Origin of the sequence: Flavobacterium faecale, from assembly GCF_003076455.1 — a bacterium.
GTDB lineage: Bacteria > Bacteroidota > Bacteroidia > Flavobacteriales > Flavobacteriaceae > Flavobacterium > Flavobacterium faecale.
Genome location: NZ_CP020918.1, coordinates 1,211,102 through 1,441,787 on the forward strand (window position 1 = coordinate 1,211,102; position 230,686 = coordinate 1,441,787).

At 35.7% G+C, this 230,686-nt stretch carries 178 protein-coding genes, 5 tRNA genes, 3 rRNA genes and 1 pseudogene (2 of these 187 cut by a window edge); 103 read left to right on the plus strand and 84 right to left on the minus strand.

The window, feature by feature from the left end:
- The 8 genes from gdhA to FFWV33_RS05365 all read left to right on the plus strand — a co-directional run.
- A protein-coding gene (gene gdhA, locus FFWV33_RS05330; protein WP_108739951.1) for an NADP-specific glutamate dehydrogenase crosses the window boundary here: on the plus strand, nucleotides 1–634 show its final stretch. It extends 710 nt beyond the left edge of the window; 634 of the gene's 1,344 nt are visible here — the last part of the coding sequence; its start codon lies off the left edge, out of view; it ends in the stop codon at nucleotides 632–634.
- Nucleotides 635–768: 134 nt separating this feature from the next.
- A complete protein-coding gene (porZ, locus tag FFWV33_RS05335; RefSeq protein WP_108739952.1) occupies nucleotides 769–3,048 on the plus strand; it encodes a type IX secretion system anionic LPS delivery protein PorZ in 2,280 nt (759 codons plus the stop codon).
- Complete coding sequence (locus FFWV33_RS05340) at nucleotides 3,038–4,132, plus strand: acyltransferase family protein (RefSeq protein ID WP_108739953.1); 1,095 nt, start codon at nucleotides 3,038–3,040, stop codon at nucleotides 4,130–4,132. The genes porZ and FFWV33_RS05340 overlap by 11 nt, the downstream gene beginning before the upstream one ends.
- A 56-nt stretch (nucleotides 4,133–4,188) precedes the next feature.
- Nucleotides 4,189–4,902 (plus strand): DNA repair protein RecO, encoded by a 714-nt coding sequence (gene recO / locus FFWV33_RS05345; protein WP_108739954.1) that lies wholly within the window; start codon nucleotides 4,189–4,191, stop codon nucleotides 4,900–4,902.
- A 47-nt stretch (nucleotides 4,903–4,949) separates the two neighbouring features.
- The gene (locus FFWV33_RS05350) at nucleotides 4,950–6,626 is read left to right on the plus strand and encodes a glucose/sorbosone family PQQ-dependent dehydrogenase (protein WP_108739955.1); all 1,677 of its coding nucleotides are present in this window, start codon (nucleotides 4,950–4,952) and stop codon (nucleotides 6,624–6,626) included.
- Between the two features lie 92 nt (nucleotides 6,627–6,718).
- Nucleotides 6,719–10,183, plus strand: coding sequence for an isoleucine--tRNA ligase (ileS, locus tag FFWV33_RS05355; RefSeq protein ID WP_108739956.1), 3,465 nt, complete (start codon nucleotides 6,719–6,721; stop codon nucleotides 10,181–10,183).
- A 7-nt stretch (nucleotides 10,184–10,190) separates the two neighbouring features.
- Nucleotides 10,191–10,571: a TraR/DksA family transcriptional regulator gene (locus tag FFWV33_RS05360; RefSeq protein WP_108739957.1), complete on the plus strand. Its 381-nt coding sequence runs from the start codon at nucleotides 10,191–10,193 to the stop codon at nucleotides 10,569–10,571.
- 187 nt (nucleotides 10,572–10,758) lie between these two features.
- The gene (locus FFWV33_RS05365) at nucleotides 10,759–11,355 is read left to right on the plus strand and encodes a lipoprotein signal peptidase (protein ID WP_108739958.1); all 597 of its coding nucleotides are present in this window, start codon (nucleotides 10,759–10,761) and stop codon (nucleotides 11,353–11,355) included.
- A gap of 295 nt (nucleotides 11,356–11,650) precedes the next feature.
- Here the strand turns inward: FFWV33_RS05365 and FFWV33_RS05370 are convergent, their stop codons facing one another.
- Nucleotides 11,651–12,373, minus strand: coding sequence for a T9SS type A sorting domain-containing protein (locus tag FFWV33_RS05370; protein ID WP_108739959.1), 723 nt, complete (start codon nucleotides 12,371–12,373; stop codon nucleotides 11,651–11,653).
- Between the two features lie 411 nt (nucleotides 12,374–12,784).
- On the opposite strand from FFWV33_RS05370, the gene FFWV33_RS05375 reads away from it, so the two are divergent.
- Complete coding sequence (locus FFWV33_RS05375) at nucleotides 12,785–13,288, plus strand: CAP domain-containing protein (protein WP_108739960.1); 504 nt, start codon at nucleotides 12,785–12,787, stop codon at nucleotides 13,286–13,288.
- 73 nt (nucleotides 13,289–13,361) lie between these two features.
- On the opposite strand, the gene FFWV33_RS05380 is transcribed toward FFWV33_RS05375, so the two are convergent.
- Nucleotides 13,362–13,943 carry a 5-formyltetrahydrofolate cyclo-ligase gene (locus tag FFWV33_RS05380; protein WP_108739961.1) on the minus strand — a complete coding sequence of 194 codons (582 nt, stop codon included), beginning with the start codon at nucleotides 13,941–13,943 and terminating at the stop codon, nucleotides 13,362–13,364.
- A complete protein-coding gene (locus FFWV33_RS05385; protein WP_108739962.1) occupies nucleotides 13,930–14,907 on the minus strand; it encodes a succinylglutamate desuccinylase/aspartoacylase family protein in 978 nt (325 codons plus the stop codon). The genes FFWV33_RS05380 and FFWV33_RS05385 overlap by 14 nt, the downstream gene beginning before the upstream one ends.
- A gap of 368 nt (nucleotides 14,908–15,275) precedes the next feature.
- Between FFWV33_RS05385 and uvrC the strand changes: the two genes are divergently transcribed.
- From uvrC to FFWV33_RS05425, 8 genes are all read left to right on the plus strand, one after another.
- Nucleotides 15,276–17,087, plus strand: coding sequence for an excinuclease ABC subunit UvrC (gene uvrC, locus FFWV33_RS05390; protein ID WP_108739963.1), 1,812 nt, complete (start codon nucleotides 15,276–15,278; stop codon nucleotides 17,085–17,087).
- Between the two features lie 38 nt (nucleotides 17,088–17,125).
- Complete coding sequence (locus FFWV33_RS05395) at nucleotides 17,126–19,336, plus strand: patatin-like phospholipase family protein (protein ID WP_245891672.1); 2,211 nt, start codon at nucleotides 17,126–17,128, stop codon at nucleotides 19,334–19,336.
- Between the two features lie 455 nt (nucleotides 19,337–19,791).
- A complete protein-coding gene (locus tag FFWV33_RS05400) occupies nucleotides 19,792–20,565 on the plus strand; it encodes a DUF3108 domain-containing protein (protein ID WP_108739964.1) in 774 nt (257 codons plus the stop codon).
- A 59-nt stretch (nucleotides 20,566–20,624) separates the two neighbouring features.
- The gene (locus tag FFWV33_RS05405; RefSeq protein ID WP_108739965.1) at nucleotides 20,625–21,848 is read left to right on the plus strand and encodes a M23 family metallopeptidase; all 1,224 of its coding nucleotides are present in this window, start codon (nucleotides 20,625–20,627) and stop codon (nucleotides 21,846–21,848) included.
- A gap of 148 nt (nucleotides 21,849–21,996) precedes the next feature.
- The gene (locus FFWV33_RS05410; RefSeq protein WP_108739966.1) at nucleotides 21,997–22,527 is read left to right on the plus strand and encodes an immunoglobulin domain-containing protein; all 531 of its coding nucleotides are present in this window, start codon (nucleotides 21,997–21,999) and stop codon (nucleotides 22,525–22,527) included.
- A gap of 303 nt (nucleotides 22,528–22,830) precedes the next feature.
- On the plus strand, nucleotides 22,831–24,474 hold the full coding sequence (gene pgi, locus FFWV33_RS05415; RefSeq protein ID WP_108739967.1) for a glucose-6-phosphate isomerase: 1,644 nt from the start codon (nucleotides 22,831–22,833) through the stop codon (nucleotides 24,472–24,474).
- A 114-nt stretch (nucleotides 24,475–24,588) separates the two neighbouring features.
- Entirely contained in the window at nucleotides 24,589–25,020 is a 432-nt protein-coding gene (locus FFWV33_RS05420; protein ID WP_108739968.1) for a hypothetical protein, read from the plus strand.
- Between the two features lie 84 nt (nucleotides 25,021–25,104).
- Entirely contained in the window at nucleotides 25,105–25,575 is a 471-nt protein-coding gene (locus FFWV33_RS05425; RefSeq protein WP_108739969.1) for a septal ring lytic transglycosylase RlpA family protein, read from the plus strand.
- Here FFWV33_RS05425 and FFWV33_RS05430 read toward each other — a convergent pair.
- Nucleotides 25,572–26,045 (minus strand): CYTH domain-containing protein, encoded by a 474-nt coding sequence (locus tag FFWV33_RS05430; RefSeq protein WP_211316286.1) that lies wholly within the window; start codon nucleotides 26,043–26,045, stop codon nucleotides 25,572–25,574. The genes FFWV33_RS05425 and FFWV33_RS05430 overlap by 4 nt on opposite strands.
- A 171-nt stretch (nucleotides 26,046–26,216) precedes the next feature.
- On the opposite strand from FFWV33_RS05430, the gene dinB reads away from it, so the two are divergent.
- Entirely contained in the window at nucleotides 26,217–27,308 is a 1,092-nt protein-coding gene (gene dinB, locus FFWV33_RS05435; protein WP_108739971.1) for a DNA polymerase IV, read from the plus strand.
- A 137-nt stretch (nucleotides 27,309–27,445) separates the two neighbouring features.
- On the opposite strand, the gene FFWV33_RS05440 is transcribed toward dinB, so the two are convergent.
- On the minus strand, nucleotides 27,446–28,213 hold the full coding sequence (locus tag FFWV33_RS05440) for a Bax inhibitor-1/YccA family protein (RefSeq protein WP_108739972.1): 768 nt from the start codon (nucleotides 28,211–28,213) through the stop codon (nucleotides 27,446–27,448).
- 275 nt (nucleotides 28,214–28,488) lie between these two features.
- On the opposite strand from FFWV33_RS05440, the gene FFWV33_RS05445 reads away from it, so the two are divergent.
- Both FFWV33_RS05445 and FFWV33_RS05450 read left to right on the plus strand, forming a co-directional pair.
- Nucleotides 28,489–30,279, plus strand: coding sequence for a chondroitinase-B domain-containing protein (locus FFWV33_RS05445; protein WP_159085977.1), 1,791 nt, complete (start codon nucleotides 28,489–28,491; stop codon nucleotides 30,277–30,279).
- A 480-nt stretch (nucleotides 30,280–30,759) separates the two neighbouring features.
- The gene (locus FFWV33_RS05450; RefSeq protein ID WP_108739974.1) at nucleotides 30,760–31,725 is read left to right on the plus strand and encodes an outer membrane beta-barrel protein; all 966 of its coding nucleotides are present in this window, start codon (nucleotides 30,760–30,762) and stop codon (nucleotides 31,723–31,725) included.
- A gap of 227 nt (nucleotides 31,726–31,952) precedes the next feature.
- Here the strand turns inward: FFWV33_RS05450 and pyk are convergent, their stop codons facing one another.
- The 5 genes from pyk to FFWV33_RS05475 form a co-directional block, all read right to left on the minus strand.
- Nucleotides 31,953–33,383 (minus strand): pyruvate kinase, encoded by a 1,431-nt coding sequence (pyk, locus tag FFWV33_RS05455; RefSeq protein ID WP_108739975.1) that lies wholly within the window; start codon nucleotides 33,381–33,383, stop codon nucleotides 31,953–31,955.
- Between the two features lie 5 nt (nucleotides 33,384–33,388).
- The gene (locus tag FFWV33_RS05460) at nucleotides 33,389–33,877 is read right to left on the minus strand and encodes an IPExxxVDY family protein (protein ID WP_108739976.1); all 489 of its coding nucleotides are present in this window, start codon (nucleotides 33,875–33,877) and stop codon (nucleotides 33,389–33,391) included.
- Between the two features lie 113 nt (nucleotides 33,878–33,990).
- Nucleotides 33,991–34,734 carry a ribonuclease III gene (rnc, locus tag FFWV33_RS05465; protein ID WP_108742465.1) on the minus strand — a complete coding sequence of 248 codons (744 nt, stop codon included), beginning with the start codon at nucleotides 34,732–34,734 and terminating at the stop codon, nucleotides 33,991–33,993.
- A gap of 8 nt (nucleotides 34,735–34,742) precedes the next feature.
- On the minus strand, nucleotides 34,743–35,996 hold the full coding sequence (fabF, locus tag FFWV33_RS05470; protein ID WP_108739977.1) for a beta-ketoacyl-ACP synthase II: 1,254 nt from the start codon (nucleotides 35,994–35,996) through the stop codon (nucleotides 34,743–34,745).
- Nucleotides 35,997–36,175: 179 nt separating this feature from the next.
- Nucleotides 36,176–36,412: an acyl carrier protein gene (locus FFWV33_RS05475; RefSeq protein WP_007137004.1), complete on the minus strand. Its 237-nt coding sequence runs from the start codon at nucleotides 36,410–36,412 to the stop codon at nucleotides 36,176–36,178.
- A 177-nt stretch (nucleotides 36,413–36,589) separates the two neighbouring features.
- Here FFWV33_RS05475 and purN point away from each other — a divergent pair, with 177 nt between their 5' ends.
- From purN to FFWV33_RS05525, 10 genes are all read left to right on the plus strand, one after another.
- On the plus strand, nucleotides 36,590–37,153 hold the full coding sequence (gene purN / locus FFWV33_RS05480; protein WP_108739978.1) for a phosphoribosylglycinamide formyltransferase: 564 nt from the start codon (nucleotides 36,590–36,592) through the stop codon (nucleotides 37,151–37,153).
- 14 nt (nucleotides 37,154–37,167) lie between these two features.
- Nucleotides 37,168–37,647: a ribonuclease HI gene (rnhA, locus tag FFWV33_RS05485; RefSeq protein ID WP_108739979.1), complete on the plus strand. Its 480-nt coding sequence runs from the start codon at nucleotides 37,168–37,170 to the stop codon at nucleotides 37,645–37,647.
- A 73-nt stretch (nucleotides 37,648–37,720) separates the two neighbouring features.
- Nucleotides 37,721–38,644 (plus strand): PfkB family carbohydrate kinase, encoded by a 924-nt coding sequence (locus FFWV33_RS05490; protein ID WP_108739980.1) that lies wholly within the window; start codon nucleotides 37,721–37,723, stop codon nucleotides 38,642–38,644.
- 78 nt (nucleotides 38,645–38,722) lie between these two features.
- A complete protein-coding gene (locus tag FFWV33_RS05495; RefSeq protein ID WP_108739981.1) occupies nucleotides 38,723–40,621 on the plus strand; it encodes an amidophosphoribosyltransferase in 1,899 nt (632 codons plus the stop codon).
- Nucleotides 40,622–43,296: 2,675 nt separating this feature from the next.
- Nucleotides 43,297–44,810: ribosomal RNA gene (locus tag FFWV33_RS05500) — 16S ribosomal RNA — on the plus strand.
- Between the two features lie 140 nt (nucleotides 44,811–44,950).
- Nucleotides 44,951–45,024 (plus strand) — tRNA-Ile (locus FFWV33_RS05505).
- An 89-nt stretch (nucleotides 45,025–45,113) separates the two neighbouring features.
- A tRNA-Ala gene (locus FFWV33_RS05510) sits at nucleotides 45,114–45,187 on the plus strand.
- Between the two features lie 186 nt (nucleotides 45,188–45,373).
- Nucleotides 45,374–48,278, plus strand: a 23S ribosomal RNA gene (locus tag FFWV33_RS05515).
- Between the two features lie 150 nt (nucleotides 48,279–48,428).
- Nucleotides 48,429–48,538: ribosomal RNA gene (gene rrf, locus FFWV33_RS05520) — 5S ribosomal RNA — on the plus strand.
- Together the 16S, 23S and 5S rRNA genes with 3 tRNA genes alongside form the textbook arrangement of a ribosomal RNA operon.
- A gap of 195 nt (nucleotides 48,539–48,733) precedes the next feature.
- A tRNA-Leu gene (locus tag FFWV33_RS05525) sits at nucleotides 48,734–48,819 on the plus strand.
- 791 nt (nucleotides 48,820–49,610) lie between these two features.
- Here the strand turns inward: FFWV33_RS05525 and FFWV33_RS05530 are convergent.
- Nucleotides 49,611–50,219 carry a superoxide dismutase gene (locus tag FFWV33_RS05530; protein WP_108739982.1) on the minus strand — a complete coding sequence of 203 codons (609 nt, stop codon included), beginning with the start codon at nucleotides 50,217–50,219 and terminating at the stop codon, nucleotides 49,611–49,613.
- A gap of 523 nt (nucleotides 50,220–50,742) precedes the next feature.
- Nucleotides 50,743–51,423, minus strand: a complete 681-nt coding sequence (locus FFWV33_RS05535) for a ComF family protein (RefSeq protein ID WP_108739983.1) — start codon at nucleotides 51,421–51,423, stop codon at nucleotides 50,743–50,745.
- Nucleotides 51,424–51,517: 94 nt separating this feature from the next.
- Between FFWV33_RS05535 and FFWV33_RS05540 the strand changes: the two genes are divergently transcribed.
- The 5 genes from FFWV33_RS05540 to FFWV33_RS05560 all read left to right on the plus strand — a co-directional run bounded on the left by FFWV33_RS05540 (nucleotide 51,518) and on the right by FFWV33_RS05560 (nucleotide 57,522).
- Nucleotides 51,518–53,056 carry a glycine--tRNA ligase gene (locus tag FFWV33_RS05540; protein ID WP_108739984.1) on the plus strand — a complete coding sequence of 513 codons (1,539 nt, stop codon included), beginning with the start codon at nucleotides 51,518–51,520 and terminating at the stop codon, nucleotides 53,054–53,056.
- Nucleotides 53,057–53,420: 364 nt separating this feature from the next.
- Complete coding sequence (locus FFWV33_RS05545) at nucleotides 53,421–54,245, plus strand: LytR/AlgR family response regulator transcription factor (RefSeq protein WP_108739985.1); 825 nt, start codon at nucleotides 53,421–53,423, stop codon at nucleotides 54,243–54,245.
- 182 nt (nucleotides 54,246–54,427) lie between these two features.
- Complete coding sequence (locus FFWV33_RS05550; protein WP_108739986.1) at nucleotides 54,428–54,697, plus strand: 3-oxoacyl-ACP reductase; 270 nt, start codon at nucleotides 54,428–54,430, stop codon at nucleotides 54,695–54,697.
- Nucleotides 54,698–54,797: 100 nt separating this feature from the next.
- Nucleotides 54,798–56,834, plus strand: a complete 2,037-nt coding sequence (locus tag FFWV33_RS05555; protein WP_108739987.1) for a tetratricopeptide repeat-containing sensor histidine kinase — start codon at nucleotides 54,798–54,800, stop codon at nucleotides 56,832–56,834.
- Nucleotides 56,835–56,838: 4 nt separating this feature from the next.
- A complete protein-coding gene (locus tag FFWV33_RS05560; protein WP_108739988.1) occupies nucleotides 56,839–57,522 on the plus strand; it encodes a response regulator in 684 nt (227 codons plus the stop codon).
- Nucleotides 57,523–57,592: 70 nt separating this feature from the next.
- Here FFWV33_RS05560 and thiL read toward each other — a convergent pair whose 3' ends face one another.
- On the minus strand, nucleotides 57,593–58,639 hold the full coding sequence (gene thiL / locus FFWV33_RS05565) for a thiamine-phosphate kinase (RefSeq protein ID WP_108739989.1): 1,047 nt from the start codon (nucleotides 58,637–58,639) through the stop codon (nucleotides 57,593–57,595).
- 151 nt (nucleotides 58,640–58,790) lie between these two features.
- On the opposite strand from thiL, the gene FFWV33_RS05570 reads away from it, so the two are divergent.
- The gene (locus FFWV33_RS05570; RefSeq protein ID WP_108739990.1) at nucleotides 58,791–59,720 is read left to right on the plus strand and encodes a 1-phosphofructokinase family hexose kinase; all 930 of its coding nucleotides are present in this window, start codon (nucleotides 58,791–58,793) and stop codon (nucleotides 59,718–59,720) included.
- Between the two features lie 88 nt (nucleotides 59,721–59,808).
- Here the strand turns inward: FFWV33_RS05570 and FFWV33_RS05575 are convergent, their stop codons facing one another.
- Both FFWV33_RS05575 and lepA read right to left on the minus strand, forming a co-directional pair.
- Nucleotides 59,809–63,852: a T9SS type B sorting domain-containing protein gene (locus tag FFWV33_RS05575; RefSeq protein ID WP_108739991.1), complete on the minus strand. Its 4,044-nt coding sequence runs from the start codon at nucleotides 63,850–63,852 to the stop codon at nucleotides 59,809–59,811.
- Between the two features lie 262 nt (nucleotides 63,853–64,114).
- A complete protein-coding gene (lepA, locus tag FFWV33_RS05580; RefSeq protein WP_108739992.1) occupies nucleotides 64,115–65,911 on the minus strand; it encodes a translation elongation factor 4 in 1,797 nt (598 codons plus the stop codon).
- 190 nt (nucleotides 65,912–66,101) lie between these two features.
- On the opposite strand from lepA, the gene FFWV33_RS05585 reads away from it, so the two are divergent.
- From FFWV33_RS05585 to FFWV33_RS05610, 6 genes are all read left to right on the plus strand, one after another.
- Complete coding sequence (locus tag FFWV33_RS05585) at nucleotides 66,102–67,382, plus strand: putative DNA modification/repair radical SAM protein (RefSeq protein WP_108739993.1); 1,281 nt, start codon at nucleotides 66,102–66,104, stop codon at nucleotides 67,380–67,382.
- Nucleotides 67,360–68,127 carry a TIGR03915 family putative DNA repair protein gene (locus FFWV33_RS05590; protein ID WP_108739994.1) on the plus strand — a complete coding sequence of 256 codons (768 nt, stop codon included), beginning with the start codon at nucleotides 67,360–67,362 and terminating at the stop codon, nucleotides 68,125–68,127. The genes FFWV33_RS05585 and FFWV33_RS05590 overlap by 23 nt, the downstream gene beginning before the upstream one ends.
- A gap of 43 nt (nucleotides 68,128–68,170) precedes the next feature.
- The gene (gene dusB, locus FFWV33_RS05595) at nucleotides 68,171–69,163 is read left to right on the plus strand and encodes a tRNA dihydrouridine synthase DusB (RefSeq protein ID WP_108739995.1); all 993 of its coding nucleotides are present in this window, start codon (nucleotides 68,171–68,173) and stop codon (nucleotides 69,161–69,163) included.
- A gap of 326 nt (nucleotides 69,164–69,489) precedes the next feature.
- The gene (locus FFWV33_RS05600) at nucleotides 69,490–71,787 is read left to right on the plus strand and encodes an ATP-binding protein (protein ID WP_108739996.1); all 2,298 of its coding nucleotides are present in this window, start codon (nucleotides 69,490–69,492) and stop codon (nucleotides 71,785–71,787) included.
- A gap of 26 nt (nucleotides 71,788–71,813) precedes the next feature.
- A complete protein-coding gene (locus tag FFWV33_RS05605; RefSeq protein ID WP_108739997.1) occupies nucleotides 71,814–72,257 on the plus strand; it encodes a response regulator in 444 nt (147 codons plus the stop codon).
- 27 nt (nucleotides 72,258–72,284) lie between these two features.
- On the plus strand, nucleotides 72,285–73,313 hold the full coding sequence (locus FFWV33_RS05610) for a PAS domain-containing protein (RefSeq protein ID WP_108739998.1): 1,029 nt from the start codon (nucleotides 72,285–72,287) through the stop codon (nucleotides 73,311–73,313).
- A 2-nt stretch (nucleotides 73,314–73,315) separates the two neighbouring features.
- Here FFWV33_RS05610 and FFWV33_RS05615 read toward each other — a convergent pair whose 3' ends face one another.
- Entirely contained in the window at nucleotides 73,316–74,515 is a 1,200-nt protein-coding gene (locus FFWV33_RS05615; protein ID WP_170111539.1) for an ABC transporter permease, read from the minus strand.
- Nucleotides 74,516–74,518: 3 nt separating this feature from the next.
- Nucleotides 74,519–74,911 (minus strand): 30S ribosome-binding factor RbfA, encoded by a 393-nt coding sequence (gene rbfA, locus FFWV33_RS05620; protein ID WP_108739999.1) that lies wholly within the window; start codon nucleotides 74,909–74,911, stop codon nucleotides 74,519–74,521.
- A gap of 349 nt (nucleotides 74,912–75,260) precedes the next feature.
- Between rbfA and FFWV33_RS05625 the strand changes: the two genes are divergently transcribed.
- The 4 genes from FFWV33_RS05625 (at nucleotide 75,261) to FFWV33_RS05650 (ending at nucleotide 84,148) form a co-directional block, all read left to right on the plus strand.
- The gene (locus tag FFWV33_RS05625; RefSeq protein ID WP_108740000.1) at nucleotides 75,261–78,506 is read left to right on the plus strand and encodes a UvrD-helicase domain-containing protein; all 3,246 of its coding nucleotides are present in this window, start codon (nucleotides 75,261–75,263) and stop codon (nucleotides 78,504–78,506) included.
- Between the two features lie 291 nt (nucleotides 78,507–78,797).
- Nucleotides 78,798–80,222, plus strand: a complete 1,425-nt coding sequence (locus FFWV33_RS05635) for an OmpA family protein (protein ID WP_108740002.1) — start codon at nucleotides 78,798–78,800, stop codon at nucleotides 80,220–80,222.
- 64 nt (nucleotides 80,223–80,286) lie between these two features.
- Nucleotides 80,287–83,064, plus strand: a complete 2,778-nt coding sequence (locus FFWV33_RS05640) for a PD-(D/E)XK nuclease family protein (RefSeq protein WP_108740003.1) — start codon at nucleotides 80,287–80,289, stop codon at nucleotides 83,062–83,064.
- 418 nt (nucleotides 83,065–83,482) lie between these two features.
- Nucleotides 83,483–84,148, plus strand: a complete 666-nt coding sequence (locus FFWV33_RS05650) for an ATP-binding cassette domain-containing protein (protein WP_108740005.1) — start codon at nucleotides 83,483–83,485, stop codon at nucleotides 84,146–84,148.
- 155 nt (nucleotides 84,149–84,303) lie between these two features.
- On the opposite strand, the gene FFWV33_RS05655 is transcribed toward FFWV33_RS05650, so the two are convergent.
- A complete protein-coding gene (locus FFWV33_RS05655; RefSeq protein ID WP_108740006.1) occupies nucleotides 84,304–85,086 on the minus strand; it encodes an alpha/beta fold hydrolase in 783 nt (260 codons plus the stop codon).
- A 333-nt stretch (nucleotides 85,087–85,419) separates the two neighbouring features.
- On the minus strand, nucleotides 85,420–86,220 hold the full coding sequence (locus FFWV33_RS05660) for a TIGR00266 family protein (protein WP_108742467.1): 801 nt from the start codon (nucleotides 86,218–86,220) through the stop codon (nucleotides 85,420–85,422).
- Between the two features lie 384 nt (nucleotides 86,221–86,604).
- Here FFWV33_RS05660 and FFWV33_RS05665 point away from each other — a divergent pair, with 384 nt between their 5' ends.
- The gene (locus FFWV33_RS05665) at nucleotides 86,605–86,961 is read left to right on the plus strand and encodes a hypothetical protein (protein ID WP_108740007.1); all 357 of its coding nucleotides are present in this window, start codon (nucleotides 86,605–86,607) and stop codon (nucleotides 86,959–86,961) included.
- Between the two features lie 88 nt (nucleotides 86,962–87,049).
- On the plus strand, nucleotides 87,050–87,577 hold the full coding sequence (locus FFWV33_RS05670) for a ferritin (RefSeq protein ID WP_108740008.1): 528 nt from the start codon (nucleotides 87,050–87,052) through the stop codon (nucleotides 87,575–87,577).
- Nucleotides 87,578–87,640: 63 nt separating this feature from the next.
- Here FFWV33_RS05670 and FFWV33_RS05675 read toward each other — a convergent pair whose 3' ends face one another.
- Both FFWV33_RS05675 and FFWV33_RS05680 read right to left on the minus strand, forming a co-directional pair.
- A complete protein-coding gene (locus FFWV33_RS05675; RefSeq protein ID WP_108740009.1) occupies nucleotides 87,641–87,892 on the minus strand; it encodes a (2Fe-2S) ferredoxin domain-containing protein in 252 nt (83 codons plus the stop codon).
- Nucleotides 87,893–87,910: 18 nt separating this feature from the next.
- Nucleotides 87,911–89,203 carry an aminopeptidase P family protein gene (locus tag FFWV33_RS05680; RefSeq protein WP_108740010.1) on the minus strand — a complete coding sequence of 431 codons (1,293 nt, stop codon included), beginning with the start codon at nucleotides 89,201–89,203 and terminating at the stop codon, nucleotides 87,911–87,913.
- A 433-nt stretch (nucleotides 89,204–89,636) separates the two neighbouring features.
- Here FFWV33_RS05680 and FFWV33_RS05685 point away from each other — a divergent pair, with 433 nt between their 5' ends.
- The 3 genes from FFWV33_RS05685 (at nucleotide 89,637) to FFWV33_RS05695 (ending at nucleotide 93,142) form a co-directional block, all read left to right on the plus strand.
- The gene (locus FFWV33_RS05685) at nucleotides 89,637–90,302 is read left to right on the plus strand and encodes a succinate dehydrogenase cytochrome b subunit (RefSeq protein WP_108742468.1); all 666 of its coding nucleotides are present in this window, start codon (nucleotides 89,637–89,639) and stop codon (nucleotides 90,300–90,302) included.
- Between the two features lie 12 nt (nucleotides 90,303–90,314).
- Entirely contained in the window at nucleotides 90,315–92,315 is a 2,001-nt protein-coding gene (locus tag FFWV33_RS05690; protein ID WP_108740011.1) for a fumarate reductase/succinate dehydrogenase flavoprotein subunit, read from the plus strand.
- Between the two features lie 80 nt (nucleotides 92,316–92,395).
- Nucleotides 92,396–93,142, plus strand: a complete 747-nt coding sequence (locus FFWV33_RS05695; protein WP_108740012.1) for a succinate dehydrogenase/fumarate reductase iron-sulfur subunit — start codon at nucleotides 92,396–92,398, stop codon at nucleotides 93,140–93,142.
- Nucleotides 93,143–93,229: 87 nt separating this feature from the next.
- Here the strand turns inward: FFWV33_RS05695 and FFWV33_RS05700 are convergent, their stop codons facing one another.
- Entirely contained in the window at nucleotides 93,230–93,997 is a 768-nt protein-coding gene (locus tag FFWV33_RS05700; RefSeq protein ID WP_108740013.1) for an enoyl-CoA hydratase/isomerase family protein, read from the minus strand.
- A 105-nt stretch (nucleotides 93,998–94,102) separates the two neighbouring features.
- Between FFWV33_RS05700 and FFWV33_RS05705 the strand changes: the two genes are divergently transcribed.
- The 5 genes from FFWV33_RS05705 (at nucleotide 94,103) to FFWV33_RS05720 (ending at nucleotide 98,749) form a co-directional block, all read left to right on the plus strand.
- Nucleotides 94,103–94,176 (plus strand) — tRNA-Ala (locus tag FFWV33_RS05705).
- A gap of 163 nt (nucleotides 94,177–94,339) precedes the next feature.
- Complete coding sequence (locus tag FFWV33_RS05710; RefSeq protein ID WP_108740014.1) at nucleotides 94,340–97,621, plus strand: Eco57I restriction-modification methylase domain-containing protein; 3,282 nt, start codon at nucleotides 94,340–94,342, stop codon at nucleotides 97,619–97,621.
- A 67-nt stretch (nucleotides 97,622–97,688) separates the two neighbouring features.
- Complete coding sequence (locus FFWV33_RS19655; RefSeq protein WP_281261793.1) at nucleotides 97,689–97,820, plus strand: hypothetical protein; 132 nt, start codon at nucleotides 97,689–97,691, stop codon at nucleotides 97,818–97,820.
- A 3-nt stretch (nucleotides 97,821–97,823) separates the two neighbouring features.
- The gene (locus tag FFWV33_RS05715; protein ID WP_108740015.1) at nucleotides 97,824–98,321 is read left to right on the plus strand and encodes a helix-turn-helix domain-containing protein; all 498 of its coding nucleotides are present in this window, start codon (nucleotides 97,824–97,826) and stop codon (nucleotides 98,319–98,321) included.
- Complete coding sequence (locus tag FFWV33_RS05720; RefSeq protein ID WP_108740016.1) at nucleotides 98,321–98,749, plus strand: hypothetical protein; 429 nt, start codon at nucleotides 98,321–98,323, stop codon at nucleotides 98,747–98,749. Before FFWV33_RS05715 ends, FFWV33_RS05720 begins: the two co-directional genes overlap by 1 nt.
- 137 nt (nucleotides 98,750–98,886) lie before the next feature.
- Here the strand turns inward: FFWV33_RS05720 and FFWV33_RS05725 are convergent, their stop codons facing one another.
- Entirely contained in the window at nucleotides 98,887–99,849 is a 963-nt protein-coding gene (locus tag FFWV33_RS05725; protein WP_108740017.1) for a lipid A deacylase LpxR family protein, read from the minus strand.
- Complete coding sequence (gene mtgA, locus FFWV33_RS05730; protein ID WP_108740018.1) at nucleotides 99,850–100,593, minus strand: monofunctional biosynthetic peptidoglycan transglycosylase; 744 nt, start codon at nucleotides 100,591–100,593, stop codon at nucleotides 99,850–99,852. It abuts the gene before it with no gap.
- Between the two features lie 233 nt (nucleotides 100,594–100,826).
- On the opposite strand from mtgA, the gene FFWV33_RS05740 reads away from it, so the two are divergent.
- Nucleotides 100,827–103,259, plus strand: a complete 2,433-nt coding sequence (locus FFWV33_RS05740) for a hybrid sensor histidine kinase/response regulator (protein WP_108740020.1) — start codon at nucleotides 100,827–100,829, stop codon at nucleotides 103,257–103,259.
- Here FFWV33_RS05740 and FFWV33_RS05745 read toward each other — a convergent pair.
- The 13 genes from FFWV33_RS05745 to pdxA form a co-directional block, all read right to left on the minus strand.
- Nucleotides 103,252–104,586 carry a sigma-54-dependent transcriptional regulator gene (locus tag FFWV33_RS05745; protein ID WP_108740021.1) on the minus strand — a complete coding sequence of 445 codons (1,335 nt, stop codon included), beginning with the start codon at nucleotides 104,584–104,586 and terminating at the stop codon, nucleotides 103,252–103,254. The genes FFWV33_RS05740 and FFWV33_RS05745 overlap by 8 nt on opposite strands.
- A 321-nt stretch (nucleotides 104,587–104,907) precedes the next feature.
- Complete coding sequence (locus FFWV33_RS05750; RefSeq protein ID WP_108742469.1) at nucleotides 104,908–105,204, minus strand: hypothetical protein; 297 nt, start codon at nucleotides 105,202–105,204, stop codon at nucleotides 104,908–104,910.
- 78 nt (nucleotides 105,205–105,282) lie between these two features.
- The gene (locus tag FFWV33_RS05755) at nucleotides 105,283–105,579 is read right to left on the minus strand and encodes a hypothetical protein (RefSeq protein WP_108740022.1); all 297 of its coding nucleotides are present in this window, start codon (nucleotides 105,577–105,579) and stop codon (nucleotides 105,283–105,285) included.
- A 39-nt stretch (nucleotides 105,580–105,618) separates the two neighbouring features.
- On the minus strand, nucleotides 105,619–105,957 hold the full coding sequence (locus FFWV33_RS05760) for a hypothetical protein (RefSeq protein WP_108740023.1): 339 nt from the start codon (nucleotides 105,955–105,957) through the stop codon (nucleotides 105,619–105,621).
- Nucleotides 105,958–105,995: 38 nt separating this feature from the next.
- Nucleotides 105,996–106,334 (minus strand): hypothetical protein, encoded by a 339-nt coding sequence (locus tag FFWV33_RS05765; RefSeq protein ID WP_108740024.1) that lies wholly within the window; start codon nucleotides 106,332–106,334, stop codon nucleotides 105,996–105,998.
- A 38-nt stretch (nucleotides 106,335–106,372) separates the two neighbouring features.
- Nucleotides 106,373–106,711, minus strand: coding sequence for a hypothetical protein (locus FFWV33_RS05770; protein ID WP_108740025.1), 339 nt, complete (start codon nucleotides 106,709–106,711; stop codon nucleotides 106,373–106,375).
- Nucleotides 106,712–106,774: 63 nt separating this feature from the next.
- Entirely contained in the window at nucleotides 106,775–107,092 is a 318-nt protein-coding gene (locus FFWV33_RS05775; protein WP_108740026.1) for a hypothetical protein, read from the minus strand.
- A 257-nt stretch (nucleotides 107,093–107,349) separates the two neighbouring features.
- The gene (gene accC, locus FFWV33_RS05780; RefSeq protein WP_108740027.1) at nucleotides 107,350–108,696 is read right to left on the minus strand and encodes an acetyl-CoA carboxylase biotin carboxylase subunit; all 1,347 of its coding nucleotides are present in this window, start codon (nucleotides 108,694–108,696) and stop codon (nucleotides 107,350–107,352) included.
- Nucleotides 108,697–108,786: 90 nt separating this feature from the next.
- Nucleotides 108,787–109,269 (minus strand): acetyl-CoA carboxylase biotin carboxyl carrier protein, encoded by a 483-nt coding sequence (accB, locus tag FFWV33_RS05785; RefSeq protein WP_108740028.1) that lies wholly within the window; start codon nucleotides 109,267–109,269, stop codon nucleotides 108,787–108,789.
- A 24-nt stretch (nucleotides 109,270–109,293) separates the two neighbouring features.
- On the minus strand, nucleotides 109,294–110,292 hold the full coding sequence (locus tag FFWV33_RS05790; protein ID WP_108740029.1) for a beta-ketoacyl-ACP synthase III: 999 nt from the start codon (nucleotides 110,290–110,292) through the stop codon (nucleotides 109,294–109,296).
- A gap of 177 nt (nucleotides 110,293–110,469) precedes the next feature.
- Nucleotides 110,470–110,667, minus strand: a complete 198-nt coding sequence (gene rpmF, locus FFWV33_RS05795) for a 50S ribosomal protein L32 (RefSeq protein WP_073242095.1) — start codon at nucleotides 110,665–110,667, stop codon at nucleotides 110,470–110,472.
- A 9-nt stretch (nucleotides 110,668–110,676) separates the two neighbouring features.
- On the minus strand, nucleotides 110,677–111,225 hold the full coding sequence (locus FFWV33_RS05800; RefSeq protein ID WP_108740030.1) for a YceD family protein: 549 nt from the start codon (nucleotides 111,223–111,225) through the stop codon (nucleotides 110,677–110,679).
- A gap of 101 nt (nucleotides 111,226–111,326) precedes the next feature.
- Nucleotides 111,327–112,370 (minus strand): 4-hydroxythreonine-4-phosphate dehydrogenase PdxA, encoded by a 1,044-nt coding sequence (pdxA, locus tag FFWV33_RS05805; protein ID WP_108740031.1) that lies wholly within the window; start codon nucleotides 112,368–112,370, stop codon nucleotides 111,327–111,329.
- Between the two features lie 58 nt (nucleotides 112,371–112,428).
- On the opposite strand from pdxA, the gene FFWV33_RS05810 reads away from it, so the two are divergent.
- Nucleotides 112,429–113,016, plus strand: a complete 588-nt coding sequence (locus FFWV33_RS05810) for a riboflavin synthase (RefSeq protein ID WP_108740032.1) — start codon at nucleotides 112,429–112,431, stop codon at nucleotides 113,014–113,016.
- 36 nt (nucleotides 113,017–113,052) lie between these two features.
- Here the strand turns inward: FFWV33_RS05810 and FFWV33_RS05815 are convergent, their stop codons facing one another.
- The 3 genes from FFWV33_RS05815 to mce all read right to left on the minus strand — a co-directional run bounded on the left by FFWV33_RS05815 (nucleotide 113,053) and on the right by mce (nucleotide 114,244).
- Entirely contained in the window at nucleotides 113,053–113,259 is a 207-nt protein-coding gene (locus tag FFWV33_RS05815) for a hypothetical protein (protein ID WP_108740033.1), read from the minus strand.
- A 366-nt stretch (nucleotides 113,260–113,625) separates the two neighbouring features.
- A tRNA-Ile gene (locus FFWV33_RS05820) sits at nucleotides 113,626–113,699 on the minus strand.
- A 143-nt stretch (nucleotides 113,700–113,842) separates the two neighbouring features.
- A complete protein-coding gene (gene mce / locus FFWV33_RS05825) occupies nucleotides 113,843–114,244 on the minus strand; it encodes a methylmalonyl-CoA epimerase (RefSeq protein ID WP_108740034.1) in 402 nt (133 codons plus the stop codon).
- Nucleotides 114,245–114,408: 164 nt separating this feature from the next.
- On the opposite strand from mce, the gene FFWV33_RS05830 reads away from it, so the two are divergent.
- Nucleotides 114,409–116,085 carry an Ig-like domain-containing domain gene (locus tag FFWV33_RS05830; RefSeq protein ID WP_108740035.1) on the plus strand — a complete coding sequence of 559 codons (1,677 nt, stop codon included), beginning with the start codon at nucleotides 114,409–114,411 and terminating at the stop codon, nucleotides 116,083–116,085.
- A gap of 3 nt (nucleotides 116,086–116,088) precedes the next feature.
- Here FFWV33_RS05830 and FFWV33_RS05835 read toward each other — a convergent pair whose 3' ends face one another.
- Complete coding sequence (locus FFWV33_RS05835; RefSeq protein WP_108740036.1) at nucleotides 116,089–116,856, minus strand: amidohydrolase; 768 nt, start codon at nucleotides 116,854–116,856, stop codon at nucleotides 116,089–116,091.
- Between the two features lie 425 nt (nucleotides 116,857–117,281).
- Here FFWV33_RS05835 and FFWV33_RS05840 point away from each other — a divergent pair, with 425 nt between their 5' ends.
- Nucleotides 117,282–117,734, plus strand: coding sequence for a 6-pyruvoyl trahydropterin synthase family protein (locus FFWV33_RS05840; protein WP_108740037.1), 453 nt, complete (start codon nucleotides 117,282–117,284; stop codon nucleotides 117,732–117,734).
- Nucleotides 117,735–117,757: 23 nt separating this feature from the next.
- Nucleotides 117,758–118,513, plus strand: a complete 756-nt coding sequence (locus FFWV33_RS05845; RefSeq protein ID WP_108740038.1) for a UDP-2,3-diacylglucosamine diphosphatase — start codon at nucleotides 117,758–117,760, stop codon at nucleotides 118,511–118,513.
- Nucleotides 118,514–118,610: 97 nt separating this feature from the next.
- Here FFWV33_RS05845 and FFWV33_RS05850 read toward each other — a convergent pair whose 3' ends face one another.
- Both FFWV33_RS05850 and FFWV33_RS05855 read right to left on the minus strand, forming a co-directional pair.
- The gene (locus tag FFWV33_RS05850) at nucleotides 118,611–119,774 is read right to left on the minus strand and encodes a hypothetical protein (protein ID WP_108740039.1); all 1,164 of its coding nucleotides are present in this window, start codon (nucleotides 119,772–119,774) and stop codon (nucleotides 118,611–118,613) included.
- 11 nt (nucleotides 119,775–119,785) lie between these two features.
- Entirely contained in the window at nucleotides 119,786–122,329 is a 2,544-nt protein-coding gene (locus tag FFWV33_RS05855; protein ID WP_108740040.1) for a TonB-dependent receptor, read from the minus strand.
- A 432-nt stretch (nucleotides 122,330–122,761) separates the two neighbouring features.
- Here FFWV33_RS05855 and FFWV33_RS05860 point away from each other — a divergent pair, with 432 nt between their 5' ends.
- Nucleotides 122,762–123,577, plus strand: a complete 816-nt coding sequence (locus FFWV33_RS05860; protein ID WP_108740041.1) for a S1/P1 nuclease — start codon at nucleotides 122,762–122,764, stop codon at nucleotides 123,575–123,577.
- Between the two features lie 72 nt (nucleotides 123,578–123,649).
- On the opposite strand, the gene FFWV33_RS05865 is transcribed toward FFWV33_RS05860, so the two are convergent.
- The 8 genes from FFWV33_RS05865 to FFWV33_RS05900 all read right to left on the minus strand — a co-directional run bounded on the left by FFWV33_RS05865 (nucleotide 123,650) and on the right by FFWV33_RS05900 (nucleotide 132,060).
- The gene (locus tag FFWV33_RS05865) at nucleotides 123,650–124,006 is read right to left on the minus strand and encodes a hypothetical protein (protein ID WP_108740042.1); all 357 of its coding nucleotides are present in this window, start codon (nucleotides 124,004–124,006) and stop codon (nucleotides 123,650–123,652) included.
- Between the two features lie 113 nt (nucleotides 124,007–124,119).
- A complete protein-coding gene (locus FFWV33_RS05870) occupies nucleotides 124,120–125,181 on the minus strand; it encodes a glycosyltransferase family 9 protein (RefSeq protein WP_108740043.1) in 1,062 nt (353 codons plus the stop codon).
- Nucleotides 125,182–125,589: 408 nt separating this feature from the next.
- The gene (locus FFWV33_RS05875) at nucleotides 125,590–126,867 is read right to left on the minus strand and encodes an MFS transporter (RefSeq protein WP_108740044.1); all 1,278 of its coding nucleotides are present in this window, start codon (nucleotides 126,865–126,867) and stop codon (nucleotides 125,590–125,592) included.
- Nucleotides 126,867–128,555: a single-stranded-DNA-specific exonuclease RecJ gene (gene recJ, locus FFWV33_RS05880; protein ID WP_108740045.1), complete on the minus strand. Its 1,689-nt coding sequence runs from the start codon at nucleotides 128,553–128,555 to the stop codon at nucleotides 126,867–126,869. Before recJ ends, FFWV33_RS05875 begins: the two co-directional genes overlap by 1 nt.
- Before the next feature lie 78 nt (nucleotides 128,556–128,633).
- Entirely contained in the window at nucleotides 128,634–128,978 is a 345-nt protein-coding gene (locus tag FFWV33_RS05885) for a HopJ type III effector protein (protein WP_108740046.1), read from the minus strand.
- 13 nt (nucleotides 128,979–128,991) lie between these two features.
- Complete coding sequence (locus FFWV33_RS05890; RefSeq protein WP_108740047.1) at nucleotides 128,992–130,047, minus strand: flavin monoamine oxidase family protein; 1,056 nt, start codon at nucleotides 130,045–130,047, stop codon at nucleotides 128,992–128,994.
- A gap of 3 nt (nucleotides 130,048–130,050) precedes the next feature.
- Nucleotides 130,051–130,764 (minus strand): 16S rRNA (cytidine(1402)-2'-O)-methyltransferase, encoded by a 714-nt coding sequence (gene rsmI, locus FFWV33_RS05895; RefSeq protein WP_108740048.1) that lies wholly within the window; start codon nucleotides 130,762–130,764, stop codon nucleotides 130,051–130,053.
- Between the two features lie 93 nt (nucleotides 130,765–130,857).
- Nucleotides 130,858–132,060 carry a hypothetical protein gene (locus tag FFWV33_RS05900; protein WP_108740049.1) on the minus strand — a complete coding sequence of 401 codons (1,203 nt, stop codon included), beginning with the start codon at nucleotides 132,058–132,060 and terminating at the stop codon, nucleotides 130,858–130,860.
- A gap of 195 nt (nucleotides 132,061–132,255) precedes the next feature.
- Here FFWV33_RS05900 and FFWV33_RS05905 point away from each other — a divergent pair, with 195 nt between their 5' ends.
- The gene (locus tag FFWV33_RS05905; RefSeq protein ID WP_108740050.1) at nucleotides 132,256–132,846 is read left to right on the plus strand and encodes a thymidine kinase; all 591 of its coding nucleotides are present in this window, start codon (nucleotides 132,256–132,258) and stop codon (nucleotides 132,844–132,846) included.
- Nucleotides 132,847–132,959: 113 nt separating this feature from the next.
- Nucleotides 132,960–133,391, plus strand: a complete 432-nt coding sequence (locus tag FFWV33_RS05910; protein WP_108740051.1) for a glycine zipper 2TM domain-containing protein — start codon at nucleotides 132,960–132,962, stop codon at nucleotides 133,389–133,391.
- Between the two features lie 74 nt (nucleotides 133,392–133,465).
- On the opposite strand, the gene rpoN is transcribed toward FFWV33_RS05910, so the two are convergent.
- Together rpoN and asnS are read right to left on the minus strand one after the other, a co-directional pair.
- Nucleotides 133,466–134,938: an RNA polymerase factor sigma-54 gene (gene rpoN, locus FFWV33_RS05915; RefSeq protein ID WP_108740052.1), complete on the minus strand. Its 1,473-nt coding sequence runs from the start codon at nucleotides 134,936–134,938 to the stop codon at nucleotides 133,466–133,468.
- Nucleotides 134,939–135,021: 83 nt separating this feature from the next.
- Nucleotides 135,022–136,467 carry an asparagine--tRNA ligase gene (gene asnS / locus FFWV33_RS05920; RefSeq protein ID WP_108740053.1) on the minus strand — a complete coding sequence of 482 codons (1,446 nt, stop codon included), beginning with the start codon at nucleotides 136,465–136,467 and terminating at the stop codon, nucleotides 135,022–135,024.
- A gap of 367 nt (nucleotides 136,468–136,834) precedes the next feature.
- Between asnS and FFWV33_RS05925 the strand changes: the two genes are divergently transcribed.
- From FFWV33_RS05925 to FFWV33_RS05935, 3 genes are all read left to right on the plus strand, one after another.
- Nucleotides 136,835–137,413: a BON domain-containing protein gene (locus tag FFWV33_RS05925; protein ID WP_108740054.1), complete on the plus strand. Its 579-nt coding sequence runs from the start codon at nucleotides 136,835–136,837 to the stop codon at nucleotides 137,411–137,413.
- Nucleotides 137,414–137,452: 39 nt separating this feature from the next.
- Complete coding sequence (locus FFWV33_RS05930) at nucleotides 137,453–137,968, plus strand: thioredoxin domain-containing protein (protein WP_245891675.1); 516 nt, start codon at nucleotides 137,453–137,455, stop codon at nucleotides 137,966–137,968.
- Between the two features lie 200 nt (nucleotides 137,969–138,168).
- Nucleotides 138,169–138,669 carry a pyridoxamine 5'-phosphate oxidase family protein gene (locus tag FFWV33_RS05935; RefSeq protein WP_108740055.1) on the plus strand — a complete coding sequence of 167 codons (501 nt, stop codon included), beginning with the start codon at nucleotides 138,169–138,171 and terminating at the stop codon, nucleotides 138,667–138,669.
- A gap of 315 nt (nucleotides 138,670–138,984) precedes the next feature.
- Here FFWV33_RS05935 and FFWV33_RS05940 read toward each other — a convergent pair whose 3' ends face one another.
- The 3 genes from FFWV33_RS05940 to FFWV33_RS05950 form a co-directional block, all read right to left on the minus strand.
- Complete coding sequence (locus tag FFWV33_RS05940; protein ID WP_108740056.1) at nucleotides 138,985–139,572, minus strand: YciE/YciF ferroxidase family protein; 588 nt, start codon at nucleotides 139,570–139,572, stop codon at nucleotides 138,985–138,987.
- A gap of 176 nt (nucleotides 139,573–139,748) precedes the next feature.
- Nucleotides 139,749–142,370 carry an MGH1-like glycoside hydrolase domain-containing protein gene (locus FFWV33_RS05945; protein ID WP_108740057.1) on the minus strand — a complete coding sequence of 874 codons (2,622 nt, stop codon included), beginning with the start codon at nucleotides 142,368–142,370 and terminating at the stop codon, nucleotides 139,749–139,751.
- Between the two features lie 225 nt (nucleotides 142,371–142,595).
- Entirely contained in the window at nucleotides 142,596–145,004 is a 2,409-nt protein-coding gene (locus FFWV33_RS05950) for an efflux RND transporter permease subunit (protein WP_108740058.1), read from the minus strand.
- A gap of 207 nt (nucleotides 145,005–145,211) precedes the next feature.
- On the opposite strand from FFWV33_RS05950, the gene FFWV33_RS05955 reads away from it, so the two are divergent.
- Nucleotides 145,212–145,541, plus strand: a complete 330-nt coding sequence (locus FFWV33_RS05955) for a DMT family transporter (protein ID WP_108740059.1) — start codon at nucleotides 145,212–145,214, stop codon at nucleotides 145,539–145,541.
- Here the strand turns inward: FFWV33_RS05955 and FFWV33_RS05960 are convergent.
- The 3 genes from FFWV33_RS05960 to pyrH form a co-directional block, all read right to left on the minus strand.
- Nucleotides 145,538–148,036 carry a DUF5686 family protein gene (locus tag FFWV33_RS05960; protein ID WP_108740060.1) on the minus strand — a complete coding sequence of 833 codons (2,499 nt, stop codon included), beginning with the start codon at nucleotides 148,034–148,036 and terminating at the stop codon, nucleotides 145,538–145,540. The two genes, FFWV33_RS05955 and FFWV33_RS05960, sit on opposite strands and share 4 nt — an antisense overlap.
- A gap of 112 nt (nucleotides 148,037–148,148) precedes the next feature.
- Entirely contained in the window at nucleotides 148,149–148,712 is a 564-nt protein-coding gene (frr, locus tag FFWV33_RS05965) for a ribosome recycling factor (RefSeq protein WP_108740061.1), read from the minus strand.
- Nucleotides 148,713–148,753: 41 nt separating this feature from the next.
- Nucleotides 148,754–149,461, minus strand: coding sequence for a UMP kinase (pyrH, locus tag FFWV33_RS05970; protein ID WP_108740062.1), 708 nt, complete (start codon nucleotides 149,459–149,461; stop codon nucleotides 148,754–148,756).
- A gap of 257 nt (nucleotides 149,462–149,718) precedes the next feature.
- On the opposite strand from pyrH, the gene FFWV33_RS05975 reads away from it, so the two are divergent.
- The gene (locus tag FFWV33_RS05975) at nucleotides 149,719–149,955 is read left to right on the plus strand and encodes an HP1242/YdcH family protein (protein ID WP_108740063.1); all 237 of its coding nucleotides are present in this window, start codon (nucleotides 149,719–149,721) and stop codon (nucleotides 149,953–149,955) included.
- A 232-nt stretch (nucleotides 149,956–150,187) separates the two neighbouring features.
- Here FFWV33_RS05975 and FFWV33_RS05980 read toward each other — a convergent pair whose 3' ends face one another.
- Nucleotides 150,188–151,552, minus strand: a complete 1,365-nt coding sequence (locus FFWV33_RS05980) for an NAD-dependent succinate-semialdehyde dehydrogenase (protein ID WP_108740064.1) — start codon at nucleotides 151,550–151,552, stop codon at nucleotides 150,188–150,190.
- Nucleotides 151,553–152,278: 726 nt separating this feature from the next.
- On the opposite strand from FFWV33_RS05980, the gene FFWV33_RS05985 reads away from it, so the two are divergent.
- The 10 genes from FFWV33_RS05985 to FFWV33_RS06030 all read left to right on the plus strand — a co-directional run bounded on the left by FFWV33_RS05985 (nucleotide 152,279) and on the right by FFWV33_RS06030 (nucleotide 161,178).
- Nucleotides 152,279–152,641 carry a fructose 1,6-bisphosphatase gene (locus tag FFWV33_RS05985; protein WP_108740065.1) on the plus strand — a complete coding sequence of 121 codons (363 nt, stop codon included), beginning with the start codon at nucleotides 152,279–152,281 and terminating at the stop codon, nucleotides 152,639–152,641.
- A gap of 11 nt (nucleotides 152,642–152,652) precedes the next feature.
- On the plus strand, nucleotides 152,653–153,456 hold the full coding sequence (locus tag FFWV33_RS05990; protein ID WP_108740066.1) for a cell envelope biogenesis protein OmpA: 804 nt from the start codon (nucleotides 152,653–152,655) through the stop codon (nucleotides 153,454–153,456).
- Nucleotides 153,453–153,938: a Rab family GTPase gene (locus tag FFWV33_RS05995; protein WP_108740067.1), complete on the plus strand. Its 486-nt coding sequence runs from the start codon at nucleotides 153,453–153,455 to the stop codon at nucleotides 153,936–153,938. The genes FFWV33_RS05990 and FFWV33_RS05995 overlap by 4 nt, the downstream gene beginning before the upstream one ends.
- Before the next feature lie 2 nt (nucleotides 153,939–153,940).
- Nucleotides 153,941–155,470, plus strand: a complete 1,530-nt coding sequence (locus FFWV33_RS06000; RefSeq protein WP_108740068.1) for an ATP-binding response regulator — start codon at nucleotides 153,941–153,943, stop codon at nucleotides 155,468–155,470.
- 261 nt (nucleotides 155,471–155,731) lie between these two features.
- Nucleotides 155,732–156,463 carry a hypothetical protein gene (locus FFWV33_RS06005; RefSeq protein ID WP_245891677.1) on the plus strand — a complete coding sequence of 244 codons (732 nt, stop codon included), beginning with the start codon at nucleotides 155,732–155,734 and terminating at the stop codon, nucleotides 156,461–156,463.
- Between the two features lie 223 nt (nucleotides 156,464–156,686).
- The gene (locus FFWV33_RS06010; RefSeq protein WP_108740070.1) at nucleotides 156,687–157,544 is read left to right on the plus strand and encodes an alpha/beta fold hydrolase; all 858 of its coding nucleotides are present in this window, start codon (nucleotides 156,687–156,689) and stop codon (nucleotides 157,542–157,544) included.
- Between the two features lie 271 nt (nucleotides 157,545–157,815).
- Nucleotides 157,816–158,865, plus strand: coding sequence for an NAD(P)-dependent alcohol dehydrogenase (locus FFWV33_RS06015; RefSeq protein WP_108740071.1), 1,050 nt, complete (start codon nucleotides 157,816–157,818; stop codon nucleotides 158,863–158,865).
- A gap of 154 nt (nucleotides 158,866–159,019) precedes the next feature.
- The gene (locus FFWV33_RS06020) at nucleotides 159,020–159,673 is read left to right on the plus strand and encodes a hypothetical protein (protein ID WP_108740072.1); all 654 of its coding nucleotides are present in this window, start codon (nucleotides 159,020–159,022) and stop codon (nucleotides 159,671–159,673) included.
- A 90-nt stretch (nucleotides 159,674–159,763) separates the two neighbouring features.
- Nucleotides 159,764–160,369 carry an outer membrane beta-barrel protein gene (locus FFWV33_RS06025; RefSeq protein ID WP_108740073.1) on the plus strand — a complete coding sequence of 202 codons (606 nt, stop codon included), beginning with the start codon at nucleotides 159,764–159,766 and terminating at the stop codon, nucleotides 160,367–160,369.
- Between the two features lie 203 nt (nucleotides 160,370–160,572).
- Entirely contained in the window at nucleotides 160,573–161,178 is a 606-nt protein-coding gene (locus FFWV33_RS06030; protein ID WP_108740074.1) for a thioredoxin family protein, read from the plus strand.
- 319 nt (nucleotides 161,179–161,497) lie between these two features.
- Here FFWV33_RS06030 and truB read toward each other — a convergent pair whose 3' ends face one another.
- The 4 genes from truB to FFWV33_RS06050 are packed head-to-tail and all read right to left on the minus strand — an operon-like array spanning nucleotide 161,498 to nucleotide 164,220.
- Nucleotides 161,498–162,202, minus strand: coding sequence for a tRNA pseudouridine(55) synthase TruB (truB, locus tag FFWV33_RS06035; RefSeq protein WP_108740075.1), 705 nt, complete (start codon nucleotides 162,200–162,202; stop codon nucleotides 161,498–161,500).
- Nucleotides 162,202–163,020 carry an undecaprenyl-diphosphate phosphatase gene (locus tag FFWV33_RS06040; RefSeq protein WP_108740076.1) on the minus strand — a complete coding sequence of 273 codons (819 nt, stop codon included), beginning with the start codon at nucleotides 163,018–163,020 and terminating at the stop codon, nucleotides 162,202–162,204. The genes truB and FFWV33_RS06040 overlap by 1 nt, the downstream gene beginning before the upstream one ends.
- Before the next feature lie 35 nt (nucleotides 163,021–163,055).
- Nucleotides 163,056–163,292 (minus strand): DUF3098 domain-containing protein, encoded by a 237-nt coding sequence (locus FFWV33_RS06045; protein ID WP_108740077.1) that lies wholly within the window; start codon nucleotides 163,290–163,292, stop codon nucleotides 163,056–163,058.
- Between the two features lie 52 nt (nucleotides 163,293–163,344).
- Complete coding sequence (locus FFWV33_RS06050; RefSeq protein ID WP_108740078.1) at nucleotides 163,345–164,220, minus strand: cell division protein FtsX; 876 nt, start codon at nucleotides 164,218–164,220, stop codon at nucleotides 163,345–163,347.
- A gap of 160 nt (nucleotides 164,221–164,380) precedes the next feature.
- Here FFWV33_RS06050 and FFWV33_RS06055 point away from each other — a divergent pair, with 160 nt between their 5' ends.
- Together FFWV33_RS06055 and FFWV33_RS06060 are read left to right on the plus strand one after the other, a co-directional pair.
- Complete coding sequence (locus FFWV33_RS06055; protein ID WP_108740079.1) at nucleotides 164,381–167,680, plus strand: leucine--tRNA ligase; 3,300 nt, start codon at nucleotides 164,381–164,383, stop codon at nucleotides 167,678–167,680.
- A 212-nt stretch (nucleotides 167,681–167,892) separates the two neighbouring features.
- Entirely contained in the window at nucleotides 167,893–168,582 is a 690-nt protein-coding gene (locus FFWV33_RS06060) for a zinc metallopeptidase (RefSeq protein ID WP_108740080.1), read from the plus strand.
- A 104-nt stretch (nucleotides 168,583–168,686) separates the two neighbouring features.
- Here the strand turns inward: FFWV33_RS06060 and FFWV33_RS06065 are convergent, their stop codons facing one another.
- Nucleotides 168,687–169,436 (minus strand): uroporphyrinogen-III synthase, encoded by a 750-nt coding sequence (locus tag FFWV33_RS06065; RefSeq protein WP_108740081.1) that lies wholly within the window; start codon nucleotides 169,434–169,436, stop codon nucleotides 168,687–168,689.
- A 13-nt stretch (nucleotides 169,437–169,449) separates the two neighbouring features.
- Complete coding sequence (locus FFWV33_RS06070) at nucleotides 169,450–170,121, minus strand: DUF4271 domain-containing protein (protein WP_108740082.1); 672 nt, start codon at nucleotides 170,119–170,121, stop codon at nucleotides 169,450–169,452.
- A 104-nt stretch (nucleotides 170,122–170,225) separates the two neighbouring features.
- Here FFWV33_RS06070 and FFWV33_RS06075 point away from each other — a divergent pair, with 104 nt between their 5' ends.
- Genes FFWV33_RS06075 through FFWV33_RS06085 form a run of 3 tightly spaced genes read left to right on the plus strand, consistent with a single transcriptional unit; the run spans nucleotide 170,226 to nucleotide 172,857 of the window.
- The gene (locus FFWV33_RS06075; protein ID WP_108740083.1) at nucleotides 170,226–170,951 is read left to right on the plus strand and encodes a polyprenol monophosphomannose synthase; all 726 of its coding nucleotides are present in this window, start codon (nucleotides 170,226–170,228) and stop codon (nucleotides 170,949–170,951) included.
- An 11-nt stretch (nucleotides 170,952–170,962) separates the two neighbouring features.
- Complete coding sequence (locus FFWV33_RS06080; RefSeq protein WP_108740084.1) at nucleotides 170,963–172,309, plus strand: dihydroorotase; 1,347 nt, start codon at nucleotides 170,963–170,965, stop codon at nucleotides 172,307–172,309.
- A 38-nt stretch (nucleotides 172,310–172,347) separates the two neighbouring features.
- Nucleotides 172,348–172,857, plus strand: a complete 510-nt coding sequence (locus tag FFWV33_RS06085; protein WP_108740085.1) for a DUF4296 domain-containing protein — start codon at nucleotides 172,348–172,350, stop codon at nucleotides 172,855–172,857.
- A 13-nt stretch (nucleotides 172,858–172,870) separates the two neighbouring features.
- Here the strand turns inward: FFWV33_RS06085 and FFWV33_RS06090 are convergent, their stop codons facing one another.
- Complete coding sequence (locus FFWV33_RS06090; RefSeq protein WP_108742471.1) at nucleotides 172,871–173,860, minus strand: NAD-dependent epimerase/dehydratase family protein; 990 nt, start codon at nucleotides 173,858–173,860, stop codon at nucleotides 172,871–172,873.
- A gap of 428 nt (nucleotides 173,861–174,288) precedes the next feature.
- On the opposite strand from FFWV33_RS06090, the gene tyrS reads away from it, so the two are divergent.
- Complete coding sequence (gene tyrS / locus FFWV33_RS06095) at nucleotides 174,289–175,581, plus strand: tyrosine--tRNA ligase (protein WP_108742472.1); 1,293 nt, start codon at nucleotides 174,289–174,291, stop codon at nucleotides 175,579–175,581.
- A 144-nt stretch (nucleotides 175,582–175,725) separates the two neighbouring features.
- Here tyrS and FFWV33_RS06100 read toward each other — a convergent pair whose 3' ends face one another.
- The 5 genes and pseudogenes from FFWV33_RS06100 to FFWV33_RS06120 form a co-directional block, all read right to left on the minus strand.
- The gene (locus FFWV33_RS06100; protein ID WP_108740086.1) at nucleotides 175,726–176,727 is read right to left on the minus strand and encodes a LuxE/PaaK family acyltransferase; all 1,002 of its coding nucleotides are present in this window, start codon (nucleotides 176,725–176,727) and stop codon (nucleotides 175,726–175,728) included.
- Between the two features lie 92 nt (nucleotides 176,728–176,819).
- Nucleotides 176,820–177,158 carry a T9SS type A sorting domain-containing protein gene (locus FFWV33_RS06105; RefSeq protein ID WP_108740087.1) on the minus strand — a complete coding sequence of 113 codons (339 nt, stop codon included), beginning with the start codon at nucleotides 177,156–177,158 and terminating at the stop codon, nucleotides 176,820–176,822.
- Nucleotides 177,159–177,424: 266 nt separating this feature from the next.
- Nucleotides 177,425–178,873, minus strand: a pseudogene (locus FFWV33_RS06110) (IS1182 family transposase).
- Nucleotides 178,874–179,063: 190 nt separating this feature from the next.
- Nucleotides 179,064–180,179 (minus strand): hypothetical protein, encoded by a 1,116-nt coding sequence (locus tag FFWV33_RS06115; protein WP_108740088.1) that lies wholly within the window; start codon nucleotides 180,177–180,179, stop codon nucleotides 179,064–179,066.
- A 351-nt stretch (nucleotides 180,180–180,530) separates the two neighbouring features.
- Nucleotides 180,531–183,293, minus strand: a complete 2,763-nt coding sequence (locus FFWV33_RS06120; protein ID WP_108740089.1) for a TonB-dependent receptor — start codon at nucleotides 183,291–183,293, stop codon at nucleotides 180,531–180,533.
- A 224-nt stretch (nucleotides 183,294–183,517) separates the two neighbouring features.
- Between FFWV33_RS06120 and FFWV33_RS06125 the strand changes: the two genes are divergently transcribed.
- Complete coding sequence (locus FFWV33_RS06125) at nucleotides 183,518–184,201, plus strand: response regulator transcription factor (protein WP_108740090.1); 684 nt, start codon at nucleotides 183,518–183,520, stop codon at nucleotides 184,199–184,201.
- A 214-nt stretch (nucleotides 184,202–184,415) separates the two neighbouring features.
- Nucleotides 184,416–185,483 carry a sensor histidine kinase gene (locus FFWV33_RS06130; protein WP_108742473.1) on the plus strand — a complete coding sequence of 356 codons (1,068 nt, stop codon included), beginning with the start codon at nucleotides 184,416–184,418 and terminating at the stop codon, nucleotides 185,481–185,483.
- Between the two features lie 79 nt (nucleotides 185,484–185,562).
- On the opposite strand, the gene FFWV33_RS06135 is transcribed toward FFWV33_RS06130, so the two are convergent.
- On the minus strand, nucleotides 185,563–186,633 hold the full coding sequence (locus FFWV33_RS06135) for a glycosyltransferase (protein WP_108740091.1): 1,071 nt from the start codon (nucleotides 186,631–186,633) through the stop codon (nucleotides 185,563–185,565).
- Nucleotides 186,634–187,783: 1,150 nt separating this feature from the next.
- On the opposite strand from FFWV33_RS06135, the gene FFWV33_RS06145 reads away from it, so the two are divergent.
- From FFWV33_RS06145 to FFWV33_RS06155, 3 genes are read left to right on the plus strand one after another with little or no spacing between them, the layout of a single operon-like run.
- On the plus strand, nucleotides 187,784–202,471 hold the full coding sequence (locus FFWV33_RS06145; RefSeq protein WP_108740093.1) for a T9SS type B sorting domain-containing protein: 14,688 nt from the start codon (nucleotides 187,784–187,786) through the stop codon (nucleotides 202,469–202,471).
- A gap of 53 nt (nucleotides 202,472–202,524) precedes the next feature.
- Nucleotides 202,525–203,454, plus strand: coding sequence for a PorP/SprF family type IX secretion system membrane protein (locus tag FFWV33_RS06150; RefSeq protein ID WP_108740094.1), 930 nt, complete (start codon nucleotides 202,525–202,527; stop codon nucleotides 203,452–203,454).
- A 10-nt stretch (nucleotides 203,455–203,464) separates the two neighbouring features.
- On the plus strand, nucleotides 203,465–205,414 hold the full coding sequence (locus tag FFWV33_RS06155) for an OmpA family protein (protein WP_108742474.1): 1,950 nt from the start codon (nucleotides 203,465–203,467) through the stop codon (nucleotides 205,412–205,414).
- A gap of 81 nt (nucleotides 205,415–205,495) precedes the next feature.
- On the opposite strand, the gene FFWV33_RS06160 is transcribed toward FFWV33_RS06155, so the two are convergent.
- The 3 genes from FFWV33_RS06160 to FFWV33_RS06170 all read right to left on the minus strand — a co-directional run bounded on the left by FFWV33_RS06160 (nucleotide 205,496) and on the right by FFWV33_RS06170 (nucleotide 210,831).
- Entirely contained in the window at nucleotides 205,496–208,930 is a 3,435-nt protein-coding gene (locus tag FFWV33_RS06160; RefSeq protein ID WP_108740095.1) for a hypothetical protein, read from the minus strand.
- A gap of 135 nt (nucleotides 208,931–209,065) precedes the next feature.
- Nucleotides 209,066–210,325 carry an aspartate kinase gene (locus tag FFWV33_RS06165; protein ID WP_108740096.1) on the minus strand — a complete coding sequence of 420 codons (1,260 nt, stop codon included), beginning with the start codon at nucleotides 210,323–210,325 and terminating at the stop codon, nucleotides 209,066–209,068.
- Nucleotides 210,326–210,357: 32 nt separating this feature from the next.
- A complete protein-coding gene (locus FFWV33_RS06170) occupies nucleotides 210,358–210,831 on the minus strand; it encodes a GNAT family N-acetyltransferase (protein WP_108740097.1) in 474 nt (157 codons plus the stop codon).
- A gap of 149 nt (nucleotides 210,832–210,980) precedes the next feature.
- Between FFWV33_RS06170 and fbp the strand changes: the two genes are divergently transcribed.
- Nucleotides 210,981–211,994 carry a class 1 fructose-bisphosphatase gene (gene fbp, locus FFWV33_RS06175; protein WP_108740098.1) on the plus strand — a complete coding sequence of 338 codons (1,014 nt, stop codon included), beginning with the start codon at nucleotides 210,981–210,983 and terminating at the stop codon, nucleotides 211,992–211,994.
- Nucleotides 211,995–212,068: 74 nt separating this feature from the next.
- Here fbp and FFWV33_RS06180 read toward each other — a convergent pair whose 3' ends face one another.
- Entirely contained in the window at nucleotides 212,069–212,500 is a 432-nt protein-coding gene (locus FFWV33_RS06180) for a fructose 1,6-bisphosphatase (protein WP_108740099.1), read from the minus strand.
- 541 nt (nucleotides 212,501–213,041) lie between these two features.
- Here FFWV33_RS06180 and FFWV33_RS06185 point away from each other — a divergent pair.
- The 4 genes from FFWV33_RS06185 (at nucleotide 213,042) to FFWV33_RS06200 (ending at nucleotide 217,285) form a co-directional block, all read left to right on the plus strand.
- Entirely contained in the window at nucleotides 213,042–214,511 is a 1,470-nt protein-coding gene (locus FFWV33_RS06185) for an MFS transporter (protein WP_108740100.1), read from the plus strand.
- Nucleotides 214,512–214,688: 177 nt separating this feature from the next.
- Nucleotides 214,689–215,282: a HupE/UreJ family protein gene (locus FFWV33_RS06190; RefSeq protein ID WP_108740101.1), complete on the plus strand. Its 594-nt coding sequence runs from the start codon at nucleotides 214,689–214,691 to the stop codon at nucleotides 215,280–215,282.
- 2 nt (nucleotides 215,283–215,284) lie between these two features.
- Nucleotides 215,285–215,716, plus strand: a complete 432-nt coding sequence (locus FFWV33_RS06195) for a deoxycytidylate deaminase (protein WP_108740102.1) — start codon at nucleotides 215,285–215,287, stop codon at nucleotides 215,714–215,716.
- Nucleotides 215,717–217,285 (plus strand): S41 family peptidase, encoded by a 1,569-nt coding sequence (locus FFWV33_RS06200; RefSeq protein ID WP_108740103.1) that lies wholly within the window; start codon nucleotides 215,717–215,719, stop codon nucleotides 217,283–217,285.
- A 61-nt stretch (nucleotides 217,286–217,346) separates the two neighbouring features.
- Here FFWV33_RS06200 and FFWV33_RS06205 read toward each other — a convergent pair whose 3' ends face one another.
- The 3 genes from FFWV33_RS06205 to FFWV33_RS06215 all read right to left on the minus strand — a co-directional run bounded on the left by FFWV33_RS06205 (nucleotide 217,347) and on the right by FFWV33_RS06215 (nucleotide 218,954).
- Entirely contained in the window at nucleotides 217,347–217,961 is a 615-nt protein-coding gene (locus FFWV33_RS06205; RefSeq protein ID WP_108740104.1) for an FAD-dependent oxidoreductase, read from the minus strand.
- A complete protein-coding gene (locus FFWV33_RS06210) occupies nucleotides 217,961–218,164 on the minus strand; it encodes a hypothetical protein (RefSeq protein WP_108740105.1) in 204 nt (67 codons plus the stop codon). The genes FFWV33_RS06205 and FFWV33_RS06210 overlap by 1 nt, the downstream gene beginning before the upstream one ends.
- A 214-nt stretch (nucleotides 218,165–218,378) precedes the next feature.
- Nucleotides 218,379–218,954 carry a MarC family protein gene (locus tag FFWV33_RS06215; RefSeq protein ID WP_108740106.1) on the minus strand — a complete coding sequence of 192 codons (576 nt, stop codon included), beginning with the start codon at nucleotides 218,952–218,954 and terminating at the stop codon, nucleotides 218,379–218,381.
- Between the two features lie 155 nt (nucleotides 218,955–219,109).
- Between FFWV33_RS06215 and FFWV33_RS06220 the strand changes: the two genes are divergently transcribed.
- The 3 genes from FFWV33_RS06220 (at nucleotide 219,110) to FFWV33_RS06230 (ending at nucleotide 223,566) form a co-directional block, all read left to right on the plus strand.
- Nucleotides 219,110–219,694 (plus strand): DUF3109 family protein, encoded by a 585-nt coding sequence (locus FFWV33_RS06220; protein ID WP_108740107.1) that lies wholly within the window; start codon nucleotides 219,110–219,112, stop codon nucleotides 219,692–219,694.
- A 249-nt stretch (nucleotides 219,695–219,943) separates the two neighbouring features.
- Complete coding sequence (locus FFWV33_RS06225; protein ID WP_108740108.1) at nucleotides 219,944–220,921, plus strand: ribonucleotide-diphosphate reductase subunit beta; 978 nt, start codon at nucleotides 219,944–219,946, stop codon at nucleotides 220,919–220,921.
- 257 nt (nucleotides 220,922–221,178) lie between these two features.
- On the plus strand, nucleotides 221,179–223,566 hold the full coding sequence (locus FFWV33_RS06230; protein WP_108740109.1) for a ribonucleoside-diphosphate reductase subunit alpha: 2,388 nt from the start codon (nucleotides 221,179–221,181) through the stop codon (nucleotides 223,564–223,566).
- A gap of 185 nt (nucleotides 223,567–223,751) precedes the next feature.
- Here the strand turns inward: FFWV33_RS06230 and FFWV33_RS06235 are convergent, their stop codons facing one another.
- A complete protein-coding gene (locus FFWV33_RS06235; protein WP_108742475.1) occupies nucleotides 223,752–224,240 on the minus strand; it encodes a PAS domain-containing protein in 489 nt (162 codons plus the stop codon).
- A gap of 432 nt (nucleotides 224,241–224,672) precedes the next feature.
- Between FFWV33_RS06235 and FFWV33_RS06240 the strand changes: the two genes are divergently transcribed.
- Both FFWV33_RS06240 and FFWV33_RS06245 read left to right on the plus strand, forming a co-directional pair.
- On the plus strand, nucleotides 224,673–226,013 hold the full coding sequence (locus tag FFWV33_RS06240) for a glycoside hydrolase family protein (RefSeq protein WP_108740110.1): 1,341 nt from the start codon (nucleotides 224,673–224,675) through the stop codon (nucleotides 226,011–226,013).
- Between the two features lie 367 nt (nucleotides 226,014–226,380).
- Nucleotides 226,381–226,734 carry a hypothetical protein gene (locus FFWV33_RS06245; protein ID WP_108740111.1) on the plus strand — a complete coding sequence of 118 codons (354 nt, stop codon included), beginning with the start codon at nucleotides 226,381–226,383 and terminating at the stop codon, nucleotides 226,732–226,734.
- On the opposite strand, the gene FFWV33_RS06250 is transcribed toward FFWV33_RS06245, so the two are convergent.
- Nucleotides 226,731–228,482, minus strand: coding sequence for an ABC transporter ATP-binding protein (locus FFWV33_RS06250; RefSeq protein WP_108740112.1), 1,752 nt, complete (start codon nucleotides 228,480–228,482; stop codon nucleotides 226,731–226,733). The two genes, FFWV33_RS06245 and FFWV33_RS06250, sit on opposite strands and share 4 nt — an antisense overlap.
- Before the next feature lie 124 nt (nucleotides 228,483–228,606).
- Here FFWV33_RS06250 and FFWV33_RS06255 point away from each other — a divergent pair, with 124 nt between their 5' ends.
- The 3 genes from FFWV33_RS06255 (at nucleotide 228,607) to FFWV33_RS06265 (ending at nucleotide 229,489) form a co-directional block, all read left to right on the plus strand.
- Nucleotides 228,607–228,894, plus strand: coding sequence for an ArsR/SmtB family transcription factor (locus FFWV33_RS06255; RefSeq protein ID WP_108740113.1), 288 nt, complete (start codon nucleotides 228,607–228,609; stop codon nucleotides 228,892–228,894).
- A gap of 70 nt (nucleotides 228,895–228,964) precedes the next feature.
- Nucleotides 228,965–229,177 (plus strand): hypothetical protein, encoded by a 213-nt coding sequence (locus tag FFWV33_RS06260; protein ID WP_108740114.1) that lies wholly within the window; start codon nucleotides 228,965–228,967, stop codon nucleotides 229,175–229,177.
- Between the two features lie 84 nt (nucleotides 229,178–229,261).
- Nucleotides 229,262–229,489 carry a hypothetical protein gene (locus FFWV33_RS06265; RefSeq protein WP_108740115.1) on the plus strand — a complete coding sequence of 76 codons (228 nt, stop codon included), beginning with the start codon at nucleotides 229,262–229,264 and terminating at the stop codon, nucleotides 229,487–229,489.
- 171 nt (nucleotides 229,490–229,660) lie between these two features.
- Here the strand turns inward: FFWV33_RS06265 and FFWV33_RS06270 are convergent, their stop codons facing one another.
- Entirely contained in the window at nucleotides 229,661–230,395 is a 735-nt protein-coding gene (locus FFWV33_RS06270) for a hypothetical protein (protein WP_108740116.1), read from the minus strand.
- Between the two features lie 149 nt (nucleotides 230,396–230,544).
- A protein-coding gene (locus tag FFWV33_RS06275) for a YHS domain-containing (seleno)protein (protein WP_108740117.1) crosses the window boundary here: on the minus strand, nucleotides 230,545–230,686 show its final stretch. The gene runs 320 nt beyond the window's last position; 142 of the gene's 462 nt are visible here — the last part of the coding sequence; its start codon lies off the right edge, out of view; its stop codon occupies nucleotides 230,545–230,547.

The window sequence follows — 230,686 nt, forward strand, 5'->3', positions numbered from 1 at the left end:
TTCTGGAAATGTGGCGCAATATGCCGCTGAAAAAGCAACACAATTGGGTGCAAAAGTGGTTACCTTATCAGATTCTGCTGGTTATATTTATGACGAGGAAGGAATCTCTCCAGAAAAGTTAGCACACGTGATGTACATTAAAAATGAAGCTAGAGGTAGAATTAGTGAATATGTTGCAAAATATCCTAATGCAAAATATATCGCAGATAGTCGTCCATGGAGTGTGAAGTGTGACATAGCAATGCCATGTGCAACACAAAATGAAGTTAGTGAAGCTGAAGCAAAACAATTGGTAGCAAACGGATGTATATGCGTGACCGAGGGAGCAAACATGCCAACTACGCTAGAAGCTTTGGCTGTTTTTCAAGAAGCTAAAGTTTTATTTGCACCAGGAAAAGCATCAAATGCAGGAGGGGTTTCTACTTCTGGATTAGAAATGTCTCAAAACTCATTGCGTTTAAACTGGACAGCAGAAGAAGTAGATGAGCGATTAAAAGGAATCATGACTTCTATTCATGCTTCATGTGTAGCTTATGGGTCAGATGCATCAGGGTATGTCGACTACGTAAAAGGAGCAAATATTGCTGGTTTTGTAAAAGTAGCAGATGCTATGCTTGCACAAGGAGTCGTATAATTTTTTTTTAACTTATAGTTGAAACTCTCTACGGTATTGCATGACGCATTATTGTAGGGAGTCTTTTTTTATAAAGTTATAAATTTCGAATACCTATCTTTACGTTATATTTGTGGACCTAAAGGGTGTAGATAATGAAAAAGATAATAGCAGTTTTTTTACTCTTATTTGTGAGTCATGTGGTTTTGGCACAGAGCAATTTATCGTGGCAAGGCTATTTCTCATACAACGAAATAAAAGATATTTCAGCAAGTACTTCAGCTGTTTTTGCTGCATCTGAAAATGCTTTGTTTTCGAAAAATTTGGTTTCGAATGAATTGAAAACGATCACCACTATTGATGGTTTGTCTGGTGAAACTATAACAGCAATGTACCATAGTACGAGTTTGAATAAAACAATTGTGGGATATGAAACCGGTTTGCTGACTGTGATAAATGACACTGATGGCAAAATTTTGAAAGTGGTTGATATCTTAAACAAACAAATCCCTACTAGCGTCAAAAGAGTTAATCATTTCATGGAATACCAAGGTATTATATATGTTTCTTGCGATTTCGGAATAGTTCAGTTTAATTTAAATACAATGCTTTTTGGAGATACCTACTTTATAGGTGATAACGGTGTTGAGATAAAAGTCAATCAAACTGCGGTATTTGATGGATTTATCTATGCCGCAACAGCAGTCGGAATTAAAAGAGCAACAGTAACTAGCAAAAATTTAATTGATTTTAGTCAATGGGTTACCATCTCTCCGGGATATTGGAGCGGAATAGAGACTTTTGGATCAGAGTTGGTAGCAATAGACTCTGCTGGAGCTCTACATAGATATAGTGCAAATTCTTTTGTAAATTTTAGAAGTTTACATCAATTCCCTAACGATATTAGAAGCTCAGGTGAATATTTAATAGTCACAACTCAAAGTACTATTTTTATCTTTAATTCAGCATTGGCAACTACACGGCAAATTGATACAAGTAGTATACCAGGCGGCGGAGTTTTTAGTTGTGCTGCCATCGTAGAGGACAAGGTTTATATTGGTACTACAGCCAAGGGCATGTATACGCTATTGTTGCAAGGTGGGACCACCGCTGAAAACACAACCCCTAGCGGACCAATTAAAAATAATATTTTTGCAATAGATTCTGGTACTACAGCCTTGTGGGCAGTTTATGGAGGATATTCAAGTAGCTATAACCCTTATCCACTTAAAAGTAATGGTATTAGTAAGTTTAGTTCATCAGGATGGTTAAATATACCATATGAAATGGTGTTAGGTGTACAGTCTACAGGTAGAGTAGCAGTCAATCCCTATAAGGAAAGTGATGTATTTGTCTTTTCTTTTTTCAGTGGTCTATTGAAAGTTGTAGATGATGTTCCAACTACCTTATATACCAAGAGTAATAGTGGGCTGGAGGATATATCTTTTATACCCAATTATTCAAACGATGTAAGAGTGAATGGTGGGGTATTTGATAAATCAGGTAATCTATGGGTAAATAATAGTTTTGTAAAAAACGGAATAAAAGTATTTAATGCCAATGGGACTTGGCAAAGTTTTTCAACTGAAGTAATTTTGAATAATTATCAAATTTGTAGTTTTGGTAAGATGTCAATTGACAAGCGGAGTACAAAATGGTCTGCTACCTTTACTGAAGGTATACTAGGTTTTAATGAAACTGGTAATGTATTCAAGAAAATTACGGTAGGTGAAACAGTTGGAAATTTACCTGACCGTGATGCTAGAGTTGTAACCCCTGATAATAATAATCAGCTATGGATAGGTACTATTAAAGGACTTCGTGTGCTGTCTAATATTAATGATTTTTTTACCGAAGATCAGTTGACTACAAAACCTATAATAATACTCGAAGATGGTGTGGCTCAGGAACTATTGTATGAGCAATTCATCACAGATATTGTTGTAGATGGGGCTAATAATAAGTGGATTGGAACGGCAGATTCTGGAGTGTTTTTTGTTTCTCCAGATGGTCAAAAAACTATTTATCATTTTACATCTACAAATTCACCTTTGCCCGGCAATAGTATAAATGATATTGCAATAAATGGCCTTACAGGGGAGGTTTTTATAGCAACATCCAAAGGGATGATCTCGTTTAAGGGAGTGGCCACAAAAGCAAGTTCAGACTTAAACAACGCTTATGTCTATCCCAATCCTGTGCGACCAGGGTATGAAGGTACCGTCAAGATTGCAGGATTGGTAGATAAGGCCAATGTTAAAATTACTGATATTGAAGGTAATTTAGTTTATGAAACCACTTCACAAGGTGGGACGATTGAATGGGACACAACGGCTTTTGGTAAATATAAAGTTGCAACGGGGGTGTACATGATCTTTATCGTAGCCGAGGATGGTATTGAAACGAAAGTTAAAAAAGTGATGATTGTACGATAATATAAAAATAACAGAAGAATCACATTTGAAACGTTTACCTAATCTTACAGGTCTCCGTTTTGTACTGGCAGTTTTAGTTGTCATTTTTCATATTCCGCAGTTTTTTCAAAATAGAGGTTTACCTTTTTATAATGATTTTGCAGTTTTTCATAAAGGTTCAGAGGCTGTTTTTATGTTTTTTTCACTCAGTGGATTTTTGATTATAAGGCAGTTATATGTTGAGAAAAGAGCAAATAATACCATAAAAATCAAAGCCTTTTTTTACAGAAGAATATTGCGAATTTTTCCGCTTTATTATTTAGTGTTGATTTTTGGATTTCTCTATTATCGATTTATCCTACCATCTTTTGGTTATCCTACAGTTGCTGATTACGATCTGTTTTTGGGCGTGTTGTTGTCAGGTACATTTTTTGCAAATATTTTTTGTACATACTCACCTGGAGGTATCATCGAAATGTTGTGGTCTATTGCTATAGAGGAGCAATTTTACTTTTTTATAGCTCCGATCTTCTTTTTTCTACCTCTCAAAAGAATAAAGGTTTTTTTAGCCGTGTTCACATTGTTATATTTTGCACTTTATTTTTCTAAAGTGGTGCCATTATTACGAAATTATAGTATGTTCTTTTTTTATTTTTCATTCAGTGGACTTTGTGGTATAATTATGTTAAGTAGCACCGTTCAAAATTTAGTACTTAAATTTAAGTATCCACTTTTGTTTACTTTTTTAATTTATTTTTTTACTTCAATTTTTAGATCAAATTTACTAGATATACCTTATCATATGCTAAGTATGGTGCTGTTTGGTTTAGTGATTTCAGTTTTGTCGCAAAAGAAAAATATACTATTAGACAATGTAGTCTTAAATTATCTAGGAAAAATTTCCTATGGTATTTACATGTATCATGCTATTGTTATGCAATTTGTTGGTTTTTTATTTTTAAAATTTTTAAATAAGATATATCTCTCGTATAGTATTTATATAGTACTTGAAAACACTTTAATAATATTAATAACCGTACTACTTGCACATTTTTCATTTAAATACTATGAAACTTATTTTTTGAAGCTAAAAAAGAAATTTTAGATTTAACAATGTTTATTTTTTACATATAATTTTACCCACATAATTCTATTTAGTCCGTGCTAGTCAAAACAAAAGCCATAGTAATTTCTTCCATCAAGTATCAAGAAAAAAGTTTGATTGTAAAATGTTTTACACAATCTAGTGGGCTCAAAACTTATTTTGTACGCTCTGCTTTTTCGGGTCGAAAAAGCAACCAAAAGATAGCTTATTTTCAGCCGCTTTCTATTTTAGAAATCGAGGCAGATCATAAAAACAAAGGGACTATGGAGCATTTCAAAGAAATTAAAATTAGCGCTCCTTTTCAGAGTGTACACACTGATATTTTTAAAAGTACAATGGTATTGTTTCTCTCTGAGGTCTTGTATCATTCGATTCATGAAGAAGAGAAAAACGAATCGCTATTTGATTTTTTAGAAGTAGCTTTATTGTGGCTGGATACGCATGATGATATTTCAAATTTTCATCTTATTTTGTTGCTTGAGATTTCCAAATATTTGGGTTTTTATCCGGATGTTACCGATATTGATCAATCTTTTTTTGATATGCGTGACGGACAATTCACGCCATTTATAGGTGTAGATTCTCTAACAGGGCATCAAACGACATTGTTTAAAGTATTGATCGGTCTTAAGTTCGATACCAATCAGAAAGTATTTCATGTACTTGAAAGGCAGATATTATTGAAGATTTTGATGGATTATTATCGTTTTCACCTAGATGGATTTAGAAATCCAAAATCTCTTGAAGTTTTGAAAGAAGTTTTTTCTTGAAAAAGTTCAAGTTAGATGCTAATCTTTCTTAATTTTGAAAAAAACTTATGTCAAAAACTACTCTTACCCTTCTTGGGATATTTTTCTTCGGTGCAACCGCTATCGCTCAATTAACAGATCCGATTCCGGGAGATAGCTGGGCTATTTCTCAATTGGGACCAAATAATTTGTTAGACAATCCGTATGATATTTTGTATGCGCCAGATGATAATTTATGGATTACGCAGAGGGTAAATGGAGAAATTGCAAGGTACAATACAACCACAGGAACAAAAGATCTTTTAATCGATATTGCGGCAGTGTATTCCACAGGCGGGCAAGACGGTTTGTTAGGGATTGTTTTGCATCCACAGTTTGGTCAAAATGTAGGTAATGATTATGCTTATGTGGCTTATACTTATTATTCTGGTTCGCGAAAACTTAGAATTTCTAGGTTTACATATTCTAAAACCGGAGAGGATGGCAGTTTAGCCAATGAAATGGTTTTAATCGAAGGATTGTCTGGGAGCGTGGACCACAATTCGGGTCGCTTGGCAATTGGATCCGATTTGAAATTATATTACACAATTGGAGACCAGGGTAACAACCAGTTTTCTAATGCTTGTAACCCAATAAAAGCGCAAGTTCTACCAACAAACACATCGGATTATAGTGCGTATGAGGGTAAGATTCTAAGAATGAATTTGGACGGATCAATACCGACAGATAACCCAACATTGAGTGGAATAAGAAGTCATGTATACACCTATGGACATCGAAATGCACAAGGATTAGTTTTTGGGTCTAATGGAAAACTATATTCGTCTGAACACGGTCCGAAATCAGATGATGAAATGAACATTATCGAAGCGGGTAAAAATTATGGTTGGCCAAATATTTCTGGATATGTTGATAATAAGGCTTATGAATATTGTAATTGGTCTACTGCTCCAAATTGCAACAGCAACAGTTATTCAGATTTTAGTTGTCCATCCGGAGCTACAATTACTACAGAGATGAGTTGGGCGCTGCCTTCAAACTACAAGAATCCTACTCAAACGTGGGGTACTGTTGCTAGTTCTTATGATTTTCAAGCTGGTTGTGGATATATTTGTTGGCCAACAGTTGCTCCTGCAGGGATGGATATTTATGAAAAAGGTCTTATACCGGGTTGGGGAAACTCATTACTTGTTACGACCTTAAAACGTGGTCGAATTTACAGAGCAGCAATTGATGCTTCGGGTAATGGATTTAATGCTATTGCAGATCCAGAGGCAGACGGAACAAATGATGATTTTGAGGAACTTTGGTACACCCAAAATAGATACCGTGATATTGTAGCTGCACCAGACGGAATAACATTCTATATTATCACAGATAGCAGTGGGTCTACTTCGGGGCCTTCTAATAACAACTCCATATCAATTCAGAATCCAGGAATCATTATCAAAGTAAAATATACGCGAGTAACTCTGGGTGCGACTGCTTTTGAGTCATCAAAGGAGGTGGTTTTGACACCCAATCCGGCTAAAAATGATTTCAAAATCTCTTTTGATAGTACAAAAATGCAGTTTCAAAAACTTCAAATAATTGATACTAATGGACGCATTACGAAAGAAGTTGTAAGTCCAAAATCAAATCAATCCATTTCAATAAACGAAATAGCAAACGGTTTGTATTTTGTTAATTTACTTGATGAAAATGGGAATAAAACAACCAAAAAATTAATGGTTATAAAAGAGTAAGCAGAAGCTCACAAGTTAAACTTTCGACTTTCGACTTTCGACTTTCGGTTTAATTTTATTACTTTCGCACTTCGACTAAAGAAAAGGACAAAATGAGCTCAAAATTTACTGAATACAAAGGACTTGACCTACCAACGGTAGCGTCTGAAGTACTTGATTTTTGGAAAGAAAAAAATATATTCGAAAAAAGTGTCACAACAAGAGAAGGTGCAGAACCGTACGTTTTTTTTGAAGGCCCACCATCAGCAAACGGATTACCTGGAATACATCACGTAATGGCACGCGCCATAAAAGATATTTTTTGTAGATATAAAACCCAAAAAGGGTATCAAGTAAAGCGTAAAGCAGGATGGGATACTCATGGTCTGCCAGTTGAACTGGGCACCGAAAAAGAATTAGGAATTACCAAAGAAGATATTGGTACCAAAATTACGGTAGAAGAGTATAACGAAGCTTGTAAAAAAACGGTTATGCGCTATACGGACGTATGGAATGACCTTACAGAAAAAATGGGTTACTGGGTAGATATGGAAGATCCATATATTACTTATAAATCCAAGTATATGGAAACGGTTTGGTGGCTCTTGAAACAAATCTATAATAAAGATTTGATGTACAAAGGGTATACCATTCAGCCGTACTCTCCAAAAGCAGGAACAGGATTGTCCTCGCACGAGGTAAATCAGCCAGGAAGTTATCGTGACGTTACAGATACGACCGTAGTGGCTCAATTCAAAGTCCTCACCCCAACCCTCTCCAAAAGAGAGGGAGACGTTGTGGAAAATACTTTTGCCAAAGCTTTCGGACTAGACTCCCTTCCCTTCGGGGAGGGTAGGGGTGGGGATTTTTATTTTCTTGCTTGGACCACAACACCTTGGACATTACCTTCAAATACGGCTTTGACCGTAGGACCGAAAATTGACTATGTGGTTGTAAAAACATTCAATCAATATACGTTCATGCCTACAAACGTGGTTCTTGCTAAAAACTTAGTTGGAAAACAATTTGGGAAAGGTTTCTTTGCTAGCGAAGACGCAACTGACTTTGAGAATTTCAAATCAGGTGATAAAAAAATTCCGTTTCAAATCATCGCTGAAGCAAAAGGTGCAGATCTGGTTGGAATTAAATATGAGCAATTAATGCCATTGGTACTTCCGTACCAAAACGCAGAAAATGCTTTTAGAGTAATATCAGGAGATTTCGTAACTACCGAAGACGGAACAGGAATCGTACATACGTCACCTACATTTGGTGCAGATGATGCAAAAGTAGCCAAAGAAGCTACTCCAGAAGTACCCCCGATGTTAGTTTTGGATGCAGATGGAACTCCAGTGCCACTAGTGAACTTACAAGGAAAGTTCATTGAAGGATTAGGTGCTTATTCAGGTAAGTATGTTAAGAATGAATACTATGATGATGGCGAAGCTCCAGAACGTTCATTAGATGTGGAAATCGCTATTCAGTTAAAAGAAGAAAACAAAGCCTTTAAGGTGGAGAAATATGTCCATAGTTATCCACATTGTTGGAGAACAGACAAACCTATTTTGTACTATCCTCTTGATTCTTGGTTTATCAAGATCACAGAGGTTAGAGATCGAATGTTCGAATTGAACGAAACGATCAACTGGAAACCAAAGGCTACCGGAGAAGGACGTTTTGGAAACTGGTTGAAAAATGCCAACGACTGGAACTTATCTCGCTCGAGATACTGGGGGATTCCGTTGCCAATTTGGAGAACAGAGGACAAACAAGAAGAAATCTTGATTGGGTCTGTGGGTGAATTATACGAAGAAATTGAAAAAGCTATTGCTGCAGGTGTTCAAGCTGAAAATCCGTTTAAAGGATTTGAAATTGGAAACATGGACGAGGCTAATTATGATTTGATTGACTTGCACAAAAATGTGGTCGACGCTATCACATTGATTTCGCCTTCAGGTAAACCGATGAAGCGTGAAGCAGATTTAATTGACGTATGGTTTGACTCTGGGTCAATGCCGTATGCGCAATGGCATTACCCATTCGAAAACAAAGAGAAAATTGATGGAAATCAAGATTTTCCAGCCAACTTTATTGCCGAAGGTGTAGATCAAACACGTGGATGGTTCTATACTTTGCACGCTATTGGAACTTTAGTTTTTGATAAAGTAGCCTATAAAAATGTGGTGTCGAATGGATTGGTACTAGACAAAAACGGACAAAAAATGTCTAAACGTTTAGGGAATGCTGCAGATCCTTTTAAAACCTTAGCCGAGTACGGACCAGATGCAACGCGCTGGTACATGATTGCCAATGCAAATCCTTGGGACAACTTGAAGTTTGACTTGGAAGGAATTGCTGAGGTACGTCGTAAATTTTTTGGTACACTTTATAATACGTATTCGTTCTTCAGTTTGTATGCCAATATTGATGGTTTTAAATACAATGAAGCAGATATACCAATGAAGGAGCGACCTGAGATTGATCAATGGATTATCTCGGAGTTGAATACGCTTGTAAAAGATGTAGATAGCTACTATGCAGATTATGAGCCTACCAAGGCAGCACGTGCGATATCTGACTTTGTTCAAGAAAATTTAAGCAACTGGTATGTACGTTTATGTCGTCGTCGTTTTTGGAAAGGTGAATATGCACAAGACAAAATAGCGGCCTACCAAACACTTTATACTTGTTTGTTAACGATAAGTAAACTAGCTGCGCCAATTGCTCCTTTCTTTATGGACAAGCTTTACAGAGACTTAACTTTGGCAACACAGTCAGAAGATTTTGATAGTGTACATTTGGCGAAATTCCCAGAATACGTTGAAAACTTTGTTGATAAATCGTTAGAGAGCAGAATGCAGAAAGCGCAGACTATCTCATCACTGGTTTTGTCACTTAGAAAAAAGGAAATGATCAAAGTACGTCAACCTTTGCAAAAGGTAATGATACCGGTACTTGACGAAGGTCAGAGGGTAGAAATAGAGGCCATTTCAGACTTGATAAAAGCAGAAGTAAATGTTAAAGAAATACAACTTTTAGACGATGCATCTGGAATTTTAGTGAAGCAAATTAAGCCTAATTTCAAGGCATTAGGACCACGATTTGGTAAGGATATGGGGCTGGTTTCCAAGAAGATACAGTCTTTGTCAAACGATGAGATTAACCAGTTGGAGCGTAGCGGAAGTTATATAACTGAGATTGCAGGAAATAACATAACTTTAACCTTGGAAGATGTAGAGATTACATCCCAAGATATTGAAGGATGGTTGGTTGCAAATTCGAACGGAATTACGGTGGCATTAGACATTGTAATCTCACCAGAATTAAGGAGTGAAGGGGTTTCAAGAGAGTTGGTAAATAGAATTCAAAACCTAAGAAAAGATTCTGGTTTTGAAGTAACGGATAAAATTAAAGTCCATTTACAAAACAACAGTATTTTGGAAGCTGCGGTGAAAGAAAATTTAAACTATATCAAATCAGAGACATTAACAGAGGATTTAATTTTTCAAGAAAAAATTGAAAATGGCAATGAAATTGAATTTGATGATATTAAAACGTTAATAATGATTACTAAATAATTGGGTTATGACAGATGAAGCTACAAAATACTCCGACGCTGATTTAGCGGAGTTTAAGGTTATTATTTTAAATAAAATAGAGAAAGCGCAATCTGACTTAGATTTGATCAAAAGCGCCTATATGAATGACTTGAATAATGGTACAGATGATACATCGCCAACATTCAAAGCATTTGAAGAAGGTAGTGAAACAATGTCTAAAGAAGCAAATTCGCAATTGGCAATTCGTCAAGAGAAATTCATACGTGACTTGAAAAATGCATTATTCCGTGTAGAAAACAAAACATATGGAGTTTGTAAAGTAACTGGGAAATTGATTGGTAAAGAACGCTTAAAAATCGTTCCTCATGCTACTATGAGTATCGAAGCAAAAAACTTACAGAGATAATTAGTTTCTTCTATTGGTATTTAACGCTCCTTTGGGAGCGTTTTTTTTGATAAAATCATTACTTTTACGCACTTAAAATAGGTGAGCTTGATTACCTTTTTTAGTAGGGTAACTTCAGAAAGCACTTTGTTTAGTGCTTTAAATCTGAAAAGTACCACGTCACAATAACAAATATAATTGATTTAAAATGTCGTTAACCAGAGCATACCTCTTGATCTTCTTTATTTTATTACTAGATCAAATTACCAAAACATATGTCAAAACCAATTTTATATTAGGTGAAGAAGTCGAAATTTTCAACTGGTGTAAAATTTTATTCGTCGAAAACGAAGGAATGGCTTGGGGTACAAAAATACCTGGAGAATACGGTAAATTGTTCTTGACTGTTTTCAGGATTTTTGCCGTTGGCGGAATCGCATATTGGTTGTGGGATACGGTGCAACAAAAAAGTAATTCAAATTATCTAATTGTAGCGATTGCATTAATTTTTGCAGGAGCGTTTGGTAATATTGTAGACTCCGTTTTTTATGGGGTAATTTTTGATGATAGTCACTCACAATTAGCCACCATTTTTACCGATCAACCCTACGGAACTTACTTTCATGGTAAGGTAGTAGATATGTTTTATTTTCCAATATGGCATGGCTTCTTACCAGACTGGTTGCCACTGTGGGGCGGAAAAGAGTTTACTTTTTTCAATGCAATCTTTAACATCGCTGATATTGCGATCTCTACCGGTGTTGGAATCCTAATAGTATTCAACAAAAAAGCATTCAAAAAATAGTCAGTGATAGCTGTACAACATAAAAAAAGCGGACAAAATCGAATTGTCCGCTTTTTTTATGACCTCATTTTAATTCAATCTGTAGCTTATTTTTGTTAAGATAGGGATTTCGCTTCATATATAAATAGTTTGTAGCTTGGTACGGTTAATAAAGTAGTTAGGCTTATTTTAACAATAACTAGTCCTAACTCAACTATCAAAATAGACGGGTATAATTATCTATATTTTTATATTCAAAAGAGTTTTAAACAAAAAAAAGCACAACTCTCGTTGTGCTTCATCTAGTGCCATTACTTTATCGTACAATTTTCATTGCTTTATTATCATCTGTTTTCAAAAGGTATACGCCTTTAGTTAGTGATGATAAATCAACAGTTTTTCCATTTAATAGAGAAACTGTTTTAACTTCTTTACCATTTAAATCATAGATTGAAACTTTTTTTGATTGTGTTTCTTTGATGATTAACATTTTTGTACTGTTATCAAAGTACATTTCTTCTGGACTGATAAAAGCTGCAGTTCCAAGAACTGTTCCTTCAGGATAAATCTGAGTTACAATATTATTATCTCCATAAGCAATATCTGTTCCAGGAGTGTTAGTATTAGGATCTGCAGAAATCTTTACAAACCATTTGTAGTTTGTTCCAACAGGATTTTTAATACTAGTTGGATCTACATATTGGTGAAAAGTTACCGTAGAGGGTGTCGCTGTAGCGGGTAGCTGAGGGTAACCTGCTGTGGTAATAATTTGTGTAGGCGGATTTGTGCCCGTGTAAAACTTTCCGATGTAAATGTCTATGCTTCCATTTGCATAATCAATTTCACCTCCAACAGTTTTAAATAGTTGTATTTGGAATTCTACGGGTACTGCTGAGGTGTACGTAATTGAAAGATCTACCTCTTTTCCTTGTACTAGTTTGGCTGGAGTAGACTGACTAGTAATACTCATTTGACAAAAGCCCATTGCTCCAGTAAATAAAGAAGTTGTTAAAAATAATGCGCGTGTAAAATTGTTCATGTTTATAAATGGTTTAGTTAATAATTCAGGTTATATAATCTCCAAGGCAAATACTGTTTTGCAGGTATGAGATACAGAATGAAGAGTTGAAAGCAGCAAGTTTTAAGTGGCTTGTACTGCGGTTGTAAAGGTAGCAGTAGTGAGTGTGAGCAATGGCAACAAATGGAGCAAAGAATGTAACTAATGAAGCAAAATATGCCATTGGTCGAAGAAATTAGAGGTTTTGTCTTCGGTAAACGGTTGAATATTAGTTATTCACATGACTATTTTGGGTTCACAGAAAGCTACATTCCATTCATGGAAAGCAATATGCCGTTCGTCGATAAAGAATGCTGATAAACGTGTTTAGTTGGTACATTTGTATAACAAACAAACAACAAAACAACTTTTACAAACTCAAACTCCCATACCATGAAAGCAATTATACTCCCATTATTACTTACGATCTTTTCGCTATCAATGAATTCTTGTTCTAGTGAAGATGCTAGCCCTGTAGCTGTACACACAAATAAAAATGTAATCATAAATCAGCATAATTATGATACTTTAGAGATCGAAACATTAGAGTTAATTAATGCCTATAGAGCAAGCAAAGGCTTGAATAATTTAGAGAAAGTAGATTATGCTTCTTTAAAATCAGAAGAGCATTGTGATTATATGATTGCAGAAAATAAAATTAGTCATAATGATTTTACTGCGAGATGTACTGCGATTATTAAAACGCTGGGAGCAGAGAAAGTAGCTGAAAATTTAGCGTATAATTTTAATAGCTCACAAGCTGTTTTATCAGCTTGGTTGAACAGTGAATCTCACAAACAGAATATTGAAGGCGATTTTACACATTTTGGAATTGCAATCAAAGAGTGTCCAAAAACAGGTAAAAAATATTACACCAATATTTATGTAAAATTGTAATCTCAAGATGGATTCGATAGGTAGTTTTTATCGAAAGTAAATCAATCAGTGAGAATTGGGTTTGTAATTGTCGTTAAAGAATAGGGTTGAAAGTATAGATTTGTTTGGGAGTAACACAATAATCTAATGCAATATCACCTTCAAAAACACCTTCAATTTGGGTTTCGGGCTCAAAAAATGAAAGTCCGATTTTGATAGTTTCGGGTTTACATTGCGTCAAAAAATTATCATAAAATCCTTTGCCGTAGCCCACACGGTTTCCTTTTTGATCGAAAGCTAATAAAGGAAGAAACACAACATCAATTTTTGATGATGGAACTTCCAGACCATCCACGGGTTCAGGAATATTATATTCGTTTTTTTTAATCTTAGTATTATCGGTTAACAAGAAGTGTATCATGGCTCTAGTTTCGAAATTGGCTTTTGAGATTACAATTTCTTTGTCTTTGCCAGCGAGTAGGTGCAAGATTAATTCGGTATCTATTTCTTTTTGTTCCACGATGGGCAAAAAAATATGGAAATAGGTTTTGTCCCAAATAGGTAATGAGATGGCAAGGTTAGTAATATCCAAGCTCAGTTCTTGAATAGTATCTTCACTTAATTCTTGTCGTAAGTTTTTGTACTTGGCGCGCAAGTCTTTTTTATTTTGGCTCATTGTATAACGTTTTTGAAATGTGATAGACCGCATCTCCCTGGTAAACAATTGGCGAGTGGTTGGCATTGATGATATAACCATCGTTGGGGGCTTTCACTTTTTGTTCAAATTTCCCAAATGGATCAGAGATAGTGGCCAATACATCGCCCTTTTTTACAAACTGTCCTATTTTGTTATGATCATGTAACATACCTGAGCATTTGGCGCGTAACCAAAGCGATTTGTTGATATAGATACTCTCAGACTCCTTAAATTGTACTTCGTGTTTTGGGTCCAACATACCTAAAAATGATAAAAAGCGTTTCACACCTTCTGTTCCAGCATCGGCTACGTCATCGTTAATGTCTAATGATTTACCACCTTCAAAAAGTAACATTTTGACATTTGTTTTCTGACTCGAATTTCTGAATGTCCCCGCAATATTTTTTGAAAATAAGGTAAAAGGTGCGTTAAATATATCCGCTAGTTGTTTGAGCTCTACATTATCAGGTACCAAACGTATTTGTGGTGCATTGAAACGACTTGCTCCACCAGCATGAAAATCAATTGCATAATCAATATGTGGTAAAATCTCGGTCATTACATGATAGGCAAATCGGCTAGCAAGGGATCCTTTTTTGGTTCCTGGAAAAACACGATTCAAATCACGCCCATCTGGAAATTGTCTAGACATATTAATGTATCCAAACATATTGATGATCGGAATACAAATTATGGTACCTCGTTTGGGCTTGTTGATTTTTTTGGTAATCAATTGACGTACAATTTCGACGCCATTAATTTCGTCACCATGAATTCCCGCCGAGAAAAGTACGGTTGGACCATCAATTTTAGAACGTTGAATAATTACAGGGATTTTGAGTTTGGCGGCATTGTGGAGTTTAGCGATTTCCATATCGATGGTTTTGCTTTGCCCCGGCAAAATGGTTTCTCCTAGTATTACTAACGGTTTACTGTTCTTCATATCTTAAATAAAGCCTAAATGTAGAAATTATTATTTGAAATTCGTAATTTTGGATGAAACAGCAAGTAGCACCTACTATTTTTGTCTTGTACCAATAGGTTGGTGTGGGATAGTATTTTTTTAGGATTAATGGCTAATTGTTGGTTTGATTTTGTCTTGCGTGAGTGATAAGAGCTAGCTACCATAGTAGCGTGCCTCGAAGCGTCGGGAGCATGAAAGCAATAAAAAGGGGGTTTTGTACCCACAAACTAGTGTAAGCTCCGTTTTTATTGCTGGCACAGCCAAATAATAATTTTTAAAATAGATTGGGATAGTAGCCCGATAATGCAATTGAATGTTTAAAATACATTTGATGAAACAGATAAATAATGCAAAAACCACCTCTTGAACTTCAAATACAAACGTTGCCTGATGGGCCGGGTGTTTATCAATATTACGACAAAGAAGGAAAAATTTTATATGTAGGTAAGGCTAAGAATCTAAAAAAAAGGGTTTCGTCTTATTTTAATAAAGTGCATGATAGCGCCAAGACAAATGTGCTGGTAAAAAAGATTGTGACCATAAAGCATATAGTTGTACCCACAGAAACGGATGCCTTGCTGCTAGAGAATAATTTGATTAAAACCCTGCAGCCGCGCTACAATGTACTCTTGCGTGATGATAAAAGTTACCCTTGGATTTGTATTAAAAAAGAACCTTTTTCGAGAATATTCGCTACAAGAAGAATGATCAAAGATGGGTCGGAGTATTTTGGACCATATACTAGTTTCAAGACCGTGAGTACGATTTTGGATTTGATCAAAGAATTGTATCCCTTACGCACTTGTAATTTGGATTTGAACAAATGGAATATCGAATCGGGGAAATTTAAGGTTTGTTTAGAATACCATATTGGCAACTGCAAAGGCCCGTGTGAAGCCTATGAATCCTTAGATAATTACCAACAGCAAGTAGATGCGATTCGGGATATTTTGAAAGGGAACTTCAAGAGCAGCATGCGCGATTTCAAAAAGGTGATGATGGATTTGGCCCAAAACATGCATTTTGAAGAGGCGCAGAAAATTAAAGAAAAGATAGAAATATTAGAGAATTATCAGTCACGTTCTACGGTTGTAAATCCTAAGATTACCAATGTAGATGTGTTCTCTATCGTTTCGGACGAAGGGGCTGCGTATGTAAACTTTTTGCAGATTTCGCACGGTGCTATTATTCGTTCGCATACCATGGAAATCAAAAAGAAGTTGGATGAAACGGATGAGGAATTGCTAGAATTGGCCATTGTGGAGCTTAGAGAGCGTTTTAAATTATTGTCTCGTGAAGTTATTGTTCCGTTTACAGTCGACTTGGGAGAAAATATAAAAGTGACGGTTCCTCAATTGGGTGACAAAAAGCAAATACTCGACTTATCGATTAGGAATGCTAAATTTTATAGAATTGAGCAACTGAAGCAGTTACAAATTGTAGATCCTGATCGCCATACCAATAGAATTATGGCACAAATGCAAAAGGACTTACGTTTGCCGGTAGAGCCAAGACATATTGAGTGTTTTGATAACTCCAATATTCAGGGAACCAATCCGGTTTCGGCTTGTGTTGTTTTTAAAGATGGAAAACCAAGCAAGAAGGATTACCGCCACTTCAATATTAAAACAGTGGTTGGTCCAGATGATTTTGCTTCGATGGAAGAAGTAGTCTATCGCCGCTACAAGCGATTGCTTGATGAGGAACAGCCTTTGCCCAATTTGATTATTATTGATGGTGGTAAAGGGCAATTATCATCGGCTTTGAAGAGTTTGGACGCACTCGAGTTACGAGGAAAAATAGCGATTATTGGTATTGCCAAACGCTTGGAAGAGTTATTCTATCCGGGAGATTCGGTGCCCTTGTATTTGGATAAAAAATCGGAAACCTTGAAGGTGATTCAGCAATTGCGAAATGAGGCACACCGTTTTGGAATCACGCACCATAGAGACAGACGAAGCAAAGAAGCATTGAATGGCTCGATAGAATCGATTCCCGGAATTGGAGAAAAGACGATGCTTGCTCTAATCCAGCAGTTTAAAAGTGTTAAAAGACTGCAATTAGTAACCGAAAAAGAGATTTCGGCAGTGATAGGTGCATCGAAAGCCAAAAAAATAGTCGAATTTTACAAAACACAATCCGAAAAGAAAACAAATTAATTCTTTTGTCAGTACCATTTAAATCCTTTTTACTTTCTATGCAAAAAATCATTACAATAATCCTACTAGTGCTTACCGGTTGTCAAATGTTGAGTCAGGAGCAAAAAAGACCTAAAGTAGGTTTGGTGCTAAGTGGTGGTGGAGCAAAAGGTTTTGCGCATATTGGTGTTTTAAAAGTACTTGAAGAAGCAGGAGTGAAAGTCGACTACATAGGTGGTACCAGCATGGGCGCTATCGTAGGTGGGCTATACGCCTCAGGCTATAACGCGAAACAATTGGACTCGATATTTATTGCTACCAATTTTGATGAGTTGTTGAGTGATTATATTCCGAGAGCTTCCAAGAATTTTTACGAAAAAGGAAATGATGAACGATACGCTCTAGTTTTGCCATTTAATAGGTTTAGAATTGGAATACCGCAAGCCATTTCAAAAGGACTGTACAACTTTAATCTATTAAACAAATTAACGCGCAATGTACGCGATATAAAAGATTTTAATGCCTTACCTACGCCGTTCTTGTGCATAGGATCTAATATTGAAACAGGTAAACAAGTCATACTAGATAAGGGTAACCTGGCACAAGCCATGCTTATTAGTGCTGCTTTTCCGTCGTTGTTTTCTCCGATAGAGTTAAATGGAGAATTGTTGATTGATGGTGGAGTAACCAATAATTATCCTATTGACGAAATCAGAGCCTTGGGTGCAGACATTATAATAGGTGTAGATGTACAAGATGATTTGCTCAGTAAGAAAGGGTTAAATGATGCTACCAAAATTTTGGTGCAAATAACCAACTTGCATTCTATTGAAAAAATGAAGAGTAATGTGCAGCGCACAGACATTTACATCAAACCCAATATTAAGGACTATGGTGTAATCTCTTTTGGTCAAGGGGTCGAAATTATTAAAAAAGGAGAAGAAGCCGCTTTCTCTGTCTACGAAAAATTAAAAGCAGTAGCCGAAATCGAGCCAGGATATGTAAAACCACCATTGAAACTTTGCGAAGATAAATTGACACTTGGAGAAATAAAGTGCAACGAACTTAATAATTATACCATGGAGTATATTACTGGGAAATTGCGTTTTAAAGAAGGGTCAAAAGTCGACTATAAAATATTAGAGAAAGGAATTAATAATATTGATGCCACACACAACTTTAGCCATATTAATTACTATCTAACACCAAATGAAAAAGACGGGGTAGTTGATTTGAATTTAGAACTCAAAGAAGAACCCGTTAAGTCCTATTTAAAGTTTGGTTTGCACTACGATGAATTGTTCAAAAGTGGTGTCTTAATCAATTTGACACAAAAGAAACGCTTCTTTAAAAATGACATTGCTTCACTAGATTTGGTTCTTGGTGACAATGTTCGATATAACTTTGACTATTATGTAGAGAATGGTTATAATTTTAATGTTGGTTTTAAATCGCAGTTCAATCAATTTAATCGAAATATTACTAATACATCAAACGATCTAAATTTTGCTTTCTTGGGGATGAATACCATAAATGTCGATTATTGGGATTTGACCAATCAGTTGTATTTTCAATCCCTGTTCATTCAGCGATTTTTAGTAGGTGGAGGCTTGGAGTTAAAACACCTGAACATAAAATCAGAAACGCTGAGCAGTTCCAATCCAGTTATTGACAACAGTAATTATTTTAGCGCTTTTGGCTATGCAAAATACGACACATTTGACAATAAACATTTTCCAACCAAGGGATACGCTTTCTCCGGGGATGTGCATACCTTTCTAACCTCTTCAGATTATACGAATGGATTTAATCCCAATACTATTATAAAAGGCGAAATTGGTGCTGCTTTTACTATTCTCAATAATGTCACCTTTACAATAAAAAATGAAGCCGGTTTTTCTACGGGAGATAGGACGGTACCATTTTTAAATTTTGTATTAGGAGGTTATGGATATAATCCTTTTAATAATTTCAGGCCTTTTTACGGATATGATTTTTTGAGTATTGGCGGAAATAGTTATATCAAGACCTTGGGTAATTTGGATTATGAATTTTATAAAAACAATCATATTAATTTTTCTGCCAATTATGCCAATGTAGGTGATAGAATTTTTAAAGATGTAAATGATTGGTTCAAAGTACCCAAATATTCAGGTTATGCGGTGGGTTATGGATTGGAAACTATTATTGGTCCAATCGAAATAAAGCACACCTGGACCCCAGATAACTCAAAAGGATACACTTGGATCTCTATTGGATTCCTTTTTTGATTAAAAAGCGTAGTTTTAGGTATTTAATGCAGCCATTTTATCGTAGAGCAACCTTAAGATAATTATTGGGTATTTATAAAAAGTAGCTATTTTTTATAATATGTAAAAAAATAAGCCTTTTTATGAATCAAGTTCACAAATCGTATCTGAAAATGTATTTTTAGTGTAGAATATTCAATGTTCTTAGCTAACTTTGTAATCACAAAACGGAAGGGGTGGTTTCCTTCCTATTTGATATAAATTTCATAATTTATAGTTTTTTGGTTAGTTAATAGTATAAAAACTCAGTCATTATTTGACTGAGTTTTTATGTTTTAATATATTTGGAACAAATTTTGTATTCCTAGTCAATAAATAAAGTAAGTTATGAAAGGAGCATGCTCTTCAACGGATATTTAATCCAGTAGAAAATGCGAATGACATACGGCTGATAAAATTTTTAAAAATATCTCCCTATGAAAAAGTTAGTACTCTTCTTAATATTGATTACCCTCTTCAGTTTTGATACTCCAAAAGACGACGCCTATGATACGGGCGAATGGTTCAAGTTTAGAATTCATTACGGAATTGTAAATGCAGGCTATGCAACCCTAGAGGTAAAAGATGCCATTGTAGACAACAAAAAAGTGTACCATGTTGTTGGAAAAGGATACACCACCGGAATGTCTCGTTTCTTGTTCAAAGTAGATGACTTGTATGAAAGTTACATTGACAAAAACACCGGCAACCCATATTTGTTTACTCGAAAAATAGATGAAGGTGGATACACCAAAGACCAACAAGGTTTCTTCTATCAATCGACCAATAAAATTGTGGTAAAAGATTATAAGAATAAGAACGAAAAGACGTTTAGTATTCCAGATAATACCCAAGATATTCTTTCGTCTTTTTATTATCTAAGAAATCATCCCAATATTGATAAGTTGAAAGTTGGTGAATCAATCGCTATTGATATGTTTTTTGACGATGAAACCACAAAATTTAAGTTAAAGTATATTGGTCGTGAAGATATTAAAACTAAATTTGGAGTCGTTTCATCCATGATCTTTAGACCATTGGTACAATCTGGACGTGTTTTTAAAGAACAAGAAAGTTTGACGGTTTGGATTTCAGACGATGATAATAAATTGCCTGTTCGAATAAAAGCCAATTTGGCGGTAGGTTCGATAAAGGCCGATCTAGATGGTTTTAAAGGGTTAAGTAGTCCTTTTAAAATTAAATCGAAATAAATAAAATCATAGCCAACTAACTTTGTACAAAAGTTTAAACATAATAAAGAAATAAAAGTTTGAATAAAATAGCCTCCTTAATCCTCGTCTTAGCAACATTCGTCGCATGTGATAAAACAGAAAAAAAAGTTGAGGTACAAAAAGTAACCAAACCCAAAGTCGAATTCTCTGACTTTGGGTTTAATTATGCCGACTTTAATGTTATTCAAGATACCGTTAGAAAAGGAGATACTTTTGGAACCATCATCGAAAAACAGAATATTGGTGACCGCAAAGTGTATGAGATTGTACAAGCTGTAAAAGACACCTTTGATGTACGAATCATTCGACCAAACAAAGCGTTTACCATGCTTCGTTCCAAAAATAAAACCAATAAACTTCAGGTTTTTGTTTACCAACCCGATCCATTAAATTATTATATTTTTGATTTTAGAGACAGCTTGGTTGTTGCTCACAAAAAAACAAGACCAATTACCATTCGAAAAAAAATTATTGGGGGTGTATTGAAAGGTTCCTTATCTGAAACACTTGACAATGCTAAAGTTTCTACAGGATTGGCGAGTCAAATTACCAAAGTATACTCCTGGACTATTGACTTTTTTAAATTAAAAAAAGGAGATCGTTTTGGAATCGTGTTTACAGAACGCTACGTCAACGACTCAATCTATAATGGAGTGGATGAATTGAAAGGTATGTTTTTTGAATATAAAGGTAAAATAAGTTACGCTTTTCCGTTTGTGAAAGATATATCGACGGGTAAAATCGATTATTATGATGAGAACGGAAAAACCCTGAAAAATTTGTTTTTAAAGACACCAATTAAATTCAGCCGCATTTCGTCTCGATTTTCTAACAATCGTTTTCATCCTGTGCAACAACGCTGGAAAGCGCACAAGGGTACAGATTATGCCGCACCCACAGGTACACCTATAACCACAACGGCTGCTGGAGTAGTCGAAATGACGGGTTATACCGCAGGAAACGGTAATTATGTAAAAGTAAAACACAACGGAACCTATTCGACTCAATACCTACACATGTCTAAGATTTTGGTGCGACGTGGTCAACGCGTGACACAAGGTCAAGTTATAGGGAAAGTTGGTAGCACAGGACTCGCAACAGGCCCGCACGTATGTTATCGTTTCTGGAAAAACGGGGTACAGGTTGATGCATTAAAATTAAACCTGCCAATGGGTGAACCAATGACTGGAAGTGATAAATCAAGGTTTTTAGAAAAAATTGAACCACTGAAAAGAGAATTGGATAGCATAGGAAATTTATAAAATAAAAATTAAATATTTAGCATTTAAAAATCATTGTCTTTGGGCAATGATTTTTTTTTGTTCGAATACGTTGATTTGGTAGGAATTCTAGGTGTTTCTAAATAAAATCAAGTAGATTTGAGAAGGATTAAATGCTAAAGTGTAACGGATGAAAAATACAATACTATTGCTTTGTTTAATTATTGCGTTTGCGGTACATGGTCAGGAAAAGGGACTGTACATGATTAAAAAATCTAGTAAAAGAGTTGAGTTCTTGAGCGAGAATAAAAGAGTTCGTATTAAGACTACCGATGGTAAAAGGATGTTAGGTAGGTTTCAAATACTTGATGACAAAACAATCTTGATTGATAAGAAAGTAGTACTAATCGAATCTATAAAAAAAGTTCGTTATCGTCCGCTAGGATTGTCAATACTTTCTACAACTATAAAGACGGCAGGTGCTACAGTTGCAGGAATGGGCGTGGTATTACTGTCAGTTAATACTAAAAACACGGATAATAGCCATAGCGAACATGGTAACGAGGGCAATTTTATAGCTCCGCTACTAATTGGTGTTGGTGCTTTTTATTATGGTATTGGTGCTTTGCTGCATACTCCTTTTAATAGCCATAAAAATAGTCGATGGAATTATCAATTGAGCATTCCTCAAGATAGTATTGCAAAAAGTGTTGTAAGATAACTGTATGGCGCAAAGTGCAGTTGTAATGCTGTTCTTTTTGATATTTAGAATTCCCAAAAACAAGACAAAAATAGTCTTCCAGCCCTGATCGTCCCGAAGTTTCGGGAGATATCCTTGTGGGGGCTTTGGTTTTGCCCCCACAAGATATTAGGGAGAGCGGGAAATTAATCTACTGAAAAAGCCTGAAATTTCGCTTCAAGAAATCTCCATAATAATTTTAAATGAGGATTTAGTTTGCCATTACAAATCTGTTAAAACTATTTTCAGTATTTTTACGGTAATAAAAATCTTGAACTAAAAAAAATGGCTTTACAAACAAATAATCCAACAACAACTGCAGCTTGGAGCAAGCTTCAAAAACACTTTGATGCAATACAAAACGTTTCTATGCAGGAAATGTTTAAAGAGGATACTTCTCGAACAGAAAAATTCAACATTCAATGGAATAACTTCTTGATTGATTATTCTAAGAACAATATTAGCCAAGAAACGATGACTTTGTTGGTGGAATTGGCAAACGAAATGGGTTTGAAGGAGGCCATTGCTGATTATTTTGGGGGTGCTATAATTAATAAAACTGAAAATAGAGCGGCGCTTCACACTGCTTTGAGAGCCAAAGAAACTGAAGTTGTAAACGTAAATGGTGTCAACGTTGTTCCTGAAGTTTACGAGGTTAAAGCAAAAATCAAAGCTTTTACTAACGAAGTTGTTTCTGGACAGCGCACAGGTTACACAGGGAAAACGTTTACAGATGTAGTTAATATTGGTATTGGTGGATCAGATTTAGGTCCGGCAATGGTGGTAGAGGCTTTACAGTTTTATAAAAATGATTTGAATGTTCATTTTGTATCCAATGTTGATGGGGATCATGTAAATGAAATTATCAAGAAATTAAATCCAGAGACGACTCTTTTTGTGATTGTTTCAAAAACGTTTACAACCCAAGAGACGCTTACTAACTCTGAAACGATTAGAAAATGGTTCTTGACTACTGCTAAGCAAGAAGATGTTGCCAAGCATTTTGTGGCAGTGTCTACAAATATGCAAAAAGTTACCGAATTCGGAATTAATCCTGACAATGTTTTCCCGATGTGGGACTGGGTTGGAGGACGTTTTTCGCTGTGGAGTGCAGTTGGATTAACGATCAGTTTGGCGATTGGATATGACAATTATGAGCAGTTGCTTGAAGGAGCAAATGATATGGATATACATTTTCAATCTACTGATTTTGATAAAAATATTCCTGTAGTTTTGGCTTTGTTAAGTGTTTGGTACAATAACTTTTTTGGAGCAGAGAGCGAAGCATTGATTCCGTACACACAATATTTGCAAAAATTAGCGCCTTATTTACAGCAAGGAACTATGGAGAGTAATGGTAAAAGTGTAGGTCGAGATGGTAAGCCAGTAGACTACCAAACAGGTACTATCATTTGGGGAGAGCCAGGAACGAATGCGCAACATGCCTTTTTTCAATTGATTCACCAAGGGACAAAATTGATTCCGTCTGACTTTATTGGTTATGTAAAACCATTATATGGTGATGAAGACCATCATGATAAATTAATGTCGAATTTCTTTGCGCAAACAGAAGCACTGTTGCATGGAAAAACTGCTGATCAAGTGCAAGCTGAGTTTGATAAACAAGGACTAGATGCAGCAACTGCTGCTTACCTTTTACCTTTTAAAGTGTTTACTGGTAACAAACCTACAAATACAATTTTGATCGAAAAGTTGTCTCCAAGAACTTTGGGATCTTTGATTGCAATGTATGAGCATAAGATTTTTGTACAAGGAATTATTTGGAATATTTTCAGCTTTGATCAATGGGGCGTAGAGTTAGGTAAACAATTAGCCAATTCTATTTTGGCAGAGATTAATACAAAAACAGTAAAAGAGCATGATAGCTCAACTACTTTTTTATTAAATTATTTTTTCGAAAATAAGTAATAGAGAAATAGCCTCAAAAAGGCATTTTAAACACCAAAGCCTTAACGTTTATCGATCGTTAAGGCTTTTTTTTATTACTTTTTTGCTTATATTTGTTTTAAAAAATAAATTTTTATGTACGATATTTTAAAGCATTTTCACTCTGGCTGGGCTTTTTTGGCTCTTTTTTTATTGGTTTTGGCCGTTGTTAACTCTATTATTGGTTTGGTTTCTAAAAAAGAATTTACTCCATGGGATAGAAAAGTAGGAATCATGGGATTGATTGGTACGCATACCCAATTGCTATTTGGACTAATCTTGTATTTCGTTTCGCCACTAGGAGCAACATCTTTGGGACAAATGTCAGACAAGGCATTACGATTAACTTCGTTAGAGCACCCGCTAATTAATATTATTGCGATTGCATTAATAACTATCGGTTGGACAAAACATAAAAAAATTGTAGAAAGCAACAAGAAATTCAAAACGTTTGTAATCTATTACGGTTTAGGATTGGTGCTTATTTTGAGCAGAATTCCTTGGGATTTGTGGCATATTGCCCTATAATCTAGATTACAACTTAGTTTTTTTGGTAAGTCTAAAGCGCTAGGTATGGTTATTGCAAAGTAGATAGTAATAAAAAAAATCAACATGAAAAAAACTATAACACTATTTTTTTTGATCGCAGTTATAGGGTTTGCATTTAGCAAAGGCCCTGTAGTTGATAAAATAAAAGCTACTATCAACACTATGAAAACTAGTGGTAATACAACCAAAACTGCCAAAGATAGCGTTATTCAAGATCCGAAATTAAAACTTAAATTTTATAAAAAAGATGCTAATGCCTCCTATTATCACGACAAATTTAATGGGAGGCGTACGGCAAGTGGCGCAAAATTTAGTAATGATGGCTACACTGCCGCACATAGAAAATTTCCTTTTGGCACCAAATTAAAGGTAACCAATCAAGCTAGTGGTAAATCGATTATCGTTGAAATAAACGATAGAGGTCCTTTCTCCAGAGGACGTGAAATCGATTTGACCAAAAAAGGGTTCATGGAAATTGCTAAAAACAAAGGTATAGGCGTAATGGTTGTAACAATTGAAGAAATTGTAGACTAACGTTGCCAGTTTTTAAAAGGGTGTAGACTTAAATACGAATTATAAAATCGTTCATCTGTCGTTACTTCTTTTCCTAACCAATCTGGCTTTTCAAATTTTTCATTTTCAGACAAAAGCTCAATTTCGGCCATTATCAAACCTTCATTCTCTCCATAGAATTCATCAATTTCAAAAACATTCCCTTTCACTTTTACTTCGAAGCGGGTTTTGTCAATAATACCTTTTTCGCATAGGAGTAGTAATTGTTCTGCTTCTTCAATACTAATTTCTTTTTCCCATTCAAATCGAGACATTCCAGATTCACTTGATGCTCCTTTGATAGTCAAAAAGGCACGATCACCTTTTGTACGTACGCGTACGGTGCGCTCGGGTACCGAGCTCAAGTAGCCTTGTTTGATTCTTTTTTCAGAAAAGGCTTCTTTTTTAAAAGCGTCTGAGGTAACCAAAAATTTGCGTTCTATTTCTATCATAATTTTATATGTTTTAGGAACTTCGCTTGAAGCCTCATGATTTGCTGTACTTTTCTCAAAATAATTAGCTACTTCTGACTGTTACTGTCGTCAGGGTTATTTTGTTTTCAAAAGTAAAATATTTTTATAACATTAACACCTCCAAAACCAAATCCTGATTAAATTTGTACTATGGATCAACCGTTTCCCGAAAGAAAGATTATACACATTGACATGGATGCCTTTTACGCCTCGGTGGAACAAATGGATAATCCTGAGTTAATAGGGAAGCCCATCGCTGTAGGTGGATCTGAAAATCGTGGTGTAGTAGCAGCCGCTAGTTATGAGGCTCGAAAATTTGGTGTACGCTCGGCCATTAGTGGCGTGCAAGCCAAACGGAATTGCCCCGATTTAATTTTTGTACGACCTCGCTTCGAACGGTACAAAGAAATTTCGAAAAAAATCCATGCCATTTTCAAAGATTATACCGATTTGATCGAACCCTTGTCACTCGATGAAGCTTATCTTGATGTGACTCAAAACAAAAAGGGAAACCCTAGTGCTAGCAATCTTGCAGAAGAAATTCGTACCCGAATTTTTAATGAAGTTGGATTGACGGCCTCTGCAGGAATTTCGATAAATAAATTTGTAGCCAAAATTGCTAGTGACTACAACAAGCCAAATGGGCAAAAGACGGTGAAGCCAGATGAGGTAGAAGTTTTTCTAGAAAATTTAGCGATCAAAAAATTCTACGGAGTAGGTAAGGTTACCACCGAAAAAATGTATCAGTTAGGGATTTTTACGGGAGTTGATTTAAAATCGAAGTCGTTAGAATTTCTTGAAAAGCATTTTGGAAAGGCAGGTGCATTTTATTATAATGTGGTTCGAGGGATTCATAATAGTCCAGTAAAATCGGATCGAATTTCGAAATCAGTTGCAGCAGAACATACATTTGAAACCAATCTTTCATCAGAGATTTTTATGCTCGAACAACTGCAAGGAATTGCAGCTACACTTGAAAACAGGTTAAAAAAAAATGCTGTTTCGGGCAAAACGGTAACCTTGAAAATAAAATATAGTGACTTTAGCCAACAAACACGTTCCAAAACATTGCCATATTTTATCGCTGACAAAGGATTAATTATGGAAACGATTGAAGAACTATTGTATCAGGAGCGAATGAAAGATTCAGTACGATTATTAGGGATTTCAATGAGTAACCTTAATACCGAAACATCAGAAAAGAAAGAAGTCGTAGCCGTACAACTAAAGTTTAAGTTTTAATATGATGGAGCACTGATTGGCATTTTTTATTTCGAACAAAATAAAATAAAAATATATTCTGGTTTCAATAATAATCTAGGTAGAGGACAAAAAAAAATCCCTCTTTTCAGAAGGATTCAATTTATTTAGATATGTTTTTAGTCTCTACTTGACAGCTTAGATAGTAATCTCAAAAATTCGATATATAACCAAACTAGGGTAACCATTAATCCCATAGCACCAAACCATTCCATATATTTTGGTTTTCTTTGTTGAACGCCTTGCTCAATTTGGTCAAAATCTAAAAAGATATTAAGTGCTGCGATGATGATCACAAATACACTGATACCTATACTCATCATTGAATTGCCATAATGTACAGGTTGAAAACTAGTAAACATTGAGACTAACCATGAGATCAAATAGTAAGTTGCTATTGCCATTGTAGCCGCAACTACTACCGATTTGAATTGCTCTGTTACTTTTACAATTTTAAACTTGTACAATCCTAAACAAACTAAGAAGGTAGCAAAAGTAGCACCCACCGCTTGAATGACGATGCCAGGAAATTGTGCTTCAAAAATTGCAGAAATCCCTCCGATAAATAACCCTTCAAAAAGTGCGTAGCCCGGAGCCAAATAACCAGAATATTGTGGTTTGAACGCTGAGATGACTACTAATATCAAGCCTATTACGGCTCCAGCTATTGTAGGTACAATTGGATTCATTCCGTTAAAAGCCATCCACCAAATTACCATTGCAGAGGCAGTTAATAATAAAAATAGTAAAGCCGTTTTGTTGATGGTTCCAGACAAAGTCATTTCTTGGTCCTGTCCTATTACAGACGCCTCATGAACCTGAGCTGTTTTTGAAGTAGCAGAGAATGATTTATTGCTTAAAAACGGATTACGTGATTTAAATTCCATAGTTTCTATTTATTTGTTATATCAAAGATAATTTAAATTATAATGATTCAAAAAATTGACCCTTTATTTTAGTTAAAGTTTAAGGATGCAACTTATTTCATTTGTCGTTTTCGATTAAGAGTGTTTTTTTTCGAAAAATTTAATGTTCGCCATGTAAGTATTTTTAGTCACAAAGGTAACTGGTTAACCAGTTTTAGTTAGATTTTGCAATGCATTCTAAATAATTCTTTAGGTTTGTTAAGTGAATCGACTCACTATCAAAACTCAATAGAACAGTGAAAACAATAAAACTACCTATTTTACAAGCTTTAGTGCTTTTAGTTTCAATGGGCGCAACGGCTCAATTAGTAAATAGCAATGCTGCTTTGGCAACTGCGATTACCAATGCTGGTCCAGGTACAACCATTACACTAGCCGATGGGGTGTGGACCGATACTTTTGTTAATATTAAAAAAACAGCAACGGCCGAAAATCCAATTATTATAAAAGCACAAACTCCAGGACAGGTATTTTTTGAAGGTAATTCAAGAGTAGCAATGGGTGGTGCTTACATTACTTTTCAAGGAGTGGTTTTTAGAAACCCTTCCAACCTTGTAGCAACTACAACTACCCTTGAACCTGTGGTAAAATTTAGATATGATAGTTCAAATACTTGCAGTAATTGCACTTTGACCAACGTCAAAATTGATGCCTACAACGGTACAGCTGCTCAATCGGCAACTACTACTTTGGTATACAAATGGGTATTATTGTACGGACAGTATAACGAAATAAGTTATTGCTCTTTTACAGGTAAAAATGGTATTGGGAGTACAATTAATGATAATAGAGATGTAACAACGGCAAATTACACCAAAATACACCACAACTATTTTGGTGACCGTACTTTTGTTGGAACTTATGTAGATCAAAATAATGATCAAGATGCTATTCGAATAGGAAACAGTTCAACATCATTATCAGACTCTTATACAGAAGTGTATGAAAACCTATTTAGCAATTGGTTTGGAGAGATTGAAGTAATATCTAATAAAAGCTGTAAAAATAAATATTATAACAATACTTTTAAGAATTACAGTGGTTCGCTCACCTTACGTCACGGAAATGATTGCGAAGTTTATGGGAATTATTTTTTAGCAGATAACAATCTTTTTTCTGGTGGTATTCGTGTTTTGGGCGAAAATCATAAGATCTATAATAATTATATCGAAAATGTAAACGCGACCAAATCAGCTGCTGCCGGAAATGGAACTTCAAGTAATTTAGGGGGTATAAATTTAATTGGCGGAATTGCAACTTCTGTAAATGGTGCAAATTTAAGTGGCTATTATCAAGTAAAAAACATTACGATTACCAATAATACCTTTGTAAATGTTGATTCTGGTCTTCGTTTAGGTGGAGGTAGTTATACACTTCCTGCGTTAGGAATGGTAGCAGCAAACAATATTTTTATCATGCCAACTTCTGCAAGCAAAGCTGTGGACGAAATAAGACCAGCAGATGCTTCTTCGGCTTATACCTATACAGGTAATATGAAGCAATCGGGTACGTGGCCGTCAAACATAACTGCATCGGGTAATTTGACGTTTACCTCTGGTCTATTAAGTGCAGGAGCAGACATGTATCGTCTGCCGTCTTCTAGTCCAGCTATTGATGCGGGATCAGGTAGTTATTCTTTTCTAACAAAAGATATTTTAGACGGAGCAAGACCAACCCTTTTTGATGTTGGTGCAGAAGAATTTGGTGCTGGTGGAACTAGGGTACCATACAAAGTAGCAGATGTAGGAGTTAAGATTGGTTTTGGCGCAAGCTCAAATTTAGCTGTCGTATCCAATAATATAAAATCTTCAGCGTTACTTTTATATCCAATTCCTGTTCAAGACGGATTTTTAAATATAAGTTTTGGAGATAGTATAGTAGGTAAAGTTCAGATTATTGACGCACAAGGAAAAGTGGTTAAAGATATTTTTATTGGGTCTACTGCTGATCGCATCGATATAAGTGCGCTACCAAAAGGTGTGTATGTTTTGAAAGCCGGGACAGCAACTAAACTTTTCGTGAAATAAAGTAGTACAATATAGTTCGAACTGTATTTTATAATAAGACCTCTATCAATATAACTTTGGATATATTGATAGAGGTTTTTGCTTTTTTAAATAAAAGCTAGTTATACTACGTAATTATTATTGATCTAGTTTCCTCTAGATTCCAATGCTTCCTATCCATTTTAAATGATTGTATGAATTGGAATAAGTATAGTTCAGCTACATATTTTATGATTTCTATTGTAGTGCTATACTTATAATGAAAACGATGTAGTTATCACAATTTGATTATTACCTTCTATTTTTGGTAGCTAAATGGACTACTTTGTAAGCTAGTTATGTTAAACTTTTTTTGTAACTATTTGATAGTAAAAGTGATGTAAAAATCATCTTTTTCTATTACATATTTAATAAGCTTAAATGTTATAATGTGACTTAAAATAATATAATTTTGTGATATTGCAATTAACTAAAAACTATCGTTTAACGCGATTATTTATTATGAAAAAGAAGATATTACTTTTAGGAATGATGGCTTGCTCAATAACTATGATGGGGCAATCCAAAGAGGACACTACTGATAAGGGATGGTACCTTAAAGTTGGTGGATCATACTTTGTGCAAACTGCAGCAACTGAGTTTCCTGTAGTAGGTGGGCAATTGCCAAATAGAGATGTGTACACAGGAACATTGGGAAGCAACAAATTAGCTTCTAGAGAAAGTGTTACGGGTTCATTTGGAGAAGGATTTAGAACTGGATTAACTGGTGGTTACAGAATTAATAACCGCGTTGGAGTTGAAATGGGATTGAATTATTATTCAAGTAATAGTAAAACAATGGCTGAAACTACTAATAGATTGATTTCGTACAATCCTGCAACTAGTCCTGCCGCTACTTATGTTAGTTTTGAAGCTGAGGGAAAAATTAGAGCATTTGATTTATCACCTGCATTAGTTTTGTTTTTAGGTAAATCTCATGGATTCGAACCATATACGAAAGTAGGAATCATTGTTCCAGTACACGGAACATTAGAAATTGACACAAATAGAGACTACCTTACTTTTGTTGGAGCTAATCAAGTTGCTGAAACAAAAGCCTACTCTAAAGATGTAATTAAGCCAAATCCGACTCTTGGATTTATGGCAAGTTTGGGAACTTCTTATAAATTAGGAAAAAATCTTTCTGCTTTTGCTGAATTAGAATACCGTAATTTTACTGTACATGGTAAAACCAAAGAAACAGAAATTTATACTGAAAACGGCGTTGATAAATTAAATACTACTACAAGTTTCAGAGCAGCATCTTACTCTGCAATCCATACAAATTATGTAAGTAGCTTGAATAGTACATCAAACAACAGTGAATACAATACCAATGCTGATACTACAAAAGCGAAGGAAGAATTAAGTTCTTACGTAGGGATTAGTGGTTTAGGATTAACATTAGGATTGAAATATAACCTATAATAATCTAAATTTCATATAATACAAAAGGCTGCCCGAAAATCACTTTTCGGGCAGCCTTTTTTTATGGATTAAATGTCTTGATGCTTTTATTTTATAGATAATTGTTGAATGGATTACAACCAATCAACTTTTTATGTTGAGGAAAGGGAATTGGATCTATAAAAAAAATCCGTCCTGGTGTGAACCTAGACGGATTTTTTAAATTTAGTTCAAGTATAATCTTGTAATTATTCTATTTCAGAAACTCTCAATGTATTAACCATTCCTTTTTCTTTGATTGGCATCGCAGCAAGGTTGATCAAAAAGTCGCCTTGTTCAACTAGTCCAGATGCTTTAACGATGTTGTTTACATCCGTTACTGTATCATCTGTACTATTGTCTTGGTCATAATAAAAAGTTCTCACTCCCCATAATAAACTCAACTGAGTAAGGATTCTTCTGTTTGGTGTAAAAACCAAGATATGAGCATTTGGTCTCCAAGCCGAAACTTGAAATGCAGTGTATCCTGAATTTGTCATAGTACAAATTGCTTTAGCTCCAATTGTGTTGGCGATCAAAGCTGCTTGACGACAAATTGTTTTAGTGATAAAACGTTTCGTTCTAATTTGAGGTGTATTTTGAGGCACTTGAATAAGCGGAGAATTCTCTACAGCTTCAAGAATTTGTGTCATTTTTTGAATAACTTGTACTGGGTAGTTACCAGCAGCAGTTTCTCCAGAAAGCATTACAGCATCAGCACCATCCATTACAGAGTTAGCAACGTCATTTACTTCAGCTCTTGTTGGAGTTAAGCTAGTAATCATCGTTTCCATCATTTGTGTTGCAACAATTACAGGAATACGAGCCATTTTTGCTCTACGAATCAAGTCTTTTTGTACCAATGGAACTTCGTGTGCAGGTAATTCAACACCTAGATCTCCACGCGCCACCATTAAGGCATCACAATAAGCTACAATTTTGTCCATGTTTTCAAGTGCTTCTGGCATCTCGATTTTGGCAATAATTGGAATTTTAACGTCTGAATGCTCAGCAATTAAATCTTGTAAGTCTTTTAAATCTTGTGGTGTTTTTACAAATGAAAGAGCAATCCAGTCTACTTTTTGTCCAATAGCAAAAATAGCATCAGCAATATCTTTCTCTGTCAATGCAGGAAGTGAAATTTTTGTATTAGGAAGGTTAACTCCTTTTTTAGATTTCAATTCACCACCTTGTATAACTCTTGCAACAACTTCTGTTTTCTTATCTGTCGAAACGATTTCGAAAATTAACTTACCGTCATCCAGTAATATTCTTTCTCCTTGATTTACATCATTTGGAAAGTTTTTGTACTTCATGAAAACGCGTTCAGCAGTACCAATAACTTCTTCGGCAGTAGTAAAAGTGATTAAATCACCATCATTTACAACAACACCATCTTCCATGATTCCCACACGAAGTTTTGGTCCTTGTAAATCTCCTAAAATTGCAGTTGAATAACCAAATTCTTCATTAAGACTTCTAATGATATTTATTTTCTCTTTCACACCTTCATAGTCTGCATGAGAAAAATTAATTCTGAAGACATTTACTCCAGCATCAATCATATCCTTGATGATCTCTCTTGTACTTGTTGCTGGCCCAAGGGTAGCTACAATTTTGGTTTTTTTGTTTGTACTCATTGTTGTTAGAAAATTAAATTGTTTTTTGATTTAATTTGATTCGTGTCCACGGCATAAGCAGTTTCTATCTCCTCAATTGTATTTAGTTTTTGTTTTATATTTTCGACAGTCAAACTATCGTTCAAGTTTTCAATTTTTAAAAAATAATCTGCTTTTTTAAATTCAGGTAGCAAATAAACCTTAGTAGCAACTTCCATCGTCATCTCTGAAAATAGATCTGGTGATACATGTTGGTTTTCATGAATGACCTCATTTACATTTTGAATCAGATTCCATACCACTTCATTTTCATCATCATGGTAATAAAACCTGCAAAAATAAGTGTCCCCAGATTTACTGTGTATTTGAACATCTTCACTGCACATACTTAAATTGATGGGCAGTCTTTGATTAATAAAATACGCTAGTCTGTAATTTTCTAAAGACGTTCGAATAGCAATCAAGCAATAATCTATTTCGTCAAATTCACCAATATTTAATTTATGAATAGCCATAGTGATTTCAAATCAAGATGTAAATATAACATTTCTATCTAAGTAAAAGGACTAGCCTAGGTATCATTTTACAAAATTAGGAGCGCAAACGTTGTAGTTTTAGTGCTTTATTCCTACTTTTTATCCATTTGAGATTGAAACGCGAAGTAAGCGCGTTGCGATGCTTTTTCTTCAGCCTTCTTTTTTGAGGTTGCTCTTGCTTTTGCAATTACTTTATCGTCAATACTCAATTTTACACCAAACAGTCGCTGACCATCAATAGCATTATCTTCGAAAATGTCATAGTGGAAAATTCGTTTTTCTTTTTGACACCATTCGATTACTAAGCTTTTATAACTAATCACTTTGCCTTCTAATCTCGAAATATCTACGTAAGGTTCAACCACTCTTTTTTGAATGAATTTCTCGCAGTATTCATATCCTCTGTCGAGGTAGATAGCTCCAACAAGAGATTCAAATATATTTCCGTGTATGTTTTCTCCAAAATGATTTACGGGCACTTTGCTCTGTACAAACTGAATTAAGTTTAAGTCTTTGCCTAATTCATTTAAATGCTCTCTACTCACAATTTTTGATCGCATTTTGGTCAAATATCCTTCATCGCCAAGAGGTGCTTTTTCGAATAAGTGTCCTGCAATAACAGCACTCAACATCGCATCTCCCAAAAACTCTAAGCGTTCATAGTTAATCGGGTTCCCATCTGCAGATAATTTGTTGATGGATCGATGTGTAAATGCTTTTTGGTAGTGCTCTATATTTTGAGGTGCAAATCCTATAATTTTCTGGATAGCTTCAAAAAAAATCCCGTCTTCGCTAGGACGACGGGATTTAGAAAATATTTTTTTGAAAATACTCATAGTAAAAATTACAATTCTAATTTTTTCATCAATACACAAGCATTGTGCCCACCAAATCCAAATGTGTTACTCATAACGACCTTCATGTCTCGTTTTTGAGCTTTATTAAACGTGAAGTTTAATTTTTGGTCAATACTTTCATCATCTGTAAAATGATTGATAGTTGGAGGTATAATTCCATGTTTCATAGAAAGGATCGTCGAAATTGTTTCTACAGCTCCTGCGGCACCCAAAAGGTGACCTGTCATAGATTTTGTAGAATTCAAGTTCATGGTATAAGCATGCTCTCCAAAAACTTGTAAAATTGCTTTTGATTCTGCAATATCTCCAAGAGGTGTTGATGTTCCGTGCATGTTTACACCGTCTACATCTTCAGGTTTTAAACCTGCGTCTCTCAAACAGTTTAGCATTACATTTCTAGCTCCAATCCCTTCAGGGTGTGGCGCCGTGATATGGTGCGCATCTGCAGACATTCCACCACCACCTACTTCGCAGTAAATAGTCGCTCCACGTGCAATAGCGTGTTCATATTCTTCAAGGATTAATGCTCCAGCTCCTTCTCCTAGTACAAATCCGTCTCTGTCCTTGTCCATAGGTCTTGAAGCAGTCGTAGGGTCGTCATTACGTGTTGATAACGCATGCATAGCGTTAAAACCTCCCATACCTGCAATAGTGACAGCTGCCTCAGATCCACCTGTTACCATGATATCTGCATGACCCAAACGAATGTAGTTGAAAGCATCTATAATTGCATTTGTAGAAGATGCACAAGCAGAAACAGTTCCAAAATTAGGACCTCTAAAGCCGTATTTAATCGAAATATGACCACAAGCAATATCACCAATCATTTTTGGGATAAAGAATGGGTTGAATTTTGGCGTTCCGTCTCCCGCAGCAAAATTCAATACTTCAATTTGAAAAGTTTCTAATCCACCAATTCCTGATCCCCAAATCACACCAGCACGATCTTTATCAATCGTATCCATGTCAAAGTTGGCATCTCTCATAGCTTCATCGGTCGATACAACAGCATATTGTGCGTAACGGTCCATTCTTCTAGCCTCTTTACGATCAATAAAATCTTCTACATTAAAGTTTTTTAACTCGCATGCAAATTTTGTTTTAAACTTCGAAGCATCAAAATAAGTAATAGGAGCAGCACCGCTAACCCCATTAATTAGTGAGTTCCAAAATTCTTCAACCGTGTTTCCTATAGGAGTAAGAGCACCTAAACCTGTAACAACAACTCGCCTTAATTCCATAACTGTATATTTTATTGTCTTAAAACAAATAAAACCCACCCTTTTTTACTGTAGTATTACAAAAAAGCAGTGGGTGATATTGTATATATCTTAATAGATTGAAAATCAATCTCTATTTACATAATTTTCAAATAATAAAACACCCGTATACATGTATATGCATACGGGTGTGAAATTTATTATTTTTTAGCTTCTTCGATATAAGAAATAGCTTGACCAACAGTAGCAATGTTCTCTGCTTGATCATCTGGAATTTGGATATCAAATTCTTTTTCGAATTCCATAATAAGCTCAACTGTGTCTAACGAATCAGCTCCTAAGTCATTAGTGAAGCTTGCTTCTGTTACAACTTCGTTTTCGTCAACGCCTAATTTGTCTACGATAATCGCTTTTACTCTTGATGCAATGTCTGACATAATCTTTAATTTTAGAATTTAATTTGACCGCAAAAATAAAAAACTTTATTTTAAAACAATCAATATGTTGATAAATGTGTGAACTAATTTATAAAATAAATTTAAACAAAGGACTATATAAGTTATTTATTTTCATTTTTTATTCCGTTTTTTGCGATATAAATAATGTGACTAATGATGAAAAAAATTGTGATTTTCGCCTCTGGTTCGGGGTCTAATGCTGAAAATATTATTAAATATTTCAATTCTAATGAAAAAGCCGAAGTTGTGGGGGTTTTTACAAATAACCCAAAAGCAGGTGTAATTGAACGTGTAAAAAAGTTGCATATTGATGCCCTTGTTTTTTCAAAAGAAGAGCTTTTTGAAGGTAAAATCTTAAGTTCACTCCGTGATTTACAACCAGATTTAATCGTTTTAGCGGGTTTTCTATTAAAATTCCCTGAATCAATCATAGCAGAATTCCCTAATAATGTCATTAATGTTCACCCTGCTTTGTTGCCAAAATTTGGAGGAAAGGGAATGTATGGAATGAATGTACACAGAGCTGTAGTCGAAAATAAAGAAACAGAGTCAGGTATTACAATTCATTATGTCAATGAAAACTATGATGAAGGAGCTATAATTTTCCAAAAGAGTTTTGCGATTAATTCAAGTGATACTGCCGAAGATGTAGCGGATAAGATTCATGACTTAGAATTCAATAATTTTCCAGTAGTAATTGGTCAAGTTTTAGGACTATAATAAAATCGTTTGGTATGAACTACGACGTACATATATACACAGACGGCGCTGCAAAAGGAAATCCTGGTAATGGAGGTTATGGCGTTGTGATGGAGAAGCCAGGTACACCCTATAAAAAAGAGTTTTTTGAAGGCTTCCGTCATACGACCAATAATCGAATGGAATTGCTAGCCGTAATAGTGGGGCTAGAAAAATTGAAAAGCCCTAATACTAAAGTACTGGTCGTTTCAGATTCAAAGTACGTTATTGATTCTGTAGTGAAAAAATGGGTCTTTGGATGGGAGAAAAAAGGATATACCGGGAAGAAAAACCCAGACTTGTGGAAACGGTTTTTATTAATTTATAGAAAACATCAAGTTGATTTCAAATGGGTAAAAGGACATAATAATCATCCTCAAAACGAAAGATGTGACCAATTAGCCGTTATGGCTTCACAAAGTCCTACGCTTTCTGTAGATGCTTTTTACGAAAAAGAAGAAGCAAAACTTTTATAGAAACTTTAAACTAATAATATTTTAAACTTATAAACTAAAGTTTATCTTTGCACCTTAATTCGAAATTTGCAAAATGAACAAATTATTGATTGTTGGTACAGTCGCTTTCGACGCCATCGAAACTCCTTTTGGTAAAACTGATAAAATATTAGGTGGAGCAGGGACTTATATAGGTCTTTCAGCTTCTTTTTTTAACCTTCAATCGGCTATCGTTTCTGTAGTAGGAGATGATTTTCCTCAAGAGTATTTAGATTTATTAACATCTAGAAACATTGATATATCAGGACTTGAGGTTGTCAAAGGTGGTAAAACCTTCTTTTGGAGCGGTCGTTATCACAATGACTTGAACTCAAGAGATACATTAGATACTCAATTGAATGTATTGGCAGATTTTCAGCCAAAAGTTCCTGAGAACTATAAAGACTCAGATGTTGTAATGTTAGGTAATCTTCACCCTCTTGTACAAAGTGGCGTTTTAGACCAATTAACTTCAAAACCAAAACTAGTAGTTTTAGACACTATGAACTTTTGGATGGATTGTGCGCTACCTGAATTGCTTGACGTAATTAAGAGAGTAGACGTAATCACAATCAATGACGAAGAAGCAAGACAATTGTCTGGTGAATACTCATTGGTAAAAGCAGCAGCCAAAATTCAAGAAATGGGACCACAGTATGTAGTCATCAAAAAAGGAGAACATGGCGCTTTGTTGTTTCATAATAAAGAGGTGTTCTTTGCACCGGCTTTACCATTAGAAGAAGTCTTTGATCCAACAGGAGCAGGAGATACTTTTGCAGGAGGATTTACAGGATACATCACGCAGAGTGAAAATGTATCTTTTGAGAATATGAAAAATGCTATTATTTATGGTTCCAACTTGGCATCGTTTTGTGTGGAGAAATTTGGAACAGAGAGAATGGTAAAGTTGGATAAGGAAGAGGTTGTTTCGAGATTGAAGCAATTTAAATCCCTGACACAGTTTGATATAGAATTATAGTGCTTGAAAGTCCCATGAATTGGGGCTTTTTTGTTTTATAAAACCCTTTAAAATAATAATACTACAAAATATACTGCAATGAGCGACGCATTAAAACACGAGTGTGGAATAGCATTAGTTAGGCTTCTTAAACCGCTTGAATTTTATAAAGAGAAATACGGTACTGCATTTTACGGGATACAAAAAATGTATCTTATGATGGAGAAGCAGCACAATAGAGGACAAGATGGTGCTGGTTTTGCTAGCATAAAATTAGATGTTGAGCCAGGTCAAAGATATATTAGTAGAGTGCGATCTAATCAGGCACAGCCAATTCAAGATGTTTTCGCTCAAATTAATGAAAGAATCAATGAGGAGATGGCCAATCATCCTGAATATGCTGATGATGTTGCCGCGCAAAAAGCAAACATCCCGTATCTAGGAGAATTGTTTTTGGGTCATGTTCGTTATGGTACGTTTGGTAAAAATAGTATAGAAAGCGTACATCCATTTTTAAGACAAAGTAACTGGATGCACCGTAACCTAATTTTGGCAGGTAACTTTAACATGACAAATGTAAAAGAGTTGTTCCAAAACTTAGTAGAGTTAGGGCAACACCCAAAAGAAATGGCGGATACAGTTACCATCATGGAGAAAATCGGGCATTTCTTAGACAAAGAGGTAATGCAATTATACCAAGATTGTAAAGCTGAAGGGTTCAATAAACAAGAAGCTTCGCCAATTATAGCAGAACGACTTGATGTAGCAAAAATATTGGCACGTTCAGCTAAAAATTTAGATGGAGGTTATGCAATGGCTGGATTACTTGGTCATGGTGATGCTTTTGTTTTTAGAGATCCTGCCGGAATCAGACCTGCATATTTTTATCAAGATGATGAAGTGGTAGTGGTAGCATCTGAGCGTCCGGTAATTCAAACGGTATTTAATATACCTTTCGAAAAAGTACAAGAAATTGATCCAGGTAGTGCTTTAATTATAAAGAAAGACGGAACAGTATCTATGAACGAAATTTTGACGCCAACCGTTAAAAAATCATGTTCTTTTGAGCGCATATATTTTTCTAGAGGTAGCGATGCCGAAATTTATCAAGAAAGAAAAACCCTTGGTAAGTTAATTTTACCAGCTGTTCTTGACGCCATTGGTGAAGACACAGACAATACCGTGTTCTCATACATTCCGAATACTGCAGAAACGTCCTTTTACGGATTAGTAGAGGCAGCACAAGACTTCTTGAATCAAAGAAAGAACGATTATATTCTTGAAAACCGTCACACACTTACTGAAGATAGTTTGAAAGAATTATTGAAAGTGAAGATTCGTACAGAAAAAGTAGCGATAAAAGATGCCAAACTACGAACCTTCATTACAGAAGATAGTAGCCGTGACGACCTAGTTGCTCACGTATACGATGTCACCTATGGAGTAATCAAACCTAGTGATAACTTAGTAATTATTGATGATAGTATTGTAAGAGGTACAACTCTAAAAAAGAGTATCATCAAAATGATGGATCGATTAGGACCAAAACGCATAGTAATCGTTTCGTCAGCACCACAAATACGTTTCCCAGATTGCTACGGTATCGATATGGCAAAATTAGAGGGGTTGGTAGCTTTTAGAGCGGCACTCGAACTTTTGAAAGAAAGAAATATGTACCATATTGTAGACGAAGTGTACAAAAAGTGTAGAGCACAAGAAAATTTTAAAGATGTAGATATCGTAAATTATGTAACCGCAATTTACGAACCGTTTCAACCACAAGAAGTTTCAGATAAAATTGCTGAGATGTTGAGTTCTCCAGAAATCAATGCCGAAGTAAAAATTATATTCCAAACCGTAGAAGATCTACATGTAGCATGTCCTAAAAATCTAGGTGACTGGTATTTTACAGGTGACTACCCAACACCAGGAGGTAATAGGGTGGTTAACAGGGCTTTCATGAATTTTTACGAAGGAAAAGATGCTAGAGCCTACTAGGTTTTAGTAAAAAATGTCATTAATCGGGTTTATGAGTTGTTTGTCTGAAATGTTTGTTTTCAGCGACATACTATTATACTTTTGAAGAACCATAACATTAGTAGGTTAAGTTTATGGTAGATTTGGGGCAAAAAGGGTGGAAGCAATTCCACCTTTTTTATTGGAATAAAGTGAGGTAAAACATTTATATAAAAATCATCTTAAACGATTTTTAGTTTCCCACAAAACAAGTCTTCGGTATCGCTAAGTTTAGTAGCAGTACATCCAGTTTTTCATTTGTTAATTCAGTCCCGTTATCCGCTCCAATCTTTTTCGCGGCCAAAAAAAAGCCTCAAAAAAGGATTTCCACTACTACCGGGGCTAGGAGGGAAGTATAGTTCTTCTTTGTTAATATCCTAAAGCACTATTTCAAACTACACTATATATATGTAAATGGTTTCAAGTAGTAATGTTTACACTTGTATGGCAGTTCATTTTGTATGTCATAGAAAAATGTCAAGTACATTATACTGATTTGAATAGATCAGTCAGCTTTTTGGTTATCGAAGTATTGATAGACTACTTGTTGACAGATATAAATTTTTCAATAGTTAGATGTGTAAATTATAAATCCATCTTTTTTGTTTTCTTGGATAAATTTATAAGGCACTAACACCGATTGTTCTAAACTACAATGGTTGTTACCTCTCTTTCTATTTAAGCATTATTCTGGTCATGAAACTTCAGAATTGGGATTAGTAACTATTCTAGTTATAAATCATTCTAGGTTATATTTAATGGTTTTGGTGAATTTAGCTGCTTGGCGTTACAGGTAGTGTATGTATGTATGTATGTATGTATGTATGTATGCTAGGTGAACGTTTATGAAGCCACATGTTATTAATAGTATCCAATTTCAGCTTACAGGCACCTTCATATAATGTAATTAAATTTTCTAATGCCGTTAGGCATGGCATATAGGTAGCAAAAAAATATTTACGACATCAAGGTAGTGCCGTAGGTACGATATATAATCCAGAAGGCAGATTTGGGATTTCATTTCTAGTCACATTCATCTTAATATACTGTGTGTAGAATAATGCTGCTTGATATCATTTATAGTTGTAGTAAGTTCAAAAGGTTTACACGCGACAATATGTTAACTACAATTCGCCACTGGTATAATTAATGCCGTTAGGCATGACATATCGGTAGGGAAAAAGATTTAGTTCATGAAGGTAGTGCCGTAGGTACGATATATAATCCAGATGGTAGATTTAGGATTTCATTTCTAGTCGCATTCATTTTAATGTACTATGTGTAGAATGATGCTGTTACATATCATGTATAGTTTATAGTAGGTACAAAAGGTTTACATACCGCAAAACATTAACTACAATTCACCAGTGTTATAATTAATGCTGTTAGGCATGACATATCGGTAGGGAAAAAGATTTAGTTCATTAAGGTAGTGCTGTAGGTACGATATATAATCCAGATGGTAGATTTAGGATTTTATTTCTAGTCGCATTCATTTTAATGTACTATGAGTAGAATGATGCTGTTACATATCATATATAGTTGTAGCGAGTCCATGAGGTTAGAGCGCAACGATATATTAACTACAATTCACCATTGGTATAAGCAATGCCGTTGGATATGATATATTGGTAGATAAAAAATATCAGTTCATTTAGGTAGTGCCGTAGGTAGGTATATTATTTCTAGTCGCGTTCATTTTAATGTACTGTATATAGGATAACGCTGCTAGATATCATATATAGTTATAGTAGGTACAAAAGGTTTACATACCACAAAACATTAACTACAATTCACCATTGGTATAAGCAATGCCGTTAGGCATTATATATTGGTAGACAAAAAAGATTTAGGTCATCAAGGTAGTGCCGTAGGTACGATATAGTGTAACTGAAATACATTTCCCCTCTAATCAACTTCAAATAAGTATATAAGCAGCATAATAATAGCTGTGAGACCTATAATATTTATAGAATCAGAAGCAATACAAGCTAGAAATGCCATACAATAAAGCTAATCCAAGAATCAAAACCGCCCAATCCAACAAAACTCAAACAAAGAAAACAATAAAACCACCCAAAATAAACTCTAAATTCGCACAAAAGCAAAAAACGTTAAAACTCAAAGTTCAGTTTTCCAGCTAATTAAAAAATAGATTAAAAAAAGGTTAAGAAAAAGTATTGAATAACGGGGAAGACTCACTACTTTTGCACCCGCAACAACGAACAAGTTCACTGACACACTGGCAAGCATTAGGGATATAGAGGAAGAAATTCTTCTAAAAAAAATATCAAATAAAGCTTGTGAGATTAAAGTAAACGAATTACTTTTGCACCCCGCAGAATGAGACAAGTTATTTGAAAGACTGGTAAGAAGAATAAAGAAAACGAGATTTAGGTCTTGAAAAAAAACTTTAAATTTTTCTTGCGAGAAACGAAATAGTTTTCTACTTTTGCACCCGCTTCGAGAGACACACAATGTGAGTCAATTGAAACGGAAAAACAAGATAAGAACACGTTCCTAGACATATTGAATTGACAGCCGTTTTAAGAGAGATCTTAAAACAAAAGAATAAGAGTAATAGAATCGAGAGATTTTAAAAAACCACTAGACCTTCAGTCAAAAATAAATAGTCCGCCACGGCGGACAAATAATATACGATGAAGAGTTTGATCCTGGCTCAGGATGAACGCTAGCGGCAGGCTTAACACATGCAAGTCGAGGGGTAGTTATCTTCGGATAATGAGACCGGCGCACGGGTGCGTAACGCGTATGCAATCTACCTTTCACAGAGGGATAGCCCAGAGAAATTTGGATTAATACCTCATAGTATAGCTGAACCGCATGGTTCTACTATTAAAGATTTATCGGTGAAAGATGAGCATGCGTCCCATTAGTTAGTTGGTAAGGTAACGGCTTACCAAGACTACGATGGGTAGGGGTCCTGAGAGGGAGATCCCCCACACTGGTACTGAGACACGGACCAGACTCCTACGGGAGGCAGCAGTGAGGAATATTGGTCAATGGGCGCAAGCCTGAACCAGCCATGCCGCGTGCAGGATGAAGCATCTATGGTGTGTAAACTGCTTTTATACGAGAAGAAACAACGCTACGTGTAGCGTCTTGACGGTATCGTAAGAATAAGGACCGGCTAACTCCGTGCCAGCAGCCGCGGTAATACGGAGGGTCCAAGCGTTATCCGGAATCATTGGGTTTAAAGGGTCCGTAGGCGGTCAGATAAGTCAGTGGTGAAAGCCCATCGCTCAACGGTGGAACGGCCATTGATACTGTCTGACTTGAATTATTGGGAAGTAACTAGAATATGTAGTGTAGCGGTGAAATGCTTAGAGATTACATGGAATACCAATTGCGAAGGCAGGTTACTACCAATATATTGACGCTGATGGACGAAAGCGTGGGTAGCGAACAGGATTAGATACCCTGGTAGTCCACGCCGTAAACGATGGATACTAGCTGTTGGAAGCAATTTCAGTGGCTAAGCGAAAGTGATAAGTATCCCACCTGGGGAGTACGAACGCAAGTTTGAAACTCAAAGGAATTGACGGGGGCCCGCACAAGCGGTGGAGCATGTGGTTTAATTCGATGATACGCGAGGAACCTTACCAAGGCTTAAATGTAGATTGACCGGTTTGGAAACAGACTTTTCGCAAGACAATTTACAAGGTGCTGCATGGTTGTCGTCAGCTCGTGCCGTGAGGTGTCAGGTTAAGTCCTATAACGAGCGCAACCCCTGTTGTTAGTTGCCAGCGAGTCATGTCGGGAACTCTAACAAGACTGCCAGTGTAAACTGTGAGGAAGGTGGGGATGACGTCAAATCATCACGGCCCTTACGCCTTGGGCTACACACGTGCTACAATGGACGGTACAGAGAGCAGCCACTGGGCGACCAGGTGCGAATCTACAAAACCGTTCTCAGTTCGGATCGGAGTCTGCAACTCGACTCCGTGAAGCTGGAATCGCTAGTAATCGGATATCAGCCATGATCCGGTGAATACGTTCCCGGGCCTTGTACACACCGCCCGTCAAGCCATGGAAGCTGGGGGTGCCTGAAGTCGGTGACCGCAAGGAGCTGCCTAGGGTAAAACTGGTAACTAGGGCTAAGTCGTAACAAGGTAGCCGTACCGGAAGGTGCGGCTGGAACACCTCCTTTCTAGAGCCTTAATTGTTAGTTACGTAAGTGACACGTTAGGGAAAGAGACGAAAAGAGAAAGTGGAAAGAAAGATTGAGAATTTATTACTCTTGCTGTTAATTTAAAAAAATTGAATTAAAAAGAAATTTAAGAATAAGAGTGTCTCGTAGCTCAGCTGGTTAGAGTACTACACTGATAATGTAGGGGTCGACAGTTCGAGTCTGTCCGAGACAACTATTTACACTTAAAGGAAATTTTAGAAGTTGAGAATGTATGAGATATGAATTCATAACTCAAAACTAATAACTCATACTTAAAAAATTGGGGAATTAGCTCAGCTGGCTAGAGCACCTGCCTTGCACGCAGGGGGTCAACGGTTCGACTCCGTTATTCTCCACAAAAACAGTAAACAGTCACGGTTTACAGTATGCAGGTAACTGCTTACTGATACTGAAAGCTGAAAACTGATTTAAAGTTCATTGACATATTGAGATAAGAAAAGTAAAAAATAAGTAGAAAGCGTTTTTTCTAATTTATTAGAAAAGACAAACAAAAACGGTCTTAATTAATTTTAAGATTGGTACAATAAGCAAAATAAGGGCGTATGGGGGATGCCTTGGCTCTCAGAGGCGATGAAAGGCGTGATAAGCTGCGAAAAGTTACGGGGACAAGCACACATTGATTGATCCGTAAATTCCTGAATGGGGCAACCCACTAGATTGAAGATCTAGTACACCGATAGGTGGGCAAACCCGCTGAACTGAAACATCTAAGTAGGCGGAGGAGAAGAAAACAAAAGTGATTCCGTAAGTAGTGGCGAGCGAACGCGGATTAGCCCAAACCAATGTTGTTACGGCAATGTTGGGGTTGTAGGACCACGACATTTTATGTATGAAGAATTAGAATCTACTGGAAAGTAGAGCCAAAGAAGGTGATAGCCCTGTATAAGTAATGAATATAATAGATAGTGGTATCCTGAGTAGGGCGGGACACGAGAAATCCTGTCTGAATTTGGCGGGACCATCCGCTAAGGCTAAATACTCCTGAGAGACCGATAGTGAACCAGTACCGTGAGGGAAAGGTGAAAAGAACCGTGAATAACGGAGTGAAATAGATCCTGAAACCATACGCTTACAAGCGGTCGGAGCCCTTTCGTGGGGTGACGGCGTGCCTTTTGCATAATGAGCCTACGAGTTAACGTTGCTGGCAAGGTTAAGTGGTTAAGCCACGGATCCGTAGCGAAAGCGAGTCTGAATAGGGCGCTTTAGTCAGTAGTGTTAGACGCGAAACCGTGTGATCTACCCATGGACAGGTTGAAGCTTTGTTAACCCAAAGTGGAGGACCGAACCCGTTGACGTTGAAAAGTCTTGGGATGATCTGTGGGTAGGGGTGAAAGGCCAATCAAACTCGGAAATAGCTCGTACTCCCCGAAATGCATTTAGGTGCAGCGTTATGCGTAAAGTTATATAGAGGTAGAGCTACTGATTGGATGCGGGGGCTTCACCGCCTACCAATTCCTGACAAACTCCGAATGCTATATAATGTTTCATAACAGTGAGGGCTTGGGTGCTAAGGTCCAAGTCCGAGAGGGAAAGAACCCAGACCATCAGCTAAGGTCCCCAAATATATACTAAGTTGAAAGAACGAGGTTTGTCTGCATAGACAGCTAGGATGTTGGCTTGGAAGCAGCCATTCATTTAAAGAGTGCGTAACAGCTCACTAGTCGAGCGGACGAGCATGGATAATAATCGGGCATAAGTATATTACCGAAGCTATGGATTTACAATTTATTGTAAGTGGTAGGGGAGCATTCTCACAGGGTTGAAGGTGTATCGTAAGGTATTCTGGACCGGTGAGAAAAGAAAATGTAGGCATAAGTAACGATAATGCGGGCGAGAAACCCGCACACCGAAAGACTAAGGTTTCCACAGCTATGCTAATCAGCTGTGGGTTAGTCGGGACCTAAGGCGAACCCGAAAGGGACAGTCGATGGACAACGGGTTAATATTCCCGTACTACTGTTAACTGTGATGGGGTGACGGAGTGATGAAAGTGCCGCGAACTGACGGAATAGTTCGTTGAAGTACCTACCTATAAGGCCCGCAGGCAAATCCACGGGCTTTGGGGAAATACGATAGTACTCGGCGTCTTCGGACAAAGAGATAGTGCACCTAAGGGCTTCCAAGAAAAACCTCTAAACTTCAGGTTAATAGTACCCGTACCGCAAACCGACACAGGTAGTCGAGATGAGAATTCTAAGGTGCTCGAGAGATTCATGGCTAAGGAATTAGGCAAAATAGACCCGTAACTTCGGGAGAAGGGTCGCCAGCAGCAATGCTGGCCGCAGTGAAGAGGTCCAGGCGACTGTTTATCAAAAACACAGGGCTCTGCAAAATCGTAAGATGAAGTATAGGGCCTGACACCTGCCCGGTGCTGGAAGGTTAAGTGGAGATGTTATGGGTTTACTCAGAAGCATTGAAATGAAGCCCCAGTAAACGGCGGCCGTAACTATAACGGTCCTAAGGTAGCGAAATTCCTTGTCGGGTAAGTTCCGACCTGCACGAATGGTGTAACGATCTGGACACTGTCTCAGCCATGAGCTCGGTGAAATTGTAGTAACGGTGAAGATGCCGTTTACCCGCAGTGGGACGAAAAGACCCTGTGCACCTTTACTATAGCTTAGTATTGACCTTGGACAAATGATGTGTAGGATAGGTTGGAGACTGTGAAGTGGCGTCGCTAGGCGTTGTGGAGTCATTGTTGAAATACAACCCTTTGTTTGTCTGAGGCCTAACTCCGCGATGCGGAGGACATTGCTTGGTGGGTAGTTTGACTGGGGTGGTCGCCTCCAAAAGAGTAACGGAGGCTTCTAAAGGTTCCCTCAGTACGCTTGGTAACCGTGCGAAGAGTGCAATGGCATAAGGGAGCTTGACTGAGAGACATACAGGTCGATCAGGTACGAAAGTAGAGCATAGTGATCCGGTGGTTCCGCATGGAAGGGCCATCGCTCAAAGGATAAAAGGTACGCCGGGGATAACAGGCTGATCTCCCCCAAGAGCTCATATCGACGGGGGGGTTTGGCACCTCGATGTCGGCTCGTCACATCCTGGGGCTGGAGAAGGTCCCAAGGGTTGGGCTGTTCGCCCATTAAAGTGGCACGCGAGCTGGGTTCAGAACGTCGTGAGACAGTTCGGTCTCTATCTACTGTGGGCGCAAGAAATTTGAATGGATCTGATTCTAGTACGAGAGGACCGAATTGGACAAACCTCTAGTGTATCTGTTGTCACGCCAGTGGCACCGCAGAGTAGCTACGTTTGGAAGGGATAAGCGCTGAAAGCATATAAGCGCTGAAAGCATATAAGCGCGAAACCCACCATAAGATGAGATTTCTTTTAAGGATCGTGGGAGATGACCACGTTGATAGGCTATAGATGTAAAGGCAGTAATGTCATAGTCGAGTAGTACTAATAATCCGTAAGCTTATGTACACCTTTTCCCGGCCCCTAACCCCTAAAGGGGAATAAAAGGTCGGGAAGAAACTTTCTAGTAATACAATTAAATTTTCTTTATCTCAGTATGTTAAGATATTATGTAATGTTGATTAGCAATTAGCTAGTTTACCCATTGCAAAACGACCTTAAGGTGGTTATTGCGGCGGGGCTCACCTCTTCCCATCCCGAACAGAGTAGTTAAGCCCGCCTGCGCAGATGGTACTGCAGTTATGTGGGAGAGTATGTCGTCGCCTTTCTTTAAAGAACCCTGATTCATTCGAATCAGGGTTTTTTGTTTTATAAGATAATGAAGTATTGCGGGAGCCCTCGCAATAGCTATCGGGACTAATCGGGGGTCCTCGCCTTTCTTTAGAGAACCCTGGTTCATCCGAATCAGTGTTTTTTGTTTTATAAAAGATGTAAAGTTCCAAAACTATACTTTATCAAATCCTGCTCGGATGGTGAAATTGGTAGACACGCTGGACTTAAAATCCAGTGAACAGTAATGTTCGTGCGGGTTCAATTCTCTCTCTGAGTACTAGAAACTTCAATTAGTCTTCGCCAATTGAAGTTTTTTTCGTTTACACCAAGTTTTTTAATGAGAGTAGTTACGTTATGAAATTCGATATAAAGCAAATATTTTGGAAATGCTAGTGGTTTAGGTTTTAATTTGTTTTAAACGGTTTTAATTTATTTTATTAATCAAAGGGTGCTTTAAGTAGTTTTGGTTCGTAATACGTAGTGAAAGTAATAGCTAAATTGGTTAGCTCGTGTATTGCAGTCGATTCTAATATTATTGGTTTGATCCCTATTCTTAGATACTTTTATATTGTATGCTGTTATATAAGTATGATTAACTTTGGTGTTTCTACTTTTTCTTTTAAAAACTGCATCCACAACCATGTACAATTATTTTGCTAAGCGTAAACCATTAAAATCATTAAAATCATCGAATTCTGATATTGCTGTCGTTTAAGTGATTTTGCTTTCAAATTAGGTTTTTCTCTTTTTTTAAAATAAATACCATCTATCTTCAGAGGACATCTGTTGACTTGTACTGCTACACATGTCCTATCTGTCATCTATAAGTACGAAAACATACGATTGTGACAATAGTTGATTGATGTAGTCGAATCATCTAGTGATATTGAAGTGCATTGCTGTAGTTCATTCAATATTTTATGTGATCTTTTGTTGATTTTTATTAGTTATAATTAATTTGTTAATTACATGTTCTTTGCTATTAGGCATAAAAAAAGTCGAATGAACAAAAAATGTCCATTCGACCTTATAAAATTTTAAGTAGATCGTAAACAATGCTACTTTTATTTATTTTTCAGAAGCATATCTTCTTGAAACTTCAGTCCAGTTAACAACGCTAAAGAAAGCTTCGATGTAGTCTGGTCTTCTGTTTTGGTAATGTAAGTAGTAAGCATGTTCCCATACATCCATTCCTAAGATTGGAGTTCCTCCACAACCAACACCCGGCATAAGTGGATTGTCTTGATTTGGTGTTCCGCAAACATCTAGTTTTCCTCCTTTTTGAACACATAACCATGCCCATCCTGAACCGAATTGAGTTGCACCTGCTTTGCTAAATTTAGCTTTAAATTCTTCAAAAGATCCAAAAGCAGCTTCGATTGCTACTAATAAATCTCCAGTTGGTAAACCTCCTCCGTTTGGAGTCATAACTGTCCAAAACAAGTTGTGGTTGTAAAAACCTCCACCGTTGTTTCTTACTGCACCGTTACTCATATCTAGATTAATCAAAATATTTTCGATAGTTTTTCCTTCCATATCTGTTCCTGCTACTGCAGCGTTAAGATTGGTTGTATATGCATTGTGGTGCTTTGTATGGTGTATTTCCATAGTTCTAGCATCAATATGTGGTTCTAAAGCGTCATACGCATAAGGTAATTGTGGTAATTCAAAAGCCATAATGTATCTTTTTTTAAGTGATTATTTATTTTATATTCAAATTTATGGAATTATGTTCATAATCTCATGAATTATGCTGTTATAATTTTTATAAACAATTTTTAATTTGTATCAAATTGATATAATTTTTTATGTTTATTGATAAATTTGTTCTTGTCGTAGATAAATTTTATATTAATTCATTAGTGTAAATAATTATAAATTGTTCTAATGTTAAAGTTTGTGCGGATTTAATCTACACGACTATCCTATTTAACGTTCGTTTTCTTTAAATTATAATTAGTAGCAGTTTTTATAAGAGTGTAGGACTATGAAGTGGATTAAGTACTAAATAATTATTTAAAATGAAGAGACAATTCGAGAAGCTGCTCTATTATCTGTTAGACTACTTAGTTACATGATGGTTGAGCGGGGAACAGTTCAATTGAACATTAGTATTTTAAATAGTATAGTAGTTTAGAGGACGTTCAAGAATGTGTTTACTTTGATAGTTTTGCGAGGCAACAATAATAATTGCATACTTCTATTGCGCCATTGCCATAGTAATAATACTAATTTTGACACCTGGAATTTTTTGCAAAGCAATGCAACATGCTTCTAATGTTGCTCCTGTAGTAAGAACATCATCAACAAGTAAAAAATGTTTATGGTGTTGGTCTTCGCTATAAACAACGTCAAAAGCGTTTTGAATACCTTCAGATCTGGCCAATAGATTTTTTTTGGATTGTGTTTGTGTGTATTTTGTTCGAATTAAAATAGTATCAATATATTTTGTATTCAGCCCATTTGCTATGGTTTGCCCAAAGGTAGTTACTTGGTTATAGCCACGTGATCGCAATTTTTTTGGATGAATTGGGACTGGTATAACGGCGTCGATAGTGAATAATGCAGGAATTTTTTTTAGATCAGATAGGTACCATTCGCCAATAAAGGTTCCAATCTCTTGATCTCCGCGGTATTTTAAGTTATGTATTAGCTCTTGTACAATTCCTTTTTTATGAAAATAGAATACAGCCGAAGCGTGCTGAAGATCAATTCGGCCATAAAATTTGCCCATAGCTTCATTATCTTCCATTGAGTGGTGTTGTGTTACGGGAATTTCGTGTCTGCAAATAGTGCAAATGATCTCCTCGTTGGGTAGCAACAAATTCTTGCAACCCGTGCAGATTGGCGGAAAAAATAAATTCAGAAGCGATTTTAACATATAAGAATGTAATTAAATATAAAAATATGAAAATCAATGCTTCAATCTTTATCTATTTTCTTTTTTTTAAGTTCACTTTTCATATTTTTGCATCATGGCAAAACAAGAAGATATTTTTAAGAATGTAATTTCGCATGCAAAAGAGTACGGATTTATTTTTCCGTCAAGCGAAGTTTACGATGGTTTAAGTGCAGTATATGATTATGCACAAAATGGTGTTGAATTGAAAAAGAACATCCGTGAATATTGGTGGAAATCCATGGTACAGATGAATGATAATATTGTAGGCCTTGATGCTGCAATATTAATGCATCCAACTACTTGGAAAGCTTCTGGTCACGTTGATGCTTTTAACGATCCATTAATCGATAATAAAGATTCCAAAAAAAGATATAGAGCAGATGTATTGGTGGAAGATTATGCTGAAAAGCTTAATGTAAAAGCTAAGAAGGAAATCGAAAAAGCGAGAACTCGTTTTGGAGATGCTTTTAACGAACAAGAATTTATCACTACCAATGCGCGTGTAGTGGAATATCTAGCCAAAGAAAGAGAAATTCTCGAAAGACTGGCAAAAGGTATGAGTGAAGATCTTGCAGATGTAAAGGCTTTAATCGAAGAATTAGAAATTGCCGATCCAGAAACGGGTTCAAGAAACTGGACAGACGTTAAGCAGTTCAATTTGATGTTTGGAACCAAATTGGGAGCTTCTGCAGATTCTGCGATGGACTTGTATTTACGACCAGAAACAGCTCAAGGTATTTTTGTAAACTTTTTGAATGTGCAAAAATCAGGAAGAATGAAAGTTCCTTTTGGTATTGCTCAAACCGGAAAAGCATTTAGAAACGAAATTGTTGCAAGACAATTTATTTTCCGTATGCGTGAATTTGAACAAATGGAAATGCAGTTTTTTGTGCGTCCAGGAGAAGAAATGAAACATTATGAATATTGGAAAGAAACCCGTTTAAAATGGCATTTGTCGTTAGGACTTGGTCAAGCGAACTACCGTTTTCATGATCACGAAAAATTAGCGCATTATGCTAATGCTGCGGCTGATATCGAGTTTAATTTCCCGTTTGGATTTAAAGAATTAGAAGGAATCCATTCGCGTACTGATTTTGATTTAAAAGCACACGAACAACATTCGGGTAGAAAACTACAGTATTTTGATGCCGAATTAAATAAGAATTATGTTCCTTATGTAGTTGAAACTTCATTAGGATTGGACAGAATGTTTTTGGCAGTATTTGCTACTTCTTTGCAAGAAGAGGTGTTGGAAGACGGATCGTCTAGAACAGTATTGAAATTACCATCGGTATTGGCTCCTACAAAAGCGGCAGTCTTACCATTGGTTAAAAAAGACGGATTGCCTGATATTGCACATCAAATTATTGATGATTTGAAATGGGATTTCAATGTAGCGTATGATGAGAAAGATGCAGTGGGTCGTCGTTATAGAAGACAAGATGCACTTGGAACACCATTTTGTATTACTGTGGATCACCAAACGATAGAAGATCAAACGGTGACTATTCGTCATAGAGATTCTATGAAACAAGATCGTGTAGCAATAGCTGATTTGAAATCAATTATTGAAAATGAAGTTTCGATGAAAAATTGGTTGATGAAAATGTAATCATTTTTGAAAAGCTCGATAAAAGGCTCTCCTAAACGGAGAGCCTTTTGTGTTTTTTGTCATATTTTGTAAGGAATAATTACAAACACAGAATACTAAAGAAGGGCTGTTTTTGTTCTTAGACGGATTTATTTACTGTTTAGCAATCAGTATTCGTAGTTCATCGATTTCTAATGTTAAGTAAATAATAAAATAAGTTAAATGTTTATTTTTAGCTTGCTGAAAAGTCGTTTTTTATGATAATAAAACAATTTTTTAGTCGGTTTCCCCAAAACTGCTATTTTTTATATCCTAATTAATGGTTTGAAGTGGTTAAACACTTCGAGGGGCTCCACTAGGCCTAACCAATTAGGAAATACCACAAATGAACTATTCGTATATTATTATTGACGACAATCATGAAAGTTCTTTAGAAACGAAAGCTGTCGCAGATGGTTTTTCGAATCTTTTATTTTTGGGCATGGCTGATACATATAACGATGGTTTGAATTTGATTTTAGAACAACATCCTGACCTTGTTTTTTTAGAAATAGATCCTAAAAAGAAGAAAAGTAATTTGTCATTGCATCTTATTAATGAATTGTATCGTTTTCTAAAAGTTGTTCCTAAAATTATTATTACTACTTCAAAAAAGGATTTAGCCTTTGACGCTATCCAATACCAAGTGACGGATTATATGCTTAAACCCGTTGCAAGAATTGATCTTACCAAATTGGTCTTGAAATTAGATAAAGCTACAGGTACGCAGGTAGTAGAACGCATTACAGACAGTAAGAAAACGGCATTGCCTACCAATATTGTATCCGAAGAGTATAAAGAGGTTGTAAACGAAGTAAACCGACCAATGGTGTTATGTGTTAAGTCCTATGGAGATCATCGTTATATTGACTCAAGAGACATCACCTATCTTCAGGCAGACAACAATTCTACAGATATTCATTTGATTAATGGTGAGATGATAACCGCATTCAAAACCTTGAAGAATTTTGAGAGTTTGTTGTCCTATCCATTTGTACGCATTCACAACAGTTACATTGTCAATAGCCATAGTATTGCTAGAATCCACACAGGCAACTCAGTTTGTTATATTCGAAATACAACCATAAAACTACCTTTCTCCAAATCGTATAAGTCCAATGTAGATTTCATTATTGGCCAAATTGCTAGCGGAAATTACCTCGAAATCTAAAAAATAGATCACTTACCCAGATTTGAATACCATTGACTATCAAACTGCCTCATTCTACCATTGAAGGCCCATTTTTTATTGTTAAAGCAGCTTCTCTGTGTAGATTTACAAAAGGATAAGGCGGTAAACGTCAGACACTTAAAAAATGTAAAATAATATAATAATATAAAAACCCCAAAATTATGAAAAAAGCAATTTTAGCCTCAGGATTATTTTCTTTAGTAATGGTATTAAGCTCTTTTACAACTGTAGAAGCAACATCAAATGTAGAAGTTGGTGGTAATAAAGTGGCTATCGCTGGGCAAGGAGCTACTAGTAAAATGAAATTTGATATTGCTGGACAAGGAGCGACAAGTAAAATGAAGTTTGATATCGCTGGGCAAGGAGCTACTAGTAAAATGAAATTTGATATTGCTGGACAAGGAGCGACAAGCAAAATGAAGTTTGATTAATTGAATATTTTGTATCAAATAAAAAAAGCCACCGTAATCGGTGGCTTTTTTTATTTGCATAACATTAATTTACTATTTTTGATTTAAATCAAAAATATAATTGAAAAAGTCACTTCTATTAGTATTTACTTTAATCTTAATTTGCTGTTCAAAGAAAAAAGAAGTTCGTAATTTCGAAAATCCTATTCATGATAGTGTAAGCAGTTATTTTGTTTTATCTGATGATCAGACTTTGTCAAAAAATGAACGGTTTGGTGCAAATAGCAAAGCTCTTGAAATTGTATTGAGTCAAAAAAATGACTCAATACATCGTGTTTCTTTAGTTCGGATTGCTAACCGTTTCTATAATTTAAATAGTCTTCCAAGTTATGAGAGCACTGTTCGAGTATTAATGAAAGAATCCATTGATGCTAAAGATTCTTTGTATTTGGCTAAATCATATTCTTATTTAGGAGATTATTATGCTGAGATTTTACAGCAAGATAGTGCCTATAGTTTCTATTTTAAAGCTGAAAAACTTTTTTCTGCACTAGATGATCACTATAATTTGGGGCGAACTCGTTTTAATAAAGCTAATTTACTATATTTTCTAAACGATTACACTGGGAGTGAGTCAGCAGTATTTAATGCCTTGCGAGTTATTAAAGGTAAAGAAGGAAAAGATTTGTATTTTGATTGCTTTAACTTACTGGGTATAATCTATAATGACCTTGGTGAGCATAAAAAAGCTATTGAGTTTAATAAAAAAGCTTTTAATAGTATTGACGATAAAGTGAATAATCCTATTGGCCAACCTAGGGCGATGTCTTTAAATAATATGGGGCTGGTTTATCAATTTATGAAAGACCATAAAAAAGCATTGTTTTATTTTGAAAAAGGATTAAAGGAAAAGAATCTATTATTAAATCAACCCTCCGTTTATGCTATGTTGCTTGATAACTTGGCATATTCACGATTTAAGGTGGGTAGTTCCAAGAATGTAATAAATTTTTTCTTCAAAGCTTTAAAAGTCAGAGAGGAATATGATTTGCAAAATGGAGTTGTTGTGAGCAAAATGCATCTTTCTGAATTTTATGATTACAATAAAAACAGAAGTAAAGCCATTCAGTTTGCAAAAGAAGCATTACATACTGCAAGAGGAATGAATATTAAACGCTCAGTTTTAGCACCTCTTAAGCAATTGTCAATCATTGACCCACCAAATGCTGCGGCATATTCTTCTGAGTATCTTCATATTAGTGATAGCGTACACCTGGCTGAACGCAAAATTGGCGAGAAATTCACTCGAATAGAATACGAAACCGACAAAATAAAAGACGATTATTCTGACCTTGAAGATAAAAATCGTAATTTGATCTATATCTTCAGTTTCTTTGCTATCTTGGGCTTGTTTTTTTATATAATAAAAATTCAAAGGGCCAGACACAGAGAGTTACTCTACAAGCAAGGTCAGCAACAAGCCAATGCAGAGATATATAACCTGATAATCAATCAACAAAGTAATATAGATGCTAATCGAGTAATCGAAAAAAAGCGTGTTGCGCAAGAATTACACGATGGTGTTTTGGGTAGAATGTTTGGTGTTAGAATGAATTTGGAGGGCTTAAATAGCTTTCAAGATGAACTAGCCGTTACCCAGAGAAAAGAGTATATTATTGAATTGAAAAAAATTGAACAGGACATTCGTGAAATTTCTCATGAAATGAATAGGGAAAAATCAGAATTAATTAATAACTTCGTCGCTATCGTTAATAATCTGTTTGAAGAACAACGAAAAACTTTTCAAACTAAACTTGTTACAACTATTGATAGAACTATCAATTGGGAATTGGCCTCTAATATTGTGAAGATTAATTTGTATCGAATAATACAAGAATCGTTGCAAAACTGTAATAAATATGCCAAAGCCAAAACGATAAAGGTTGAATTAAAAAAAGTAGATGGTGATATTCATTTACTGATTTCGGATGATGGAGAAGGCTTTAACATGAAAGTGTTAAAAAGAGGAATAGGCTTGAGAAATATGATTTCAAGAGCAAAGGAATGTCAAGGAAACTTGAATATTCTATCTAATGAAGGTGATGGAACAACGATCACCCTTGTAATACCACTAGAACAAAAACAAATACCAGCATAAATAGATGACTATTGAATCAGTTACTAAAATAAATAAAAAAATATTAATTGTTGATGATCACCCATTCATTATTCAAGGATATAAGAACGCCATAACAAGATACATGCCCGACAGTTTTGAGTATTCAATCGCTGAGGCAAAAGATTGTGAAACAGGGTATTATGCCATTACTGATCCTGAGGCAGATTTTGATATTGCCTTCCTAGATATTAGTATGCCATCTTTTGAAACCAAAAGTTTATACTCAGGAGAAGACTTGGCTAAGTTGATTAAGGAGCATATGCCAGAGTGCAAAATTATTATGTTAACGATGTTTACCGAGTTTTTAAAATTAAAAACCTTGATAAACAAAGTCAATCCCATTGGATTAGTAATCAAAAATGATTTAACCTTTGATGAATTAATATATGCTTTTGACCGCGTAATAAAGGGAAAGCAATATTATAGCAAATCCATTAAAGAGATGTTGGAATCTCACGATAATTCAATAGAAATTGATTTATTCGATAAGCAAATTTTGTTTCATATGTCTAAGGGAACAAAAATCAAAGATATGCCCCAATTTATTCCTATTTCTCAAAACGCTATAGAATCACGTTTGGTTAATTTACGAGAATTACTAGACGTTGTAGGTGGTAGAGACAGTGATTTGGTTAAAATTGCAAAAACTAAAGGCTTACTATTTTAGCCTAAAAATAATTAAAAAGCCGCTAATTCAATACAATTGAACTAGCGGCTTTTTTTATGGAGTAAGTACCTTATTCCGTTAAGGCATTCCAACCTCTAGCTTTTAAAGGGATTTTTGTATTAGCTCTAGTCACCAAATGTATACCTTCACTTTCCTGTACCATATGTCCTATGATAGAAAAGTTAGGATTTGCTTTGATTTTTTCAAAATCCTCCATGGCGATTGTGAAAAGTAATTCATAGTCTTCGCCACCATTAATAGCCACTGTTGTACTATCAATATCAAACTCTTCGCAAACGCTGATTAATTGAGGATCAAGCGGTAATTTGTCTTCGTACAGGTTACATCCAACATTAGATTGCTTACACAAATGCATAATCTCAGATGACAATCCGTCTGAAATATCAATCATAGAAGTTGGCTTAATCTCAAGTGCGTGCAACAACGTACGTACATCCTTGCGTGCCTCTGGTTTTAATTGTCTTTCAATTAAATAAGTATATAAATCTAGGTCTGGCTGCGAATTTGGATTTACTTGAAAGACTTGCTTTTCTCTCTCTAATACCTGTAACCCCATGTAAGCAGCTCCAATATCACCTGTAACAACAAGTAAATCGGTAGCTTTTGCGCCATTTCGATACGTAATTTCTTCTTCATCTGCTTCGCCCAAAACGGTAATACTAATGATTAATCCTTTTTGTGAAGAGGTAGTGTCACCACCAATTACATCCACTTTGTACTCGTTTGCAGCAAGTGTAATACCAGCAAATAATTCTTCTAATGCTTCCAATGGGAAACGGTTTGAAACCGCAATCGAAACAGTGATTTGAGTCGCTTTGGCATTCATGGCACAAATATCAGATACATTGCTTACCACTGCTTTATAGCCTAAATGCTTTAATGGCATATAAGCCAAATCAAAGTGAACACCTTCAATCATTAAGTCGGTAGACACAACTACTTTTTTGTCTTTAAAATCTAGCACAGCAGCATCATCTCCAATACCTTTTAAAGTAGAGGGTTGGTTGATTTCGAAATTTTTGGTTAGGTGGTCAATAAGACCAAATTCTCCCAATTGGGCAATACTTGTTCTTTGCGGATTTTTATCTTCTATCATGAGTTTATGTATCGAATGAGTTTTTAGAGTGTTAAACTAAAACAATTTTAATATAAAATTGAGACTGCAAATATACAAAGAAATAGTAGCTATAAAATTTATGGTTATTGGGTATTTTTTTGCATCTTTAAGTTATAAAAATATAAAGATTATGAAGCCAGTTGATATAGTTACTCTTACCGTGAATCCAGCGTTAGACAAAAGCACTCATTTTAAAGGTTTGGTTGCCGAACAAAAGATTCGTTGTGCCGAACCACGATACGATGCAGGAGGAGGAGGTATTAATGTGTCGAAAGCAATTGCTCGTTTAGGTGGATCTTCTCTAGCGATTTATACCTCGGGTGGTGCAACAGGTAAAATACTAGAAGATTTGGTAAGGGCAGAAAAAATAGATTCTCAAACAATAGCTGTTAAATCATGGACCCGAGAAAGCTTTGTTGCTGTAGATGAGCATACCAATTTGCAATATCGTTTTGGCTTTTCTGGAGGAAAAATAGAAGATAATGAAGTACAGTCCGTATTAAAAGCAATTGAGGATCAGCCGTCAAAGTACCTTGTTGCAAGCGGGAGCTTAAATGAGGGATTGACTACAGATTTCTATCAAAAAGTAGCACAGATTGCAAAGAATAACGGATCAAGATTGATTGTAGATACTTCAGGAGAGGCTCTTTCGAAAATTATTGAAGTAGGTGCTTATTTGATTAAACCTAATGTGGGTGAGTTGGCAAAACTGATTGGTGTAGAAAAATTGGAGATGGAAGAAGTAGACCATGCTGCAAAAGAAATTATTGCCAAGGGCGGAGCCGAGATTGTAGTGGTTTCACTAGGTCCGCAAGGCGCCATGTTGGTAACTGCTGATGCGTGTGAGTATGTACCTGCGCCAAATGTAGCCAAGAAAAGTACGGTTGGAGCGGGAGATAGCATGGTAGGCGGAATCACTTGGGCTTTGTCACAAGGCAAAAGTTTGAAAGAGGTTATACGCTGGGGTGTAGCCTGCGGCTCTGCAGCGACTATGAATGAAGGGACACAATTATTCAAATCAGAAGATGCTCAACGACTATTTGATTGGGTTTCGAAATAAAAAATAGCTGTTACAATACCAATTATAAAACCACTTAGCAATTGAGGATTGAGAAATCGTTGGTGCTAAGTGGTTTATTTATTTACTACTAACGTTTAAGGCTAAAATGAGATTTGAATGTTTTGCTGTTTCCATCCAAAATATAGTCAACAACAAACCAATAATCATCAGACGGTAGGTCTTCACTGTGGTATTTGCCATCCCATCCAGGAGATGCTGTTTTAAACTGTTTGAGTAGTTTACCGTAGCGATCAAAGATGCTTATCACTGCATTTGGCTGAGATGACAAATCAGGAATATTCCATCTGTCATTGTACCCATCATTGTTTGGTGTGAAAAATTTAGGATGTTTAAGTACCGTTGCTGTAACCGTTGTAATGCTGCAGTTACCTTTCTTGTCAAAGATCGAAATCGTATGTTCACCTGAACGTACATCACTAAACGAAGGGCTTTCTTGGTAAACGCCATCATCTAGTTTGTAGCTGTACTCACCAAAGCCTGCAACGGCTGTTACATTCAAATCTATAACTTCTGCAAAAGCATCTGAAATTTCTATCGAAGCAACCGCTGGACTTGATTTTTCTACTTTAAAACTCGTTTTGTTGTATCCACAATCGTTGCCAATGTCGGCTGTGTTTTTGGTAATTACAACTTCATAAATCCCCTCTTTTTCGGCAGTGAAGTCAGGCCCTGTTCCTACTAATTCATCTTGTAAATACCAATCTACGGTGAAGATAATTGGGTCTAAGTTGGTGTTTCTATAAACTGGGTTTAGCAATGCAGCTGTTTTATAATCAACACAGATTACGCCGTCTTCAATTTTTAAATTGTTTAATGGGTATATTGTAACATCCAACTTTTTTTCATCAAAGCAATTATTGTTGTCTGCAGCTGTTGCGTAAATGTAAATGCTTTGACTCGTTTTAATATGATCTCCCGCGGCGAATGACGTTCCAGTTCCTTTCGAACCAGAAAAATAATTCCCAACCATCAAATTTGGTAACTCATAATATCCACAACGTTGAACAGCGGCAGGCTGCGTGATGGTTGGTGTTTTTGAGATGGTTACTAGAAATTCCGTTTCGTCCTCACAAGTAAAACGACCTCCCTTTTTACCATAAATGTAGATTTTTTGTGTACTGGTGATTTCAGTTCCCGCTGTTAGTTGATTGCCTTTTCCACCTGAGGCAGTAAAATAATTTCCAGAGGTTAGTGTTGGTAATATAAAGCGATCACAAGTTTTAACGTCGTTTAATTTGTCAACAGTTATTCCTATTATATTGATTGAGATCGCATTTTCATTCGAACATGTCGTTAAATCAGCCCACTTATTGTACAAATAGATGGTTTGTGTTTGGGTAATTTGTTGGCCTGGTTTAATGTGCGTTCCCTTTCCGTTTGGTTCTGTAAAGAATAATCCATCGGCAACAGCAGGTATGGTATATGATTTACAAGTGGTGACATCTGTAATAATGGTCAGTTTAGGAAGGTCGCGTATTTCGACTTTAAAACTGGATTCATTAGTACAACCGTTCACTAAGTTATTTATGTAGATCGTTTGAGAACTTGTAATTTTATCTCCTGCAACTAGTTTTGTGCCAGAACGGTTCGTTCCAGTAAAGTATTCGCCATTCGAGATGAACGGTAAAGTATAGGGGTCATTGATGCACTTCAAAATATCAACAGATTTGTCGACTTGCGGAATAGGTTTTATAGTGATTGTAAAATAAAGGTTGTTAGTACAATTGGGTGCAATCGTGGTATCTGCATATACGTAAACAGTAGTAGATGTTGTAATTACTGTTCCTGCCGGAATTTTGCTTCCAGCACCGGCAGCCTCGGTGAAATAATTACCAGCTGATAATGCAGGCAGGGTGTAGCTTCCGCATGCTGGTTGATCAATCACGCTTGGGATGATTGTGATACTAAAGCTCTTCTCGTTGATACATTTTCCGTCTGTGGCAAAAACGTATAGTGTTTTTGTAGTTGTAATCGCTGTACCTGCAGCAAGTTTGGTGCCTGATCCATTTGTTCCAGTATAATAATCACCATGCTGTAAAGTTGGTAGTGTATAACTGTTGCAGGTAACTACATTTTCTGGAGCATCCACTTCTGGTAACGGAATCACATTTATGTTGTAACCTTCGTCTTTACAAACACTTCCGTTCAAAATGGCGTAGTAATATACTCTTTGGTTTGTGATGATTTGTGTTCCAGCAGGCAATACATTTCCCGTTCCAGTTGGTCCACCGTTGCTTGTGTAAAAATTCCCAACAAGCGGATTTGGAATGATAAAAACACCGCAGTAATCCAAGGGAATCGAATATTCATCTATCAAAGTGATTACAAAACTAGACTCATTGGTACATGTTTTTGAATCGGGTCCGTTAAAAATATAGTAGGTGCCACTTTTGTCTACAATATCACCAGCATGTAATAAGGTGCCTGTTCCTGCTCTACCGGTGTAATAATCACCATGTGTAAGTGTAGGCAATTGGTACGAAGAGCATTCGGTAACATTGGGTAATATATCTACTGGCGGTTTTGGATTCACGATAATATCAAAAGAAGTGGTGTTAAAACAACTTTTGTTGGCAACATTGGTCATTCTTGCCCAAATTGTAATTGTTTTAGGAGTGGGTGCAATAGCATAGTTGTATGACAACGGGTTTGCATTGCTTGCTGCATCAGCTTCAGTTTTGTGGTAACTTATAGTGTATTCACTTGTACTTTGACCGTTAAAGATTGCTGTATTTTGTTGCGTTAGATTGACTACATTACCAGCGGGAATGTCACATAGCTCTATAGTATTTGGCTTTTTTGGTGAAGCGGGTGTATCCAGGATTAAGGCGAAAGACTGCAATGAGTTGCAAAATTCTGTAGCGGTTGTATTTTTTATTTTAATATAAATTGTTTGCTCGCCTGTGCTGTTGTAGGCTTGCGGGTCTGTGATGGGGTTGCTGTTTGCATTAGCATCAGTTGTATTGGTGTAGTAGGCCAATTCGAATTTTGATGGGTCTAAGCCTAATTTCTTAATGTTATTTATTGTTAAGTCATATTGGTGAGTCGTTGTGCCAGCATTGCAGGTACGTAAAGTGATTGGGCTATTTATTTTTAGATCAGAAAATACAATTTCGTCAGTGATTACACAACTAGTTCCTGTTTGTTCTATGGTAACTTGATAAGTTCCGGGCTGTTTTACTAGCAGTGATGGATTGTTTTCTCCCACAATAACCTGATTGTTTCTCTTCCAAGTATGTACATATTTTGGGTCGGTTAGTCCTGTTTGTATTGCTACCGTGTTGCCTTCGCAAATACTTTGATCAGCTCCCAAGTCAATATTTGTTGTAAAACTACCTGAGCTCAAAAACACAGCTGAATCATAATTGGAGTCATTGGCATCACCAATTACCAATCGAATGCGATAAGAATGGTTTGGAATTACAGTAGAAGATGCCGTTAATAGCTGCGTATAGCCTCTCATGTTTAGTGATGATACTGCAGGATTGTTAACAGTGTAAGTAGAGAATAAATTGGAATTTACAGAACTACAAGAAGAATTGTACTTGTTGTCGCGAATGTTTTTTACAGATACAGGATCATTTGTTCCCGGAACGATCGCTAAGTTATTAGTTGAACCGGCATCCAAATCTGTAAGTAGAAAAGCAAATACATCACTAAAACCACATTGAAATTCTCCATACTCATTGGATGCAAATAGAAAATTGAAACTAAATTTATTGGATAAAGGCACAAAGTCAAATTCTAAATAGGCGACATCTGTAATTGGAATGGTTTGTCCTGTGCTGTTGCTTATTTTTTGTAGGTCGGTGTCGGTATTATTGTTTAATTGACTGCTCAAGTTCGTACCTGTATAGGGACCTTCAGTATGTTTTGCTATTCCGTTTCGAATGATAACACCTTCTTTTATGGGGAAAGAAGAATTGTTGTTCGAAAAGTAAGCAGTTGATTGTTTGGACGAAATCGAGATGTTTGAAACCGTCGTGCAAGAATTCCCTAATAGCAATTGTACCAAATCATTTGCTGAACGACTATTGTCATCAACAGTAATAGATTGTGCAAGAATTCCGGTAGAGAAGACAAGACAAATAATAAGGTAAAATTTTTTCATCTGATTGCTATTAAATAGAGTAATTAATCAGCATAAAAATAAACATAAATTCGGAAAAAGAAGTACTTTATCTGATTTATATGTATTTTATCGTGTTTTTATTTCACATCATAAGAAAAGTAATATATTTTACCGTTACCTTTTTCGAATAGAATGCAATGTCAAAACAGGATGAAAACAAAAAAACCTAACAATTTTTACATCGTCAGGTTTTCTATATTTTATTATCTATTTGCTTTATTCTAAAAAAGCTAAAAAAGATTTAGTCATTCAACTTCAAAACGGCCATAAACGCCTCTTGCGGAATCTCAACATTACCTACAAGTCGCATACGTTTTTTACCTTTTTTCTGTTTTTCTAATAATTTACGTTTTCTCGAAATATCACCACCATAACATTTGGCGGTAACATCTTTACGTAATGCTTTGATGGTTTCACGCGAAATCACTTTCACACCAATCGCCGCCTGAATCGGAATATCAAATTGTTGTCTTGGGATCAATTCTCTCAACTTCTCACACATCTTTTTACCAATAGAGTAAGCGTTGTCCGTGTGCATCAATGACGACAAAGCATCAACAATAGTCGCATTTAATAAAATATCTACTTTCACCAAGTTCGAAGTTCTCATTCCAATTGGCGTATAATCAAAAGATGCATATCCTTTAGAAACCGTTTTCAATCGGTCGTAAAAATCAAATACAATTTCGGCAAGAGGCATGTCAAAAGTCAGCTCCACACGTTCTGTTGTCAAATAGGTTTGATTGGTGATTACGCCACGTTTTTCGATACAAAGACTCATAACGTTACCAACATAGTCAGATTTTGTAATGATAGTTGCTTTGATAAAAGGCTCTTCCACATGGTCCAAACGCGAAGGCTCAGGCAAATCAGATGGATTGTTCACAATCAAAATGGTGTCAGGCTCTTTTTTGGTATACGCATGGTACGAAACGTTGGGAACAGTAGTAATCACTGTCATGTTAAACTCACGCTCCAAACGCTCTTGGATAATCTCCATGTGCAACATTCCTAAGAATCCACAACGGAAACCAAATCCTAAAGCCGCCGAACTTTCTGGTAAAAACACCAACGACGCATCGTTTAACTGTAGTTTTTCCATCGAGTTTCTTAACTCTTCGTAATCTTCGGTGTCTACTGGATAGATTCCTGCAAATACCATTGGTTTCACATCCTCAAAACCAGTAATTATATTTGTAGTCGGATTTTTTGCATCTGTCAATGTATCTCCAACTTTAACTTCTTTCGCTTCTTTGATACCCGATATCAAGTACCCAACATCACCAGCCGAAATTACTTGTTTCGGAACTTGGTTTAATTTCAACGTACCAATTTCGTCTGCAAAATATTCATTTCCTGTAGCCATGAATTTTATCTTCTGACCTTTTTTAATTTGTCCGTTTTTCACTCTGAAAATTACTTCAATACCACGAAACGGATTGTAGTGTGAGTCAAAAATCAAAGCTTGTAATGGCTCTTCTGGATCTCCTTTTGGAGGAGGAATTTTTTCGATAATGGCTGTCAAAATATTTTCGACACCAAAACCTGTTTTACCAGAGGCATGAATAATATCTTCTAATTCACAACCAAGTAAGTCAATAATATCATCACTAACCTCTTCAGGATTCGCAGATGGTAAATCTACTTTATTTAAAACTGGAATAATTTCCAAGTCATTTTCTAAAGCCAAATATAAATTCGAGATCGTTTGTGCTTGAATACTCTGTGCGGCATCTACAATCAAAAGCGCCCCTTCACAAGCAGCAATCGAGCGCGAAACTTCATACGAAAAATCCACATGTCCCGGAGTGTCAATCAAATTCAGGATATATTCTTCTCCTTTATAAGTGTACTCCATTTGGATCGCGTGACTCTTAATTGTAATCCCACGTTCCCGTTCCAAGTCCATGTTATCCAGCAATTGTGCTTTCTCCTCACGAGCTGTCACTGTTTGAGTTGCCCCAAGTAAACGGTCTGCAAGTGTACTTTTCCCGTGGTCAATATGTGCAATAATGCAAAAATTCCTTATTTTTTTCATCTTCGTAAATCAGTCTGTTATAGTGTAAATACGATACGTATTTAAGTGTGCAAATATAATGTAAAGTTTTTAACAATTTGTGTAATATTTTATGCGAAGGTTTGAAAGCTTAAACAAATCATAAATGTTTGATTTTGGGAGTTGTAAAGTAAATTTATACTTAAATTTGTATCCCTTAAAATTTTAAAATTTGGATTACGATAGAGTTAAAGAAAAACTAGAAATTCTTGCAGATGCTGCCAAATACGATGTTTCATGTTCCTCAAGTGGTGGTAACCGCAAGAACACAAACAAAGGGTTAGGCGATTCTTTTGCAACCGGAATTTGTCATACCTATACCGAGGATGGTAGGTGTGTGTCTTTATTAAAAATCCTGCTCACCAATTTTTGCATCTACGATTGTGCCTATTGCGTTACACGTAAGAGCAACGATATTGAACGGGCCGCATTTACGGTAGATGAAGTGGTCGATTTGACGATGAGTTTTTATCGAAGAAATTATATTGAAGGGTTGTTTTTAAGCTCCGGTATTTTTAAAAATGCCGATTATACCATGGAGCGATTAGTCCGAGTGGCCAAAAAATTGCGATTAGAACACAACTTCAATGGATATATTCACTTAAAAAGTATTCCTGATGCGAGTGATGAGTTAATGCGTGAAGCAGGATTATATGCCGATCGCTTAAGCATGAATTTAGAAATACCTACCGAGTCTGGTTTAAAATTGTTGGCGCCAGACAAAAGTCATCAGCAAATGATCAAACCAATGACATTTGTGAAAAATGAGATACTAAATTATAAGGAAGAGAAAAAAATAATAAAATCGACACCCAAATTTGCACCTGCGGGACAAAGTACACAACTTATTGTAGGTGCCACGCAAGAAACAGATTTGCAAATTATTAAAGTAGCTGATCATTTTTATAATAACTTCAATATGAAACGGGTCTACTATTCGGGTTATGTTCCTATCTCCAATGATTTGAGATTGCCTCCTATTGGTTTACAAGTGCCTTTGGTCAGAGAGAATAGATTGTACCAAGCAGATTGGTTGATGCGGTTTTATGGTTTCAAAGCCGATGAAATTTTAGAAAAAGACAATCCTTTTCTAGATCTAGAGGTTGATCCCAAATTAGGTTGGGCGTTGCGAAACATTGATAAATTTCCGGTAGTGTTACAAAGTGCTCCCTTAGAAATGATTTTGAGAGTTCCTGGTATTGGAATGAAATCTGCGTACAAAATTATTCAAGCTCGAAAATTCCAAAACCTTACCCTAGACCATATCAAGAAAATGGGGGTTGCGACCAATCGTGCTAAGTTTTTTATATCAGTTGCCAACGTAAATAAAAGTCTAGATTTATTGGACGCTGTAAATTTGAAAGACATAATCATGAAAGAAACCAAAAGTAAATTCGAAAACCCGTTTAGCAATCAACTTACCTTATTAAATGACGCAACTTTTTTACGATAATACGCTAGAAGGTTTGCTTACGGCAATATTTGAGATATTTGAATTTAAATATGTTGATCCTGAAATTGTTCGAATGGATTTCGTTCAAAATGCATTTTTTGCAGAGCGAGTGGAGGTTATTACGAATTTAGAAAAATCAGACCGCGTTTTTACCAAACTTGAAAAACAATTGGGTAAAGATGGAATCAGGCAACTTTTGTATGCTTACTTGTCTGAATTTGAAGGAATCGAAAACCTTATTTTTCGAGTAGTTCGCTATGCTGTTCAAAACCCGAATCACAATATAATGAAGGACTTTTCTAATCCAGATGTTTTGCAGGTGTCTAAATTGGTAAAAAGTGTAGGTCGAGAAAAACACCGCATGGAAGCTTTTATTCGATTCGAATTACTTAAAGATGGCTTGTACTTTGCAAAAATTGATCCCGATTTTAATGTACTCACCTTAATTGTAAGACATTTTAAAAATAGGTACCAAGATCAAAGATGGATGATTTATGATTTTAAACGAGGATACGGCGTTTATTATAATTTTGAAGGGACTGAAATGGTGACACTAGACGAAGACGTACTTCAAAAGTTCCAAAATGATAATTCGCTTTTGCATGATGCAGAGATAAAATATCAAAAGTTATGGGCCGAATATTTTGACCATACGAATATAAAAGAAAGAAAAAATATAAAATTGCATATACAACACGTTCCCAAAAGGTATTGGAAATATTTGACCGAGAAAAAAATATTTTAAGCAATAGTTTTAAAAAGCGTAATTTTGCACAAAATTAAAGCAGATGATTAAGATTGGCAACATAGAATTACCCGATTTCCCATTATTACTGGCACCTATGGAAGATGTGAGCGATCCACCTTACCGTAGATTGTGTAAAATGCATGGCGCCGACATGATGTACTCTGAATTTATTTCCTCAGAAGGTTTAATTCGTGACGCCATCAAAAGCCGAATGAAGTTGGATATTTTCGATTATGAAAGACCAGTCGGGATTCAGATTTTTGGTGGTGATGAAGAAGCAATGGCACTTTCGTCTAAAATCGTATCTACTGTAAACCCCGATATTATTGACATTAACTTTGGTTGCCCTGTAAAAAAAGTAGTTTGCAAAGGTGCTGGCGCAGGAGTATTGAAAGATGTTGATTTGATGATTCGCCTAACACAAGCCGTAATTGATAGCACACATTTGCCAGTAACGGTAAAAACTCGTTTGGGTTGGGATGACAGTTCGATCAATATTGATGAAGTTGCCGAGAGATTGCAAGATATTGGCGTTGCAGCTTTGAGCATCCATGCTCGTACACGCGCTCAAATGTACAAAGGCCATGCAGACTGGTCACACATTGCACGTGTCAAAAATAACCCTAGAATTACCATGCCTATTTTTGGTAACGGAGACATTGACAGCCCCGAGAAAGCATTACAATATAAAAACGAATACGGTATTGACGGAATCATGATTGGTCGTGCCGCCATAGGATATCCTTGGATTTTTAACGAAATCAAACATTTCTTTAAAACAGGGGAACATTTGGCCAAACCTACTGTCGCCGATAGAGTAGAAGCCGTACGCAACCACTTAACATGGGCAATGGAATGGAAAGGTGAACGATTAGGAATTGTAGAAACTCGTCCGCATTACACCAATTATTTCAAAGGGATTCATTCGTTTAAACCTTTTAAACAACAATTAGTCACCGAAGATAATCCGCAAGAATTATTTGCAATTTTAAATTCTATTGAACAAGCATATGCTGGTTACGAACTAGCTTAAAAAAGTATTAAATGAAAATTTAGCCCTTACTACAGCCTACTCAAAGGTTGTAGTAAGGGCTTTTTTTGATTTTAATGGTCAATAAAAGCCTCTAGTTCCTGCTGAAAAATAAGAATAACATTGGTCATACGGGATAAATAAAAGATTTTGTTAGAAAATTAGTAGTCAAATATATTCAATTGTAAATTATATATAATTAGGGTCAAATGTTAAATTTTGTATTTTTAATAACCGATTTTTTCGTACATTTATTTTTAAGGCTTTAGTACCATTTCTTTGTTGCTAGAGAGTGATTGTCCCAATTGATCAACCTACTAATTTGTGATATGAAAGAACTTAAAAAGCGACTATATGGCTATATAGCAATAGCAATTATGACTGTTAGTTGCATTGTGGTCTTGGGGTGGTTTTTTAAATTGACCATCTTACAAACAATATTTCCTACTTTGGTTACGATGAAGTTCAATACAGCGCTGTGCTTTTTATTGTTGGGTTTCTCGCTATTGGTCAGCAATTCTCGCTATTTTAAAACCAGTAAAAATGTGGCATTATTTTTAGTAATCGCAATAAGCTTAGCCACTTTGCTACAATATGTATTTAGCGTCAATTTTGGTATTGACGAGTTCTTTGTGAAGGACATTAACAATCCTCTAGAGCATGTTGCTTTAGGTAGAATGAGTCCTCAAACTGGGATATTATTTTTTAATATTAGCCTTGTTTTGTTTTTTTTGCAATTTAAAAACAGACATAAACTGGTAGATTTTGGGCTTTTTGTTGCTATAGTATTGACAATTACGGGCTTTTTAGGTTTTGTTTTTCGTTCCAATAAAGTAAATTTCATCCCTACATTTTCCCAAATATCCTTGATCACCGTTTTATTATTTTTAATGCTTTCGATAGGTATTTTAGATAGGATCAAAAGTATGCGTATACAGTTGGTTTTTACCAAAATTTTAAATTTGGGACTTGCTGTGCTTCTTGTAAGTTTTATGCTTTTGTATTTGGTATTTAGTCAAGTAAGAGAAGATGTTGAGGTTTCTAGGGAAATAGTAGAGGATACTGTGGAAGTAATACATTTATTATCGATGCTCTCCTCGGCCATAATGCGGGATGAAGTTGTAATTACAAATTATGTTTTGTCTGGTGAAACGCAATATTTAAAAGAAAGCGATCCAAGTTTATATATCCTTGATAGCATTAAAAAAAGCAAAAAAATTAGCAAAAATTCTCTTGTAAATAGTAGGGATCTAGAGAAGTATATTGTGGAAAAAGCGCAGAGCACTGCTTATATTATTAATTTAAGAAAGCATAGTAGCGGTGATGCAGCCAAAAGTGCATTGATGTCTACCAATACGATATCATTAAGCAAAAAGATACTATTGTTAATCAAGGAAATTGAGAAAGAAGAATATAGGGTACTTCGAATGAAAAAAGATCAAAATTTAAAGCAGATACAGCACTCAGATAGCCTAATAGAGTTTTTTAAAGCCTTTATTGCCATTTCTCTATTGATATCCTATTTGGTTGTACTCTATAGTTTTAAGGCAAAAAAAACGGCGCAAATACTACTAGAAAAATCAAATGAGCGCTTTTTTAGTATCTTCAATTACAATCCTATATCTATGGCTATCACGACTGTTGAAGGTGGTGAGTTTGTATTTGTTAATGATTTTTATTGTGAATCAACAGGATACGATAGAGAGTCACTGATTGGTAAAACGGCCGATCAAGTGAATATTGTAAGTACCGAAGAGCGTGCAAAAATTAGAGAAAATATTGCGCAGCTTGGAGGTGAAGCAAAGGATATCGAAATTAAAGTTAACAAAGCTGACGGTGGAGTTATGTTTGTTTTATTCTCTGTTCAAAAACTGCTTTTGGATGGTAAAAATTGCTTCGTGTATGCTTTTGTTGATATTACTGAGAGAAATAAAATTAAAGAAAAATTAGTAGAGGTAAATCATGAGTTAGATTCTTTCACCTATTCAGTTTCACACGATTTGCGAGCGCCTTTGCGCGCAATTACTGGCTACACAAAGATTCTTAATGAAGATTATGGTGATAAAATAGACGAAGATGGACAGCAATATATGAATGTTATCTCAAAAAATGCCATAAAAATGGGGCAGTTGATTGATGACTTATTGGCATTTTCTAGGTTGGGTAGACAGAATTTAGTTTTGGTTCCTGTAGAAATGAATAAATTGGTAGGTAGCTTGATAGAAGACATGAAACTTTTTGCTAATGGAAAGGAATTGGAGATCAAGTATGCCAATTTGCTAGACCTCAAAGGTGATGGTAGCATGCTAAAAGTAATTATGACCAATTTGTTGTCAAATGCAGTAAAATATTCGTCTAAAAAAGAGCAGATTATTGTCGAAATTGAATCACATGAAGAGGGACAAAATATAATTTATTCTGTGAAAGATAATGGAGTTGGTTTTGATATGGCTTACGCCGGAAAATTATTTGCTGTTTTTCAAAGATTGCACAGTACCACAGAGTTTGAAGGTACTGGAGTTGGATTGGCTATTGTGCATAGGATCATTACCAAACACGGTGGTAAGGTTTGGGCCGAATCAATACCAGATGTAGGATCTACTTTTTATTTTTCCTTACTTAAATAAAATTTCTTAACTTTAATAAAAAATAGATGAATGAAGAAAATTATACAGTAGATATATTATTGGTAGAAGACAACCCCGATGATGCAGGTTTAGTTATAAGAGCGTTAAAAAAACAAAATTTGGCAAACAATCTACTACATTTACATGATGGTGCGCAAGCATTGGACTTTATATTTTGTAAAGGGCCTTATGAAAATAGAAAAATAGAGAATAAACCAAAACTAATTCTTTTGGATTTAAAAATGCCAAAAGTAGGAGGTATTGAAGTGCTTAAGGCTATTAAAGAAGATGACAGGACCACCTCCATTCCAATAGTGATAATGACTTCTTCAAGTGAGGAGCGTGACGTGGTAGAGAGCTACCGTTTGGGTACCAATAGTTTTATTGTAAAACCAGTTGATTTTGATAATTTCTCAAAAGCTGTTGTTGAATTAGGTTTTTATTGGTTGTTGCTAAATCAAGCCCCATGATTAAAGTGAACAAATGAATGTGAAAGTATGAAAAAGCTGAAAATATTAATTTTAGAAGACTCCGCCTACGATGTCGTTCTAATAAAGTCAGAACTCAAAAATGCTGGATTAGCGTTTGAGAGTCATGTTGTAGAAACAAAATCAGATTACATCGCAGCGCTAGATCAATTTCAGCCTGAGGTGATTTTGTCAGATCACTCTATGCCGCAATTTACTTCAACAGTAGCGCTAGAAATTTATAACGAACGAAAATTAAAAATTCCGTTTATCCTTGTAACGGGTTCTGTTTCAGAAGAATTCGCTGTTCAAACCATTCTCTCTGGTGCATGTGATTACATTTTAAAATCAAATTTAACTCGATTACCAGTTGCGGTCAAAAATGCGGTTGCCGCCCACAATATGAAACTGGAAAACGAAATAAGCGAGAAAAGGATCCAAAGAAAAAATACGTTTTTAAATCATATCGTTTTTTCACAGCCTATTTTATTGTATGTAGCAAATATCGATGATAATTGTAGAACGACTTTTATAAGTAAAAATGTAGAAGATATAACGGGCTATTGCCGTGCTGATATTTTGGGAGACAATACTTTATGGCGTCGTAATATACATCCTGATGAAGTAGAAGATGTTGTACAGTCGTTTACTGATAAGGTAAATCATGGTGGTGGAGCTATAGAATACCGCTGGAAATGCGCCAATGGGGAATACAAATGGTTTCTAGACAATTTAACGATTGTTAAAGATGAATTTGGTGCTAATTGGGTCCACGGATCTCGAATTGACATTACAAAATCAAAAAATGCAGACCACCGCAAAATAGTTTTTACAAAAGGGATGGACGAGATGCTCTACATGATATCTCATAAGGTAAGACATTCCATTTCGCAAATCTTAGGACTCTATTATTTAATTGCTGAAGAAACTGTAACAGATGATGAGATAAAAAAAGTGGTAGGTTACATGAAAGAACCTGCAGAATCATTAGATCTTTTTACCGCAGAACTAACAGCACTAATGGACGAACTAAAAACAAAAAATACAAATTTGAATTAAAATTACTCTAGCAAACGCTCACTCACTCGACTACTAGCAATCAACGAGGCAATAAAGCCCAAGACCATGATCGTGCCCATTACTATTACTACGTTTTCAACTGAGAACACTACAGGGTAGGCCAAACTGTCTGTAATCATTATCCATTCAAAATTTTGTTGTAGCAATACAATCACTATTCCGATTGTTAGTCCAATAAGTCCACCAAAAAAACTGAGCAAGGTTCCTTGTAATAAAAATATTTTGCGCAGGCTTTTAATCTCAACTCCTAGATTAAACAATGTTTTTAGATTGCTTTTTTTGTCCAAAATCATCATGATCAAGGCACCAATCAAATTAAATAGTGCAATAATAATCACCAATGTAAATATTAGGTAAACCGCAATATTCTCTGTATTCAACATTTTGTAAAGTGATTCGTTGAGTTGCGCACGATTTTTTACAGTAATCTTATCCTTAAAAATGCTGTTAAGTTGGTTGGTGATAGCAGTTTCATCTGCCCCCTGCTTATTTTTAATTTCAATTCCCGAAATTTGGTTTTTATTATATTCTAATAAATCTTGCGCCATCCTTAAATCGGCAAAAACATATTTCGAATCCAAATCTTCGCTTATCGCATAAATTCCAATAGGGTAGATAGTTGTTTTATTAAAAGCATCATCGGGAGAATTTATGCCGCCACGACCCGGTTTTGGTACAAAAACTTCTAGATTGGTATTAAAGTCCAATAATCCCATCGAGAATTTTTGTGCCAATCCATAACCTACCACTACCTGAGCAGTGTTGTAGGCAAGCCATTGCCCATTGTACAACGATTTCACAATAGGATTCACTTGTGTAAATTGGGTGTCAACCCCTTTGAGATAGGTAACTTCTTGTTTGTCACCATAGACAAACAAAACACGTTCTTCAATTATTTTAGAAAAATGGGCAATACCAGCAATCTTTTTCAACTGATTCTCTTGACCAGGACTAATCTCAAATGATTTGCCAAGCGTACTGCTAATTTTCAAATCAGGATCAAGATTGTTCGTAAACGAAAGACTAAATTCTTTCAATCCGCTAAAAACAGATAGCACCACAAACAAAGCCATCGCCCCAACAATAATACCCATACTCGCAATGCGGTTGATAATATTGATGGCACTATTTTTACTATTGCTTCGTAGGTAGCGTTTGGCTATGTATAATGGAAAATTCAAATCTTATTGAAAACGTCTTTTGTCTAATAAATCTCTGTTTTCAATTGGATTTTCTTGATTTTTCAAAGCATTGTTGATCTTTTCGATATAATCCAAAGAGTCATCAACAAAGAAAACCAAGTTAGGCACGCGTCTCAATTGCTTGCTCACACGTTGCGCCAAGTCATGCTTAATCATTTTACTGTTAGATTTAATACCCGCTAGCGTTTCTTGCGCTTTCTCCTGCGGAAAAATACTCAAGTACACCGTAGCAACCGATAAATCAGAGGTTACCGCCACTTTTGATACTGAAATAATTAAATTGGTCACACCGTTTTTTCTCACTTCACCTTGCAAGATATCCACCAAATCTTTCTGGATTACCCCACCTATTTTTTTCTGTCTATTTGTTTCCATACTGCAAAAATACTACTTTTAAACATTATATAAGCAAAATTACAAAAAGCTAAAGAATCAAAGTTTTTTTAGGAGCTATTTCCCGCCCCCGAAGTGTCGGGGCGCTATATCTTTTCTTGCCAAAAAAAGGCAAGAAAAGGATGCCTCCCGAAACGTCGGGGCTATCGGGGCTAGGGCATAGTGATAACAGGAAATATAGTTTCCAAAAAACAACTTTGGTCTTTAAGAAATTTTTGATTGAAGAGTAACGACTAACGATTTCAGATTTTGTTGCAGGGAACAAAATCTATAAATTCAAAGGAAGGGTACTTCAAAATCAAAAATCGTTAATCAAAAATCGTTAATCATAATGCAAAGACACTCCTTCTCCATATACGACGCATCTGCAGGCTCTGGTAAAACGTACGCCTTGGTCAAAGAATATCTCAAAATTATTCTGACGGCTCAAAAAAATGATGCCTATCGCAACATATTAGCCATTACGTTTACCAACAAAGCGGTGCACGAGATGAAAACCCGTATTGTAGGTAGTTTGTCTGAATTTGCCAAAGACGAGCCGTCCTCAAAAGCCATGAGCTTGATGCAGGACATGATTAACGGAAAACGGAAAGAGAATAATCCAGACGAGTGGCTTGAAGAACCAATCGGACTTTCGATAATCGAAATCAAAATCAAAGCCCAGCACATTATCAAGCACATTATTCACAATTATGCAGCTTTTGATATTTCGACCATCGATAAATTTACGCACAAAGTAATTCGTGCTTTCGCTCATGATTTAAACCTTCCAATGACATTTGAAGTTACCTTGGATACCGAAAATCTATTGACCGAAGCCGTAGATGCGCTCATCGCACAAGCAGGCGAAGACGAAACCTTAACCAAATTACTGATCGATTTCACCATGGAAAAAACCGATGATGACAAGTCTTGGGACATTTCGCGAGAAATCATGGAAACAGGTAAGTTGGTACTCAACGAAAATCATCACAACGAAATCCTGCAGTTCAAAGACAAAAGCATAGCCGAATTTGTCGAAATCAAAAAAAACCTAAAAGTTGTTTGCAAAGAAATCGATAAAAAAAATCAGGAGTTAGCACAAGCACTTTGGTCTTTGATTGAACAAAATGGTATCGATCCTAAATCATTTTCTGGACAATATTTTCCAAAACATATTCAAAGTATAATCGACGGAAAATTTAACCCTGCCAATAAAACTTATCATGAAGTAGAGGATATAAAGATTAATAAAACCGCCAAAGATAGAGATAGCATCGAAAGCATTATTCCAGAAATGCTACAGAACCTTCTAATGATTTATGAGAATTTCGCAAAAAGAGATTTTTACAACGCGTTTTTGAAAAACATCACGCCTCTGTCTTTACTAAATACGGTTAGTAATGAATTGGCTAAAATCCAAGAGGAACAAAATGTATTGTCTATTTCTGAGTTTAACGCCATTATTCATCGTGAGATTCAAAACCAGCCAGCTCCTTTTATATACGAGCGACTGGGCGAACGCTACCGTCATTTTTTCATAGACGAATTTCAAGACACATCCGAGATGCAATGGCAAAATTTGATTCCGCTTATTGACAATGCTCTTGCGGGTCAAGATGATTATGGAGTCAAAGGAAGTTTGATGATCGTGGGTGACCCGAAACAATCCATTTACCGTTGGCGTGGTGGAAAAGCAGAACAGTTTATTGATTTAAGCAAAGGCAGCAACCCATTTAGTAATCCCGATAAAAATTTGCGAGAACTGGATACCAATTATCGCAGTTATTCTGAGGTAATTAATTTTAATAACGCATTTTTTCAAATGCTCTCTTCAGAATTTGCCCATCCGGATTACGAAGATTTATACAAAAATCATTCGCGTCAAAAAACAAATGACAAAGTAGGTGGATATGTAAACATTTCGTTCATCCCAAAAATAGAAGACACAGAAGAGGAAGAAGATAAACTAAGTAAAGAAGATTTGTATGTGCAAGCCACTTTACATACCATTCAAAAAGTAGTAACGCAAGGTTTTCAATACAAAGACATTGTGATTTTGACTCGTAAACGTAGTCAAGGAATCGCTGTAGCCAGTTATTTGACAGAGCAAAAAATTCCGTTATTGTCTTCTGAGACTTTGATGATTCAGAATTCGACTGAGGTTCGTTTTGTTATTCATTTGTTGCAATACCTTAATAATAGTTCTGACGCAGAAGCCAAAGCCAATTTCTTGTATTATTTGGCCAAGCACAATCAAGACCTATTACCCACGCATGATTTTATCTTAAAAGGAATGGAGCTTAAAGCTGAGCTGGATTTTGAAGCTTGGTTAGCCACTTTTGGGGTATCGCTTTCGTTTCAAAACATTCGAAAAAAATCACTGTACGAAACGGTAGAAATTATTGTAAAGAAATTTATAAGCTCTCCTATACCTCAAGGGGTCGAAAATAATCAGCAGACTTCTGCGACAGCTCCCCCTTCAGCAGGAGCTTACGTGCAGTACTTTCTAGATATCGTGCTAGAACGAGATGTGCGTAACCAAGCTGGAATCGCCGATTTCTTGAACTTCTGGGATAAGAATTCGAGTAAATTTAGTATTCCCTCACCCGAAGGAAATAATGCAGTGCGTATTATGACCATTCATAAATCGAAAGGCTTGGAGTTTCCTGTCGTTATTTTTCCCTTCGCCGAAGAGGATTACAATCGTAAACCCAAAGATAAACTGTGGTTGGATACAGATGAAGCTGTCTTGGGTTTGCCAAAAGTTTTAATTGATAACAGTAAAGCAGTCGAAGGTTTTGGAGAAAGTGCCAAAGCAATATATGACCAGAAAAAACAAGAAGAGTTATTGGACAATATTAATGTCTTGTACGTTGCGCTTACTCGCGCCGAGGAGCAGTTATATGTTATTTCGAGCTGCAACCTTACCAGTAGTGGAGCGGTAAAAACGGAGGATATGTCTGCGTTTTTTATTAATTATACCATTCAAGAATCCGACTTTATCCCTGAAAAATTGGAATACGAGTGGGGGAATAGCACCAAATTATCACCTACACATATACATGTAGATACCTCCAAGATGATTCCGGTTGTAGAAGAGGTTTTGGATTTTAAAAACATCAAAATAGCACAACGCGAAGCCTTGATGTGGGGTACGCAGCAGCAGGAGTCTATTGCGTATGGGAATGTAATTCACGAGATCATGTCGTTTATAACTACAGAAAAAGATATTGACGTTGCAATTACAAAAGCCATCGAAGACGGATTGATTCATGCGGGTCAGCAGGAGGCAGTAGCTGCTACTTTGCGCGAAGTTGTTGGGCACGAAGAATTAGTAGCTTTTTTTGCTGAAGGAAATGAGGTGATGAATGAACAGACCATCATTCAAAAAGAAGGCGGACTAGTTAAGCCCGATAGGATGGTGTTGACACCGAATAACGAAATGCTGTTGCTAGATTATAAAACGGGTGTGCATCATGATAAATATCAAAAACAATTAGAAAAGTATCAAATTGCTATTGAGAATATGGGATTCAACGTATTACGAAAGAATCTTGTGTATATAGGTGAACAAATTAAGGTAATTAGTGTATAGCTGTTTTTCTTTGTTTTTAAGAGGAAAAAAACTACTTCACAGGTAGTTAAATAAATGTAATTCAAAGAGTTGTGGTCTTTTGTTTTTAAAGACGCTCGTTTGTGGAATTCTTTGAAAATTGATGGTTTTACTGATGATTTCTTTGATTTTTGAACCAAACGCATAATTTTGAACGCAAATACATGTTTTTTTATGGCTTGCATACTGTTTTTTGATAATCTGTTTTGTTGTTAAAATTTTTGGTATTACTTTTGTTAACAATTAACTAAATTGTAATTAAATAAAATAAGTATGAAACATCTTAACAAACTCTTAGTTGCTGCTTTGATGATGACTGGACTTACGTCACAGGCACAAGACAGCAATAACCCATGGGCTATCTCATTTGGGGTAAACGCAGTAGATACAAGAACATCGGCTGACAGTCCAAAAGGATTCATGAACGATCATTTTTCTCAAGCATTTAAAATTAAAGATAACTGGAACATTCTTCCATCTATCTCTTATGTAAGTGTTACAAGAGCAGTAGGAAATAATTTTTCTGTTGGAGTTCAAGGATCTGTAAACAAGATTTCAAAATTTGTAGATTATAATAGTACTTCAGGACAGTTTGTAGCTTCAAATCCTGGTGATTTGATGTACTACGGTCTTGATGGTATCGTGAAATATAGTTTCATGGAAATGATCAAGTCAAAAACAGTTGAGCCTTATGTTGGTTTAGGTGGAGGTTATACTTTCTTAGGAGACAGTAGCTTTGGTACTTTGAACTTAGGAGCTGGTTTCAACTTCTGGTTCTCTGATGTTGTTGGTTTATCTATTGGTACAACTTACAAAGGAGGAGATATTTTTGGTGGAGATAGAGTAACAGCTGGTACTCCAGATGCTCCAAGTCACTTCCAACATACTGTAGGTCTTACTTTCAAATTTGGAGGAAAAGATACTGACGGAGACGGAATATATGACAAAGATGATGCATGTCCAGACGTAAAAGGATTAAAACAATTTAACGGTTGTCCAGATTCTGACGGAGATGGTATTGCTGATAAAGATGATGCTTGTCCAGAGGTTGCTGGTGTTGCTGCATTGAATGGTTGTCCAGATGCTGACGGTGACGGTGTTACTGATGCTGAAGATGCTTGTCCAAACGAAGCTGGTACAAAAGCAATGAAAGGTTGTCCAGATTCTGACGGAGATGGTGTAGCTGATAATGTTGACAAATGTCCAAAAGTTAAAGGAGACAAAGCAAACGGTGGATGCCCATGGCCTGATACTGATAATGACGGAGTATTAGACAAAGATGATGATTGTCCTAAAGTAGCTGGTCCAGCAAGTAACAAAGGATGTCCTGAAGTAACTGTTGAAGTTATCAAACAATTGAACGAATATGGTAAAACTATTTTGTTTGATTCAGGAAAATCTTCTTTCAAATCTCAATCTTACACAGTATTGACTTCAGTTGCAAACATTCTTAAAGAATATCCAAACACAGACTTTATGATCGAAGGTCATACTGATAGTGATGGAAGTAATGCATTGAACCAAACTTTGTCTGAAAACAGAGCTGCTGCAGTAAGATCTTACTTGGTTGAAAATGGTATCAACACTGATAGATTGAAATCTGTTGGATACGGTGAAACTAAACCAATTTCTTCTAACAAAACAGCTAAAGGAAAAGCTGAAAACAGAAGAGTTGAAGTTTCTTTGATCAAGCAATAAATTTTTTCAAAATAAATACTAAGAACGCCTCGATTTATCGGGGCGTTTTTTTTATTTTTATAGCATGACAAATATTCGTTTTTTAGATAAAATAGCTGCCCATTTACTGCAAAAGGATACAGAACAGTTTAATAATACAACTATTGTTTTGCCCAATAAACGAGCAAAAGTATTTTTGCTTGAAGCGTTAAAAAAACAAATTCAGACTAATATTCGTGCACCTAGAATTATTAGTATTGAAGACTTTATCCAAGACATTGCGGGCATTCGTTCTATCGATGCTATTGCGCTTCTTTTTGAATTTTATGAGGTGTATTTGTCTATTACAGATAAAAAACAACAACAGTCCTTTGAGCTTTTTGCTAATTGGGCCAAGACATTACTACAAGATTTTAATGAAATAGACCGCTATTTACTAGATCCAAAATATGTGCTTTCGTACTTGAAAGATATTGAGGATATTAAAAAATGGGGAATAGAAGTCGAAAACAAAACCCAGTTATTAGAGAATTATATTGATTTTTGGAAACTCCTTCCAAAATATTATGCGGCACTTTACACGCATCTACTAGCCAAAAAATCAGGTTACCAAGGATTGATTTATAGAGAAGCAGTTGCCAATTTGGATTCCTTTTCGAAAGAAAAAAATAATAACTTTTATCTCTTTGCGGGTTTCAATGCCTTAAACGCATCCGAAGAAAAAATCATTCAGCAATTACTAGCCGTTGACAAAGCAGAAATTTTATGGGACGCCGATCAAACTTTTTTGAACGATCCCTATCATGATGCAGGCTTATTTTTACGCCGTTTCAAATCTTCATGGAAACAATACAAAACCAATCCGTTTGATTGGATTGTAGATGAATTTTCTCAGACAAAAAACATTCAAGTTATTGGAACACCAAAAACTATTGGTCAGGCCAAAATAACAGGAAGCATTATCGAAAAAATAATAGCAGAGAATCCAACAGCAAACTTAGACAAAGTCGCAGTTGTTTTAGGCGAAGAAAATGTTTTGATTCCGCTCTTGTATGCGCTACCTGCTAGTGTAGGAGCCCTAAATATCACGATGGGATATTCAGGAAAAAATAATCCTGCACAAATTTTGATTGCCAAATTGTTCAAAATGCACACCAATGCCTTGTCTCGTAATGCCAAGAATTATGTGTTTTATTACAAAGATGTTTTAGATATTTTGACACATCCGCTAGTAGAGCCTTATGCGGGCACGAGCAAGTTGGTCAAAATCATCAATGAAAACAACTACACTTTTATTACTCATCAAAAAGTGATCGATTTAAGTTCGGATCCATCTGAATTGTTTTTACTCTTGTTTAAAAAATGGGAGAAAGGTTCGGTAGCTGTCTTGGAATCTGTCTCAGAATTGTTGCTCACAATCAAAAACAATTTGAGCAATGACAGCGAAGAAGAAAAAATCACCAAGTCATTTGTGTACGCAATTTTCAAGGTCATTAATAAGTTGATTAATTACTACAGTTCACATCCTGATATTGACAAAATAGACACCCTACATGCAATTTACAAACAAGTAATTGATCTTGCTGAGGTTTCGTTTAAGGGAGAACCGCTGAACGGATTGCAAATTATGGGAGTTCTAGAGAGTCGTGTGCTAGATTTTGATACCGTGATTGTAACCTCAATGAATGAAGGGAAATTTCCAGCAGGAAAATCTCAAAATTCTTTCATCCCCTATGATGTAAAACGAGAATTGGGATTGCCAACTTTTAAAGAAAAAGATGCCATTTATACCTATCACTTTTATCATTTACTGCAACGCGCCAAAAATGTCTATTTACTCTACAACACCGAGAGTGACGGACTTGATGCCGGAGAGCGAAGCCGTTTCATCACCCAACTTGAAGTAGAAAAGCAAGATAAGCATACGCTAACGCAAGAAATATATAATGCTGAGGTACCCGATACGGCCTACACGCCAATGGTGGTCGAAAAGTCCCCACTTGTAATGAAGCGTCTGGCAGAAATTGCCAAAGTTGGGTTTTCACCTTCCGCATTAACGAGTTACATTCGAAATCCGATTCAATTTTACTTTCAAAAAATTGTGCGTATTCGCGAAGTCGAAGAAGTCGAAGAGAATATCGCACTCAACACCTTGGGAACCATCATACATGAAACGCTGAAAGCACTTTATGATCCTTTTGTGGGTAAATTTATCTCAGAAACCAACATTGTAGATGCCTTCAAGCTCATTGATGCTGAGGTACTAAAACAATTCAAAATTGTGTACAAGGAGGGCGAAATCAAAAAAGGACGTAACCTATTAGCTTTTGAAGTCGCCAAACGTAATGTATCTAATTTTTTGAAAGTTGAGTTAGAAAGTATCAAAGCAGGTGATGCCATAAAAATAATTGCGCTTGAAACTACATTTGAACGTGAATTAATTCATCCGTCGCTACCTTTTCCAGTATTGATTAAAGGGAACGTGGATAGAATCGAAGAGCGCTCGGTGAACGGTACGCCTGCTGTAGTGCGCATTATCGATTACAAAACGGGAAAGGTCGAAAAATCTTCTGTGACCCTAAAAACATGGAACGGTTTAATTGATGACATTAAATACGACAAAATCATCCAAGTGCTAGCTTATGCGTTCATGTATGAGCAACACGCAGGTGAAAAAGATATCGAAGTAGGAATCATTTCTTTCAAAAATTTAAAATCAGGGTTTTTACCCTTTAATTTTAAAGATGGAAAATTAGATAATTACAAAATTGACAAAGCAATCATGGATCAGTTCTTGGAACAATTGGTATTGTTGTTAAGCGAAATATTAGATGAGAATATGCCGTTTGAGGAGAAGATTTAGAAGTATTTTTGATTAAGGATTGTCGATTAACGATTTTTGATTTTTTACTATGTTGCGATAAAATGCGGATAAAAGGAATAGATTATATTGCATAAATCTATTTTGTACAAAAGAGAGTAAGCATGACTAAACAAAAGGCACTCAATAGTTTTCATTTTTTCAAAAGCACATTGGTTTTTAACTTTGCTATTAGTTTAGTATCACTGTTAATTTTCGGATTGAATGCTTTCTTTATAACTTTTTTGTTTTTTGGTTTTTTTACAACTATACTAATTAAAGAAACTAATTATAAGAATGAGTATATTTTTTATTTAAATAATCAGATTACCAAATTGGAATTATGGTTATACTGCTGGGTGTTTTATTTGCTTTTGGTTCTTATTCTTAAAAGTGTTATTCATATTATAACAGTTCTATTTTGAAAAATAATAGTTTAGAAATTGATAGTGTTAGAAAAACATTTAACGATAAATTAATTCTTTCAGATGTTTACTTAAAATGTGAAACAGGAGATATTGTTGGTGTTTTAGGAAGGAATGGTTCTGGGAAATCGACACTTTTTAAGATAATTTATGGAGTGCAAACGGCTGATTTTAAGTGTCTGAAAATAAATAACAAAGTCACAGAAGGTTCAAAAATACTACAAAGTGAAATCAGCTATCTGCCACAAGGAAATTATATTCCCAATCAATTTTCAGTAGCACAAGCAGTTTCTTTGTCTGTCGTTGCAACGAGAAGAGCAGTTTTTTATGAAGATGAGATGATAGAATCTGTAAAAGACAAAATGATAAAGCAGTTGTCTGGTGGAGAATTGCGATATTTGGAAGTAAAAATAATTCTTTTTAATACTTCACATTTTGTACTTCTTGATGAGCCTTATAACGGATTATCCCCTCTAATGGTAGAAAAAGTGAATAAAATGATTAGCTTAAATGTCCATTCAAAAGGGGTTTTAATCACAGACCACAATTATCCAAATGTGATTGATGTGGCAACAAAGATCGTTTTATTAAAAGGTGGAGTTTTACATCATCTTAATGATAAAAAGGAATTAATCGAATTGGGATATTTGAATCAATTTTAATTATAAAAGTTAAAAATATTTTTGATTAACGATTAACGATTTTTGATTTAGTCGCAAAGTTCACAAAGTTTTATAGAGTCGAAAAGGATTGGTAATTAATCTTTGAATTTACTATTTGATTTTTGAAATTGAACTTTGAAATTACCATTTGATTTTTAAATTGTTTTAAAAAACTTCAATAAAACCGCAGTCAGTTCAGTTCGATTTTCAATATAACTCATGTGTCCGTCAGGAAAAGTTACAAGTTGAACATTAGTTTCTTCAATCTGTTTTAACGTTTCTGCATAAGGTAGAACGGGGTCTTTTTCTCCCAAAATCAACATTTTTGGGTAGGGTGTCAAGTGTAGTAAAACCTCTCGGTCAACACGAGTTTTCATACCTTCTAGTGAGGCAACGATGCCTTGCAGTGGCGTTTGTAGCGCTTCTTTCTTTACAAATTCTATTTCATTTATCAGGCTTTCTCTATTTTTCTCACTGAATAAGTTGGCGATAGAAAGCGATATAAAATTACAGTAGGATTGTTTCACCGCCTTGATTGCACGGTCTCGATTTACTTTGCGTTCATCACTATCAGCTCTAGAGGTAGAGTTTAGCAATATCAATGCCTTCACATGCTCAGGGTACATTTCGGCAAAAGCCAAAGCCACATAACCACCCATCGAGTGACCTACAAAAATAGCTTTGCGTATGCGTAGGTGCAATAACACCGCCTGCACAGCCTCTGCGTTGTCCTCCATCGTATGCACATAGCCCATACATTCGGTGGCGCCATGTCCCAATAAATCAATAGTAATTACTCTGTTTTTTTTCGAAAATTCAGGTACAAAAGCCTGCCACATCTTTTGGTTTTCAAGAAAACCGTGTAGTAAAACAATAGCTGTTCCTTTGCCCGAATCACAGTAGGATATAGAGGTGTTTTTGTGCTGAATTTGGTTCAAAATTGTAAATTAAAGTTGACTCGCACAAAGGTAAAATTTTATTATTTGCTAGAAAACAACTGCTTTCAAAAGTTATGCTTCACTTAATAACAATCTTTTTTAGGGCCTAATCCAGCCATCCACTATAGCCTTCCATCAAAACATTTTTTTTGCTAGGTCGTAGCAGGAGCTTCCTTTGGTCGCTCTGCTACTCCCGCAAAAAATAATGTTTTTCAGTCAGGGCTGTCGTTTCTGTCTGGGGCAATGTAAGTTCGTTAAAAATAGACGTAAAAATCGCGATTAACCCTCCTAGGGTTTAAAGCCCTAGGAGGGTTGTTTTTTAAATATGAGATATTAAAAGCGATTATCACCATCCAATAAACTACCGAGTCCGCCAAGAATACTTCCTTCGCCACGGCTATCTCCACCTGCTCTTGGTGCAGATGCTATGATTCTGTCAGCTAATCTAGAAAAAGGTAAGGATTGAATATAAACGGTTCCTGGACCACGAAGCGTGGCATAAAATAATCCTTCGCCACCAAAAATGGAGTTCTTGATACCACCGATAAATTCAATATCATAATCCACGTCTTTGGTAAAACCAACAATACAACCCGTGTCTACTTTTAGAACTTCGCCTGGTTGCAAATCTTTTTTTGCCAATGTTCCTCCTGAATGTATGAACGCCATTCCATCGCCTTCGATTTTGGTCATGATAAATCCTTCGCCACCAAAAAGGCCTCGTCCTAGTTTTTTAGAAAATTCAATTCCGATGGAGACTCCTTTGGCAGCACATAAAAAAGCACTTTTTTGACAAATAAATTTACCTTGAAATTGATTCAAATCAATAGCTAAAATTTTCCCTGGGTACGGAGCGGCAAAAGAAACCTTGGCTTTGCCATTATTCTGATTCACAAAAGCAGTCATAAAAAGGCTTTCTCCTGTGAGCACGCGTTTTCCTGCGCTAAGCAATTTGCCTAATACGCCACCTTGCTGATTGGATCCGTCACCAAAGATGGTTTGCATTTGAATATTATTGTCCATCATCATGAAGCTGCCGGCCTCAGCTACAACCACTTCTTGTGGGTCGAGCTCGATTTCGACATATTGCATTTCCTCTCCAAATATTTCATAATCTATTTCGTGTGCTTGCATAAGGCTATTTTTTTTTAAGTAGTTGTTCTGTATTAGTAACCGAAAAGATACATCTTTTTCGAAAATTACAAAAAGGACTTTTGAAGTATTTAACAATTTGGTAAAAACAGGCTTATGGAAAAGAGGAGTACTTGATAGCCCTGATGTTCCCGAAATTTCGGGAGGCATCCTGTTGTGAAGCGATAGCGGAACAAGAGATATAGCGGACAGCAGGAGGGAAGGTTATTTTGAAATGGAATCATTCTGCTCCTGAAAATTAGTATGTTTCAAGAGAGAATATAAAATAAAAACATCTTATTTAAAATTAGTCTTAATTATAATAGAAAAATTGCAGTCGTTTGATTTTAATTATTTAAATTTGTGACGTTAAAAAAAAGTAGTGTAATGTCAGAGTGTAATCAGTTGAAGAATAACGTATTGTTTGAGACGGTGAATGGGTATAGTTACCAATGCGACCTATCAAATAGTATTGTAATTAATTTTGTTGGGACCAGTTCAAAATACAAAGTGCAAGATTTTTTGATTTTTCAGAGAAAGGTGAATAGTGTGATGATTTTGGACATGCTTTACGATTTGTCAGACCAATCAGATGCGCAATTGATTGAGACTACCAAAAGAAACTTTTCTAGAAACTTGACCATTTGCGAAATAGTGCAACTTAGAGAATTATTAAACGGAACTAAATTTACCCTTAGTTTGCATTCGCTACTCCATTCGGTCTTAACTACCGAGCTGGCGTAGTACCTTAATTTAGAATAAATACAAAAGATCCTTGCTTCCCTTTTCTTGCTGTAATTTTTTGTAACTTTACTGTATAAAGAGTAAAATTATGAAAGATTTATTGAGAACCAACTCTTCTTTGCAAGAAGGAGTTGAAAATATATTGAACTTACAGTCAAAAATTGAAAGTGACGCTTCGAATAAATATTTAGCCATGGCTTCATGGTTGGATAGAAATGGTTTTGCCAATACAGCAGGGTACATGTACAATCAAGCAGAGGAAGAACGTTCGCACTTTCTTAAAATTTTTAAATACATTAATGAGACAGGTGGAATCGCGATCACACCTACTGTTGGTGAAGTGCAGCAAGAATTTGCTTCGTTCAAGTCGGTTTTTGAGCTTGCGCTGGACAACGAAATTGCCGTCACAAATGCTATTAATAAAGTGATTGCGAAATGTAGATTGGAAAATGACTATGCCACAGAAGAATTTATGATGTGGTACGTTGTAGAACAGCGTGAAGAAGAACGAAATGCACGAAGAGCATTGGAGCTTTTTGACTTGATAGATGAAGATAGTGCTACGGGCAAATTTGAGCTTGATGTTCAAATTGCAAAAATCGGTTCGGTTGAATAAGGATTTTTAATAGTATAAAAAATGCTCTTATGGTTGTAAAACTATAAGAGCATTTTTTTTGTGCTATTGTTTTTTGATGAGTTTTTTGCAGCTATCAACATCTGCTTTTTCTACCCAAAGATTTTCGGGTTGGAAAAACATAATAGGAGCAGCTTTGCAGCGATTGGAACATTCCATTTTAAAGATTTCGATCTTCTCCTCTTTGTCGTTCTCTTTGTTTAGTTGCTTGATGTATTTTTTTACTTCTTTGTGTTTTCCGCATTTGCTGCCGTTGCACATAAATACTGCTTTTGAGGGAAATGCTATTTTACTCATAGTGATTAAGTTTTTAGATTAAGCATTCATCAAACTCTCGATTTCGTCCACTTCAATCGGAATGTTTTTCATTAAGTTGAATGGTTCTCCGCTAGCTTGAATAACAACGTCGTCTTCAATACGGATTCCAAAACCTTCTGCTGGAATATAAATTCCGGGCTCTACAGTAAAAACCATGTTGGCTTGCATTGGCTCAGTTAAGATTCCGTAATCATGCGTGTCCAGTCCCATGTGATGTGAGGTTCCGTGCATGAAATATTTTTTGTAAGCGGGCCATTCTGGATCTTCATTTTGTACATCGGCTTTGTCAAGTAATCCTAGTTCAAGCAATTCTGAGGTCATTATTTTACCTACTTCAATATGATATTGTTTCCATAAAGTACCAGGAGTAAGCATTTTTGTAGCTTCGTTTTTAACGCGAAGAACAGCATTGTAAACTGCTTTTTGCCTGTCAGAGTAACGCCCAGAAACCGGAATGGTTCTGGTTAAGTCGCTGGAATAGTTGGCGTATTCAGCAGCTGTATCCATTAAGATTAATTCTCCTGCGTTACAAGCTTTATTGTTTTCGATATAATGCAAAACGTTGGCACTGTTTCCGGAAGCGATAATGGGAGTATAGGCAAACCCTTTTGAACGACTGCGTAAGAACTCATGCATCATTTCAGCTTCGATTTCATACTCCATTACACCTGGTTTTACGAAGGGTAGTACACGTCTAAATGCTTTTTCTGTAATGTTACAAGCCTCTTGAATTAAAGCAATTTCTTCAGGTTCTTTGACTGATCGAATGCGCTGTAAGATTGGATTGCTTTTGGCAACCGAATGTGCTGGATATTTTTCTTTCCACCATTTTACAAAACGAGCTTCGCGTGTTTCAGTTTCTACCACTGCACGGTAATGTTCGTTTGTGTTTATGTATATCGTATCAGAATACGTCATTAGTTCGGCCAATACTTTTTCAAAGTTTTGCAACCAGTGTACTGTTTTGATGCCAGAGGTAGCAAAAGCTTGTTCTTTATTTAGTTTTGCACCTTCCCAAATAGCAATATGTTCGTTAGTTTCTTTAAGGAATAGCATTTCTTTTTGGTTCTCATAAGGAGCGTCTGGAAAAAGAAGTAAAATGCTTTCCTCTTGATCAATTCCTGATAGGTAAAAAATATCGCGGTGTTGGGCAAAAGGCAAACTGCTGTCGGCACTAACAGGGTAGATGTCATTTGAGTTAAAAATGGCAACACTGTTCGGTTTCATTTGGGCAGCAAATTTGCTTCGGTTTTTGACAAATAATGTAGCGTCTATAGAATGGTATTTCATTGTAAAATAATTTTTAGATAACAAATTTAAGCAATTGAATCTAGTTGAAAGAACAAATGCTGCAGTTGATTTTATTTTAACAAGATGTAAGGAAAGCATAACAGGCTGTTGTTTTTTATTTTTCTACACAAAATCAGCACTATTTGTGTGTTTGAGGATTTGAAATTTTAAAACTAATAAATTACGATATTCTTTTTTTTAAGCTTAAAGTTTAAATAATTCTGAAATATCTAATCGGTATTGTTTTTGGTTATTTAGCTGTTTGAAAGTGGTTAGTCAGTTGGTGTATAGTTTCTTATGACTTAATTTGAGTGATTTGGTATTATCGAAGATTAAACACTTTAAAATGATTATAAATAATAGCGAAAAGGTTGTAGTTGGTGCCTTTTTCCCTTATTTTTGTGTACTTTTTAAATTATATTCTATAAATATTATGGCAAAATCTGGATTATTGAAATCGTCAATAGCTAAAAAAGTAGCTATGGCACTTTCAGGACTATTTTTGATGTTGTTTCTAGCACAGCATTTTTTTATCAATATGACTTCGGTTTTTAGTGAGTCTGTATTCAATTCTATTTCTCATTTCATGGGAAATAATCCATTGGTTCAGTTTGTTATCCAACCAATTCTTATTGTTGGAGTGATTTTTCACTTCATTATGGGGTTTGTTTTGAATATTCAAAACAACAACGCGAGGCCAATTGGTTATGCAAGTTACAATGGAGCTGCAAATGCAAGTTGGGCATCACGTAACATGATTATCTCTGGCTCTGTGATTTTGGCGTTTTTAGGACTACATTTTTATGATTTCTGGGTTCCAGAGATGGCATACAAATATGTAGAATTTGGTCCTTTGAATGAAACAAGGTATTTTCATGAGTTGGCAGAGAAGTTTGAAAGCCCTGTACGTACTGCATTGTACTGTATATCTTTTGTATTGTTGTCTTTGCACTTACAACACGGGTTTAGCTCTTCTTTTCAGTCAGTAGGAGCAAATAACAAATACACTAAAGGATTGCAAAATTTCGGATTAGGTTTCGCGATTATCATTCCACTAGGATTTGTATTTGTTGCATTATTTCATCATTTCACTCATTAATATTCAATTGTAATGGCATTAGATTCAAAAATACCAAATGGCCCAATTGCGGACAAATGGACAAATTATAAAGATCATATTAATCTAGTAAACCCTGCTAACAAACGTAATCTTGATATTATCGTTGTTGGTACAGGTTTGGCCGGAGGTTCTGCAGCAGCAACTTTGGCAGAGCTAGGATATAACGTTAAAGCATTTTGCTTTCAAGATTCACCACGTCGTGCGCACTCAATCGCAGCACAAGGGGGAATTAATGCAGCAAAAAATTATAAAGGAGACGGTGACTCTGTTTACAGATTGTTCTACGATACTGTAAAAGGTGGAGATTATCGCGCTCGTGAAGCCAATGTATACAGGTTAGCCGAGGTTTCATCAAATATTATTGATCAATGTGTGGCTCAAGGGGTGCCATTGGCTCGTGAATATGGTGGATTATTGGACAACCGTTCTTTTGGAGGGACTTTGGTTTCTCGTACCTTCTACGCACAAGGACAAACAGGACAACAATTGTTGCTTGGAGCTTATTCTGCAATGAACCGTCAAATCGGTCGTGGAAAAATCCAAATGCACAGTCGTCATGAAATGTTAGAATTGGTTATCATTGACGGTAAAGCAAGAGGTATTATCGCTCGTAATTTGATTACTGGTGAAATCGAAAGACATTCTGCACATGCAGTTGTTATTGCATCGGGTGGTTACGGAAACGTATTTTTCTTGTCTACCAATGCGATGGGATCAAATGCTACAGCAGCATGGAAAATCCACAAAAAAGGAGCTTTCTTCGCAAACCCTTGTTATACTCAAATTCACCCAACTTGTATTCCAGTTTCAGGAGATCACCAGTCAAAATTGACTTTGATGTCTGAGTCCTTACGTAATGATGGACGTATCTGGGTACCTGCAAAGGCAGAAGATGCAAAAGCAATACGCGAAGGAAAGAAAAAAGCAACAGATTTAGGAGAAGCAGATAGAGATTATTTCTTAGAAAGAAGATATCCTGCTTTTGGTAACTTGGTACCACGTGACGTTGCGTCTCGTGCTGCAAAAGAAAGATGTGATGCTGGTTTTGGAGTTAATAAAACAGGAGAAGCTGTTTATTTAGATTTCGCTGCAGCAATACAACGTTACGGTAAAGAGGCTGCTTTTGTAAAAGGTCTTGATGCTAATGATACAGCGTTAATCACAAAATTAGGTGCTGATATCGTGAAAAGTAAATACGGAAACTTATTCCAGATGTACTATAAAATTGTTGATGAAGATCCTTATACTTCACCAATGATGATTTACCCAGCGGTTCACTACACAATGGGTGGAACTTGGGTTGATTATAACTTGATGACTACAATTCCTGGATGTTTCTCAATTGGAGAATCAAACTTCTCAGAGCATGGTGCAAACAGACTTGGAGCTTCGGCTTTGATGCAAGGTTTGGCTGATGGATATTTTGTATTGCCTTATACTATCGGTGATTATTTAGCTCCAGACATTAGTATGGGTAAAATCTCAACGGATAGACCTGAGTTTGCAGAAGCGGAACAAAAAGTAAAAGAATTGATCTCTAATTTTATGAATAACAACGGTACACATTCTGTTGATTATTTCCATAGAAAATTAGGTAAGATAATGTGGGACAAAGTAGGAATGGCACGTAATGAAAAAGGTCTTAATGAGGCTATTTCAGAAATTGCTGCTCTTAGAGAAGCTTTCTACAAAGAAGTTAAAGTTCCTGGAACGGATAAAGGATTGAACCAAGAATTAGAAAAAGCAATTCGTGTTGCTGATTTCTTAGAATTGGGAGAATTGTTTGCTAAAGATGCATTGCACCGTAATGAATCATGTGGAGGTCACTTCCGTGAAGAATACCAAACTCCAGAAGGAGAAGCGTTGCGTGATGATGAAAACTTTGCTTATGTTGCTGCTTGGGAGTATAAAGGGAAACCTAGTGATGCTGTTTTGCACAAAGAAGCATTGGTGTATGAAAACATCAAACTAGTTCAAAGAAGTTATAAGTAAAAATTAGTCTTAAGTTCAAAGTCATAGTCTCCAAGTTGAAGACTTATGGCAATAGACTTGACTTTTAAACGTAAAAAGAGATGAAACTTACATTAAAAATATGGCGTCAAAAAAACGCCCAAGATAAAGGAGCAATGGTTGATTATAAAATCGACGGAATTGAACCTGATATGTCATTCCTTGAAATGCTTGATGTTTTCAATGAACAACAAATCAATACTGGTGGTGATCCAGTAGCTTTTGATCACGATTGTCGCGAAGGAATTTGCGGAATGTGTTCTTTGTTTATCAATGGAGAAGCTCATGGACCAGATAGAGGAGTTACAACTTGTCAATTACACATGCGTATGTTCAAGGATGGCGATACGATTACGATCGAGCCTTTCCGTGCAGCTGCGTTCCCAGTAGTAAAAGATTTAGTAGTAAACAGAAGTGCTTTTGATAGAATTCAACACGCAGGTGGTTTTATCTCTGTAAATACATCAGGTAATACTATTGATGCAAACACAATTCCGATCAACAAACAAGATGCAGATCACGCTTTTGATGCTGCTACCTGTATTGGTTGTGGAGCTTGTGTGGCTACTTGTAAAAACTCATCAGCAATGTTGTTTGTTTCTGCAAAAGTGTCTCAATATGCTTTATTACCACAAGGTAAAATTGAAGCTGTTGATCGTGTATTAAACATGGTAAAACAAATGGACGATGAAGGTTTTGGTAACTGTACCAACACTGGAGCATGTGAAGTAGAATGTCCTAAAGGTATTTCTTTAGAAAACATCGCTCGTATGAACAGAGAATATTTGTCAGCAAGTTTGAAAGGATAATTCTAGAAATAGAAATTCTTATATAATAGAAACGCATTCATTAAGTTGAATGCGTTTTTTTTATTTAACTTATCATGTAGCAACGTGCTATTTTTTAAATTGGTTCAAGGCTGCTCTTGTAAAATCAGATAGCACTAGTTTTCCTGTGATTTTTGCTCTTTCGTATAACAACGTTTCCCAGTTTTCAGTGTCTTCCCAAATTATTTTTTTCATTTCGTACAAAGCTTCTGGATGGTAGGAGGCTAGTTTTTTCGAAAATAAAACAACTGCTTCGTCAAGTTTATCAATGTCAGGTAGGATTTCTGCAAACAGTCCTTTTTGTTGTGCCCATTGTGCGGTTTTCCATTGGTCAGGTGCCAAAGTCATTTCTGTCATGGCAGTTTTTCCAATTTTTCTACTTACTGCGGGTTCGATAACGAATGGTCCGATCCCGATGGCAATTTCAGATAATTTCACAGCACTATTCTCTGTTGCAAAAACGTAGTCACAGGCAGCAATAATTCCGACGCCACCACCAACTGCTTTTCCTTGCACGCGACCTACAATTATTTTGGAACAGCTGCGCATGGCATTAAGTAAATTAGCAAATCCCGAGAAAAAATGAAATCCTTGTTCATCGTTTTCCACCGCCAATAGTTCGTCAAATGAAGCACCTGCACAAAAAGCTTTGGTTCCCGTACTTTGCATTAAAATCACTGAAACATTTGAATCTTCACTCAAGTTTTGCAACTCTTGCGTCAGTGCATCCAATAGTGATCTCGGAAAGGAATTGCTAGCAGGATGACCAAAAGTCACTGTTGCTATGTTGTGGTCGATAATGGTGGTTAATGTTCCTTGTGGATCTTGAATTGGCATGGTGCAAATTGGTTTTTCGTAAAGTTAGAAATATTCAAATGAAACTTTCGATATTTGAAAATATAATTTTTTACTATCGTATTTATGTTATATTTGCATTGCACTGGGGGATTAGCTCATTTGGCTAGAGTGCTTGCCTGGCAGGCAAGAGGTGATCGGTTCGAATCCGATATTCTCCACATAAAACCGACATTGTTAGTTAATAAATTACAATAAAAATGCCCAGTTTTACACTCAAAAATGTAAAGTTGGGTGTTTTTTTTTGGAAATAATTGTCCAAATAAAATAAGTTCAGTTAAAGATTACTATTTTTAGACTTTAAAATAATCATTCTTCAAATAAATGGCATTATATCAAAAATCGGTTCTTAATAAGCATCTTAAACAATTAGAGCAGTCAAAAGTAAGTAAGGCATATAAAAAGTATATCAAGTACTTCTTAAACCCAACTATCCAGGACAACATACGCAATTCGAAAGAAGAGGAATACCAAGGTATTTTTCTAACAGAATTATTTGTCAATGTTTTAGATTACACTTTGAAACCTAATGTTAATTTTGATTTAGTAGCCGAGTATAAAAACCAAACCAATTCACGCAAAGCAGATGGCGCCATTCTAAAAAATGAAGTTGCTGTTGCAGTGATAGAATTGAAGGGAACCAAAACAAAGGATTTAGAAAGCATACGTCAGCAAGCATTTGATTACAAAGCCAATCAAAAAGATTGTGTTTATGTAGTTACCTCTAATTACGAAAAGCTGCGGTTTTATATCAATGATGCTACCGAGTTCGAAGAGTTTAATTTATTTGACTTAAGTGAACAACGTTTTGAAGTATTGTATTTGTGTTTGCAAAAGGACAATGTTCTAAATAACATTCCTTTAAAAATAAAAGAAGCTTCGATTATTATTGAAGAACAAATTACCAAGCAGTTCTACAAAGATTATTCTGTTTTTAAGAGAGAATTGTTTAGAGATTTGGTAAAGCGCAATGCTAAGAAATTAAAAAGCACTTTAGATCTTTCTGCTACTGAAATGGATGAAGAAGCGAAGGTAGAACAATTGCGTCTAGACAAAAACCTGAAACTTACACTATTCAAGAAATCTCAAAAGTTAATAGATCGTTTTTTGTTTATATTTTTTGCCGAAGACAGAGGTTTGTTACCACCCAATAGTACCATTCAAATCCTGAACAAATGGAAAGCTGATGTTGATTTTGGTGACGAAAGACCGCTTTACGATATGTTCATGCAGTATTTTAAATTTCTTGACACTGGAAGACAAGGAACAACAAATAGAGCTGAGATTTATGCCTATAATGGTGGTTTGTTTAAGGAAGATACATTGTTAGACAAATTAGAAATTGACAACGACTTATTATTTAAGCATACGCAAACATTAGCATCATACGATTTTGAAAGTCAAGTGGATGTTAATATACTAGGACATATTTTTGAAAACTCACTTAACGAAATTGAAAGCGTAAATGCCGAAATTGAAGGTGGTGATTTTGACAAACAAACAAGTAAACGTAAAAAAGATGGTGTTTTTTACACTCCAAAATACATTACCAAATATATAGTAGAGAATACGATTGGTAAATTGTGCGACGAAAAGAAAAATGAACTGGGTTTTAAAGAAGAAGAATATTTTAAGGGCAGAAAAAACCGCCAGCAAAATACAATAGTAAAGTTAGTTGAAACTTTAGATGTGTATAGAGAATGGTTACTACAATTGACCATTTGCGATCCCGCCTGTGGTAGTGGTGCGTTCTTGAACCAAGCGTTAGATTTTTTAATAAAAGAACACAATTATATTGACGAACTAAAAGCAAAAATTTTAGGAGGCGGTTTGGTCTTTAGCGATATAGAAAACACCATTCTAGAAAACAATATTTTTGGTGTGGACCTTAACGAAGAAAGTGTAGAAATCGCCAAATTATCGTTGTGGTTACGTACCGCGCAACCACGCCGTAAACTAAACAACTTAAACAGTAATATTAAATGTGGGAATAGTTTAATAGAAAGTAAAGCTGTTGCAGGTGACAAAGCCTTTAACTGGAAAGAACAATTTCCTAGCGTTTTTGAAAAAGGGGGTTTTGATGTTGTCATTGGGAATCCACCTTATGTGCGACAAGAATTATTTAAAGAAATAAAACCATATTTAGAAAAAAACTATAAATGTTATAATAGTGTTGCAGACTTGTATACTTATTTTATTGAAAAAGGCATAAAACATCTTATAAAAACTGATGGTATTTATAGCGTTATTGTTGCAAATAAATGGATGAGAGCAAATTATGCTAAAGAATTAAGAATATGGTTAAAAGAACAAAATATTATTGAGATTATTGATTTTAAAGATTTGCCAGTTTTTGCCGACGCAATAGCTTATCCATGTATTTTAACAGTGGGCGGAAATAAAAAGAGTGAAAATTTTGTTGGTGTAGAAGTTAGTACTTTACTATTTCCGAGTCTTGATCAATATGTACAAAGCCACAAAAGTACTGTAAATAGATTTATTTTAAGAAATGAAGGTTGGTCAATTGCAGATGATAAAATAATGAAAATTATTTCAAGACTTACACAAGAGAAATTAAATATTAAAGAATTTATTTCCGGAAAAATGTATGTAGGATTGAAAACAGGTCTAAATGATGCTTTTATTATTGATCAACAATTCTATGATAGCTTAATTTTGACTTCAATAAAATACAAGGAGATTGTAAAACCGTATGGCGTAGGAAGAGATTTATCACGTTATGGAAGACCTACAATCAATAAATATGTAATTTGTATACCGAATAAATGGACGGACACTAAAGGTATTTTCGAAAATGAAGCGGATGCATTAGATTGGTTATCTTCTGAGTATGAGTTAATACATCGCCACTTAATGCCTTTTGAGAATAGAGCTAGAAAGAGAAGTGATCAAGGTAAATATTGGTGGGAACTTAGGGCATGCGATTATTATAAGGAATTTCAAAGAACAAAAATAGTATATCCAGAAATTGCATCTGACGGTAGATTCTCTATAGATAGTGAGGAGACTTATTTTGACATGACAACATTTATTATTGCTAGTGAATCTAAAGAGCTATTAGGTGTTTTAAATTCAAAGTTGATCAAATTTTTATTTTTTCAGATGAGCTCGGAAATTAGAGGTGGTTTTTTAAGATGGAAAAGACAATATGTCAATAACTTGCCTATTCCTAAAAACATTTGTAACAATGCCTTGTGCAAAAATGTAGAACAGACAATACTTTTAACTCAAGCCTATAATCTTGCAATTAACAAATTTATATTTTTTTACAAGGAAAATTTTAAACTTGAAAAACTAACGAAAAAATTAGAAAACTGGTACGAGTTATCCTTTGCAGATTTTATAAAGGAAGTCAACAAAGCGATAAAAACCAATAATAAGGAGTTAGTTAAAAATAATATGCAAGCCGTAAAAGAGTTAACCAAACTCGACGAAATGGATTGGATGGATGTTTTTGAAACTAAAAAAGCAGAAGCTCAAACTCTTAAACAACAAATAGACGCTACAGATCGTGAGATCGATGCCATGGTGTATGAGTTGTATGGTTTAACAGCAGAAGAAATAGCAATTGTAGAGAATAGTTAGCACAGTTGGTCTTAGCTTTTAAACGAATATAATTTATACGCAAATTATGTCGAAAATAAAATAAGCAATGAATTTAGTGGAGACAATGAAGGAAAGCACACACTTACTCAAAGAAAAACAAAAATTAGAAGACATTAAATATTATCTCAAAGAAGAAGGAATTCTAGATCAGGATGATTTTGAAATGTATGAAATTTAAGATATGGAACTAAACGAAAGATTAGACAAATTTGAAAAATTAGTAAGCGACAAGCCTTCTAGTTTTCTTTCAAAGTTGGCTCAATACAAAGCCAATAAAAAATGGATAGATCACTCATACAATGTTGCGACTACTGTTCTAGAGGCATTGAAACACAAAGGAATGTCTCAGAAAGATCTAGCCAAAAAAATGAATGTTTCCGCACAACAGGTGAATAAGATCATCAAAGGAAAACAAAATCTAACCTTTGAGACCGTTGGCAAATTGGAAGATGCTTTGGGAATTTCGTTGATGGAGATTATAAGTTATAATCCAGTGAGCGAAATAAAAATAAATGCAACTCAAGTTAAATCAGTTGAAAAAACATTAACCAAAGAGTTACATAAAAATGATCTAGCCGATTTTACTTTTTCAGATAATTTCAAACAAAAAAAGGGAGTTCAAATGAATGTTGTTTATAATAAATTAACTCAAGCAATCAAATACCCAAAAGTAGGATAATGGCAGATAATAACGTAAACCTTACTTTTAACTTCGTTAAAATAAGTACAGATCAATTTGCTTTGTTTCAAGAAAACCATCTTGACAAAGGCAATGTAAACCTTAGTACCAATATGTCTTTTGGTTTGAATGTAGAAGAGGAAGCTTTTTCAGTAAGTTTGAAATTTACATTTGAAATGAAGAAAAAGCCATTTATGGCGACACAAGTGACTTGTTTTTTTAATATCGAAAAAGCAACTTGGGAAAGTTTACAATCAAATGATAAAATTATTCTTCCAAAAGGTTTTGTCGCACACATGGCCATGTTAACAGTAGGTACGGCACGAGGCATATTGCATTCAAAAACTGAAGGAACTATCTTTAACAAATACATCTTGCCTACTCTAAATGTAGCGGAAATGATTCCCGAAGACGTAGTTTTTGATTAAAGAAATAAATAGGGTCATCTAGAGATATGCGTAGCTATACTTTATATAAGTGTACTTTTAATCAAGAACTATATTGGTAGTAGATTATTAAGTCCCGCATTCTCCACATAAAAAAAACCGTAAATCTTACAGTAGATTTACGGTTTTTTATTGGCTTTATTTTTCGTATTCAGTAAATACGAAATCCCAACTGAACCATAGAAGTAGCCCGTATTGGTTGGGTGTACCAATTCTCTCCCTCGATACATAAAGGTGTAATATAGGTTTAGGTTGTTTTTTCGGTATTTTATTCCGGCTTCTCCATTGAATCGAAAAGGAACCAGATCAAAGGTCACGGGACTATTGTTGTTAAAAAGGCTGCCCTCAATCGTTGCGTCATACAATTGGTAGTTAACGCTAGTACTCACATAGGCGTAGAATTCACTTTCATTTGATCCTACGCTTGCTCCATATAGATTGGAGTCATATATACGTGTTAGTTTTTTAAATCCAATCCTCGTTATTAAACCGGTAGAAACACCTGTAAATATAGTTCCCAAATTGGCTTCAGATCTAAAGTGTACATCTGTAAATTGGTTGTTGCGTTCTCTAAAAAGTTTTTTAGAATATAAAAAATGGGTCTGAATAGCGAGTGCGTTCTGAATTTGATGTTCCCATCCCAGTAGTTTTGGATAGCCCACAATTTTATGGAAATTATTTTGTGTTTGACGCCCAAAAGAATTAGGTCCTAAATAACCCAGTCGAACGTCTGCTTGAAATACAGACTCCTTTTTGAAAAACAAAGATTGTCCTAGTTCACCAAATAGATAACCTGCGTATGGACGGTCCATAATCGAAATTTCGGGTGTGTTTACAAAACGAGGTGTGTAAATGTATTGCCCTACTTTGAACGTAACTGTTTTTTTGGCTACCTCTGGATTTTGACTTTCTACAATATGCCTGTAAAAAAGTTCAAGACCATTGGTATAGTACATGTCGTTTTTTGACGAGGTGTATAGATCATTGTCTGTTACTAGTCCTATTTCGGCATTGTTTTTCTGACTCCAACTAGTTGTTGAACAGAGTAAAAAGAAACTTAGTATTCGAAAAAAAATCTTCATTTAGTATTTTAATTCGCCTACCGTGCGCATCACTTTCACAATTTTAGTTTTACGATTGTTGATGTAGGTAGATGATCCCGTAGCCTTGTATTTGCGTGGGCTTGGCAATATCGCTGCAATACCTGCGGCTTGTGTAGGCGTAAGGCTAGTACAATCTTTTCGGTACCAATATTGTGTTGCTGCTTGCGCACCGTAGATTCCGTCACCCATTTCGATACTATTTAGGTAGACTTCCATGATGCGTTCTTTACCCCAAATAAGTTCGATAAGCACTGTAAAATAAGCTTCGAGACCTTTGCGTAAATAACTTCTTCCTTGCCACAGAAAAACATTTTTGGCTGTCTGCTGAGATATGGTGCTGCCTCCTTTTATTTTTCGTCCACGGCCATTGTTTTTGAATGCTTTTTGCATGGCGCCAAAATCAAAACCATTGTGGTATAAAAAAAGTCCGTCTTCACTAGCGATAACTGCTTTTTGTAAGTTTGTAGAAATATTTTCAAGGGGTTCCCAATCATGACTAAACACGGCATCTTGGCCTGAACTTTTATTTTCTATGATTCGAATAATCATTAATGGAGTCAAGGGTACTGGTACAAATTTAAATAGCACTACAAAAAATATAGAAATACCAAAAAAGCCCAGGATTAATTTGAGAAAGAATTTTTTAATCATGTTTGAACCTGTTTTAGTGTCTTTTTTTATGGGTTTCTTTGTTGTTTTTTTTGTGCTTTTTGGAGCTGCCATTCTTTTTGATCTGAGGTTTTTGTAAAATTACTTTATTTAATAAATCTTCCAATCGATTTTTTACTTTTTCTTGGTTGGATTTTATAAAATTTTGGCTCATAGTTTTTTTATCATTCGAAAAAAGGACAGTAAACAAAGTAATTTTCTTAAATTTATTGCTTTCCATACGGTTGGCGTAGTTGTTGATTGGTGGATGAAATAGTATTAAAAACAACTCCAATTAATCCTGATTTATGGGTAATAAAAACAGTAATCTTCCTTTAAAAGTAGTTCTTAGCTACTTAGTCCTTGTTGCCTTGGTGGTGAGTGTAGGGTGGGTGTTGTATTCTGAAAATGCTTTTTATTCGAAAATAGAAAATCAAAGCGCTTCAGAAAATCAGATTGTGTTGCGTATTAGTAAGCTTTTTTCGAATGTATATAAAACAGAAAGTCTTGCTCGAAAGACCATTCAGTCCACTGATGAAGCTGATTTCGTTAACTACATCGTTCAGACAGACTCACTTCAAATTCGAATTGATTCGGTTAAAAAAGAGATTGCAAATCCCTACCAAATCAAATTGTTAGACAGTGTAACCGTATTGTTAAAAGAAAAAACAACCAATATCAGGAAACTCAAAGCAATTAAAAACAAAGCTACTGATGATGGATCGGTGAATAGTGCTATAAAAGAATTAACCGAGTTGGAGTCGTCTCTTCAAAAGCTACAACTGCACGATTTTACAAAAAACCCAGAAAAAATGGGCAGTTACGAACGTAGGGTTTTGCAAAGCTATGTTGATTATCTTAACAAAAACATTCCCGACGACAGCACCAATACACTGACCAAAAAAGCATCTGATTCTATTCTTGCTGCTTCAAAACGTTTGCTCTATAAAGTAAAACTAGAGGTGGAGAAGAAACAACAGTCACTAAGTAAGGAAGAGAAAAATTTATTGAAGAACGAAATTTTGATCTCGGAGCAACTTCGAAAAGTTTTGCGGGTAATCGAAAGTGAGATGATTGGATTTTCGATCAAAAACAATATTGAAAAAGATAAGTCGCTTAAGAAAATCAATAAAATAGTTAGTTATGCTGCTGGATTGGGTTTGTTGCTCACCATTTTATTTTCGATATTGATTGCTAATGATTTTTCGAAATCGCAGTCGTATAAAAAACAGTTGGAGGCGGCAAACTTTAAAACAAGAAATTTATTGAAGAGTCGTGAGCAACTTATATCCACAGTAAGCCATGATTTGAAAACTCCTTTAAGTACTATTGTTGGCTATGCCGAACTCTTAGGTAGTTCTGAACTCTCCAAAAAGCAATTGTATTATACCGATACAATCAAAAATTCGTCAGACTACATCACGCGTTTGGTACAGGATTTACTAGATTTTGCTCAGATTGAAGCAGGTAAAATTGCGATTTCAAAAGAGCCGTTCGATCTCGAAGAAACCGTATGGGAGACAGCGAAGAATATTCAAGCGGTGCATCAAGACAAGAATATTTCGCTTGAAGTAGTGGTAGATTCACGATTGAGTAGAACGGTTGTGGGAGATGTTTTTCGAATAAAACAAATTTTAATAAATATTTTGGGTAACGCCTATAAGTTCACGAGCGAGGGTTTTATTCGAATAGAGGCCGCAATTTCTGAAGATGGAAATTGGTTGCTGATTGCCATAACTGATTCCGGAATCGGAATCGAAAAGGGAAGTCAGAAACTTGTTTTTGAAGAGTTCACGCAGGCTAATGAATCGATCGAAAAGCAATTTGGAGGTACAGGTTTGGGATTGGCTATTTCGAAAAAAATTAGTCGTTTGCTAGAAGGTGATTTGTATTTAAAACGAAGTTCAGAGGAGGGGAGTTGTTTTGAACTGAAGCTACCACTGATTTTTGGTAAAGAGATAATGGCGAAACCAACTGCTTTGTATGTGCCGAAACAGCAGTCAAAAATGATTGTAGTGGTAGACGATGATGCCGATTTGCTGCGATTAACCACAGAAGTTTTGAGAAAATACTATACGGTAATGCCTTTTTCGTCTGCCATTGATGCGATAGAAACCGTGAAAAACAATTCGTTTGATATGTTGATAACCGACATACAGATGCCAGAAATGAATGGTTTTGAACTATTGGAAGCTATTTTTAAATTGGAAAACAGTCTCTATGTGGCACAGCCGTTGATTGCTGTTACAGGTCGTGCCGATTTGGAAGATGCAGTGTACCAACAGGCTGGGTTTACGACTGTGGTCAAAAAACCACTCAGTCCAAACTTTCTGTTACAAACAATTGATGCGCTATTTACAAACGAAAGTCTACCTCAAACTAAGACAGAAATTAGAGATATTGTCGAAAAGAAGCCCTTATACTCGCTGGCTTCTTTTGAACTTTTTCTAAATAATGATCGAATAGAAATCCAGAGTGTGGTCGAATCGTTTATGGAAACGACGGCTGTTAATATGGTACTACTCGAAAATGCAGTTGCTGCCGTTGATCATAAGAACATTCAGTCTGTCGCACATAAAATGGCGCCCATGTTCAAGCAAATGGAAGCCACTGAAATAGGAAGTATTTTGAATGGACTTGAATTGAATGGTTATGATGAAGCCGAGTTATTGACCATTTTAAAGGATTTAAAAATAAAAGTAGAAACGTTATTTACAGCTTTAAAAAAATCCTTTAATTAATATCGTATAACTTTAGCTTATTGTATAACGTCTTGCGGGTAATTTGCAAGAGTTTAGCAGCCTCAGATTTGTTGTTTTGTGTTTTGATTAGGGCAGTTTCAATAGCTTCCTTTTCGTTTTGAGATAAGGATAAATTGTCCTTTTTGTTATCTATTTTTTGGAAAAATTCGATTGGCAAAACATTTTTCTCTATAAAATCACCTTGGGTCAATAGTGTGGAACGTTTGACACAGTTTTGTAATTCACGAAGGTTTCCTGGCCATGGATAATTTTGAAAAAGTTGAACGACCTCTTTGCTAAAACCGATAACTTCTTTGTTCAATTGTGCATTTGCTTTGTCTAAGAAAAACTCTGCAAATAACATCAAATCAGCCGAACGTTCTGTCAAAGATGGCGAGTGGATCGAAAATTCATTAATTCGGTGATAAAGGTCTTCTCTAAAATCGCCGTTTTTTACTGCCTCACGCAGGTCCTCGTTCGTGGCCGTGATAATGCGTATGTCTACGTTAATCTCTTTGTTGCTTCCAACAGGTTTTATTTTTCGCTCTTGCAAAGCACGTAGCAACTGAATTTGGTTTTCATACGATAGGTTTCCTATTTCATCTAAAAAAAGTGTTCCGTTATTGGCAGCTTCAAAATAACCTATTTTATCGGAAATTGCACCCGTGAAAGAACCTTTAAGATGTCCAAAAAATTCACTCGCTGCTAGTTCTTTTGGAATGGCACCGCAGTCTACTGCAATGAAATTTTGTTTCTTTCGTGGACTATTTTCATGTATGCTTTTGGCAATTATTTCTTTACCCGTTCCGCTTTCACCAATAATTAAAACAGACATATCGGTAGGACTTACCAATTGTATGTGTTCGCTTAATTTTTTTGATTCGCTAGAAATACCTTGTACATATTCTGTAGAAGGTGTTGGTTTTTTCGCTTTTGGAGCAGGTTTCTTTTCAGGCTCAATAGCAGCGCTGCTTTTAATGGCGTTGTTTAGTACAATTAAAACTTCGTCAGGGTTGAAGGGTTTTGATATGTAATCACTCGCGCCGTTTTTGATGGCCTTGACTGCGGTAGCTACATCTGAATAACCTGTCATGAGGACTACTGGGGTAGTTGGGTATGCACTTTTAAATTCCCCAAGTAAGCCAATACCATCAGCGTCAGGTAATCGCAAATCGGTAAGGATAAGGTCAAAGGACTCTTTTTTTATTAAAGTTCTGGCTTCATCTGCAGAAAATGAGGTTGTAACAGAGAAGGAATTCTTTGTCAAGAATTTTTCTAATAATTTACAAAACGATATGTCATCTTCGATAATTAAAATCTTCTGCATTGGTCAGTTTCTTTTTCAGCTAAATTAATCTTATTTATGTTATTTTATCATAAAATTATGCAAAAAGAGGTCGCCAATGGCGACCTCTTTTTGTTTGAAATTGTAAAGCTGTAGGGTTTCTATAAATTTAAGGTTCCAATTACATCTGCCTTTTGTAGCAGTAGCTTCATGGCTTTGTCCTAAACGTTTGAATTCGAAACCGTTTTTGTTTGAGTTTTGTGCAACAATGAATAGATCTCATAAAGATTATAATTGTAAACTCTTTTTTTATCGCTTAATTAAAAAAATTACTTTTACAGATTTTTACAATTCAATGGGATATTATTTTTTGATAACGATACCCTCAGCATCTGTGTAAACGGTATACGTTTTTTCACTCATTGAGATTTCAAGTTTGTATTCTTTATTCTCATTAACATATGCTTTTTCTAATTTTGCTCCAGGAAAAGAATTGGTAATGGTGCTTTTTACAGCATCTGGAAGTGCATCCAAGGCAACTTCAGTGTATTCATCCTGAACTCCTACTACAATATTATTTTCAATTGGGGCAACATGTGGTGTTGCGAAGGAAGAAATGGTACCTAAAACTATTGCTGCTGCTACTATTAACTTTTTCATCTTTTTCTTTTTTAAGTGTTTTGCTTTCATGCTATTACTTTTTCAGTTGCGACTACGTTTCGAAACTAATTTGGAGGACTATTTGTCCATCCATTTTCCGTTGGCATCAGAGTACATTGTTTCTGTCTTGTCTCCTAGCTTTACTTCCAATTTGTATTCGTTGTTTTCGTTTACGAATGCTTTTTGGATTTCGGCATCTGGAAAAGCTTTCAATAAAGATTCTGTAATGACGGCAGGAAGATCTGCTACTTTAATTTCAGTATATTCGTCGCCAATGACAACGGTATGTACTAGTGATTGATTGTTCTTAACCGGTATGGCGAATAAAGACAAACTCCCCAAAACGATTGCTGCTGATAAGATTAACTTTTTCATGATGTTTGTTTTTTTATTGATTATTAGAATAAATCAGTATTATTTTTGAATCCATTTTCCGCTTTCGTCAGCAAATAAAGAACCTTCTTTGTCTCCAACTTTTACGTCCAATTGGTATTCTTTCTGGTCGTTTACATAGGCTTTATTCAAAACTGCGTCTGGGTAAGCTTTTGTCAATGCTGCTGTTACTGCTGCAGGAACTTCTTCGATTTTTATTTCTGTGAATTCACCAGTTGATGTTGCTTCTGTAGCTGTAGCATTTTCGGTTTGTGTAGTTTGCTCTGTTGTTGCTGTATTCCCAGTTCCTGCTGGTTCTTGTGCTACTGCTGTTGTCAATGAACCTAAAACTATTGCTGCTGATAAGATTAACTTTTTCATAATGTTTGTTTTTTATTAATTTTTAGAATAAATCAGTATTATTTTTGAATCCATTTTCCGCTTTCGTCAGCAAATAAAGAACCTTCTTTGTCTCCAACTTTTACGTCCAATTGGTATTCTTTCTGGTCGTTTACATATGCTTTATTCAAAACTGCGTCTGGGTAAGCTTTTGTCAATGCTGCTGTTACTGCTGCAGGAACTTCTTCGATTTTAATTTCTGTGAATTCGCCAGTTGCTGTTGCTTCTGTAGCGGTAGCATTTTCTGTTGTTGTAGTTTGCTCTGTTGTTGCTGTGTTCTCAGTTCCTGCTGGTCCTTGTGCTACTGCTGTTGTCAATGAACCTAAAACTATTGCTGCTGATAAGATTAACTTTTTCATGATGTTTGTTTTTTATTAATTTTTAGAATAAATCAGTATTATTTTTGAATCCATTTTCCGCTTTCGTCAGCAAATAAAGAACCTTCTTTGTCTCCAACTTTTACGTCCAATTGGTATTCTTTCTGGTCGTTTACATATGCTTTATTCAAAACTGCGTCTGGGTAAGCTTTTGTCAATGCTGCTGTTACTGCTGCAGGAACTTCTTCGATTTTGATTTCTGTGAATTCTCCAGTTGCTGTTGCTTCTGTAGCGGTAGCATTTTCTGTTGTTGTAGTTTGCTCTGTTGATGCTGTATTGTCAGTTCCAGCTGGTCCTTGTGCTACTGCTGTTGTCAATGAACCTAAAACTATTGCTGCTGATAAGATTAACTTTTTCATAATGTTTGTTTTTTTATTGAGTTTTAATTCGAATTCTTTTATACTGTTGTTCTATGTTTGTTATTAACTTCTGATCCATTTTCCTTTTTCGTCCAAAAATAGAGAACCTTCTTTGTCTCCTAATTTTACGTCTAGACGGTAATCTTTGTTTGCGTTCACGTATGCCTTAGTTAGGATTGCATCTGGATAGGCTGTTGCTAAAGTAGTTGACACTACTGAAGGAACATCGTCCAATTGTATTTCATCAAATTCTGTTGCAGCTGCGCTACTTTCTGCGGTAGTGGTTACAGTTGTAGTTTCGGTAGTTGACATTTTGTCTTGTGCTTGTATAGAAGTTAAACTTCCTAAAACGATTGCTGTGGCTAAAAGTATTTTTTTCATGATCTATTATGTTTAATTGATTGTTGTTTTCGAATTAGATAATGAAATTATTATGCCGTTCTATAAAAACTAGGGGTATCCTCTGTTAAGCATTGATAAATAAGGGATTATTAATTTAGTGTAACTTAAAGTAAAGCTGTGTGCCTGTGTAATGGATCAAAATAGTGTGTATTTTTTTCACAGTTAGTACACTTTAGACCAAAAAAAAAGCTACACATATCGTGTAGCTTTTTCTATTTTTTGAACTAATAAAGGAATTAGTCTCTTGGATTCATTTTGAAGGTATCCATAAACGCGGTAGTGTAGTCACCTGCGATATAACGAGGATCATCCATTAATTGTCTGTGGAACGGAATTGTAGTTTTAATTCCTTCGATTACAAATTCATCTAATGCTCTTCTCATTTTACTAATAGCTTCATCACGGGTTTGAGCCGTTGTGATTAACTTAGCAATCATAGAATCGTAATTAGGTGGAATCGTGTAACCTGAGTATACGTGTGTGTCCAAACGCACACCGTGACCACCTGGCATGTGCAAAGTAGTGATTTTTCCTGGTGATGGTCTAAAGTCACTGTACGGATCCTCTGCATTAATACGGCATTCAATAGCATGTAATTTTGGTAAATAGTTTTTACCAGAAATTTTAACTCCCGCAGCAACCAATATTTGTTCACGAATTAAATCGTAATCAATTACTTGTTCTGTAATTGGGTGTTCTACTTGGATACGAGTATTCATTTCCATGAAGTAGAAGTTACGGTGCTTATCAACCAAAAATTCAACTGTACCTGCTCCTTCATACTTGATGTATTCTGCGGCTTTTACGGCTGCAGCACCCATGGCAAGGCGCAATTCGTCAGTCATGAATGGAGATGGAGTTTCCTCTGTTAATTTTTGGTGACGTCTTTGTACAGAACAGTCTCTCTCAGATAAGTGACAAGCTTTACCAAATGAATCTCCAACAACTTGGATTTCGATATGGCGAGGCTCTTCGATTAATTTTTCAAGATACATTCCGTCATTTCCAAAAGCAGCAGCAGACTCTTGACGAGCACCTTCCCATGCTTTTAGTAAATCTTCTTCTTTCCAAACGGCACGCATTCCTTTACCTCCGCCACCAGCGGTAGCTTTTAGCATAACAGGAAATCCAAATTGTCTTGACAATTCAAGTGCTTGTTCGTAAGATTCTAATATCCCAACAGATCCAGGAACACAAGGTACACCTGCTTCGATCATAGTTGATTTAGCCGAAGCTTTATCTCCCATACGATCGATCATTTCTGGAGCAGCTCCGATAAATTTGATACCGTGTTCTTGACAGATTTTTGAAAATTTAGAATTTTCAGATAAGAATCCGTATCCTGGGTGAATTGCGTCAGCGTTGGTAATTTCGGCTGCAGCAATAATATTTGACATTTTCAAATAAGACAAGTTGCTAGGAGGTGGCCCTATACAAACTGCCTCGTCAGCAAAACGGACGTGTAAACTTTCAGCATCTGCGGTAGAATATACAGCTACTGTTTTGATGCCCATTTCTTTACAAGTTCTAATTACACGAAGTGCAATTTCGCCTCGATTTGCAATTAATATTTTTTTAAACATTTTTTTTTAATTAGATAATTAGACATTGTGTCAATTAGACAATTATGAAGCAAGAAAATTTCTAACTTCTAATTTCTAACTTCTAACTTATTATGATGGATCAACTAAGAATAAAGGTTGGTCAAATTCTACTGGAGACATATCGTCAACCAATATTTTTACAATTTTTCCGCTAACTTCAGATTCGATTTCGTTGAACAATTTCATTGCTTCAATCACACAAAGAACATCTCCTGTTCCTATAGTAGTTCCAACTTCTACAAACATAGGTTTGTCTGGAGATGGTTTTCTATAGAAAGTTCCAATGATTGGTGATTTAACCGTGATGTATTTAGACTCTTCAACTGCTGGAGCAGCAGCAACTGGAGCGGCAGCAACTGGAGCAGCGGCTACAGGAGCAATTACCTGTTGTACTGGAGCTTGTGGAGCTTGTTGTACATAAGTTGTTTCGGTTGTGCTACCTTCTAGTGTTGTTCTGATAGTGATTTTTACATCATCCATTTCCAACTTAACTTCTGCTACACCTGTATTTGAAACAAATTTGATTAGGTTCTGAATTTCTTTTAAATCCATAATTGGTCTATTTTTAGTTTAAATTTATTTTTTGTCGTATGCCCATTTTAAATAAACAGACCCCCAAGTGAATCCTCCACCGAAGGCTGCAAAAATAATTGTATCTCCTTTTTTAAACAAATGTTCAAAATCACTGATAACAAGTGGTAAAGTAGCCGATGTTGTATTACCATATCTTTCGATATTCATTAATACTTTTGATTCATCAAGATTCATTCGGCTTGCTGTAGCGTCAATGATTCTTTTGTTTGCTTGATGAGGAACCAACCAGTCAACATCGTCATTAGTAAGATTATTTCTTTTCAGGATTTGCTCACTTGCATCTGCCATATTGGTAACAGCATATTTAAATACTGTTTTTCCGTCTTGCATAATGTTGTGTCTGTTGTCCTTCACTGTTTGCATAGTGGTTGGGACTAAAGATCCTCCTGCTGGAATTTTTAAAAAATGACGACCTACACCGTCACTTCTTAAGTATTCGTCTTGAAAGCCTAAACCTTCATAATTTGGTTCGAATAATACTGCGCCCGCACCATCACCAAAGATGATACAAGTTGTTCTATCTGTATAATCCACAATTGAAGACATTTTATCAGCACCAATTAAGAGTACTTTTTTATATCTACCTGATTCAATATACGCAGATGCAGTAGACATTCCGTACAAAAAGCTAGAGCAAGCTGCTTGTAAGTCGTATGCGAAAGCATTAATTGCGCCAATTTCTGTAGCAACATAGGCTCCTGTTGCAGCAACAGGCATGTCTGGAGTTGCAGTCGCCATGATAATCATGTCTATCTCTAAGGGATCAATATTGCCTTTGGCAATTAAATCCTGTGCAGCTTTGATAGCTAAGAAAGAGGTTCCTTTATCCGTATCTTTTAAAATTCGTCTTTCCTTAATACCGGTACGAGAGGTAATCCACTCATCATTGGTATCCACCATTGTTTCTAAAACTTTGTTAGTAAGTACAAAGTCTGGAACATAAGCTCCAACAGCGGTAATTGCGGCGGTCATTTTATTCATTTTGTCTGACTATTTTTATTCAAGTGCTTCCACTTGAAAAAACATTTAAAAAGGCTTGAAAAATACAAAAAATATATCAAACCCCCTGTTTTAGAGCTTGTTATTTAATAAAAATTATAAACAACAAAAAAAACTCTCACAAGTGAGAGTTCATAATATCATCTATAAAAAAATGCATTAAGCAAAAGTAGCTTCTGACTTGTCAATAACAACTTGTCCTCTGTAGTACATTTTTCCTTCATGCCAGTAAGCTCTGTGGTATAAATGTGCTTCACCTGTGATAGGGCAAGTAGCGATTTGAGCTACAGTAGCTTTGTAATGTGTTCTTCTCTTATCTCTTCTTGTTTTCGAGATTTTTCTTTTAGGATGTGCCATTTTACTATATTATTTATCCGTTAATAGTTGCTTTAATTTGTCCCAACGTGGGTCAATATTTTCTTCTTTTTGTACTTCTTTTGTTTCGTTTATTTCTTTGATAGTTAATTCATTCAGTTTTTCTAAGGCTTCAGATTTTAAACTTCCGTCTTTTACCCCTGGATGAACTCGTCTTTGAGGAACTGATAACACTATCATTTCATACATGTACTGAGCAATGTCGATTTCAAATTCGCCGAATGGCAAAATCAATAACTCTTCATTGTCATTATTGAACTCTTCTCCAAAGCGAACGATTAATTTCATATTACCTTTTATGGGTAAATCAAAATCTTCGCCGGTTAGGTCACAAGGTGCGTTTATCGTTCCGTCGTGTTTAAAATTCAATTCAAGCATGTTGCTTTGCTTCTCTAAGACTACATTTACTTTGATGTCAGAATTTTGATATTCGTCATAATCAAAGATTTCAAAGAACGCGTTATTCAATTGATACTCAAAATGATGTTTTCCTGTCTTTAATCCTACAAACGGAATTAAATATTCTTTTGTACTACTCATTTCAACAATTTTTTGCCCCTTTTAGAAATTTCCCAACGGGAGTGCAAAGATATAAAATTATTATGAACCTAATAAAGTTATTTATCTTTTTTTATTAAGGACTATTTTTCTCTTACTTTTAGCGGATTTTCGCTGATTTCACTGTACTCAATGCGCGAACGATAGACATCAATTGCCAAATATACGGCTTCTTTAAATGAATTATAGTCTGCTTTTCCTTTTCCAGCGATGTCATAAGCGGTTCCGTGATCTGGAGATGTGCGTATTTTATTCAATCCAGCGGTATAATTTACACCATTACCAAACGATAATGTCTTGAACGGAATCAATCCTTGATCGTGGTAGGTTGCTATGATGGCATCGTATTTTTCATATTGCCCACTTCCAAAAAAACCATCTGCTGCAAAAGGTCCAAAAACTAGGGTTCCTTTACTGAATATTTTTTGAATGGTAGGTTTTAATACCGCATCATCTTCTTTCCCGATTACGCCACCATCACCACAATGCGGATTGAGTCCTAACACAGCGATTTTTGGTTTTGTGATACTGAAATCTTGAATTAATGATTTTCTTACGGTTTCAATTTTTTTCTTTATCAACGTTTCTGTTAATGCTGCCGAAACTTGATTTAATGGTAAATGATCAGTTAGTAATCCTATTCTCAAGTTACCTTGAACCATCATCATCAAAGCGTCTCCTTCTAATTCTTGGTCCAAATAATCAGTGTGACCTGGGAATTTGAAGGTATCTGATTGAATGTTATACTTATTTATTGGAGCGGTAACTAAAACGTCAATCTGGTTGTCTTTCAAAGCTTGTGTTGCTGCTACAAATGATTTGATAGCATAATCACCTACTTTTTCGTCGTTTGTACCTAGATTAAGGTCTACACCCTCTTTCCAAACATTGAGAACATTTATTTTTCCAGGAATTAATTGGTCAATTTTGTCAATCCCATGTAAGGAGACAGCCGAGTCCAAGTTTTTCTTGATAAAGGAGAGTATTTTTACATTGGCAAAGATAACAGGTGTACAAAGCTCTAGCATTCTAGAATCTTCAAATGTTTTTAATACTACTTCGCTTCCAATACCATTCAAATCTCCTATCGAAATTCCAACGATTATATTTTCTGCTTTTTTCATCATGACCACAAGTTATTTATTGCTAATTTTGAAGTGCAAATTTAGTAAAATAAAATAAGAAATGTTTACAGGTATAATAGAAACACTTGGTACAATCCGAGAAATAGTAAAAGAGCAAGACAATATTCATGTAACAGTGGAGTCTGAAATCACAAATGAATTAAAAATCGATCAAAGCGTAGCGCACAACGGTGTATGTTTAACCGTGGTGAAAATCGAAGGAACTGCCTATACGGTTACCGCTATTGCAGAAACCATTCAAAAAACCAATTTGGGTTCTTGGAAAGTGGGTAGTCAAGTGAATTTGGAACGCGCAATGAAATTGGGAGATCGTCTGGACGGGCACATTGTTCAAGGGCACGTCGATCAAATTGGTACTTGTATCGCAGTAAGCGAAACCAATGGGAGTTGGGCGTACACGTTTGAGTACGATGAAGCGTTGAATAATATCACAATCGAAAAAGGTTCTATCACGGTAAACGGAGTGAGTTTAACGGTGGTTAATTCTAAGAAAAACCAATTTAGTGTAGCGATAATTCCGTACACACACGAGCATACCAATTTTCATGACTTTGAGGTAGGCACCAAAATAAACCTTGAGTTTGATGTAATTGGCAAGTATGTGTCGAGGTTGTATAGTAATAAGTAGTATTTTGTAATTGCATAAAAAGAGAAAGTCTTTGGGTTATCCCAAAGACTTTCTCTTTTTTGTATGGTTGTATATCGTGAATATGCCGTAGCTAAGTGCTGCAATGCCTAAAAAAAGCACACCGTCGTTGATTGGTAGTCCCGGTGGTGGCGGTAATGGTGCTGGCGGTTGTGCAATCACGCCAAACGTTCCCGCTAATAGTAAAATGAATAAGTAGTAATATTTATGTAAATTTTTTTTCATAAAATTTCAAAAATGTTTTGTGGTATTTTAAAATGAGTACTGATTTTTTATATTTCAGTTGCAAATTCTAGGCCAAAGTACTAATTATCTTTGAAATCCCAATAGGTAAAATTGACTTTTATCTGATTTATGCGTTTTTTATCGATAAAAAGCATCTTGTAAAATAGACTAAATAAGATTTTATGACCAATATTTTTACTATTTACGAGTAAAATAGGGTGTTGGTTTAATTGAGTGCGCTAAAAAAAAAGTTTGACTGCGGTGAGGTCTTTTATTTTTTGTAATTCCTATATAAAAGTACGGAAATTCTTTAAACTAAAAAAACCTTGCAAAAATTAATTTACAAGGTTTTAAGTTCTTAAGATGTGGTCCCACCTGGGCTCGAACCAGGGACCACCTGATTATGAGTCAGGTGCTCTAACCAGCTGAGCTATAGGACCGGTTAAGAGAGTGCAATATTACTATTATTTTTGCTTTGCTCCAAATGTTTTTTAATATGTTTTTGATCGAAATAAATATAATTGCTGTCCAATTGATCGAATAGGTTGATTATTAGAATACTAAAAATTGGTGTAGTTTGAAATTATTTTATTTCCTGACACAGTTCAATCAAAACGCCGTTAGTGTTTTTAGGGTGCAAGAAGACGATGCGTTTATTGTCTGCGCCTATTTTTGGAATTTCATCTACAAAAACAAAGCCTTCACTCTTTAAACGAATAATTTCTTGGTCGATATCGCTTACTTCAAAAGCAATGTGGTGAATGCCTTCTCCTTTTTTCTCCAAGAATTTAGCAATAGCACTATTGGGATGCGTTGCAGCAAGCAGTTCGATTTTGTTGGGACCAGAGATAAAAAAGGAAGTTTGAACGCCTTCACTCACTACCTCTTCTAATTTATAGGGAGCAGTGCCTAGTAATTTCTCAAAAAGGAGGTTGGAGTCTTCAAGGTTTTTGACTGCGATACCAATATGTTCGATTTTTTTCATGTGGCGTACTATTAAGTGTAGAACTGCGTTAATACAAATTTAGGTAATAGAGGGGATTTCCACCTTATATCCAAAAATTAAACGGAAGGAATATAATAGTGTAGTAAAAATTTCTATAGCCGTAAATATAATTGTTATTTTGTACTCTTTAATATTGATAACAGATGTTCATAAAAAATAGTATCGCTTTTTGTTTGGTTCTTGTATTGTCTCTTTTGGGTTGTGCTAAAAGAGGAAACATTACGGGCGGACTTAAAGATTCATTAGCGCCCATTCTTATTGCTAGTTACCCTAAGAATTTCACCACCAACTTTACAGGTAACGAAATTAGTCTCACATTTGACGAGTATATTAAGTTGAAAGATGCCAACAAGCAACTCGTAGTGTCGCCACCTATGAAGTATGAGCCAGTAATTACTCCTACCAACGCAAGTAAATATTTGAACATTAGGATCAAAGATACCCTATTGCCAAATACAACCTATAGTTTTAATTTTGGTCAAAGTATTACAGATAATAATGAGGGGAATCCACTGAATCAGTTTAAATATGTTTTTTCAACAGGTACCTACATCGATTCGCTTTCTCTTGGTGGAACGATAAAAGATGCTCTAGAAAAAGAATCTGATTCGTTTGTATCCGTAATGTTGTATGATCAAAATGATAAATTTAAAGATTCGATCGTGTATACCGATATGCCTCGCTACATTACCAACACGTTAGATAGTTTAAAAACCTTTCGACTAGAAAATTTAAAAGCAGGTAAGTACTTATTGGTCGCTTTGAAAGACAACAATAAAAACAATAAATTCAATTCGAAAGAAGAGAAAATAGGTTTCTTGAAACAAGCCATCTCGATTCCGAATGATACATTGTTTGAGTTGGAATTGTTCAAAGAGGTTATTCCTTTTAAAGCTTTCAAGCCAACGCAAGCATCCTCAAACAAATTATATTTAGGCTATGACGGAACACAAGATTTTAAGCTATCAAAACCTAAAGTAGTACTGACCAAAGAGGGAGTTGTGCTACCAACAATTGTTACGCAAATGCCCAAAAAAGATTCGCTTCAAATTTGGTACAAGCCATTGAAGAATGATAGTTTGGTAATTGCAATCAGCAGAGATAAATACGAACAGAAATACAGTTTTAAAGTAAAGGATCAAAAAACTAAAGATACCTTGACGGTAAGCGCTCTACAAACGGGAACGATTGGGTATAGAGAACGTTTTACGCTCGAGACAGGAACACCCTTGGTTACTATTGACAAGTCAAAGTTTAGTTTTGTCAATGGAGCCAAAGAAACTGTAGAATTTCAAACAGAGCATGATGCTTTCAATCAAAAGTTATATATTGACTTTAAGAAAGTACCAGCCGAAAAGTACAATTTAACTTTGTTGCCAGGAGCTTTGGTTGATTTTTTTGATACCAAAAGCGATACCCTTTCTTATAAGTTTGCGACTAAAGAGTTGGATCAAGTGGGCAATTTGAAGATTAAACTTCAAAACGTAAAAAAATATCCTATTATCGTGCAGTTGACCAATCAAGCTGGAGAGGTAAAGGAAACGGAGTACAGTACAGGTGGCGATTTGGTAGAATTCAAATTAATTGACCCATCGGTTTATACACTGAGAATTATTTACGATGACAACAAAAATCAACAGTACGATTCGGGGAATTATTTAGCCAAGCGATACGCTGAGGAAGTGGTTTATTTTTCTAAAGATATAGACGTTCGTGTCAATTGGGATGTAGAGCAAACCTTTGATGTGAGCTTGCCTTACGTACCCGAGCCCAAGAAGAAACCAGCCAAAAAAGGTGAGGGCGGAAATGGGCCTAGATAAGTTTTAGAATTTAATTTCGAAAGCATCGCCATCATTCAAGAAATTGAATTGTTGGCGAGTGCTTTGCACAAGTTGTAAATCCAAATCGGTTACAAATACAGCTTCATCCGTTTGTGGGCTCACTACATAATCACCCAATGGCGCAACAACCTGCGAGTGACCATTGTAATGGAGATCATTGGCATCTTGGCCAACTCGGTTCACTGCAGCTACGTAACATAAATTCTCAATAGCACGCGCTCGTAGCAAGCTGTCCCAAGCCAAAACACGTTTTTCAGGCCAGTTAGCAACATAGAGCAATAGATCGTAGTTTTCTGTATTTCGAGAAAAAACAGGAAAGCGCAAGTCGTAGCACACCTGCAAACAAATTTTCCAACCCAGATAGTCAACAATTACTTTTTGACTTCCAGCAGTATATACTTTCTCTTCTCCTGCGAGGGTGAACAAATGGCGTTTGTCATAAGTCTCAATTTCTCCAGTAGGAAAAACGAAAAGCATTCGATTATAAAAATTATTATTTTCTTGAATCACAAGACTGCCTGTAAATGCACAATTTCTAGATTTTGCTAGATCTTGCATCCATTTTACGGTATCGCCAGTCATGGTTTCGGCTTGGGTAGCGGGATTCATGGTAAAGCCAGTACTGAACATTTCGGGCAAAATAATCAACTCGACAGCAAGATCGATCTCCTTTATTTTTGTTTCGAACATCATTCTATTAGCATTTGGGTTTTCCCATTCCAAAGCCGCTTGCACCAAAGCTATTTTCATTATCGTAATTTTTTATAAAGATAAGGTTTCTGTCTAAAAAATAAGTAGCAGAAAGAATCGGAATTCAAGATCGCTTCTTCCCGCTCCCGACGCTTCGGGACGTGGCTAAAGTTTGTATGTTGTTCAAACCATTTTGGTGAAAAGCATCAATCGAAATTAGTGTAATAGATCTTTTTTAAGTCTTAAAATTAGTGTTCATTTGTGTAATTTGTGTCTATATTTTCTAGTCATTTTAATTAAAAGCATCAATCAAAATTCGTGTAATTCATATTTTTTAAGTTTTAAAATTCGTGTTCATTTGTGTAATTTGTGTCTATATTTTCAAACCAATTTAACAAATAGTGTCAATGCTACTCTGTGTTTGAATTTTCTTCATTATCAATTCTCAATTCAATTCACTAAATTTGCATTCAAAATAAAATAAGATGAGTAACATTAGAATCACTAAGCAATTCAATTTTGAAACCGGACACGCCCTTTATGGTTATGACGGAAAATGTAAAAATGTGCACGGTCATAGTTATAAATTGTCGGTAACAGTAATGGGAAGACCAATTAAAGATCGTACCAATGTGAAATTCGGAATGGTGATTGATTTCTCTGACTTGAAAAAAATTGTGACCGAAGAGGTTGTAGATCAATTTGATCATGCTACCGTTTTTAATGAAACTACACCACATGTTGAGCTAGCAAAAGAATTGCAAATACGTGGTCATCACGTGATTCTGGTTGATTACCAACCAACGAGTGAAAATATGGTTATTGATTTCGCTGAAAGAATTAAGAGACGTTTGCCAGTAGGAATTGAACTATTTTCGTTGAAATTACAAGAAACAGAATCGTCTTTTGCAGAATGGTATGCTAGTGACAATTTATAATAATCACTTTTTAACGCCACTTCATGCTATTAGCCAATAATAAAAAAATATATTTTGCCTCAGATCAACATTTTGGAGCACCAACCGCAGCTTTAAGTTTACCACGCGAAAAGAAATTTGTTGCTTGGTTAGACGAAATTAAGCAAGATGCCGAAGCGATATTTTTACTAGGTGATTTGTTTGATTTTTGGTTCGAATACAAAACAGTGGTCCCAAAAGGCTTCGTGCGTGTATTGGGCAAGTTAGCCGAGTTGCGCGATAGTGGAATTCCTATTTACTTTTTTGTTGGGAATCACGATTTATGGATGCGTGACTATTTTGAAACTGAACTTAATATTCCCGTTTACCATGATAATAAAGAATTCACTTTTGGTGGTAAAACTTTTTTGATTGGGCACGGAGACGGAAAAGGTCCTGGAGATATGGGTTACAAACGCATGAAGAAAGTTTTTGTTCATCCATTTTCCAAATGGTTGTTTGGCTGGTTGCACCCAGATATTGGTGTGGGATTGGCGCAGTACCTTTCGGTGAAAAATAAAATGATTTCGGGAGACGAAGATGTTAAGTTTCTTGGTGAAGACAAAGAATGGTTGATTTTATATGCCAAACGAAAACTTGAAACCAAGCATTACAATTACCTTATCTTTGGTCATCGTCATCTGCCTATGATTCGATCTGTTGGTGAAAATGCCGACTATGTCAACCTTGGAGATTGGATTACTTATTTCACTTACGGTGTTTTTGATGGAGAAAATTTCGAATTAAAAGAATATAAATAAAAAATGGGCGATCTCAATTGAGTCGCCCATTTTTGTTGGAATATAGTCTAAAAAAAGAAGGCCAACCATCGAAGGTTGGCCTTTTTAAATTTATGATTTATTGCACGAAGTAAACATAAGATCCTGATGCAGTAAGCACTACTGCGAAAGTCTCTATGCTTGGTGATCCGTTATAAACTGAAACAGATACTAAATATTCTTGTCCAACCTCTGTAGTTGGGAAGTTTTTCTTTAATACCACATTCAAAGCTTGTAGCATTTCGTCTGTGTTCCAAGCTGTATCAGCTGCGGTTCTGTTGAAGTTTCCAAAGCTTGTCAAGTTAGATACCTCGTCAGCTAGATCAGCAACTCCTGCTAATCCTACAGCTGCATTGGTGTAATCAGCTGAAGCAAAGGCATATTTAATTACGTTGTTTGATACCCAGACGCCACTTTTATACTTAAAGTTAGATGTTTGAGTGGTAAGTGCCGGTATAGCAGCCCATTTTGCTCCATCATATTGATACTTAACTAGTATGTCTTCATATTTTCTGGCATTGCTACCGTCACGGTATGTATAAGTAAAAATTACAGATTTCGTGTCGCCAGCATTAGCATAAGGCATCAAAGTTGATTTTAAATAAATTGCAATTCTGTTTTCAGCCACGGTTTTGTCTGAGAAGTTGGTGAAGGATTCTCCTAAGGCAGTGTAATCTGCTGCAACCAATGTATAAGTAGCTTCCCAAACATTGTTGCTGTTAAGTACGAAGGTGTTGGTTAGGGTTTGAACACCTCCAGAAAAGATTTTGTAAGTCAATTTTACGCCAGTCCCTTTTGTAGCTGCTGGATATTTCGATTTCAAAAAGTTACCTACTTCAGTTTCATTCGAAAAGTTTCCGAATCTACTGATGTTACCACCTTGACTAGTATAATCTGCAGTCGTAACCGTGTAGGTTGTTGAACTAGTAAGTGTATTAGGTTTGTATAAGTTATACGTGATAACCGCAATGGCACCTTCTACGCGAACTAATCTTGACAAAATAACGGCTGGAAGTTTTGCGATAGCATCTTCCTCAGACGGAATTCCTTTAAATTTTTCGTAATCATCAGTTTTTGAAGTACCGTCTATTGCTGCATAATCAGCATCAACAAGGGTGTATTTCAAATCGGTTCTAACTGGGCTAGGAATGTTTCCTAGCTCATCGTATGTTTTTTCTAATTCGCTTTCACATGACAAAAGTCCTAAGGCAAGAGAAAGGAATAAATATTTTAAATTTTTCATGATATGAGGTATTAGAAATTAATGATTGAGCTGATACTGAAAGTTCTTCCAGATCCAAAAAACACAGTTGCTCCTGCAGCTGTACCATCAAGGTCATTGGCTCTTGTGATGTATTCAGTATTGAAAACATTGTTCATACGAGCAATAACTTTAGCATTCAAAGATAAAATGTGGAATTTGTGTAGTATTGAAGCATCAAATAAGTGAAAACTTGGTACTTTCCATGGTTCTGCTCCCGCTGAGGTACGTGTACCAGGATTGAAATCGGCATAATATCTATCGGTATAGTTATAATCGATGTTAAAGCTAGTTTTTGGAGTCAAATGATATTGTGTTCCTAAAGCTGCTGTAGTTTGAGCAGAACGTCCTACTGGTAAACCTTTGATGAATAAGTTAAGATTACTAATTACGTTTTGGTTAGAATCTGTAATTACAGCGTTCACATTGTTTTTCCATTTCCAATCTCCTAGAGATAGCATACCTGTAAGTGTAAAGTCTGAGCTAGGACGGTATTCAAAGTCAAGTTCAACTCCTTGGTGTAAAGCATCAACTCCCAAAATATTGGTATAAATAACCTCTTGAGCATTTGTTGTAGCATTCAAAGCTGTTCTTGTATCGGTTTGACTTCTATCATCCCATTGTGTTCTATAAAGATTCACATTGGCTGCAAATTTTGGTAAACGCAATCCGTATCCAATTTCAAAACTTAAGATTTTTTGATTTTTTGCATCTTTGTTTGTTTGATCATTATTGTTTGTTGCCCAAACTGCAGAAGAGTAAGGTGCTCTTTCAAAATAACCAACGTTTACAAAAACATTATTGTAATCATCTAATCTATAGTTACCACCAGTTTTAGCTCCAAAGCCAAAAAAGTTTACATTGTCTGTTTGACGAGTAGGATCTGAATTTAATTTTCTAAAATGATCCAATCTGCTGTATGATGTGTTAGAAGCATTAACAGCTACAAAAGCAGTTACTTTGTCTTTGTCATATTCTAATTGTGCAAAATTACCAATCCAGTTCACGAAGTTTTCGTTAAAAAAACCAATTTTGTCTCCTACAACTGTAGCTCTGTTTGGATTGTTGACATCTCCATTGTCTTTGTAGAATTGTCCTCCAAGTAAATCAGATACTTCTCTGTAGTGTGATCCTTTATAGTAACGGTAGTCTAATCCACCAATAAAGGTAAAGTTTTCGTCGATGTTACTAGTCCATGTACTAATCGCTCCCATCCAAATATGGTTGTTTGCAGATGATTGAATAATGGCAGTAGATTCGCCGTTTGCAATGTTCTCATCAACTACACGGTCTACATCAACTGGTCCAAAAGTTCCTAATCGGTAAGCGTTAGGACCTGTTAGTTTTCCACTGTCGGCACCTGCTTCAAAACTTACACCACCTTTTCCGCTGGAGTAGTATACTGCTGTAGAAATTTTGTTTTTGGAGTTAAGCGTCCAATAGTGGTTCAAAGAGATCAAAGGTTTGTTAAATGTATTTTGGCTCAAGGCAAATAATTGTCCGTTTTTGTAACCCCAACCTTTGTTCAATTTTATACCTCTATCACTAGTTCTGTAATCTTGTATTGACAAACGCTCAAAACGTTGTCCGTGTGTTTGTGTTGCTCCTGTAGCTGTAAAAACCAATTTGTGATCGTGGTTGATTTTTTTAGAAACACTTGCAAAGTACGATACACCTTCAAAAGGCGTTCCGTCTACAAATCCGTCTCCACTTATTTTGTCTGCATATACTGTAGCAGCATATCCATTACCCATTTGACCAGTATTAAGTTTTACACCTACTTTTTGGTAGTTGTTGTTACCAATAGTATAGCTCACTTGTCCACCTTCTTTAGATGCAGTGTTGTCGGTAATAGTATTGATTGTTCCTCCAATTGAGGGAACAGCTACTTTAGAAGCTCCTAAACCTCTTTGTACTTGTATCGAAGATGAAACGCTTCCTAATCCTGTCCAGTTAGACCAGAATACACGACCGCTTTCCATATCATTTACCGGAATTCCGTTAATTAATACCGCAACATTCTCAGAGTTAAATCCTCTTAAGGTTACTTCACCATCTCCAAATCCACCACCTTCTTTACTAGCGTAAACTCCTGGTACTGATTTTAGTATTTCAACAAATTCTCCGTTACCTAGTTTTAATTCGATTGCATCTTTTTTAATAGTAGAAACTGCAACTGGTGTTTTTCTGTCCACTGCTCTAGAGGAGAATACAACTACTTCATCCAATCCCAATGAGGAACTTTCAAGAACGATTTCAAGATCTTTGGAGTTGTTAGTGTGAAAATTCATCTTTTGAGTCTCAAACCCAACGCTTGAAATCAAAAGAATACCTTGTTTCTTTTCGGTGCTGAATTCAAATTTTCCGTCTCCATTTGTAATTGCTCCTTCATTTGTGCCGTCAATTACGACCGAAGCACCTATTAAAGGAAGTTGTTTTTCATCTTGTACGTTTCCTGAAATAATTTTTTTGTTTTGGGAATATGTTTTAGTAAAAGCGACTAAAGCAAAGACCAAAAATAATAGAATTTTCTTCATTTTTTGTTTTGTTAAATTTGAACGGTAAAATTAGGCTTACCATTCGTGAATAGTGTTAACTAAATTTTAGCATAAGGTAGTCAAAATATTAACACATTTTTAATAATATGGATTTAATGTTACTATTAGGTTAATAATTTTGTTTTTAGTAAAAAATACAGTATTGATTGGTTTTTGATTAAAAGAGGTTTTTACTTGAGTTTAAAATCAGCAAAAACACGGTAAAAATAAGAATTACGTATAGTTTTAAGCTGTTTTTAAGGTCTGTCATTAGTATTTATGATTTTTAATAATAATCTAGTAATTGATAATTTAACATTGTGTTAATAAAACATATTAATTTTGAAACATACAATTTCTTAACGTTTTTTGTTTCTCGATGTTTAGAAAATGTCGTTTCTTAGCTTTCCATTATAAAACAATTAGAATACGATGAAGAATTTGATATTAGCATTGGCTATCAGTGTAAGTGTAGCAAATTATGCAGCTCCTACTTGGGGCAAAACAGGTCACAGAACGGTAGGTGAAGTGGCTGCAAAGCATTTAAAAAATAGAACAACTAAGAAAATAAATGATTTGTTGCAAAACGAATCGGTAGCTTCGGTAGCGGTCTATGCAGATGATATCAAGAGTGATTCACAATATAATAAGTACTACTCTTGGCATTATGTAAATTTTAATGGAGACAAAAAATACAAAGAAGAGCCAATCAATCCAGAAGGGGATGTGATTCAAGGGATAAAAACATGTATTGAAAAAATTCGTTCGAAAGAAACTACTAAAGAAGAAAAAGGTTTTTTCTTGAAAATGTTAATTCATTTCGTAGGTGATCTACACATGCCCTTACATGCGGGTAATGCGTCTGACAAAGGCGGAAATGATGTAAAAGTGAAGTGGTTTGGTGCAGATTCAAACTTGCACCGTGTTTGGGACTCGGATATGATTGATGATTATCAAATGAGCTACACAGAACTAGCGACCAACAATGATATCATGGCAAGTAAAGATGAGGTGAAAGCAATGGAGCAAGGAACCTTGTTGGACTGGGTTGTTGAGTCAAGACAATTGGCGTTGAAATTGTACAGCGAAACGCACCAAGACGATAAATTGGGGTACAAATATATGTATCAAAATTTTCCGGTAGCACAGGATCAATTAGAAAAAGGTGGCGTACGTTTGGCTTTGATTTTAAACGAAGTTTTTAAAGGTAAATCAAAATGGTTGGATACTTTTTTGACTGATATATAATCAAAAAATCTCTTTTGATATTTTATCGAAAGGAAGCAAAACTAAAAAAGCTGTCGTAACTGACAGCTTTTTTTAGTTTCTACCCATTCCAGATTGGTAGTCGTTTAAGTTTATTTTGAATAAGGTGGTAGAAATTAAATTGTTCATCAAATCCATTTCGGCAATAGACATAGCCAAATCCAATTCGTGAAACGGAGTTTTTAGTAAGTATTTTGTACAATTACTTTTGAGACTGCAATCGTCACAGCATTTGTTTTTGGAGATACTATCTTCGATCAAACATTTAAATTCAACAAGTTCGTTGGCGTTCAATTGCAAACCTGTCTCCTTAAAAACAAGTTGCACAGTATCGTGACAAGTTTGGTTTTCGACTTTCCAGTAAAAGGAAACCCCAAATTCGTTTTGGTAAATGGTTTGTATTTCTTTCATGTGTATTTCTTAAGTACACAAAGATATTATTTTTATTTAGAATAAATATAAATAATAATTAGAGAAATGTTGTTTTATGCACAAATGGAGTGAATAAGCAAAACTACAGGAATTTAAGCTTTCCAGTGTGCTGCAAGTTGTGATTTTGCAATATCTATAATTTGTTCGGCACTGTTACTGTTGGTGTCAACTGCAAGGCTTGCGTTTCCATAAGGTGCATATTTGACAGGATTGGTTACAGAGAAAAGTCCCAATACCGGAATTTGAGCCGTGCTCGCAAGGTGCATAATTCCACTATCTGCTCCTATAAAAAGGGCAGTGTTGGCTATAAATGCAGCAATCTCACGTACATCTTTACTGTAGAACGTGGGTGCTTTAAAATCAATTTGAGAAACGTTTTCTACCGGTAATACCTCTATAATATTGTAATCAGGAAAACTAGCTTGTAATTTTTCGTACAAAGGATTCCACCAACTCGGAGGATAGCATTTGCTACCTGTTGCAAACGTAAAAACACAAATGGTTTTTTTATTATTTGGCGCAATGGTATCCAAGATAGTTTTTGCAGCTGCTAGTTCAGCTTCTGTTAACTTCATGTTCAGCGTGGGTACTGCAGTTTTTTTGGCAGGATGTCCTAGCTTTTGAATGTAGTTTCGGAACTCGTACACCGGAAATTTCGCAAAATGCTCGTAATCCGGATACTGGCTTTTTACAGTCTCATCTTCTTCGCCAAAAAATTTAAAATCAGCATTGGCAAACTGAGTAGAAAGCCGTCCTGACGAGGAATTGTTATCAATATTCAGTACCAAGTCGTACTTTTTGTCTTTTAATTTAAACCAAACCTTCGCGTATTTTACCAATTCATTAAAAGGCTTTCTAGGTAGAATGATATAATTGTCTACAGATTTATAATTTTCGAAAATGATAGGAGCCAAGCCACCTCGCACAAACAGATCTACTTTACAATCCGGAAAAGCTTCATTTATTTCTTGTACCAAAGGTGTGATCAATAACAAATTGCCTAGACGGTGGTTGGGTCTGTTGATTAAAACGTTTTTAAAAACAACTTTGGAGTTAGAATCAAAATCTTTATTTCCTTTGGATGTTCCTACGTAGCGCGTTAATCCGTGTGTAATTTTGCGGCGAAATTCATTAATCTTAATCTTGAAGCTCATTGGTTCCGAATATTTATCTCAGTTTTTATATCTTACCTTCTATTTCTGATTATAAAGACAGATGGCGCGGGTGCAAATGTATTATTTTTAAGTTTTGGAAATTATAAATCGAACTTAAAACTTCGTCACTTGTAACAACGATTGTTAAATCATCAGTTTGATATATTTTTTCTTTTAAAGGGAACAGCTGTTTTGCAACTATGATTTTGCGTTTATAAATTCAGAAATAGCTAGATTACGACTAGTTAAACATTGATTTAAAGACTTGAAGATTTTATTATTCGAATAGCATCCTAACCAACAACCCTAATCATGCTGCAAAATTTTGAAGAGTACAGTTTTTTGTTTTCGAAAAAAATCATATTGCTATTAAAAACAACAGTTTAGAATTTCATAAAATGACGAATATTAAATCAATTCATCTTTTTCTATTTCTTTGTTTAAATCTAATTTTCTAAATGTTGGCGATAAGGTACCTGTCAATAGTACGATTAATAGAGTCATGCTTCCACCAAAAACTACAGAGGTTACAGTACCCATTAATCGTGCGGTCAAGCCACTTTCAAAAGCGCCAAGTTCATTGGATGAGCCAACAAACATGGAGTTTACCGCAGACACTCGCCCACGCATATGGTCGGGAGTTTTTAAGAATAAAATCGTTTGACGAATCACAACTGAAATTCCGTCAAACACGCCACTTAAAAATAAAGCAACCAACGAAATCCAGAAAATAGAAGACAATCCGAAAATTATAATACAGATTCCGAAGCCGAAAATAGCAATCAAGAGTTTCATTCCAGCATTGGTGTTAAGCGGTACATACGCTGTGATGAGCATTGTCAAAAAGGCTCCAACAGCTGGAGCAGCACGTAGAAAACCAAATCCTTCAGGACCAACTTTTAAAATATCTTGTGCAAAAACGGGTAGTAGCGCTACTGCACCACCAAAAAGTACCGCAACCATATCAAGGGTGATGGCGCCAAGTACTGTTTTGTTGTTAAAGACAAATTTGAGCCCTTCGGTCAAACTTTGCATAATGGGTTCTCCTATTTTTGGATTCAAAATAGGTTTGGCTGCAATTTGTGTTAAAGCCAGTAACGCTACAACAGAACAGACAAAGACAGAACACATTGACCAATGCACACCAATAAGATGGATCGAAAATCCCGCTACGGCAGGACCTACAACAGAGCCAATTTGCCATACCGAACTACTCCAAGTAGCAGCGTTTGGATATACTTTTTTGGGAACGATTAAGGATAAAAAAGAAAAAATAGTAGGTCCTATAAAAGAACGAACGATACCGCCTAAGAATACCATGAAGTAAATGGCATACAAAATGGTTTGCTGATTGTATCCCATTACAACCGGAGGCCACGTCAAGAGGAATAATCCAAAGCTCACAACAGAAAAGCCTAAAATACATTTGAGCAACATGCTTTTTTTCTCCTTTTGATCTACAATATGACCAGCAAACAAAGCCATGGATACAGCCGGTATTACTTCCATTAAACCTATTAAACCTAATGATAACGGGTCTTTGGTGATGCTGTACACTTGCCATTCGATCACAATAAATTGCATGGACCAAGCAAATACCATAGCAAAACGGACAAGTAAAAACGTATTGAATTCTTTATAACGTAAGGCTTCGTACGGATCTTTTTTTATTTTTTCGATGCTCATTATCTAATGTCTTTTAATCGTAATTGTGTAGTTGTTTTGCCGTTCCATTCGTTCTCGTCGATGCAGTAAGCGGCTTCAAAAGGTTTTTGGTTGGTAACAATTTCCAATTTATTTCCCAATCCAAATCCAATCGCAGCCAAGCCTTCAGATTGATTTTGCTTGACAAAAAGTCTGAGGTGCTCATTCTCTTTTCCCATTGGTTTTGCGTAGCCTGTTTCAATTACATTTTTGCTCATGAAAACAGGCGTCATATTTTGCGGACCAAAAGGCTCAAATTGTTTTAGTATCCGAATGAATTTTGGACTTATATCGTTGAAATCAATTTCTGCATCCACTTCAATTTCTGGAACGCGTTGTTCGGGCAAAATAGTTGCTTGCACTTGTTTCTCGAACGCATTTTTAAAAGCAGGATAGTTCTCGGCTTGCAGTGTCATTCCGGCCGCATACATGTGCCCACCAAATTGCTCGAGGTGGTCTGCGCAAGCTTCGAGAGCATTATACACATCAAATCCTTTTACAGATCGGGCCGATGCGGCATATTTTTCGCCACTCTTGGTAAACACTAAGGTTGGTCTATAGTGCGTCTCGATTAATCTTGACGCTACAATTCCGATCACGCCTTTGTGCCAATCTTCTTGAAAAACTACAGTAGAAAAGCGGTCTTCTTCCTGGTTAGTAATAATTTGATTGAGGGCTTCTTTAGTAATTTGTTGGTCTAATTCTTTGCGATCAGCATTGTTTTTTTCGATTTCAGATGCAAATGCTTGCGCTTGCTCAAAATCAAATTCGGTCAACAACTGCACAGCATAATTACCATGTCGTATGCGACCTGCGGCATTAATCCTTGGTGCTACAATAAAAACAACATCAGTAATATCGAGTGTTTGCTTTTTTACTTGATGAACCAAAGCTTTGATTCCGGGTCTTGGACTATCATTTATAACCTTTAATCCAAAGTAAGCCATCACTCGATTTTCTCCTGTCATTGGTACAATATCGGCAGCAATAGCAGTAGCTACCAAGTCCAAGTACGGAATCAAATCTTCAATAGTTTGATCTCTATTTGTGCCCAAAGCTTGGATGAGTTTAAACCCCACACCGCATCCGCACAGTTCATCATACGGGTACGTGCAATCGCTGCGTTTGGGGTCAAGTACCGCCACGGCAGCGGGCAGTTGGTCGCCAGGTCTGTGGTGGTCACATATAATAAAGTCAATATTTCGTTCCTTGGCATAGTTCACATGATCAATAGACTTGATCCCGCAATCCAAAGCAATAATTAAGGAGAACTCATTGTCCTCGGCATAATCGATTCCTTTGAACGACACGCCATATCCCTCAAGATAGCGATCCGGAATATAGGTGTCCACATTGGAGTAGTACGTTTTTAAGTACGAAGCTACTAGTGACACTGCTGTGGTACCATCAACATCATAATCACCAAAAACCAAGATGCGTTCGTTGTTGGCAATTGCTTTTTCTATTCGAATAACAGCCTTATCCATATCTTTCATCAAATAAGGATCGTGCAAGTGGGAGAGTGATGGTCGAAAGAAAGCCTTTGCGTCCTCAAACGTTTCAATGCCACGCTGCACCAATAAGGTAGCTACAAAATCCTCCACTTGTAAGGCATGAGCCAGATGTTGAATTTTCTCTGCTGATGGTTTGGGTTTTATTGTCCAACGCATGGGATTAGGATTGAATATTTGTAGTGTAGAACAGTTTTTTTATTTCGAAAGAAAAATAGAGTACCTTACAATGTTTGCTTATTTTCTAGCCAAAGCATCGCCTTCAAATTGGATTCCGTTCCAACCTGATACCATAAAATTACGGATGTTCTGGTGGCTTGTTCCTTCGCTATCACCTAGTACTTCATCGAAATAATAACTTCCAAAACAAGCTAAGGTTAGTTCTTGAGATAAGTTTTGCGTTTTTGCGAAAGAAAACAATTTGCACGATCCCGAATTTGTTCCTGCACCATTATGAGTGTTTCCGTTTTGAAAAGCAGTTGGCGTAAAGTCGTAATTCGCCTCAATTGTTGCAATGGTATCTGCAAAAGCAATTGATGTTGGGTTTTCATTTAGTTGTGCTAAGAATTGTTCTATTTTCATGATTGTTGTTTTTTTATTTGATTTTTGAAGTTACGGTTTGTGCCGCAACAATTGCGCCATCCATATATCCTGGATTTTCTGTGGCAGTTTCTGAACTGGCAAAAAATAATTTGTTGTTCAGATACGATTCTTGGTACATAGGGTCACCATTGTTTTGATGGCCCATGACAAGATCTTCGTACGGGAAAAAAGCTAGCGGTTCTTCACGCCACACTTTTTCGTGATAGGCAACATAGTTTTCTGCCGCTACTCCAAAACATTGTGAGAGTTGCTTGATTACTTTTGCTTCTCGTTCTTCAGGGGTTAACACATAGGTGCCACCGTTTAGAAAACCTTTTAAAGCAAAATGATTATTATCGAAAGAGCTGTGGTCGTACATCTCGGTGATAATACCAACATGGCTAAATAATGCTCCCGAGAATTGATTGTCCTTCCAAAATGGAGTGGCATATTCGACAGAGAATTTTATAGATTCACCCATCCAAGTGTGTGTAGCATTTGCTAGTTCCACTAATGGCTTTGGTAAATTTGGCTGATAATTGATTGTGTTTATTGCCAAATTGGGGGCTAAGGTCATAATAACTGTAGCCGCTGTATAAATCGTTCCTGAAGCGTCGGTTACTTCTAGTTGGTCCGCTTTTTCGGTAATTAAAGTGATTTGGGTATTCGTTTGAATAGCATTCGAACCAATTTTTTTAACTAATTTTTGAATCAATTGGGAGCTGCCACCTACGAGTCGATACGAAGGCTCGTCTGAATCTGGAATCTCAAATTTTTGAGGTGGTACAAAAGACATGGTCTCAAAAAGTGAAATCCCTTTGGTATGTTGTCTAAAAGTTGGCAATCCTAATTCGTCTAAAAACTGCATTAAAGTAGGGTGCTGTCTACCAAACCAAGTAGCGCCTAGCTCAACAGTAACTCCTGTTGATCCGGTAATTGTTTTGATTCGGCCACCAACAGTATCATTTGCTTCCAAGACAAGAACGTCAATTCCTTTTTTTTGTAACAAATAGGCAGTTGTTAGGCCTGCCAATCCTGCCCCGATTACTATTGTTTTTGCGTTATTCATATTTTATTCTTCGGCTGAAAACTTCTTTTTCTTTGGTTCTTTTACAATTGTTTTTCCAGCTACAACTACTACAATTTCGCCTCGTGGTGCTGTTTTTTCAAAATGGGTAAGTACTTCGCGAGCAGTTCCTCTTACGTTTTCCTCGTGTAACTTTGACAATTCGCGAGACACACAAATTTGACGGTCTTCACCAAAATAGGTAATGAATTCGGCTAGGGTTTTCACCAATTTATGTGGCGAAACATATAGAATCATGGTTCTTGTTTCTTCGGCTAATTCAAGGTAACGTGTTTGTCTTCCTTTTTTTTCGGGCAAAAAACCCTCAAAAACAAACTTATCATTTGGTAAACCGCTATTGACCAAAGCAGGTACAAAAGCTGTTGCGCCAGGTAGGCATTCTACGGTCACACCATGTTCTACGCAAGCACGGGTAAGCAAAAAACCAGGGTCTGAAATGGCTGGTGTTCCCGCATCAGATATTAAGGCAATCGTTTCACCTGCTTTCAAGCGGGCAATAAGGTTTTCGACCGTTTTGTGCTCATTGTGCATGTGATGACTGTGCATGTGTGTGCCAATCTCAAAATGTTTCAAGAGTTTGCCACTCGTGCGGGTATCTTCGGCTAATATCAAATCGGCTTCTTTAAGCACTCGAATCGCTCTAAAAGTCATGTCTTCAAGATTTCCAATAGGAGTAGGGACGATAAATAATTTTGACATAGTGGTTTACATTTGTTTTTAAATAATTATTAGCCAGAGCTTCTTATTGTAGAAAGAAACTGTGGCTAATATATTTGTTATTTTAACGAAGGTTTATAGAAATTTCTTTTCGATAATATCCATAAAACGTTCTGCATAATCATCTTTACCTTTCCACTCATTGTAGTCCGGTTTTACCATATGATCTATGAAATCTTTGGTTTCATAAAAATTATCGAAAGTAATTAACTGGCTCATAACACGATTGTAATCTTCACGACTATTCCCGAAAAGGTGTTTTACAAAAGCAATTTGATCATTTAGATCAATGTCAATACCCTTTGAAAATTTGTCGTTTAAAGAAACTACTTTCGGACTTGCTTTTTCAGCTATTTCCTCTTTTCTCTCAACGATTTCTTCGACCTTAGCTACTGGTTCAGGAACTGATTTTACGGGTTCAAATACTGGAATTGGAGGAGCTGCGGGAACGTTGTCAACTTTTACAAATTGTGGTTCACTGTAGTGTCCGCCTAGTAAATCTTCAAACGATATTTGAACAGCTTCTGCTTTTTTAGGAACATCAACAACTGCTACAGGTATTGCTTTTTCTTCTATTTCGACTACTTTTTCTTCTTCGTCTTCTGTGCTTAGCATGAAGTTTGGTGTAAAAGCAGGTGGAACAACAGTTTCTTCCTCTTCTGTTTCTTCCTCTAATTCCTCTAATTCTTCTTCTTCAACTTCTTCCTCTTCGTCCTCGTCTTCTTCGATTATTTCTTCGTCTACTTCTTCAAAAACTACTTCGTCTGGAATCTGATCAAGTTGGATGTCTTCTTCATCTTCATCTTCAGTCTCCTCTTCCTCTTCGATAGCAGCTTCTTCAATTGTAGCTTCTTCCGTAGCAACAATTTCTGGAGCTTCTTCACTTTCGATAATAGCAATTTCTTCAACAACTTCTTCAGTTTTTTCAATTGCAGGAACTTCCTCAATTGCTATTGCAGTCTCTACTTCAATGACTTCAGCAATCGGTTCTTCAGTTGCTACCGTCTCAGGCGCTACTTCATCAATTACATTGTCTTGCGTTAGCGTTTGTAATATTGGTGCTTCGTTATCATAAAATGATGCTACGTCACTAACCATTTCGGCATGCCCAATAGTTGGCTTTACTGCGCCATATTGTTCTTCTACAAATCGTAAAACAGATAGTTTTTCATATAATTTTTGGGTCTCCAAAAACAATTGGTTCACATCAGATTTGTTTTTTAGTTGTAAAATTCGGTGTGCAATGCTGATCAAGTCAGCTTCCAATCTTTTTTTCATAACGATATAATTATAATAAGTGGCGAATGTTGTAAAGTTAGTTTATCTAAAACGTAAAGGATTAATGCGCGTAAAGTCCATTAATTGATAAAATTTATCTACTTTTGAGATGGTACAAAAGTACAAAATATCACTACCTTTTTGCAAGGTACAAAGTAATAAAAACTATTCATTTTTTAAGTAAGAAAAAACAAAATGTTTCTCGAAAATACAGTAAATCATAAAGAGCAGTTTGGGTGGATTGAAGTGATCAGTGGGTCGATGTTTTCAGGTAAAACAGAAGAGTTGATTCGCCGATTGAAAAGAGCTCAATTTGCCAAACAAAAAGTCGAAATTTTTAAACCTTCTATAGATACAAGATACCATGATGAACTAGTTGTTTCTCATGATGCCAACGAAATACGATCAACTCCAGTGCCTGCAGCAGCCAATATCTCTATTTTAGCACAAGGTTGTGATGTGATCGGAATTGACGAAGCTCAATTTTTTGATGACGAAATAGTGACTGTTTGTAACAATCTTGCCAATCAAGGTATTCGTGTCATCGTAGCCGGATTGGACATGGATTTTAAAGGAAACCCTTTTGGTCCTATGCCTGCACTCATGGCTACAGCCGAGTATGTCACCAAGGTGCATGCGGTATGTACACGCACAGGGAATTTAGCCAATTATAGTTTTCGAAAAAATGATAGCGAAAAACTAGTAATGCTAGGAGAAACCGAAGAATACGAACCCCTTAGTCGGGCAGCATATTATAGAGCAACACACAAAAGCCAAGACGAATAAGTCTTGGCTTTTGCCGTTTACTACTTAATTTTATAATGTTATCTCGTAATTATATAATTTTTTGGATGTATTATTAGCGTACCTTTGAATTCAATTTAATTCCCAAAAAAATTATGAAATATATATATGTAGCTTTAGTGTCGTTGTTAATTGTTTCTTGTAAACAGACCGACAAGGCAGGAGCAATGGCAGATACTCAAATAAATATTGATTCGATCAAACAAGTTAGTGTTGATTCGATGAAAATGGAAGCGGTGAAACAAAAAACCATCGACTCTATGAAAATCGAAATGGCAAATCAACAAAAGGTAATGGCGAAACCTGAGAAAGAGGTTGTGATTGTCAACCAAGCTGCTCCCGCAGCCGCTCCCGTGGCTAAGAAAAAATGGAGTGGTACTGCCAAAGGTGCTGTGATTGGTGCTGGTGTTGGTGCAATTACTGGTGCTGCTGTAAGTAAGAAAAAAGGAACCGGAGCAATTATTGGTGGTTTGGCTGGTGCTGGTTTAGGCGCAGGTACAGGTGCTATAATTGACGGTAAAAAATAAAAATTTTTTTGTAAAATAGAAAGGGCTGTTTCCAATTTGTGAAACAGCCCTTTTTTGTGTTTGGGAGTTAAAGATTAAATCTTTTTTCTCATCCTAGCCACCGGTATATCCAGTTGCTCTCTGTATTTTGCAATAGTTCTACGTGCAATCGGATAGCCTTTTTCTTTTAATAAATCGGCTAATTGATCGTCTGGGTATGGTTTTTTCTTGTCTTCTTCTTCAATGATGTTTTGTAATATCTTTTTGATTTCCAAGGTTGAAACATCTTCACCTTGGTCATTTTTCATTGCTTCAGAGAAAAATTCTTTGATCAATTTGGTTCCGTACGGCGTCTCTACATATTTACTATTTGCTACTCGCGAAATTGTCGAAATATCTAATCCTACCAAATCAGCAATGTCTTTGAGGATCATCGGTTTCAATTTGGTCTCGTCTCCTTCTAAGAAATATTCTTCTTGGTAATGCATGATTGAATTCATGGTCACAAACAGTGTTTCTTGACGTTGTCTAATTGCATCAATAAACCATTTGGCCGAATCTAATTTTTGCTTGATAAACTGTACTGCATCTTTTTGATCATTTGACTTGTCGCGAGAATCCTTGTAGGTGCGCAGCATGTCTTGGTAATCCTTGGATACGTGTAGTGAGGGTGCGTTTCTTCCGTTTAAAGTCAGTTCAAGTTCTCCTTCTACTATTCGAATGGCAAAATCGGGCACAACATTTTCGGTTACTTTATTGTTTCCGGTATATGATCCTCCTGGTTTTGGGTTCAAACGTTCAATTTCGTGAATGGCTTTTTTTAACTGCTCAATCGAAACATTGTATTTCTGAATCAGTTTGTCGTAATGTTTTTTTGTAAACGCATCAAATTGATTTTCGATAATGTCTATAGCCAAATCTACATACTCTGTTGGTGTTCTGTGTTTTAATTGCAACAACAAACACTCTTGCAAATCACGAGCGCCTACACCTGATGGTTCTAGTTCATGAATTACGTGAAGCATTTTTTCGACCATTTCCTCATCGGTATACAAGGCTTGGGTAAAAGCCATATCATCAACCAAGTCAGAAATGCTTCTTCGAATGTATCCCATATCGTCAATACTACCGACTAAAAATTCGGCAATTTGACGTTCTTCATCATCCAGTATAAACGTGTTCAGTTGGTTGATCAAATCCTGATGAAAACTAATGTTGGCTACAATTGGCGATTCTCGACTGTCGTCATCATCACTATAATTGTTGGCTTGCGTTTTGTAATCGGGTGTTTCGTCGTCGCTGAGGTAATCGTCTATATTTATGTCATCTACTTCGTTACGATCGGCATCCTCATTGTCATCATAATCGTCGTCGTAATCGTCATTTTGAAATTCGTCTTCTTCGTAATCGTCTTCGTCACTGCCTGTTTCAAGAGCTGGATTTTCATTCATTTCTTCCAACAAACGTTGTTCAAAAGCTTGCGTAGGCAATTGAATTAACTTCATCAGCTGAATTTGCTGAGGAGATAATTTTTGAGATAATTTTAAATTTAAGAATTGCTTTAGCATTTTTATTGTTTAAAAGTTTAGGGTTTAAATTTTAAGGTTGCTGAACATTTAGCAACTTGAAACTTGAAACCTGAAACAAATTTTTAAAATTCCGCACTCCCCGGTGTTCTAGGAAACGGAATCACGTCACGTATATTGGTCATTCCAGTTACAAACAAGACTAATCTTTCAAAGCCAAGTCCAAAACCAGAGTGTACTGCGCTTCCAAATCTTCGGGTATCAAGGTACCATGACAATTCTTCTTCGTCGATACCTAGAGCTTTCATTTTTTCGATCAAAACATCATAACGCTCTTCTCTTTGTGAACCTCCTACAATTTCTCCAATTCCAGGAAAAAGAATATCCATTGCGCGAACAGTTTCTTTTCCAGGTTCTGTGTCATCGTTCAAACGCATGTAAAATGCTTTGATGTTTGCTGGATAATCAAATAAGATTACCGGGCATTTAAAGTGTTTTTCAACTAAATAACGTTCGTGCTCAGACTGTAAGTCAGCACCCCATTCATTGATGATATAGTTGAACTTTTTCTTTTTGTTTGGTGTTGAATCTCTTAAAATCGAAATTGCCTCTGTATAAGATACACGTTTGAAATTGTTTTTCAAAACAAAATCTAATTTCTCTAGCAAGGCCATTTCGCTTCGTTCTGCTTGTGGTTTTGATTTTTCTTCGTCTAATAAGCGACTTTCTAGAAATTTCAAATCCTCAGGACATTTCTCTAAAGCATATTTTATAACGTACTGAATAAATTCTTCAGCCAAATCCATATTATCATTCAAATCATTGAAGGCTACTTCGGGCTCAATCATCCAAAATTCAGCCAAATGGCGTGAAGTATTCGAATTCTCAGCTCTAAAAGTAGGTCCAAAAGTATAAATCTGACCCAATGCCATTGCAAAAGTCTCTCCCTCCAATTGTCCTGAAACCGTCAAATTGGTTTCTTTACCAAAAAAGTCTTCTTTGTAATTTACTTTTCCATCTTCTGTTCTTGGTGTGTTGTCAAAAGGCAATGCGGTTACTTTGAACATTTCACCTGCACCCTCCGCATCCGATCCGGTGATGATGGGTGTGTTTACATATACAAATCCTTTTTCTTGAAAATAACTGTGTACCGCAAAGGACAAAACAGAACGTACTCGCATGATAGCCCCAAACGCATTCGTACGTACGCGCAAATGTGCATTCTCACGCAAGAATTCCATCGAGTGCTTTTTAGGCTGCATCGGGAATTTCTCAGGATCAGAATCTCCAAGAATTTCAAGTGTTGCTACCTGAATCTCGTATTTTTGACCAGCACCTTTACTTTCGACCAAAGCCCCAGTTACCGATACGGCAGCTCCAGTGGTAATTCTTTTCAAGATTTCGTCTGCAGTGTTTTCAAAATCCACCACACATTGTATGTTATTGATGGTCGAGCCATCATTCAAAGCAATAAATTGATTGTTTCTAAATGTTCGTACCCACCCTTTTGCATTTACTTCTGGCAACGTTGAAGCGCTGTTTAGTAATTCCTTAACCTTAGTATGTTTCATTGTATAATGTCTTAATTGTAAAAAAGCTTCCTTTTTCAACTACAAATATAAATCTTTCTAAGTTATTTTTCAGGAGCTATTTTGCTTTGGGGATATATCTTTTAATTTTCGAAAAAAAACTAAATTATCGCGACGTCAAAGTTAGTAGCAATATTAATTTCAATCTAACCGTTTAGACCAACCTTATTACATATTTGTTGCTATAAAATTAAAAAGTGGTCAAGTGATTTATTGGCTATACTTTGATACTTATGGTAAATCGTCTTAAAATTTTATAATTTATCCGTGTAACTGTATAAGAGTCAGGCTGTACTATCGAGGTATCTTTGTAAAATATTAATTACCAACTGCCTTAATAATATTAGCGATGACAAATAATGGACAATTAAATTTTAATGGAACCCAAAATAATATTTGGGAAACGGTACCGTATGCTGCAGCATTCGTTAAAAAATCGAGAGTAGCAACTAGTGCTAAGATCAATGCTTCAATGGTGAATTCAACAGCAAAACCGGATGATGATCTTAGAAACGAAATTTTAAATGCACTGAAAATGAATCCTTGGATTCCAAATGCATTAGTAAATGTTATAGTCAGTAACGGAAGGGTTGTATTGGAAGGTGAACTTTCGTGCAGTTGTCAAGTGGAGGCCACACTAAAAACTTTGGATGCAATCTCTGGAATTATAGCTGTGACCGATTCAATTAAAATTAAATCTAAAACTAATGCAGAGATTCAACGTGCGTACATAGAAAAAGCCATAGCATCTTCTTTTCCGGGTCTCCACAATTATATAAAAGTTAAAGTTGAAGAGACTGTCGTGACGCTGACTGGTACCGTTGCTTCCTGGAATCAAAAGGAGCAAATTGGTAGAATGACGTGGAATACAGAAGGGATTTGGTTGGTTAAGAATGAAATACAAATTAATACTAATCAAATTTTTTAGTAAAATAATACGATTATCAATTATTAAAAATAATAAATTATGAAAACTGCAACAGAATTAAATCAAGATATAGCGGACATTAAATCAAGAATTGAGGCAAATTTTCCAGAATTAGTAAAAGATATTCCTGAAAAGTCACAACACGTTCATGATGGTTCGGATGTGGTTCAAGAATTGGAAAACTATTATGACTCCTTAAAAGATTTACTAGCCGAATATTCAGCAAATCACAGTAGCAAACTAGTTGAAGAATTAGACAAAACTACAAATTTTGCAGATTTGCAAGATTATCCAGTTTCTGAGGATATGTATCAACAGGGTGTAAAGGAACCAAGCATAGATCCTAATGATATTTCTAAAAAGAAAACAACAGAGGATATACCGTACATGAAAAATGAAATCGATTTTATGGAGGACAAAACAAGAGCAGATCTAGATGTACCAGGTGCTGAGTTAGACGATCAGCAGGAAAATGTGGGTAGCGAAGATGAGGAAAATAATTATTACAGTTTGGGTGGAGACAACCATAATGATTTGGAAGAAGATCGAGCATAGTTCGATTTTTAAACTTTACAATTTCTAAGATACAAAGCACAGCACCAAGTTGTGCTTTTTTATTTTGCTGTATAGCCAAATAAGCTGAAAATTGAAATCTAATAATTTAAGTAGAAAATTGTGTAACTAAATCTAGGGTTAAAAGTAGAACTTTATACTATTGTTAATCAAAGAAGTATTAAAATATAAAACTAAAAATCATGGGAGATTATAAAGAATTAAGAGACGATGCAGCAGTAGACAAGATTAAAGATTTGGCTGAAGATATAAAGACCTGTTTATTTTGTACCTACAAAGATGGCAAAATTAACTCCAGACCAATGGCCGCTCAAAAGATTGATGATGACGGAAACCTTTGGTTTTTGTCAGACAAAACGAGTGAAAAAAATGAAGAAATTATTCAAAATCCAACAGTAGAATTGTTTTTCTCAGCACCGAATGATCAATTTTTGACCTTACACGGGACAGCGAGTATTACGTATGATCGTGAGATTATAAAAGAATTGTTTACTCCAATTGTAAAAGTTTGGATGCCTGAAGGTGTTGATGATCCAAATTTGAGCGCTATAAAAGTGGTGCCGAAAGATGGATATTACTGGAATAATAAACACAATAAAGTCGTTGCTGTTGCCAAAATGACGGCTTCCTTTATCTCTGGACAAACGATGGACGATGGTATCGAAGGAGATTTGAAGTTATAATTTAGAATAATTACCTCTATAAAGTAGTACAGTTTATTTTAAGAACGAGCACAGTTGAGAAGCACATATTGCATCTCGGCTGAGCTCGTTTCCGCATGTACAATAGTCTCTACATTGAAATTATAGATTTCTTTTTATTTGGACATAAAAAAAGAGAGTGCAATTGTGAAATTGCACTCTCTTTTTCAATAATAGACTTTATATAGTATTGAATTCTAAATTAGAATTCTATGCTGGATGTAAATCGTTTGCTGAAGGCTGACTCATTCTGATTGAATAACTTTCAACGATCAATATCTATATGCAGTACTTAAATTATTCTACTTCTGCTGCTTTTTCATTGATAGCATCAACGGCTACTTCTGTCAGTTTGATGTCGGCTCCTTTTTCTTCTTCCAACGTTTGTTCCAATAAAGTTGCTACTTCGGCAAAGCCTAAGGTTTCTGCAAATTGACGTAAGGTTCCATAAGTTGCAATTTCGTAGTGCTCAATTTTTTGACTTGCTGCTATGATTCCTGCATCACGTACATTACCAAGTTCTGTTTCTTCCATGATGCTTTTTCCTTCTTCGATCAAGCCTGCCATTGCATCACATTTTTTTGCAGTTGCTTTTTTACCAATCAGTTCAAATACTTTTTCAAGTCTTTTAATCTGCTCTTCAGTTTCTGTCAAATGACTGTTCAACGAATCAATTAAATCTTTGTGAGAAGCATTTTTAGCCATTTTCGGCAGTGCTTTTGTCAATGCTTTTTCAGCCCAGTAAATGTCTTTCAACGAATCTTCAAAAAGATCATTCAATCCTTTTGCAGCATCTGATTTTGCTTTGATGGCACCTTTTTTAGTTATTTTCTTGTCCGCTTTCTTGTCCGTTTCCTTTTTTGATTTTTTTTCTGTAGTTTTCATAATGAATATATTTAGGTGATTAACATATTCAAAGTTAGTCAGTTGTAGGCTGAAATATTTTATAGGATTTCCGCTGAAAATTATATTTTAATCATTTAGTAGAATGGGGTAGGGGTAAAAACCAAAAACTTCCCATCTGTTTCCAGTGGGAAGTTATGTTGCATTTTATAATTAGTTTAATCTTCGTCCAATTCGATAATTAGATTGGCAATAAGTGCCGTCCAACCGGTTTGGTGCGAGGCTCCAAGGCCTTTACCTGAGTCTCCATCAAAAAACTCATAGAAGAAGTGTTCGTCTTTAAAGTGTTCATTTCGTGTAAAAAGATTGTTCTTATCATCAGAATGATAAACAAATTTTCCTTTTTGGTTTGGTTCAAACAATTTGATTAATCGCTTACTTAATTCGTTTGCAATTTGTTTCAAATTCATTTTTACGCCAGATCCCGTTGGGAATTCATACACATAATCATCGCCATAAAACGAATAATATTTTCGTAACGATTGGATAATCATATAATTCAATGGCATCCAAATTGGTCCACGCCAGTTGGAGTTTCCACCAAACATATTGGATTGACTCTCGCCAGATTCGTACTGAATTTGGTGGTGGCCATGGTAATGAAACACAAATGGATGTTCTTCATGGTATTTTGATAAAGAACGAATACCATAATCAGATAAAAATTCGTCTTCGTCCAGCATTCTCTTCAATACATGTTCCAATCTAAATCCGCGCATTACCGAAAACAAGTAATTTCCATCCTCATTGGTTTCTTCAATGTTCGAAATTAAAGAGGCCAAATCAGGACGTGTTTTTACAATTTCGGCAGCTCTTGCTCTAAATTTATTCAACTCTTCAAACAAATCTTTGTGAATGATTTCAACAGCAAATAACGGAATGATTCCAACCAACGAGCGTACTTTTAGTAAATCGGTTGTTCCGGTAGCCATTTCTACTACGTCGTAGTAAAAATTGTCTTCATCATCCCAAAGTGATAGGTCTTTTTTACCAATATGGTGCATTGCCCAAGCAATATTCAAAAAGTGTCGGAAGAATTTAATTACCGATTCTTCATACACTTTGTTTGTTTTTGCCAATTCAAGAGACATGCGTAACATGTTTAACGAAAACATTGCCATCCAACTCGTTGCATCTGCTTGTTGCATACGGGTAATCCCTTCGGGCATATGGTTGCGGTCAAAAACTCCGATATTATCTAGTCCTAGGAAGCCTCCTTCAAAAAGGTCGGTTCCACTTTTATCCTTTTGGTTAACCCACCACGTAAAATTGAGTAATAGTTTTTGAAATGCTTTTTCCAAAAATACCGTGTCGGGGATACCTGTTTTTACTTTGTCTTTTTCATAAATATTCCACACTGCCCAAGAATGTACAGGAGGGTTAACATCGCTAAAGTTCCATTCGTAAGCAGGAATTTGCCCGTTGGAGTGCATGTAGCCATCTTGCAAAACCAATAGTAATTGCTCCTTGGCAAAGTAAGGATCGATTTCGACAAATGCAGCCATGTGAAAAGCCAAATCCCAAGCAGCATACCAAGGATATTCCCATTTGTCGGGCATGGATATGACGTGGCGATTGTTCAAATGTTGCCAGCTAAAGTTTCGTGAAGGCGGTCTGTTTGAAGCATCTTCTCCAGGACCTCCATGAAACCATTTGTGTACGTCGTAATAGTAAAATTGTTTGGTCCATAATAAACCAGAGAATGCTTTTTTTGCTAATTCCTGCAAATGCGTCGGAATATCTTTTTTGATTACACCATCATAAAAGGTTTCACACTCTTGAATTCTTTGAGTAAAAATGGTGTCAAAGTTTTTAAAAGGATCTTCTTTTACTTTTTTGCTAAGGCGTACTCGGATGCTTTTTTCTTCACCTGGTTTCAATTTCATCTTGTGCCACACTGCAAATTTAGACCCTTTTTTTTCAGGGTTTACAGTAGGTTGACCGTCAACAACGTGGTCGTTTATTCCGTCTTTTACATATTCTCCTTCGTTTGGAGAGTTGTAAATACGTTCGTTATTGGTTTCGTTTTCACAAAATAATTGTTCACCATTTTCATGATAAAAATAATAGTTTCCGTTTCTACTACTTCGAGAGTGCACCGTATCATCCGCTATAGATTTCATGCTAGGACGGGTAAACTTATCGTTGTGTTTCCAAAAATTTCGAAACCACAAATGCGGTAATACATGAATATCAGCTGCTTTTTTGCCTCTATTCACTACGGTAACTTTCATCAAAATATCATCAAAATCAGCTTTTGCATATTCGATATAACAATCAAAATAAGCATCATTTTTAAAGATATTGGTATCTAGCAGTTCAAATTCAGGTTCTTCTCTACTACGGCGATTTTTTTCTATAATTTCGTTGTACGGAAATTCCTTGTGTGGGTACTTGTATAGGTACTTGCTATAGGAGTGGGTAGGTGAGGATACTTGATGAAAATACAATTCTTTGACATCTTCACCATGATTCCCTTGATTATTGGTCAAACCAAACAAGCGCTCTTTTAAAATAGGGTCTTTCCCATTCCAAAAAGCAGGTGCTAAACATAAGATTTCACGTGAGTCACAGTAACCGCCAATTCCTTCTTCTCCCCAACGGTAGGCGTTGCTACGAGCTTTGTCATGGTTGACGAATTCCCAGGCATTTCCGTCTTCACTGTAATCTTCTCTTACGGTTCCCCATTGTCTCTCGGCCAAATAAGGCCCCCATTTTTTCCAGTGTTTATAGGTGTCATCAATAGCTAATCTCTCTATTTCAGAAGTGGTATCGGTCATGTTCTTTTGTACTAAATAAATAAAATGCTGCTGTAAAACAGTAAAACTGTTTCAGCGGCTAACGTCTAAATTAACATTTTTTTCAACATGTCGCTATTTCTAAAGGTAGTATTCTCTATTTCGAAAAAAAGAAACTACTCTTTTTGTTTGTCGTAATAAAATAGCTTTTAAATTGCAGTAACGTTAATTAATAAAAATCAAAAAATATATTTTTAATCGAATGAATTATAGTTCGCTCGGATCTATTTTGGTGGCCTTGGGTACTACATCGACTGTTGGCTCAGGAAATTCTTGCTTGTTGGCCAATGTTTTGTTTAATGTTAAAACTAGGCAAGGTAAAAGCATTAAATTAGAAAGCATTCCAAACAATAAAGTCATGGCGATCAAACCTCCAAGAGCAACTGTCCCTCCAAAATCGGATAGCATAAATACTGAAAACCCAGCAAATAAAACAACTGAGGTATAAAACATGCTCAAACCGGCCTCCTTTAATGTAGCGAAAACAGATTTTTTAATCTTCCAGTTGTTATGTGCTAGTTCTTGACGGTATTGCGCCAAAAAGTGAATTGTATCATCGACAGATAATCCAAAAGCAATACTAAAAACCAAAATGGTAGAAGGCTTTAGCGGAATACCGAAATATCCCATAAGTCCTGCAGTAATCATTAAGGGTAGCAAGTTTGGTATCACCGAAACAACCACCATTTTGAACGATCGGAACATGAAAACCATAAGCATACAAATTAAGAATACGGCAAACAATAGGCTAGAAACAAGGTTGTCAAGCAAATATTTGGTACCTTTTTCAAACACCAAGGCTTTACCTGTCATAACAACATTGTAGCGCTCCTTTGGGAAAATTTTGTTTGTTTTAGCCAGTAATTCATTTTCGATTTTAGACATGTTTCCTGTGCCTATATCCTTCATGAAGGTAGTGATGCGGGCCGTTTGTCCGTCACTATCTACATAGCTTTTCATGATGTTTTCTTTGGTGTCTTTGGTTGCGTTTTTGGCATAACTCAAAATAAAACTCTGTTCTTGCGAACTCGGCAAATCATAATATTCAGGATTCCCGTTGTAGTAAGCTTGTTTGGAGTATTTTACCAAATTTACTATCGAGATCGGTTTGGATAATTCGGGGATGGAGTCAATTGTTTTTTGCAATTCGTCCATGCGTCGTAAAGTAGACGATTTCATGACTCCCTTTTTTCTCTTGGTGTCAATGGTGATTTCAAGCGGCATAACACCGTTGAATTCTTTTTCGAAAAATTGAATATCTCTAAAAAAATCAGTGTTTTGAGGCATGTCTTCAATCAAACTACCCGAAGTTTGAATTTGCAACGCGCCATAACTGCTAATTACAAACAAGGCAATCGCAACCGCATATACGTAGCGGCGGTTGTATTTGACCATTTTTTCTATCCATTCCATGAAAACTTTGGTATAGTTGCGTTTCAAGTGCTCCAAATGTTTAGGTCGAGGCACTGGTTGGTAACTATAATAAATAGGAATGGTGATCAAGCACAAAAAGAAAAGTGCCATAATACTTAGAGACGAAATAATACCAAACTCTTTCAGTAATTGGCTACTTGTGATAATAAAAGTGGCAAAACCAGCAGCAGTAGTAAGGTTGGTCATTAAAGTTGCAGTTCCTACTTTGGTGATTACACGTTGTAATGCTTTGGCTTTGTTGCCGTGCAATACATATTCTTGCTGGTATTTGTTGGTCAAGAAAATACAATTCGGAATTCCGATTACGATAACCAATGTAGGTACCAATGCAGTAAGTACGGTAATGTGATAGTTGAATAGACCTAATAATCCAAAGGTCCACATAACGCCAACGATTACGATCAATATAGCAATCAAGGTTGCACGGAACGATCGGAAAAAGAAGAAGAAAATTAATGAGGTAATCAATAAAGAGGCACCAATAAACAAGCTGATTTCGTTAAGAATGCTCATGGCATTGAGCGTGCGTATGTAGGGCATACCCGAAACGCGTAGATCAACACCAGTTTCTTGTTCGAAAGCTTTAATTTTTGGAATAAAGTCATTTACGATATAGTCCTTACGGTGTGCTGTGTTGACTATTTTTTTGTCCATGTAAATCGCTGAACGCAAGCTTCCGTTTTCTTTGTTAAAAAGTAAGCCTTCATAAAAAGGCATGTTTTGAAACAAATCTTTTTTGATCGAATTTAAATACGCTTGTGAGGTAGTTTTGCTTTCGTCTACAAAAGGAACCATCTCAAAAGTTTGAAGGGAATCATTTTTTTTGAGTTGCTTCAAATCGTTGATAGAAACGACGAGGTCAATTTCTTTTTGTGCTTTGATTTCGGTCATTAATTTGTTCCAAGCAGCAAATACTTTTGGAGTAAAAAAAGCATCATCTTGTACACCAACAACAATCAAATTTCCTTCTTCACCAAATTTTTCCAAAAAGGCGTTGTATTCCGTATTGACATTGTTATTATCAGGAAGTAAGTTGGCTTCGGTAAAAGAAAATTGGATATTTTTCCATTGAAGCGCTAAAGATACAGTGATTATAAGGATAAGGCCAAGAATGGCAAGTCTGTTTTTAAGTACGATTCGAGCTATGAATTCCCAAAATCCTACTTTAAATAGTTTTTTCATAGATGTTTTAAAATGGGGTCAAAGGTAATCAAAAGCGCAGTAACAGAGTAATTTATTTGTAAATTTTAAATCATTTTTAGGGTTTAAAATGGAGTCTTGTTTACCAAAAAAAAGTACTTTTGCCAATTGCACTACAAACCAAATTAGACTAGTTTTTTTTCGAATAAAAGAGAGTATACCATAGGTTTGTTTCTAAATACTAAAAAAATGAGTTGGATTTTATTGATTATTGGAGGTTTATTCGAAATTGCTTTTGCTTCATGTTTGGGCAAAGCCAAAGAAACATCTGGACTGGAGTCAACCTACTGGATTATTGGTTTTTTAGTGTCTTTAGCCATTAGTATGACTTTACTTTATAAGGCAACGCAAGTACTCCCAATTGGGACTGCTTATGCTGTATGGACTGGTGTTGGTGCAGTAGGAACGGTACTTGTTGGAATTTTTGTATTTAAAGAACCGGCTACTTTTTGGCGAATATTTTTTATTTCGACCTTAATTATGTCTATTATCGGACTCAAATTTGTTTCCAGTCATTAAAGACCAATATTGAGTACAAAACTAAGTTTGATAGCAAGGTTGTCTTCAAATTTTGGTAATTGATTGGGGCCGTATCTGTAAAAAGCGGTTAGACCTAATCCGTTAATTATCTGGTTAAACTCAATACCCGATTCAAAATATCCTTTGTTCAAGGTTTTGTAGTTCAGTCCTACATGTTGCTCTTGTTTGTCTAGATTTCCCCATGCCATTCTTGATACTAATACTAGTGAAGGTTTAATTTTCGAAAATAACTTCACACGATTTAAGCTGTGTTTGAACTGGAAAAAAGCATATTCGCTAGAGAAGAATTCATTGAAATACATGGTTTCAAAACTGTTTTTACCAGCAAAGGTAATACGCTGGATAACGGTTTCTTTGGTGATGTTGTTTGGTGATATGTTGTATAAATGGGTTAGTGGTACATCACCCAAAGCATATCCTCCTTGAAATAGTAAGTTGGTTTTTTGGCCGTTCAAATATTTTTTTTCGTATTCTGTTTTGAAGTCAAATTTGGTGAATTCAAAATCATTGTCAAGAATTTTAGGTAAACTCTGCGTGATTTGAAAGGTGAATTTTGGAAAACGTTTCTCAATTTCGATTCTTCCTGATGGAGTTTGCATGTAATCGCTAAAGGGGTTCCACTGCAAAGATACCTTGGCAGTAGTCATTTGGTAATTGTTATAAAGACGACCATTTAGATTGTATGCATAATCAAATTTTGGCATAATCGTACTGCGCGATAGTTCCCAGATGCTTTCTGTTCTCGGAATAATTGCTGTTTGGATATAGGTCGCCCAACTCGTATAATTGTAAAAAGTACTAATGTTAATCGGTCTTGGGTCGTATATTTTGAACGGAATTTTGTCAATGGCAAAGGTAGAACTTGCAATCTCGCGCAGGTCATCTGTGTAAGAGGCCCCTATCCAAGAGTTTGAAAATTTACCTACACGCACTGCCGATCCAAGATGGTATTTGAAGGCTCCATCTTTGGTTCCGTAAGCGGCATAAGCATCAATTTTGAATGTTTTTGAAAAGCGTTCGTTAGTAACACCTCCAAATCCCAATCGGAAACCCTCGTAATTGTTGTATCGAATTAATTTGCGTAAATCCATATCAAAAAAAGATAATGGTAAGTAGCCGTTTATGACTTTACGGCCAAAACGAATCTTGCTTTCCAATCTTTTTTTATGAAAAAAAGTGTCCAATGCGGTATATGTTTTTTCTTCTCGCACATCCAAGGGGTCTTTTCGGAATTTGGTCCAAAAAGTTGTTGGTTTGTTTAGTGCATTGTCTTTGATTTCGATACTAATAAATGATTTTTTGACCGTAACAGGTTGGTTGAATCGAAAGTCAAAATTATCGGTATGTGAACTTAAGTACACAAAATCGGATGGTTGTTTTTCTCTCGTTGATAAATTATCCTCAAAATCACCATCAAATTGAATCGTACCACCTAGAATTTTAATATCATCATCGTTCTTGCCTTTTACAATTTTGAACTTTTTAGAAACAGGAAACCATAACTTATCTTCGGGAACATATTCAAATTCATGTGTACCGCTAATATCGAGCACACCTTTGATGCGCATCACGGCTTTGGCAACCGCATAGGTATTTTTGTCAATGTACAAAACACCTTCTAATCCAGAAGTCTTACTTTTTTTTCTGTTTTTAAAATGAATCATGTAGGTATCACGACCAGAAACAGTGGTGGAATCCAGTAAATTGTAATCGTAGGATGCACAAGCATTGCGTGACAACGGACTTTTATATTTGGTTTCGAACAATTCATATTTGTTATCGTAAACAGAAAAAGATTGCAAATTGAATCCAATGACTTCGTAGATAGGTTGCTTCAAACCTGCCATTTTGGTTCCAAGTATAGTCTCTTTTAGCGATTTGTCTTTAAATTGAAACTGTGAAACTTTTTCAGTCAAAAATAAATGGTGAGCATCAATAGCTTCTTTAAATTTGAATTTTGTTGAGTCTATTTTTTTAAAAACCAAGCCATCCTTTTTTGCAATGAAAATAGAGTCTACTTTACTGACTAAAGAATCTGGATGTGCGCTTACAATTATTTTGTTATAGGATTTGAACTCAAAGCTTTTTAGTTTGCTTTTCGGGTTGTTGTTGTCCTTTTGTGCTATTGCTTTTTTGATGATAGCCGTAGCAGTACTAGCATTATTTTTTTTGGTATCATTTGCAGCGCCAACTAGCGGGTACAAATAAATAGGGTAGAATACAACCGATTTTGTAGTGATATTGATTTCGGGTGCATATCCATGATAAGAAACTTTAAAATCAGGATTGTTTGCTTTTAGCTGGATAGAAAATTTTCCGTCCACATCAGTGATGGTGCTTTGATTGTTGTCGAAACTAATCGTGGCAAATGGAAGTGCCTTATTGCTGTTGCCATCTTTGACTATGCCGTTTATTTGCATTTGTGCCTGAATAGTAAACGAAAAAAGGAGAACTAAAAAACAAAAATACTTCATGGAATCAGTTTCTTATCAAACGGAAAATAGTACAGTTTGGTATGGCAAAAATAAGAATAAAAAAGTCCGTTTACGTTGTAAACGGACCTATTAGTTAGCAGTATGACTACTATTATACTTTCATGATTTCGGCTTCTTTAACAACCAATAGCTCATCAATTTTCTTGATATAGCTGTTTGTTAAAGTTTGTACAGATTCTTCTGCGCCTTTACATACGTCCTCTGAGGTACCGTCTTTTTCTAATTTCTTGATATCAGAATTGGCATCTTTACGAGAATTTCTGATTCCGATTTTTGCATCTTCAGCTTCAGATTTAGCTTGTTTAGCCAATTCACGACGTCTGTCTTCTGTCAATGGTGGTACACTAATGATGATCAAATCACCATTGTTCATTGGGTTAAAGCCAAGATTAGCAATCATAATCGCTTTCTCAATGGTGTGTAGCATATTTTTTTCAAAAGGTTGCAAAGTAATCGTTCTCGCATCTGGAGTACTTATTTTTGCTACTTGTGCTAATGGAGTTGCAGATCCATAATAGTCAACAAAAACACTACCAATCATGGCAGGTGATGCTTTACCAGCACGAATGTTTACAAACGCTTTTTCTAAGTGTGCAATAGAACCTTCCATAGACTCTTCAGCACCTTCTAATATAAAATCAATTTCTTCATTCATAATTTAAATGTTTTTTAATCCTTTTTATGGGACTTCGGGAATTAGATATTTACTACCGTTCCTATATTATCACCGTTACAAATTTTTTCAAGATTACCTAGCTTGTTCATGTCAAAAATAACGATAGGTAATTTATTTTCTTGGCTTAATGTAAAAGCTGTTGTGTCCATTACATTTAATCCTTTTTTCAATACGTCTTCAAAAGAGATAGTGTCAAATTTGATGGCAGCAGCATTTTTTTCGGGGTCACAATCATACACACCATCTACGCGAGTTCCTTTTAAGATTACATCGGCATTGATTTCTACTCCTCTTAATACGGCAGCAGTATCAGTAGTAAAATATGGGTTTCCTGTACCAGCACCAAAAATTACAATTCTTCCTTTTTCAAGGTGACGTACCGCTCTTCTTTTAATATAAGGTTCAGCAATAGCTTCGATTTTTAGGGCAGTTTGTAATCTTGTCAACATTCCTTTGTCTTCAAGAGCACCTTGCAAGGCCATACCATTAATGATAGTAGCAAGCATTCCCATATAATCTCCTTGTACGCGATCCATACCAGCACTCGCACCAGCAACTCCTCTAAAGATATTTCCTCCTCCAATTACAATGGCAATTTCTACACCTTTGTTGTGGATTTTTTTGATTTCTTCAGCATATTCAGCCAATCTTACAGGATCAATTCCATATTGTTTATCTCCCATTAAAGCTTCGCCACTTAATTTCAGTAGAATTCTTTTGTATTTCATGAGTTTGTTGAGTTGTTTGGTGCAAATATAGTCATATTCTTTTTTCTTGAAATAGAGATGTATAAAATTTACCTATTTTGTTCGCTCTTTTCTATCAATTAGTGTGCCTGAAAAATTGATTTTATTGTTTTTGCAAATGTACAAAGCAGACTATGGTTATAGAATAAGAATCAAAAGCTTCAATGGGTGCTGACATTTATCATATTTTACTTTTTGAAGAAGCAGTACCTTTAGATAAATAATAAAAGCCAAAAAACATGATCAAAAAACACAATTTAGCAGTAGCCTTCCCAGAGTTTGAAGAAAAAATTCACACATTAAAAGTAGAAGACAATCATTTTAAAATTTTATTCGATAAATATGATCAATTGGATCATGAAGTGTACCGAATCGAAACCGATTCCGAGCCTGCTTCAGATGACACTTTAAACGATTTAAGAGTGCAACGCGTTCGATTAAAAGACGAAATCTACGAGTACCTCAATAAAAACTAATTTATGTATAATCCCTAAAAGTTATCCTTTTGGGGATTTTTTCTAGTATGAAATAGGACTTTGTTTTGTTAGGCCAATTGGGTTGCTGTTTTTATATCTAAAATTTAGAATTGAACTATTTTAGAATACGATAATCTTGTACTCAATTGATTTAATTGAAAGAGCGGTACCCGCCAAAAGATGAATACCGCTCGTATCAACAAATAATCTATTTTGATTGTGTTAGTATAAATTAACTAACTCTAATTAATTTCTTGTTTATAAATTCATGAATTCCTTGTTCAGATAATTCACGTCCATACCCAGATCGTTTTGTACCTCCAAAAGGTAAATCAGGTTGTGATGCTGTTGGGCTATTAATGAAGATCATTCCAGAATCGATTTGATCTGCAATTTTAATAGCACGCTCAATATCTTTGGTGTAGATTGAACCTCCCAATCCAAAAGGAGAGTCATTTGCTAAGTCAATAGCTTCTTGCTCGTCTTTAACTTTGTAAAATGAAGCTACTGGTCCAAAAAGTTCTTCATAAAAAGTAGGTTCACCTCTTTTTAAATTAGTCAATAAGGTGGGTTGCATGTAGGCACCTTCTTCAAAAGCTCTTTTACCTCCAGTGGCAACTTTTGCTCCTGCTTTTTCAAATCGTTTTACTTGATCTAGTAAACCTTGCAAAGCTTCTTCACTACTCAATGGTCCCACTTGCGTATTGGCGTCCATAGGATCTCCAACCTTTAACGAAGCTATTTTTGCAGTAAATTTTTCTAAAAACTCATCAGCAATTGCTTCTACGGCAATAAATCTTTTTGAGGCTACACAACTTTGACCGTTGTTGTTCATTCGCCCTAAAATCGCCATTTCAACCGTTTTGTCAATGTCTGCATCTTCCAAAATAATAAAGGAATCGCTACCACCAAGTTCCAAAACAGATCGTTTAAGGTTTTTTCCAGCTGCTTCGGCCATGCTTGCTCCCGCGCCTTCGCTACCGGTTAACGAAATTCCTTTAATTCGGACGTCTTCAACCAATCCGGTACTTCTTTTACCAGAAATCATTAAATTGGTGTACAAACCTTCAGGAGCTCCGGCTTCTTTAAACAAATCTTCAATAGCAATGGCACATTGTGGCACGATCGAAGCGTGTTTTAAAAGGATGGTGTTTCCTGCCATAATATTTGGAGCAGCAAAACGTACTACTTGATAAAAAGGAAAATTCCATGGCATCACCCCAAATAATGCTCCAATTGGACTGCTTCGTACAAAAGCTTCTCCCGAGTCAGGATTGAGTTTTTTGTCTGCCAAGAATGTTTCGGCATGATCTGCATAATAATCTAAAATATTGGCGCTCAAATCAATTTCACCTTCAGACTGGGCAAAGACTTTACCCATTTCGAGTGTGATTAATTTGGCTAATTCTGTTTTTTTGGTGCGCATTAGGTCTGCAACTTTATGAATTAAGGTTGCTCTTTCTTTAAAACTCGTTTTTCTCCAGCTGCTAAATGTTGAATTAGCATTGTCTATGGCTTGATCTACTTGTTTTTCAGTCATCTCATTAAAAGATTTGACAACTTTATTTGTGGCTGGATTTGTTGTTTGAATAGGCATAATATATACTGTATTTTAATTAATAATAAATTTTAAACAGTTTCACCTCTATTTGGATTTATGGATACCAAGAGAGTGAAAAACGACTGTTTAAACTGTGTTTTATAAAAGTACAGCTATCTTGTATGCGCAACTTTGAATATATAGTTAAAAAATGGGGGAGTAGGGTATTAATTAAAGTTTAAAATTTAACATTCGATAGTAATCTAACTGTTGAATTTATGTTGCATAGTGATGGTTTTGAGTTTTTTACAGTCGTATTGAGGAAGTTTGTGAGTACGTTAATGGATTGTGTAATCTAGATTTTTTCGAAAAAGAGGAAGAGGTTTTTAATCTTATTACAATGAGGTTGTTAAATTGGGAATGGAATTTCAGACTTTTAGTTGAGGTATCCAATGACAGTGTTAAATTAGTACAATAGAATTTTGCAAAATTATCTCATATGTTTTTTAAAACTGTTTGTCTTTTGCCTAAATTCTGAATAAATAAATATTAGTTGACAAAGGAGTAGTTGTTTTCTAAAAATTTCGTACTTTTCAGATAGGCGAGTGCTGTATCGTATTTATTGTAGTTTTCGAGTTAGAATTATGACTTTATAGCGCCAACTTTAATAATTATTTTATCAACTTCAAAAGTATTGTTTGCAAGAATGTAGTAAATTCTTAAATAACAGTTAAATGGTAATTTTTAGTATATTTACAGCTCCTTTAAATCTAATTATATAAAATGGAAAACCACGAAAACAATCAACCTGAATCGCCTATTTCTGATCCAAATGAATCACAAAAAAGATTAGAGGCTATTAAGAATTTAATATTTGGTGAAAATATTGAACAAATTAATACAGATTTTGAAGACCTAAAAAAACTTATCAATAAAAGAAAAGAAGAGTTAGAGTCCTATATAGAGGATGTGAATAAAAATTTAACGATTCTAATTGATGATGTATCTACCGATCTAAACATACGAGTATCTACTCTGGAAGAAAATCTAAATGAAAAAATAGACACTCTTAATCATAATAAAGTAGATAGAAACGTACTTGGAAAACTTCTTGTAAACATGGGAGAGAAAATCATGAAGGACTAATTCTTTCATAAATGACAGAATCGCAAAAATTAATATTACTTAAAAAGTTATTGTTAGAGGAAGACCGTGATTTTGCAAATTCAATTTTGCAAAAACTAGAGTTACTTGAAAATACGGTAAATATTGAAGAGAACTTATCTCAAAAAATTAACCCTATTATCGATAAGAAAATTGAGGCTTTTACTGAAGAAGTCCCAAGAAAATTAGGCCCTGCAATCACTGAAGCTTTAGGTTTTGAAATTAAAAATTCTCAAGATAAAATTGTTGATGTACTGTTTCCTATCATCGGGAAAATGATAAAAAAGTACATTCAGCAGGAAATGAAAATCTTGACAGAGTCCATCAACAATCAATTACAGAATACGTTTTCGTTTAAAAAGATCAGCAGAAAATTTAAATCAATATTTTCAGGCGCTTCTGAAAGTGAAATAATTTTAAGTGAGCTAAATAAATCTAAAATTGAGCAAATTTTTATTATCGAAAAAGGCTCGGGCTTATTGTTGTCAAGCACCTCAAATGAAGGTAGTATCGACAGGGATATGATTGCTGGAATGCTTACTGCTATTAAAAGTTTTGTAGAAGATGCCTTTTTAAAGAAAGATCAGAATCTTGAACTTATACAGTATGAATTGTATAATATTCATATTCAAAATTTTGCTTCTTATTATATTGCCGTTGTTGTCTCTGGTGTTTTTGATACTAATTTTAAAAATGAATTAGAAGATAGTCTTTTTGATTTTGCGTCAAAACACATAAATAAAAATATATCAAACAGTGCGTATATCACTGAAAAATTAAAAGAATTGATTAAATGAGTATTTCTAAAAAAATAGTTCTCGTAGGCCATTTTGGTGTAGGTAAATCATCTTTAATTAGACGATTTGTCCAAAATGCCTTTTCAGAGGATTATATAGTAACCATAGGAGTTCAAATTCATAAAAAGGAAATAGTCGTAAACAATACGAATTTGACCTTTATCATTTGGGATGTCGAAGGGAAGGACGACTTAGAAAAAATTAGACAGTCCTATTTATTAGGAACTTCTGGTTTTATATACGTTATAGATCCTACTCGAGATTCAACCTACATTAATCTTGAAAGAGAGATTGACTTTATACATCAAAATTTTCCAACATCCTCGGTGGTTAAGGTAGCTAGTAAGGCTGATCTTATTGATGAAGAGGTTTTTATAAAAGAGTTGTCTGCAAATAATTTAGCTGTAGACTTTTTATCGAGTGCAAAAACAGGTAAGAATGTCCAAGAAATATTCGAAAAACTTGGTCTAAATTTAATCTAGTTATGAACGAATCTAATGCTATTTACAACTATTTTCTAAATAGAATTCAAACTATCGAATTAACAAAAAAGGGAACTGTTGTTGCCTCTAATAATTTATTTTTTAAGATTAACAAGGGACAGGCTGTGAATGAAATTCATCCGTTCTTTGAAATTGTAAATGATATTATTGCATCGGATAATGAAGAGATTGTTTTTGACACCATACAATTAGATTTTTCTGATCAAGTGATCATTAGTGATATTGTAATCTATACTGGAAACAAAAAAGTTAATCCCGTAATTTTGATTTACGATAATACTAAGAGTTATGATATCGTTCAAGAAACTACGCAACAAAAGAATGAGGTATTTATAGCTGATTTTTTCAAAACTCAAAAGCTACTTAAGAGCCAAGAAGAAAAGGAATTGAAAAATGAATTTTTGGCCGGAATTACAGATAGTCTAAAAACACCCATTTCATCTATTTCGGGGCTTTTAGAATTGTTTGAAAAAAGTAATCTAAACTTCGATCAAAAAGGATTGCTAAAAGTCATTAGGACTTCCATGTCCCATTTAAATAGATTGACTAATGATGTTCTTGATCTCACGAAATCTGAAATGGGTAATTTGAATATCGAATTAAGTTCATTTGATTTTGATGATTTAATTGAAGATATAGAGAAGTTATTTTCGAATAAATTCTTGCTGAAAGGAATTGCTTTTAAAGTAATCAAATCAGATAGAATACCTCGCTTTTTAATAGGTGATAGAGCAAGAGTTTTGCAGATAATGGAATACCTTCTTGAAAACGCTTATAAATATACAAATGAAGGCGAAGTTATTTTTGAAGTAAAAATCGATAATAGTGGTAACCCAAAAAAAATTGGATTATTATTTGTTGTTAGCGATACTGGAGTAGGATTTGATGACACTATAAAAGAGCAATTATTTAAAGGGTTTAAGAGAATCAATGAACAAGATAAGGACCGCATAGGAATGGGCCTTGCTGTAGTTGGTAATTTGATACAATTATTGAACGGAAGTGTAAAGGTGGAATCAAAGCCAAATATAGGTTCAACATTCAGTGTTTTTATGCAATTCAATATTGATCTAAATCTGGACACAAAAGCGACAACTAGCAACCTTCCATTCAAAAAACGAGAGATTCGAAAAAAATTAAGTATACTACTTGTTGATGACAACGAAATAAATCAGCTTGTATTGATGAAATTGTTAATCAATCACCAAGGATTTTTTATAGACATCGCTACTAATGCTGAACAAGCCATGAACATGGTTCTGAAAGATTCTTATAACTTGGTATTTGTTGATTTAAATTTGTCAGCTAATAATGGTTTTAAAACAATTGAGCTAATTAGGGCTAATGAAGAACCAAAAATAAAAAAGCTTCCAATTGTAGCATTTACAAGCTATGAAGGCGAAATGGAAGTAAAAAAGTGTAAGCTTTTAAAAGTGAATGAATACATGGTCAAGCCCTATACTAATCAAGAACTTTTTGAAGTGATTTATAGCGTTTTGGATATTAAATAGCCTATTTCATAAAGGAAGATTAAAAGTGAGAAGGCTTTAGCTACCCGCAGCATACATACATGTAAAACGACAAAAAAGTAAAGTTGTAATAGTTTCTATTGCAACTTTTTTTTATGGTCATATAATGTATAGAGTAGGGTGCTCATTTTCAATTTGGTATTTCCTAAAGTGATATATTTGTTCCTTGAGGAAACAAATCTCTAAACTGCACAGGTGTAGTTTATCTCTGTTACCCCATTAGATCATAAATAAATCATACATGTGAAAAAAAGTACTATTATTGGACTCTTTTTATTATTGCTTTTCCAAACCGCATTTTCGCAAGAAGGTTCGAATGTACAATTGCGTGGTACAATTAAAACAGTTAATGACTTTGTTAACGAGGTTAATGTAATAAACGAAACGACCAAGGCGACGACTTCGTCAAATGAGTTGGGGCAGTTTACTATTACTGCAAAAGTTGGTGATTTACTGGTTTTTACTGCTGTAAATATCATAACAGTTAATAAGAAAATAACCAAGCAAGATATCGTATCTGGTTTTATTGATGTTTTTGCCAATCTCAAAACCTTTCCGCTTGATGAGGTTGTGATTCAAGAATCAGCTATTAGTGCCGAAAGTCTTGGTATCATTCCTGCGAATCAAAAAAAATATACAGCAGCGGAGAGAAAATTGTATACAGCAACATCTGGGGGAGGAATTGATGGGTTGCTAAATACCATTTCGGGACGAAAAGCAATGCTGAAAAAAGAAATTATTGTGGAGTCCAAGGAAACTGCTTTTAACCGTTTGATTTATCTTTTTGAAGATGATTATTATATCAATAAATTAAAAATACCGCTAGATTATATCAAGGGTTTTCAGTTTTATTGCGTAGAAGATTCCGAATTAGTTTCAGCTGTAAAATCCAAAAACAACACCTTGATCAAATTTTTAATGGTTAATCTCGCTGCAAAATACAATAAGCTAAGCAAAGTGGAAACCACTAATTAAGTAGGAGGGTTTAAAAAACTACAAAAGTAATTTATTGGTTATCGTTATTGTACCTTAGTGTTTTGGCGAACCTACGCCCATGAGTTTCAACAAATACAATTACATTTTTTAATATTATATGGTTTAAGTGCAAGAGGTGCTAGGACACAAAATTCTTCTTATTTTTAACGACAAGTTAAGACCATAATCATTTGGTAAGTCTTATTTTTATTAAAAAAAAAGAATGAAGTGGTTTTCTGTCTTTAAAAAACGATACTTAGTTTACAGTGTAGTTGGTGCTTATGTTTTATTTTGTCAGTCGTGCATGACCATGCGCATGAGTAAGAAGGAAACGAAAACTTTTTTTGATACGCACAAAGTGACGTATGTAGATTCTACTCTAATATATCCTGATCACGATATACATTATATACAAACTGGGCAGTCTCAAAATCCTACTTTGTTCTTTGTGCATGGTTCGCCAGGCAGTTGGGATGCTTACAAAGACTATATGGTCGATACCTTATTGACTCATAAATACCGAATGATTGCCGTTGACCGACCAGGTTTTGGGTATAGTGATTACCGATCTGCTCAAAATCTGCAGGTGCAAGCGCAATGGTTATCCATTTTTATTAAACAACTAAACAATGGGCAACCTATTTCTTTGGTGGGACACTCAATGGGTGGGCCGGTGGTAGTAAAATTGGCAACTTTAGATCCAGAGGCGTATGATAATCTTGTTATTTTGTCTGGAGCATTAGATCCAAAAGTTGAAAAACCCGAAAAGTGGCGTAAAATTTTCATGGCTTTCCCATTAAAGTATTTGGTGCCAGGAGCTTTACGTCCTTCAAACGATGAATTGTGGTGGTTAAAAGAGGATTTGAAAACACTTGCACCCGAGCTTCCTAGAATTACAGCAAAAGTCACCATTATTCATGGTACAAAAGATCCCTTAGTGCCTTATGAAAACATGGCTTACATGCAAAAGGAATTTATCAATGCAAAATCGATGGATACCATTTCGATCAAAGACGCCAATCATTTTATTCCATGGACCTACTATGAACGTATTCGAAATGATTTACTTAAACTAAAATAAAATATTGCAATAGTTAGTCCTATTTGAAAGAGGTTTTATTCCTAGATTTTCTGTTGATAGGCTGCTTTTTTTATCGAAAATTAATTCGAATAAAATGCTTTGGTTCTTAACTTATAGTAGTAGTATGTGGTTCAAATAGTTAGAGAGACTCCACAATCTCTGTTGTGGAATCCGCAACTTTTAACAACTGTTGAAGGTTTGATTTATATAATTCTTAACAATTATCCTTTAGCCGTTGCGTAATTTTGAATTTCTAAAACAACACATTATTATGACAGCAATAAAAGCTTACGCGGCATACGACGCAGAGACGCCTTTGAAGCCTTTCGAATTTGAAAGAAAAGAAATTGGTGAGAAGCAAGTACAAATAGAGATTCTTTACAGTGGTGTTTGCCACTCTGATATACACACTGCAAAAGGTGATTGGGGACCTGCGATTTACCCATTGGTACCAGGACACGAAATAGTGGGTAGAGTCACTGCCGTTGGTAGTGCAGTATCAAAATTTAAAGTTGGTGAACTTGCAGGTGTAGGTTGTTTTGTAGATTCATGCAGAACATGTCCAAGCTGTCAAGCAGGTGACGAGCAACTATGTGACGAAGGTATGGTGGGAACATACAATAGCTATGAAAGAGGAACAAATATTCCACATTACGGAGGGTACGCCACTAGTATCACTGTTGACGAAGAGTTTACTTTACATGTTTCAGACAAACTTGAGTTGTCTGGTGTAGCGCCATTATTGTGCGCAGGTATCACTACTTACTCGCCTCTACGTCGTTTAAAAGTGGGTAAAGGTCATAAAGTTGGGGTTTTGGGTCTTGGTGGTTTAGGTCATATGGCAGTAAAATTTGCAGCTTCATTTGGAGCAGAAGTAACAATGTTGAGTCATTCGGCATCTAAGGAAGCTGATGCTAAAAAATTGGGTGCTCACCATTTTGCACTTACTTCTGATGATGAGGTTATGGCTTCACTAGCTAACAAGTTTGATGTAATTTTAAATACTGTTTCGGCGGAGCACGATTACAATGCTTATTTGAATTTATTAAATACCAACGGAACAATGATTATTGTTGGGATTCCTAATTCACCAGCAATTATTCCTGCTGCTACTTTGGTTATGAAAAGAAGAAGTATCATGGGAAGTTTAATTGGTGGAATTGCAGAAACTCAAGAAATGTTGGATTATTGTGCCGAACACAATATTACTGCAGATGTTGAATTAATCAATATGGATTACATCAATAAAGCCTATGACCGTATGAACAAAAGCGACGTTAAATATCGTTTTGTAATTGACATGGCTTCATTAAAAGCATAAACAGTTTTTTAGCCTTTTACAAAAAGGTTATAGTTATAAACCCCAAAAGAGTTTTATTAAATTCTTTTGGGGTTTTTTGTTGATCTAAATTTAAAATTCGCATGAAGTAGATTTTATAATTTAGTTGTATTTTTAAAGCAAATACAACTATACGATGAAAAAGGCACTACTCTTATTAAGTTTATTGACGTTGTTAAATGGTTGCCAGATTCAATATGATGGTGAGACCAAATTGGTAGTCACAGGAAAAATTCAGGACGAACTGGGTAAAGCAGTAGTACATCAAAAGGTGGGAGTAACTGTTGGAAATGGTGGTGGATTTTTTTCTAATTACGATCAAATATCCTACGGGTTTACAGACGATCAAGGGATTTATACCCTAATTTTTCCTGCACCAAAAGGAGAGTATAGTTTTGATATCGAACTGAATTCAGATGATAGTCAATTGCAACAAAAGACAATAATAGCCAAGCAAAGCAATTTTTCGAATTACAAGCTTGATTTAAAAGCTACAACTTTATATTTCAAAAGTTCTATTACCTCTCTTTCTTTAGTTTTAAAACAATTAGCACCCAGTAAGCAACTGAAAAATGTAGTTGTCGAAGGCATATTTGCTACTCCCTATCTTTATTTAACTCCCCAAGTCGACGATAGTATTTATTTTCAGACTTATTATTCGATTATAAAAAATCAGAATGTGGTGCTAAAATATACGGTTGTAGATTATTCGAATGCAGGTCAAGAAACAAATTTTGTGGTAAGCATTCCGGTTAAGGCTGATGCTGTAGTGTATACGCTAAGCTATTGATTATATGTAATCGAGCATATCATTGAATCACATTTTGAAGGTTCGAATAATACAAGTCGTGCTACAATTCAGCTATAAAAAGAACTAAATATGAAAAAAATTATCCTGCTAGTTGCATTTATGGTGCAGTGTTCGTTTGGGCAGACCAAAAAGGAAACGGCTATCTTTAATTTTGATCCCGAATTTAATTTTTATGCAAGCATCCCGAATGATTTTGGAAACACCTACCTAGCCGAAGCCAATAAACCTGATTTGGGATTGGGGTTTCAATACAATTTTGTTCAAGCCAAAAATTTCAAGCTAGGTTTTGGGTATGATTTTATATACTACAGGGTCACAGATGTAGCACGTGCGGGGAATTACAACAGCAGCCGCTACCATTCATATATGGGTACGCTTGGATATGAATTGAACTTGTCTAAAAAGTGGCAAATAGAACCGTATCTAGGACTTGGATCGGCGAAATTGAAATTCAAATCAGCATCCAGAAAGTTTGGTCATCAAACTGGTACTGCTTTTAAGTTGGGTACAAAGGCATCCTATCGGTTGGATAAAACATTTTCAACCTTCGCCGGGATTGAATATGTAAGCGCTCAATATGATGTAAACACTGCGCCTGAGTGGGTTTCTTTTTATGATCATGCTACAAGGTTTCAAGTAAATTTGGGCGTCAAAATAGAATTCGCATTCCAATAGGACCTAATAATCCACGATGGTCTTGTAGTTTTTTAAACTTGCTGCTGTAGGGCTTAATTATAAAAAGTACATGTAAAGCAAACAAAATAAAGAGATTTATGTTACTAACGTCAAAATCAAAATTGTGGATATTTTGTGATTTTTGTCACCTATAGAACCTTTTTTTTATTCTAAATTTACTAAAATTCAAAATTTAAATACACATGAAAACAGTTATAGCGAAAGCATTATTTAATAGTCACTCTTATGCAGAATACCGCAAACTAGTTTCAGATTTGCTAGTAGACAATAAATCTACCGGTGCTGAGCAGTCTGAGGAGCTTACCAATTACAGCAAGCTAAACGATACTCGAATGAATCGTTTGGATAAAACCATTAAACTAGATCCTGACTTTGAAGCTAAAATGAAGCATCTTAAAAAAGAATATATTTGGTTGGTATTGTCTGAGGGTTGGTGCGGTGATGCGGCTCAAATTTTGCCTGTATTAGATAAATTGGCTATCGCTTCAGAGGGGAAAGTTGAAATGAAAGTAGTACTACGTGATGAAAACGAAGAGTTAATGAAATTGTTTTTGACCAATGGCGGAAAAAGTATTCCGAAAGTGATTATCATCGATCAACATACCACCGATGTTTTGGTACATTGGGGTCCACGACCTGAGGGAGCATCAGCTTTAATTCAGGAATATAAAAAAGAACATGGAACATTAGATGAAACCGCCAAAACCAATTTACAGCTTTGGTATTTGCACGATAAAGGCTTTGCTATTCAAAACGAAATAGTAACAACTATGCTTGAATTTGAATAAGTTAAAATATTCAAAAAAATTAATACGTTTTTATTTTTTATCTAAAAACATTTCGTAACTTAGTGATTCCCAAGCAAGTCTACCAGTTCTTATTTACTTTTTATGTGTGTTTAGTCATTGTCAAACTATTAAATACAAACGTCATGAAAAATTTATTCGAAAAAATGTATGATTTCTTTACTCGTCTATTATTTGGAAACGAGCATATGACCCATTATTAATCTTTCAATAGAATTTGATCGATTAAATAGCTTTAAAAGAATACAATGGTAAACACAGGTAAATTTATATTTACGCTGTGTTTTTCCATTTATAGTGGTTAGGCTTTTTCTAAATTTTCTTCAAAAAAGGTAGGGTCAATGGCATTAATTACGTTGTAATCGCCAATCTTCGTTCTTCGCAAAGCAGTCAAATGCGATCCAGATTGCATTGCTTTTCCAAAATCATACGCAAGAGAGCGAATGTACGTTCCTTTGCTGCAAACAACTCTAAAATCAATTTCAGGTAGTGCAATTCGTGTGATTTCAAATTCATGAATCACGGTTTTTCTAGAGGCAATTTCTACCGTTTCACCCGCGCGTGCATGTTCGTATAAGCGAACGCCATCTTTTTTGATTGCAGAGTAAATTGGTGGTACTTGATCTATTTCGCCCAAAAATCGCTTAACAGTCTCGTGAATTAATGCTTCGTCAATATGCGCTTTTGGGTATTCTTGGTCCACTTCCGTTTCTAAGTCGTAGGATGGAGTGGTAGCGCCTATAAAAAACGTACCTGTATATTCTTTGGCTTGTCCTTGTATCTCCGAAATTCTTTTGGTGAATTTACCCGTACATACTATCAATAAGCCTGTAGCCAAAGGATCTAATGTTCCTGCATGACCAATCTTAAATTTTTTTGGAAGTCCTGCTTTGTTGATTAAAGCATATTTCAATTTATTCACTGCCTGAAATGAGCTCCATGTCAATGGTTTGTCAATCAATAAAACTTGTCCGTTGAGGTAATCTTCGGTAGTTAATGCAATCATTATTTAGCAGTATAAAAGTAGATTAAAAGACCAATCCCAATGATAATTCTATACCAACCCCAGAATTTAAAACCATATTTAGTCAATACCGTTATAAAGGTCTTCACTGCAATTAATGCAACTACGAAGGCAATTACGTTTCCTAAAACAAATAACTGAATGTGATTGTCATCTTGCATAATCATTTCGTAACCCTTCATTTCGGTCGCAGTACCTTTTCCCCATGTTTTCACAAACACAGAATAAACAGTCACTGCCAACATGGTAGGAACCGCCAAGAAAAAAGAGAATTCAGCTGCTGCTCTTCTGCTTAAACCTTGCGTCATACCTCCAATGATTGAGGCTGCAGAACGGGATGTTCCTGGCATCATGGCAAGACATTGCCAAAAACCAATGGTTACCGCCGTTTTAATCGTAATGTCTTTTTCTTCAAGTATTACTGGGTTTTTGAACCAATTGTCAACAAACAAAAGGACCACACCTCCTAAGACTAATACAGTGGATATAGCGATTTGATTGCCCAATACCGCCTCAATGGCATCATCAAAAAGATACCCTAATACCAATGCCGGAATTACAGCAGCGGTTAATTTTATGTAGATGTGTAAATCTTTAAAGTCAAAAAATTTCTTCCAATACAATACGACTACTGATAAGATGGCTCCAAACTGAATAGAAACCTGAAACATCTTTAAAAAATCACTTTCTTCCATTCCTAGCAATGAAGCTGTAAATCCCATATGGGCAGTGGAAGAGATTGGTAAATATTCTGTAAGTCCTTCTATTATCGCAATGATAATGGCTTGTATTGTATTCATTAAAATTTTTTAAAGTATTGAATTATCGTCTAGCGTTATGCTTTCTTGTTGGTTTTTAGTATCGAATAAATGGTAATTCCAAAACCAATCAAAACCGTAGTTGGTGCCAAACGTATTCTTCTGAAGTTAAAAATTTCTTCATTAAAAACCGTTGGGTCATCACTACCACCACCAGACATTAATATAAAGCCTACTGCAATCACAGCCAAACCAATTAATAGTATTTTGTAGTTGATACTTTCGAATAAAAATTCTTGTGTGTTCTCTTTCATGATATTTTTTTTACTTACTTAATTATGAAACCTTCAATAAGGTCTAACTAAATTAATATAAATCGTCTGTTCTTAGGTTCAAGAAACGTTGTGTAGCAAAATGTGTACTTATCCAAGTGATCAATATCCCCACACCCATTACGGCCGCAAATACAAGACCGATTAAGGTTTTGTTGGCTAATATTTCAAGTTCAGGAAAATTTGTTTCTACATAAAAAAGCATAATCATCAAGCCAATAATAGCAAGTGTTGCGCCCAAAATTCCGAGTCTTACACTGCGCATTACAAATGGTTTACGAATAAACGATTTTGTAGCACCAACCATTTGCATGGTTTTGATGATAAATCTGTTCGAATATATCGATAAACGCAAAGAACTGTTAATCAACAAAACGGCGATAAAAGTCAAAAAGCAGCTAATGATCAAAATCCACATACTTACTTTTTTGATGTTGTCATTCACAAGGTTTACAAGTTGCTTGTCATAAACAATATCAGATATGTTTTCGTTTTCACGAAGTTGTTTTTCGATTTTAGCAATACTATCACGCTCTACATAAGCCGCTCTAAAATGGATGTCGTACGAGTTTTGCAACGGGTTTTCGCCCAAAAAGGTCAAGAAATCCTCACCAATAATATCGGTATGCTGCTTTGCTGCCTCGTCCTTAGTGACATATAAAGATGATTTTGCAAAAGGCGCCTTTTTCAATTCATCGCCAAATGTTTTTAATTCGGCATCTGTAGCTTCGTTTTTGAAAAATACAGTCATCGCGATTTTTTCTTTAAAATCATCAGCCAATTTTTGAGAATTGATGATGAAAAGGCCTAATGTTCCCAATAGAAACAAAACCAAAAAAATACTTAGGACAACTGAAAAATAGGACGAAATTAGCCTGCGTTTCTGAAACTTATCAAATGAAGAACTCATAGTGTTTTTTAATTATGGCGTAAAAATAATAAAGTATTTCTTTATTTGAAGTTAATAACGTTCAAAGTTTTGACTTTCGTACAATAAACGTAAATTTGCTGCTTTATAATTTAGCAAAACCTAGATACGTAGTGTCTTTGTACCTTAGAAACTCACTGTGATGAAATACAATCCGAACGAAATTGAAGCCAAATGGCAAAAATACTGGGCAGACAATAAAACTTTTGCTGCCTTAAACACCTCAAGCAAGCCCAAACATTATGTTTTAGACATGTTTCCTTACCCATCTGGAGCAGGACTGCATGTTGGGCATCCGTTAGGGTATATTGCATCAGATGTGTATGCTAGGTTCAAACGTCACCAAGGTTTTAATGTGTTGCACCCAATGGGGTATGACAGTTTTGGATTGCCAGCAGAGCAATATGCCATTCAAACAGGTCAACGTCCAGAAGATACTACGAGAGTAAACATCGATGGTGGTTTTGATAAAGAGGGTAATAAAATCGCAGGATATAGAAAACAATTGGATGCTATTGGGTTTTCATTTGACTGGGATCGAGAGGTTCGTACTTCCAATCCTGATTATTACAAACATTCGCAATGGATATTCATTCAGTTATTCAATTCATGGTACAATAAAAATAGTGATAAAGCAGAGGATATTTCGACCCTAATCACTCATTTTTCATCAGAAGGAAATGCAAATGTGGATGCGGTTTGCGATGATCATATTGTGGTTTTTACAGCTGCTGAATGGAACGCTTTCGCGAAAGAGAAGCAAGAAAAGATTCTTTTGCAATATCGAATGACCTATTTGGCAGAGACCGAAGTGAACTGGTGCCCAGGATTAGGAACTGTTTTGGCCAATGATGAAATTATCAACGGCGTATCTGAACGCGGCGGTTATCCTGTAGTTCGAAAAAAAATGACACAATGGAGCATGCGTATATCTGCCTATGCAGAGCGCTTGTTGCAAGGATTAAATACAATAGACTGGAGCGAAAGCATCAAAGAAAGTCAGCGCAATTGGATTGGAAAAAGTGTTGGTGCGATGGTTAAGTTCCCCATCCTATCCTTCCCCGAAGGGGAAGAGAACTTGGGGTCTGAAAATACTTTGGGTTATATGACAGGTGGAAATAATTCTCATTTACTGTTGGAAAAAGCAAAAGAAATGAGAAATAATCCAACCGAAGCCGAAAAGACATTATGGTTGAGTTTAAAATCAAAAGCATTAGATTATAAATTTAGACAACAGCACTTAATTGCAGATTATATTGTAGACTTTGTTTGTTTGTCAAAAAAATTAGTGATAGAAGTTGATGGAAGTATTCACGATAGCCAAGTAGAAGCAGATGAGGAAAGAACCAAGGTTCTTAACGAAAAAGGATTTAAAGTAATTCGTTTTAAAAACGAAGAAATACTTAGAAATCTGCCGGGTGTTCTCGATACAATAACAATAGAATTAGACAATATAGCTGTTTCTACTGACGCTTCTATTGGAGTTCCCCCTTCGGGGGTTAGGGGGATTACAGTCTTCACAACACGTCCTGATACTATTTTTGGAGTGACGTTCATGACCTTAGCGCCAGAGCACGAATTGGTAGCACAGATTACTACTGAAGCTCAAAAAGAAGCAGTAGCTGCTTATGTGGAGAAAACAGCTAAACGTTCTGAGAGAGAACGTATGGCCGATGTAAAAACAATTTCGGGTGTGTTTACTGGTGCGTATGCAGAACATCCTTTTTCCAAAGATCCGATTCCGGTTTGGATTGGGGATTATGTATTGGCTGGATATGGTACTGGTGCTGTAATGGCGGTTCCTTGTGGTGATGAGCGTGATTATGCTTTTGCTAATTTCTTTAAAGGTCAAGAAGGAATGCCTTTGATTAAAAATATTTTCGATAAAGATATTTCTGAAGCAGCCTTTGGTTCGAAAGACGGATTTCAATTAGTAGATTCCGATTTCTTGAATGGATTAGGATATAAAGAAGGAACCAAAAAAGCAATTGAAGCTTTAGAAAAACTAAATCAAGGTTTCGGGAAAATAAATTATCGTTTGCGTGACGCTGTTTTTTCTCGTCAGAGATATTGGGGAGAGCCGTTTCCGGTATATTACGTTAATGGTTTGCCGCAAATGATTGATGCACAGTATTTACCAATCATTTTACCTGAAGTAGAGAAATATTTGCCAACCGAAGACGGATTGCCACCATTAGGTAACGCAGCTGTTTGGGCTTGGGATACTACTATCAATAAAGTAGTTAATACTGACTTGGTTGATAATACAACAATTTTTCCTTTGGAATTGAATACGATGCCAGGATGGGCGGGTAGTTCATTCTACTGGATGCGTTACATGGATGCGCATAACGAAAACGAATTTGCAAGCAAAGAAGCGCTGGCGTATTGGGAATCGGTAGATTTATACATTGGTGGTAGCGAACACGCAACGGGTCACTTATTGTACTCGCGTTTCTGGAACAAATTCTTAAAAGACAAAGGATACGCACCAACCGAAGAACCATTCAAGAAATTGATTAATCAGGGAATGATTTTGGGGACAAGTGCTTTTGTGTATCGTTTGGAAGGAACAAATTCATTTGTTTCAAAGAACAAAATTGATGGACAAAATGTGCAGCCAATTCACGTTGATGTTTCAATGGTTAATTCATCTGATGAATTAGATGTTGAAAAATTTAAAGCTTGGAGGGAAGAATATAAAGATGCCGAATTTATCTTAGATGAAAACGGTAAATACATAGTAGGTCGCGAAGTCGAAAAAATGTCTAAGTCGAAATACAATGTAGTAACGCCAGATGATATTTGTACTGAATACGGAGCAGATACTTTACGTTTGTACGAAATGTTTTTAGGACCATTGGAACAAGCCAAACCTTGGAATACAGCTGGTATATCAGGTGTTTTTGGTTTCCTGAAAAAGTTATGGCGTTTGTATTATGAAGAAGATACAATGGTCGTGACTGATGAAGAGCCAACCAAAGACAATCTTAAAACACTACACAAAACCATCAAAAAAGTGGCAGATGATATTGAAAATTTCTCTTTCAATACTTCCGTTTCACAATTTATGATTTGTGTAAATGAATTGTCGACTCAAAAATGTCATTCTCGTGCAATACTTGAGCCATTGGCTATCGTAATTTCGCCTTATGCACCGCACATTGCTGAAGAATTATGGTCATTACTAGGGAATAAAGGTTCGATTGCTACGGTTCCTTTTCCGGTATTCGAAGAAAAACACTTAGTAGAGTCAGAAAAAGAATATCCGGTCTCTTTCAACGGAAAAATGCGTTTTACATTGACTTTGCCTTTGGATTTAACCAAAGATCAAATTCAAGAAATCGTATTGGCAGACGAAAGAACTATCAAACAATTGGATGGAAAAACGCCAAATAAAATAATTATTGTTCCAGGGAAAATCATTAACCTAGTGGGATAATAAAGTTAAAACAAATATTTTAGATTAAAATCCAAAGCGTTTTAGGTAATACTATAAACGGTTTGGATTTTTTTTTGTTCGAAATCGACTCTTAAATTTGATCTTGTATGTTGACTTTTCAAACAGTATCATAAATGTCAAATTGACATCTTATTATTTTGGTTCAGAATTTGTTGTATGTTTATAACAAGAAAACAATAAAACATAAAATTATGGGAATGGGATATATGATACTTGCTGGTATAATTATGCTAGCGAGTTGGTTGGTCAGTTCAAGACTGAAAAGCAAATTCGAATTTTATTCAAAATTACATTTGCAGAACAATATGAGTGGTGCTGAGATTGCTCAAAAAATGCTTTCGGATAACGGTATTTATGATGTACGCGTAATTTCGACACCAGGGCAATTAACAGATCACTACAATCCGACGGATAAAACGGTAAATTTAAGTGAGTCGGTTTACAACCAACGCAATGCTGCCGCTGCAGCAGTCGCGGCTCACGAGTGTGGACATGCTGTGCAACATGCAGTTGGGTACAATATGCTACAAATGCGATCAAAATTGGTTCCTTTTGTGAGTGTTGCTTCCAAGTACATGCAATGGGTGTTGTTGGGTGGTATTTTGATGTTACGTACTTTTCCTCAATTATTATTGATAGGTATCGTATTGTTTGCTGCAACAACTATTTTTTCAATCGTAACCTTGCCGGTGGAATATGATGCGAGTAACAGAGCATTAGCGTGGTTAAAGAACAAAAATATGCTCAACCCTGCTGAATACGCCGGTGCCGAAGATTCCTTGAAATGGGCAGCACGTACTTATTTGGTAGCAGCATTGGGGTCTATTGCTACGCTTTTGTACTATGTCAATATATACATGGGTAACAGCCGCCGAGATTAATTAGCATCAGATTTGTTTTGATTTATTCGAAAACAATAAGCATAAAAAATGCCCCAAATAGTTTTGAACTCTTTGGGGCATTTGTTTTATAAAGGCTAAAGTAATTATTTTACTTTGTTTACTTCATTGATGTATTTTTCGATAGCCATTGTCATAGAAGGTGTTCCTGGTGTTGGTGCAAGAATATCAATTCTTAAACCGTTGTCAAGTGCTTCTTTTTGCGTTGTGCTTCCAAAAACAGCAATACGAGTATCGTTTTGTTTGAAGTCAGGAAAGTTTTTGAACAATGATTTGATTCCAGTTGGACTGAAAAAAGCCAAAACATCATAATAAACATCTGCTAAATCAGATAAATCACTCATTACTGTTTTGTAAAAAATAGCAGGAGTCCAATCTACTTTAAGACTATTCAAAGTCGTCGGTGCATCAGCATTCAATTGGTCAGAAGCAGGCAACAAGAATTTTTCGTCTTTATACTTTTTGATTAATGGAGATAAATCTGCAAAATCTTTGGCTCCAACATAAATTTTACGTTTTCTGTACACTACGTATTTTTGTAGATAGAAAGCTACTGCTTCCGATTGACAAAAATATTTTAAACCTTCGGGAACTTTAAAACGCATTTCTTCAGCTACTCTAAAGAAATGATCTACAGCGTTACGACTCGTTAAAATAATGGCAGTAAAATTGTTAAGATCGATTTTTTGCAATCGGATCTCTTTAGCGCTAACTCCCTCGATGTGGATAAAAGGCCTGAAATCAATTTTAATTTTATGCTTTTGTTGCAATTCAAAGTAAGGAGAATTTTCAACTTTAGGCTCAGGTTGTGATACCAAGATAGTTTTCACTTTCATATTTTAACAGTTTCTAAGCGCTACCTTTTGTGTACCAGTAATACATAAAAAAATAGGGTGCAATTTCGAGAGTGCAAAGATATAAAATAAAATAAAACAACTTACTGATTATTAAATTTTGATAGTTTTTTATTGATGTTAAGTACGAGAGCAGGTTGGCTATCAGTATTATAGCGATAATTGTCTGCGGAATTATTATCGAAATACTGTCTTGGTAAAACAGAATTATGTTGAAAGGCAAGATTAAAAGGCCGATATAGGTGCGATATGTCACTTTTTGTAAGTTGAATTGCTCTGCTAATTCTTCAATATTGAAGGCGGTAGCTATAATTTTTTCGATTAAAAACTTTGATAAAATAAAAAACACGACAAAGGTCAATATCTGAATGTATAAAATATAATCTGTTTTGGAGGCGTTGCCAAAAACACTCAAAGACAATTGTATGAAAAATGCAAACGATATGGCTTGTACCACAAAGAGTGTTGCAGTAAAGGTGCTGTTCAAATGGGTAGCGTCACGGTAGATTTTTGCGTATTTATCTGAAAACAATAAATTCACAAAGTCTCCAAAACGGCTTTCGTTCATTGTTTTGGTTACCGCTATTAATATAAATGACAGCACAAATAATACGGTTGCCCAATCTTTGCTCTCTAATAATCGTGGATGAAGTAAATGTTCTGTCATAGTGTGGCAAAATTAGTAATTTTTTGTTTCAAACTTTTTATTATAGTTTTATTATCACTCAAATGCTTTAAAAAGTTTACTTTTGCGGTGAAATTATTTAAAAAATGAGCGACTGTATTGTTATAATTCCTACCTATAACGAAATTGAAAACATCGAAAGTATTATTCGTTCTGTGCTATCACAGCATAAGAACTTTCATATATTGGTAATCGACGATAATTCACCTGATCACACGGCAGACAAAGTAGTTGTTTTGCAATCGGAGTTTGAGGGACGTTTATTTTTAGAAAAAAGAATGAAAAAAGCTGGACTAGGAACCGCTTATGTTCATGGTTTTAAGTGGTCGATAGCGCGTCAATATGATTATATCTTTGAAATGGATGCCGACTTTTCACACAATCCAAACGATTTAGAGAAGTTGTACAACGCCTGCCATTTTGGTGATGCTGATCTCGCTATTGGTTCTCGTTATGTGACCGGAGTAAATGTGGTCAACTGGCCGCTGAATAGAGTGTTGATGTCTTATTTCGCCTCTGTGTATGTTCGTATGATCACCGGAATGAAAATTCATGATGCCACTGCAGGATTTGTTTGTTACAAAAGACAAGTTTTGGAGACCATCAAACTGGATAAGATTAAATTTGTTGGATATGCATTTCAAATTGAAATGAAATACAGAACTTTTAGTCGAAAATTTCAAATTACCGAAGTTCCTATTATCTTTACCGATAGAACCAAGGGTCAATCCAAAATGAGTAATTCTATTATTGTAGAGGCGGTATTTGGAGTGATTTCTCTGAGATTCAAAAAATTATTTAATACATTATAAGTATCAGTACAATGAACAGGGTTTTAATTAAGAATGCCAAAATAGTAAATGAAGGAGTAATTTTTGAGGGCGATGTTTTAATTGAAAATGACTTAATTGTTGAGATTTCAGAAAGCATTAGCGCTAAGTCCTCAGATTTTGTAATTATTGATGCCGAAGGTAATTATTTAATGCCGGGTGCTATTGACGATCAAGTTCACTTTAGAGAGCCAGGTTTGACTCATAAAGGAGATATTGAATCAGAGTCAAAAGCAGCTGTAGCAGGAGGTATTACTTCTTTTATCGAGCAACCTAATACAATTCCTAATGCGGTAACTCAAGAAATTCTTGAAGAAAAGTACCAATTAGCAGCTGAAAAATCATATGCGAACTACTCGTTTATGATGGGTGCTACCAACGACAACTTGGAAGAGGTATTAAAAACCAATCCCAAAAATGTAGCAGGGATCAAAATATTTTTAGGTTCTTCAACCGGAAATATGTTGGTAGATAACGAAGCGACACTCGAAAAAATATTCTCAAGTACGCCTTTGTTGATTGCTGTTCATTGTGAAGATGAAACAACAATCAAAGAAAACACAGCCAAATACATTGCAGAATATGGCGATGACGTACCTGTAACGGCTCACCACTTGATTCGTTCAGAGGAAGCTTGTTATATTTCTTCGTCCAAAGCAGTTGCTTTGGCAAAGAAAACAGGAGCACGTTTGCATGTCTTTCATCTTTCTACTGCCAAAGAAATGGACTTGTTTACCAATAAGATTCCGTTGTCAGAAAAGAAAATTACTGCTGAGGTTTGCGTACACCATCTTTGGTTCACAAATGATGATTATGCAACCAAAGGAAATTTAATAAAATGGAATCCTGCAGTAAAAACGGCAGCAGACAGAGATGCTTTGTGGAAAGCGCTTGTAGATGACCGTATTGACGTTATTGCAACCGATCACGCACCTCATACACTTGAAGAGAAAAAACAACCGTATCTAAAAGCTCCTTCTGGTGGACCGCTAGTACAACACGCTGTTGTGGCAATGTTTGAAGCGTTTCATCAAGGTAAAATTACGGTGGAAAAGATAGTAGAAAAAATGTGTCACAATCCTGCAAAAATCTTTCAGATCGAAAAGAGAGGGTTTATCAAAGAAGGTTATTATGCCGACTTGGTAATTGTGAATGCTGGTTTACCTTGGGGAGTTAAAAAAGAGAATATTTTAGCCAAATGTGGATGGTCTCCTTTTGAAGGTTATACTTTCAAATCTAGAATCACTCATACTTTTGTCAATGGGCAATTGGTGTACAAATCATTCAAGGTGAAAGACATTAAAGCAGGACGTCGTTTATTATTTGATCGAAATTTTTAATAAAATAACAAGGTGCTTTTCATTCGATAAAAAAAAGAATGAAAAGCACAATTGTGAAGAATAAGGTAATGCAGCGTATGAGAAGTATAGCAATCATTTTTTTACTGTTTTTGTGTGTTGGGTGTAAGGAAGAGGTTTTGAAAGAACCAAAAAACCTAATACCCAAAGATAAAATGGTTGATATTCTTTATGATTTGGCCTTGCTAAATGTGGTGAAGTATCAAAATGCTGCCAAAATGCTAGAGTATAAAGGGAATGAACTAGAGTATGTGTATAAAAAATACAATATTGATAGTACTCGTTTTGTGCAAAGTAACAGCTACTATGCGTCTGACTATAAAAATTACAAAGAAATATTTGATCAAGTAAAAGTACGTGCAGAGTCAAAAAAAATACTACTTGACACCTTGTTAAATAGAGCGGAACGAAAAACACGTTCATCAAATAAAAACGGTATCCCAGCTGATAAAGATTCAGTAGCAAAAACCAAAAGGTTTAAAGAAAGAATGGAAGCGGTAGAGGTTGGAAGTGAAGGAGTTGTGAATTAATCACAGCCTTGTTTTATGCTTTTGCTATCGATTTAATATAGGTAGAAATATCCAAAAAGCTGATTTTTAAATCGGCTTTTATTTTTTCATTAGAAAATATTTTACTGCCATAGCTCGCTCTTGCGCTATACTTTGTGAAATTCCTTTTACTACCAGTCACCATAGACCAAATTTTGTCAAGTCTCCAAATAGTTTCTAATAACCATGGCTTAGCCTCAATAGTTGGATGCTTCTTGTGTAGCGCGTCACTCATGCTATTTAAAATTTCTTGGAAAGTACGATTTTCAGCCACCACAATATAGCGCTCGTTACTATGTTCGCTGTTCATAGCGCTCGTTGCTGCTTTAATTACATCGGGAACAGCAACAAATCCAGTGGTGCCTTTTGTAAAAAAGGACAAACCGTTGGCTACTCTTTTATACAGTAGTCCGCTACCTTGGTCGTCAAATCCGGGCCCAAGTATGACTCCAGGATTGATGATTACCGTTTGTAAGCCTTCTTGTTGTCCTCTCCAAATTTCCATCTCGGCTCCATACTTTGAGATGGCATAATCAGAATGTGGTTTTTCAGGATTCCATTCTGTTTCTTCGGTTACTACAGTTTCATGTTCGGCCAAATCGCCCAAAGCGGCTACTGAGCTTATGTGGCATAGTTTTGTAATGTTTTTTGCTAAACAAAAATTTACAATATTGGCTGTGCCTTCAATGTTTGTTTTTCGTAAACGGTTTTCGTCTTTTGGATCGAAAGAGATAAGGCCTGCGCAATGGTACACATGTGTGATACCTATAAATGCTTCCTCTAACTGCGGAACATCAAGAATGTCAGCCAAGTGCCATTGAATTTTTCCGAACAGCTCCTTTTTTTTATAACTTAAAAATAAAGCTTCCGTTTTTTCAATCCCGTCTTTGGTGCGATAGATGGCACGTACATTTTGGTTTTTTTCTACCAAATGAAGTAGTAAATGCGCTCCAACTAATCCTGTTCCTCCTGTTACTAAAATCATAACTTCAAAGGTAAGAAAAGTAAAAGTCAATTTCTAAATACAAGATACAAAATACAAGATACAAAATACAAAATACAAAATACAAAAGTCAATTTCAATTGCAAAAATCAATTTCAAAAAATAAAAAATAGTATTGTTAAACTTAACTTAGAATTTTGTTGTCTTTATTATTGCTGTTGCTTTTTGAAGTTGACATTTGAAGTTGACATTTGAGATTGACATTTGAAATTGACATTTGAAGTTGATATTTGAAGTTGACATTTGAGATTGACATTTGAAGTTGACATTTGAAGTTGCTTTTTGAAGTTGACATTTGAAGTTGACATTTGAAGTTGACATTTGAAGTTGCCTTTTGAAGTTGCTTTTTGTTTTTGAAATTGATTTTTGACAGTCGAATTGCTATCTTTGCACAAATTGAAGAAAAAAAGATGAAAAATTTTATTGAAGAAGTAACTTGGAGAGGAATGCTCCACGATGTTATGCCAGGCACAGAAGAACATTTGATGGAACAAATGCGTGTGGCGTATGTGGGTATTGACCCAACTGCAGATTCATTACATATAGGACACTTGGTTGGAGTAATGTTATTAAAACATTTTCAAATAGCAGGGCATAAACCATTGGCTTTGGTTGGTGGTGCAACAGGAATGATTGGTGATCCATCAGGAAAATCGAATGAAAGAAACTTGTTGGACGAACCTACTTTGCGTCACAATCAAGAAGCGATAAAAGGGCAATTAGAGCGCTTTTTAGATTTTACTTCAGATGCTGCAAATGCTGCCGAATTGGTAAACAACTACGATTGGATGAAGGATTTTTCTTTTTTAGAATTCATTCGTGATGTAGGTAAGCACATTACAGTAAATTATATGATGGCCAAAGATTCTGTAAAGAAACGTTTGTCGTCAGAAGCGGCTGAAGGGATGTCGTTTACAGAGTTTACTTATCAACTGGTGCAAGGATATGATTTCTTGCATTTGTATAGAGAGAAAGCCTGTACGTTGCAAATGGGTGGAAGCGACCAATGGGGAAATATTACTACTGGTACAGAGCTAGTGCGTAGAATTGCCAGCGGAAAAGCATATGCCTTGACTTGTCCGTTAATCACAAAAGCAGACGGTACTAAATTTGGAAAATCTGAAGGTGGAAATATTTGGCTGGATTCAGCAAGAACATCTCCTTATAAATTTTACCAATACTGGTTAAATACCTCAGATATTGATGCTGAAAAATATATAAAAATCTTTACTTTTTTATCGAAAGAAGATATAGAGTCATTGACAATTGAGCATAGAGAAGCGCCGCATTTGCGTTTGTTGCAAAAGCGTTTGGCAGAAGAAATTACTGTTATGGTACACTCTGCAGCCGATTTGGAAAATGCCATTAAAGCTTCGGCAATCCTTTTTGGAAACGCTAATGCTGATGATTTGAAGCAATTGGATGCTGCAACCTTTTTAGAAGTTTTTGACGGTGTGCCACAAGCTGAAATCGCAAAAGCAGATCTTGAAAGCGGAATCGAAATTATCACTGTTTTGAATGATAAAACAGGGTTTTTTAAATCCAATGGAGAAGCGAGAAGAGCTTTGACTGCCAATTCAATTTCTGTTAATAGAGATAAGGTAAAAGAAGATTTTATGCTAACTGCGACAGATTTAATAAACAACCAATTTGTATTATTACAAAGCGGAAAGAAAAATTATTTTGTGGTAAGAGTGGTTTAATTTTGACTACAAGTCCGAGTCATCGGTTTTAATATAAAAACCCCTGCTTGAGTTTAAAACGCTAGCAGGGGTTTTTCTTTGTATATTTTTCCTTTGCGTTCTAGAGCCAAAAGCCAAGAGCCAAGAGCCAAATGCCAAAAGCTACTACAAAACCATTAAATTACATCCACGTATATCTGAATTATCAAAACGTCCCAATACTTCGAAAGAGTTGTTGGGATATTTTTTGCCTAAATCTTGCGTTGCAATAAATGAGCAAGAATTAATATTTGCTAAATCAATCACATTGATTCCACCTGTTTTTCCTGTAGGTATGTAGGTCAGTGCGTCTTCGGTGTCGCGCACTAGGATTTGCATCCAGGCAGGACATTCAAAAATTCCATCTCCCAGAGAATAAGCTTGCGATAATAATTCGGTCATTCCATATTCAGAGTGAATAGCAGTTACGCCAAAACCATCACATAGTTGTTGGTGTAATTCTTCTCGAATCATTTCTTTTCGTTTGCCTTTCATACCACCAGTTTCCATAATAATGGTAGATCCCCCTAGCCCCCAAAGGGGGAACGAAATAGATTTAGAGTATTCAATTAAATCCAATAAAGCGTAAGTAACTCCAATTAGGATTATATTTTTTCCTTCTTTATTTAGTTGGGTGAGATTTTTTATAAGTTCGTCATGATTGTGCAAATAAAAGCCACTTTCAGGTCGGTTGGTGCGTTGTATCAAATCTTCGACCATATGAATTAATGATGAGCCTTCGCGTTCTAGATAAGAGGGTAGGAGGGCGAGAACAACATAATCTTCGATGTTACCATAGAACTCTGAAAAAGCTTTCTGATAACTTTCTTCATAAATAGAAACATCGGTGACTTGATGCTTACTCGTTATCATTCCGGTAGTACCGCTGCTGGTAAAAGTAGTTTCGATTGGGTTGTTATTGCTAACAACGTTATGACTTTTAAAAAATTGAATAGGTAAAAACGGAATCTGTTCAATTGATTTTACTTTTTGAACATCGGTTTTTAAATGATTGCAAAACTCTTGATAGACCAAATTGTTTTCGTATTGGTATCGAAAGGTTTTTAGAGCTATTTTTTCAAATTGCTTTTGAGAGGCTATTGTGAAGATGTCAGTAGTTGCAATCAATTTTATACTTTTTATACAAAAGTAGTAAACTAAAAAAACAAAAAAGCCTCAAAATAATTTTGAGGCTTTAATTGTGATTTATTTATGAATTTTTATCTTACAATAAGTTTTCGTGTTGCTGTTGCATTGTCTTCATTGATTTTGATGATGTAAACACCAGGAGACAAATTAGCGATATTTAATTCTCTTCCGGATAATTTTGTTTGCAAAATTTTCTTTCCTAAAAGATCAAAAATGGTAATGTCTTTGTCCGAATCATTTTTTGTCGCAATAGATACTCTTCCGTTAGTTGCAGGGTTTGGATACAAGTTTAGTCCCTCAATAGAGGCGCTATCTTGCGTTTTGGGTAACTGCTTAGCATCTTGAGCGCTAACGTTAAAGGAGCTAAGAAAAACCAGTAAGAGTATAGTATAAAAGTAATTTTTTGTCATCGCCTATTTTTACAATAAAGTAAATGTAAGAAAATATTAAATAGGAAACAAAAAAAAGACCTTTCAAATTAATGAGGGCACTGAAAAACATCGCATATTTTGATTATCATCGTTTTTTAGACAATAAAAAAACGCTTGTAACAGGAGTTATATAATCCGTTGCAAGCGTTTTCCTTTTTAATCTTGATTTTTAATGTTGGTTCAATAAGGCTATTTTGAGTTTAGCTAGAGTCATTTTGAGTAATGCAGCAGTAGCTTTCATTTTTCTACATTAATTTGAGTATTCTTTTTAAGTTGACTGCGAAAATTGCTATTGCACCTTGCATTTGCATATTGGTAATGCCATATGATATTGCTCTATCATAACCATGTACATTTTTCAACTCACTATTTTTCGCTTCTATTTTATATCGATGTTTTGCTTTTTCTTTGTAATAGTCAGTTTCTTGAAAGCTGATTTGTTCTTGGTGTAAGTCCGATTTTATCGACACCGAATATGTTTTTGTCTTGGATCCTTCTTTATAACAACCCTCTTTTAAAGAGCAGGTCTTTCATTTTTCCACATCAAAATAGTAGGTTTGTATTTGATTGGTTCCAACATTTTTTTTACCTTGGCGAGCCTTTCGTATGGCCATATGACCAGCAGTGCAAACAAATCTATCGGCATCTTTATTATAGTCAAATTTATCTTCGTCTTTTCTAGCTCCTTGTGCTATTGTAACATTTAGTCTGGCTACCACTTTAATATTTTGCTCCCTTGTGAGTTTGAGATTTTCTTTTCCTGTATAAGCTCCATCCCCAATAATAGTATCAACATCAATTCCGTTTTTTTGACTAATCGCTAAAAGTCTAGGTAATTCTGGCCCATCCCCTTTTTCACCTGATGTGACTACAGCCGCTGTAATGATGCGCTCCTCGGTCATAGCTAAGTGAGTCTTATATCCAAAGAAAGAACTATCAGCAGATTTATGACCCGTTTTAGCATCTGCATCTTTTGATAAGGTAAAATTTTCTTGAGTGTCTTCTACAGTTTCTTTGAGTAGATTTAATTTCTCTTTCACAGCTGGAATCGAACTTATTGACGGCTCATTTTCAATGCGTTTTTCCAACTCTTTACAATAAGCAAGTTCCTTCTCTAAGTCATTGTCTGTATTTTTTTCAGGCATATGTTCTTTGAATTCCTGCTCAAAGCTGTATACTGTTTTTCGCAGTAGCTTGGAACGTTCTCTCAATACATCGATGGCTAAAAATGGATTGGATCTTGATAAAGTATGTGTGGCATCAACGATGATAGACTTCGAACGAATAATACCTTTTTCGATAGCAATGGTGACTGTTTTGTTTATCAACAGATTTAATAGGTCGGTATCCTTTAGACGTAGTTTTCTAAATTTTGTTAACGAACTCGGATTGATAACATCGTCTTCTGGATTCATATCCAAAAAATATTTGAAGGACATATCGTATTGAGAACGCTCCACGACATCAATATCGGAAACAGTATAGATTGTTTTAAGTAGTAAATACTTAAACATACGAACGGGACTTTCTGCCATTCGCCCATTATTGGGACAGTACTTATTTAACAACTCATCGTAAATGAATGAAAAATCAATCAAATCATTAATTTTTCTTAATAGATTTTCTTTTGGAACTATTAAATCATACAACGAAGAATACTCGCTGAATTGTATTGTTTGTTGTTGTACTAACATCTAAAAAACACTTATAATTAGATTTAAATATAAGAAAAAAGGAGTAGAAATCCATAGATATCTACTCCTTTTTATGTGTCAATTTATTAGAAAGACTTTTTCAGTGCCCTCAAATTAATGAAAGGTCTTTTGATGATATAATTAGAGTTTTTTACTTTTTATTTTAAAATAAACAGTTACTCGTTTGTTCTTATTTTGTCCAAGCTGCCCAAGTTGGTAAAGTTGCACCAGCACCAGCACCAGTTTGTGTAGTAACGTAAGTACTAGTTGTATTGTTTGCTGCTACGTAGTTCATTCCGTTAACTTTGAAATCTCCTGCTGCTATTCTTGCAGTTGCACCAGTTCCAAGATCTAATTTTGCAAAAGTAGTAATTCCGTCAACAAATAAGTTTGTGTAAGTTTGCTTTCCACCACCTTCTTTAAAGTTGATTGCTTTTTCAGAAGCTGTAAATTTAGCATCTGTTCCTTTCACAATTGATATGTTATTGATTTTGGCATCTGTCATAGGTAAAGCAATATCGTTTGCTCCATTGTTAGATCCTTCTACTCCTCCAAAAGAAATACCGCTGATATATACATTTGAAATTGTTCCGATGTATCCATCAGCATAATCCAATGAATCATCATAAGAATTAATTAGCACTAAATTAGTAGCGTTAACTGCACCACCAAAAAATTCAACCGCATCATCACCACTTTCAAAAGTGTATATGTTGTTTACAATTGTTCCACGACCCACTCCGAAGAAAGAAACACCATTGTATTCTTTAGTATCACTAAACTTAGATCCTGTATATGAAACTTTTAAATAAGTGATTTCTCCAGATGAGTCATCATTATTGTTTCCTCCATAAAGTAAACCTCCTACTTCAGATGTTCCGTTGTCTCCAGTATTTACTTTAGCGTCACCACAGATGATTAATCCTCCCCAGTCACTTTGTGCTGGTGATGCTTTTCCTGATGTCATTACAACAGGTTGTGTTGCTGTACCGTTTATGTATATTTTAGCTCCTCTTTCTACAGCGATGTAGATAGTTTTAGCTCTTTCAGAATCTGCTGTTGGATCAGATTTAATTACTGTTCCTGCAGGAATTATTAATTTCGCTGGTGATTTTACAACTAATCCTCCTGTTAGAGTGTACGTTTTTGAAGCATCTAAGGTAACCGTTCCAGAAGTGATGCTTCCTTTTAAATCATCTACTTTTAATTCGAAAGAAGATGAAACAGTTGATGGAGTATCATCTTTTGTGCAACTTGTAAATGCAATTGTTCCTACTGTTAAAATTGCTAAAATTGATTTTTTCATTTTTTTATAATTTTGTTTGATTTTTTTAACACTACAAAGAAACATTCTTAAGGTTTTATTGACGTTAACCCATTATTATTATGGTGTTAAGGATTGAAGTATTGCGGCGTACTGTAATAACAATTAATTTACATAACTGTTTTTATATAGTAGATGTCTTAGTTTAAAAATCTTTGTGGTCTGATAATGTGTGTGTTGTGTTGTTTTTGCTGTGAGGTATTGATTGAATGTTATTTTGAAGTGGTTGCGTAAGTAAGGTTGTTCTATTTGTTTATGTCTAATTTGGTATTAAGGCAAAAAAAAGAGGTAAAAACTATTTGCTTTTACCTCTTTTGGTTATTTGGTGTAAGATTATAACTTGTAAGTCAATGAAAAACTTATGTTAGAACCAATTTTATAAGAACTAGCTAATATGTCTGCTGTTTTTATATTTGGAGCCTTGCTTTGTTCTGAAACTCTTCTGTAGGCAGGGTTTAAAATGTTTTTATAGGAAAGACCAAGTTTAAGCTTTTTGGTTAAATTTGATTTGATTATAAAATCCAATCTATTGATTGATTTGTCAATTAAATTTCCTCTTTCAGATGTTCCAATTACGGCTAGTTTGTCTGATACATAAGCATAAGTCAAAGTTGCGGTAATGTCTTTATCATTTTCTAGTTCTCTGGTAAAAGAGATATCAGCATTTGCTAAAAGATCAGAGGCACCAGATAGTTTTGAATTCTTGAATGTGAAGTTCGCTCCAAATCCATTTTCTAGAAGTACTTTGTTGTTGCTAAGGTCTTGGTCATGATACATATAAGAACCATTGAATCCAAAGCTTAGCTTGTCTTTAAGATTATTTTCTTTTGTTAGTTCGAAAATATTTTTTCTTAATTCTACTTCTATTCCTGCTACAACTGCCTTATCACCTGTGTTTGCATAGGTAATGTTTCCAGATGATGAATTGGTGAACATTTCGTTTATAGGGTTTTTTATTAATTTACCAAAAGCAGTTACAGATAGTAATTCATCACTGCTAGGGTATAATTCCCAGCTTATGTCAGCATTATAATTTGTTGATGCATACAATCTGTCGTTTCCTTCGTAAGATTGTCCTACTTCTTGAAAAAGAATTTTTACTTTTTCTTTGAATTGTGGTAATGTATATGTGTTACTCGCTGCAAATTTTAAATTCTGTTTGTCGTTAAGTTTGTACTTTGCGATAACACTTGGAAGAAATTTTACTGGGCTATATGTTCTACCTTGTCCGTCAGGTGCATCTAAGCTTACATAAAACACATATTGTTCAATTTGTTCAAATCTACCACCTAATAGAACTGATAATCTATCTGTGAAGTTGTATAGTAGATTACCGTAAACTGCGTGTATATTTAAATGTCCACTGTATAGTTGGCTTAGTTTGCTAGAGGTGTCTCCTTTTGAAAGGTCAAAATTAGTAGCGTTCAAAAAAGTGTCAGTGTTGTCAAATTCGTTTTTTGAGAATATTGTTTTGTTTGTTACAGGGAAGAATGAGTATTGCTGAGAGTTAAAATCTACATTTTTCATTTTACCAGAATATCCCAAAGTAACTTTTCCTTTAAAATCGTCCTCTTTCTTGTTGAAGTTGTAAGAGCCTGATAGGTTTGCAGAAATTTCGTTTTCAGTTAAGCTTTGGTAGTATCTATGGTTGTTGATACTTGAGTTTTTGAAAAAAGTGTAATCAGCTGATCCGTCTGCAGTAGGAACAAAGGTGTTTTGCATACGATCCGGAATGGTGTTGTCTAGCATGCTGTATCCAAGACTCCAGTTTCCTTCCCATTTTTCGTTATATTTATGCTTACCAATCAATTGATTTAGTAGTAATTGCGTTTTGTCAAACGTACCACGTTTGATGAAACCAATTGGATCGATACCTGGAAATTCTATATTCTTTCCGTCGTATTCACTGTAGTCTTGAGAAGTTGAGTTTAAGAATAATCCTGTGTAAAATATAGCGTTATTTTTGTTTATTTTATAATCAGCTGTACCCATAACTGTTGAGTTACTGCTGTATTTACTTGATTTTTTATAAAAATCAGAATTTGCTAAACCTTGTGCCGTAATATTTGTTCTGTAAACTCCTTCGTTAAATTTATTGTCTGTGTCAAAAGATGCAGTAATAAAAGTACCTACACTTGCTCCGTTGTTTCCAATATTAAATTTCTTTCCAGCGGAAACAGCAATGTTATTATTTAATTTATACTTTCTCTCTTGTTTGTCCCAACTACTATTATAGTTGTAGGGTAGTAATGGATTTTCTGGAGCTGTTACACTTTTAAATCCGCTGTAAGATGGACCATCTTGTAGGTAGAAATGATCTAGCTTTGCTACATTACTGTTGGACCCAGCTCCTACACTAATTTGTACAAAAGGTGAACCAGTCATTTTTTTTGAAGCAATGTCAACATTTGCACCTCCAAAATCGGCATAATTTTGAGATTCAAAAGTTTTACTAATTCCGATTGATTGTACAATATCGGTAGAGAATATATCAAGTAAAATATTTTTATTAGCAGGATTGTTTGAAGGTAATGGTAATCCGTTTAGAGTTGTTACATTATATCTATCACCTAGCCCCCTTACAAATACGCCACCAGTTCCTTCTTGCTTAGAGATCCCGCTAACCTTTGTAACTGCTGAAGCAACATCGCTTACGCCTTTACGAGACATTTCTTGAGCACCTATAGATTGTTTGATTTCTACGGCTTTCTTTTGGTCTAGTAAAAGTGCAGTTTCTTTTTCTCTATTAGTTGGCGCTGCTCTAATAATTACATCTTCTAGTTTGTAACCGCCAGATGACAAGGCTTTGTTTAATACAATTGTTTTTCCGCTTACTACAGTTACGGGTACTTCAACTGGTTCGTAACCTACAAAGCTGAATTGAATAGTGTAAGTTCCTGGTAGAATAGCGATGGTATATTTTCCATCAATATCGGTTGTTGTATTGGCTTTTGTTCCTTTAAGTAGTACATTAGCAAATGGCAATGATTCGTTGTTTGATTCTTTATCGGTTAGTACTCCTGTAATAGTTCCTTTATTCTGTGAATAAGTAAATGAACAGATTAAAAATGCTACAATCAATAATTTAAGTTTCATACTCTTTTGTTAATTTTGTGCAAAGTAACGGCAGAAGTGTTAAGTCGAAGTTAACGAGGTATTACCAATAAGTTGTTTTAATATTACCTAAAGGTTATGTAATTAAATTAATGTAAACTCAGTTTTTACCGATTATTTTATTGTTATATTTACCATCGCAATTGTAATCATTAGTTTAATAAACAACAGATTTCTAATGATTTAAATCTAATTTTGCTATTTATATGAAAAACAAGAACACTAAAATTTTACTAGTAGATGACGAGCCGGATATCTTGGAAATCGTAGGATATAACCTCTCTCAAGAAGGTTATCAGATATTTACAGCATCAAATGGTAAAGAAGCTATTGTTAAAGCTAAAAAAGAAATTCCAGATTTAATCATCATGGATGTCATGATGCCTGAGATGGACGGAATGGAAGCTTGCGAGAATATCAGAAAAATTCCTGAACTCAGTAACGTGATTATTACTTTCTTAACTGCGCGCAGTGAAGATTATTCACAAGTTGCAGGTTTTGAAGTAGGAGCAGACGATTATATCACCAAACCTATTAAACCTAAATTGTTAGTTAGTAAAGTGAAAGCTTTATTAAGACGATTGGTCGAAGCAGATCAAGATAGTGAGACATTAAATGTAGGTGGTATCGAGATTAACCGTGAAGAGTACAAAATTGTTATGGAAGGTCAAGAAATTTCTTTGCCTAGAAAAGAGTTTGAATTGTTTTATTTACTAGCCTCCAAACCAGGTAAAGTTTTTAAACGAGACGAAATCTTGGATAAAGTATGGGGTAATGAAGTTGTTGTCGGAGGAAGAACTATCGATGTTCATATTCGAAAATTAAGAGAAAAAATTGGAGAAGATTTATTCAAAACTATTAAAGGAGTTGGGTATAAATTTGAAGTTTAAAGAATGAACATTGTATAATGTTACATTTTTAAATTAGAAAAAAACATATAGAATGCAGGTTTTAAATTGTTTGATTAAGTGCAATTCCTTGTAACTTAATCAGGTTTGACCTTTCAATATTCCTCTGTAGAGTGCGAAATAGTTTTTTATCTTTACATACAAACATTTTAAAATGGGCTTTTGGCCCATTTTTATTATTTTATTAAATAGGGTTATGAAGATTAGTTTTAAAAAAACGTACAAATTTGCCGTAAAATCATCGATGTATATCAGTCTTTTTTCGACTGCATTTGTGCTTTTTTTGGTTGCTGTTATGTTTTCGGCAACAGTAAGGCAGTTGGTGGGCTTCGGAGTTGTTTTCAGTATTACATTATTTGCATTTTCGTTTGTAGTCGTGCAGTATCGGGTAGAACGTTTTATATACAGACGTGTGAAAAAAATCTACGATGATGTGTCTTTATTAGAATCGAGTACTTTGATCAATCAGCCTATTACGACCGATATGGAAACCTTGACCCGTGAGGTGAAAAAGTTTGCGACAGATAAAAAACTTGAAATCGAATTGCTCCAAGTGCGAGAAGAATACCGAAGAGATTTTTTAGGAAACGTTTCTCACGAATTAAAAACACCTCTTTTTACCGTACAAGGCTATATTTCGACCTTACTTGACGGTGCGATGGAAGATAAAGTTATTCGAAAAAAATACTTGAAACGTGCCGAAAAAGGAGTAGAGCGTTTGATATACATCGTTGAAGATTTGGATATGATCACCAAACTCGAAGCGGGCGATTTAAATTTGGAGTACTCCGAGTTTGATATTTTTGAATTGATTCAGAATGTTTTTGATCTTCTCGAAATGAAAGCAGAAAAGAAACATATCAAATTAACTTTCGATAATAATAAACCGCTGCGAAATTTTGTGCGAGGAGATCGTGACCGTATTCAGCAGGTGATTGAAAACTTGATCGTCAATTCGATTAAATACGGTAAAGAAAACGGAACGACAGAAGTTTCAGTAGTTAATTTGACGAAGAAAAAAGTACTGGTTCGTGTGAGCGATGATGGTGGCGGAATCGAAAAGCAACATTTGCCACGACTTTTTGAACGTTTTTATCGCGTGAATAAAAGTGGTTCGCGTGAAGAAGGAGGTTCTGGTTTAGGTCTTGCCATTGTGAAACATATTGTTGAAGCACACAAAGAGAAAATTTATGTCGAAAGTGAATTCGGAATCGGTTCTGAATTTTCTTTTACCTTAGAACGTCCTACGGTTAAGAAGTTGTAGTTTTTTTAGTATTCGAAAAGAACTATACTTATTTTATTTCTCCCAGCTTATCGCTCAAACCCAATGATGATAAGCTGATTTAGTTTTCGAATATTTTCAATAGATCGACCCAATCCACCTCATTTTGACTATGTTTGAATCCTTTGTATGAAGATACCTGAGCGAGATCTTCGATTTTAAAATTGTCCTGATCAGCAAAAGGAGCTATTTTTTCGGTCTCAAATTTTTCTGCTAAGTACATTTGTTCAAATTGTCCTGGAGTCGGAATAAAAAAAGCTTTTTTGTTTAGTCTTTCTAGATCCATAATCGTTGTGTATCCAGAACGACAAAGTACAATGGCGCTTTCTTGTATGCATTGTTCAAGTTGTCGTGCCTTCATGAAGTTGTAGTAGAGTACGTTTCCAATTTCTTCTTTCTTTTGTACAGCTTCAATAATTCCTTTTACAAAAAGTACTTTCCCCTCATAGTTTTTAAGTTGTTCGATTAGGTGTATTTCTAGCATTTCCCTTTGTGGCTCAGGACCAGACAAAAGGATCAGTAAATCATATTTTTGTTCTGCTTCGTGAATATGAAATCTACTTACGGGGCCAATATATTCGAGTCTCAATTCATTGGTTGTAGCGGTATGGCTCAGCTTTCCTCCTAAGTTAGGTTCCTTCTGGTGATCAGGTACCCAGCAAACAGTAAATTTTTTGATAAAGTATTGGTGTAATTTGGTGCTCCACCAAGTAGTATTTCCGGTCAAAACAGTAATTTGATGCGTAATATACACTGACGGAACTTGTGTAGAATAACACCCCATTCGATTATCAGAGATGATTCCTATAATTTCATACTTTTTAATCCATTGATTTATTAGTTTATGCTCTTCTCGAATAGTCAACGCTATTTTGGGTAGGTTTTGGAGTAACTTTCGTTTAAAATGATTCCCGTTTTTTGGGTACTCAATTGCATTTGACGGCAGCTGTAGACATAAAATATAGGGAAATTCTTTTTTGAGTAATGCTAAGGCAGGTCCGTCTGAGGCAATTATTGGAGTGAAATTGTAATAATGCAACATTTTGATTATTGGTATACAACGAGTGGCATGCCCTAAGCCCCAATTTAAGACAGTAACAAGAATTGTTCTGTTTTCGTATTCTATCTCCATACTGCTGTTTCTTTTTTTTGAAAGATAGTAATTGTATAGAATTGTAAGTAAATATGAAGTATTAAGGAATTATTAAAGTTTGGCCTCTATTATCTTTAAAGTTGGAGAGCAAGATTGAGGTGCGATTAAAAGGAATGTATTTTAGCATATTTTACTTATCTATAGGTTCATCAAAATACTTTGGGTAGTTTTATTTGATCAATTTAAACTGTTTTTCTTGTTGAATATAGTGCGACGTTAACTTTTAAGTCTATTTTTTAATTAGTAGGTTTTTTTCTATTTTTAATTGTTGATAACTTAATGTTTAGCTGTTATTTTTCGAAATAAAAAAGTCGCAAAATTTAGTATTTGACTTAATAACATAATGTTTTTGCATGCCTAAAAGTTATTTTTTTTGTGTAAGTCAGAAAAGGACTTTGATTTAAATTATTTTAATTCATTTTAAATGATGATCTTTATCCTATGAAAGTGGTGGTTGGTCGATAGTTATTAGTTTTTTGGCTAATAGAAACAAATATTTTAATAAATAACTGTAGTTTTGACTCTGTGATTTTAGCAGTTTTGAATATTTTGCCAAAAGTTAATTAGTGTTAAATAAATGTTATTTGTTTTTAACACTAGGTAAATTGATGATTTTTCTTAATTCTGTTTATAAGTTTGTTATAAACAGAAAATAAGTAAAAAATAAAATATTTATTATAAGGATTTTGCTTACTTTTGCTGTAATTGATCTTATTCTTAGTCCGTTTTTAAGTTACATTTTGAAATACATGATTCCATTAATTGGAATTTATTAAATAAAAGTCCCAAACATCATTTAAATATAATGCTTATGTTCAATTTTACTCAAAGATTTTATAAGATTACTGTTGTAATGCTCTTCCTCTTTTTGTTTTCCTTTCAGCAAGGGTATTCTCCAACAGTAACGCAAAATGATGTAAGTACAATTTTAGAATTTGGCTCTGATACTCCTCAAGAGAAAGAGACAGTTAATTTTCAATATTCATGTCAACCTTTCTTTATAGATGATATTATTATTAGAGCATGTATACCATCCATTAATACTTTTTACATTAAATAGTATCAGTTAATCCAAGTCTACATTTTGTCTGTTTTTTATAATTTGCACCCTCTATCAAAATATAATACCATGAAAAAAACTACTTTTCAAATTTTTCGTAAAAAAAATAACTTTTCAAAAGTGTTTTCGTTACTAGTTTTACTAATCTCATCACTATTGCTGAATGCAAAAGTGACGCCTCCAACAAGTCATGTTAATGATGCTTTCATTTTTAATCCATTGTCGAAAACGGGGCATATTCTATCTAAAAAATTAAGTACAAGTCCTTTAACTGTTACCAATCTTGATTTAAACGGAGCTTTGGCAGGTGTTAATAATTCAGTGATTGCTAACGTAGGGTTTATTGTGCAGACAGTTTCATCTGGTGTTTCTGTGATTACTACTTCAGGTACAGTTACAAGTGCAAAAATCACATTTTCAGTTAATAGTAACGGTGCTCCCGCAGGAGTGCCTAATGTTAATGAACGTGCTTACATATATGATAGTGCAGGGGTTCTTGTGAATTTTTACACAATCAACACTGTTTCTGCGTTGGTTTTAAATGCTGTTTATGGCAGTAATAATTTTAGAATTACACATACTGCTACTGGTGTATTTGATATAACTGATCAAGGTGGTTTACCTATTAATCAAGCTAATTTGCAGTTGTTGCTTAGAAATTTCAGATATGTTCATGCTGGAGGAACCGTAACCGAAGGTGCAAGGTATATGGTAGTAAGCGTTACTGATCCTAATAATACCTTAACAGCGTATAGTAATATTACAGTATTGCGCCCTCCTGTTTCTGTAGATGATGTTAATAATGTTGTAGCAAACGCAACAACTCCAGTTACTGGGAATCTTTTGTCAAATGACACAGATCTAACTCCAGGCGATGTTTTGTCATTAAGCAAAGTTTATGGCGCATCTGTTATTCCAGGGTTTTCGTATAATTCAACTTACGGAAAAATTACAGCTCAGAGTAATGGTAACTATAGTTATTTGGTAGACGTAAATAATTCAGCGGTAAGTGGATTGAAATCTGGAGCCAGCATAACAGATGTTATTTCTTACGAAGTTACCGACCTATCAGGGAGTGTTGATTACGGTTATTTAACCGTCACCATAACTGGAGTGGATGAGCCACCAGTAGCTACAGATAATCTCAAAACGATCAAGGTAGGTACTACTAATACCGCAATCGGTAATATAATTTATGATGATGATGGTTTTGGTGTGGATAAAGGTGATAGACCTTTGGCGCAATTAATATGGGAAAATCAATTTACAAGTAATGAAACTATTGATGGTAAATCAAAGCTGATAAATGGAGTTAATGTTTCATTTGTTAAAACCGATACGGGCGCTGTAGGTACAGCATTAAATCAAACAGTAAATTATGGAACAAATGGAGGGCATACTGGGTATTTATTATTTCAGTCAGATCCTTCAATAAATCCAGCTCCAAACAATACATTGACAATAAATTTTGATAAACCCGTAACAAGTTTATTTTTTAGCATTTCAGATATTGACTATTCTCAAGGAACTTCTTGGCAAGATTTAATGCGAGTAAAAGGTTCTTATAATGGTAGTAATGTGGCCTATGATTATAATGCTAATGGCTCTGTTGTTGTATTAGGTAATGATACTTTTTATGGTACAGGTTCTGTGCCAGCTAATGACGCTCATGGTAATGTTAGTTTTTATTTTAAAACACCGGTAACACAAGTTGTCTTAGATTATAATTATGGACCGCAAGTTACAGACGCTGATCCACTTAGTCAAATAGCGGGTCTTACCGATCTAAACTGGCAAGATAGTGATGTGCCAAGAATATATGAAGTCAATGGTGTAACTGCTAATGTAGGTGTTCAAATTGCCACGACTTATGGTTTTATCACTGTAAATGGAGATGGTAGTTACAGTTATCAAGTTAATTTGACTAACCCTACAGTTGCTGCTCTAGTAGGAAGTAATACATTGACAGATGTGATTCCTTATACATTAATTGATTCAAAAGATAATGCTGGAAATGTTGCAAATGCAAATTTAAGAATTGTAATAAATGGAGCAAGTGATATAGATAATGATGGAGTTGGAGATTATAAAGATTTAGACGATGATAATGACGGGATTTTGGATACAGATGAATGTATATTTACTGATAAGCAGGCTACTAGAGTAGGAAGCGGTAATATTAACAACCCTCAAACATATCAGTTTGTAGCAACACCTGCAACAACTGTTACTATTAGTACAGATACAGGTGAATTTTTAAGCGGTGCATTCAGTAGGTTCGGGTTTAATGAAACTACTACTGGTAACGGTACTTATACTATAACTTTTGGAGATGAAGTTTCTGATATAAATTTATTACCAGACAGTGTTGGAACAACTTCTTCTGGTAATCTTAATACAGCAACAGCTGGAATAGATTTTGAAGGTCAAGCTCTTTTTGGGAATTTTTCGGCCACTTTAACAGACGGGACAGTTATGTCTAATCTTGCGGTATCAATATCAGTATTCATTGGCGGAAATCCCGAACTAGTAGGGCAAACAGTTATAGGTGGAAAAACATATATAACAGATCTAACGGCGAATACCACCCAAGCCAGCGGTACAATTTCTTTTCCTTCATTAATAGGCAAAAATGTAAAAAGTTTAACATTTGATAGTATTGGAGATGGAATAGGTCCAGTGTTATGGTTAGGTATAAAAGCTTCAAGATGTTTAGACACAGATAAAGATGGTAATCCGGATTATCTCGATTTAGATTCAGACAATGATGGTTGTTCAGATTCGAATGAATATTACAATAATACTACATCAGCAGCTACAGGTCAGCAATTTGGACAGACTGGTGGTGCGGTGGCTCCTGTAAAAACAGATGGAACTGTGAATTTAGCAGCTGCTACATACACAAGTACAACTGCTGCAAATGTTACTTCAGCTACCAAAATAACGTCCACTACAAATCCAACTAATGTTTCAGTTGCGGCTGGAGGGTCAACAACTTTTAGCATTACGAGCACTGCGGCAAATGCAACTACCTACTCGTCAGGAGTTCCTATTTATACACTGCCACCTGCTACAGACTCAAGTAGTTCTTTAAACTATAAGTGGCAAATAAATACCGGATCTAGTTGGGTGGATGTAGCTATGGGAGGTACAAATCCAACATATTCTAATGCAACTCCAAATACTTTAGCAATTAGTGGTATCGTTACTGCTATGTCGGGTTACCAATATAGAGTAATTACTACGCATAGCAATAATGTTTGTGAAACAATTACCTCTGCTGCGGCAACACTATGTGTAATTCCGACCATTACTACTGCCACTTCTGCAACAGCAGTTTGTTATAATGCTTCGGCGCAAAACACTACATTGAGCTATAGTGCAAGTACAAGTTCACCAGTTTCTTACAGTATAAGTTGGAATGCATCTCCATCAAATAGTTTTGTTGCGGTTACAGATGCAGCTATGCCTGCAAGTAGCCCATTTACAATTGCTGTACCTGCGGGAGCGACAGCGGGAACATATACAGGAACAATAACGGTAAAGAATGCAGCAGGTTGTACAAGTGCAGGAACTAACTTTACAGTAGTTGTAGATCCAGCCACAGTGAGTGGTACCGTTGGTACTAGTACATCTGTTTGTACGGGGACAAATAGTACAACATTAACTTTAAGTGGGCATACAGGTAATGTGGTACGTTGGGAATCATCTTTAGATAATTTTGCAACTGCAGGAACCACGATTGCTAACACCACTATAAGCTTAACGGCAACAAATCTAAGCGCAACGACTTCGTATCGAGCCGTAGTAAAAAGCGGTAGTTGTCTTTCGGCCAATGCAATTGCAGCAACAATAACTGTAAATGCATTACCATTTGTTCCAACATTTTCTGGAGCAACTGCAGTATGTTATAGTACAAGTGCTCAAAACACATCTTTGGGTTATGGTACAACATCATCAGGTAGCCCAACAACTTATAGTATCTCATGGAATGCATCTCCAACCAACAGTTTTGTTGCAGTAACAGATGCAGCAATGCCGTCGACTTCGCCTTTTACGATAGCGATTCCGGCAGGAGCAGCTGCTGGTCTTTATACAGGAACAATAACAGTTAAAAATGCAAATGGCTGTGTAAGTGCAAATAGAACTTTTACAGTGAGAGTAAATGACTTGCCAACAATTACAACTAGTACAGCAACAACGGCTGTGTGTTATAGCGGAAGTACACAAACTACGCCTTTAAGTTATAGTGCAACAACAGGTACTCCTACTACATATAGTATTACTTGGGCTGCCACTCCAGCAAATAGTTTTGCTACGGTTACAAACGCAACTTTGCCTACAAGTCCTATTTTGATAACGGTGCCTAGCGGTACAGCTGCAGGAACTTATACAGGAACAATTACGGTTAAAAATGCGTCGAATTGTGTAAGCACAGGAACAACTTTTACGGTAGCTGTAAACGCAACACCATCCATAATAACAACAGGAGTAGCTAATCCCGTATGCTATAGCGCAACGGCACAAAATTCTACTTTGGCTTACAGTGCAACCACAGGCAGTCCTTCTACCTATAGCATTGTTTGGAATACAAATCCAAGTAATAGTTTTGCTGCTGTTACTGATGCTACAATGCCAGCAACTAGTCCTATTTCTATTGCGGTTCCAGCTGGAGCAGCTGCAGGAGTTTATGGAGGAACGCTTATATTAAAATCTGCAAATGGTTGTGCAACCAATGGTACAACATTTACTTTAAAGGTTGATGCTTGTTTGGATACAGATAAAGATGGTATTTTGGATACAGTTGATCTAGATGACGATAATGACGGAATTCTAGATACAGCAGAAAATAGTTGTCGAACTGGAGATAAGATAGTATGGAGTGACACGACTACTGGAAGTTTAAGTAATTCGTTTGTTGCTGGTACAACAACTTCGATTACAGCAACAGTAACCTCTACTGCCACATCGAGTGCTACTACGGGGCCTCTGTATCTTGATGGCTCGTCAAATCAAAATATAGATATAGGAGCAATGGGAGGTTCAGGTGCTGTAACAGGTAATGTAACTACTATTACTTTTCCAACTTTGGTAACGATTAATGAATTTAATGTAAGGAGTATTGCTGTAGCCAATGGGTCAAGTACCATTGCACCAAGCTATGATGAAACTCAAATTATAGAATTTTACAACGGTAGTAATAGGGTTTATTTTCAAGGTACTTTGTTCAAGGTTATTCCAGGAACCTTTTACAAGCACCCATATTATGTAGGTCTAGATGAAGCTTATGCGGCGCAAGGTCCATATTACAATCCAATTACAGGAGTCGCCTATCCAGGTGATGTAACTTCTGGGTTAACAAATGCTTTGGAATCCAGCTATACCTTTGTTATTGATACTCCAATTGATAAAATTGTCGTTAAACAATCTGCATTAGCAAAACATGCTAATGTAGGGTTAAAAATAACTAATGTTTGTACAGGTGCTTTAGATACAGACAAAGATGGAATTCCGGATTATTTGGATATTGATTCAGACAACGATGGTTGCTCAGATGCAAATGAGGCCTATAGTTCTACTACAACAGATTCAAATGGTGATGGTACCTATGGAGCTGTTGTAGGTTCAGCTCAAGTAAATGCTAATGGTTTGGTTACAGCGGCTGGTTCAGATGCTACGGGTACGGGGTATACAACTACACCATCAACAAATGTACTTGAAGCTAGTAAAATAGAGTTCACTACACAACCTGCTAACAAGGCGGTTTTAGCTGGAGCGACTACTACGTTTACAGTAGCTGCTAACACTAAGACTACAACTACTTATTCAGGAACAGCTCCAAATACAACTCCTAATTATGGTTCATCAACGGCATCAATAGTAGGGATGGCGTACCAATGGCAAGTAGATACAGGTATTGGTTTTAGTAATGTAACTGATGGTGGTGTTTATAGCGGTGTAACTACAGGAACACTTACAATTACTGGTGCTACTGCTGCGATGAATTATTATAAATATAGAGCAATTGCAACTAATCCTAAAAATGTATGTGCTAGCGTGTCGAGCACAATGGCAGTATTAACCATTTTGAAAGATACAGACAATGATGGTGTAGCCGATGTTAGCGATTTAGACGATGATAATGATGGTATTGCTGACGAAAGTGAATGTCCAGGAAGTCAATTGGACCAAGTTGTCGGTAATTATAGTAATAACAATGGTAGTTTAACTACACCAGGAGGATCAGATGATTTAAAAGACGGAACCTATATAGCATCAAATAATGGTCAATCAATAGGGACAGGTATTACTAATCAATTTGCAAGTGCTTATGGACTTGGAACTTCAATGCAAATTAATGGAGCAAACCAAACCACACTTGCAGGAGCGATTACGGATAGTGATTATGTACAATGGCAATTTACAACAGGGAATTTTGTTAATGCAACAACCTTAGGTAGCTTCGGATATTCTCACTGGATTAATGATACTACAAAAAATGCAATTGCAGGTAATTTTAACTATGCGATTTATGTTTCTGATGATAATTTTGCCACTAGTTCAGTATTGTACTCAACAAGACAATATGGTGATACTACAAATGCAGATACCTATCTTACAGCTAATGCTGTATTTGGAACATTAAATCTTAACGTCATTCGTACTACAAATCCAACAAATCAAATTGCGTTGGCACCTAATAAAGCGTACACGTTGCGTATGTATGTTTTTGGAGATAGTGATGCTGATGGAATAATTATCGTCGATGATAATAGAGTAGGGATTGTTGTAGCATGTGACTTAGATAAAGATGGTACGCCAGATTATTTAGATACAGATTCTGATAATGACGGATGTTCTGATGCAAATGAATCATACGGTTCTAGTACTGCGGATTCTAATGGTGATGGTACTTATGGAGATGTCGTAGGTGCAGCTCAAGTAAATTCAAATGGTCTAGTTACTGCAGCGGGTGTAAATGGTACGGGAACCGCTTATACAGCGACGCCATCAGCAAATGTAAAAGAGGCTACTTTAATAGAGGTTACAACGCAACCAACTAATAAAAATATTATAGTAGGTGCTAATACGACCTTTACGGTCGCTGGTGCTACTAAAAGTACTAGTGCTTTTACTGGAACAGCACCTAATACTGTTCCTGATTATTCAGCTTCTACAGCTGCAATAGCAGGAATGAAATATCAATGGCAAGTAGATACTGGATCGGGTTTTAGTAACTTCTCTGATGGTGGCGTTTATAGTGGTGTAACTACAGGAACACTTACTATTACTGGTGCTACTGCAGCTATGAATGGTTATAAGTACCGTGCTTCAGTAACTAATTCGAAAAATGTTTGTACGACAGTTCAATCCAATTCGGGAATACTATCTGTAAACACGCCACCAGTAGCAACCTTAACTGCATCGCCAAGTATCGTAAATGATGGAACAGCAAAAGCAGTAGCAGCCTTAACAGGAAGCGATGCAGATGGAACAATCGATACAGCGAAGTATATTGTAACGACATTACCATTGCCAGCAGAAGGAATCTTGTACTTAGCAGATGGAGTAACGCCAGTATTAGTAGACACAGCGCTTAGTGCAACAGATGCAGCAGGATTAACATTTGTACCAGCGGCAGGATTTACCGGAAACGCAACGTTTGCTTACACAGCAACGGATAACGATAAAGCAGTAGATGCTACCGCATCTACGGTAACGATTCCAGTGACTAATGTTCCACCAACGACTAAAGATAAAACTTCAGGTAGTTTAGTTAAAAATGACACACCGCAAAGTTTACCAGGATTAGAAGGAGACGATAGTGATGGATCAGTAGTTGGCTATGTTGTAAAAACATTACCATTACCAGCATCAGGAATTTTATACTTAGCAGACAGAACAACGGCAGTAACAGTAGGACAAGAATTAACGCCAGCGCAAGCAGCAGGATTAACTTTTGCACCAAAATCGAACTTTACAGGTGAAGCCGCAAGCTTCAAGGTATCGGCAAAAGACAATGGAGGCTTAGAAAGTACAGATCCAGCGACAGTAAATATCGTAATGGCCAACACGCCACCAGTAGCTACCTTAACAGCATCGCCAAGTATTGTAAATGACGGAACTGCAAAAGCAGTAGCAGCTTTAACGGGAACTGATATAGATGGAACGATAGCAAGTTATAGAGTAACAAGTTTACCAATTGCTAGCCAAGGAGTTTTATACTTAGCAGATGGTACTACACCAGTTACAACAGCTATGGTATTAACACCAACTCAAGCAGCCGGATTGAAATTTGTACCAGCGGCAGGCTTCACTGGAAACGCAACGTTTGCTTACACAGCAACAGACGATAATGCAGCGGTAAGTACACCATCTACGGTAACGATTCCAGTGACTAATGTTCCACCAACGACTGAAGATAAAACTTCAGGAATTTTAGTTAAAAACGGAAACGCACAAAGTTTACCAGCATTAGCAGGAGCAGATAGTGATGGATCAGTAGTTGGCTATGTTGTAAAAACATTACCATTACCAGCCTCAGGAATTTTATACTTAGCTGACAGAACAACGGCAGTAACAGTAGGACAAGAATTAACGCTAGCGCAAGCAGCAGGATTAACTTTTGCGCCGAAAGCGAACTTTACAGGTGAAGCCGCAAGCTTCAGGGTATCGGCAAAAGACAATGGAGGCTTAGAAAGTACAGATCCAGCTACAGTAAATATAGTTATGGCCAACACGCCACCAGTAGCTACCTTAACAGCATCGCCAAGTATTGTAAACGACGGAACCGCAAAAGCAGTAGCAGCATTAACGGGAACCGATGCAGATGGAACAATAGCAAGTTATAGAGTAACAATTTTACCTATTGCTAGCCAAGGAGTTTTATACTTAGCAGATGGTATTACTCCAGTTACAACAGCTATGGTATTAACACCATCTCAAGCAGCAGGATTGAAATTTGTACCAGCAGCAGGCTTTACCGGAAACGCAACGTTTGCTTACACAGCAACAGACGATAATGCAGCGGTAAGTACACCATCTACGGTAACGATTCCAGTGACTAATGTTCCACCAACGACTAAAGATAAAACTTCAGGTAGTTTAGATAAAAATGACACACCGCAAAGTTTACCAGGATTAGAAGGAGACGATAGTGATGGATCAGTAGTTGGCTATGTTGTAAAAACATTACCATTACCAGCATCAGGAATTTTATACTTAGCAGACAGAACAACGGCAGTAACAGTAGGACAAGAATTAACGCCAGCGCAAGCAGCAGGATTAACTTTTGCACCAAAATCGAACTTTACAGGCGAAGCCGCAAGCTTCAAGGTATCGGCAAAAGATAATGGAGGCTTAGAAAGTACAGATCCAGCGACAGTAAATATAGTTATGGCCAACACGCCACCAGTAGCAACCTTAACTGCATCGCCAAGTATCGTAAATGATGGAACAGCAAAAGCAGTAGCAGCCTTAACAGGAAGCGATGCAGATGGAACAATCGATACAGCGAAGTATATTGTAACGACATTACCATTGCCAGCAGAAGGAATCTTGTACTTAGCAGATGGAGTAACGCCAGTATTAGTAGACACAGCGCTTAGTGCAACAGATGCAGCAGGATTAACATTTGTACCAGCGGCAGGATTTACCGGAAACGCAACGTTTGCTTACACAGCAACGGATAACGATAAAGCAGTAGATGCTACCGCATCTACGGTAACGATTCCAGTGACTAATGTTCCACCAACGACTAAAGATAAAACTTCAGGTAGTTTAGTTAAAAATGACACACCGCAAAGTTTACCAGGATTAGAAGGAGACGATAGTGATGGATCAGTAGTTGGCTATGTTGTAAAAACATTACCATTACCAGCATCAGGAATTTTATACTTAGCAGACAGAACAACGGCAGTAACAGTAGGACAAGAATTAACGCCAGCGCAAGCAGCAGGATTAACTTTTGCACCAAAATCGAACTTTACAGGTGAAGCCGCAAGCTTCAAGGTATCGGCAAAAGACAATGGAGGCTTAGAAAGTACAGATCCAGCGACAGTAAATATCGTAATGGCCAACACGCCACCAGTAGCTACCTTAACAGCATCGCCAAGTATTGTAAATGACGGAACTGCAAAAGCAGTAGCAGCTTTAACGGGAACTGATATAGATGGAACGATAGCAAGTTATAGAGTAACAAGTTTACCAATTGCTAGCCAAGGAGTTTTATACTTAGCAGATGGTACTACACCAGTTACAACAGCTATGGTATTAACACCAACTCAAGCAGCCGGATTGAAATTTGTACCAGCGGCAGGCTTCACTGGAAACGCAACGTTTGCTTACACAGCAACAGACGATAATGCAGCGGTAAGTACACCATCTACGGTAACGATTCCAGTGACTAATGTTCCACCAACGACTGAAGATAAAACTTCAGGAATTTTAGTTAAAAACGGAAACGCACAAAGTTTACCAGCATTAGCAGGAGCAGATAGTGATGGATCAGTAGTTGGCTATGTTGTAAAAACATTACCATTACCAGCCTCAGGAATTTTATACTTAGCTGACAGAACAACGGCAGTAACAGTAGGACAAGAATTAACGCTAGCGCAAGCAGCAGGATTAACTTTTGCGCCGAAAGCGAACTTTACAGGTGAAGCCGCAAGCTTCAGGGTATCGGCAAAAGACAATGGAGGCTTAGAAAGTACAGATCCAGCTACAGTAAATATAGTTATGGCCAACACGCCACCAGTAGCTACCTTAACAGCATCGCCAAGTATTGTAAACGACGGAACCGCAAAAGCAGTAGCAGCTTTAACGGGAACCGATGCAGATGGAACAATAGCAAGTTATAGAGTAACAATTTTACCTATTGCTAGCCAAGGAGTTTTATACTTAGCAGATGGTATTACTCCAGTTACAACAGCTATGGTATTAACACCATCTCAAGCAGCAGGATTGAAATTTATACCAGCGGCAGGCTTCACCGGAAACGCAACGTTTGCTTACACAGCAACAGACGATAATGCATTGGCAAGTACCCCATCTACGGTGACGATTCCAGTGACTAATGTTCCACCAACGACTGAAAATAAAACTTCAGATAGTTTAGTTAAAAACGGAACAGCACAAAGTTTACCAGCATTAGAAGGAGCCGATAGTGATGGATCAGTAGTTGGCTATGTTGTAAAAACATTACCAGTAGCAGCCTCAGGAATCTTATACTTAGCAGACGGAACAACGGCAGTAACAGTAGGACAAGAATTAACGCCAGCTCAAGCAGCAGGATTGACCTTTGCACCAAAATCAGACTTTACAGGTGAAGCAGCAAGCTTCACGGTATCTGCAAAAGACAATGGAGGATTGCAAGATTTGAGTCCAGCGACAGTAAATATCGTAATGGCCAACACGCCACCAGTAGCTACCTTAACAGCATCGCCAAGTATCGTAAATGACGGAACAGCAAAAGCAGTAGCAGCCTTAACCGGAAGCGATGCAGATGGAACGATAGTAAGTTATAGAGTAACAAGTTTACCTATTGCTAGTCAAGGAGTTTTATACTTAGCAGATGGAGTAACACCAGTTACAACAGCTATGGTATTAACACCAACTCAAGCAGCCGGATTGAAATTTGTACCAGCGGCAGGCTTCACTGGAAACGCAACGTTTGCTTACACAGCAACAGACGATAATGCAGCGGTAAGTACACCATCTACGGTAACGATTCCAGTGACTAATGTTCCACCAACGACTGAAGATAAAACTTCAGGAATTTTAGTTAAAAACGGAAACGCACAAAGTTTACCAGCATTAGCAGGAGCAGATAGTGATGGATCAGTAGTTGGCTATGTTGTAAAAACATTACCATTACCAGCCTCAGGAATTTTATACTTAGCTGACAGAACAACGGCAGTAACAGTAGGACAAGAATTAACGCTAGCGCAAGCAGCAGGATTAACTTTTGCGCCGAAAGCGAACTTTACAGGTGAAGCCGCAAGCTTCACGGTATCTGCAAAAGACAATGGAGGATTGCAAGATCTAAGTCCAGCGACAGTAAGTATAGTTATGGCCAATACGCCACCAGTAGCTACCTTAACAGCATCTCCAAGTATTGTAAATGACGGAACTGCAAAAGCAGTAGCAGCATTAACAGGAAGCGATGCAGATGGAACGATAGCAAGTTATAGAGTAACAAGTTTACCTATTGCTAGCCAAGGAGTTTTATACTTAGCAGATGGAGTAACACCAGTTACACCAGCAATGGTATTAACACCATCTCAAGCAGCAGGATTGAAATTTGTACCAGCGGCAGGCTTCACCGGAAACGCAACGTTTGCTTACACAGCAACAGACGATAATGCAGCGGTAAGTACACCATCTACGGTAACGATTCCAGTAACAAATGTTCCACCAACGACAGAAGATAAAACTTCAGGAATTTTAGTTAAAAATGGTACAGCACAAAGTTTACCAGGATTAGCAGGAGCCGATAGTGATGGATCAGTAGTTGGCTATGTTGTAAAAACATTACCATTACCAGCCTCAGGAATCTTATACTTAGCAGACGGAACAACGGCCGTAACGGTTGGTCAAGAATTAACTCTAGCGCAAGCAGCAGGATTAACATTTGCACCAAAAGTGGACTTTGCAGGCGAAGCCGCAAGCTTCACGGTATCTGCAAAAGACAATGGAGGATTGCAAGATCTAAGTCCAGCGACAGTAAGTATAGTTATGGCCAATACGCCACCAGTAGCTACCTTAACAGCATCTCCAAGTATTGTAAATGACGGAACTGCAAAAGCAGTAGCAGCATTAACAGGAAGCGATGCAGATGGAACGATAGCAAGTTATAGAGTAACAAGTTTACCTATTGCTAGCCAAGGAGTTTTATACTTAGCAGATGGATTTACACCAGTTACACCAGCAATGGTATTAACACCATCTCAAGCAGCAGGATTGAAATTTGTACCAGCGGCAGGCTTCACCGGAAACGCAACGTTTGCTTACACAGCAACAGACGATAATGCAGCGGTAAGTACACCATCTACGGTAACGATTCCAGTAACAAATGTTCCACCAACGACAGAAGATAAAACTTCAGGAAGTTTAGTTAAAAATGGTACAGCACAAAGTTTACCAGGATTAGCAGGAGCCGATAGTGATGGATCAGTAGTTGGTTATGTTGTAAAAACATTACCATTACCAGCCTCAGGAATCTTATACTTAGCAGACGGAACAACAGCAGTAACAATAGGACAAGAATTAACGCCAGCGCAAGCAGCAGGATTAACTTTTGCACCAAAATCGGACTTTACAGGCGAAGCCGCAAGCTTCAGGGTATCGGCAAAAGACAATGGAGGCTTAGAAAGTACAGATCCAGCGATAGTAAATATAGTTATGGCCAACACGCCACCAGTAGCTACCTTAACAGCATCGCCAAGTATTGTAAACGACGGAACAGCAAAAGCAGTAGCAACTTTAACGGGAACTGATGCAGATGGAACAATAGCAAGTTATAGAGTAACAAGTTTACCAATTGCTAGCCAAGGAGTTTTATACTTAGCAGATGGAGTAACACCAGTTACAATAGCTATGGTATTAACACCAACTCAAGCAGCAGGATTGAAATTTGTACCAACGGCAGGCTTCACCGGAAACGCAACGTTTGCTTACACAACAACAGACGATAATGCAGCGGTAAGTACGCCATCTACGGTGACGATACCAGTAACAAATGTGCCACCAACGACAACAGACAGCGTTAGTGATGTTTTATTTAAAAATGGTCTTCCGCAAGCAATTGCTCCTTTTAGAGGAAATGATGTTGATGGTACAGTTGTATCGTACACGATCAAAAGTATTCCAAATCCTTTAGCAGGTGTTTTAACCTTAAATGGCATACCATTGGTAGTTGGACAAGTGATTACATTGGCTCAAAATGGACAAATTAAATTCACACCAAGTTTAACTTATACATCTGATGTTGCAAGTTTTACTATTGCAGCAAATGATAATGGTGGCTTGACCGATTTAAGTCCAGCAACAATAAGCATTGGGATAGAGGAACGTTCTTCAATTTCGATAATTAAAACGGCTGTGTTTACAGATAATATTTATGCAGATGGTTTTGCGCAAGCAGGAGAGATTATTCGTTACTCTTTTGAAATTAAGAACACGGGAGATGTACCACTATACAATGTAACCGTTTCTGATTTGTTACCAGGTATTAAGCTGTTTGGTAGTCCGATAGCGGTGCTTAATCCAGGATCGGTAAACACAACTGCTTATTACGCAGAATATCCTTTAACCCAAGTTGATATTAATAAAGGAACAGTCGTAAATCAAGCTGTAGTTGAAGGGACTACACCAAGAGGATTAAAGGTTACGGATAAATCGGATAACTCAAATGTAATTGGCGATGAGCCTACAGTATTAGGTATTGCAGGTTGTGTAATCGAGCCATTGACAGGGGTATCACCAAATGGTGACGGAGACAATGACATCTTTTATATTAGAGGTTTAGAATGTTACCCTGATAATACTGTCGAAATTTATAACCGTTGGGGAGTATTAGTTTTCGAACGTACCAACTACAATAACAGCGATAGGGCTTTTAAAGGAATTTCAGAGGGTAGAGTTACCATTTCAAGAGGTTCTGATTTACCAGAGGGTACTTATTATTATATCTTAAATTATAAAGATAGTGAGTCTAATGGTCATCAAAAAGCAGGTTATTTGTATATTAATAGATAAAAATAAAACTATGAGCGTCACTTTTGTGGCGCTCAATTTTTAATTTGAAAATCATGAAAAATAAATTAGCGATACTAGTTTTAATTCTTGTTACGGGCAGTAGCTATGCGCAACAAGATGCTCAGTTTACACAGTACATGTACAACACCATGGCTATTAATCCAGCTTATGCAGGATTGCGAGAGAAAATGAGCATATTTGCTTTGCATCGAACGCAATGGGTAGGCCTTGAAGGTGCTCCAGTAACAAATAATGTTTCTATCCATTCTCCAATAAACGGTGGGAATATGGGATTAGGGCTTTCTATCTTAAATGATAAAATTGGTCCCTCAGATGAGACGGATATTGGAGTGAGTTTCTCCTATAATATTCAAACGTCTGAGCGTTACAAATTGTCTTTTGGTATAAAAGGATCTGTTAATTTATTAAATGTCGACTTTAATAAATTAACCTATTTAACCCCTTCAGACAATACTTTTCAGAGCAATATAGACAATAAGTTTTCGCCCAATATTGGAGCGGGTATTTATTATTATTCTGATCAAACTTATATTGGATTTTCTGTTCCAAATTTATTAGAAACAAAGCATTTTGATAAGTATGCTGGTTCAGGCGCATCGAGTTACATTGCCAAGGAACGCTTACACTATTACTTAACTGCGGGGCATGTTTTTGATTTGAATGAAAATATAAAGTTTAAACCTTCGATGTTGACAAAAGTGACTCAAGGAGCACCTTTACAGGTTGATTTATCTGCAAATTTTATGTTTAATGATAAATTTGTTATCGGTGGTGCTTACCGTTGGAGCGCAGCTGTAAGTGCAATGGTTGGTTTCCAGGCAACAGATTCATGGTTTATTGGTTATGGTTACGATCTAGAAACGACTCGTTTGGCACATTTTAATAGTGGATCGCATGAAATCTTTTTGAGATATGAGTTATTTAATAAATATGATAGAATTGTATCACCAAGATTCTTTTAATAAAAAACAGATGAAAATGAGAAAAATTATACTTACAACTGTTTTACTGCTTTTTGTTCAACAAAATTTCGCACAAAAAGCAACTGTTGCAGCAGCCGATAAACAATATGATCGCTATGCCTATATAGAGGCAATCGCAACTTATGAACGTGTTGCAAGTAAGGGCTACAAAGACGAAAAAATGTTTCAGAAATTAGGTAATGCCTATTATTTTAATGCCAACTTAGAGAAAGCCGCTTATTGGTATGGTGAGCTATTTGCGATGAATGGAGATCAACCTGCCGAATATTGTTATCGATATTCTCAAGCACTAAAATCGATTGGAGATTATATAAAGGCAGATAAAATCAGTTCGCTATTTGCTAAGAAAGCGTCCAGTGATCAAAGAGCGATATTGTATTCGAATGACAAAAAGTACCTTGAAGAGATACAATCAAATGCAGGTCGCTTTTTAATTGAAGATGCAGGAATTAATTCTGAATATTCAGATTATGGTACTGCTTTTTCAAGTGATAATTTGGTTTTTGCTTCAGCAAGAGATACTATTGGTGTCTCCAAAAAAGTATTCAAATGGACCAACCAATCTTTTACAAACTTATACAGTGCGCAAGTACAAGCAGACGGTAAGCTTGCTGAACCAACTCGATTTAGTAAAAAAATCAACTCTAAATTTCACGAATCCACACCCGTTTTTACCAAAGATGGTACGACCATGTACTTTACTCGAAACAATTATTTGGACGGAAAAAGAGGAAAAGATAGTGAGAGGATTACATTATTGAAAATTTACAAAGCGACCAAAGTAGATGGTGAATGGAAAAATATAATTGAGCTACCTTTTAATAGTGATAGTTATAGTGTGGCACATCCAGCATTAAATCCAGATAATTCTGAATTATATTTTGCTTCAAATATGCCAGGTACCTTGGGACAATCGGATATTTTTAAGGTGACAATTAACAGTGATGGTACCTATTCTACACCTATCAATTTGGGGAATACCATCAATACAGAAGGACGTGAAACTTTTCCGTTTATAGCCGAAGATAATGAGTTGTTCTTCGCTTCAGATGGGCGACCAGGATTGGGTGGTTTGGATATTTATAGAACTAAAATTGGTGCTAGTACATCGACTTCATTTGAAGAGATTACCAATATGAGTATGCCGATAAATAGCCCACAAGATGATTTTGCTTTGTTCATGGACAGCAAAAGTCGCATAGGTTTTTTTACATCGAATAGAACCGGTGGAAAAGGGTATGATGATATCTACAAATTTAGTGAAGTACCTTGTAAGCAAAGCTTGTCTGGACTTATTACAGATGCTGAATCCAATGATATATTAGCCGATGCAATTGTTAATTTATATGATAAGAACCACAAGCTACTTTTTAATTCGAAAAGTGATGTAAATGGGATTTATAATTTTGCAATAGATTGTGGTAAAACATATATCGTTGAAGCTAAAAAAGAACATTACGAGTCAAATGAAGATTTTGTGGTAATCCCAAAAGTGACAGGAGATTCAAAGTTACCTTTAAAATTAACAAAAGATGGTTGTCATCTTGTAGTAGGAGCGGATATTGCAAAGTGTTTCGGGATAAAACTTATTTATTTTGATTTAGATAAGTCTTTTATTCGAAAGGATGCAGCATTGGAACTTGAAAAAATATTAGATGTTTTGAAACAATACCCTACAGTAAAAATGGATATTCGTTCACACACTGATTGCCGTCAAACAGCCAAATACAATGAAGCGCTTTCCGATCGAAGAGCAAAATCTACGATGGCTTGGTTAATTAAAAATGGCGTTGAAGCAAATAGATTAACAGCCAAAGGGTACGGAGAAACACAATTAGTTAATGATTGTGGTTGTGAACCAACAAACGAGTCTAGTTGTACAGAGGAACAACACCAAATGAATAGACGAAGCGAATTTATTGTAACCGCAATAGATTAGTTTAAATTATAAATTAAGGCCATTTGAGAAAATGGTCTTTTTTTTGTTTTATAAATCCAGCTAATTAGTTTAAGTTTATTATTAAAAATAAGCCCTTAACTGAATATTCCCCGTATGAACGGTTGCGCTCGTTTCGCTTTTTCGACCTAGGTAATTCAGGTTGATGTCCAAAAATTGAGTAATGTTTTTTTGCAATAGTAATTTCCATACGGTGTTTTGACCTGTTTGTAAACCTTCTAGCATTTGAAAGCCTACTGAAGAAAAAGCATCACCGTTATATTTATTTTGATAGAAAGAGACTTCGCCGTTTAGCGTAATATTCTTTTTTCCAGAATAAGAAAAAGAGGTCCCAAATCTATTTTGTAATAAAGTTTCTAATGCTCCAATTTGATTGTTCTTGTTTTGAAGTTCATAGAAGATGTCCCAACTTGTATTTTTCGAAAATAAATAACTAAGTTTTGGTGCTAGTTGATAGCCAGATACCGAATAGTTTTTTAAAGGGTAATTCTCAGAGTTGACACTCGTAGCAATAGTTTTGGTAAAGAATCCTAAGAGCCAGCTTTTTTTGTACAAATGTGCATATTGAAGTTGGTGTGAACTATTGGTTGTTTCTTGCGTTCCGTTTGAAAGTAAATTTTTGGCTTTGTTGTCCAAATAGGTGTAGGTTATAGAATGGTTTTGTTTACCACGATTGTAAAACAAACTGTTTCTAAAACTAGAACTTAGCCCAAGTACATTTTCTGATCCTGTGCTAAAGGGATTTAGTTCAAAATTTGCTCCATTATTTTTTGTCTTTCGATCAATCAAAAAGTTCGTTTGATTGTAAAAGTAGGAGGCCAGTTTTTTGAAGCCCGTTTTATTTTGCCACTGACTAGGATTAAAGATCAGCGATTGCGAAAATTTGGTTTGATGTGTTTTTATGTATACCAAATTAGGCAAGTAAACCTGGATATATTTTGCTTGATCAATATAAGGGGCGATTTCAAATTCTTGAAGTTCTTGCAATCCGTTGCCGTTGTAGTCATTCCACATGTACACACCTTGACCCGCATCGACCTCTAGAAATGTGTATTCTTGCTGTGGCAGAGATCCAGAATTTGTTTCGTAGGTGGTGGTACTCAGCAACAGTTGATTGAAAAAACGATCGTTAAAGATAGCTCTTGAATTCAAAGTAGATTCTTTTTTAATGGCAGGATTGGTGTAATCCAGAACGCGATAGTTGGTGTAAATGGTCAAATCGCTAGTGTTAGATTGAATTAATCTTGATTTTAAAAAATAAGAATTTGATTTGTTTACTCGTTGCAAGAGTCCGTTTTGGATACTGTCATTACTTCGTTTCAAGAGTCCCAATTGTACGTAGACCTTAGTACTATCTCCTCGTCCTACAAAAGCACCGTATTCGGTAAAACGCTGACTTAAGGCAGCAAAGGCATTTGTGACTTTGTCTCGTGACTGATTGTCTTCAATACGATTGCTACCGCCAATCCAGTTTTTGCCAAAATGGTAGCGTACTTGTGCTTGATTGCGTAAAAAAGTCGATTTGCTAGTAATGGCTTCACTCTTAAGATAACTTCCTTGCGTACTGAAGTTCCAGTGGTTGAGTTGCAATAGACCATTAATAAGATGACGGTTGCCGGAGAAAGCACCCGAGAAATCTAATTTTTCAAATTGATAAATAAAATCTCCTTTACTTTTTGTTTTTCGAATAGGATTTAGACTGAAATGCAAACCCGTCGTTAGTAAACTTTGATCTCCAGAAACGGTGCCTTCAATATTCCAATCACGATCAAATTCTATGGTGTACAATCGTTCAACTGAGCTAAAGTTTTTTTGAATAAATTGATATTTCCCAAACGCATCTATGTTCCATTGTTTGCTAAACAAACGTTGTCGAGCATTAATTTTGGTACTTATTCCTTGATTATTACTATCGTCTAGATTCGAGAATAGATTTTTATCGTTGTTGCTTAAGGCAATTTCAAAATCGATTGCTGTTTTTTCTGAGGGCGAATATTTACCCAAAAAAGTAGCCACTTGCACTTTGGTAGGAGGCACAAGCAAAGTTATTGGTGCATAATTTCCTTGCGGAATTCCATTTATAGGTGGTACATAATTGTATATTTTGCTAATGCTAGAACTATTCAACAAAGTGTAATCCCCTAAATTGTTACCCACTAGTGTAAAGTTCACGCTATGAAGAGTAGCGTTTTTATCAGTTGAATACTCATAATATAGAGTTCCGTTTACTGTTTTTTGTTCGTACAAGGTTTTATTTTCTGAATAAGAATCAACATAGGCTGATGGTGCAGACATCAAAGTTGTATTGTCTCCAGCTTGGGCCAAAATTTGTACTTGTTCGGTAGAAAGGTTTTGTTGTACGGGTTGGTTTTTCGCATCGTTTTCAGAATATAGATAACCTGCCAAACTCCATTTTTCTTCCTCGTGCGAGGCGCCTGCATAGGTTACAAAACGGGTGTAATTGCGATCGGTATATTGGTATTCAACCGCAATACGCATCTCTGAGGTGATAGTAAACAATGCGGTGAAGGTGATTTCGCCTGCATTGTAATCAATAGTGTAGTCGTTGTTTTCGCCTCTTTTCAGCTGGCGACCGTTCACATATACGCGCTCAGATCCAGAGATGACAAGTACATACAATTCACCATTTTGTCCTTTTAGTTTATACGGACCTTGATTTCCTTCGATACCATTAAAGTTGCTTTTGGCATACTGGCCTTTTACCAAGGAGGCAGAAGCGAAGACATTGGTCTTTTTTTCATCAGTGCCAAAATCAAAATTGGCTGCCAGTCCTTGTACTTTTTTATTGAAATTTAAAAATTGTGTTTTATGGTTTTCGAGAAAAATATCTCCTGCTCGAATGTTCCAATTGTCACTGAAGAGTTCCATGAAAATATTATCAAACTGATCAAGCTTTTGAGAGTACCCACCATTTTGAATCGGAATATTGCTGTCTTGTAAGGAGGCACGTAAACTAACTTTATCTGAAATTTTTCCTGTGATTTGCAAATCAAGATTTGAGTTTAAAACGGCATTTTGATTGGTTCCAACAGTAACGCCTCTCGTTATACTTCCAGAAGTATTGAGGCCGTCAAAAGGCACCGCTTTTGCAACATTTGAGGGTGCGATCTTGTACATGGGTAAGTTCGAAATATCCGCTTCAACTACGCTACTAGCATCATAGATTTGATATTTTTTTGTCAAAAAATCAGGATATTGCAGGTATTTTATAGTAATCGAATCTCTTTTCGATTCAAAAAAAGAGGGAGCGAGTTGTAATTTACCTTTTATAAAATTAACCTTGTATAGGCTCGAATCAATTTCTTGCTGTTGTTGGTCAAGCAGCAGAAAATAAGTAGGGTTGATACTAAAGGCTTCAATGGTCAAGCTGTCTTTTGCTACAGCAAGGGTCTTTGTTTTGTACAGTGATTCAATCTCTTGTGCTTGCGTACAAGAAATTGAAAGAAGCAGTGCAAAAAAAAGAAGCCTTTTTAACATAGCGTTTATAACGTCAATTTGTCAAAAGTAGTGTATTATTGAGTAGTAAATAGAAAGAAAAGGGGCTAAATATCAGATTGATACTAGCCCCTTTTTATTTGTTACTCCTCTTATACTTGGAGTTATGCGATTTTATTACTGCTTTTCGCTAGTAATGATTTGCATGGTCTCGGTACTTACTTGTTTCAAGATTACAATTTTATCTTTTTCGACCATCTCGGCAGCTAGGTCATTAAAGTGTCTTATCGTGTACAATGTTACATGCTCGTTAAAATCAACTTTGAATTTTTTAGACAAAACAGCATTTAGATCTTTAAAATTACCAAATTTATCTTCTACGCAAACAGAAAAACTAATAGCAGAATTCTGAATCAAATTAACTTTGATTTTAAATTCATGGAACAATGCAAAAATTTCACTGATGTTTTCTTCCATGATGAACGAAAAATCAATTGATGAAAGCGAAATCAATAATTGATCTCTTTTTACAATGAAACAAGGTAGGTAAGGTTCTAATGCAACTCCTTTTGAAACGACAGTTCCTTTTAGAAGTGGGTTGATAAAAGATTTTACATACAACGGAATTTCTTTTTTCTGTAGCGGTTGTAGCGTTTTTGGGTGAATTACAGTGGCACCATAAAAAGCCAATTCGATTGCTTCTCTGTACGATATTTGATTTAACAAACTTGCGTTTTCAAAATACCTTGGATCGGCATTCATTACCCCAGGAACATCTTTCCAAATGGTTACACTCTCTGCATTTAGGCAATATGCAAATATCGCAGCAGTATAATCAGATCCTTCACGACCTAAAGTTGTGGTGAAATTGTTTTCGTCAGAACCCAAAAATCCTTGCGTTACATTTAGCATCTTACGTTTTACGTTTGATGCGATATTGTTCTTTGTTAACTCCCAGTCCACTTCTGCATCTCTGTAGTTAGCGTCCGTTTTAATAAAGTGACGTACATCAATCCATTGTGTCTGAATTCCTCTAAAGGACATATAGTGGCTCAAAACGGTAGTCGAAACTAGCTCACCATAGCTCACCACTTGATCGTATACAAAATTGTAATTAGGTGATTTATTGTGCGATAAGAAATATTCTAAGTCTGAGAATAAATGCTGTACTGCTTGAAAAACTTCGTGTTTGTCGTCCTCAAATAAATCCATAAGGATTTGGTTGTGGTATTTTTTTACTTCTTGTACAGATGCTTGTAAAGAAGGTGATTTTTCAAAATAGTCTTTAATAACTAGTTCCAATGCATTGGTAGTTTTTCCCATAGCCGATACTACGAGCAATACATCTTCATAACCTACTTGCTGTAAAACATCGTACACATTTTTGATTCCTGCTGCGTCTTTTACAGAGGCGCCTCCAAATTTAAATACTCTCATGTTTTCTAAATGTGATTTAATTTTTTTTTACTTTAATTTTTTTTGACAAAGTTGGCAAGCCTTTTTTCGTCCAAACGTACAAGTTGCCATTCTTCTAGAATTTCGGCTCCCGCTTGTTTATAAAACTCAATTGCTGGTTTATTCCAATCAAGTACATTCCATTCCAATCGTTTTACTTTTTCATCTTGCGCCAAGGTCACCATTTGTTCTAATAGTTTTTGACCAATTCCATTTCCGCGTTCCGAAGCTGTAACTATCAAATCTTCAAGATGAATCGTTTTTCCGGTCCAAGTAGAATATTTATAGAAATACAGAGCCATTCCGACAATTGTATTATTTTTTTCTGCAACAAAAAGGCCAAATAATGGATTGCTACCAAAACCATTTTCAATGAGATTTTCAACTGTAATTTCAACGGCATCAGGTTCCTTTTCGAAAATGGCTAATTCTTGGATCAATTCCAATACTGCAGTCATGTCTTCTAATTTTCCTCTTCTTATGATCATTTTTCAGTGATTTACGTATTTTTATAACAATCTGTTATATTATTATTTAGCAAATATACAATACTAACAAATTAGGTTGGTTTTATTATTTTCCTTTTCACAAAAAAAGCGATATTTGTGACTTCAAACCAACTACAACGATTTCTTAAATGGAAGAACGCAACAAAACACTCGGAGAATTCATTATTGAAAACCAAAATGCTTTTCAATATTCATCTGGAGAATTATCACGAATCATCAACTCAATTCGCTTGGCGGCCAAAGTGGTGAGCTATAAAGTGAACAAAGCTGGACTGGTTGATATTACCGGAGCAGCAGGAGAGCAAAACATTCAAGGTGAAGACCAGCAAAAACTGGATGTCTATGCCAACGAAATTTTTATTCAAACCTTGATCAATCGTGAGATTGTGTGTGGTATCGCATCAGAAGAAAATGATGACTTTATTACTGTTCGTGGTAACGATAATAAACATGCAAACAAATACATCGTTTTGATGGATCCTCTAGATGGTTCTTCAAATATAGATGTAAATGTATCAGTAGGAACTGTTTTCTCGGTATACAGAAGGATTACTCCAATTGGAACTCCAGTAGCTATTGAAGATTTCTTGCAACCTGGTACTTGTCAAGTTGCTGCAGGTTATGTAATTTATGGTACGTCTACAATGTTAGTGTATACAACAGGTTGTGGTGTAAACGGGTTTACATTAAACCCAGCCATTGGTACCTTTTATTTGTCACACCCAAACTTACAGTTTCCAAAAGACGGAAATATTTACTCTATAAACGAAGGGAACTATATCCAGTTTCCACAAGGGGTTAAGGACTATCTTAAATATTGTCAAGCAGAAGAAGAGGATCGTCCGTATACGTCACGTTACATTGGAAGTCTAGTTTCAGACATTCATAGAAACATGATCAAAGGTGGAATCTACATTTACCCAACAAGCACCAAAGCACCAAAAGGGAAATTGCGTTTGTTGTACGAATGTAATCCAATGGCCTTTATTGCTGAGCAAGCTGGAGGTAAGGCTTCTGATGGTTTTAATCGAATTATGGAAATCAAACCAACAGAATTACATGAAAGAGTTCCGTTTTTCTGCGGAAGCTACAACATGGTTGAAAAAGTTGAAGATTTTATGCTAAAAGCAAAGAAGGAGTAACATCCTCTTTGAATACCAAAAAAAAAGCTCTTGAATAATTTTCAAGAGCTTTTTTTGTATTTGTTTGTCAAGTATTACTTGTACATATTCTGCATTTCGTACACAAAAGTATCAAAGTCAACTTTTTTATCTACCAATGATAATGCTTTTGCAATAATGTAGTTTACATTACTAGGTGTAAATCCTAGACCTACAGCAATTTTTTTCAAAATCATCTCTTGTTTATCTCCTAAATGGTGATCAACGTGTACCATTCTAGCCAAATCATACATACGCTCCAAACGTTGCGTATATAGGTAAGGAGGATTAATTGGGTACATAGCAGGATTTGCTAAAATTTCTTCGTATTCAGAAGCCGAAATTTCAAGTTTCGTAGCTAATTTGTCCAAAAAGCTTTTTTCCTCAGGTGCTAGTATACCGTCGGCCAAAGCAAGACGTACAATTGAAGAAAAGTGACCTTTGTTTCTTTGCGTGAATTCGCTATCAAATAAATCTGAAAATGACATAGTTTTAATTTTTTTATGTGGCAAAGATAATTTAATTTTTATTTTATTAAATTCTAATTAGAAAATTTTTGTGATATCTCTTTTATTCCTTGTCTGTTAGTGCGTTTTTAGGGTGAAAATAATACTGCTTTTTACTTCCTAAAGTCCATTTTGCAACGTTTTGAGTCCATTTACACAAAGTTGAAAAGTTTGTAGACTAACTTTAATAGGTAGAACACGGTATTCCTGTAATAAAATGATCTTTTAAGGCAAAAAGGAATAAAAGATGAGTTATTGTATAGGTGCTATTTTGCGAATGTCAACTGAAAAGGACTAATATTGCCGCCTGTTCAAAAATTAAGAAACGGTTTCAAAGCCTTTGAAAAGTGGATATTATTGACTGCTGCAATGCGTTATTTTTCGAAAAATAAAAAGATAGCTCTTTGATTTTTATCGAATGAGAAGTAATTATCAATCATAATTTTTTACAATGAGTAGTAGTAGCTATTACTTTTCTTGTTTTTCGAACATAAAAATTAAAAAAACCAACTAACAAACAATTATGAATTCAGAAAACGTACAAACCAAATGGGGACAATTTATATCACTCGTGATAGTGTTCTTTTTTTGGGGGTTTGTTGGCTCTGCCAATGACATCTTAATCCCAGTCTTTAAAAAAGTATTCACCTTATCACAAGTTCAGTCGCAATTAGTGGCATGGGCATTTTATGCAGCTTACTTCGTAGGTTCAATTATTTTTTTCCTGATTTCTTTAAAATCAGATGTGTTGCAGAAATTTGGTTATAAAAAAACATTAGCTGCGGGATTATTATTATCTGCAGTTGGGTCCTTTTTGTTTATACCAGCAGCAACCATGCAAAGTTTTCCTTTTTTCTTGACTGCCTTATTTACGGTTGGATTGGGGTTTTCGATTCAGCAAATTGTAGCAAATCCATTAGCAATCAAAATGGGTAGTCCTGTAACAGGAGCGCACCGATTAACTCTCGCGGGTGGTGTGAACTCTTTTGGTACTACGATTGGAGCAATTTTGTTAGGGATTGCAATTTTTGGTCTAGGCGAAGGTAAAAAAACGGCGCTCTCTCTTGAAGATATTAAATTCCCTTTCATGATGTTGGGGATCGCTTTTATAGTGGTAGCTGTGTTTATGCTATTATCCAAAATTGAAGATCCAATTAAGGAAGAAGAAGTTGTTGTAGTTCAGGAGCACAAAAGTTTTCGTGTTTTTGATTATCCGCAACTGTACTTAGGGATGCTAGCCATCTTTATATATGTAGGTACAGAGGTTACCATCATCAGTAATTTACCTGCTTTATTGCAAACCAAAGAATTTGGCGGAATCCTTGAAGAATCGATTGCTCCCTTTATTGCTTTGTATTGGGGAAGTTTGATGATTGGCCGTTGGAATGGTGGTGTCAATGTATTTAAAACATCAAATTTGGTCAACACAGCATTGAAGTTTATTGTTCCAGCCATTGCATTTGGAGTTATTATTGGTGCCAATATTTTTGCACAACATGATGTTTCGGGCTTTTATATTTATCCTTTCTGGATTTTAATCTTTATCCTAGTTAGTTTTGTTGGAGGGAAAAATGCGGGCAAAACGCTAATGCTTTTTGGATTCTCAGGCTTAGCAATGATGTTTATTGGTCTTGTTTATCCAGATACTGAGATTGCAAAATTCTTCTTCATTTCTGGAGGTTTGTTTTTATCAATCATGTGGCCATCTATTTTTGATTTGGCGATCGCTGGATTAGGTAAAAATACAGGTAAAGCATCCTCTTTTTTAATCATGATGATTCTAGGTGGTGGTGTTATTCCTTTGTTGCAAGGAAGTATATGTGATTTAGACAGCGCTAGTCCTGAAGGTGTTTTTGGAATCTCATGGACGCATTTCTCCTATATTGTGCCGTTATTAGGATTTGCTTATTTATCATTTTATGGTTTTTATTGTCCTAAAGTATTGAAAAAACAAGGTGTTCTTTATGTCGAAAGTGAAGGTGGTGGACACTAATATTTTTATATCAATTAGCTATTTATAATCAAAGCCACTCCACAATAGGAGTGGCTTTTTTGGGTTCAAATGTTTTAAAAAGTGTGGTAGTTTAGCCATTAAATGCCGTGCCTTTCTTAACTTTTCAAAAATAATCGTAAGTTTACAATCCCAAACAAATCTAATGCCACTAAAATTATGTCTGAGTTTTTGATTTTTTTTGAATTAGGATTAAAACACATTCTAAATATATATTCCTACGATCACGTTTTGTTTTTGATAGGTCTCGCCGTTCCCTTTAGTTTTAAGGACTGGCAACGCATACTTTTACTCGTTACCTTGTTTACAATTGGTCATTCAATGGCTTTACTATTGGTTGTTTTTGGTATTGTAGCCATCAAAGTAAGTGTGGTCGAAATGTTGATTCCGATTACTATTTTGATAGTAGCGCTATTTAATCTTTTTACAGCCGGAAAAACCAGTAAAAAAGAAAGTATTAATATCATTTTCTTTGTGACTTTATTTTTCGGAATCATTCATGGTCTAGGATTTTCTAGTTATTTCAAAGCAATTCTACCTGGAGGTACAGCATCAAAATTGCTACCATTGGCTGAATTTTCTCTTGGAATCGAAGCAGCTCAATTGGTGATTATTGTAGTTACACTCATTTTGTCTTATATTGTGCAAACTTTCTTTAGGTTCTCCAAAAGAGATTGGACCTTAGTAATGTCTGCCTTCATAATTGGAGTTGTAATTCCGCTGATCGTGACAAATAAAATATGGCTTAGATAAAAATGGAAAAATCAAAATTACATAAATACGACAAAGCTTACCTACGCATCGCAACAGAATGGGGATTATTGTCCTATTGTAAACGAAAAAAAGTAGGTGCTATTATTGTCAAAGATCGAATGATCATCTCTGATGGGTACAATGGTACACCGTCTGGTTTTGGAAATTGTTGCGAAGATGATGACGGATTAACCCGTTGGGATGTCCTACATGCAGAGGCAAATGCGATCTTAAAGGTAGCGCGTTCTACTCAATCTTGTGAAGGAGCTACCTTATATATTACGCTTTCCCCTTGCAAGGAGTGTAGTAAATTAATTCATCAATCTGGTATAAAACGTGTGGTGTACAACAATGGCTATCGTGATGAATCTGGAATTGAATTTCTTAAAAAAGCGGGGGTTATAGTAGAACAAATAAAAGATCTTGAAGACTAAATGAAATTTCAACTCAAATACCTACCTATTCTTATCTGCCTTAGCGTGGCAGTAGGTGTGGTCGTGGGTGGAAGTTTGTCTTCTTCGAAAACAAAAAATTATTTAGCCAAAAATAGCTCCAAGCAAAAGCTAGATAAGCTCATTGATTTTATCGAAAATGATTATGTTGACGATGTCAATACCGATTCTATAGTTGAGCTTACGGTCAACAAAATTATGGGACAATTGGATCCGCATTCTGTATACGTACCATCCAACGAACAAAAACGGGTGGTCGAGAATATGAGAGGTGACTTTGTTGGAATAGGCGTTAGCTTTTATATGTTCAAGGATACGCTGGCAGTTATTCGACCTCTTGAAAATGGTCCATCTGCTAGAGCGGGTATCAAAGCGGGTGACCGTATTTTATATGCAAATAAATCACAACTTTTTGGGCGTCAACTTCCGTCCGATAGTTTATATGCCAAATTAAAAGGAGCAGAGGGCTCGAATGTGGCTTTGACTATTTTTCGAAAATCAGAAAATAAAAAGATACAAATCAACCTGAAGAGAGATGTAATTCCGCTGAAAAGTGTTGATGCTTCTTTATTGCTCAATCCAACTACAGGCTATATCAAAATCAATCGCTTCGCAGAAACAACCTATTCTGAATTTAGAAAAGCATTGCTCCAATTAAAAAAAGCGGGTATGAACACCCTAATTTTGGATTTGCGTGACAATGGCGGTGGCTATATGGAAGAGTCAATTGCAATCGCTGATGATTTTTTGAAAGAGAAACAGTTAATTGTTTTTACAAAAGATAAAAAAGGAAAAGTCGAAAGTACTTTTGCCAAAAGCAATGGAATTTTTGAGAATGGAAAAGTCGTTATTTTAATCAATGAGAACAGTGCTTCGGCAAGTGAAATATTAGCAGGGGCAATACAAGACAATGATCGCGGTACAATTATAGGGCGTCGTTCTTTTGGGAAAGGTTTGGTGCAGCGCGAAATGGAGTTTGATGATGGCTCGGCTGTACGTTTGACCGTTGCGCGCTATTACACTCCCACGGGACGTTCGATCCAAAAATCATATTCGAAAGGGAAGGAATCGTATTTCAAAGAATCAGAAGCTCGCTTTTTGTCGGGTGAGTTATATGCCAAAGACAGTATAAAAATAGCGGATAGTCTTAAATTTAAAACACCAAAAGGGCGTATTTTATATGGAGGTGGCGGTATAGTACCTGACGTATTTGTACCTGTAGCCATTATGGATACCAATGTCAGTTTCCTTATGCAATCCGGAATAGTAGGTAATTTTGTTTTCGAACAATTAGACAAATACAGATCCAACTTTAAGGATTTGCCTTTTGAAAGTTTTGTAATCCAAATGAAAGCTACCGATCGGTATTTTGATGCTTTTCAGCAATTTGTTTACAAAAACAGATTGGGATTATCTTTGGTAAAAGATAAAGTAGCCGTAAAACGATATTTAAATGCAGAGTTTGCAAGGCAAATTTATGGTGAGAACCAGTACTATAAATTGCTGCTAAACGATGATAAAATGGTGCAAAAAGTCCTGTTGAAAAAGTAGGTGATGTAAAGTAAAAAAAACAAAAACTAGTGTAATATCGATAATTACACTTTTTTTGTGTCTATTTTTCTCGTATGCTATCGTGGGAGTGAGTTTGCTCGCCACCATTCCATAAGGTTAGAATGTCAGTTGCTACAGATGCACCGCTTCCGGCAGCAATTGCAAGTTGACTTCTCCATCCAGCCAAAGTTCCAGTCACATATACGCCTTCAATAACCTTATGGTCTGTATTGCGTAATTGTATGCGTTGTTTTGCGGGCAAAGCTTTTTTGTGGTCTTCTACAAAAGCAAGTAAACCTTCGATGTCAAACGTATTTGCCGATCCAATTCCTATTACAACTAGAGCAGTGTTATAGGTGTTTTTGTTGGTAGTTACTATAAAATCAGGATAAGAACCTTCAATTTTAATCGCTTTTTCGTTTGGAATTTGGGTAATATGAGGATAGGTATCTGCCAATTGTGTGGTACTAGTTAGGAGTAAGTCACTCCCTAAAGTTCCTGCAGGTATACCATAGGCGTTGTAAAAAATAGCATCTTGAAGCGCTGAAGCCTTTTGATGAGTTAATACAGCAATTTTTTTGTCTGTAGCAAATGTTTTGTGTTGTGCAGATCCAAGTACGAGTGCACAAGAAAGGCTAGAAACGCCTCCTCCTATAATTAAAACATCAAGTTTCATTATAGTTTGTCGTTCATTTTATCTTCAATTTTCTTAGAGGTCTTGAAGATTAAAAGAATAAGTACTGCACAAAAAGAAGCGGCTATTCCAATGAATGCAACAGCACTGTCTCCGTGAAATAAATTTTTAAAATCTAACATAGTAATGTTGAAAATAATAAGGGCAACAGCTAAGATTACTAATATGTTAATAAAGATCTTCATGTGGTGTAGTTTGTGGTTTTATTTTTTAAGCGAATGCAAAATTGAAATTCTTAGTGAGTAGTATGTGTAGTACCTGAAAGATTTTGGTTTACAATTTTGAAGTAACTCGATTCATAGTGCGTAATTACAGTTTTATCTAGGTTTAATTTGAATTATCGATAGGATTATTCGGTTATCCCTTTGATATTATGGTGTAAAACTATGAAAAATTTGTTTAAATGAATAACCCTTTAACATTAGCAGCAAATAATTTAACAGCTATCGCCAAAAGAACAATCCCAAACGTTTTTCGAACTACCCCTAGACCGTCTTGTCCTAAAAGTTTTTCGATTTTTGAAGATGATTTTAAAACAAAAAACACGATGGTAATATTAATTATAATGGCGATTACGATATTAATAGAATGATATTGAGAGCGTAGTGATAGCAGTGTTGTCATTGTACCCGCACCCGCTACGAGGGGAAATGCGATTGGAACAATAGAGGCAGAGCTTGCTTCTTCATCGCGATAAATACGGATACCCAAAATCATTTCGAGTGCGATACAAAACAAGACAAATGAACCCGCTACAGCAAAGGAGTTTACATCGATACCTACTACTTTTAAGAAACTTTCTCCTGTAAATAAGAAGATAAGCATGATGATACCAGCAACAATAGAGGCTTTTCCAGACTCAATTATACCGTGTTTTCTTTTTAAATCAACGATAATAGGTACAGACCCTACGATATCGATTACTGCAAAAAGAACCATTCCTACTGTTAGTATTTCATTGAAATCTATAAACATATTTTTTTAACAAAGATATTTAATTTTGTTTAAAATCTGTAAAAGTCAACAAGTATTTCATTTGGATTTGTTTGCGGTAATAGTCTTCATCAAAATCGCTGTTTTCTCTTTTGTTTGACTACCTTTGCACTTTATAATTATAGTCCATCCCACCCATGTTTCAATTAGGAAAAACCATCGTTTCAGAAGATATTTTAGGTAAAGAATTTGTTTGTAATCTGTCCGCATGCAAGGGTGCTTGTTGCGTTGATGGAGATGCTGGAGCACCATTGAGTGCCGAGGAGACAAAAATTCTTGAGGAAATATATCCAAAGGTGAAGCCTTTTTTGAGGAAAGAAGGAATTGCGGCTATCGAAGCGCAAGGTACTTGGACAACGGGTACTGATGGTGAACTTGAAACACCATTAATTGACAATAAGGATTGTTCCTATGTAATTTTTGACGGAAAAACGGCACTGTGTGGTATCGAGCAAGCCTATAATCAAGGCTTAGTTGATTGGAAAAAACCAGTTTCGTGTCATTTATATCCCATTCGAATTAAAGATTTCTCAGAATTTGCTGCTGTAAATTATGATAAATGGGACATATGTGATGACGCCTGTTCTTTGGGTAAGGAATTGGAAGTTCCAGTCTATAAATTTGTCAAAGAAGCCCTTGTGAGAAGGTTTGGAGAGGACTGGTACGCAGAGCTTGATTTGGTTGCTCAAGAGTGGAAAAGTCAAGGTTCAAAATTGCGCTAAATCCCTTTGTTTATAGTCTTTAAGAGCGCTTTTTACTACCGCTTTTTCTACTTTTTTAAGTTTTCAACACTTTGATTTTCAATTAATTGCGAATTCCGCAATTAATTTGCTGTTTTTTATCTTTGTTAAAAACTATCACTAATTGTGGATAAGTTTGACTTTTAAAATACGCAATATTTCGCCATCTTTGTACTCCGTAAAAACGGGTATTTTTTACATTAATTTTCAATAAAATAAAACTATATAGATATGTCTCAAGTTGAACCAATTTTACAAGAGAATAAGAATCGTTTTGTGATTTTTCCTATCAAGCACCATGATATCTGGGAATTTTACAAGTCTATGGAAGCTAGCTTCTGGACGGCTGAAGAAATTGATTTGTCACAAGATTTAAATGACTGGAATAATAAGTTGAGTGATGATGAAAGATACTTCATCAAACACATTTTGGCTTTCTTCGCGGCATCTGACGGAATCGTAAATGAAAACTTAGCGGAGAACTTTGTGAACGAAGTGCAGTATGCTGAAGCTAAATTTTTCTACGGTTTTCAAATCATGATGGAGAACATTCATAGTGAGACGTACTCACTATTGATTGATACCTACGTGAAAGATGAAGCTGAGAAAGATGACTTATTCAACGCATTGGAAGTTTTTCCAGCGATCAAGAAAAAAGCCGACTGGGCTTTGAAATGGATTGACTCTGATTCATTCGCAGAACGTTTAATAGCTTTTGCAGCAGTAGAAGGGATTTTCTTCTCAGGAGCTTTTTGTTCTATTTACTGGTTGAAAAAACGTGGTTTAATGCCAGGTTTGACTTTTTCTAACGAATTAATTTCGCGTGACGAAGGGGTACACTGTGATTTTGCAGTGCATTTACACAACCACCACTTGATTAACCCTGTGTCTAAGGAAAGAATCAGAACAATTATCGTTGACGCTTTGAATATTGAGCGTGAATTTATCACAGAATCATTACCAGTAAGTTTGATTGGTATGAATGCTGTTTTGATGACACAATATTTAGAGTTTGTTGCTGATAGACTATTGGTTGAATTAGGTTGCGAAAGAGAATACAATACAACAAATCCATTTGATTTCATGGATATGATTTCGTTGCAAGGAAAAACAAACTTCTTCGAAAAGAAAGTTGCCGAATATCAAAAATCAGGTGTAATGAACACAGATGGTGATGCTCAAAAAATTAGTTTCGACGCTGATTTTTAAATAATTGCCACAAAGTCTCTAAGCAGAATTTTGAATAATAAAATACTTGTTCGATGCAGTTTTTAGGAAATTACAAAAGACGTTGAATGATTACGGTTAGTTCTAAAATCAGAAATCGTTAATCATCAATCGTTAATTTTTTTGACCTCATTGATTAATTATAGAATGCCCGGGATTAGTTTCCCAAAAAACACAACAATTAACGAATACCCGAAAAACAGAGAAGGGATTTTCTGTTTTGAAAAACAAAAAAGCTTATGTACGTAATTAAAAGAGATGGTAGAAAAGAACCTGTAATGTTCGACAAAATCACAGATAGAATTAAAAAGCTATGCTATGGTTTGAATGATTTGGTAGATGCTGTGAAAGTGGCAATGCGTGTAATCGAAGGACTTTACGATGGGGTTTCTACATCTGAATTGGACAATCTAGCAGCAGAAACGGCAGCGTCAATGACTATCGCGCATCCCGATTATGCTCAATTAGCAGCTCGTATTGCTATTTCGAATTTACATTCGAATACCAATAAATCGTTCTCAGAAACAATGGACGAAATGTATCATTACGTAAATCCAAGAAATGGGCAAAAAGCACCATTATTGTCTGATGAAGTACATGAAGTTATTCAAGCAAATGCTGAGTTTTTGAACTCACACATTATATATAACAGAGATTTCAATTACGATTACTTTGGTTTTAAAACACTAGAGCGTTCGTACTTGTTGAAAATAAACGGAAAAATTGTAGAGCGTCCGCAACACATGTTGATGCGTGTATCGGTTGGGATTCACTTAGATGATTTGGATTCAGTATTGGAAACATATGACTTAATGTCTAAAAAATTCTTTACACATGCAACGCCTACATTGTTTAACTCTGGAACTCCAAAACCACAAATGTCTTCTTGTTTCCTTTTGGCAATGCAAGATGATAGTATTGACGGAATTTATGACACGTTGAAACAAACGGCAAAAATTTCGCAATCTGCTGGTGGAGTTGGGCTTTCTATTCACAACGTACGTGCTACAGGTTCGTACATCCGTGGAACAAACGGAACGTCAAATGGAATCGTACCAATGCTACGTGTCTTTAATGATACGGCTCGTTACGTAGATCAAGGTGGTGGAAAACGTAAAGGTAGTTTTGCGATTTACATCGAAACTTGGCATGCGGATATTTTTGATTTCTTGGACTTGAAAAAGAATACAGGAAAAGAAGAAATGCGTGCTAGAGATTTATTTTTCGCTATGTGGACTTCAGATTTATTCATGAAACGTGTACAAGAAAACGGAATTTGGACTTTGATGTGTCCTAACGAATGTCCGGGATTGTATGATGTATACGGAGAAGAATTTGAAGCTTTGTACGAAAGTTATGAGAAGGCAGGTAAAGGTAGAAAAACCATCAAAGCACATGAATTGTGGGAGAAAATTCTAGAATCGCAAATCGAAACTGGAACACCATATATGTTGTACAAAGATGCGGCTAACCGTAAATCAAACCAAAAGAACTTAGGTGTGATTCGTTCGTCAAACTTATGTACAGAGATCATGGAGTACACTTCTCCAGATGAGGTTGCAGTATGTAACTTGGCTTCATTATCATTGCCAATGTTTGTTGAGGACGGAAAATTTGATCATGAAACATTTTTTAATGTAACAAAACGTGTAACTCGTAACTTGAACAAAGTAATTGATAGAAACTACTATCCGGTAAAAGAAGCTGAAAATTCCAATATGCGCCACCGTCCAATTGGATTGGGAGTGCAAGGATTGGCAGATGCTTTCATCATGTTGCGTTTACCTTTTACATCTGATGAGGCTAAAAAGCTGAATCAAGAAATCTTTGAAACCATGTATTTTGCAGCAGTAACTGCTTCGATGGAAATGGCCAAAGAAGAAGGTCCTTATTCATCATTCAAAGGTTCGCCAATGTCTGAGGGTAGTTTCCAATTTAATTTATGGGGAATAAAAGACGAAGAGTTATCTGGTCGTTGGGACTGGGCATCTTTGCGTAAAGAAGTAGTAGAACATGGAGTGCGTAACTCATTATTGGTAGCGCCAATGCCTACTGCATCGACTTCTCAGATTTTAGGTAACAACGAAGCATTCGAACCATATACATCAAATGTGTACACGCGTCGTGTATTGTCTGGTGAGTTTATCGTGGTAAACAAACACTTATTGCATGATTTAGTGGATCGTGGATTGTGGAACGAAACATTGAAACAAGAATTAATGCGTAACAACGGATCGGTTCAAGATTTGGATATTCCGCAAGACTTGAAAGAATTGTACAAAACAGTTTGGGAAATGTCTATGAAAGATATTATTGATATGTCACGTCAACGTGGTTATTTTGTAGATCAATCGCAGTCATTGAACTTATTTATGCAAAACGCAAACTATTCAAAATTGACGTCAATGCATTTCTACGCTTGGCAATCAGGATTGAAAACAGGAATGTATTATTTGAGAACAAAAGCAGCAGTGGATGCAATCAAATTTACTTTGAACAACGATAAAAAAGAACAACCAATTGCTGAAGAGATTCAAACAGAAGCAATCAACATTGATGAATACAAAAAGATGATTCTGCAAGCGCAAGCTGACGGACCAGAAGATTGTGAAATGTGTGGTTCTTAATATTTCAAGAAATAGAATAAAAAAATAGCTATCCAATTAATTTTGGGTAGCTGTTTTTTTTTTGAGGTAATCGCTATCTTGAGTAATTATCGTAGAAGAACTGTCACTCATATAATAAAGTTGCTTTCATTCGGGTAAAATGACGCTTTGTATTTACGGCCTATTATCAAATGTAAAGTGCATCATTAAGAAGCAATTCTTTCAAAAGCAATGTAATTAATAAGTTCACCTTTTTTATTGAATTTTGGGTAGGCTTCGATCTTACATAGGTAAGTGCTACCATCTTTTTTGTAATTGATCAATACTTCTTTGAACGGTAAGTTGTTTTGAAGAGCGATTTTTATTTTTTCTCTACTTACTGTAGAAGTCAATTCGCCTTGGAACATTTTTGGTGTTTTACCAATTATTTCGTGTGCTTGATAACCATTCATTTGATGTATACCATTGCTTGCAAAAACAATTTGTTGCTTTGAGTTGGTGATCAAAATCTGTGTTTCTGCATTAGAAGCGATGGCACTGAAATCAACTTTGGCTTTCCAATGTTTTTGAATGGAAACAAATTTGTTGATTTCATTGGTATGGCTAGCAAAAAACTCCCAAGAAAGTAGGGGTAAATGTAGAATTCGTAAACTGTTGCTATATTTGACTAAAGCTTTATCATATTCAGGTGTCATGGTCAAACATTTAAAAATTAAATTTAAATCTTTTAAATAGTAGCATTGTAATTCAAATTTTTTTCTTTTTCGAAAAGTAATCAACTATTAAAAGTCAAATTTAGGTATTTAATAGAAATAAACTTAGTTCTCTTTTAAACTTTAACTTCCGTTTAAAGTTGCTATGTTTGAATTAAAGAAGTTTTAGTGGTTGATTATCAGCCTATTTTTGTGGTTGTGTTCTCAAAATTCAGGAAAGGCATATCCAAGCATAGGAAGAAGTTGTGAAACATAATTAGCAAAAAACAGTTAAGATTATTTGTTATTAATGGATAAATCAAGGCATATTCTGGGTAATATTAGACTGTTAAGACGTCTTCTTTAATCTTAAAATTGATGCTTCAATACCGCTACACTAGTGGCGAGTAGCGTTCTAATAATAAATTCAGAATTATGATGAAAAAGAATAGTACTTTTCTAATGTTGCTAATGGGAACTATGATGGTTTCTACCATTGGAGGTTGTCAATCGACCAAGAAATTGTCTAAGGTTACGCAAATTGGGATAGAGCAAAATTTAGTTCCTGCTATTTTTAAAGTTGCGGGTGTAGGATATCAAGGTCCAAGCCAAAAGGAAATTGATAAATTGCCGGTTTTCACCGTAAACCCAACAGAAAATGCGACCAAAATGATTAATAAAGCCATTCTTGAAGCGAGCAAATCAAAAAATGGAGGAAGAGTAGTTTTAAATCCAGGGAGGTACGTAGTCGATGGATTGGTTTTAAAATCAAATGTGCATATTCTTATGAGAGCAGGCGTTCTGCTTAGGGCTGATCAAGATGATGTGTCAAAACGAAATCAAGTCAAGCAAATCTTCGAAATTGGGACGGAGGAATCTCTGGAAAATGTTTCTATCATTGGAGAAGGAAAAGGAGATACGAGAGCAAGAATTAAATACGTTCGTGAAAATAGCGATCCTAAAAAAGGAGGTTCGAGAGCATTCTCAACAGGTAGAGTCCAAAATTTATTTATTCAGAATGTTGTAATTGATGACGATCAAACTCGCTTTTCTGGTGTGGCATTTACATTCAAAAAAGGAGATAATAGCAAAGACGGTTGCGCAACAAACGTAACGGTAGATAATGTTGAGCAAATCAATGCATTGTATGGTTACGGCTTGATTCAAGCCAACACGGGGTCCAATATGTTGCTTTCAAACCTTGTGTGTAGCGGTGGTGTAGCAGCGCGTATTGAAACGGATAACCGTGGACGCGAAGCTCAAATTAAGGTTGGGGTTGATAATATTCGAATAGAAAATGTGACGAGTGTCAAAGGGAAATGTGCGGTATATTTCAAACCTCACAATTTAGTTAGCGGTACTGTGACCGTGGATGGAGCACATTCCATAGGTTCGCAACTTTGTATCGAAATTAGAGATGGCCGAGAGGGTGGACGCTTCGCAGCTGATTCATGGATTAAGAATGTTACAGCTGTGTACACGCTGGATGCGCCCGTACATTTTTCTGGAAAAAGTAGTATTCCAAATTGTTTACTGTCTTATTTTAAAGACGATATAAAGGTAGATGCAGAAAACAAGGGTGTTCGACAAGGGCCTTCAATTGCGGTAATTGGTGACTATGTGGGGCAAATTAAAATTGACAAAGCTTCCGTTTCAGCTTCTGTACCTGCACATACAGAACTAGCGAATACAGTTGCTGCAAGAGTATTAATTGTTACAAAAGACGCTTATCGAGGCAAAGATGCAGATAAGCAGTGCGGAGAAAAAGCATATTAGTCTAGTATGAAGCGACGACTATAAAATTCCCTTTCTACATGCGTTTAGAAGGTTTTTTTTTAAAAGTAGAGTATAAATGCAAAAGTGAATAAGCAGCAAATTTGCTTCAAATTGTCTGTAATTTTTTTTGGGATTTATTCTATTCTAAAAATATGATTGCAGATCCAGCATGGGACAGATAGTATTCACATTCTACATAAAGGCAAACCTTTATTGTGTTTTTTTAATGTAGGTGGAGTTGTTTTCGAAATCAATATTACCTAAGATCTATCTAGTCCAAGATTGCAATTTCATAATTCTATACCAAAACAGTATAAAATTGAAGGCTAATCGGTTGTATATCTTTACCATAGTAAAAGATAGGATTATGAAAGCAATTGAATCTATAAAAATAATAATCGAAAATGGTCTGCATTTATTTTATGCAACATGTACCAATGACTTAATCGTGAATTCAAAACAAAGCAGTAATCTTGAAATATTTGTACTGGCGATGTGTATCGAAAGCAACCGAATGTTTCTATCGAATACTACTTTAGCGAAGAGTTTCGAAAAGCATATTATACAAAATAGTCATTCAATTTGGCAGTCTATCAAATTGGTTTACTTTTTTATCTTTATCGAAAGTGATCTAACAAAAAACTATGAGGTAGTTACCAATGACACTTTCGAAACAGAAAGTGCTACGCAAATTGATTACTCTTTTTTAAGACCCAATTAATTTTTTCGTTCACCAATTTGTTGTCTCCACATGGCGTAGTACAAACCTTTTTCGTCTAGCAAATCTTGGTGTTTTCCTTGCTCTATAATTTTTCCTTGTTCCAATACTACAATGGTATCAGCATGCATGATTGTTGACAATCGGTGTGCAATTAATACGGTAATTTGATCTTGTTTAGACGAAATACTTCTAATGGTTTTAGTGATTTCTTCTTCGGTAATCGAATCCAAAGCTGATGTTGCTTCGTCAAATAATAGTAAGTGTGGATTTCGTAACAAAGCTCTTGCAATAGACAAACGCTGTTTTTCTCCTCCAGATACTTTTATTCCGCTTTCACCAATTGTGGTATAAATGCCATTTTCTGCTCGATCCAATAAGTTTTGACAAGCGGCTTTTTTAAGCACGTCATTAATTTCGTCGTCAGTAGCATCTGGTTTTACAAATAATAAATTGTCTTTAATAGTTCCCGAAAACAACTGTGCATCTTGGGTAACAAAACCTAGTTGTTGTCTGATTTCGTTTAAATCTATTTCGTTTGCATTTTTATTATTGTAAAAAATGGCACCATCGGCGGGTTTGTATAGTCCAACAAGCATTTTGACCAAGGTCGTTTTTCCGCTACCAGACGGTCCTACAAAAGCAATGGTTTCTCCTGCTTTGGCTTCAAACGAAATGTCCTTCACGGCATAACTGTTGGCGCTTTGGTGTTTGAACGAAACGTTCTTAAAACTCAAATGGTTGATGGTTCCAATCGTTTTTGGATTTGCGGGAGTTTCTTCAATCCTGGAATTCATCAACGTTCCAAAATTGTCCATAGACGCTTTTGTTTCGTTAAAAGTAGTGATCACATTTCCAAGTTCTTGCAAAGGATTAAATAGAAAGAAAGAGAAAAACATCAAAGTGATTAGATCTCCAGGTTTGATAATATCTTGAAATATAAACATGTAAAGCCCAAATACAAGTGCAGTTCTCATGAAGTGAACCGTAGTTCCTTGTATAAAACTTAGTGAGCGAATGTAACGGACTTTTTTGAGCTCTAATCCTAAGATTTTGACGGTCGTATCATTTAATCGGTTGACTTCTTGATTGGTTAATCCCAAACTTTTTACTAGTTCTATATTACGTAGGGATTCTGTTGTAGCTCCTGCGAGAGAGGTGGTTTCGCTTAAAATTTCTTTAGATATTTTTTTAATTTTCTTACCTAAAAAAGAACTGATTACAGCAATTACAGGAACAGTTGATAAAAATATAGGCCCAAGTAACCAGTGGATGTTAATGGCATACACGACCACAAAAAGGATTCCGATTACCGATTGAAAAACAAGGGAAACAGAAAGGGTGATGAATTTTTCGCAATCAATTTTTACTTTTTGTAACCTCCCCAAAGTTTCTCCGCTTCGTTGGTCTTCAAAATCTTGAAAGGGTAGTTGAAGCGCTTTTTGAATTCCGTCTGTGTACATCTGTGCACCGGTGCGTTGTATGATGATGTTGGTAAAATAGTCTTGAAAGTTTTTTGCAATTCTAGAGACCATTGCGGCACCAAGTGAGAGCGCAAGCCAGCCCAAAACGGCTTTTGTGAAACTCATTTGGTCGTGTTTAAAGTTGGCTACTCCAACACCACATTCGTTCAATAGCTTACCAATAATGATAGAGTCAAACAGGGAAAAACATTGATTTATAGCTGCTAAAAATAAGGCGATGTATAATAATTTTTTGTTGGCTGTGAGGTAAGTATATAAAATCTTCATAATTGCTTGTGTTGGAGTCTATTATTTCTGCTTTTATTTGATGCAGAAAATTGACTAGCGCAAATTTAGAATATAAATATCGAAATAAATCGATATGTTTGAAATTTATTTTTATCTTTGCTGTATGAATATGGAATTAAGTAGTAAACAAGTTGAAAAAATATCCAAAGCCTTGGGTGACTCTTATCGTTTGCAAATAATGAAAATTATTGGTCAAAGTGAAGTAGCTGCACAATGTTGTGATGTTTCGTCTCAGTTTAATCTAGCACAATCAACTATGTCACATCATTTTAAGCAATTAATTGATGCCGACTTATTGATCGCTGATAAGGAAGGACGAAATTTGAAATTTACCGTTAACAAAAGTATTTGTGCGGCTTACGCGAAATATGTTGGTGATTTGAGTGTATAATTTTTTTTTAAATTAAAAACATCGAAAAACTTAGATATTTAAATATTTAAAACAATTAAAAAGAAAGAAGATGATTAAAATATTCGATACAAAATGTACCTTTGGCGCTATTTTTGGTTTTCAAAATGAAGAGAACGCTACCGATGCTACAGATAACAAAGTAGTGTCTAAGCAAAAATCACTGAGTCAATTGGCGTACAAAGCGAGACTAAAATCTGGCTTAGTAACAGTTGATGGAACTACCGAGCCATTTGTGTTTTTTGGTGACGAGTGGTCGCTATAGTATTGATATGTTGTAATATAGCGCTATAATTATCGTTAGGTAATACAAAGCGCATTCAATTATTTAATTTTATACCGAAACAAAATGACCACAAACCTTACTAATTATTTATTCTCAACCAATATCGATTCTGTTTACCAAGAGTTTTGGGTGACTTATGAGTTGATGAATCGCAGTCCAAATGCTATTTTAAATTTCAAAACCGAGCAGAACAATCATTTGATGTCTATCGAAAATTCTAGTATATCATTGTCTGAGCTACAATTGATTTTTATGGAGCATCAAATTAAATACAACCATATTCAATCTTAACGACTGATCTAAGTTAGGTGAAAGTTAGATGGTATAAAGTAACTTGTAAACAATGTTTACAGGTTTTTTTGTTTTAAAAATACAGTGACTATGGCTTATTTTTCAAAGTACTTCCTCAAATAAGAGTACTTCATAACATAAATGGCAGATTCATTTTCGAATACAATACTACTAAAGAGCCGAAAACGGATTTTGACCGTTATTGATTTCTTCAATACTTTGGCCTGTTTTAATGTTTTCCAATGTCAAATTAATAAGTCCTTTGTGGGTAGAGGCAATTTTAAGCGAATTGTTATAGGTATTCCAATCTTCCCAAGTTGTTTCAATTCCGCCTACAGGGATAATGCTTACCCACATGCGCCAGGCTGTAGGGACAAAATTTGCATCGACCAACCAAACGTAAGAATCACCAGGAGTGCTACCGCCAGAGGAATATGTAACCATCAAGGCTTTTTGATTGTCTTGGAGCACAATGCTTCGGGTCGTACCAGGATCTCTTAACTTGAAAGGCGCAATAAGCCAAAAAGAATCATTGTTGAAATAATCATTTGCTTTACTAATAAGTTCCGTTTTTTCTTCTCCTATTATTTCGATATCATTTTCAAACGCAATTCCTTCAAGGGTTGCAGTGTTAAAGACAGCTTTTTTGTCATTCCATTCCACTTGTACCAAATGCTGTTTTTTGTCCCAAAGATATTTATGATCTCCCGCAAATTCAAAAGTCACGGCAGCGGTGCTGTCCCAAGCTTTTTGATTGATGGCGGTTTGTATTTTATCAGTAAAAAGTTCTGCTTCTTGACCAGCGACTCCTTTTGGTAATGGTTTCGAAATAAAGTAGCCATACCCAATGGTACAAAGAATAACAATCAATAGGACTAAGCCCAGTATCTTACCAATTTTTTTCATTATTTTTAGTTTTATCATATTCAAATACTGTACAAATTTAAGTAAATACGAGCAGTAATCACTAGTTATTTTATACAAGAAAGGGTTTTGCTTTTTACGGCAAAACCCTTTCAGAATCAAATTAAATATATAAGTAATCGTGGTATTTATTATTGGATTTTAGACCATTTAGTGTCAATGGTTTTCAAATAAGTAGCTTCGTCTTTGTTCCAGATATCCAAAGTGTTTACTTGGCTTCCGTTAAAATCGCCGTTAAAAAACAAATATAGTTTGTTATCTACTACTTTAAAA

Coding starts and splice junctions, on each gene's coding strand:
- FFWV33_RS05890 (WP_108740047.1), bottom strand. CDS start 130,047: ATGAATAACGCAAAAACAATAGTAATCGGGGCAGGATTGGCAGGCCTA.
- FFWV33_RS05995 (WP_108740067.1), top strand. CDS start 153,453: ATGAGTATTTCTAAAAAAATAGTTCTCGTAGGCCATTTTGGTGTAGGT.
- FFWV33_RS05760 (WP_108740023.1), bottom strand. CDS start 105,957: ATGAAAAAGTTAATCTTATCAGCAGCAATAGTTTTAGGTTCATTGACA.
- FFWV33_RS05640 (WP_108740003.1), top strand. CDS start 80,287: ATGACAAATATTCGTTTTTTAGATAAAATAGCTGCCCATTTACTGCAA.
- FFWV33_RS05840 (WP_108740037.1), top strand. CDS start 117,282: ATGAGTAACATTAGAATCACTAAGCAATTCAATTTTGAAACCGGACAC.
- FFWV33_RS06090 (WP_108742471.1), bottom strand. CDS start 173,860: ATGATTTTAGTAACAGGAGGAACAGGATTAGTTGGAGCGCATTTACTA.
- FFWV33_RS06070 (WP_108740082.1), bottom strand. CDS start 170,121: ATGACAGAACATTTACTTCATCCACGATTATTAGAGAGCAAAGATTGG.
- FFWV33_RS05910 (WP_108740051.1), top strand. CDS start 132,960: ATGAAATATATATATGTAGCTTTAGTGTCGTTGTTAATTGTTTCTTGT.
- FFWV33_RS06010 (WP_108740070.1), top strand. CDS start 156,687: ATGAAGTGGTTTTCTGTCTTTAAAAAACGATACTTAGTTTACAGTGTA.
- FFWV33_RS05425 (WP_108739969.1), top strand. CDS start 25,105: ATGAAAAAAACTATAACACTATTTTTTTTGATCGCAGTTATAGGGTTT.
- FFWV33_RS05945 (WP_108740057.1), bottom strand. CDS start 142,370: ATGACCGATACCACTTCTGAAATAGAGAGATTAGCTATTGATGACACC.
- pyk (WP_108739975.1), bottom strand. CDS start 33,383: ATGAGTACAAACAAAAAAACCAAAATTGTAGCTACCCTTGGGCCAGCA.
- FFWV33_RS05360 (WP_108739957.1), top strand. CDS start 10,191: ATGACAGATGAAGCTACAAAATACTCCGACGCTGATTTAGCGGAGTTT.
- FFWV33_RS05750 (WP_108742469.1), bottom strand. CDS start 105,204: ATGAAAAAGTTAATAGTAGCAGCAGCAATAGTTTTAGGTACCATTTCT.
- FFWV33_RS06065 (WP_108740081.1), bottom strand. CDS start 169,436: ATGAAAGTGAAAACTATCTTGGTATCACAACCTGAGCCTAAAGTTGAA.
- FFWV33_RS05350 (WP_108739955.1), top strand. CDS start 4,950: ATGTCAAAAACTACTCTTACCCTTCTTGGGATATTTTTCTTCGGTGCA.
- FFWV33_RS06260 (WP_108740114.1), top strand. CDS start 228,965: ATGATTAAAATATTCGATACAAAATGTACCTTTGGCGCTATTTTTGGT.
- FFWV33_RS05695 (WP_108740012.1), top strand. CDS start 92,396: ATGAAACTTACATTAAAAATATGGCGTCAAAAAAACGCCCAAGATAAA.
- FFWV33_RS05940 (WP_108740056.1), bottom strand. CDS start 139,572: ATGAAAACTACAGAAAAAAAATCAAAAAAGGAAACGGACAAGAAAGCG.
- FFWV33_RS05990 (WP_108740066.1), top strand. CDS start 152,653: ATGACAGAATCGCAAAAATTAATATTACTTAAAAAGTTATTGTTAGAG.
- dusB (WP_108739995.1), top strand. CDS start 68,171: ATGATTAAGATTGGCAACATAGAATTACCCGATTTCCCATTATTACTG.
- FFWV33_RS06085 (WP_108740085.1), top strand. CDS start 172,348: ATGAAAAGCACAATTGTGAAGAATAAGGTAATGCAGCGTATGAGAAGT.
- FFWV33_RS05770 (WP_108740025.1), bottom strand. CDS start 106,711: ATGAAAAAGTTAATCTTATCAGCAGCAATAGTTTTAGGTTCATTGACA.
- accC (WP_108740027.1), bottom strand. CDS start 108,696: ATGTTTAAAAAAATATTAATTGCAAATCGAGGCGAAATTGCACTTCGT.
- FFWV33_RS06105 (WP_108740087.1), bottom strand. CDS start 177,158: ATGACAAAAAATTACTTTTATACTATACTCTTACTGGTTTTTCTTAGC.
- lepA (WP_108739992.1), bottom strand. CDS start 65,911: ATGAAAAAAATAAGGAATTTTTGCATTATTGCACATATTGACCACGGG.
- FFWV33_RS06170 (WP_108740097.1), bottom strand. CDS start 210,831: ATGATCATAAGAAGAGGAAAATTAGAAGACATGACTGCAGTATTGGAA.
- tyrS (WP_108742472.1), top strand. CDS start 174,289: ATGAAAAATTTTATTGAAGAAGTAACTTGGAGAGGAATGCTCCACGAT.
- FFWV33_RS05830 (WP_108740035.1), top strand. CDS start 114,409: ATGTTCATAAAAAATAGTATCGCTTTTTGTTTGGTTCTTGTATTGTCT.
- FFWV33_RS05460 (WP_108739976.1), bottom strand. CDS start 33,877: ATGGCTATTCATAAATTAAATATTGGTGAATTTGACGAAATAGATTAT.
- FFWV33_RS05410 (WP_108739966.1), top strand. CDS start 21,997: ATGAAAAATACAATACTATTGCTTTGTTTAATTATTGCGTTTGCGGTA.
- FFWV33_RS06215 (WP_108740106.1), bottom strand. CDS start 218,954: ATGTTTATAGATTTCAATGAAATACTAACAGTAGGAATGGTTCTTTTT.
- FFWV33_RS06060 (WP_108740080.1), top strand. CDS start 167,893: ATGGGAATGGGATATATGATACTTGCTGGTATAATTATGCTAGCGAGT.
- FFWV33_RS05540 (WP_108739984.1), top strand. CDS start 51,518: ATGGCAAAACAAGAAGATATTTTTAAGAATGTAATTTCGCATGCAAAA.
- FFWV33_RS06165 (WP_108740096.1), bottom strand. CDS start 210,325: ATGAGAGTATTTAAATTTGGAGGCGCCTCTGTAAAAGACGCAGCAGGA.
- FFWV33_RS06160 (WP_108740095.1), bottom strand. CDS start 208,930: ATGTTAAAAAGGCTTCTTTTTTTTGCACTGCTTCTTTCAATTTCTTGT.
- FFWV33_RS05930 (WP_245891675.1), top strand. CDS start 137,453: ATGAAAACTGCAACAGAATTAAATCAAGATATAGCGGACATTAAATCA.
- FFWV33_RS06195 (WP_108740102.1), top strand. CDS start 215,285: ATGGAAAAATCAAAATTACATAAATACGACAAAGCTTACCTACGCATC.
- pdxA (WP_108740031.1), bottom strand. CDS start 112,370: ATGATGAAAAAAGCAGAAAATATAATCGTTGGAATTTCGATAGGAGAT.
- FFWV33_RS06145 (WP_108740093.1), top strand. CDS start 187,784: ATGAAAAAAACTACTTTTCAAATTTTTCGTAAAAAAAATAACTTTTCA.
- FFWV33_RS05610 (WP_108739998.1), top strand. CDS start 72,285: ATGAAAAAGCTGAAAATATTAATTTTAGAAGACTCCGCCTACGATGTC.
- FFWV33_RS05855 (WP_108740040.1), bottom strand. CDS start 122,329: ATGAAGAAAATTCTATTATTTTTGGTCTTTGCTTTAGTCGCTTTTACT.
- pyrH (WP_108740062.1), bottom strand. CDS start 149,461: ATGAAATACAAAAGAATTCTACTGAAATTAAGTGGCGAAGCTTTAATG.
- porZ (WP_108739952.1), top strand. CDS start 769: ATGAAAAAGATAATAGCAGTTTTTTTACTCTTATTTGTGAGTCATGTG.
- uvrC (WP_108739963.1), top strand. CDS start 15,276: ATGCAAAAACCACCTCTTGAACTTCAAATACAAACGTTGCCTGATGGG.
- FFWV33_RS06055 (WP_108740079.1), top strand. CDS start 164,381: ATGAAATACAATCCGAACGAAATTGAAGCCAAATGGCAAAAATACTGG.
- FFWV33_RS05395 (WP_245891672.1), top strand. CDS start 17,126: ATGCAAAAAATCATTACAATAATCCTACTAGTGCTTACCGGTTGTCAA.
- recJ (WP_108740045.1), bottom strand. CDS start 128,555: ATGCGTTGGACAATAAAACCCAAACCATCAGCAGAGAAAATTCAACAT.
- FFWV33_RS05875 (WP_108740044.1), bottom strand. CDS start 126,867: ATGAGCATCGAAAAAATAAAAAAAGATCCGTACGAAGCCTTACGTTAT.
- FFWV33_RS05860 (WP_108740041.1), top strand. CDS start 122,762: ATGAAGAATTTGATATTAGCATTGGCTATCAGTGTAAGTGTAGCAAAT.
- FFWV33_RS05495 (WP_108739981.1), top strand. CDS start 38,723: ATGAGCGACGCATTAAAACACGAGTGTGGAATAGCATTAGTTAGGCTT.
- FFWV33_RS05925 (WP_108740054.1), top strand. CDS start 136,835: ATGACAAATAATGGACAATTAAATTTTAATGGAACCCAAAATAATATT.
- FFWV33_RS05375 (WP_108739960.1), top strand. CDS start 12,785: ATGAAAGCAATTATACTCCCATTATTACTTACGATCTTTTCGCTATCA.
- FFWV33_RS05700 (WP_108740013.1), bottom strand. CDS start 93,997: ATGCCAATTCAAGATCCACAAGGAACATTAACCACCATTATCGACCAC.
- rnc (WP_108742465.1), bottom strand. CDS start 34,734: ATGAGTATTTTCAAAAAAATATTTTCTAAATCCCGTCGTCCTAGCGAA.
- ileS (WP_108739956.1), top strand. CDS start 6,719: ATGAGCTCAAAATTTACTGAATACAAAGGACTTGACCTACCAACGGTA.
- FFWV33_RS06025 (WP_108740073.1), top strand. CDS start 159,764: ATGAAAAAAATTATCCTGCTAGTTGCATTTATGGTGCAGTGTTCGTTT.
- FFWV33_RS05835 (WP_108740036.1), bottom strand. CDS start 116,856: ATGAAAATAGCTTTGGTGCAAGCGGCTTTGGAATGGGAAAACCCAAAT.
- truB (WP_108740075.1), bottom strand. CDS start 162,202: ATGATTGCATTAACTACCGAAGATTACCTCAACGGACAAGTTTTATTG.
- FFWV33_RS06135 (WP_108740091.1), bottom strand. CDS start 186,633: ATGGAGATAGAATACGAAAACAGAACAATTCTTGTTACTGTCTTAAAT.
- FFWV33_RS05935 (WP_108740055.1), top strand. CDS start 138,169: ATGGGAGATTATAAAGAATTAAGAGACGATGCAGCAGTAGACAAGATT.
- FFWV33_RS05775 (WP_108740026.1), bottom strand. CDS start 107,092: ATGAAAAAAATACTTTTAGCCACAGCAATCGTTTTAGGAAGTTTAACT.
- fabF (WP_108739977.1), bottom strand. CDS start 35,996: ATGGAATTAAGGCGAGTTGTTGTTACAGGTTTAGGTGCTCTTACTCCT.
- FFWV33_RS05385 (WP_108739962.1), bottom strand. CDS start 14,907: ATGAAGAACAGTAAACCGTTAGTAATACTAGGAGAAACCATTTTGCCG.
- FFWV33_RS05845 (WP_108740038.1), top strand. CDS start 117,758: ATGCTATTAGCCAATAATAAAAAAATATATTTTGCCTCAGATCAACAT.
- FFWV33_RS05365 (WP_108739958.1), top strand. CDS start 10,759: ATGTCGTTAACCAGAGCATACCTCTTGATCTTCTTTATTTTATTACTA.
- FFWV33_RS06185 (WP_108740100.1), top strand. CDS start 213,042: ATGAATTCAGAAAACGTACAAACCAAATGGGGACAATTTATATCACTC.
- rnhA (WP_108739979.1), top strand. CDS start 37,168: ATGAACTACGACGTACATATATACACAGACGGCGCTGCAAAAGGAAAT.
- FFWV33_RS06225 (WP_108740108.1), top strand. CDS start 219,944: ATGTCTCAAGTTGAACCAATTTTACAAGAGAATAAGAATCGTTTTGTG.
- FFWV33_RS06240 (WP_108740110.1), top strand. CDS start 224,673: ATGATGAAAAAGAATAGTACTTTTCTAATGTTGCTAATGGGAACTATG.
- FFWV33_RS05670 (WP_108740008.1), top strand. CDS start 87,050: ATGAAAGATTTATTGAGAACCAACTCTTCTTTGCAAGAAGGAGTTGAA.
- FFWV33_RS05665 (WP_108740007.1), top strand. CDS start 86,605: ATGTCAGAGTGTAATCAGTTGAAGAATAACGTATTGTTTGAGACGGTG.
- fbp (WP_108740098.1), top strand. CDS start 210,981: ATGGAAGAACGCAACAAAACACTCGGAGAATTCATTATTGAAAACCAA.
- FFWV33_RS05420 (WP_108739968.1), top strand. CDS start 24,589: ATGTACGATATTTTAAAGCATTTTCACTCTGGCTGGGCTTTTTTGGCT.
- FFWV33_RS06230 (WP_108740109.1), top strand. CDS start 221,179: ATGTACGTAATTAAAAGAGATGGTAGAAAAGAACCTGTAATGTTCGAC.
- FFWV33_RS06045 (WP_108740077.1), bottom strand. CDS start 163,292: ATGAAAGAGAACACACAAGAATTTTTATTCGAAAGTATCAACTACAAA.
- FFWV33_RS05535 (WP_108739983.1), bottom strand. CDS start 51,423: ATGTTAAAATCGCTTCTGAATTTATTTTTTCCGCCAATCTGCACGGGT.
- FFWV33_RS05765 (WP_108740024.1), bottom strand. CDS start 106,334: ATGAAAAAGTTAATCTTATCAGCAGCAATAGTTTTAGGTTCATTGACA.
- FFWV33_RS06150 (WP_108740094.1), top strand. CDS start 202,525: ATGAAAAATAAATTAGCGATACTAGTTTTAATTCTTGTTACGGGCAGT.
- FFWV33_RS05660 (WP_108742467.1), bottom strand. CDS start 86,220: ATGCAAGCACACGAAATAGATTATGAAATATTTGGAGAGGAAATGCAA.
- FFWV33_RS06080 (WP_108740084.1), top strand. CDS start 170,963: ATGAACAGGGTTTTAATTAAGAATGCCAAAATAGTAAATGAAGGAGTA.
- FFWV33_RS05400 (WP_108739964.1), top strand. CDS start 19,792: ATGAAAAAGTTAGTACTCTTCTTAATATTGATTACCCTCTTCAGTTTT.
- FFWV33_RS05715 (WP_108740015.1), top strand. CDS start 97,824: ATGGAACTAAACGAAAGATTAGACAAATTTGAAAAATTAGTAAGCGAC.
- mce (WP_108740034.1), bottom strand. CDS start 114,244: ATGAAAAAAATCGAACATATTGGTATCGCAGTCAAAAACCTTGAAGAC.
- FFWV33_RS06155 (WP_108742474.1), top strand. CDS start 203,465: ATGAAAATGAGAAAAATTATACTTACAACTGTTTTACTGCTTTTTGTT.
- FFWV33_RS05900 (WP_108740049.1), bottom strand. CDS start 132,060: ATGAAAAAAAGATTGGAAGCTGACTTGATCAGCATTGCACACCGAATT.
- FFWV33_RS05800 (WP_108740030.1), bottom strand. CDS start 111,225: ATGAGTAGTACAAAAGAATATTTAATTCCGTTTGTAGGATTAAAGACA.
- purN (WP_108739978.1), top strand. CDS start 36,590: ATGAAAAAAATTGTGATTTTCGCCTCTGGTTCGGGGTCTAATGCTGAA.
- FFWV33_RS05905 (WP_108740050.1), top strand. CDS start 132,256: ATGTTTCTCGAAAATACAGTAAATCATAAAGAGCAGTTTGGGTGGATT.
- FFWV33_RS06255 (WP_108740113.1), top strand. CDS start 228,607: ATGAATATGGAATTAAGTAGTAAACAAGTTGAAAAAATATCCAAAGCC.
- FFWV33_RS05635 (WP_108740002.1), top strand. CDS start 78,798: ATGAAACATCTTAACAAACTCTTAGTTGCTGCTTTGATGATGACTGGA.
- FFWV33_RS05740 (WP_108740020.1), top strand. CDS start 100,827: ATGGGTAATAAAAACAGTAATCTTCCTTTAAAAGTAGTTCTTAGCTAC.
- FFWV33_RS06030 (WP_108740074.1), top strand. CDS start 160,573: ATGAAAACAGTTATAGCGAAAGCATTATTTAATAGTCACTCTTATGCA.
- FFWV33_RS06245 (WP_108740111.1), top strand. CDS start 226,381: ATGAAAGCAATTGAATCTATAAAAATAATAATCGAAAATGGTCTGCAT.
- rbfA (WP_108739999.1), bottom strand. CDS start 74,911: ATGGAAACAAATAGACAGAAAAAAATAGGTGGGGTAATCCAGAAAGAT.
- FFWV33_RS05680 (WP_108740010.1), bottom strand. CDS start 89,203: ATGAAATACCATTCTATAGACGCTACATTATTTGTCAAAAACCGAAGC.
- FFWV33_RS06200 (WP_108740103.1), top strand. CDS start 215,717: ATGAAATTTCAACTCAAATACCTACCTATTCTTATCTGCCTTAGCGTG.
- FFWV33_RS06115 (WP_108740088.1), bottom strand. CDS start 180,179: ATGAAAAAATCAATTTTAGCAATTTTAACAGTAGGAACAATTGCATTT.
- FFWV33_RS06125 (WP_108740090.1), top strand. CDS start 183,518: ATGAAAAACAAGAACACTAAAATTTTACTAGTAGATGACGAGCCGGAT.
- FFWV33_RS05600 (WP_108739996.1), top strand. CDS start 69,490: ATGAAAGAACTTAAAAAGCGACTATATGGCTATATAGCAATAGCAATT.
- rsmI (WP_108740048.1), bottom strand. CDS start 130,764: ATGTCAAAATTATTTATCGTCCCTACTCCTATTGGAAATCTTGAAGAC.
- FFWV33_RS05710 (WP_108740014.1), top strand. CDS start 94,340: ATGGCATTATATCAAAAATCGGTTCTTAATAAGCATCTTAAACAATTA.
- FFWV33_RS05625 (WP_108740000.1), top strand. CDS start 75,261: ATGCAAAGACACTCCTTCTCCATATACGACGCATCTGCAGGCTCTGGT.
- FFWV33_RS06220 (WP_108740107.1), top strand. CDS start 219,110: ATGTTTCAATTAGGAAAAACCATCGTTTCAGAAGATATTTTAGGTAAA.
- FFWV33_RS06205 (WP_108740104.1), bottom strand. CDS start 217,961: ATGAAACTTGATGTTTTAATTATAGGAGGAGGCGTTTCTAGCCTTTCT.
- FFWV33_RS05720 (WP_108740016.1), top strand. CDS start 98,321: ATGGCAGATAATAACGTAAACCTTACTTTTAACTTCGTTAAAATAAGT.
- FFWV33_RS05690 (WP_108740011.1), top strand. CDS start 90,315: ATGGCATTAGATTCAAAAATACCAAATGGCCCAATTGCGGACAAATGG.
- FFWV33_RS06130 (WP_108742473.1), top strand. CDS start 184,416: ATGAAGATTAGTTTTAAAAAAACGTACAAATTTGCCGTAAAATCATCG.
- FFWV33_RS05755 (WP_108740022.1), bottom strand. CDS start 105,579: ATGAAAAAGTTAATCTTATCAGCAGCAATCGTTTTGGGGAGTTTGTCT.
- FFWV33_RS06265 (WP_108740115.1), top strand. CDS start 229,262: ATGACCACAAACCTTACTAATTATTTATTCTCAACCAATATCGATTCT.
- FFWV33_RS06000 (WP_108740068.1), top strand. CDS start 153,941: ATGAACGAATCTAATGCTATTTACAACTATTTTCTAAATAGAATTCAA.
- FFWV33_RS06270 (WP_108740116.1), bottom strand. CDS start 230,395: ATGAAAAAAATTGGTAAGATACTGGGCTTAGTCCTATTGATTGTTATT.
- FFWV33_RS05575 (WP_108739991.1), bottom strand. CDS start 63,852: ATGAAAAAATTTTACCTTATTATTTGTCTTGTCTTCTCTACCGGAATT.
- rpmF (WP_073242095.1), bottom strand. CDS start 110,667: ATGGCACATCCTAAAAGAAAAATCTCGAAAACAAGAAGAGATAAGAGA.
- FFWV33_RS05960 (WP_108740060.1), bottom strand. CDS start 148,036: ATGAAGTATTTTTGTTTTTTAGTTCTCCTTTTTTCGTTTACTATTCAG.
- FFWV33_RS05370 (WP_108739959.1), bottom strand. CDS start 12,373: ATGAACAATTTTACACGCGCATTATTTTTAACAACTTCTTTATTTACT.
- FFWV33_RS05685 (WP_108742468.1), top strand. CDS start 89,637: ATGGCAAAATCTGGATTATTGAAATCGTCAATAGCTAAAAAAGTAGCT.
- FFWV33_RS05885 (WP_108740046.1), bottom strand. CDS start 128,978: ATGAAAATAGAACAATTCTTAGCACAACTAAATGAAAACCCAACATCA.
- FFWV33_RS05810 (WP_108740032.1), top strand. CDS start 112,429: ATGTTTACAGGTATAATAGAAACACTTGGTACAATCCGAGAAATAGTA.
- FFWV33_RS05975 (WP_108740063.1), top strand. CDS start 149,719: ATGATCAAAAAACACAATTTAGCAGTAGCCTTCCCAGAGTTTGAAGAA.
- FFWV33_RS05430 (WP_211316286.1), bottom strand. CDS start 26,045: ATGATAGAAATAGAACGCAAATTTTTGGTTACCTCAGACGCTTTTAAA.
- FFWV33_RS05955 (WP_108740059.1), top strand. CDS start 145,212: ATGAGTTGGATTTTATTGATTATTGGAGGTTTATTCGAAATTGCTTTT.
- FFWV33_RS06015 (WP_108740071.1), top strand. CDS start 157,816: ATGACAGCAATAAAAGCTTACGCGGCATACGACGCAGAGACGCCTTTG.
- FFWV33_RS05980 (WP_108740064.1), bottom strand. CDS start 151,552: ATGCCTATTCAAACAACAAATCCAGCCACAAATAAAGTTGTCAAATCT.
- asnS (WP_108740053.1), bottom strand. CDS start 136,467: ATGAAACATACTAAGGTTAAGGAATTACTAAACAGCGCTTCAACGTTG.
- FFWV33_RS06190 (WP_108740101.1), top strand. CDS start 214,689: ATGTCTGAGTTTTTGATTTTTTTTGAATTAGGATTAAAACACATTCTA.
- FFWV33_RS05985 (WP_108740065.1), top strand. CDS start 152,279: ATGGAAAACCACGAAAACAATCAACCTGAATCGCCTATTTCTGATCCA.
- FFWV33_RS05870 (WP_108740043.1), bottom strand. CDS start 125,181: ATGAGCTTCAAGATTAAGATTAATGAATTTCGCCGCAAAATTACACAC.
- FFWV33_RS05440 (WP_108739972.1), bottom strand. CDS start 28,213: ATGGAATTTAAATCACGTAATCCGTTTTTAAGCAATAAATCATTCTCT.
- FFWV33_RS05590 (WP_108739994.1), top strand. CDS start 67,360: ATGACGCAACTTTTTTACGATAATACGCTAGAAGGTTTGCTTACGGCA.
- FFWV33_RS05490 (WP_108739980.1), top strand. CDS start 37,721: ATGAACAAATTATTGATTGTTGGTACAGTCGCTTTCGACGCCATCGAA.
- FFWV33_RS05850 (WP_108740039.1), bottom strand. CDS start 119,774: ATGAAAAATTTAAAATATTTATTCCTTTCTCTTGCCTTAGGACTTTTG.
- FFWV33_RS05550 (WP_108739986.1), top strand. CDS start 54,428: ATGAAAAAAGCAATTTTAGCCTCAGGATTATTTTCTTTAGTAATGGTA.
- FFWV33_RS05530 (WP_108739982.1), bottom strand. CDS start 50,219: ATGGCTTTTGAATTACCACAATTACCTTATGCGTATGACGCTTTAGAA.
- FFWV33_RS05560 (WP_108739988.1), top strand. CDS start 56,839: ATGACTATTGAATCAGTTACTAAAATAAATAAAAAAATATTAATTGTT.
- FFWV33_RS05790 (WP_108740029.1), bottom strand. CDS start 110,292: ATGAATAAAATGACCGCCGCAATTACCGCTGTTGGAGCTTATGTTCCA.
- FFWV33_RS05950 (WP_108740058.1), bottom strand. CDS start 145,004: ATGAAAAAACTATTTAAAGTAGGATTTTGGGAATTCATAGCTCGAATC.
- FFWV33_RS05815 (WP_108740033.1), bottom strand. CDS start 113,259: ATGAAAAAAAATTTACATAAATATTACTACTTATTCATTTTACTATTA.
- FFWV33_RS06180 (WP_108740099.1), bottom strand. CDS start 212,500: ATGTCATTTTCAGATTTATTTGATAGCGAATTCACGCAAAGAAACAAA.
- FFWV33_RS05745 (WP_108740021.1), bottom strand. CDS start 104,586: ATGCAGAAGATTTTAATTATCGAAGATGACATATCGTTTTGTAAATTA.
- FFWV33_RS06120 (WP_108740089.1), bottom strand. CDS start 183,293: ATGAAACTTAAATTATTGATTGTAGCATTTTTAATCTGTTCATTTACT.
- pgi (WP_108739967.1), top strand. CDS start 22,831: ATGGCTTTACAAACAAATAATCCAACAACAACTGCAGCTTGGAGCAAG.
- accB (WP_108740028.1), bottom strand. CDS start 109,269: ATGGATTTAAAAGAAATTCAGAACCTAATCAAATTTGTTTCAAATACA.
- FFWV33_RS06235 (WP_108742475.1), bottom strand. CDS start 224,240: ATGACACCTGAATATGATAAAGCTTTAGTCAAATATAGCAACAGTTTA.
- FFWV33_RS05725 (WP_108740017.1), bottom strand. CDS start 99,849: ATGAAGATTTTTTTTCGAATACTAAGTTTCTTTTTACTCTGTTCAACA.
- FFWV33_RS05545 (WP_108739985.1), top strand. CDS start 53,421: ATGAACTATTCGTATATTATTATTGACGACAATCATGAAAGTTCTTTA.
- dinB (WP_108739971.1), top strand. CDS start 26,217: ATGGATCAACCGTTTCCCGAAAGAAAGATTATACACATTGACATGGAT.
- FFWV33_RS05380 (WP_108739961.1), bottom strand. CDS start 13,943: ATGAGCCAAAATAAAAAAGACTTGCGCGCCAAGTACAAAAACTTACGA.
- rpoN (WP_108740052.1), bottom strand. CDS start 134,938: ATGCTAAAGCAATTCTTAAATTTAAAATTATCTCAAAAATTATCTCCT.
- frr (WP_108740061.1), bottom strand. CDS start 148,712: ATGAATGAAGAAATTGATTTTATATTAGAAGGTGCTGAAGAGTCTATG.
- FFWV33_RS05475 (WP_007137004.1), bottom strand. CDS start 36,412: ATGTCAGACATTGCATCAAGAGTAAAAGCGATTATCGTAGACAAATTA.
- FFWV33_RS06250 (WP_108740112.1), bottom strand. CDS start 228,482: ATGAAGATTTTATATACTTACCTCACAGCCAACAAAAAATTATTATAC.
- FFWV33_RS06210 (WP_108740105.1), bottom strand. CDS start 218,164: ATGAAGATCTTTATTAACATATTAGTAATCTTAGCTGTTGCCCTTATT.
- FFWV33_RS05450 (WP_108739974.1), top strand. CDS start 30,760: ATGAAAAAGAAGATATTACTTTTAGGAATGATGGCTTGCTCAATAACT.
- FFWV33_RS06020 (WP_108740072.1), top strand. CDS start 159,020: ATGAAAAAGGCACTACTCTTATTAAGTTTATTGACGTTGTTAAATGGT.
- FFWV33_RS05570 (WP_108739990.1), top strand. CDS start 58,791: ATGAAGCCAGTTGATATAGTTACTCTTACCGTGAATCCAGCGTTAGAC.
- FFWV33_RS05605 (WP_108739997.1), top strand. CDS start 71,814: ATGAATGAAGAAAATTATACAGTAGATATATTATTGGTAGAAGACAAC.
- mtgA (WP_108740018.1), bottom strand. CDS start 100,593: ATGGCAGCTCCAAAAAGCACAAAAAAAACAACAAAGAAACCCATAAAA.
- FFWV33_RS05675 (WP_108740009.1), bottom strand. CDS start 87,892: ATGAGTAAAATAGCATTTCCCTCAAAAGCAGTATTTATGTGCAACGGC.
- FFWV33_RS06075 (WP_108740083.1), top strand. CDS start 170,226: ATGAGCGACTGTATTGTTATAATTCCTACCTATAACGAAATTGAAAAC.
- FFWV33_RS06050 (WP_108740078.1), bottom strand. CDS start 164,220: ATGAGTTCTTCATTTGATAAGTTTCAGAAACGCAGGCTAATTTCGTCC.
- thiL (WP_108739989.1), bottom strand. CDS start 58,639: ATGATAGAAGATAAAAATCCGCAAAGAACAAGTATTGCCCAATTGGGA.
- FFWV33_RS06040 (WP_108740076.1), bottom strand. CDS start 163,020: ATGAATACAATACAAGCCATTATCATTGCGATAATAGAAGGACTTACA.
- FFWV33_RS19655 (WP_281261793.1), top strand. CDS start 97,689: ATGAATTTAGTGGAGACAATGAAGGAAAGCACACACTTACTCAAAGAA.
- FFWV33_RS05865 (WP_108740042.1), bottom strand. CDS start 124,006: ATGAAAGAAATACAAACCATTTACCAAAACGAATTTGGGGTTTCCTTT.